The organism is Tsukamurella serpentis (genome assembly GCF_054780975.1).
The window spans coordinates 228,555-458,422 of record NZ_BAAGVH010000002.1 but is presented as its reverse complement, the minus strand read 5'-3'; the positions used below and the strand labels follow the sequence as shown (position 1 = coordinate 458,422).

Below are 229,868 nucleotides of genomic sequence, written 5' to 3'. Positions count from 1 at the left end.
GGGACAAGCGCGCCGCGGGCAGATTCCGCCGGGAACTGTCGTCCCGGGTACTGGCCGGTGCCGAGGGGGTGCACGCCACCGGCGAGCCACTGGTGCGAACCGTGCACTCGCTGGCCTTCGCGGTGCTGCGCTTGCAGGCCGCGCACACCGGCAGCCCGCCGCCCCGGCTGATCACCGGTTCCGAGCAGGATGCCGTGGTACGCGAACTGCTGCGCGGCAACCTCGACGACGACGGCGCCCACTGGCCGCCGCGACTGCGTCCCGCGCTGGGCACCAGTGGGTTCGCCGGCGCGCTGCGCGACCTGTTCGCGCAGGCGGCGCAGCGCAACGCCGGACCGGACGAGATCGAGGCACTGGGCCGCCGGTTCGAACGCGAGGAATGGCTGGCGGCGGCCACTGCGCTGCGCGAGTACCAGCAGACCACGTTGCTGCGCGGTTCGGTGGGCCTGGCCGGACCGCACGCGGTCGCCCCGGCGGTGGACGCCGCAGAGCTCATCGACGCCGCCGTCACCGCTCTCGCGACGGACGATTCGCTCCTCGCGCAGCAGCGTGAGCGGATCCGCTTCCTCCTGGTCGACGACGCCCAGAACCTCGATCCGCTGGCATCGGCGCTGATCAGGCTGCTCGGCACCGGCACCGAACTGACGGTCGTCGCCGGTGATCCGGATCAGGCGGTCAACTCCTTCCGCGGCGCCAGCACCCGATTCCTGCAGGACCTCGACGTGCCTCCCCGGCGCGATGTGGTGCTCGAACGCAGCTTCCGGTTCGGGCAGGAGGTGGCTGCCACGGTGAATCGGATCTCCGCGCGACTGCCGAACCGGTTCCAGGCGGTCGCCCCGGAACGGCCCCGTGCCGGCTCGGCGGAGGTCCGGCTGTTCTCCACCCCCGCCAAGGAGGCCGATGCCGTCGCCGCGATGCTGCGCCGCGAACACGTCCTCGGCGGTGTGCCCTGGGAGGAGATGGCGATCGTGGTGCGCTCGGTGTCCGCATCGGTGGCGCCGCTGCGCCGGGCCCTGGCCTACGCCGGCGTGCCGGTCACCGTTCCCGCGCAGGACGCACCTCTGGCCCGCCAGCGCACGGTGCACGCCCTGCTCACCGTGCTGCGGGCCGCCGTGGCACCGGAGACGCTCGATCCGGTGGAGGCGATCGCCCTGCTCACCGGGCCGGTGGGTGGGGGAGATCCGCTCACCCTGCGCCGGGTGCGCCGGGCCGTCCGTCGCGCCGACCAGGCGGAGGAACGCGGCTCCGCGGAGATCCTCACCGCCGTGCTCACCGGCGCCGCAGACTTCGGGCCCTACCTCGAGGTGCTCACCGAACTGGAAGCCGAACCGGTGCAGCGGGTCCTGGCCGCGATCCGGGCCGCCCGCGCCGGCGCCGTCACCGGCACCGTCGAGGAGACTCTGTGGGCCGCGTGGGCGGCCACCGGGCTCGCTGCGAAGTGGAGCGCCCTGGCCCTGCGCGGCGGCACCCTCGGTGAACAGGCGGACCGCGACCTCGACGCGGTGATGGGGCTCTTCGACTCCGCCGCCGACTTCACCGACACGCTGCCCACTGCGTCCGTCACCGCGTTCATCGAATACCTCGAACAACTCCAGATCCCACGCTCGGGCATCCGCCGCGACCAGCCCACCACTCCCGGTGTCACCCTGCTGTCCGCACACAGCACCCTGGGCCGTGAATGGGAGGTGGTCGCGGTGGCCGGTGTGCAGGAGGGCCGCTGGCCCAACCTGCGCCGCCGCGGCGGACTGCTCGGCACGGACGAACTGCTCGACGCCCTCGACGGCATGGACCCGGCTGCGCTGCCCACCGTCTCCCGGTCTCTGCCGCTGCTCGCCGAGGAGCGCAGGCTGCTGCTGGTGGCCTGCTCCCGTGCCCGTCGCACGCTGCTCATCACCGCGGTCGACACCGCCGACGGCGACGGTGACCTCACCCCGTCACGCTTCCTGCAGGGTGTGGCACCGTCCGGCGACGCCGACCCCGAGACGTACACCCCCGCAGTGGAGAGCGCCCCGTCCGGCTCCCTGGACCTGCGCTCATTGGTCGCAACACTGCGCGCGGCGGTCTGCGATCCACAGTGCGAACAGTCCGAACGCGAGCACGCCGCACGGCAATTGGCCCGGCTCGCCGCCGACCGCGTTCCCGGCGCGCACCCGGACAGCTGGTACGGCCTGGCCGGCGCCAGTACCGACGATCCGCTGTGGCAGCCCGAGGACGGTCCGGTGGCGCTGTCACCGTCGAACGTCGAGGCGCTCTCGGCCTGCGCTCTGCGCTGGATGCTGGAGCGGTTCGGCGGACGCGACGGTGATTCCGCGAAACAGGCCACCGGCAACCTGGTGCACACCCTGGTCCAGGCGGTCGCCGGCCGCATCCCCAAGGACGAGGTCACCCGTTCCCTGGAGAAGGTGTGGGACCGGGTCGATCTGGAGGCCGACTGGTTCGCCCGGCGGGAACTGGCGCGTACCGAGGAGATGCTCGAGTCCTTCCGGACCTGGCTCGCCGGCAGCCGGGGCGAACTCACTGAGGCCGGCGTGGAGATCGGGGTGGACGCGGTGATCGAGGGTGATGCGACTGCCGGCGGGAACCAGCCCGACGTGCGCATACGGGGCCGCATCGACCGGCTCGAACGGGACGCACTGGGCCGTCCCGTGGTGGTGGACGTCAAGACCGGCAGAACGGTACCCACCCAGGCGGAGGGGCAGGCCCAGGCGCAGCTGCGCACGTACCAGGTCGCGCTCGCGCACGGCGGAGTCGGCGGTGTCGCCGAACAGCCCGGTGGAGGCAAGCTGGTGTACGTGGCCAAGGCGCACAACAAGACCGGTGCCACCGTCCGGGAGCAGGCGGCACTGGAACCGCAGGACGTCGAGGAATGGCTGGGCGTGATCCGCACCGCCGCCGCCCGCACCCGAGGGCCGCAGTTCCCCGCCACCCTCAACGCCTCCTGCGAGCACTGCTCGGTGGCTCCGTGCTGTCCCGTCGTCGATAAGGGCAGGAGCGTCGTCGATGACTGACCGGTTCCCGTATCCGCCGCTGATCTCAGCGGTCGACCTCGCCCACGAGCTCGGCCAGGCTTTCGCTCCGACCGACGAGCAGCGCGCGGTGATCGAGGCACCGCTGGGCCCGTGCCTGGTGGTCGCCGGCGCCGGCGCCGGGAAGACCGAGACCATGGCGGGCCGGGTGGTGTGGCTGATCGCCAACCGGTACGTCACACCGGACCAGGTGCTCGGACTGACCTTCACCCGCAAGGCCGCGCAGCAGCTGATGATCCGCGTCCGCAAGCGGCTCGCGCGCCTCGCCGGTGCACCGGTGGTGGACCGGATCGACCCGTCCGGAGACCTGCGGATGCTGCTGCGCACCGTGGAACCGGAGATCAGCACGTACCACGCCTACGCGGGACGGCTGCTCGGCGACTACGGCATGCTGCTGCCGGTGGAGCCGTCGGTACGACTGGTGTCCGAGACCGAACGCTGGCAGATCGCCTACGACGTGATCACCGGCTGGGGTGACACCCTGGAGACCGACAAGAATCCGGCCACCCTCACCGAACAGGTGCTGGGGTTGTCCGGCGCCCTGGCCGATCATCTGGTCTCGCCGGATCAGCTCGAAACCTGCGACGACGAGCTCGAGCGGTTGATCGAGCTGCTGCCGGCCGGGCCGAGGCAGAAGGCGGCGCCGAACGCGAAACTGGTGACCGCAGCACAGATCCAGGAGCAGCGCCGCAACCTGATCCCCCTGGTGCGGGCCGTCGCCGCCGAGATGCGCGCCCGCGAGGTCCTCGACTTCGGCAGCCAGATGGGGCTGGCCGCCCAGCTGGCGCTGGCGAACCCGGACGTCGCGGGACTGGAGCGGGGACGGTTCGCCGCGGTCCTGCTCGACGAGTACCAGGACACCGGCCACGCTCAGCGGATGCTGCTGACCTCCCTGTTCGGTGGCCCGTCCGGTGCGGCGGCGGTGACCGCGGTGGGAGATCCGATCCAGTCGATCTACGGCTGGCGCGGCGCGTCCGCGGCGAACCTGCCCCGGTTCGCCACCGACTTCCCCGGCGGCGACGGCTGTCCGGCGCCCCGCCGGGAACTGCTCACCAGCTGGCGCAATCCGACCGGCGCACTGAGTCTCGCGAACGCGGTCTCCGAGGAGCTCCGCAGCAGGGGAGTGCCCGTCTCCGAGCTCAAGGCCAGACCGGACGCGCCGGCGGGTGATCTGCGGATCGCGCTGCACCACACCGTGATCGACGAGCGGGCCTGGACGGCCGATGCGATCGCCGAACAGTGGCGCGCGCGGATCGACGCAGGGCAGGAGCCTCCGACCGTCGCGGTACTGGTGCGGCGCAACGCCGATTCCGCGGGTCTTGCCGCCGCCCTCGGCGAACGCGGAGTTCCAGTGGAAGTGGTGGGGCTGGGTGGTTTGCTGCACACGCCCGAGGTGCAGGACGTGGTGGCGCTGCTGAGACTGGCGGTGGAACCGCTCGCCGGGACCGCGGCGATGCGGCTGCTCACCGGACCGCGGTGGCAACTCGGCGCCGCCGATCTGCGCGCCCTGTGGGACCGGGCCCGCCGGATCGCGCACAGCACCGGCCGCGCCGCCACCGGGACCGTCGCCACCACCGACGAACTCGACGCCGCCCTGGACGCCACCCTCCCGGCGGAGACGCTCGATGCCGCCGGACTGGGGGACGCCATCGCCGACCCCGGCCCGCCCACCGATTATTCGACGGCCGGCCTGGCGAAGATCCGGTCGCTGGACCGCCAGGTGCGGCACGTCCGGCAGCGTCTGGGACACCCCCTGCCGGAGATCGTCGCCGAAGCCGAACGGGTGCTGGGAGTGAGCATCGAGACCCGCATCCGTGCCTCCCGCCAACTCGGCGGGCGCGCCACCGGCCGGGAACACCTGGACGCCTTCGCCGATGTCGTGGTCTCCTACGCCGAACGACCGAGCGCGACGCTGCCGGGCCTGCTCGCTTTCCTGGCCGCCGCCGAGAAGGTCGAGGGCGGGCTCACCCCGGGCGATGTGGAAGTCGCCGCCGACCGGGTCCAGGTGCTCACCGTGCATTCGGCGAAGGGCTTGGAATGGGACGTCGTGGCCGTCCCGCACCTGTCCGAGGGCATCTTCCCGTCGAACCGGGCGCTACCCACCTGGCTGACGTCACCGGCGGAACTGCAACCCGCACTGCGCGGTGACCGAGCCGAACCGGGCGAGAGCGACGGCGTCCCAGGACTGGACCTGTCGGGGTGCAACAACCGCAAGGACCTCGAAGACAGCCTGGAGGCGCACAAGAAGGCGCTCAAGGACATGAACGTCAGCGAGGACGAGCGCCTGTTCTACGTGGCCGTCACCCGCACCCAATCGGTACTGCTGCTGTCCGGTCACTACTGGAGCGAGGACGTCAAGAAGCCGAAGGCGCCGTCGAAGTTCCTGACCGCGGCACGCGACCACGCACCCGAGGCGGTGCGGATCTGGTCCGACGAACCCACCGAGGACTCCACCAACCCGCTGGAAGCCGAACCGGTGCAATTGCCATGGCCCCGAGACTTCCTGGCCGCGCACCGCGCCGATGCCGACGCCGGTGCCGCGCTCGTGCTCGCCGCGCTGCCCGGCGCCGCCGAACCCGCCCCGGACGAGCCCGACCCGCACGGCTGGGCCGCCGAGGTGAGCGCCCTGCTCGCCGAACGAGCCCGGCTCGCCGATCTGGAACTGCAGGTCGCTGTGCCCCGTGAGGTGTCGGTGAGCCAACTGGTGGAACTGCGGCGCAGTCCCGCCGCATTCGCCGGACGACTGCGCCGTCCCATGCCCTACAAGCCCAACCCGTACGCCCGTCGCGGCACCGCCTTCCACGCCTGGCTCGAACGGCGCTACGGCGCGAGCCGCCTGCTCGACTTCGACGAACTGCCCGGAGCCGCCGACGGTGACTCGGGCGCCGACGAGAACCTGGCGCTGCTGCAACGCCGCTTCGAGGACAGTCAGTGGGCCGCACGCTCCCCGGTCGACATCGAGGTGCCGTTCGAGATCGCCGCGGCGGGCACCGTCGTCCGCGGGCGGATGGACGCGGTCTTCCGGGACCCGGGCGGCGGATTCACCGTCGTCGACTGGAAGACCGGCAACCGTCCCACCGACCCCGGTGACGAGCGTGCCGCAGCGGTGCAGCTCGCCGCCTACCGGCTGGCGTGGGCCCGGCTTCGGGACGTCTCCGTCGGACAGGTCCGAGCGGCGTTCTTCTACGTCCGGTCGGGGGAGACGGTGGCGCCGACCGACCTACTCGACCACGCCGGACTGGCCGCCCTGATCGCGTCCGCGGGCGATCCGGACCGCGGTGAGGATCATCGGTAGCTGCATCGGCAGTCGTGCGTACGCACCGAGCCGCATCGGAAGCGGCTTATCGGACCACTGCTGCGCCATGTACACGTTCGCCGGAAACACCGCGGTGAACAGTGCCGCCGCCGCGATGCCGCCGAGCCGGCGCGTCCGCGGCAACGCGAGCAGACCCGCGCAGGTCAGCTCAGCCACTCCGGACAATGCCGTCGCGCGCCGCGGAGTCAGGCCCAGCGGTAGGTTCGGCGGAACGATCGCGTCGAAGGGTTGCGGCGCGGCGAAATGAGCCACACCCATTCCGGCGAGGGACACCGCCATCGCCCGCGCGGCCTTGTCGGTACCGGTCGCCCGGCGGTCTGTGGACACCATCTGAAGATTGTGGCAGATTGCAGGACGGTTCCGGCGACGTGCTCAACCGGACACACAGTGATCGGCATCGTCAGCGCCGGGTGAAGGATCGTCCAGGAAACCTATGTCCGCGAGCAGCAAGTTCCGCCGCCGGAGCAAGTCCGAACTGACGGACCTCCCCGACCATGCATTGGTCAGTGTTCTCCGCATCCCCGCCGGTGACACCAATCCCTGGCGCGCCATCGGCGTGCGGGTGCTACTGGCACTGGGGGCACTGTTCCTCGCGGTGATGATCGTGTACGTCGAGCGCGACGGCTACAAGGACAGCGCCAAGGACTACATCACCTTCCTGGACTGCGTGTACTACGCGACGGTGTCACTGTCCACCACCGGTTACGGCGACATCACCCCGGTCACGCAATCGGCACGGTTGATCAACGTCCTGCTCATCACGCCACTGCGCGTGCTCTTCCTCATCGTCCTGGTCGGTACCACGCTCCAGGTGTTGACGGAGCGTTCCCGCCAGGCGTTCAAGATCCAACGTTGGAGGTCAGCGGTGCACAGCCACACCATCGTCGTCGGGTACGGCACCAAGGGCCGGACCGCGGTCAGCGCGATGATCAACGACGGCATCGAGCCCGGGAAGATCGTCGTCGTCGACACCGATCAGACCGCTCTCGAAGTCGCCGAGATCGACGGCCTGGTGACGGTGCGCGGCGACGCCACCAAGGCGGACGTGCTGCGCCTGGCCGGTGCGCCCCGCGCATCGTCGATCATCATCGGCGCCAGCCGTGACGACGCCGCGGTGATGGTCACCCTCACCGCCCGGGAACTCGCGCCGCGCGCGAAGATCGTCGCCTCCATCCGGGAGTCGGAGAACACGCACCTGCTGCGCCAGTCCGGTGCGGATTCAGTGGTGGTCTCCTCCGAGACCGCGGGACGTCTGCTCGGCATGGCCACCACCACCCCGTCGGTGGTGGAGATGATCGAGGACCTGCTCTCCCCGGGAGACGGCTTCAACATCGCCGAGCGCGAGGTGACCCGCGTCGAGGTGGGCCGCTCGCCGAGGCACCTGCCGAACATCGTGCTCGGTGTGGTCCGCAAGGGGCACCTGTACCGGGTCGATTCGCCCGCCGTGGCGGTCGTGGAGGCCGGGGACCGGCTGCTGTTCGTCCGCAACGCCGACGTCAAGGCCTGAGGCCGGTTCAGCCGCCGGTAGCCACCGGTAGCGAGGTCCCGGCGTACTGCGACCACGAGCCCGGGTACAACCGGCCGTTGCGCAGGCCCGCGTGTTCGGCGGTGATCAGATCGTGGCAGGCCGATACCCCGGAACCGCAATAGGCGATGAACTCGGCATCGCCGCTCACGCCGGCAGCGGCGAACCTCGCGCGTAGCCGGTCGACGGGGAGCAGGACTCCGCCGGGGGCGTTCTCGCGGCACGGAACACTGACCGCCCCCGGGATGTGCCCGGCGCGAGGGTCGATGGTCTCGTTCTCACCACGGAACCGGTCCGCCGGGCGGGCGTCGATCACCGGGATCCGGCCCGACCGCGCGGCGTCCGCGGTCTCCTCGATCGACGCCAGACGGTGCACCGGCCACGGACGCGGCGTGAACACCGCCTGCTCCGCGGGCACCGGATCGGTGGTCAGCGGCGCCAGATCCTGTGGGGCGCCGTCGAGCAGGGCGGCGGATTCACCGAGCGACCGCAGCATCCACACCAGCCGCGCGGCCATCACCCCTCCCACGTCGTCGTAGGCCACCACGACGGCACCGTCGCCGATACCCGCGCGGGCGAGTCCCGCGGCGAACACCTCAGGGTCGGGAAGGGGGTGCCGGCCGGACTCGGCGGACGGGGGACCGGCGAGGAAACCGTCCAGGTCCACGTACACCGCACCCGGCAGGTGCCCGGCGACGTACTCGTCCCGAGTCGACCGTCCGTCCAGGTAGCAGCGGGTGTCGGCGAGGATCAGCCGGTCGCGGTGTTCGCGTACCCAGGCGGCGTCCACGATGGGATCGATCATGCGACTGAGCATACGATGGCCGGGTGGCGAAGCTCAGCCTGACGATGCCCCCTCTGCTCTCGCGCTACCACGTCGACCGTGCCGATGAACTCCGCGCCGACGCAGCCGCACTGGACGCCGCCTGGCCGACGGCGAAGGTGTTGCAGGTGGACCCGCGCGGCCGGTTCGACCTCGACGGAACCGCCCTGGTGTTCTCCCGCGGGCACCAGATCGCCCCGGACCGACCCGACGAGGCGGTCCTGCTCGGCCGGGTCGACGGGGCGCTCGTCTTCGCTCTCCGGGTTCCGCGGTTCGACGGTGCCGACCTGCGGATGCGCGGTCGCCTGCTGTCCGCGGTGGACGCGGCTCTGGTCGCCGAGGCCCTCGGCATGCTCAACTGGCACAGCGGGTCCGGTTTCTCGCCGGTCGACGGTGCCCCGACCGGTCCGGACAGGGCCGGCTGGGTGCGGGTCAGCGCCGACGGGCGCGAGGAGTTCCCCCGAACCGACACCGCGATGATCGCGCTGGTGCACGACGGTGCGGACCGGGTGCTGCTGGGCCGCCAGCACCAGTGGCCACCGCGGCTGTTCTCCCTGTTCGCCGGATTCGTCGAGCCGGGGGAATCGCTGGAGCAGTGCGTCGCCCGGGAGTTGTACGAGGAGGTCGGCATAGCGTGCGACGACGTCACCTACGTCGCCAGCCAGCCCTGGCCGTTCCCGCGGTCCCTGATGGTCGGGTTCACGGCCCGTGCCGATCGTGAGGCTCCGCTCGACTTCCGGGACGGTGAGATCGCCGAGGCGCACTGGTTCACCCGGAGCCAGGTCCTCGAGGCCCTCGCCGCGGGCGACTGGGGTACCGACGCCCCGGATGCTCCGCTACTGCTGCCGGGTTCGATCTCCATCGCGCGCGGCATCGTCGAGGCCTGGGCGCACGCGGACTGACCGCGCGACCGGTCAGACCCCGAGCTTGCGCTTGACCTCCGCGAGCGAGGGGTTGGTGGCGGTGGTGCCGTCGGGGTACTCGATGGTGGGTACCGTCTGGTTCCCGCCGTTGACACCCTCGACGAAGGCCGCGGCCTTGGGATCCTCCTCGATGTTGATCTCGGTCCACTCGATCCCGTTGGCCTTCAGACCCGTCTTGAGGCGGTTGCAGTAACCGCACCAGGTGGTGGTGTACATCGTCAGCGTGCTCATACTCCGACTCAACCACACCGCGGCCGCAGATCTTCCCGGGCCCGGACCTGTCGGAGGTGGCTGGAATACTCGGTGCTGTGATCGACGCACTCGACCCCGAGCAGCAGCAGGCGGTACTCGCACCGCGCGGGCCGGTGTGCGTGCTCGCCGGCGCGGGCACCGGCAAGACCCGCACCATCACCCACCGGATCGCGCACCAGGTGTCCACCGGGCACGTCGCCGCCGGGCAGGTCCTCGCCGTCACCTTCACCTCCCGAGCGGCGGGGGAGATGCGGGCCCGGCTGCGCGCTCTGGGCGTCGGTGGGGGAGACGGCGCGCCGGGTGTGCAGGCGGTCACCTTCCACGCCGCAGCGATGCGGCAACTGCGGTACTTCTGGCCCCGCGCCATCGGGGATACCCGCTGGGAGCTGCTGGACAACAAGTTTCCGGTGATCGGTCGCGCCGCGCGGGACTGTGATCTGCGCCCGGAGACCGATACGCTGCGTGATCTGCTCGCCGAGATCGACTGGGCGAAGGCATCACTGGTCACTCCGGAGACATACGCCACAGCGGTTGAGAAGGTGGGACGCACCGCGCCGATGGCGCCGGGCACCGTCGCCGATGTGTACGCCGCCTACGAGCGGCGCAAGAGTGACGCCGAGGGCAATCGCCTGCTGGACTTCGACGACCTGATCCTGGTCACCGCTGCCATCCTGCAGGATCACCACGTACTCGCCGAGGAGTTCCGGGACCGTTACCGCAGCTTCGTCGTCGACGAGTACCAGGACGTCACCCCGCTGCAGCAACAACTGCTCAACGCCTGGCTCGGCGAACGCGACGACGTGACCGTGGTCGGTGACGCGAACCAGACCATCTATTCGTTCACCGGTGCCACCCCGGACTACCTGCTCGACTTCACCCGCCGGTTCGAGGACGCGACCATCGTGCGGCTGCAGCGCGACTATCGCTCCACACCGCAGGTGGTGTCGCTGGCCAACCGGGTGATCGGCGCGGCCCAAGGGAGGGTCGCCGGGACCCGCCTGGAACTGATCGGGCAGCGCCCTGCCGGGCCGGCCCCGGTGTACGCCGAGTGCGACGACGAACCCGCCGAGGCCAAACGCGTCGCCACCCGCATCCGGGAGTTGCTGGTTCAGGGCGTGCCCGCCAGCGAGATCGCCGTCCTCTACCGGATCAACGCGCAATCGGCGGTGCACGAAGCCGCGCTCACCGAGGCCGGTATTCCGTACCAGGTGCGCGGCGGAAGTGCCTTCTTCGAGCGGCCCGAGATCGGGCAGGCGGTGCGCGCGCTGATGGAGCGGGCCGGCCGGTTCGGCGGTCTCGCCGGGGACGAACTGCTCGCGATGGTCAGGGGTGCTCTGGAACCGCTGGGACTCACACAATCCCAGCCCGACGGTGCCCGCGCCCTGGAGCGCTGGCAGGCGCTGAGCGCACTGGTCGACCTCACCATCACACTCTCCACCGAACGTCCCGGTCTCACCCTCGCGGAGCTGATCGGAGAACTGCGGGCGCGCGCGGAGGCCAAACATCCGCCCACCATGCAGGGCGTCACCTTGTCGTCACTGCACGCGGCGAAGGGCCTGGAGTGGGACGCGGTGTTCCTGGTCGGTCTCACCGAGGGATCGGTGCCGATCTCGCAGGCCATCGCCAAGGGCGATCCGGAGCCGATCGAGGAGGAGCGCCGACTGCTGTACGTGGGCGTGACCCGCGCCCGTGAGCACCTGCACCTGTCGTGGGCGCTGGCCCGCAACGAGGGTGGCCGCAGAACGCGCAAGCGCACCCGGTTCCTGGACGTGGTGGCGGATCAGGCCGATAGCGGCAGGCCGCGGACGCTGGACTCCGGGCCGACCAAGGGCAAACGCCGCACCTCGGACACCTGCCGGATGTGCGGCGGCGTGCTCGACACCCGCGAGGAGAAGCTGCGCTCGCGGTGCGAGAACTGCCCCGCGGACCTCAACGACGGCCTGGTCGAGGCGCTCAAGATCTGGCGCACCGGCCAGGCCCGCGATCAGCAGGTCCCGCCCTACACCATCTTCTCCAACGCCACGCTGTTCGCGATCGCCGAGCATCAACCGCGCAGCCGGGCACAGTTGGTGCGGATCAACGGGATCGGGTCCACCAAGATCGACAAATACGGCGACGACGTCCTCGCGCTCGTCGCCGAGCACTCCTGAGAGCGCATCACCGCAGGTCAAAAATCACTTGTGCGGATAGTTGCACCCACCTACTCTTGATGGCGACCGCACGGGATGACGCGCGAGAAGGCCGCATGGCCGCCTCGCCGCCGGAACGTGATTGACCAGCGCGCGAAAGGAGGCAAACGAAATGAACAACGCAATCATCAACGCAGGCAAGCAGTTCACCGCAGCAAAGGGTGGAGTGTTCGCAGCAGCAGCGGTTCGTATCGAGGCCTCCCACGCCCTGATCGGCAACCCGCCCACTCCCTGGCGACTGCGCCAGGATCGGGCCGGCTACGCCGTCGATCACGAACCGCTCACGCGCCCCGTGTGTTCCCTGCGACGAGGTTAGGTCCGCAGACCTTCCCTCTCACTTTCACCACGGGCCCCGCCGCCGCGCGGCACCCGTGGTTCCACGGTCACTGAACACTCGCACCGCTTGCGAGTGCAGTGCCGTTCACACGGTTCGCGCACCCACCGAGAACATCCCGTGCGCCTACCCGGCGCCGCTACCGAGGCCACCGCGAACAGCAGGTGGAATGGTGACCAGAAGTGCCGACCATCATCGACGATCGCCCTGTTGCGGGCACCGTCCGAAGTATCGAATCCGTCAGTATCAACATCGAGACCAGCCTGCCCTGCCGTGCGGGCGACCCGGATCTGTGGTTCGCCGAGGCCCCGTCGGACCTCGAACGTGCCAAGGCCCTGTGCGAGAGCTGCCCACTGCAGCGCGCCTGTCTGGCCGCCGCGCTGGAGCGCGCCGAGCCGTGGGGCGTGTGGGGCGGTCAGATCTTCGACCAGGGTGTCGTGATCGCCCGCAAGCGTCCCCGCGGCCGGCCGCGGAAGAACGCGGCGTGACCGCGCCCGGGCTCCACCGAGACGACGATGCGTTCCGATCCCTTCGATCGGAGCGCATCGTCGTTTCAGGTGTACGTGCGGGGTAGGGACGAGGAGCTCAGTCGCCGGACTCGACCAGCGGCACCCAGTGCTCGACGATGCGCCGGTACGGTGCCTCTGCCTCCATCTGCGAGCAGATCCCGACCATGCCGAGCAGAACCCGGAAGAGCATCACGTACTCCGGCGGCAACGAGAGCTTGCGGCCGGTCTGGAACTGCTCACCGCGCACATCGGTCGCGGTGTCGGCCACCTGCATCAGCCACTTGCGAGTGAAGTGGAAACTCTCCGACCGGAGCGGATCGACGTACGGTGCCAGGTAGCTGCGGATGTCGTCCGGGGTGATCTCCAAGCGCGGCGGAATGAAACCCTGACTGCGCAGGATCGGGAACAGCGCGTCGTAGTCCTCATCGCGGGCCAGCCGCAGGATCTTGCCCACCGCCGGCGGGATCCCACCCGGATACTCTGCCACCGCACCGAAGTCGAGCGCGATCAGCCGGCCGTCCTCGGCGATCATGAAGTTCCCCGGATGCGGGTCGCCGTGCAGCAGACCGGTCCGCGCCGGTGCGCTCACTTCGAACTCGGTGAGCTTCGCGGCGGCGTCGTCACGCTCGGCCTGGGTACCCGAGGCGATCACCTCCCGCAGCGGCTTCCCGGTCACCCACTCGCTGATGATCACCGTCGGCGCACTGGCGAAGACCCTCGGCACCCGCACGTTCGGGTCACCGTCGAAGGCCTTGGCGAACTTGCGCTGATTGGTGGCCTCGTACCGGTAGTCGAGTTCGGCTTCGGTGCGGTCGGTGAGCTCCTGCACCAGTGACTTGATGTCGGCGCCGGGGGTGAGCGGCTTGATCACCGAGCTCAGCCGCCCGAGCGCCTTGAGATCGGCGCGCAGCGCCTCATCGGCGCCCGGGTACTGCACCTTCACCGCCACCTCGCGGCCGTCGGCCCAGACCCCGTGGTGCACCTGCCCGATCGACGCCGACGCGGCGGCCTCGTCGTCGAACGAGGCGAAACGGTCCCGCCAACCGGTGCCCAACTGCCGGTCGAGCACCTTGTGGACGGTGGCCGCGGGCATCGGTGGTGCCTCGTTCTGCAGCTTCGCCAGCGCCTCGCGGTAGGGCTCGGCGAACTCCGGCGGGACCGCGGCCTCCATCACACTCATGGCCTGGCCGAGTTTCATGGCCCCGCCCTTGAGCTGGCCGAGCACCTCGAACAGCTGCTCGGCCGCCTTGGCCTGCAGCTCCGCGTTGACCTCATCCTTGTCCGCGCCGGCCAGCCGCTTTCCCCAGCCGACCGCGGTGCGTCCGGCCATCCCCAGCGGCAGCCCTGCGAGTTTGGCGGTGCGCCTCGCTCCGCCCCGGGTGATCTCGGACACCTGACTCCCTGAACTCAACCTGCCGTCCCGTCGGCGCCGGGATCGGTGACCCCGCAGCCGCAGCCGGGGTGCATGAACCATTGTCGGACTGCGATCGCGCTGCCCTCGACCTCCAACGTACAGCCGAGAACGTCCGGAGGCTCCGGCGACTCGCAGCGTCCGGACGCGATCGCATCGACCTGTTGCGCGGTGACCGCCGCCGTGACCCGCAGCACCTGTGCCGAGGCGCGTCCGCTCCGGCCGAACAACTGGCAGGCCAGAGTCGGCCAGCCAGGATCGGCGTCGGTCCGGGTGCGGTCCAGGCAGCGCAGGCAGGGACCCGCCCCGGGAAGCACCAGGGGGCCGATCACACCGGCGCCGTCCCGGAGCAGCACCGGCAGATGCGGCAGCCGCTCGCGCATCAGCCGCTGAACCAGTACCGGATCGGGGGAGAGGGCATCGGTGAGGACCGCCAGGTCCACCCGCCGGCCCTGCGGTGACCAACTTCGGGAGGTACCTGCGCTCACTGTGACCGCGTCCAGGGCGGAGAGTTCACCGAGTACGGCGTCGGCCACCGGCCCGCGACCGTGCAGGTACACGTGCAGCGGCTGGCGCGGTGGCTCCGATTGCAACAGCCCGTGCTCACCGAGAACGTCCATCAACCGGCGCACGTCGTCGTCGGTCATGCCCAGGTCAGCGGCGCGGTTTCCCAGCTCACGCGGGCTGCGATAGCGCTGCATCCAGCGCAGGAGCCCGGCCGTCACGTCCGGGGTGAGCCACGGCGGTGGCGCCAGGACGGGCGCTCCCGTCGCCGAGGCACCCAATTGCACGAGGGTGGGCGGCCGGACGACCACCGTCAGATACGGATCGAGGCGCTGGCGCATGACCACACCGTGGCATGCCGCTCACACCGGGAGGCCTGTGAAAGGCCGGTTATCCACAGGGTGAAACCGGCCCTGAACTGGTCAGTCGTCGTCGGATCCGGATTCACGGCGCATCTGCCGTTCGATCGCCGCGATCGGATCGTCGAGATCCGAGGAGTCAGCGGTGTCGTCGAGGAAGCGGTCGATGAACGCTGCGGGATTGTCGATGTCGGAGGCGTCGGGAATGAGGTCCGGATGGGCCCAGACACCGTCACGCTGCTCCATCGACGTGGCCGTACCGAGACGCTCCCACAGGTCGGCGGCCTCACGCACCTTGCGAGGACGAAGCTCCAGGCCGACCAGCGTGGCGAAGGTCTGTTCGGCCGGGCCGCCGGACGCGCGCCGCCGGCGCATCGTCTCCCGCAGCGCCGCCGCACTGGGCAGGCGGTCCGCGATGGCGGCGTGCACCACCGTCTCCACCCAGCCCTCGATCAGCGCGAGCAGTGCCTCCAGGCGCTCCAGCGCGGCGGTCTGTTCCGGAGTGGCCTTGGGCTGCAGTGCCGCACCCTGCGCTGCCATCAGTTCCTCCAGCTTGGCCGGATCCTGCAGCGCCGTCGGGTCCAGGTTGCGGGAGATCTCCTCGATCCCGGACATGTCGATCGTGATGCCGCGGGCGTACTGCTCGACGGTGTCGAGTACCCGCGCCCGCAGCCACGGCACGTGCGCGAACAGGCGCTGGTGCGCGGCCTCACGGGCTGCGAGGAAGACCAGGATCTCCTGATCGCTCTGCTCGAGGTCTTTACCGAAGGCGTCGATCGCGGCGGGCAGCAGCGCGGCGGTGTCGTCCGGGCCGAGAGGTAGACCGATGTCGGTACTGGTGAGCACCTCCTTCGAGAGCGAGCCCAGAGCCTGGCCGAGCTGCGTACCGAAGGACATCGAGCCGAGCTGGGCGAACATGCCCATCATCGGCGCGGCCATCTCGCGCGCCTCCTCGGGCATGTTCTCCAGCCACGAGCCGGAGATCTTCTCCGCGACCGGATTCACCAGCCGCTTCCAGGTGGGCAGGGTCTTCTCCTGCCAGTCCACCGGGGTCCACGCGACGGTGCGCTGCGGTCCGGCCGGAAGTGCGGTTGCACCGTCGAGCCACAGTTGCGCGAGGTGCGTCGAATCCTCGATCGCCGAACGCTGGCCCTCGGAGACGGGCTCGTGCTTCCCGAGCGTCTGCCGCGCGATCTGCCCGGCGACGGTGTAGTTCACCGGATCCCCGGACGCGGCGGCGCCGGGGGCGTTCATACCCGCGCCCATACCGGAGATCATCTGGCCGAGCTGGCTGAGCATGTCGCCGAGCTGCGACATGTCGAACGGCTGGTTCTGGCCGAACGGCTTGTCACGTCCGTCGCCGTCGTCGTTCGGCGAGGAGAATCCGAAGGGCACGTCGTTCATGGCTCCACGGTACTGCCCCCGCGTGCCGGTCGCCGCCACGTCCGTCACGCTCTGCGCGAACACCGGCGGTTACTCTGTGCCGGTGACCGAACGCAGGCTCTCGACGGTGCTCGCCGCCCTGGTTCCCCTCGTGGTGCTGGCCCTGTTGGGAATGATCGTGACGGTGCCCTATGTGGCCGTCGGACCGGGCGATACCGCCGATACGCTCACCACCTACGCCGAGAAGGACGACAAGGGCGTCCCGCGGGAGCGCAAGGTGATCAGCATCGAGGGCCTACCGGTGCACCGGCCCGCCGGGCAACTGCGGTTCACCACGGTCGCGGTGACCGACGGCCTCAACCTCTACGGGGCGCTCGGCCGGTGGCTGGGCGGATCGCAGCTGGCGCCGCGCGACGTCTACTACAACCCGGGCAAATCCCGGGAGGAGATCGATCAGGGCAACCGCGAGCAGTTCACCGGCGCGGAGTCCTCGGCCACCATCGCGGCGCTGCGCTACCTGAAGGTCCCCACCGCGTCGGGCATCGTCGGACTGGTCGCGGGCGGACCGTCCGACGGCAGGCTCCGTGAGGGCGATGTGATCGAGGCGGTCGACGGTGCGCCGGTCGTCGCGGCCGACCAGGTGGCCAAGACCCTGGAGGGTAAGAAGAAGGGGGACACCGTCACCGTGACGGTCCGCCGCGCCGACGGCCGGGTTCCGGTCCCGGTGGTGCTGGGCGAGTCGCAGGGGAAGCCGCGCCTGGGTATCGCCGTCGGGCAGGTTCCCGCGGACCCGAAGGTCAAGATCGGATTCGGGGTGGAGAAGGTCGGCGGCCCGTCGGCCGGCCTGATGATGACCCTGGGCATCATCGACCTGGTCGAACCGGGGGACCTCACCGGCGACCGGGTGGTCGCCGGCACCGGTTCGATCGATTCCGAGGGGCGGGTCGGGCCGATCGGCGGTATCACCCACAAGCTCGACGGTGCCAAGCGCGATAAGGCCAGCGTCTTCCTGGTGCCCGCGGAGAACTGCCGGGAGGCGAAGTCGTCGCCACCCGAGGGCCTGCAACTGGTGAAGGTCCAGACGCTCGACGGTGCGCTCGCCGCGCTCGCCGACCTCCGCGAGGGGCGCCCCGCACCCTCCTGCTGACCTCGTGCGGCGGCTCAGTCCTCGTCGAAGGTGGCGATCAGGCCCTGTACCAGGCCCGGCGCCAGTTGATCGGCACGCAGGAGGTCGGACTCGGCGAACGGATCGTCCTCGTCGTCCGGCCGTACCGACAGCAGCGTGATCCGCTGCCCGTCGCGCAGCACCGCGGCGACCATCCGCGCCTGCTTGCGTCCCGGGTGGCTCTCCGCGGCCGCCCGTCCGGCCCGGTCCGCGGCGTCGACGTCGGCCAGGTGCGGTTCGAGGGCACCGTCGAGGTCGGCCTCGGCGTCCGGCGGCAGCACGATGATCTCCTGCACCAGCGCGCAGCCCACCACCTCCTGCGGCCAGGTGGTGGTGGCGAGCACCCCGTCGAGCTCGGCGCTGCCGCCCTGCGGATCGCCGGGCAGCGGCTCCTGCTCGATCACCGTCAGGGAGGCGCCGTCGTCGAGGATGTCGGCCCACTCGGGCTGGCTGGTGGCCAGCAGCGAGGTGGGTACCAGCCCGAACAACTGCGGGGGCTGCCCCCAGCCCTGGGGCTCCACGAACTCGATCGCCTCGCGCGCGGCGCGGCCCAGGGCCGCCTCGTCGAACGTCTGATCCGCCTCGTCGTAGCTCACCCGCCCATGATCGCATTCGGAGGGCGCTGACCTCCACCGCGGAGGAAAACGGTAAATCCGTACAGTAGGAGGTGTGACGACTCCTCGTGCTGCGGGCATTCCCTCCCTGTCGCGTCGTGCCAAGATCCTGATCGGATCTGCAGTGGTGCTGCTGGCGCTGTTACTCATCGGCCCGCGGGTGGTGGACGTGTACGCCGCCTTCCTCTGGTACGGCTCGCTCGGGCACACGAATGTGCTGCGCACCGTGCTGCTTTCGCGAGTCGGGCTGTTCCTGATCTCGGGACTGATCATGGGGCTGATCGCGTTCGCGGGAATGTGGCTGGCGTACCGGGTGCGCCCGGCCTTCCTGCCCTCGCCGACCGACGATCCAGTGGTCCGTTACCGCGCGGTGGTCACCAGCAAGCTCAAGACCTTCGCGCTCGTGCCCGCGGTGATGATCGGCCTGATCTCCGGCGTCTTCGGCCAGGCCTCCTGGCAGCAGGTGCTGCTGTTCTTCAACCGCCAGCCGTTCGGCACCACCGACGCCGAGTTCGGTAAGGACATCGGCTTCTACGCCTTCACGCTGCCGTTCATCGAGCTGCTCCTGGGCTTCGCCTTCGCCGGCCTGATCCTGATGTTCCTGGCGAACCTGGTGGCGCACTACGTGTTCGGTGGGATCCGACTGGCCGGCCGGGAGGGTTCGCTCTCGCGCGGCGCCCGGATCCAGCTGGCCGCGATCGCCGGCGTCTTCCTGGTGACCAAGGCGATCGCCTACTGGTTCGACAGGTACGCGCTGGTGTACTCGAACCGTTCTCCGATGTTCACCGGTGCCAACTACACAGACATTCACGCGATGCTCCCGGCGAAGGCCATCCTCACCGGCATCGCGATCATCTGCGCTGCGGCCTTCTTCTTCGGGATCGTGCTGCGTGATCTGCGGGTGCCCGCGATCGCGACGGTGCTCATGCTGTTCTCGTCGCTGGTGGTCGGCGTCGGCTGGCCCGCCGCGGTGCAGACCTTCTCCGTCGGTCCCAATACCGAGCGGGAACTGCAGTACATAGCGAGGAACCTCGCAGCCACGAAGGAGGCGTACGGGCTCACCGACGCCAAGTACGAGAAGGCCGACGACAAGGTCACCGACGAGGCCCTGCAGACCATCACGGCCAAGGACGCCTCATCGCTGCAGAACGTCCGGCTGCTGGACCCGAACGTGGTGTCCAAGGCCTTCTCGATGCTCAACCAGCTCCGTGAGTACTACCTGCTGCCCGAGCAACTCTCGGTGGACCGGTACAACGTGGACGGCAAGTCCACCAATGTGCTGCTCGCCCCGGTGGAGCTGAACCCGGACAAGACCCCCAAGGACTGGGCGGCGCGGCACCTGCAGTACACGCACGGCAACGGCCTGATCACCGCGCCGGCGGGCCGGGTCGATCAGGTGGTCAGCGAGGGAAGCCGGGACGCGGTGAACACCGCGGGCGGCCAGCCGGTGTTCACCCGCGACGGTGTGGCCGGTGAGCAGACGGTCAAGCAGCCGCGGATCTACTTCGGCGAGATCATCGGCTCCGATCCGAGTTTCTACTCGATCGTGGGCAGCAAGGGCGCGCCCCGTGAGTACGACGCCGAGGGTGTGACCTCGAAGTACGAGGGCAAGGGTGGCGTGGACATCGGTTCCTGGTTGCCGCGCCTGGCGTACGCGATCAAGTTCACCGAGCGCAACATCCTGTTGAACCCGAACATCGGCTCCGAGTCGAAGATCATCTACCAGCGCGATCCCCGGGACCGCGTCAAGCAGGTGGCGCCGTTCCTGACGGTCGATACCAAGACCTATCCGGTGGTCGATTCCAAGTCCGGCCGGATCGTGTGGGTGGTCGACGGCTACACCACGCTGCCGCGGTACCCGTACGCGCAGCAGACCTCGCTCTCGGACGCCACCGGATCGCGGCAGCAGGCGCTGCCCGGCCAGCCGGCGCAGCGGCGTCAGCCGGACGAGAAGGTGGGATACATCCGGAACTCGGTCAAGGCCACCGTCGACGCCTACGACGGCACGGTGAAGCTGTACCAGGTGGACGACGAGGATCCGGTGCTCAACGCCTGGAAGAAGGTGTTCTCCGGGGTGATCGAGCCGAAGGATCAGGTGCCGCCGGAGATCGCGCAGCACTTCCGCTACCCGCAGGACCTGTTCGAGGTGCAGCGGTTCCTGCTGCAGAAGTACCACGTCAGCGAGCCGAACACGTTCCGCAACGAGAGCGATGTGTGGCAGGTGGCCGGTGCTCCCAAGGACACCCCGGACAAGGACGGTCTGCAGGTGCCGTACTACTCGGTGGCGGCGATGCCCAACGGGGGCCCCACGCAGTTCCAGCTCTCGACGGTGCTGCAACCGCGGAACCAGCCGTACGTGGCCGCGCAGGTCTCCGTCGCCTCCGCCGGTGAGGACGCCGGAAGGGTGATCGTGCGGACCATGCCGCGCCGTACCGCCGGTCCGAGCCAGGCGGCCGACCTGATCAAGGCCTCCGAGCCGTACCGTGCGGACAACGCCAACATTCAGGCGCTGAACCCGCAGTTCGGCAATCTCCAGGCGATCGGGCTGGCGAACGGCGGCATGGTCTACGTGTGGCCGATGTACGCGCGCAGCAGTGAGCGGGACACCCCGCCGAAGCTGATCAAGGTGCTCACACTGAACCCGGTGACCTCCGGTGCCGGCTACAAGCCGACGGTGGCCGACTCGCTCGCCCAGGCGGGTTTCCGGGACGCGAGCGCGGCGCTGGCCGCAGCCGCACCCGGTATGACCGGTCCGAACCAGCCGGCGACGGTGCCCGGCGGCGCGCCGTCCGGCCCGACCGCGCCTCCGGTCACCGGTTCGGCGGCGGGGGAGACCCCGGAGCTCAAGGCTGCGGTGAAGGCCGTCTCCGATGCCTGGGGTTCGGTGCTCTCCGCGCAGCGCAACGGTGATCAGGCCGCAGTCGGCCAGGCCATGAAGCAGTTGGGCGAGGCTGTGGGCAAGCTGCAGGAGGCCGAGGCGAAGGCGCAGGGCGGCAATTGATTCCGGCTCCCGGGCGGGGGTGGTCGATGTCGCCGCCGCCCGGGAGACCAGCGTCACGTTCAACTGATTTGCACATCGTGAGCGGATTCCAGTAACGTGGTGTTCACCCAACGCGGGGTGGAGCAGCTCGGTAGCTCGCTGGGCTCATAACCCAGAGGTCGCAGGTTCAAATCCTGTCCCCGCTACTAGATCGAAAGGCCCCGGAGAAATCCGGGGCCTTTCGCTTTCACGGGTACGTTCGATGTGGTGACATCAGAACTGCAGCGCATGCTCGCCGGTGAGCGGTACCGCGACAGCGATCCGGAGCTCGTCGCCATGCGCAAGGCCTGTGGCAGGCTGCTCGACCGTTTCAACGCCACCGGTACCGACGACGACACGCAGCGCGGCGCGATCCTCGGTGAACTGCTCGCCGGCATCGGCGCGGGATCGTGGATCATGCCGCGCTTCCGATGCGACTACGGTTCGAACATCACCATCGGTTCCAACAGCTTCCTCAACTACGACGCGATTCTGCTGGACTGTGAGCCGATCACCATCGGTGACGACGTCTCGATCGGGCCGCGCACGCAACTGCTGACCGCCCTGCATCCGGTCGCCGACCACCGTGCTCGGCGGGAACGGTGGGAGAGCGCCGAGCCGATCACCATCGGCGACAACGTGTGGTTCGGCGGAGGTGTGATCGTGTGCCCCGGAGTCACCGTCGGCCGGAACACTGTCATCGGTGCGGGCAGTGTGGTCACGCGCGACATCCCGGACCACGTGGTCGCCGTGGGCAACCCGTGCCGGGTGGTGCGAGAACTCCCCGTCGAACACGTGTCGCCGGTCACCTTCGGATCAGCGTGAGCCGGACGGTTCCGCGGGGCAGGGCCCGTTCGGCACAGTGGCACGGCATGACCGCACAGTCCGTGCAGACGCCGTAGCCACAGGAGAAAAGCCATGCCGACACTCGTGATCGTCGCCCTCGTCGGGCTCATCGGGCAACTCGTGGACGGCAGCCTGGGCATGGCCTTCGGGGTCACCGCCAGCACACTCCTGGTGGCGCTGACGTCCTCCTCGCCGGCCGTGATCAGTGCGACGGTGCACCTCGCCGAGATCGGCACCAGTGCCGCGTCGGGCGCCTCGCACTGGCGGTTCGGCAACGTCGACTGGAAGGTGGTCCGGCGGATCGGAATCCCCGGAGCCATCGGCGCCTTCGTCGGCGCGACGGTGCTCTCCAACCTCTCCACCGAGGTGGCCAAGCCACTGATGTCGACGCTCCTGCTGATCCTGGGCCTGTACGTGCTGCTGCGGTTCACCTTCCGCGGCATCGACACCAGGAATCTGGGCAAGCCGCTCCGGTCGCGCTTCCTGGCGCCGCTGGGCCTGTTCGGCGGCTTCATCGATGCCACCGGAGGCGGCGGCTGGGGTCCGGTCGGGACGCCCGCACTGCTGGCCTCGGGCCGGATGGAGCCGCGCAAGGTGGTCGGCACCATCGACACCAGCGAGTTCCTCATCGCCCTGTCCGCGTCGCTCGGCTTCCTGGCGAACCTCGGCGGCGAGGGCATCGACTTCGGCTACGCCGGAGCGCTTCTCCTCGGTGGTGTGATCGCCGCGCCGATCGCGGCCTGGCTGGTGCGGCGGGTGCCGCCGCGCCTGCTCGGCGCGTCGGTGGGCGGTCTGATCGTGCTCACCAACGCCAGGACTCTGGTCGGTAAGAGCGGCATGGCGCTGGACCCGGGAGCGCAGCGCGTGGTGTACTTGTTGATCGTGGCCGGATGGATCGCGGCGGTCAGCTACGCCTTCCTCCAGTACCGGCGCGATGCGGCGATCGAATCCGCGGAGTCCGTGACCGTCACGGCGCAGCGGAACGCCGATGGCCCCGGCGGCCCGAAGGAGCCGGCCGCCGCCACGTCGTGATCGTCGACGGTCCCGCGCCGCGGTCGAGGGCCCGCACGAGCACCACACAGCCGATCGCGGAGAGCACCGCGCCGAGGGTGAAGACGGCCGGATAGCGGAACAGATCGCCGCCCACCCCGCCGGCGACTCCGGCGACGCCCTGCGCAGCCACCACCGCGCATGCCAGCAGGGTGTAATCGGTGCCTGCGTGCTCGCGGTCGCTCGCGTCCATCATCAGCGTGAACAGCGCCACCGTCGCGGCTCCACCGAAGACGTGTTCGGCCAGATTCGCCGTGACCACCATCGCGTATCCGCCGATACCGAGTGCGGCCAGTACGAACAGGACGATCGCCGCGCTCTGGGTGATCCCGCCCAGTAGCAGCGCCGTGCGCCGCCCGTAGTGGAAGGCGCACCAACCACCCAGCGCCGAACCCAGCAGTGCACCGGTGGAACTCAGCACACCGCCGACCACCGCGATCTGCTGCAGGCTCAGGCCCGCATCGCGCAGGAACGGCCCGGAGATCGCCGAGACCATCGCATTGCCGAACTTGTAGGCCACCAGGAGGCCGATCAACATGAGCACTCCCGGGCGGCGCAGGCGCATCCACCACGCCGTCACGATGCCGGCGGCGGGCTCGGTCGGGGCGGTGCGCGGTGCGGACGGCGGCTCCGGCCGGACCAGCAGGACGACGGGCACGGCGCACAGCGCGATCACCGTGCCGAGGGTGATCAGCACGATCCGCCAGCCGCCCTCGGCGAAGACCCACAGCAGGCCGCCACCGCCGGCGATCATGCCGATCCGGTAGGCGCCGGTCTGGATGCCGTTGCCCACGCCGCGCATGCGGTCGTCGAGCAGGCGCACCGCGAGCCCGTCGGTGGCGATGTCCTGCGTGGCGGAGAGCAGGTTGATCGCTGCGATCCCCAGCAGCAGCCAGCGCAGGGAACCGGCCAGGTCGGTGGCGGCGAGCGCGAAGGCGACGGCGGCGGAGCCGAGCTGGGTGGCGACGAGCCAATGCCGCCGGGTGCCGATCCGGTCGACGGCGGGTGCCCACAGGAACTTCAATCCCCACGGCAGGTACAGGAAGGAGGTGAGGCTGATCGCGGTCAGCGACAGGCCGGCGTCGCGCAGCAGCACGGGAATCGTCTGGGTGAAGAAGCCGAAGGGCAGTCCCTGCGCGAAGTAGAGGCACGTCAGGAGGAGAGCCACGCGCCATCGCACTCAGCGATTGTCGCAGAGTCGTCGGAACGCGCAAACGCCTGTGGCGGCCGAATCGACGAGGATTCGACCGCCACAGGCGTTCGTCAGTGAAGCAGTGCGGTTAGCCGCGGCCACCGCAGCTCGGCCATGCGCCGATGCCCTGCGTCTTGAGAACGTTCTCCGCGACGCGGATCTGCTCGGCACGCGAGGCCTGGTGCGGCATACCGGAGCCGCCGTTGGCGCGCCAGGTCGACGGGCTGAACTGCAGGCCGCCGTAGTAGCCGTTGCCGGTGTTGATGGACCAGTTGCCACCCGACTCGCACGCGGCGATGGCATCCCAGTTCACGCTGCTGGCGTTCGCGGCGCCGGTGCCGAAGGCAACGGGAGCGGCGACGATCGCGCCGGAGATGGCCATCATGCCCAGGGTCTTGCGGAGGTTCTTCAAGGGGTTCCTTTCGCCGTGCGCGTGCCAGGACACAGCCCGGTACGGGCGAGATGTCGAGGAAGATGTGGACCGTGCCTTCTCTGTCGGGCACAGCAGCGGGCTGACGAGATCGGTCAACCAACGGATCGACGTGGTGCGTCGGTCTCCGCGGTCCGGCGCCGGGACGTGACTGTCGCTATCGGCGGCGGGCCCACTACACACGCGGGGGTTCGTGGATTCAGTTTTGTCCCGTCTAGCGGGTCGACTGAAACACTAGGTGCCTATCGAGCAGGTGTCATCCCCGCTTCGGGACGGTCGCGTTTTGGTAACGGTTTGATCACGGCCTGCTGTGAACCTGAAATCGCAGGTCACAGACCTGTTGCTTGCAAAAGTTCGCACCCGCTATGACCAGGGAAAAGTGACTGCAATCACACCCTGAATGTGTCGGCGGTCACCGCGAATCGCCCATGCGGCGGGCGCCGCTCGCCGTCGTTCTGGCGTGCAGTGGGGGTGTCGCACGGGAACGACGCCTCCCCGGCGGGAAGCCGTTCCTGCGGTGGAGGATCAGACGGCAGACGGGAGATGCGGCTCGTCTGGGCCTGAGGGGCGCTGACCGCGGGTGTGGGGGGTTCCGGGCGGGGGCGCGCTGCAAGTGCCGCAGAACGCGAACGGGGCGCCGCCACGGCGATCGTGGCGGCGCCCCGTCTGCAGGGGGTGTGGAACTACTTGAGCTGCGAGCTCGTGAGGTCCAGGTGCCGGCGAGCGATGATCAGCTGCTGGATCTGCTGGGTGCCCTCGAAGATGTCCAGGATCTTCGAGTCGCGAGCCCACTTCTCCAGCAGAGTGCGCTCCGAGTAACCCAGCGCACCGGCCAGCTCGACGGCCTTGAGGGTCACGTCCGAGCCGACGCGGCCGGCCTTGGCCTTGGCCATGGAGGCGTTCATCGAGTTCGGAATCTTGTTGTCGGCCATCCAGCCCGCCTTCAGCGTCAGCTGGTACGCGGCCTCCCAATCCGACTCCAGACGGATGAACTCGGCGGCGGCGTGCGGCAGGGTGTTGATCGGCGCGTCGTAGTCGATCTCGATGCCGGCGTCCTCGAGCACCTTGCGCAGCTCCTCGAGCGAGGCGCGCGAGCAACCGATCGCCATGGCGGCCACCAGCGGACGGGTGTTGTCGAAGGTCTGCATGACCCCCGCGAAACCCTTCTCCACGTTCACTTCCGGGCTGCCGAGGATGTTCTCGAACGGAATGCGGCAGTCCTCGAAGCGGATCTCGGCGGTATCCGAGGCGCGGATGCCCAGCTTGTGCTCGAGGCGGGCGACGGTGACGCCCGGGTGCTCACGCGGAACCACGAACGACTTGATCGCCGCACGACCGAGGCTCTTGTCGACGGTGGCCCACACCACGATGTGGTCGGCGCGGCCGCCGGAGGTCACGAAGATCTTGGTGCCGTTGATGACCCACTCGTCGCCATCGCGCTTGGCGGTGGCGCTGACGGCGGCCGAGTCCGAGCCGAACGAGGGCTCGGTGATGGCCATCGACGCCCACACCTTGCCGAAACGCTCGAGCTGCTCATCGGTGGCGACCGCCGCGATCGCGGCGTTGCCGAGTCCCTGGTACGGGAAGGCGAGCATCAGACCCGTGTCGCCCCAGCACATCTCGATCGCGTTGACGATCGACTCCATGGTGCCGCCGTTGCGGCTACCGGCGGTGACGTCGACCGGCTTGGGCTTCTCCTCGGCGTCGCCCTCGCCCTTCTTGCGGTCGCCGCTGGCGGCCGACGGCGCCTGGCCGGCGTCGGCGAGGCCGTCGTACAGCGCGGCGATGGTGTCGAGCTCCTTGGGGTACTCGTGCTCCGCGAGGTCGTACTTGCGGGAGATCGGACGGAAGATCTCCGCCGCGCCCTGGTGCGACATCTCGGCCGAGGCCTTGAGCTTCTTGGGAAGTTCCAGATTAATTGCCATGATGGTTCTCTCAGTCTCTGATGTCGGTCTCTACAGGACGGCGACGCCCTCGGCGATGCCCACGGCCCGCAGATCGCGGTACCAGCGCTCCACCGGGTGCTCCTTGGTGAAACCGTGGCCGCCGAGCAGCTGCACGCCGTCGAGGCCGATACGCATTCCCTTGTCGGTGGCGAACTTCCGGGCCAGAGCGGCCTCGCGGCCGAAGGACAGGCCCTGCTCGGCGCGCGCGGCGCCGCGCCACACCAGCAGCTCGAGACCGTCGATCTCGGTCGCCATGTCGGCCACCGAGAAGGCCACGGCCTGACGGTAGGCGATCGGCTCGCCGAAGGCCTCGCGCTCCTTGACGTAGGGAGTCACGTAGTCGAGCACCGAACGGCAGGTGCCCAGCGCCAGCGCCGACCAACCCAGACGGGACAGGCGCACGATGTCGGTGTAGTTCTGCACAGCGGTGTCCAGATCGGCCTCACCCAGCAGGGCGGCGGCCGGCACCTTCACATCGGTGAGCACGAGGCGGCCCAGCGACGCGGCGCGCAGGCCCATGCTCGGGTCACCCTCGACCGAGACACCTTCGGTGCCGGACTCGACGATGAACAGCGCGGGCTTGCCGTCGAGCTCGGCGCCGACGATGAACAGCTCGGCGGTGGCGGCCTGGGGCACCATCGACTTCACACCGCTGAGGGTGAAACCGCCGGAGGTGCGGGTGGCCTTGGTGGACAGGGCGAACGGGTTCGCCAGGGCGCCGGGCTCGCTGATGACCACCGAGGACTGCGGCACGGACTCGCCGGCGAACTCCTTGAGGTAGGTCTTCTGCTGGCCGTCGGAGCCGTACTGCGCGAGCGTCACCGCGACGCCGCTGGGCGCGAGGATCGGCAGGGCGAGGCCCATATCGCCGTAGGACAGGGCCTCGGCGACCAGCGCGTTGGTGACCACGCCGCGGTCGGTGCCGGCACCGTCGAGCTCCTCCGGGACGTTGATCATGGTGATGCCGAGCTCGGTGGCGCGCTCGAGCAGCGAGCCGGGGGCCTCGGTGGCGGCGTCGGCCTCTGCGGCGGCGGGCCGGATGATCTCGGCGGCGAAGTCCTTGACGGTCTCCGCGATCATCTTCTGCTCGTCGTCGGGGTTGAGGTCGTAGTTCGCCTTGGTGCTCGCGGTGAGCCGCTGCGGCTTACCGGTGCTGGAGACCGTCTTGAACGTGCGGTTCGCGGCACCGAGAGCCTTGAACCCGGTCTTGGTGCCCTCGTAGGCCACTCGGTTCACGAGGTTGTGCAGGCCTCGGTTCTGCACGAACGGGGACTGGACCACGGCCATGATCGCGCGGATCAGTTGGCCCGTGGGGTTTCGTCGGATCGGGTTCTTACCGATTGCGCTGGTGTCCCGGGGATCGGTTGACGTGCTCATCTCCACCATCTCGTCTTCGTGGCGGCGGCCTCGCCGGGTGCTGAATCCCGGAGCTTCCGCCGCCAACTTACTCATCAGTCAGGTGGGACCTTACTCCGCGGTAAGATCGGTTGCCAAGAGGTGGACCCAAACCGGTGTCCCGGGTCACGGATTGAGCCGGCGCAGCACCTCCGGGTGCAGCGCGGGATTCGCCGCGATCGCCGAGCCGGCGTGCGGTCCCGCGGTACCGTCGAATCCGGTGAACAGTCCGCCCGCCTCCCGCACCACGATCTCCACCGCGGCCAGGTCCCACAGCGAGACCTCCGGTTCGACGGCGATGTCCACCGCACCCTCGGCCACCAGGCAGTAACTCCAGAAGTCGCCGTAACCGCGCAGCCGCCACGCGTCCTGCGCCAGGGCCAGGAACCGGTCCCTCCCGGCGCGGTCCGGGAAGTACGACAGGTCCGAGAAGGAGATGCTGGCATCGTCGATCTCCCGGACCCCGGAGACCGAGATCGGACGGGGCTCGCCACCGTCGAAGCTGGTGAACGCGCCCGCGCCGGCAGCGGCGAACCACCGCCGGCGCAGCGCCGGGGCCGAGACCACTCCGACCACCGGCACACCGTCGTCGAGTAGGGCGATCAGTGTGGACCACACCGGCACCGAGCGGACGTAGTTCTTGGTGCCGTCGATCGGATCGAGAACCCACTGCCGGCCGGTGAACACCGCCTCGCCGCCGAACTCCTCACCGAGCACGGCATCGCCGGGACGCTCGGCGAGCAGCCGCTCGCGGATCAGGGTCTCGGTGGCCAGGTCCGCGTCGGAGACCGGAGTCAGATCGGGTTTGGCGTCCACCACCAGATCGAGGGCGCCGAAACGCGACATGGTCAGCTCGTCGGCGGCATCCGCGAGTGCCAGGGCCAGAGCCAGATCGGGATTCGGGACCGACGGCGCAGCGCTCGACGCGGAAGGGCTCGACGTGGAAGAACTCGACATGGAAGAAAAGGTAACGGAGGTCGACTGCGGGCGTGTGCCGGTCCTCGTCGGTAGCCTGTGCCCATGGAATGGATCTGGGTGCTCCTGCTCGCCGCGATGCTGGCCGCACTGGTGGTCATGTGGCAGCGGAACAAGCGCGGCGCACCCACCTCCGCGCCCGCCGGCCCCGGCATGGAGGACGGCGAACTGACCCTCACCGGCGTCAGCCCCCGCCCCGTCGAGGCCGATCAGGACGGCAAGGCCTTCGTCACCGTCTCCGGGAGCGTCGTCGGCCCCACCACACCGCCCACCCATGTCTACCGGCGCCTGATCGTCGACTTCGCCGAGCGCTGGCCCGAGGTCGGTGACCGGTTGCCCGTGTACTACAAGGTGGGCAAGGTCGACAGCTCCTGGCAGATCGGGAGCCTTACTCCGCCGCCGGACTCCTACGGCTCACCGGAGCAGTATCCTGGGTGACTGTGCATCCTGACGTAGCAGCAGACATCGAGAGCCTCGAGACCACCCTCCAGACGGTGGAGAAGGTGATCGACCTCGACGAATTGCGCCGCCGCGTCGACGAGCTCGAGCACAAGGCCTCCGATCCCGAGCTGTGGAACGACCAGGCCAACGCGCAGCAGGTCACCAGCGAGCTCTCGCACGCGCAGGCGGAACTGCGCCGCGTCACCGACCTGCGCCAGCGCCTCGACGACCTGCCCGTGCTGTACGAGCTGGCCGAGGCCGAAGAAGGTGACGATCTCGCCGCCGCTCTGGAGGACGCCGACGGTGACCGCGCCCAGCTGCGTACCGAGATCGAGGCCATGGAAGTCAAGACCATGCTCTCCGGTGAGTACGACCAGCGCGACGCGCTGGTCAACATCCGGGCCGGCGCCGGCGGTGTGGACGCCGCTGACTGGGCCGAGATGCTCATGCGCATGTACATCCGCTGGGCGGAGAAGCACGGCTACGGCGTGGAGGTCTACGACACCAGCTACGCCGAGGAGGCGGGCCTGAAATCGGCCACCTTCGCGGTCAAGACCGATTACGCGTACGGCACCCTGTCGGTCGAGATGGGCACGCACCGGTTGGTGCGGATCAGCCCGTTCGACAACCAGGGCCGCCGCCAGACCTCCTTCGCCGAGGTCGAGGTGCTGCCCGTGGTGGAGACCACCGACCACATCGACGTCGACGAGAACGAGGTCCGCGTGGACGTCTACCGCTCGTCCGGTCCGGGCGGGCAGTCGGTGAACACCACCGACTCCGCGGTGCGCCTGACCCACATCCCGACCGGGATCGTGGTCACCTGCCAGAACGAGAAGAGCCAGCTGCAGAACAAGGTCGCGGCGATGAAGGTGCTCCAGGCCAAACTGCTCGAACGCAAGCGGCAGGAGGAGCGGGCCCAGATGGACGCCCTCAAGACCACCGAGGGAGCGTCCTGGGGCAACCAGATGCGCTCGTACGTGCTGCACCCGTACCAGATGGTCAAGGACCTGCGTACGAACTTCGAGGTGAACAGCCCCTCGGCCGTGCTCGACGGTGATCTGGACGGTTTCATCGAGGCCGGCATCCGCTGGCGGATGCGTGGCGATGACGAGTAGCGCGCAACTCGCCGGCGCCCTCCTCCCCGATCTCGCGGGGTGGCGGTTGCTGATGTTCCAGCGGATCCTGCCGGTCGCCCTGTGGGTGATCGCGGCGGTCCTGGCGAACCGGTTCGTCAACTGGGCGTCCGCGCGGGTCACCATGCAGATCGACAACCAGTTCAAGAAGGGCGACGCGCTGGTCCGGTCGGAATCGGCCAAGCACCAGCACGCTGTGATCCAGGTGATCAGCTGGGTTGCGATCGCCGCGATCTACCTGTTCGCCACCTATCAGGTGGTGACCGCACTCGGGGTGCCGGTGACCGCGCTGGTGGCCCCCGCCACCGTCATCGGTGCCGCGCTGGGCTTCGGTGCTCAGCGGGTGGTGCAGGACCTGCTGGCCGGGTTCTTCCTGATCACCGAGCGGCAGTACGGCTTCGGCGATGTGGTCAACCTCGCGCTCACCGGTGGCACCGAGGCCGAGGGCACCGTCTCCGATGTCACCCTGCGGGTGACCAAGCTGCGCAACACCGACGGTGAGGTGATCACCGTCCCCAACGGGCAGATCGTCAAGGCCACCAATCTGTCGAAGGACTGGGCTCGCGCGGTGGTCGACATCCCGCTGCCCAAGAACGTGGACATGGGCAAGGTGAACGCCCTGCTGCACAGTGTGGGCGAGCGCGCCTACCACGATCCGAAGATGTCGACGCTGTTGCTCGACGCACCGTCGCTGATGGGAGTGGAGTCGATCGACCTCGACCAGGTGAACCTGCGGATGGTCGCCCGGACGCTGCCCGGTAAGCAGTTCGAAGTGGGCCGCAACCTGCGCGAGCGGATCGTACGCAGCCTGGCGACGGCGGGTATCGCGGTCGATCCGGTCACCGACGCGCCCGACCAACAGGAGGTGAGCGCGCCGTGAGCGATCCCACCGATCCGGCCGAGCGGTCCACACCGTTCTGGAAGCGGTTGCCGAGGACCATTCCGCACACCCGTATCCGGACCAGCACCGCGACTCTGGTGTTGCTGTTCGTGGTGCTGCTGTGGTGGTACCTGGGCCTGCGCGCGCAGTTCGTCCCTGAGGAGCAGCGCCGCACCGGTATCGCACCCGCCAGCACCTCGGCGCAGCCGGTCCCGAACTCGACCACCACGCCTGCGGCGACCACCAGCGCGCCCCCCACCTCAGCCGCACGGACCTCTGTGGCCACCGCCGGGTCGTCCGGCGCCTCCGGGACCGGCGCGGCCTCGACGCCGGGGGCGCCGTCGGTCGCCGGGCGCGCCGGAACCCCCCGGACCGGTGAGAGCGACGGTGCGAGCACCACGTCGGCGCCCGCGGGTGGCATCGGCCTACCTGGTGGTGTCCGGATTCCGGGGCTGCCCGGGGCGGGTGCCACGGACGGTCCGGCCACCGGCGGCGGCGCACCGGCGAGTACGGCTCCGCCGGGCTAGCCGTCGGCGTCAGTACACTGGGCGACCGTGATCACGCTCGAGAACGTCACGATGAAGTACAAGGCATCGGCCCGGCCGGCGCTCAGCGATCTATCGGTCGAGATCGGCAAGGGGGAGTTCGCCTTTCTGATCGGGCCTTCGGGTTCCGGCAAGTCGACGTTCTTCCGGCTGCTGCTCAAGGAGGACAAGCCGACCACCGGCGATGTCTACGTTGGCGACTTCCACGTCAACAAGCTCTCCGCGCGCCGGGTCCCGCAGTTGCGGCAGTCGCTGGGCTGCGTCTTCCAGGACTTCCGGCTGTTGCAGCAGAAGACCGTCGCCGAGAACGTGGCCTTCGCGCTGGAGGTGATCGGTAAGCCCCGCTCGGTGATCGACCGCACGGTGCCGCAGGTGCTCGAGTACGTGGGTCTGGGCGGTAAGGCCGAGCGCATGCCGAGCGAGCTGTCCGGCGGCGAGAAGCAGCGCGTGGCGATCGCCCGCGCCATCGCGAACCGGCCGTTGCTGCTGCTCGCCGACGAGCCCACCGGCAACCTGGATCCGGACACCTCCGCCGAGATCGTGGACGTTCTGGACCGGATCAACCGGGCCGGAACCACGGTGGTGATGGCCACGCACGACCGCCACATCGTCGACTCCATGCGCCGCCGGGTGATCGAGTTCCGGCTCGGCCAAATGGTCCGTGACGACGAGACCGGCGTGTACGGCCTCGGCCGGTAGAGCCCGACCGACCCACGACAAGACTTGAAGGACTGATTCCACGTGCGTGCCAGCTTCATCACCAGCGAGGTCTTCACCGGCCTGCGCCGGAACGTGAGCATGACGATCGCCATGATCCTCACCACCGCGATCTCGCTGGGCCTGTTCGGCGGCGGCCTGCTGGTGGTGCGGATGGCCGACAAGAGCCAGGACATCTTCCTGCAGCGGGTCGAGATCCAGGTGTTCATCGACGACAAGGTCGCCACCGACGACCCGGACTGCCAGAAGCAGGTGTGCCAGGCGCTCGAGGCCAAGATCAAGGGGCAGCCCGGCGTCGACTCGCTGGATTACATCTCCAAGGACGAGGCCTACCAGATCGGTAAGACCAAGACCTTCGCGAATCAGCCCGATCTGGCCGATCTGGTGCGCCCCGGTGTGCTGCCCGCCTCGTTCAAGGTGCGCATCAACGACGACCAGCGCTTCGGCGGGGTGATCGACGCGATCAAGGATCAACCGGGTGTGGCCAGCGTGCTCGACCAGCGTGAGGTGGTCAAACGCATGTTCTCGGTGCTCGACGGTGCCCGGAACGCCGCCTTCTTCATCGCGCTGATCCAGGCCGTGGCGGCGGTGCTGTTGATCGCGAACATGGTGCAGGTGGCCGCGTACACGCGGCGCACGGAGGTCTCCATCATGCGACTGGTGGGAGCCACCCGCTGGTACACCCAGCTGCCCTTCCTGCTGGAGGCGGTGCTCTCGGCGGTGATCGGCGCGACGCTGGCGGTGGTCGGCCTGTTCGTGGGCAACAAGCTGGTCTTCGATTGGGCGCTCAACGAGTTCTACGCCAAGAACCTGCTGGCCCGGGTCACCGTCACCGACGTGATGTTGGTCTCGCCGTGGCTCTACCTGGTGGGCGGCGGATTCGCCGCGGCGACGGCGTACTTCACCCTGCGCTTCTACGTGCGGGAGTAGTCGCGCCCGCGCCCGACGGAAACCGTTTCCGCGCCGATGGTGCAGGCCCGTAGGATGGACTGGTTGTCCGCTGCTGGGCGGAGTCGATTCGAAGGGGTGAACAAGGGTGGCGAAGGAGAAGGGGCGCTCGGTCATCGCGAGCAACCGCAAGGCGCGCCACAACTACGCCATCCTCGATACTTTCGAGGCCGGCGTGGTGCTCGTCGGTACCGAGGTGAAGGCCTTGCGCGAGGGTAAGGCCTCGCTGGTGGACGCCTATGCCACCATCGACGACGGCGAGGTCTGGCTGCGGGGCCTGCACATTCCCGAGTACGGGAACGGAACCTGGACCAACCACACGCCGCGGCGCACCCGCAAACTGCTGATGCACCGCCGCGAGATCGACTCGCTGACGGGCAAGATCCGTGAGGGCAATCAGACCCTGGTGCCGCTGTCGATGTACTTCAACGACGGGCGGGTGAAGGTCGAACTCGCGCTGGCCAAGGGCAAGCAGGACTACGACAAGCGCCAGGACATCGCTCGGCGTACCGCCGAACGCGAGCTGGTCCGGGAACTGGGCCGGCGGGTCAAGGGCATGCGCGGCTGAGAGCTTTTCGGTGCCGCTCGGCGTGGCGTGTTGAGCGGCGGCTGTCGGAGGCGTTCACTTGATACCAGAGTTGCTTCTGTGACTCGTGGTACTCAAGTGAGGAGTGTTTCCATGAGTGTCGAGAACAAGGCCAAGGTCCGCTCACTGGCGCACCGCATCGGCGCGGTGCTGCTCACCGTGCTGATCAACATGAACGCCTCCGCGTCCGGCTTGCGGCTGCGCACCGTCTGACCTGCGCGCGAGACGAGCGGAAACCGCTGGACAGGACAGGGTGCCGGTGAGGTATCCTGAATCTTCCACTTCGCAAGAGGTGGGCTTCCGCATCACGCGGACGAACAAGGGGCCGATCGGTTTCGACTTCGTTTGTTGACGCGGGGGAAGCGTGCCGGTGCAGGCTGGAGACCACCGTGAGCGTCGCAGCAACCCTATAAGCGCCGATTCCAATCAGCGCGACTTCGCTCTCGCTGCCTAAGCAGTAGAGCGAGTCTGTCAGCCCGGGTTCGCCCTCGGTCCGGTTCCTGGCATCAGCTAGAGGGATTCACCTCACGGTGCGGTCGCGGCACCGTGGGGGACATCAAACAGCGACTGGGATCGTCATCCCGGCTCGTCCGTGAGACCGGGAGATCCGAGTAGAGACACAGCGGACTGCGCACGGAGAAGCCCCGTAGAAATGACGGAGGACCCGGGTTCAATTCCCGGCGGCTCCACGTTCGGCCCCCGATCTGCTCAGCAGATCGGGGGCCGCGTCATTTCTCCCGTCCGGATGCTCGGTGTGGCCGCACGAATGTCGGCCTCAGCGGCACGGATCCTGGAAAAGTCCAGGTCGGAAAGATCCCGCGCCGCTCAGGCCGACATTCGTGCACGCATGTCGCTGTGGCCGAGGGCGGACAGGAAACTAGAACAGGTTCGGCGAAACGGGCATACTGAATCCTGGTGTGGGTTAGCGTTCGTCGACATGAGAATCCCTACCCGCATTGCGCGAGGTTTCGTAGCTGCTGCGGTGGCGGCGACGCTGGTCGCCGCCCCAGTTCAGGGGGCGCCACTGCCCGAGAACTTCAACTTCTTCAGCGGTATCCCGTCCGAACTCACCAACCCCAACGGTTCGCTGCCCGGCACCAACGACTATTCGTGCAAACCCTCCGCGAGTCACCCGAACCCGGTGATCCTGGTGCACGGGACCGGGGGCGGCGGGCAGACGAATTGGGGCGCCTACGCGCCACTGCTCAAGAACAACGGGTACTGCGTGTTCAGCTTCACCTACGGAGCCCTGCCCGGGGCGCCGTGGCCGGTGAATCAGATCGGCGGCACCAGGCCGCTCGCGGTGAGCGCCGGCCACCTCAAGTCCTTCGTCGACCGAGTGCTCGGCGCCACGGGTGCGCGCAAGGTCGATCTGGTCGGACACTCGCAGGGCACGATCATGCCCTCCTATTACATGAAGGTCCTCGGGGGCGCCGGCAAGGTGGGCAGGCACGTCTCGCTTGCGCCGCTGTGGCGCGGCACCGGCGCCGACCCAGGTGCGGCGGTGTCGATGTTCGTGCGCGGACTGAAACTGCCCGACCCCTTCGTGCCGGTGTTCGAGTCGATCGGCGACATGCTGCCGGGGTCGCGCTACCTCGAAACCGTCTGGTCCGGTGGCACCCCGTACGTGCCCGGTGTCGAGTACACCAACATCTCCACCCGCTACGACGAGGCGGTACTGCCGTACACCAGCGGTCAGGTCGAGGGGCCGCCCGGAACCACAGTGAACAACATCGTGGTGCAGGACACCTGCGCCCAGGACTTCTCCGACCACATGGCGATCGCCGGATCGCGGCGAGCGGCCTACTTCGTACTCAACGCGCTGGACCCGCAGCGCCCCCGGCCCGTTCCCTGCTACCCGGTGCCACCGTTCACCGGAGCGTGAGTGCAGGCTGTTCCCCGCGCGCCGCGCTGCCTGCGGCGTTAGGTTGTCAGCGGAGCCGCGGGACCTGCGGCGATCCTGGACTGACGAGGTGGAACTGACCGATGGCTCATCCCCGTGCCGGGCGACCGGCGCTGCCCGAAGACCTGATCGACGCCGAAGCCGTTCGCGCTGCGTACTATTCGGTCGTCCCCGATCCGGCGAACCAGGACCAGCGGGTGGTGTTCGGTACCTCCGGCCACCGGGGCAGCTCGGTCAACGGCAGTTTCAACGAGTCCCACATCGCGGCGACCACTCAGGCCATCGTCGAATACCGCGCCGCTGAGGGGATCCGCGGACCGCTGTACCTCGGCAAGGACACGCACCTGCTCTCCGGACCGGCGTGGGAGACCGCGGTCGAGGTGCTCGCGGGCAACGGTGTCACCACCCTGGTCGAGCGCGACGACCGTTTCACCCCGACCCCGGCGATCAGCCACGCGATCCTCACGCACGATCGGCGGCACCCCGGCGGTACGCGGGCCGATGGCATCGTCGTCACTCCGTCTCACAACCCTCCCGCGGACGGCGGCTTCAAGTACAACCCGCCTTCCGGCGGTCCGGCCGGCACCGAGGCGACCTCGGCGATCGCGGCCCGCGCCAACGAGCTCATGGCCGGTGGGCTGCGAGAGGTGCGGCGGGTCCCGCTGGCACAGGCACTGGCCTCCGGCTCGATCGAGCGATTCGATTTCCTCGGCTCGTACGTCGGTGACCTGCCCTCGGTGCTGCATCTGGACCGTATTCGGGATGCGGGTGTGCGGATCGGCGCCGACCCGCTCGGCGGCGCGGCGGTCGAATACTGGGGCGCCATCGGAGAGCGCTACGGCCTGGACCTGACGGTGGTGAACCCCGCCGTCGACCCCACGTTCGCGTTCATGACGCTCGACACCGACGGCAAGATCCGGATGGACTGCAGTTCCCCGAACGCGATGGCCTCGCTGATCGCCGGCAAGGACCGGTTCGACATCGCCACCGGCAACGACGCCGACGCCGATCGGCACGGCATCGTCACCCCCGACGGTGGCCTGATGAACCCGAACCACTACCTCGCCGTCGCCATCGACTACCTGTTCGCCTCCCGCCACGGCTGGCGCGACGACGCAGCGGTAGGGAAGACGCTGGTGAGCTCGTCGATGATCGACCGGGTGGTGGCCGACCAGCAGCGGAAGCTGCTCGAGGTGCCGGTCGGATTCAAGTGGTTCGTGCCCGGCCTGCTCGACGGTGGCGTGGGATTCGGCGGCGAGGAATCGGCCGGGGCGTCGTTCCTGCGGCACGACGGCGGCGTGTGGACCACCGACAAGGACGGGATCATCATGGCGCTACTCGCGTCGGAGATCCTCGCGGTCACCGGGCGGACGCCGAGCGAGCACTTCGCAGCGCTGGGGCAGAGGTACGGGGTGCCCGCCTATGCGCGCACCGATGCGCCGGCGACCCGCGAGCAGAAGAAGATCCTGGGCGCTCTCTCACCGGAGCAGGTCACGGCGGACGAGTTGGCGGGCGAGCCGATCACGGCGAAACTGACTCGCGCGCCGGGGAACGGTGAGCCGATCGGTGGGCTGAAGGTGACCACCGAGAGCGCGTGGTTCGCCGCCCGCCCATCGGGCACCGAGGACGTGTACAAGATCTACGCGGAATCGTTCCGGGGGGCGGACCACCTGGCGCAGGTGCAGGCGCAGGCGAAGGCCCTCGTCGACGATGTGCTCGGGGGTTAGGCCTCTGACCTGGGAACTCGTCCGGTGCCGGTATTGTGAACCGCGTGAGCAAGGGTAAGAACGCCAAGTACGTTCCCGTGAAGCAGTCCAACACCATGACCTACGTCCTCGGCGGCGTGGCACTCCTGGTGGTCATCGTGCTCGTGATCGGCGGTGTACTGCTGATGAGCAAGAAGGAGGGAACGCCCGCCGACCAGGTCGCCACGAAGCTCAACGATGCGACCCCGGTCTTCGTGCTGGGCAAGTCCGACGCGAAGACGACGCTCGACTTCTTCGAGGATCCGATGTGCCCCGCGTGCGGAAGCATGGAGCAGCGGTACGGCGAGCAGATCACCAAGGCGATCGAGGACGGCAAGCTCAAGGTGCGCTACCACCTGCTGTCGTTCCTCAACCGCACCAGCGCGTCGGGCGACTACTCCGACCGCGCCGGCGCCGCACTCCTGGCGATCGCCAAGTCGTCCATGCCGGAGGAGCAGAAGCAGAAGGCGTGGCTCGGTGGCCACACCGCACTGTTCGCCAAGCAGCCGACCGAGGGTGGCCAGGCCGACCCCAGCAATGCGGATCTGGCGCGCACCATGGCAGAGGGCAGCAAGTCCAAGGGGGTCGACCTGCCCGCGGACGTCACCGCCGCCATCACCGAGGGCAAGTACACCGCCGAGTCCGCGACGAACGCCGCCGCCGGTAGCGAGTTGATGAAGGCCATCGGCAGCACCGGAACCCCGACCGTGGCCCACCAGGGGAAGCTGATCCCGGTCCAGGGTGACTGGCTGACGCCGCTCCTCAGCTGATTCGGCTCTGACCAGCCGATTTGGTGCGCGCCAGCTGCCTCCTGTAATGTTCTCCGGGCGGGAAACCGCAGGTGAACAAGTTGATACGGGGCTATGGCGCAGCTGGTAGCGCACCACACTGGCAGTGTGGGGGTCAGGGGTTCGAGTCCCCTTAGCTCCACGATCGAGTAGCCCCCGGCCGTCGGCCGGGGGCTTCTTCGTGCGCGCACCACACCGAGCGCAGATCGTGCGAGAGTCTGATCATGGCATCCGCTCAGACGCTCAGTGAATCCGATCGCAGACTGGTCGCCCGCTGGGCGGCGGACTGTGCGGACCGGGTTCTGCCGCTGTTCACCGCCGACGCTCCCGACGATGACCGCGCCCGCGACGGGATCGAACGGACCCGGGCCTTCGGCCGGGGTGAGCTGGATACGGCAGGGGAGATCCGTCGGCGTTTCGAGGCCGGGCGGGCCGCACAGTCGGCCACAGCGCCGGCGGCGATCGCAGCGGCGCGCGCCGCCGGGCAGGCCTCGGGGGTGGCGCACATGGGTGCTCACGCACTGGGCGCGGCCGCCTACGCCGCGAAGGCGGCATCGCTCGCCGCCACCGATCACGAGGCCGCCCGGCGCAGCGAAGTCCGGTGGCAACTCGGCCACATGAGTGCGGAGGTTCGCGCGGCGCTGGCATCTCTGCCGCCGCTCGGAACGGATTCCGCCGGACCCTTGGGGAAGGGGCTGCTCACCTCGGGCGCGCTCGGGGTGACGATCCGTGAGATCCAGGCCGAGCTCACCGGCTCGGAGTCCGCCGACTGACCGCCGACTCCACCGGCCGTGCGGGTCATCTGCGGGAGAGCACTGCGTTGGCGACGCCCGCACTCAGCACCACCAGAGCCGCGACCAGCGGCGCGCACTGCGCCACGCCTGTGCCGAATCGCTCGGCCAGCTCACCGTTGACCGCTGATGCCAGCGACTGGCCCAGGATCACGGCGCTGCCCAGGATCGTCATCACCGTCGCCGAGCGGCCCACCGGGCTGCGGTCGGCGCCCAGGCTGAACTCGGTCACCAGGGTCGGGCCCACACCGATTCCGGCGATCGCCAGGCCGGCGATCAGCAGCGGCAACGACGGTGCCATCGCGATCAGGACCGCGCCGAACACCAGCACCGTGGAGAAGCTGAGCCAGCGTGCCGCGATACTGAATCGCTGCGGCAGCAGCGCAGATCCGAGTGCCAGTGCCGCCGAGCCGACGCCCATCACGCCGTAGTACAGTCCGGCCGCTTCCGCGTCTCCGGCGCTGCGCATGAAGGCCGTCAGCCCGGTCAGTGTGGTCCCGAAGAACAGGCCCATCCCGAACACGCCGACCACCACCGTCAGCAACAGCGGCGAGAACAGCTCCCGCGCCGGGGCCTGGGCCACGGCACCGTCGGCACGATGACGCTCGGTGCGTCCGCTCGGGTGCAGAGCGAACGCGGCCACGAAGATCGCGGTCAGCACCGCGGCGCCGATCATCGGCGCGGCCGGCGACAACGTGGTGGCGAGCAGGCCCACGATCACCGGGCCGAACACGAAGATCATCTCGTCGGCGGCCGATTCGTAGGCCATCACCGACAGTAGGGTGCGCACTCGCCGCCCCTCGGGCAGCTTCGTGGTGACCATCTGGACCAACCTGCTGCGGGACATCGGACCGACCTGCGGTGCGCTCGCACCCACCGCCGCGGCCGCGGCCAGCACCACCGCGCCGGGGAGGGAGCTGTAGACCACCCAGGTCAGCAGCAGCAGTGCCAGCGAGTTCGCGATCGCCGCGACCAGAACGGCTCTGCGCTGGCCGAACCGGTCGGCGGCGGCGCCGAGCAGAGGACCCACTGCGGCCGAGCCGATCCCCACCATCGCCGAGCACAGGCCACCGAAGGCGAGGGAATCCCGGCCGGCCACCACCAGGGTGAGTACACCCACCACCATCATCGCGAAAGGCAGTCGTGCGACGAAGGCGACGGGGAAGTAGGTGGGGCCGGCGACCGAGAGTATCGACGGTGCGGAGCCGGTCTCACGGGTGGACGGTGCTTCGGTCATGGTGGCGGTCACCGGTGGGACCCCTTCTGCGGCGTTGCGCCGCGTCGCTCGACGTGCCGCCTTGGGTGCCCGCAGGCCGTGCCAGGTAGTTACACGGTGGTTCCGCCGCGACCTGCGCCGCGGCGCAAACATCCTATCAATTTCCGGTGGATCCTTCACCCCTCCGAGACCGACGGGGTCCGGACCAGTTCCAGGGGTACCTCACTGGTCAACACGAAGCCGAGCGACTCGTACAGCGAGCGAGCCGGATTGTCGTCCGAGGTGTGCAGGAAGGGCAGCTCGCCCCGTTCACGAATACTGTGTGCCACGGCCCGGATCAGCCGCGACGCCAGACCTCGTCCGCGTGCCTGCGGCGCGGTGCACACCGCACTGATCTCGGTCCATCCCGCGGGGTGCAGGCGCTCACCGGCCATCGCGATCAGCGCACCGTCGGAATCCCGCACGCCCAGGTAGGTGCCCAGGTCGATGGTCCGGGGCAGGAACGGACCCGGTTTGGTGAGCCGTACCAGCGCTGTCATCTCCGGTACGTCCGCCTCGGTCAGGCGGAGCGCCTGCGGCTCGGGCGCGGTCTCCACCGCGGAACCGTCGTACTGGACCAATCCGATGGTCGCCGTCAGCGTCCATCCGTCCGGCAGTTCCGTGCCCCGGTCCCGCAACGGCACGACCTCGCCCGGGGCGGCCAGTCGCGCCAGGTCGGTGTAGTCCTCGGTGGTCAGGTCACGCGGATGGCCGACGAACGACGAGACATCGGGCCGGTACCGCAGCACTCGCCCCGAACTCTCCCGGAACCGGGCGTGCGGGCCGGCGAGGGACGAATTGATCGGGTCGTCGAGGGCGTCGAGCGTGCTCACTCGCCGATCATCCCAGACGGTGCGACCTGCGAGCGGCGATCCGCGGGCAGGACCGTACCGGCGGGTGACGTCTCGGCAAACCCGAGGTCGCGCTCCGGCGAACACCCGGCGGCCCGGCGGGCGTGCTCGTGAATCCCTGCGTAACCCTTGTGGAATTACGGCCCGGCGATCTGTCGTTTCGCGGCCGCGATCACTAACTTTCGGCACATGAAGATCACTGTGCTGGGGACGGGGTACCTCGGGGCCACGCACGCGGCGTGCATGGCCGAACTGGGGCACGAGGTGCTCGGTGTCGACGTGAATCTGAGCAAGATCGCCGCACTGTCGGAGGGCAAGGTCCCCTTCCACGAGCCGGGCCTGCCCGCCGTGCTGAAGCGGAACATCGAGGCCGGGCGCCTGCGCTTCACCGATTCGTACGAGGAGGCGGGCGCCTTCGGTGACGTCCACTTCATCGCCGTCGGTACCCCGCAGCGCAAGGGCGAGTTCGCCGCCGACCTCACCTACGTGAACGCGGTGGTCGACTCACTCGTGCCGCACCTGCAGCGCGACGCCGTCATCCTCGGTAAGTCGACGGTGCCGGTGGGCACCACCGACACGCTGCGCGCCCGCGCCGCCGAACTCGTCCCGGCCGGTATCGAGGTCGAGTTCGCCTGGAATCCCGAGTTCCTGCGCGAGGGGCACGCCGTCAAGGACACCCTCGAGCCCGATCGCCTGGTGCTGGGCGTGGAGCCGGGTGGTCGTGCCGAACAGGTCGCACGGGAGCTGTACCGGCCGATCCTCGACCGCGACACCCCGATGTTCGTCACCGATACCGCCACCGCGGAGCTGGTGAAGATCTCCGCGAACGCGTTCCTCGCCACCAAGGTCTCGTTCATCAACGCCGTCGCCGAGGTCTGCGAGGCCGCCGGAGCTGACGTGGTCGCGCTCGCCGACGCGATCGGAGTGGACGACCGGATCGGCCGGCGGTTCCTGGGCGCGGGGATCGGCTTCGGTGGGGGCTGCCTGCCCAAGGACATCCGCGCCTTCATGGCCCGCTCCGGCGAGCTGGGCGCCGGTCATATGCACGGGCTGCTGCGCGAGGTGGACGCGATCAACATGAGCCGGCGCACCCGCATGGTTGACCTGGCCCGCGAGGCCTGCGGCGGCTCGCTGCTGGGGGCGAAGGTCGCGGTGCTCGGTGCGGCGTTCAAACCCGATTCCGACGACGTGCGTGACTCGCCCGCGCTGAACATCGCCGGTCAGATCCAATTGCAGGGCGCCGCCGTCTCGGTGTACGACCCCGAGGCCATGGACAATTCGCGCCGGGTCTTCCCGACCCTCGACTACGCGACCTCAGCGCTGGAGGCGTGCGAGAGCGCCGACGTGGTGCTGGTGCTCACCGAGTGGAAGCAGTTCCGCGAGTTGGACCCGGCGCTGGTTCGCTCGGTGGTCCGCAAGCCCGTGCTGCTGGACGGCCGCAATTGCATGCCCGCCTCCAAGTGGGTCGCTGCCGGCTGGGAGTGCCGCACCTGATCCCCTGATAAGTCGAGTGAACATGTGTACACTCGAATCGCATGAGCAGTGTTCGCGATCGTCGCCGCGCTGAGCTGCGGGCCATCACCCGGTTGGGACTCGATGAGCTCGCCGGAACAGCCGAGGGTGTCCACGGTGTGCACCGGGCGATCTCCGACCGGGTGTTCCGGTACGTGCGCTTCGGTGCCGGGGCCGGTGTGACTCCGGTCAAGATGATCCACGACGGCATCACCGACGGTGTCTACGCCACCATCAGCACCGTCACCCGTACCGCGGGGCGGGCGGCATCGGCCGGGGCCGATCTACCGCTGCGCCGGCCCCCGTCGGAGACGGCCTCCGGCGCTCTGCTGATCGGTGCCCTGCAGGGGCTGATCGGCGACGCTCTGGAGGCCACCGGATCGCCACTGGCGGCGGACCCGGTGACGGTACGGGTGGACGGCGCAGTGGTGCACCTCGACGACGGCGCCGTCCCCGCCGACCGGCTCGATCCGCACGAGGTCTTCGGCGGCTCCGGAGGCAGGATCGTGGTGCTGCTACACGGGCTGTCCGAGACCGAGTACGCCTGGGGCACGGGCGGGAAGGATGCTCACGATTACGGGGTTCGGCTCGCGATCGACCTCGGCATGACCCCGGTCCATCTGCGCTACAACACCGGCCGCCACATCAGTGAGAACGGTCGGGACGTCGCCCGCGTGCTCGATCGGCTGATCGGGCGCTGGCCGGCTCCGGTGACCGAGATCGTCGTGATCGGCCATTCGATGGGCGGTCTGGTGGCTCGCAGCGCCGTCCACCTCGCCGCGATGCAGGCGATGGCGTGGCCGGCCGCGGTCAGCTGCACCGTCAGCCTGGGGACACCCCACCTGGGAGCGCCGCTGGAACAGCTCGCGCACTACGGCCGGGCGGCCCTGGCGATCCTGCCCGAAACCCGTCCTCTCGGGCGGATGCTGGGCCGTCGCAGCTCCGGGATCAGGGATCTTCGCGGCGGTTCATTGGTCGACGAGGACTGGCGCGACCGCGACGCCGATGCACTCGGCGCCGCGGTGGCCGCGGAGGTGCCGCTGCTCCCGACCGCTGATCACTACTTCGTGACCGCCACCCTCACTCGGGATGCTCGGCACCCGCTCGGCCGGATCCTCGGCGACGGACTGGTGCTCCCCGCCAGCGCCGCCGGGCGCGGCAGGGCCCGGCGTGTCGGTTTCACCGACGATCGCGGAATGCACCTGGGCCGGGCGAATCACTTCACGCTGCTGCGCTCGGATGCGGTGTACCAGCGGGTCCGGCAGTGGATCGATCAGCCGCGCGCCCGCGCAGCCGTCACGGGGGCGTAGTCCGAGGCATCACCCTTGAGCGCCACGCCCTCGCGTCCGTCCACGCCGACCGGCAGGTCGCCGGCGAGCGTGACGCGGTGCAGCAGCCGAGTGTGGTCGCCGTAGTCGTTGATGCCGAAGTGCTGGGTGGAACGGTTGTCCCAGATCGCCACGTCACCCGGCCGCCAGGCCCACCGGACGGTGTTGTCGGGGTTCTCGATCCGTCGCTGCAGCAGGGCGAGGATCGGCGCCGAGTCGTGGCTGCTCAGTCCCGCGAAGGACTTCACGAAGTGGCCGAGGAGCAGCGACCGCCGGCCGGTCTCCGGGTGCACGCGCACCACCGGATGCTCGGCCTCGAAGATGTTCCGGATGAACTCCTTGTGGTACTCGGCGCGCTGGTAGGTCGCGTTGTGGCCGGCGTAGTCGTAGTCGTTGGTGTGGATCGCGCGGAGGCTGTCCGCGAGCGCCTTGAGCGGTGCCGGCAGGCGATCGTAGGCGCGGGTGGTGGAGGCCCAGGTGGTGTCGCCGCCGTGCGGCGGCAGTTCGACCGGCCGCAGGATCGACGCCTTGGGGACGCGGTCGACGAACGAGACGTCGGTGTGCCAGCTGTTCGCCGCTCCCTCGATCGGCAGCAGGTCGGTGGTGGAGCGGACCGTCGGGTGGGGAGTGGTCGGAACACCGAGGCGGGCGGCGAGGGCGTGCTGTCCGGCGTCGTCGAGGTGGTGCTGATCGCGGAAGAAGATCACCTCGTACTCGGCGAGCAGGTCGAGGACGGTCTCCGCGCTCGCGTCGTCGAGGTCACCGTCGAGCCGGACACCGTGCACGATCGCGCCGATGTGCTGGCCCAGCCTGGTCACGGTGATCTGCTGCGCGGTGGTGTCGATCGTTGCGGTCATGTCGCCTCCCAAGGGCATCGGATGCAGGTGCTCGGTGCTTCCAGCACACTGCAATCACTCCGGCGGTGCCAGTATTGCGTTCAGCGAGGGGGTAATTCGCTCAGTCCGCTTCTTCTTCGGCCTCCTGATGCAGGCGGCGGATGTCGTTCGGGGCGACCCCTGATTCTCCGGGCGTGTAGGTCACCGCGTGCAGTGCGCCCGAGTACGGGAAGACGCCGCGACGCCGGTGCAGGTCCCACGAGACGGGACCGCGGGCGTCGACGCCGACGGAGATCCCGGTCCAGGGCGCCATGCCGATGAGCTGTACCCGGTCCGCCAGCGTGGCTGCGGGAGAGTCGTCGATGTGAACGTCCAGGTCCCAGCGCAGGTTCGGGCGCACCGTCGCGGTGACGGAGACCGTGTGCCGACCGGGGGCGACGGGACCGGTCCGCGCGTGCGAGTACCTGCCGTAGCTGTTGTAGCCGAGGACGACGGCGGCGTCCTCGACGTACACGTGATAGCCGCCCAGCAGGTCACCGTGGGCGACCAGGACGCCCTCGGCCTGGTCGGCGAACTCGACGTCGATGTCGATGCGGAAGTCCCGGTACTGGATCAGCTTCGCCGACCGATACCGCTCCAGGACCGGAGTGCCCGGAAGTAGCCGCACCGGATCCGCCAGCCGCTGCTCGGCCGGATCACGGGCGGAACCGTCGATCACGATGGGGAAGACCGTGTTCCGCCAGGCCTCGTACTCCCACTCGGTGGCGAGTTCGGCGACGAGATCGGGGTGCTGCGCCGCCAGGTCAGTGGTCTCCGCCGGGTCGGTCCGGTTGTCGAAGAGCTGCCAGCGCGGCGCGAGCGGGTCGGTGCCGCGGTCGTGCAGGCTGAGCAGCTTCCAGCCGTCCCGGTAGTAGCCACGGTGCCCCCGGAACTCCGAGTACTGGCGTTCGCGCGCCGATGGCGAGTCGGCGTCCGTCCAGGCCGCGCGCTGGGAGACTCCGTCGCGCTCCTGTGCGGGCAGTCCGTGCCGGCGGTGCGGCGTCGACACGCCCGCCAGATCAAGCAGTGTGGGCGCCACATCGGTGACGAACGAGAACTGCTCGCGAACGCCGCGCGCCTGCGGAAGGCCGGTCGGCCAGGACAGCAGGAGGGGCACTCGGACACCGCCTGCGAAGGTCTGCCCCTTGTAGAACCGGAAGGGGGTGTTGGACACCTGTCCCCAGCCACGCGGGTAGTGCACGCCCAGTCGTTCGGTACCGATCAACTCCTCCGGGTGGTCGACGTCTCCTTCCCACCCCGCGGGGCCGACGCCGTCGGCGAACTTCACGAACTCGGCGAAGTAGCTGCGCGTGCCCTCCGGACCGCCCTCGGCGGTGCCGCCGTTATCGGAGGTGAAGACCACGATCGTGTTGTCCAGATCACCCAGCAGCTCGACGGTGTCCAGCAGGCGGCCCAGGCTGTCGTCGACGGTGCGCACCATCGCCGCGTACACCTGCATGTACCGCGCGAACCGTTGCTGCCGTTGCGGATCGAGATCGTCCCACGGCGGTACGTCGTATCCGGGCTCGCTGTTGCGGCGGGCCGGGCGCACGTGCGGGCCGAACAACCCGAGTGCCTGTTGCCGGGCGAATCGCTCTGCGCGTACAGCATCCCAGCCGCGCGCGTAGTCGAGGTCTCCGCGGGGCAGATCCTGATCCTTGACCTGCAGCGGGCCGTGCATGGCGATGTGGGCGAAGTACAGGAAGAAGGGCTTGTCGGCGTCGTGCGCGCGCAGGTCCTTGATCCACGAGACGGCGGTCTCGGTGAGTGCGTCGGTGACGTAGAACCCTGCGGGGTACTCGGTCACCGGTTCGGCTGTGTTGTCGCGTATCAACTGGTTGGGGTGGAAGAACGAGTTCAGCCCTTCCAAGGAGCCGTAGTAGTGATCGAAGCCGCGCTGCAGGGGCCACGATGAGCGGTCGGCTCCGGGGCCGAGCCGGGAGTCCTTGGCGAGATGCCACTTGCCGACCGCGTACGTGGCGTAGCCGGACTCCCGAAGGATCTCCGGAAGGGTGAGCACATCCTCGGCCAGGCTCAGCCGCAGATTCGGATAGCCGGGGTCGTGATTGGCGACGGAGCCGTAGCCCGCTCGGTGCGGATTGAGGCCGGTGAGCAGGGCGGCGCGTGCCGGGGAGCAGACCGGAGTGGTGTGGTGGTTGGTGGAGAGCACGCCCCGGGCGGCGAGCGCATCCAGGTGCGGTGTGGGGATCTCCGAACCGTACGGTCCGATGTCGGAGAACCCCATGTCGTCGACCACCACCACGATGATGTTCGGTGCGCCGGATCCGGCCGGCGGCGCGTGCCCCCAGTCCGGCTCCGACTCCGCTTCCGTGCGGCCGATCCGGCCGGCGAAGTGCTCGTATCCGCGCGCGTGTCCGGGGATGGTCATGCCGTCAGGTGCTGCGGTTCCGGCGTCGCCCGACGATCGCTCTGCACGCCCAGCGCGTCGAGCAGACGGCCACGAAGTTCCGCGAATCCGTGTTCTCCGGGGCGACGCCCGCTATCGCCGACGCTCACGTCCACCGACAGGATGCCGTGGTCGAGAACCAGGATCCGGTCCGCCAGCGCGATGGCCTCGTCGACGTCGTGGGTGATCAGCAGGACACCCGGGCGGTGTCGGGCGACCAGCCGGCGGAGCAGATCGTGCATCTTGATCTTGGTCAGGGCGTCGAGTGCGCCGAAGGGCTCGTCGGCCAGGAGCACCGCAGGCTCGCGGACCAGGCTGCGAGCCAGCGCGACGCGCTGCTGCTGTCCGCCGGAGAGCTCGCGCGGCCAGGCCTGCTCGCGCCCGCCCAGCTCGACCTCGCGCAGGAGTTCCCGGCCCACGTCCTCGGCGTCGGCTCCGCCCAGTCCCAGGATCACGTTGTCGAGAACGCGAGCCCAGGGCAGCAGCCGGGAGTCCTGGAAGACGACGGCCCGGCGCGGGTCGACCTCGAGCCGCCCGGATCCGGGGACACCGGCGTCGAGGTCGGCGATGGCACGGAGCAGAGTCGACTTGCCGGAACCGGAACGGCCGAGGAGCGCTACGAACTCGCCGCGGTGGATGGTGAGGTCGACGCCGCGCAACACCGCGCGGCCGTCGAAGCCGCGGACCAGGTTCCGGGCCTCGATCACCGGCTCGAGATCGTGGGCGTCCGAGGTGGTGGAGGTGCTCAGTGAGCCAGGGTGCTCTGCCATGACAGGGCCTTTCGTGCGGAGAAGCGGACGAGGAGGTCGGTGCTGAAGCCGAGGAGTGCGTACACCGCGAGACCGACGACGATGACGTCGGTGAGCCCGTACAGCCGCGCCTTGTACATCAGGTAGCCGATGCCGTCGGAGGCTCCGACCTGCTCGACGACGACGAGAGCGAGCCACGCCACCGTCGCCCCGAGCCGCAGGCCGGTGAAGAAGCCGGGCAGGGCACCGGGGATCGCGATGTACCGCACGAACTTCGCGCGGCTCAGGCCCACGGTCTCCGCGAGCTCGACGTACCTGCGGTCGATGCCGCGCAGGCCGGCGTGGGTGTTGAGGTAGACCGGCGTCGCGACCGCGAGGGTGATGAGCACGAGCTTCATCTCCTCGCCGATGCCGAACCACACGATGAACAGCGGCAGCAGCGCGAGCGCCGGAATCGCGCGGTAGACGGTCACGGTCCCGTCGATGAGCGCCTCACCGGGACGGGTGAGCCCGGACAGCAGGGCGAGCACGACGGCGAGAGTCACACCGAGGACGCCACCGAAGACCGCACGCTGCGCGGACGCCCAGATGTTGGACCACAGGGAGCCGTCGAGCGCGAGACTCCACGCGGTGTTCGCCACGGTCCATGGAGCGGACAGGACGGTGTCCGGGATGATCCCGGCCGCCGACCCCACCGTCCAGAGCGCAACGATCAGTGCGGGGCCGGCCAGGATCCATGCGCCGATCGGCCGCGAGTCGACCAGTACTCGGCGCGCAGCGGGTCGGGGCCGCAGTTCATGGTCCGGATCCAGCGTGCCGGGCCGCTGCTCGGGGATGGAATCGTGGGCGAGGCCGCTGCCGAGGCGGCCGGTCGGGGGAGAGGTCATGGGATGCCCTTACGTCGAGGAGTGGGGGTTGAAACGGAAGTCGACGGAACCCTCGGCCGAGATGCGGCCGCCGGGGATCTCGTCGAAGGAGGCGAGTGTGTCGATCGTGTCCTGCTGGCGCGCCACCAGGGCGCTGTCGAGAGGGATCGAATGCCACGTGCCCTGCCCGTCATAGGCGGTACGGCCCACGGCAGCGGGGATCTTCAACGCGCCGGCGTAGTACGTGGTGATCCAGCGGTTCTTGTCGGCGTCGGCCCATCGTCGCGCTCGGTCGACTGCCTCGGAAAGGCGCTTGAGGGCGGCGGCGCGGACCGGATCGGCCACTGCGGCGCGTGGGGCGTACAGGAACATCAGACCCGATTGGGCGGCCTGCGAGACGGCGTCCGGTAGCGCCTGCGCATCCGGGTGCGCGAGCCGGTACTTGGTGCTGATCGGCTCCATGAGCGGTGCGATGTCGATCTGCCCGGCTCCCAGCGCCTCGCCCACCTCGGTGAGCTGCAACGGGACCAACTGAACGTCGTGTTTGGACAGGCCCGCTGCGCGGAGCAGGCGCAGCACCATCGCCTGGTGCGCGGTGCCCTCGGCGTAGCCGATCTTGCGCCCCCGCAGGTCGGCGACGGTGCGAAGCGGCACACCGGGTCGCGCGACGGTCGAGACCCCACCGCGGTCGAGTTGCCAGGCCTTGATGATGGGGCTGGCGAAGCGGGCGATCTGCGCGTGAATCGGTGGGACGTCGGCGACGATCGCGACGTGGGTCGCGCCGGCACGGAACGATTCGAGGATCGCGGGGCCGCCGGCGAACTCGGCGAACCTCACCGAGAACCCGAGTCGCGTCACTTCACCCGATGCGGTGAGCATCGTCTTGAGGAGGGACTGCTGATCGGCCACGGTGATCACGGTGTCCGCCCCGACCCGGTCGGATATCGGCGCGGCCGGGTCGTCGGTGAGGCCGGGCGATCGCGGGGCGCACCCGGCGACGAAGACGATCGCGACGACCGCCGCAGCGAGGTGGGGGAGACGAAAAGGCATGCGCCATAGTCAACGGGTCGCGGAGACCGGTGGTAACCGTTGGACGCACGCTGAGCCCAACGGGAGCTGTGGACGTGCCGATACAATGATCGCCGTCATGGGCAAGATCGTGCTGTTCTACGTTTTCGCCCCGCTGGCCGATCCGGAGGCGATCCGGCTCTGGCAGCGGGAGCTCTGTGAGGCCAACGGCCTCCGCGGCCGGATCATCGTCTCTCGGCACGGGATCAACGTCACGGTCGGGGGAGAGATCCGCGCGGTGAAGCGGTACCTGCGCATCACCAAGGAGTACGGGCCCTTCCGTGCCGCGGACGTCAAATGGTCGGACGGTTCCGCCGAGGACTTCCCCAAGCTGTCGGTGAAGGTGCGCGAGGAGATCGTCACCTTCGGATCGCCCGGTGAGATCGAGGTCGACGCCGACGGGGTCCGCGGCGGCGGTACCCACCTGACACCCGATCAGGTGCACGAGCTGGTCGAGGCCGAACCCGATGCGGTGTTCTTCGATGGGCGCAATGCCATCGAAGCGGAGATCGGACGGTTCGCCGGTGCGGTGGTGCCGCCGGTGAAGACCACCCGCGACTTCGTCGATCTGCTCGATTCCGGTGCCTACGACCACCTCAAGAGCCGCCCGGTGGTGACCTACTGCACCGGTGGCGTGCGGTGCGAGGTGCTCACCGTGCTGATGCGTAACCGCGGCTTCGAACGGGTCTACCAACTCGACGGGGGCATCGCCCGCTACGGCGAGCGGTTCGGCGACGGAGGCCTGTGGGAGGGCTCGATGTACGTCTTCGACCGTCGAATGCACATCGACTTCTCCGACCGGGCCCAACGGATCGGCCGATGCGCCGAGTGCGGTGCGCCCACGTCCCGTGTGGTGAACCTGGCGCCGCCGCAGGATCGCGAACTGACGGTGCTCTGCGAGACGTGTGCACCGTGACGCGCCGCCCGATTCCGGTCGTCGTGGTGGCCGGCTACTTGGGAGCCGGTAAGTCGACGCTGCTCAACCACCTGCTCGCCGGAGCCGGTGGTGCCCGGATCGCAGTGGTGGTCAACGACTTCGGTGCAGTGAACATCGATGCGCTACTGGTCTCCGGCTCAGGGGCGCCGGTGCAGACGGTGTCGCTGAGCAACGGGTGCGTGTGTTGCACCGTGGGCGATGACGAGCTCGAGGACGTGCTCGGGACGCTGGCCGCCCGAGACCTGGACCTGATCGTGGTGGAGGCATCGGGCCTGGCCGAGCCCGCCGCGATGGTGCGACGCGTCGTGCTCGCACCCGATCCGCGGATCGACTACGGGGGACTGGTCTACGTGGCCGATGCCGCGCATCTGGCCGCCACCATGGAGCGGCATCCCTCGCTCCGCCACCACTTGGGTCTGGCGGACCTGGTGGTGCTCAACAAGATCGACCTGGCCGACGATCCGGACCGAGCGCGAGTGCTGGTGCGCGAGCACGCACCGTCGGCCCCGGTGGTCGGAACGGTCGACGCTGTGGTGCCCACCGAGCTGCTGATCGATGCCGATGTGCTCGCCCGGCGCGCGGCCGAGCGGGCCGGGACACCCCGGCAGCTCACCCTGGACGAGGCCCTGCGCGAGGACGAGCACGATCATCACGGTGCGGGAGACCACGAGCACCTGCACGACGGCTACCTGGCGGTGGACGTCGTCACCGGCCGGTTGGACGGGCGTCGAGCAGCGGATCTGCTGACCGACCCGCCGGCCGGGGTGTTCCGCGTCAAGGGATTCGTGACCTGCGCAGACGGGGTCCGCGTGCAGGTCCACAGCGTGGGAAGGCATGTGCGCACCGCCCCGGCACCCCGGCGCCGCGACGACGGTGCCCCGACTCTGCTGGTGTTCCTCGGTATCGAGCTCGACGAGGCGCAGGTCCGCCGACGCGTCGAATCGTGCCTGGCCGGCTCCGAGGCGGCGTCCGACACCGCGGCGACCCTGTCTCTGTTGCGGTTCTCCATTGCGGCGCAAGCGGATTCAACGATCCTCGAAGACTGAACAGAGGTCCACCGAAGATAACGGATCGGTAACGATCACCCTCGGGGTTTCCCTCAAGTCTCAATCAATGGTTCACTGTTACTCGTGTGACTGATGTGACGAAAGTTGCGCAAGAGACTTGGAAGGAGAGCGGCACCACTTCCCCGGTGCCCAGCTGCCCATGAAGAAGACCCGTGTTCTCGCAGGTTCGCTTGCGGTCGCGACCGTCGCGCTGTTCGCAGCGCCCGGCCTGGCCGCCGCCGACCCCTCGGCTCCCTCTGCCCCGGCAGCGCCGACGCTGCCCCTCAATGGAAAGACGGTGTTCCTCGACGCCGGTTCGGCTGTCGCCTCGGCGGCCGAGCAGGCCCGCAAGGTGGCCGACGGCCGCGGCGGTCAGGTTCCGTGCGTGAATCCGACGGCGATCGCCGCCAACGGAACTCCTGATCACAAGGTCAACTCGGCCGTGGCCAAGATGGTCGAGGCAGCGCTCAAGAGCCAGGGCGCCAAGGTGATCATGTCCGGTGCGAACGATGCCGGCTTCGGCGGCTGCGTCGACAAGCGGGCCGAAGCCGCCAACAAGTCCGGTGCCGATCTCGCCCTGAGTATCAACACCGCCGTGCAGGAGGCCGCGCAGCGTGGATTCCTGCTCGAGACCGCTGCACCCGGCGCTACCGATCCCAAGGTCTCGGCGCAGCAGGCGGTGAGCGCTCCGGCTGCGGCCGTGGTGCGTGACGCGGCCCGTGCCGGCGGCTTCGTCCCGGCCCAGTACCTCGGCGGCCAGGACGGAATCGCGCAGACCGCCAACGCCTTGACGTCGATGGTCAACATCCCGATGGTGTACGCCAACCTCGGCAACTTCGCCAACGGCGACGATGCCGCACTGCTCACCTCGCGGACCGGTCAGACCCAGTACGCTTCCGCGCTGGCCAACGGTGTGATCGCGCAGCTCACCGGCAAGCCGGTTCCGGCCGGGGTCATCGCTGAACCGGTCGCAGCGCAGCCCGTGGCGCCGCAGGTGGACCCCGCCGTTCCGGTGTCCCCGGCGGCACCGGCCGCCCCGGCCGCAGGTGCGGCCACAGTTCCCACGGCTCCCGTCGCGACCGCCCCTGCGGCCACGGCTCCGACCGCCCCGGTTGCTGGAGCGGCGGCTCCCGCAGCGCCCGCCGCTCCGGTGGCCCCGGCCCAGACCCCGCTGGTGCCCGCCGTGCCCGGCGCAGCGGCGCCGGTCTCGCCGAGCACCGGTACCGGCACCTCGCCGATCGTCTCCGGCGTGCCGATGCTGCAGGGCGGCGTTCCCGCCGCTACCGGAGCGCCGCAGGTCGCGGTCCCCGGCGCGGTGGCACCCGCGGCAGCCGCGGCGCCCGCTCAGGCGGCACCGTCGGTGAACATCCCCGGACTCGGACAGCTCCAGCTGCCCCAGCTGCCGCAGGTCGTGATCCCCGGTCAGAACCAGGCGCTCGGACTGAACTCGCTGTTCGAGATGGGGCCGAAGGCCACCGAGTTCCTGACCAGCTCGCAGGGACAGCAACTGGTGACCACGCTGCTGTCCAGCCCGCAGGCGTTCAACTCGCTGCAGGCCGCTCAGGGGCCGGCCGCCGCTCAGGAGATCCTCAAGGCGATCCTCAGCGCCGGCGCGCTCCTGCCGAAGTAACCCGCTCACCGACTTCCGCCGGGGACGTCACGCCCCGGCGGGAAGCGGTAGCGCGGCCCGATCTGGCAAGCTGGCGATATGGCACTGCGCGATATCGTCCGGCTCGTCCACATGGCGACGCCGATCAAGGACCTGAAGGGGAAGAAGGTCCTCGTCACCGGCGCCGCGAGCGGGATCGGACGCGCTACCGCGAATCTTCTGGCCGCACACGACGCCGAATTGGTGTTGACCGACATCAACGCCGACCAGCTCGCCGACGTCGTCCGGCATGTGGAAGCCCTGGGTGCGAGAGTCATCGCATCCAGGGCTTTCGACATCTCCGACTTCGACGAGGTGGCCGCCTTCGCCGACCACGTGCACGATCTCACCGGCCCGCTGGACGTGGTGATGAACGTCGCCGGCATCGCGATCTGGGGCACCGTCGAGAACCTCACCCACGAGCAGTGGCGCAAGACAGTCGACGTGAACCTGATGGGGCCGATCCACGTGATCGAGACCTTCGTCCCGCCGATGATCGCCGGCGGGCGCGGGGGCCAACTGGTGAACGTCTCGTCCACCGCCGGCCTGCTCGCGTTGCCTTGGCACGCCGCCTACTCGGCCGCGAAGTTCGGGCTGGTGGGGGTGTCCGAGGTGCTGCGCTACGACCTGCGCCGGCACGGTATCGGCGTCTCGGTAGTGGTGCCTGGCGCCGTGGAGACGGGGCTGGTCAAGACCGTACAGATCAACGGTCTGGATCGTTCGAATCCCAAGGTGGACAAGGGGATCGATTCCTTCCCGAAGGTCTCCGCCGATGCCGCGGCGGCATCGATCGTCGATGGTGTTCTCCGCAACCGGTTCATCGTCTACACCTCGCTCGACACTCGGGTGGGTTACTTCTGGAAGCGGAAGTTCGCGCTGCCCTACGAGATCGCCATGCGGGTGGCGAACGACCGGTTCGCGTACCTGGCCAGGCTCTCAGAGCGAGGTCAGTAGGCGCACGTGCGCGGCCCAGACGGTCTCCAGTGTCTGGGCCGAGACGCCGGTCGACAGTTGGTGCAGAACCCACCCCGGGCTGAGGGTGGCCATGAGCGTCGCGGCCCACACCTCGGTGTGCTCGGCGCAACCGGCCTCGTCGAGCATCGACCGCACGGTGAGTTCGGAGACGCGCCACGGCGGCTCGTCGTACGGTGACCGGGCCGCCTGCTCCGCACCGCGCAACAGATCACCGTGACGCACGATCATCTGCAGTCGCGCCGCCCCGTACCGGATCAGCCGCTCGACCGGATCGCCGCCGGGGCCCAGCGGCGGCGGGCCGAACATGAATCGCTGCTGCAGGCGGGTCTCGTCGGCGTCGAGCAGTGCCTGCAACAGGCCCGCGCGGGAACCGAACCGCCGGAAGACGGTGCCCTTGCCGACGCCCGCGGCGCGTGCCACCGCATCCATGCTCACCGCATCGACACCGCGCTCGGCGATCAGTCGCTGTGTGGCCTCGAGCAGCAGTTCCCGGTTGCGGGCGGCGTCACGGCGGGGCTCCGGCTGAGGCTGCGCGAGCGGGAGCGAAGGACCGGTCATCGGCCAGAGCCTACCCGGTGCGGTTGCGATCACCGTGATTGTCGGGAAGATATTCGGACCTCAGTCCGTTAATCCTGTCGTGAGTACGGCCCACCCGGGGCTGGCGGAAAGGACCTGTTTCGATGTCTGAGATCACCGTGCTGGCCGTCGTCGGATCGCTGCGCAACAGTTCGCTCAATCGTGAGCTCGCCGAGGTGGCGGTCGCGAACGCACCCGCGGGGGTGCGGGTGGACATCGCCGAGGGGATCGGCGAGGTTCCCTTCTACAACGAGGACATCGACGGTGATGCGGCGCCGGCCAGTGCCGAGGCGCTGCGCGGGAAGATCCGTGACGCCGACGCCGTGCTGCTGCTGACTCCACCGAACAACGGGACCGTGAGCGCCGTGCTCAAGAACGTCATCGACTGGGGCTCGCGCCCCTACGGCGCCAGTGCGCTCTCCGGCAAGCGGGTAGCGCTGGCGGGGGTGGGCCACCGGCTGGACACCACCTTGGCCGATGCCGAGCGCGCGGTCTCGATCGCCGGCGGGCAGGTGCCCGAGGGGCTGGTCGAGGAGTTCTCGATCTCGGGGCTCGACGGCGGTTCGGTGCGCGGTCATGATGCCGTCGCGCGGCGCGCCGGTGAGCTGATCGAGCGTCTGGTCGCGCCGCTGCGCTGAGCCTCATCGGCGTGTCGCGCGCGTGCCGGCGTGTCCTGCGGATTCACGATGAATAACGCGCTGAACCGTGTCTTGCGACCTGGTAATTCCACGAATGTTGTTCGCAAGTGGTTGTGTCGCTTCGCGGGGAGCGACACTAGGTGTAGTGTTCTACCCACTGCGCGAACGGACGCCCCGAGAGGGTCGCCGGGAGGCTTGAGGGTGGTCTGAAGTGCCCGTCGAGCTGTTCGAGTTCACGCAGGTAAACGTGGCGAAAACTTGTCAGTCGCCAAGTCCATACTGGGTCTCCGAGGAGAGCGGGAACCCGGTCGAACAGTCGAACCGTCGAACAAGGGGAGCGGTCCATGAGCCAGGTTGAGATCACCGTCTACACCAAGCCCGCCTGCGTGCAGTGCAACGCCACCTACAAGGCGCTCGACAAGGCCGGCCTCGAGTACCGCGTGGTGGACATCACCGAGGATTCCGACGCTCGCGATTACGTGCTCGCTCTCGGTTACCTGCAGGCGCCCGTGGTGGTCGCCGGTGATGCGCACTGGTCGGGCTTCCGCCCGGACCGCGTCAAGGCTCTCGTCGGCGTCGCCGCCACGGCCTAGCCATGGCCACCCCGCTCGTCGTCTACTTCTCATCGGTGTCGGAGAACACGCACCGATTCGTCAAGAAGCTGGGCCTGCGGTCGGTGCGCATCCCGGTCACCAGGGCCGAGGATCCGATCTCCGTCGACGAGCCCTACGTCCTGATCACGCCCACGTACGGCGGGGGGAAGCAGGCCACCGCCGTCTCCGGCGGCGGATACGTTCCCAAACAGGTGATCAGATTCCTCAACGATCAACACAACCGCTCCCTGATCCGTGCCGTGATCGCGGGCGGTAACACGAATTTCGGCGAAGAGTACTGCCACGCCGGCAACGTGATCGCCGGCAAGTGCCGGATCCCGTACCTGTACCGCTTCGAGCTGATGGGAACCGCGGAGGACGTCGAATGCGTCCGCACCGGACTCATCGACTTCTTCTCCCGCAACGACATGAAGGAAACCGCGCGCTCATGACCGCAACTCAGGAAGACCTCGTACCGTCGGCGAGCCAGTCGGGCGTCCACGCCGGCCCCGGTCACAGCGAGCTGGACTTCCACGCGCTCAATGCGATGCTGAACCTGTACGACCGGGACGGTCGCATCCAGTTCGACAAGGACAGGGAAGCCGCGCGGCAGTACTTCCTGCAGCACGTGAACCAGAACACGGTCTTCTTCCACAACCTCGACGAGAAGCTCGACTACCTCCTCGAGGAGAACTACTACGAGCCCGAGGTGCTGGAGAAGTACAGCCGCGAGTTCGTCAAGGGACTGTTCGACGCCGCGTACGCCAAGAAGTTCCGGTTCCCCACCTTCCTCGGCGCGTTCAAGTACTACACCAGCTACACCCTCAAGACCTTCGACGGTAAGCGCTACCTGGAGCGTTTCGAGGATCGCGTGTGCATGGTGGCGCTCACCCTGGCCGACGGTGACGAGAAGCTCGCGGTCTCCCTGGTGGACGAGATCATCGCGGGTCGGTTCCAGCCCGCCACCCCCACCTTCCTCAACTCGGGCAAGAAGCAGCGCGGTGAGCCGGTCTCGTGCTTCCTGCTGCGCATCGAGGACAACATGGAGTCGATCGGCCGGTCGATCAACTCGGCACTGCAACTGTCCAAGCGCGGTGGCGGAGTGGCCCTGCTGCTGACCAACATCCGCGAACACGGCGCGCCCATCAAGAAGATCGAGAACCAGAGCTCGGGTGTCATCCCGATCATGAAGCTGCTCGAGGACTCGTTCAGCTACGCCAATCAACTCGGTGCCCGGCAGGGGGCGGGTGCGGTGTACCTGCACGCGCACCACCCGGACATCTACCGCTTCCTGGACACCAAGCGGGAGAACGCGGACGAGAAGATCCGCATCAAGACCCTCTCGCTGGGCGTGGTCATCCCGGACATCACGTTCGAGTTGGCCAAGCGCAACGACGACATGTACCTGTTCTCGCCGTACGACGTCGAGCGCGTCTACGGGGTGTCCTTCGCCGATGTGAACGTCTCGGAGAAGTACTACGAGATGGTCGACGATTCGCGGATCCGCAAGACCAAGATCAATGCGCGAGAGTTCTTCCAGACCCTCGCGGAGCTGCAGTTCGAGTCCGGTTACCCGTACATCATGTACGAGGACACGGTGAATCGCGCGAACCCGATCCCGGGCAAGATCACACACTCGAACCTGTGCAGCGAGATCCTGCAGGTCTCCACCCCGTCGACGTACAACGACGACCTCTCCTACGCCGAGGTGGGTAAGGACATCTCCTGCAACCTGGGCTCGTTGAACATCGCGAAGACCATGGACAGCCCGGATTTCGGTGGCACGATCGAGACCGCCATCCGCGGCCTGACCGCTGTCTCGGACCAGACGTCGATCACCTCGGTGCCGTCGATCGAGCACGGCAACAATCTCTCGCACGCCATCGGCCTGGGGCAGATGAACCTGCACGGGTACCTCGCGCGTGAGCGGGTGTTCTACGGATCGGAAGAAGGTGTGGACTTCACCAACATCTACTTCTACACCGTGCTCTTCCACGCGATCCGTGCCTCGAACCGGATCGCTCGTGAGCGCGGCCAGAGTTTCGGCGGCTTCGCCGAGAGCAAGTACGCATCGGGCGAGTTCTTCGACAAGTACACCGAGCAGGAGTGGAAGCCTGCCACGGCGAAGGTGGCGAAGTTGTTCATCGACGCCGAGATCCACATCCCCACGCAGGAGGACTGGCGCGAGCTCAAGTCCGCGGTGCAGCAGCACGGCCTGTACAACCAGAACCTGCAGGCGGTGCCGCCCACCGGCTCGATCAGCTACATCAACCACTCCACGAGTTCGATCCACCCCGTCGCGGCCAAGGTCGAGATCCGCAAGGAGGGCAAGATCGGCCGGGTGTACTACCCGGCGCCATACATGGACAACGACAACCTGGAGTACTACCAGGATGCGTACGAGATCGGCTACGAGAAGATCATCGACACCTACGCCGCGGCGACTCAGCATGTGGATCAGGGCCTGTCGCTGACTCTGTTCTTCAAGGACACCGCCACCACTCGTGAGGTGAACCGCGCTCAGATCTACGCCTGGCGCAAGGGGATCAAGACGCTCTACTACATCCGCCTGCGGCAGATGGCGCTCGAAGGAACCGAGGTCGAGGGCTGCGTCAGCTGCATGCTCTAAGAGCCGTTCACCGAAGCGCCGATCGGAGGGTTCCTCCGGTCGGCGTGTTCGTTGATCGGTCGCCCTCGTGGCTTCCAGTTAGCAGCACCCGCCAGAATTAGGTTAGTGTGTCCTAATGTGAATGCGAATCGGGATGAACTGGGTGTTATCGGTCGCGGTGGTGTGAGCCGGCGCGGGTTCCTCGGGGGAGCGGCGGGACTCGGCGCTGCCGCCCTCCTGACTGCCTGCGGACGGCAGGAGCAGGCGTCTGATTCCGCGGCGAACGGACGACCCAAGCGGATCGTGGCGCTGTCGACCGGGCATCTCGACCACTGCCTCGCGCTCGGGATCATGCCCGTCGGCATGGCGGTCGCGGCGTCGGAGGCTACGGACACCAAGGGGGTGCCGGCGTTCATCAAGGACGCCTTCGGCGCCCGGTTCGACCTCGACAAGATCGCCATCGTCGGCCAACGCCAGACTCCCGACATCGAGAAGATCGCCGGCCTCAAGCCCGACATGATCCTGTCGAATCAGCGCGGTTCCAAGAGCCTCAACGAGCAACTGACCCGTATCGCGCCGACGGTGCTGACCAAGGGCGGGTCCGACGCCTTCAAATCCGACATGAACGTGGTCGCAGACGCTCTGGGCCGCTCCCGCGAGGGCCAGGGGCTGCTCGCGGACTACGAGCAGCGGGCCCGAGCCTGGGCTGCGGCACGCGGAAACTCCGAGACGATCTCTCTGGTTCGCGGTAAGGGGGATCAGTACCTGTACTTCGGCACCCTGGCGCTGGCGAGCATCGTCGGCACCGATGCCGGACTGAAGCGCCCGCCGTCGCAGCAGTTCAGTGATAAAGCCAGCCGTACGCTCTCGCTGGAACAGGCGGGCCTGCTCGACGCCGATTGGTTGTTCTACTCGTTCCCCGGGACTTCCGGCGACTTCACCCAGTCGCCGTTGTGGAAGAAACTGCCGGCGGTGGCTGCGGGTCGTGCTATCGAGGTCGACGTCGATTCGTGGTTCGTCAACGCCTCCACCGTCGCCGCCGAGCGAGTTCTCGCCGACATGCAGAAATTCATGGGCCGCACGTAGTCCCCGCGCGGGGCGATGCCGACTTCCAGCCGCAACGGCGCGCAAACGCGTATTAACGTGCCGGAAATCGGACGGGGTAGTCAGCCGTTTACGGTCTGTTCACCGTCTTAGGACATCGCCGAGGCTTCGGTCTCCTGTCTGGAAGTGACCGCCGATATGACGACTGCACCACCGCCGAAGGAGGCGACGCCGACCAGTTCGGCGGTATCGCCGGTCAGCGCCCAGATCGAGCGTGCCTATGAGCGGATCGGTGTCACCCGCGCGCACATCGGCATCCTGGCGATGGTGCTGTTCGGGGTGTTCTTCGACGCGATCGAGCAGAACACGGTCGGGATCGCCGGGCCGATTCTCAAGGCGGACTGGGGGATCGGCGGGACTCAGATCGGGCTGCTCAACACGGCGACTTTCACCGCGGTCGCACTCGGACGGGTCCTCGCCGGTGCACTGATGGACCGAGTCGGTCGCCGCCGCCTGCTCGGACTGAACCTGCTGGTCTTCGCGATCGGTTCGTTGCTCTGCGCGATCGCACCCAATTACGAGTCCCTGGTGGTCGCACGGTTCTTGGTGGGGCTCGGACTCGGTGGCGAGATCGCCTCAGCGGTCGTGCTCCTGTCCGAGTTCTTCTCGGCTCGCAACCGTGGGACCGCGATCGGGCTGATCAACGTAGCGGCTGCAGGGTTGGGCAACATGCTCGCTCCACTGTTCGGCGTGATCGTCTTCGCCGTTTTCAGCGGTGAGGAACGCTGGCGCTGGTTGTTCGGAGTGCTCGTCATCCCGGCGTTGATCGTGGTCGTGTACCGCCGGGCGCTGCCGGAGTCGCCGCGATACCTCGCCTCGCGCGGGCGAATCGATGAGGCGAACACTGTGATCAACCGTCTCGCGCAGGGCAAGCTCACGGGACCGCTCGCCGAGCGCGTCACGTACCTGGAGGCGGCACCGTCGTCCACGGAACCCGCCCGGCGAACGCCGTGGACCGCCATCATCAGCAGGCGGTACCGGCGGAGCACTCTTGCGCTGTGTGTCGCGGTGTGCATGTCCTACGGAGCTCAGATCTCGATGCTCACGCTCATTCCGGTGATCCTCACCGACCGCGGGATGAACATCAACAAGGCGCTCTGGTTCACGCTCGTCATGCAATCGGGCTCCTTGGTGGGTGCTCTGACGGCGTCGTACATCGCTCGCCGAATGCCGCGGAAACTCACGCTCACGGCGGGCGCTGCTTTGGGCACCGTGGCAGGTCTCGGATTCGGCTTCTTCGCCACGAACATCGGATTGGTGTTGTTCTTCGGAGCGCTGTTCAACTTCGCGGTGATCATTCTCAACACCACCATCTGGTTGTTCGCTCCGGAACAGTATCCGACCAGCATTCGCGGTCTGGCGACATCGGTGATCCTCGCCGTCGGCTCGCTGTCCGGAGGACTGTTCCCGCTGATCGCCGGTGCGGTTTTGGATGCATCCGGAGTCGGTGCGATGTTCGCGATGCTCGCGGCCCTGTTCGTCTGTTGCGGCGTGGCAGTGCGATTCCCCGGGGAGACTTTCGGCCGTCCGATGCCGGAAGACGAACCGTCGTGATCGACAGTCGCAGCCGGGTGCTGATCGTGAACCCGAACAGCAACACCGACACCACAGCGATGTTGGTGCGAGTCGCCGCTTCGGCAGCGCCGGACTTCTGCTTCCGCGGCGTGACCGCAGCATTCGGTCCGCGGATGATCGTCGACCCTCCGGCTCTGCACGAGTCGGCCCGAGCAACAGTGGACGCGGTGGCGGGCGCGGTGAGGGAGTCGTGCCCCGACGCGGTGATCGTGGGCGCCTTCGGTGACCCGGGGCTCGGTGAGCTCGCGCAGATGCTGTCGATTCCAGTGGTCGGGATCGGGCGATCTGCCGTGACGGCAGCTGTGCGAGGCGGGCGGTTCGCGGTCGCCACAACCACGCCCGCCCTCCGGGGGGCGATCGATGACCTCGTCGCCGATGCGGCGCCGGGGGCCGACTATGCCGGAACCTTCATCTGCGACGGTGACCCGGTCGCGCTGGCCGCTGAACCCGACCGCATGTACCAGGCGCTGAGCGGCACCGTCGACGAGGCCGTCGCCGCGGGCGCGCGAGCAGTGGTCATCGGCGGTGGGCCGTTGAGCGATTCCGCAGCTCGACTCGCTGAGCGTACCGATGCCGAGATCGTCGAGCCCGTGCCCGCAGCCGTTCGTGCGCTCACCGGAATGCTCGGCGGCGCGCCCTTTCCGTGAACCGGGCGACCTGTGACCCGCCGGTACCTCAACGCTCACGACAAGCGGAAACGGATACTGGCGATCACGTCGTCGAGGGCCTCGCCGATCAGGTGAATCCGGTCGGCCGGGCCGGACGCGGCCAGCGCGCGATGCCTGTCGGCCTCGGACAAGGGGAGTACGCGCGCCAGGTAGTAGCTGCGTTCGACCGGGTCCTCCGGCAGGTCGAGCGGCACGATCCGCGGCGGACGTGCCCCCTCGGCGGTGGCCAGACGCGCAGCGAGGGAGACGATCTCGTCCCGCTGGGTGAGCAGTGGAACCAGATCAGCAGCAGGCTGCTGCACATCGGGCCACACCTCGACCTCGGCCATCGGGTACGGAGCGTCGGGTAACCACCGGGTGACCCGGATGCGTTCACCGCCCCGGCAGACCAGGGTGAACTGACCGCCCATCCGTCGCACGTACCGATCGATCACCGCCGTCGTGCCCACATCCGTCCGCACCTCGCCGCCGCCGACCTCGCTGCCGCGCTCGATCAGCACCACACCGAACCGGCCGTCGGTCGCCAGCGCGTGCTCGATCATCCGGCGGTACCGGGGCTCGAAGATCCGCAGCGGCAGTTCCTCGCCCGGCAGGAGCACCCTCCCCAGCGGGAACATCGGCAGTTCGGTCACCAGATCAGCATGCCCTGTGTGTCGCCGGCTCGCCGCCGGGATCGCCGGGATCGCCGACTCGCGTCCCGCCGCGGACCTAGGGTCGAGCCATGACTCCTGCGCTCTGGCTCGAATCGATTGCCGACGACGGTGCCCGGATCGCCGCGATCGACCCGTCGCACCTCGACGACGAGGTGCCCAGTTGCCCCGGATGGACGGTGCGGCACGGAATCATCCACACCGGCGGGGCTCACCGGTGGGCGACGATGTTCCTGCAGGCGGGTCCGGATTCCAAGGAACGTTTCGTTCCCGACGTTTCGGACGTGCCCGACGGCGACGCCGTTCTCCGCTGGTACGCGGGCACCGTCGCCGACCTCCTCGCGGAACTGCGCCGGCACGACCCGGACCAACCCGCCCGTGCCTTCATCGGACGCACTGTCGCCGCGTTCTGGATGCGGCGGATGGCGCAGGAGGTCTCCATTCATCGATGGGACCTGCAGAACGCCCTGCCGGACGGCGCCGAACCGCTCACGGCGCGGACCGCGGCCGACGGCATCACCGAACTCACCCAGATGCAGATCCCGCGGCTGATCGAACGCAACGGCCTGCCGGACTCGCTGGTGGGCAGGGTCATCACGATCACCGCGACCGACACCGGCGACCGCTGGACCGTGCGACTGCGTGGCGACGGAATCGAGGTGCTCTCCGAGCCGGCACCGGCGGACGTGGTGCTCAGCGGCACGGCATCGGACCTGGATCTGGTGCTGTGGCGCCGGACCGAGCCCGGCACCGTCGACCTCCAGGGCGAGCGTGAGGTGCTCGACGGGCTGCTGCGGGTGGTCGTGATCTGAGGTCCGAGGCGCACGTCGGGCGACACGCCGAACAGGCCCGATGCACTAAATCTTGCGCCTCACGGACTTGTCGCCCCCAAGGGGTAGTGTCATGTGCGTTGGAATTCTGGTCTTCGAAAACCGAGGTGTCATGTCTGAAACCGCCGCTCACAGCCCCGCCGACGGCGCCCCGCTCAAGCTGATCAGCCGGGTTTCGGCGATCAACTGGAACCGGGTGCAGGACGAGAAGGACGCCGAGGTCTGGGACCGGTTGACGGGCAATTTCTGGCTGCCGGAGAAGGTGCCGGTCAGTAACGACATCCCGTCCTGGGGCACCCTCACCGACCATGAGAAGCAGCTCACGATGCGGGTCTTCACCGGCCTGACACTGCTGGACACCATCCAGGGCACCGTCGGCGCGGTCTCGCTGATTCCGGACGCGCTCACCCCGCACGAGGAGGCGGTCTACACCAACATCGCGTTCATGGAGTCGGTGCACGCCAAGAGCTACAGCTCGATCTTCTCCACGCTGTGCAGCACCCGCGAGATCGACGACGCCTTCCGCTGGTCGGAGGAGAACGAGCGCCTGCAGCGCAAGGCGGAGATCGTCATGGAGTACTACCGCGGCGACGATCCCCTCAAGCGCAAGGTGGCCTCCACGCTGCTGGAGTCGTTCCTGTTCTACAGCGGCTTCTACCTGCCCATGTACTGGTCCTCGCGGGCGAAGCTCACCAACACCGCCGACATGATCCGCCTGATCATCCGCGACGAGGCCGTGCACGGGTACTACATCGGTTACAAGTACCAGCGGGGCCTGGAGACGCTGTCTGAGGCGCGACGCCAGGAGCTCAAGGACTACACCTTCGAGCTGCTCTTCGAGCTGTACGACAACGAGACCGACTACACCGAGTCGCTCTACGACGAGGTGGGGCTCACCGAGGACGTCAAGAAGTTCCTGCGGTACAACGCCAACAAGGCCCTGATGAACCTCGGCTACGAGGCGATGTTCCCCAAGGACGAGACCGATGTGAACCCGGCGATCCTGTCCGCGCTGTCGCCCAACGCCGACGAGAACCACGACTTCTTCTCCGGCTCCGGATCGTCGTACGTGATCGGCAAGGCCGTCAACACCGAAGACGAGGACTGGGACTTCTGACCGGTCGGTTCGAGGCCCGGCAGCGGGACTCGGCGACGTCGCGGCGGCTGCCGGGAACTGCTACGAACGCGCGGTAACGAACACTGCTCGTACCTGGATGATCAGGTATGAGGAAGTTCGTGGGACTCGTTGCAACGGTCGCTATCGCATTCGTAGTGGCCGGGGCGCCCGCGTCGGGGCAGGTCTACGACGATCCTGCGGACTACCCGGACCCTCACGGATCCTTTAGCGGTCTCGTGTTCGCTTCGCCCAGTGGGAATCTGTCGTGCTTCATGAACCCGGCGGGAGCGGTGTGCCATGCGACGTACGCCGAGCGACCCGCCGGATCCATCGGAGACTGCCCGGCGCCCCTGGAGTGGTCCTGGTCGATCTCCGTCGACCCACGACCCTCGCAGGTCTACTGTGCGGCCGCCCGCAGACCCGACGACGGGGGTGCCAGGAACCTGCCCTACGGGCATCGTCTTCGGGTACAGCCTCCATATGCCACTGAGACCGTCGAGTGCGCATCGATGACCACCGGAATGCGATGCGTCGTCGGGAAGCACGGATTCGTCGCCTCGCGCGAGGGTGGCTCGCTGTTCTGAATCCCCCTTGTTCGGAGGCGGGTTTCAGTCAGTGAGCGGCAACTGATCGCGGTCGGCCCACTCGACCAGAGTGTCCAGCGAGAACGCACGGTCGTCGATTTCCGCGGTGAGGTCACCGAGCTCGGTGAACCGGGCCGGTAGCGTTCGGATCGTGAAATCGTCTGGGTGCACCCGGGGGATCTCCTCCCAGGTGACCGGCGCCGAGGCGGTCGCGATCGGCGTGCCGCGCAGCGAATAGGCGCCGGCGATGGTGTGGTCACGAGCATTCTGGTTGTAGTCCAGGAACACCGCCGCCGGGTCACGATCCTTGCGCCACCACACCGTGGTCGCCTCGCCCGCCGCGCGGCGTTCCACCTCCCGGGCGAAGGCCAGAGCGCACCGTCGCACTTCCGCGAACGTCCACCGCGGCTCGATCCGTACGTACACGTGCAGCCCGGAACCGCCCGAGGTCTTCGGGAAACCGCGGATACCCAGTTCGTCGAGCACCTGGCGCACCACCTCGGCCACCCGCTGCACCCGAGACCAGGAGCAGTCGGGCATCGGATCGAGATCGATCCGCCACTCGTCGGGACGCTCCAGATCTGCGGCCCGGCAGTTCCAGGGATGGAACTCGACGGTCGACATCTGCGCCGCCCAGATCACCGCACCCAACTCGGTGACCACCAGTTCGTCCGCGGTGCGGTCGAATCGCGGGAAGTGGATCCGCACCGTCTGCAGCCAGTCCGGCGCGCCCGCCGGGATCCGCTTCTGATGCACCTTGGGACCGTCCACACCCTTCGGGAACCGGTGCAGCATCGTCGGACGACCGGACAGCGCCCGCACGATCCCCGGACCCACCGCCTCGTAGTAGCGGACCACATCGAGCTTGGTGGCGCCGATCGCCGGGAAGTACACGCGGTCCGGACTGGTGACGCGCACCGTCCGGTCGCCGACCTGCAAGTCGATCGGTGCGCCGTGCTCGGAGGAGGCCACGGACACGACGTTACGCGCCCAGCAGCCGCCTCAGACCGCGCTTGCCGCTGCCCGCCGCGCGGCCGGTGACCACACCGGCGGCCACGTCCTCGGCGAGTCGGGCGACCGTCTCCTGCGAATCGGTCCGATTGGTGCCGATGAATCCGTTCGGACCGCGCTTGATCCACCCGGTCACGTACACGCCGGGCAGCGGCGCACCGTCGTCGCCCAGCACCCGGCCGGCCGCGTTCGGCAGGACGCACGCGCGGTCGTCGAACGGCAGTCCGGGCACCGGAACGCCCCGGTAGCCGACGGAGGTGAGCACCATCGCAGCGGGCAGGCCCACCGGCTGCCCGGTGAGCGAGTGCCGTGCGCGCAGGATCAGTCCGTCGCCGGACGTCTCGATCGACTCGGGCGTGGTGAGGAATCGCAACCGGATCCGGCGCCGCGCATCCGAACGGGTGTCCAGGGATTCCAGCAGCGCCAGCTTGTGCCCGGCCAATTCGGATTCGCCGCCGGCGACCAGCGTCTCGGCCACATCGGGATCGGGATGGAGGACGACGGTGCGCTGCTGCGTCAGCCCCAGGGCCTCGGGCAGCGTGAACGCGGCGTGCTCGGGGCCGCGGCGGGCCACGATCACCACCTCCTCGACCTGCGAGGACCGCAACGCCTGCAGCGCTGCGGGCGAGATCGTGGTGTCCGTGAGCTCGTCCGGGTCGGCGGTGAGGATGCGCGCGGCGTCGAGGGCGACGTTGCCGTTACCGATGATCACGATGCGCTCGTGGCCGAGGTCGATCGGGTCGCCGCGGTGCTCGGGGTGGCCGTTGTACCAGGCGACGAAGTCGGTGGCACTGCGCACTCCGGGCAGGTCCTCACCGTCGATGCCGAGCTTCTTATCGGTGCTCGCCCCGACCGCCACGACGATCGCGTCGTGCCGCTGCCGCAACTCCTCGATACCGATATCGCGGCCGACCTCGGTATCGAGATGGAGACGGAAGGCCGGATCCGCGGCGACCTTGTCGAACAGGCCAGACACCTTGCGGGTGCGGGTGTGATCCGGTGCGACCCCGAACCGGGCCAGGCCGTACGGGGTGGAGAGCTTCTCGTAGACGTCGACGGTGACCTGCTCGTACCGCAGCAGTTCGTCGGCTGCGTACATCGCGGCCGGACCGCTGCCGATCACCCCGACGCTGATCACCTCGTCCTTGGCGATCGGCAGCAACTTCGGCGGAACGGTGTGCGCCATCGGTGGGCGGCTGCGCTGCTGCGGATTCGGGCTGTCCAGCACGGCGTTCGCCGGGTCGGCCGCGGCGAGGGAGCGGTTCAGCTCGATGTAGACCTTGTGCTCGTCGGGCAGGCGATGCGCCGGCCCGATCGCGTCGACCGGGCAGGCGGTCACGCACGCCCCGCAGTCGACACAGGTCGTGGGATCGACGTACAGCATCTCCGCGGTGGCGAAGCCCGGCTCGTCGGGAGTGGGATGGATGCAGTTGACCGGGCACGCGAAGGTGCACGAGGCGTCGCTGCAACAGGACTGGGTGATGACGTGGGGCATGGATGTCCCTTCGGGTCGTGGTCGACCGCACGTGGAGGACCGTCCGGCCCGAGCCGGCCCGTTCGGGCCGCCGAGCCGGACGGCGGGATGGCTGCGCGGTTACTGCGCCGCGTAGGACGGCTCGCTCCGGAAGCGGGAGACCCGCCCGGAGATGCCGAGTGCGCGCCACAGCAGCCGCGAGACGGGGTTCATCAACCCGGAGCGCTCCGCCAGCAGCCGGACATCGCCGAAGACCTCGCTGCGCATCGCCTTGGACTCCGGTGAACTCCAGAAGATGTCCTTCTTCACCGACCGCGGGATGTCGAACCTGCTCCAGAACCGGCGCGGGGGCACCATGATCGCGCCCAACAGCACCCGCATCACCAGCGGCAGCGCCAGTGACAACAGGAACCGGGGGACCGGGCCGCGGGTGGGGATCTTGTGTTCGAGCAGTTGGTGCGCGAACGAGATGTGCCGCGCCTCCTCGGCCACGTGGATCTGCATCACCGCGGTCATCGCCGGGTGCTGGGTCTCCGCCGAGCGCAGGAACTGTTTCTGCAGATGGTCGATCGGCTCCTCACCGCCGAGCACCCCCATGTAGAAGATGTTCGGGAAGGCGGTGGCGGCCAGTGGGACGAACGGAGAGATCCGTCGGAACCAGCGCGGACCACCGGGAACGTCCATCCCGGTGCGGTTGACGAACTCCTGGAACATCAGCGTGTGCTGGCACTCCTCCTTCGCCTCATGCGTGGCGTAGCGGAACTCGGGGGAGTTGTTCGGCTGGAACGCGGTGTACTGCATGATCCCGCGGATCAGGATCGACTCGAACTGCAGGCCGACCTTCGCGACATTGGCCTGACGCCACATGCCGATCTCGATCTGCTTGGCGAGGGGCTGCTTCTGGTACCACGGGTGCCGGCCGATCGGATCGAACCGGGAGTTGCACACCCAGCGCGGATCGTCCGGGACGACAGCCAGTTCGGGGGAGTCCCAATCGATGTCGATGTAGGGATCGAAGTTGCGCCGGACGGAGGCTTCGGAGAGGTCGTCGAGCGTCTGCTCGTATTCGGCCTGGCCGGGGAAGGAACGCCCGCGCATACGCGCCATGTGCGTCATACGCGGCATGTTCAACAGGGCCATGGTGAATCCTTTCGTGTCGCACACGTTCCGGCTCGACCCTGGCTTTCCCACCGCGGAGTGTGGGAAATCCCACTATCGTTTCTGCAGGTAGAAGCCGTGTGTGAGATTCAAGTGGCCTAATCCTATCACCGGAAACAAGCATGACTGAAGGGTTTGTTCCGAGGAATTCGTGAACAGGTGTGCACCGAGCTCCGGGCCAGCGTCTTTCCGCGCCCGATGTGAGGGGCGTCACTGTTTCCGGGTGGTTCGGGCCGGGTCGGCGATCAGGACGAGGCGCGGATGGTGTTGCTCACGTCGTGCAGCACGATCCCGGCGGCCACCGGGCCGCCGGTGGCGAACCAGGCCGAGTCCTCGACCAGCAACTGGCGCTTGGCGGTGACCGCTCGCAGGTCCTTCCAGGACGAGGAGGTCATCACGGACGAGCCCAGCTCACGCCCCTTGTCGCCCTGGTAGCCGATGTAGATCAGGTCGGCCTCCGCGGCGGAGTAGTCACCGTCGGACATGGACACCGGTTCCGGCGTGCGTTGCGGCTTCGGGCGCACCACCTTCAGCTCCGCCAGCACCTGCGCCGCCAGTGGCGCCGTGCCCTCGGCGAGGGATCTGCCGTCATCGGTGAACCGCACCAGCGAGACCACGTTGTGGATCGCGTCGATCTTCGCCGATCTCTCCGTGACGTCCCGCTGGTACCGGTCGATCACCGCGCGCGCCTCCGCCGGCATCCGCACCGCATCGGCGAGGGCCAGGAAGGCGCGCCGCCAGTCGGCCGACGGTACCGGGACGATCACGGGCCGATCGGCGGTCCGGTTCGCCGCCTCCGACCGCTCGGTGCCGATGGTGAGGTCTGCACGGACGTCCCGGGACGGCTGAGGTGAGCGACCGAAGATCGCGCCCAGGTACGACGGTGCCGTGCCGGCGACCGCCTTCACCCGGTTCTGCAGGCCGAGGGCGCACAGGCCGTCGAGCAGGTTCGGATCGGTCACCACGATCGCCGCCGGGGCCGGCCCGCCGCCCACCGGCGCGGCGCAGGCGGCCTCGGGCTTGCGATCGAGGCCGATGATGTTCGCCGAGGCGATCCGGGTCGTCGTGGTGGAGATCGAGGCGAAGGGTTGCTGGATCGGTTCCTGTCCGCCGCCGCACCCGGTGAGGAGGGCTCCGACAACGGCTGTGACCACGATCGCCGCACCCGATCCACTCCTGGAGACCCTGCTCACGTCCACCCGTCCTCACCTGTCGTTCCGGCCGGTGGTCACGCTAGCAGTACGTGGCCGCGCAGCGGCCTCCGCGAGGCCTGTACGACGCGATGTAGGACTCCGGGGACAAGTGTCGTAGGACCGCGGGGACAACTGTCAGTGCGAGGGGCTACTCTTACGTCACGGGCGTTGTGTCCGCCGTGGGCGAACGCGACACCGAAGACCTGAATGAAGACCCGAAAGAGGAGACGTCACGGTTCCGACAGCCGCGGAATCGTGACGTCACAGGGCAGGAGGAAGTGTGACCGCGCAAGCGCATCGTCCGGCAGTCGAGGTGACCGCCGCGCGTCCGTACCCGCAGCGGACCGGGCCCAAGGGGTCGTTCATCTACAAGATGGTGACGACGACCGATCACAAGACGCTGGGCATCATGTACATCGTCACGTGCTTCGCGTTCTTCCTCGTCGGTGGCCTCATGGCACTGCTGATGCGCGCCGAGCTCGCCGAGCCCGGCCTGCAGTTCCTCTCCACCGAGCAGTTCAACCAGCTGTTCACCATGCACGGCACGGTCATGCTGCTGCTGTACGCGACGCCGATCGTGATCGGCTTCGCCAACTTCGCGCTGCCGCTGCAGATCGGCGCCCCCGACGTCGCCTTCCCGCGACTGAACGCCTTCGGCTACTGGCTGTTCGTGTTCGGCGCGCTGATGGTGCTCGCCGGCTTCATCACCCCCGGTGGTGCGGCGGACTTCGGCTGGACCGCCTACACCCCGCTGACCGACGCCCTGCACTCGCCCGGCCCCGGTGCCGACCTGTGGATCATGGGTCTCGGCGTGGGTGGTCTCGGCACCATCCTCGGCGCCGTCAACATGGTCACCACCGTGGTCTGCATGCGTGCCCCCGGCATGACGATGTTCCGCATGCCGATCTTCACCTGGAACATCCTGGTGACCTCGCTGCTGATCCTGCTCGCCTTCCCGCTGCTGACCGCCGCCCTGATGGGCCTGGAGGTCGACCGCCAGTTCGGTGCGCACATCTACGATCCGGCCAACGGTGGCGTCATCCTCTGGCAGCACCTGTTCTGGTTCTTCGGCCACCCCGAGGTCTACATCATCGCGCTGCCCTTCTTCGGCATCGTGTCGGAGATCTTCCCGGTGTTCAGCCGGAAGCCGATCTTCGGTTACAGCGGCCTGGTGCTCGCCACCCTCGCGATCGCGGCGCTCTCGGTCGCGGTGTGGGCGCACCACATGTACGCCACCGGCGCGGTGCTGCTGCCCTTCTTCAGCTTCATGACCTTCCTGATCGCGGTGCCCACCGGTGTGAAGTTCTTCAACTGGATCCTCACGATGTGGAAGGGGCACATAACCTTCGAATCGCCGATGCTGTTCTCGATCGGCTTCATCGTGACCTTCCTGTTCGGCGGTCTGACCGGCGTGCTGCTGGCCTCCCCGCCGCTGGACTTCGCGGTCTCCGACACCTACTTCGTGGTCGCCCACTTCCACTACGTGCTGTTCGGCACCATCGTGTTCGCGACCTACGCGGGCATCTACTTCTGGTTCCCGAAGATGACCGGCCGGATGCTGGACGAGCGCCTGGGTCGCTGGCACTTCTGGCTGACCTTCGTCGGCTTCCATATGACCTTCCTGGTGCAGCACTGGCTGGGCGCCGAGGGCATGCCGCGTCGCTACGCCGACTACCTGGCCACCGACGGTTTCACCACGCTGAACCGGATCTCCACGGTCGGAGCGTTCATCCTGGGCGCGTCCACGCTGCCCTTCGTGTGGAACGTCTTCAAGAGCTACCGCTTCGGCGAGGTCGTCACCGTCGACGATCCGTGGGGCTTCTGCAACAGCCTGGAGTGGGCCACCAGCTGCCCGCCGCCGCGGCACAACTTCACCGAGCTGCCGCGCATCCGCTCCGAGCGCCCCGCGTTCGAGCTGCACTACCCGCACATGGTCGAACGGATCCGGGCCGAGGCCCACTCCGGACCGGGCAAGGGCCACTAGGTTCCAGCACTCGAACGGCGTCTCCCACCGGGAGGCGCCGTTCGGCGTTCGCGGGCCGCGCATTACGCTGCTCACGTGCCCGAATCGAGCAACGGCCCCACCATCCTCATCACCGTCACCGGCGGTGACAAGCCCGGCGTCAGTTCCGTCCTGTTCGGGGTCCTGGCCCGCAAACAGGTCAGCATCCTCGACGTGGAGCAGACCGTGATCCGCGGTCGCCTCACCCTCGGCGTGCTCGCCGCCGTCGACGGTGACCCCGAAGACGTCCAGGAACTCGTCGAACAGGCCATGGCCACCGTCGGCATGGACGTGGCCGTGGAGATCACCGCCGAGCAACCGCCCCGCCCGCCGGCCGCCACCCACGCCGTGGTCCTGCTCGGCGCCCCGGTCACCGCGCGAGCGCTGTCCGCCGTCGCCTCGGCCCTCGCGGACCGGAACGTGAACATCGAGTCCATCGCCGGCATCGCCGACTACCCGGTGACCGCACTCGAACTCCTGGTCACCGTGCCCGGTGGCGCCGAGGCCGAGGCCGCCTTCCGTGCGGCGCTGGTGTCGGTGGCCACCGAACAGGGGGTGGACATCGCCGCGTCCCGCGCCGGTATCGCCCGCCGCGCCAAGCGGCTGATCTGCTTCGACGTCGACTCCACCCTGGTCCAGGGTGAGGTGATCGAGATGCTCGCCGCGCGAGCCGGTAAGGAGGCCGAGGTCGCAGCGGTCACCGAAGCCGCGATGCGAGGTGAACTCGACTTCGAGCAGTCCCTGCACGCGCGGGTGCAGAACCTGGCGGGGCTCCCCGCCGCGGTGATCGACGAGGTGGCGCAAGAACTGCAGTTGACCCCCGGTGCCCGCACCACCATCCGCACCCTCAAGCGGCTGGGCTTCCGCTGCGGGGTGGTCTCCGGCGGTTTCACCGCGGTGATCGAGCCGCTCGCCCGGGAATTGGAACTGGACTTCGTGCGCGCCAACACGCTGGACGTGGTCGACGGCGTGCTCACCGGCCGGGTGGTCGGGGACGTCGTGGATCGCCCCGGTAAGGCGCGCGCGCTGCGCGAGTTCGCGGACTCCTTCGGCATCCCGATCGAGCAGACGGTGGCCGTCGGCGACGGTGCCAACGACATCGACATGCTCTCCGCCGCCGGGCTCGGCGTGGCCTTCAACGCCAAGCCGGCGCTGCGCGAGGTCGCCGATACCGCGCTCTCGCACCCCTACCTCGATGCGGTGCTGTTCGTGCTCGGCGTGACCCGCGACGAGATCGAGGCCGCCGACGCGGTCGACGGTCATCTGCGGCGGGTACCGCTCGGCAGCTGAAGCGTCAGACCTGCTGGAAGGCGAGCACCGTCGGCCCGGATACCCGCACCTGCGCGCGCGACCGGTAGCGGGCGCCACCGGAATCCGCTCCGCCGCTCGGCTCACCCGAGGGCTGTGAGGTGTCGACGATCAACTGCCAGTCGTGGGTGCACGACGGTGGTCCGCCCAGCGTCAGCTCCGCCTCACCGCCCGCATGCCAGACGATCAGCGCGTCCTTGTCCGGCACCGACGGATCGTGACCGGGCACGCGCACATCCGAGCCGTCCACCCAGGCCTGCAATGTGCGTACCTGCGGTGACTGCCACTGCTCGGTGGGCATCTCGGTGCCGTCGGCGGTGAACCACACCAGATCGGGCTCACCGTCCGGGGTGGCGCGGCCCTCGAAGAACTCGTGCTGCCGCAGCACCGGGGCGGCGCGCCGGACCGCCGCGACCCGGGCCACGAAGGCGGTCAGGTCGTCGTCCGCGGCCTCCCAGTCCACCGCGTAGGCGTCGGCCGCCGGGGTTCCCTCCGGGACGCAGTAGGCGTTGTTGTTGCCACCCTGCGTGTGCCCGAGCTCGTCGCCGCCGAGCAGCATCGGGGTGCCGGTGGACAGCAGCAGCGTGGCCAGCAGGGCCCGCACGTGCTGCGCTCGCAGGTCCAGGACCGCGCGGTCGTCGGTCGGGCCCTCCACACCGTGATTGACCGAGTGGTTGTTGTTCGTGCCGTCGCGGCCGTCCTCGCCATTGGCCTCGTTGTGCTTGTCCCGGTAGCTGACCAGGTCGCGGGCGGTGAAACCGTCGTGGGCGGCGATGAAGTTGATCGACGAGAACGGCGTGCGCCCGGTCGCGCCGAACAGGTCCTGGCTCCCCGAGACCCGTGAGGCGAGATCGCCGACGGTGCCGGTGCCGGCGAAGAACGAACGCACGGTGTCGCGGTAGCGGTCGTTCCACTCCGCCCAGCCGGTCGGGAAGCCGCCGAGCCGGTAGCCCTCCGCGGTGGCGTCCCAGGGCTCCGCGATCAGCTTGCGGGTCGCCAGCAGCGGATCGGCTCCGATCGCCGAGAGCAGCGGCGCCCGGTGGTCGAACTCGATCACCGGTCCCTGCGGACCGGTGGCGGTGCGGCCGCGTCCGAGCACACTGGCCAGATCGAACCGGAAACCGTCCACCCCGAACGCCCCGGCGAAGTACCGCAGACTGTCGAGCACCATGCGCAGCGCCGCCGGAGACGCACAGTCCACGGTGTTCCCGCAGCCGGTGTAGTCCAGATCAGCACCATCGTCGAGCAGGTAGTAGCCGGGGGCGTCCAGGCCGCGCCAGGACAGCGACGGCCCGGTCACCGACTCCTCGGCGGTGTGGTTGTAGACCACGTCCATCAGTACCTCGAGTCCGGCGGCGTGCAGCGCGGAGACCATCGCGGCGAACTCCTCGACCTCGGCGCCCGCACGGGACGCGTACCGCGGGTCCGGTGCGAAGTACGCGCCGGTGGAATAACCCCAGTGGTTGCGCATCCCGCGCGCCCGCACCCCGGGCTCGGTCAGGCAGGCCTGCACCGGCAGCAGCTCGACGGTGCTCACGCCGATCCGGCGCAGGTGCTCGATCACCGCGGGCTGCGCCAGTCCCAGGTAGGTGCCGCGCAGGTGCTCGGGGACCTGCGGATGCCGGGCCGTGTACGAACCCACGTGCACCTCGCAGATCACGGTCCGCTCCCACGGGACCCGCGGGCCGGGCTCCGGGGCCGGCGGCGGGCCGGCGACCACGCTGAGGGGGATCTGGGCCAGCGAATCGGTGTCCGACGGTTCCCCGTCGTCCCGATACGGCAGCAACGCCGCCGCGTCGCCCGGATCTCCGTCGATCCGGCGGGCGTACGGATCGATCAGTGCCTTGTGCTGGTTGAACCGGAGACCGGCCTCCGGTTCCCAGGGGCCTGCCGCGCGCAGGCAGTACCGCGTGCCCTCCCCGATGTCCGGCACGAAGCCGTGGTGGATCCCGGCGGTCTGCGCCGGCAGGCGCACGCGGTGTTCGCGGCGGGCGCCGTCGTCGCCGGTCTGTACCAGGCAGACCCAGACGTCAGTGGCGTCCGGGGCGTGCACGGCGAAGTTCACCCCGCCTGCCTGCGGGTCTGCGCCGAGCGGGGTGGCGACTCCCGCGGACGGCAAGGCGTGGTCGGTGGACACGAGAACCATCCTGCCAACCTCAGCGGAAAGCGTGCGGCAGGATGGTGATGTGTCCTATTCCGTAGCCGCGTCCACCGCCTCCGAATACCCCGAATCCGCCGAACCCGACCAGGATCTCCTGATCGACTTCCGGCGGGTCAGCCTCAAGCGTGATGGGCGGACCCTGGTGGGCCCGATCGATTGGCGGGTGGAGCTCGACGAGCGGTGGGTGGTGATCGGCCCGAACGGTGCCGGCAAGACCTCGCTGATGCGGCTGGCCGCGGCGCAGGTCTTCCCGTCGACCGGAACCGCGCACATCCTCGGTGAGGTGCTCGGCAAGACGGTCGTGCAGGACCTGACCTCCCGGATCGGCGTGTGCTCGGCGGCGCTCGCCGGCCGGGTACCGGACGACGAGCTGGTCACCGACCTGGTGGTGTCCGCCGGATACGCGGTGCTGGGCCGGTGGCGCGAGCGTTACGACGAGGTGGACATCAGCCGCGCCGTCGACGTGCTCGAGTCGATGGGCGCCGAGCACCTGGCGAACCGCCGCTTCGGCACCCTCTCCGAGGGTGAGCGCAAGCGGGTGCTGATCGCCCGGGCCCTGATGACCGATCCGGAACTGATGCTGCTCGACGAGCCCGCCGCGGGCCTGGACCTGGGCGGTCGGGAGGAACTGGTGGCCCGTCTGGACATCCTCGCCCAGGATCCGGACGCGCCCGCCACGGTCCTGGTGACCCACCACGTCGAGGAGATCCCGCCGGGATTCACCCACGCGCTGATGCTCAAGGAGGGCGGCGTGGTCGCGCAGGGCCTGATCGGCGACGTGCTCACCGCCGAGGTGCTCTCGGAGACCTTCAGCCAGCGGATCGTGCTCGACTCGGTGGACGGACGGTACTTCGCCCGCCGAGCCGCACGCCCGGGCCGGCGGCGGCTGCAACAGTGAGCGGCGCGGGCGCCGGCCACCCCCGCGAACGCGCGGACGTCCCGGTGCGGCCGGCGGCCACCGTCGTGCTGCTGCGGACCGCGGCGTCGGGGCTGGAGGTCTTCCTGCAGACCCGCTCGAGCGGGATGGAGTTCGCGCCGGACGTCACGGTGTTCCCGGGCGGCGGCATCGAGCCGGCGGACGGGGGAGACCTGACGGTGACCGCCGTCCGGGAGACCCACGAGGAGTGCGGGGTGCGACTGGACCCGGCGCACCTGGTGCCGCTCTCCCGCTGGATCACGCCACCGGGGCGGACCCGCCGCTACGACACCATGTTCTACCTCGCCGGCCTGCCCGGCGGACAGACCGCGGACCTGAGGACCACCGAGGCGGTCAGTGCCGGATGGCGCACCCCGCAGGGGGCGATCGACGCCTGGCTGGCCGGCGAGTACAAGCTGATGGCGCCCACGTTCTCGCAACTGTTCCAGCTGTTGCCCTTCGACACCGCGGCGGCGGCGCTGCACTGGGCGGCACGATCGGCGGATCTGGCGCCGGTGGCGATGGTCGAGGGCGACCGGCCCGAGGACCGGCGCTTCCCGGGGCGCGCGGAGTACGCGGCGGGCACCGCCGGCGGTGCCGGCGGGGTCCGTTGACGGGCGTACCGGCGGGTAGCAACCGCAGTCCCGGCCGGCGCGACCGGGCTGCACGGTAACGTCGCGGGCATGACTGAATTCGTGACCCTGGAGACCTCGGACGAGCACCCCGGCATCGGCACCATCCGCTTGAACCGGCCGCCGATGAACGCGATCAACTCGCAGGTCCAGGACGAGCTGCTGGCGCTGGCCGCCGAGGCCAACAGCCGGGACGACATCAAGGCCGTCATCGTCTATGGCGGTCCGAAGGTCTTCGCAGCCGGCGCCGACATCAAGGAGATGCAGGCGATGGGCTACACCGACATGAGTGAGGCGATCGCCCTGCTGCAGGGCGGCCTGTCCGCGATCGCCTCCATCACCAAGCCCACCGTCGCCGCGATCACCGGCTACGCCCTCGGCGGTGGCCTGGAGGTCGCGCTCGGCGCCGACCGGCGCATCGTCGGCGACAACGCCAAGGTGGGAGTCCCGGAGATCCTGCTCGGGGTGATCCCCGGCGGCGGCGGTACCCAGCGCCTGGCCCGCCTGATCGGACCGTCGAAGGCCAAGGACATGGTCTTCACCGGCCGCTTCGTCGGTGCCGAGGAGGCCCTGCAGATCGGCCTGGTCGACGAGGTGGTGGCACCCGACGAGGTCTACAACGCCGCCCTGGCCTGGGCGAAGCAGTTCACCGGGGCCGCCTCGCAGGCCCTGCGCGCCGCCAAGCAGGCCATCGACCAGGGGCTGGATGCCGACCTCAATACCGGCCTGGCGATCGAGCGGCACCTGTTCGCCGGACTGTTCGCCACCGAGGACCGGACCATCGGAATGACCTCGTTCGTCGAGAACGGCCCGGGTAAGGCTCAGTTCACCGGCAGGTGACTCGGGCCGGTGACGCCGGGCTTGGGTGGGCACCTGACCGGACGGTAACCTGACGGAACCACACTTGTCGAAAGGCCTCCATGACCGACCAGCAGCCGGCCCCCAACCCGCACGCCACGGCGGACGAGGTTGCGGCCGCGTTCTCCGATACGAAGCTCGCCCAGGTGCTCTACCACGACTGGGAGGCCGAGACGTACGACGAGAAGTGGCACATCAGTTTCGACGACCGGTGCATCGACTACGCCCGTGACCGGTTCGAGGCCGCCACCGGCGGAGACAACGAGAAGCCCTACGGCCGTGCCCTCGAACTCGGCTGCGGAACCGGCTTCTTCCTGCTGAACCTGATGTCGGCGGGGGTCGCGGAGAAGGGATCGGTCACCGATCTCTCGCCCGGCATGGTCAAGGTGGCGCTGCGCAACGGTGAGTCGCTCGGGCACGTGGTGGACGGCCGGGTCGCCGACGCCGAGACCATCCCGTACGACGACAACACCTTCGATCTGGTCGTCGGCCATGCAGTGCTGCACCACATCCCCGATGTGGAGCAGTCGCTGCGCGAGGTGCTGCGCGTACTCAAGCCGGGCGGCCGTTTCGTGTTCGCCGGTGAGCCCACCACGATCGGCGACTTCTACGCCCGCTGGCTGGGCCGGATCACCTGGGCGATCACCACCAACGTCACCCGGCTCCCCTTCCTGGCGGACTGGCGCCGTCCGCAGGCCGAACTTGACGAGTCCTCCCGCGCCGCGGCTCTGGAGGCCGTCGTGGACATCCATACCTTCGATCCGGACGAGATGGAGGCCATGGCCGCTCGTGCCGGCGCGGTGGACGTGTGCGCCAGCACCGACGAGTTCACCGCCGCCTTCCTGGGCTGGCCGGTGCGCACCTTCGAAGCCGCCGTCCCGCCGGGGAAGCTCGGATTCGGTTGGGCCGGTTTCGCGTTCGGTGGGTGGAAGAAGCTCTCGGCGTTCGACGAGAACGTGCTCAGCCGCGTCGTGCCGCGCAAGTTCTTCTACAACCTGGCGATCACGGGTACAAAGCCCGAGTAGTGGACGCCGCCGGGCTGTCGTACCTTCGGTCGGCCGAAGGTGCCCAGGCGATCGCTGCGGCGGACCGCCTGGATCTGTCCGAGGCGTCCCTGCTCTCGGATGTGTCGACGGTGCGGGGCATCGCCGGTGCCTACGCGCCCGCGGTGATCGAACAGGTCCGCGCGCGTCGTCGCGCCGTCGGCAAGCTCGGCCCCGTCGAGAACTGGCTGCTCTCCGACGAGGCGGTGCAGCAGGCCACCCCGGCCGCAGTCGCCGAGCACCGGGCACGGCGACTGGCGTGGTTGTCGGTGCACGACGTGACCTGCTCGATCGGCGCCGAACTCCAGGCGCTGGTACAGGTCTGCCCGCGGGTGGTGGGCAGTGACATCGATCCGATCCGGGCCCGCATGGCCGCGCACAACGTGCCCCGCGCGCTGGTCTTCGTCGCCGATGCGCTCACCCCGACCACCACCGCGGATGTGGTGATAGCCGATCCGGCGCGGCGCGGCGGCGGGCGGCGGATAGCCGACCCGGAACGGATGTCACCGGCCCTGTCGGAACTGCGCGCCGCCTACTTCGGCCGCTCCCTGGCCGTCAAGACCGCACCCGGCATCGATTATCAGGGCCTGCGCCGCGAGGGATTCGACGGTGAAGTCGAAGTGGTCTCGCTCGACGGCGGCGTGCGGGAGGCGTGCCTGTGGTCCGGTCCGGTCGCCGTCCCCGGACTGACCAGGGCGACGGTGCTGCGCGGTACCGGTGGGTTCGAGGTGGTCTCCACCGCGCCGGGGGACGTGGACCCCGGCCCGGCGGGCGCCTTCATCGTCGAACCCGACGGTGCCGTGATCCGCGCCGGACTGGTTCGGCAGTACGCCGCCCGGCACGGGCTGTGGCAGTTGGACGAGCACATCGCCTACCTCACCGGCGACAAGGTCCCGCACGGAGAACGCGGTTTCGAGATCCTCGAACGACTGCCGTTCACCGAGAAGACGCTGCGGGCGGAACTGCGGGCGCGGGACGTGGGATCGCTGGAGATCCTCACCCGCGGTGCCGGCGTGGACCCCGATGTGCTGCGGAAGAAGCTGAAACTGCGAGGCTCGCAGCCGATGACGGTGGTGATCACCCGCATCGGCCGCGAGCTCACGGCCTTCCTGACCCGGCCTACCCGCTGACCGCGGGTGTGCGGCGGGTCTTGATCACCTGGATCACGACGTCGACCACCAGGAACAGGGCGAGGGAGATCGCCAGGTAGGGCAGCATCCACCCCACCGGGATCGCGATCAGCAGCGCAGCGATCCGCACCCGCCAGCCGACGTGCTTCCACGAGCCCAGGGCGGTGCCCACACCGCCGCGGGTGGGGCGGCGCTTCCACCACATCCGGTAGCCCATGATCACCATGCCGATGATGGCCAGCGCCGCGGCCAGCAGGGCGAGCTGCAGCGGCAGGCCGAACATGGTTCCCATGTGCAGGTAGATGCCCCACGAGGAGAGCTTGCTGAAGGTCGGTAGATCCGCGAAGTCCTGCCGGTCCAGGACGGTGCCGGTGGCACCGTCGACGGAGATCTGATCGGAGGTGGTGCGGCCGGTGACCCACCGCTCCGAGGCCTTCCAGCCCTGCCCCGCCTTGGCCGGCGGGTACAGCCGCAGCGGACCGGTCAGGCCCTCTGCGCGAGCGGTTTCCAGCACCCGGCTCACCTGCGTCGCGGGGTCCGCCAGCGCCGCACTGGCGTCAGCGCCGCCGGGCACCGCGGTACTGATCGGCGTGGCCTTCCAGTTCATCTCGGACTGGATCCACTTGACGTTCTTGCCGGCGGTTTCCGACCAGGTGATGCCGGTGACCGAGAGTCCGACCAGGGCGAGCGCGGCGAGGGTGCCGACGACGGCGTGGATGTTCATGGCGCGCAGGCGAGTGCCGCGCCGTGCGGGCAGTCCCGCGAGCATCCGCGGCAGCGCGGAGCGGTTCTTGGGCTTCTTGCGGTTACGGGTGGTGCGCCACCACAGGAACAGTCCACCCACGGTGAGCAGCCACAGCCAGGAGGCCGCGAGCTCGGAGTAGATCGCCCCGTACTTGCCGAGGTTCAAGTCCTTGTGCAGGCCCGAAACCCATTTCCGGAAGGGCAACTCGCCCGGTCCCGAGTAGCTGGCCAGGTCGCCGACGATCGCACCGTTACCCGGATCGACGAAGACCGCGCGCTCGGCCTTCCCGCCGATCGCAGGGTCCTTGAACAGCACTCGGGTGGGCTGGGTGGGGTCGTCCGAGGGCCATACCTGCGTGATCTTCAGGTCGGTGTGGGCGCGCTGCGCCACGTTCACCTGTTCCTGCAGCGGAATGTGCTGAGCGGACGCGGGCACCGTCAACGCCGACCGGTAGACCACCGACTCGATCGCCGGGGTCATGGCGTACAGGCCGCCGGTGACGGCTGCGATCAGGATGAACGGTGCGATGAACATGCCTGCGTAGAAGTGCACCCGGGCGACGAGCGCCTGCACCTGGGTGAGCACCGGCGGGAGTCTTCGCGGGGGCGGGGCGGGTGCCTTCGCAGGCTCGTGCTGCGGAGTATCGGTGAGGGTCATGCGGTCCGTTCCTTGCAAATGGGCTGTCAGCTGATTAGTCGGGGCGCCGGCACCGGGAGTTCCCGCCGAAATGTCCGGACCGACCGGATCGCCGATCGGGGCGCGGAGGTGCCGTGCGACCATGAGCGGTATGGATCCGTCGCTCCGCTGTGATGTCGAGATGTTCCACGTCATGGACGTGCTGGCCGCCGCAGCGCGCCGCCGCCGGACCCACGGTGACGTGATCTCGCTGGCCGCGGGCCAGCCCAGCGCAGGCGCTCCCCGGCCCGTATTGGCAGCTGCCCGAGCGGCTTTGGACGCCGGGCCGCTGGGGTACACGGAGGCGATGGGGATCGCCGAGCTACGGGAGACGATCGCCGAGCACTACCGCAGTGGTTACGGTCTCGACGTGCCGGCCGAGGCCGTCGCGGTGACCACCGGATCGTCCGGTGCGTTCACCCTGATCTTCCTCGCCGCCTTCGACGCCGGGGACACCGTCGTCATGGCGCGGCCCGGGTATCCCGCGTACCGCAACACGCTGGCGGCGCTGGGCTGCCGGGTGGTCGAACTCGACTGCGGGCCGCAGACCCGCTATCAGCCGACGGTGCAGATGCTCGAACAACTCGATGCGCCGCCGAAGGGGCTGATCGTGGCCAGCCCCGCGAACCCCACCGGCACCATCCTGGCCCCGTCGGAGCTGGCGGACCTGGCTCGCTGGTGCGAGCAACACGGCACCCTGCTGATCTCCGACGAGATCTACCACGGTGTCAGTTACGGGCGGCCCACCGCGTGCGCCTGGGAGTACTCCCGTGAGCAGGTGGTGATGGGCTCGGTGTCGAAGTACTTCGCCATGACCGGTTGGCGGCTGGGCTGGATGCTGCTGCCGGAGTACCTGCGTCGCCCGGTGGAGCGGCTGACCGCGAACATGACCATCTGCCCGCCGGCCATCGCACAGTACGCGGCGGTGGCCGCCTTCTCCGAGCAGTCACGCGCCGAACTCGACGAGCACGTGGCCGGGTACGCCCGCAACCGGGAGATCGTGCTGGCCGGGCTGCGCGAGCTGGGCGTGACCGAGGTCGCGCCTCCCGACGGGGCGTTCTACGCCTACGCCGACATCGGTCACCTCACCGACGACTCGCCGGCCTGGTGCGCCCGGGTACTGGACCGGACCGGGGTGGCGATCACTCCGGGCCTGGATTTCGACCCGGTGAACGGGCGCCGCACCATCCGGATCAGCTTCGCCGGCGCCACCGACGAGATCGACGAGGCGCTGATCCGTCTGCGCCCGGTGTTCTCCGGTCCGCGCGGGTGAGATTCGCCGCTGGTGATCGGCCCCCAGCGGTCAGGCCCGGGCGGTCAGGACGACGGGGCCGTCCTCGGTGACGGCGACGGTGTGCTCGCTGTGCGCGGCGCGGGACCCGTCGGCCGACCGCAGTGTCCATCCGTCCGGATCCACCACGATCTGATCGGTGCCCGCGCAGAACCACGGCTCCAGGGCCAGCGTGGTGCCGGTACGCAGCAGCATGCCCTTGCGCGCCTTGCCCGTGTTCGGCACGTGCGGGTCCTCGTGCATGGTCCGGCCCAGTCCGTGCCCGCCGAACTGCGTGTTCACCGGGTAGCCGTACTCCTTCGCGGTCCGGCCGATCACCGAGGAGACGGTGCCGAGGCGGTTACCCGGGCGCATCTCGTCGATCGCCGCGTCCAGGGCCTTGCGGGTGCACTCGATCAGCCGGGTGTCCTCGTCGCGCGGGGTGCCGACACTGACGCTGCGGGCGGCGTCGGCGACCCACCCGTCGATCGAGACGGCGATGTCCACGGTGAGGAGGTCACCGTCGGCGAAGACGTGCTCGTGCGGCAGGCCGTGCAGGCAGGCGTCGTTGACCGACAGGCAGGTGACGTTGCGGAACGGGCCGCGGCCGAACGACGGTGCGTAATCCCAGTAGCAGGACACCGCGCCGCGCTCCTCGATCATCGTCCGCGCGCGGTGTTCGAGCTCCATCATGTTCATGCCCACCTCGGCCATACCGGTCAGCTCGTCGAGCAGCTCGGCGATGAAGGCACCGGTGGTGCGCATCTTCGCGATCTCGGCGGCGGTCTTGAGCTCCATCATGGAGTCAAAACTACCGCCGCCGGTCAGATCGCCACCATCCGTGTCGCAGCCGACGGGCTGCGGCGGCCGCGGATCGAGATCAGTTCCCGGGCGTGGGCGTCCATGGCGATGTCACCGGGCAGGCCGGGTTCCCACCGCCGGACCGCGGTGGCGTCACCGTCGGCATCCAGTGCCGCGAGCACGTGCAGCGAGTCGGCCGCCGGTTGCGGTACCCGCTCGTGCGGCCAGCAGGCGCTCACGTGCACCGAGATGTGCATGGTCTGCCGGCCGGTGTGCAGCAGGCGCGAGCGCACCTCGATCACCTGGCCGATCTGGACCGGACGGTAGAAGCGCACCCCGTCGACGTACACGGTCACCGCCTCACCGCCGCTCCATCCGGCCGCGCACAGGTACGCGGCATCGTCCATCCAGCTCATCACCCGGCCGCCGTGCGCCTTGCCGCCCCAGTTGATGTCGGTGGGTGAGGCCAGGAACCGGGTCACCCCGCACTGCGCCTCGGTGTGCTCGGCGTAGTCGACGGTGCTCATCGCCGCCTCGACGCGCTTGCGCACCTCGGTGCGGGACTCCGCCTCCCGGGCGGCGCGCACGTCCTCGGCGAGCACCGGTACCCACTGCCGCACCGGAGTCGGCCTGCCGCGGTCGTCGACGGCGACGAACACCAGCAGGCACGAGCTGGCGACGGTGAACGTCCCGATCCTCGGATCGGCCGAGGCCACCTCGCACTGGATGTGCATGCTGGAGCGGCCGGTGTGGACCAGTGTGGCCCGGACCTCGACCACGTCACCGGAGGCGATATCACGTCCGAAGCCGATGTTGCCGACGTACGCGGTCACCGAGTACCCGCCGGACCATGCGGCGGCGCAGGCGTACGCGGCCTTGTCGATCCACTCCAGGATGCGGCCCCCGCGGACACCGCCGCCCAGCGTGGCGACATCGGTCGGGGCGGCGAGGAAACGCAGCGTGATGCGGCGATCGGTGATGGGCATGAAGGCCTCCTTCGGCGAGTCGATGAACCATCTTCAGACGGTCGGCGAACGCACGGAGGGCCGGGGGGAGGTGGTGCGCAGGGTGAGACGCGCAGGAAACAGGCACGGTCACACGCCTGTAACCTGCGCGGATCGGTGCGGGTTACTCGGCCACGCTGTCGCCGGTGCGGCGGCCGGAGGTGAAGGCGTAGACGGTGCCGTCGTCGGTCACCGTGACCAGCTCACCGTCGGGGCCGATCGAGACGCCCGAGGCGGACGCCACCGAGTCCGGGAGGTCGAAGCTGCGCAGGGTGGTGCCGGTGTCTGTGCGGAACTCCAGGAGCTGGGTCTGTACCCGCGCCCACGACCGCACCACCGCGTAGCCGATGTCGCCGCGGATCTGCGTGACCGGTGAGACCAGGGCTACGTCGGTGCGCTTGAACGTCTCCCGGACGGTGTCTCCCTCGTCCTTGAGTGCGATGAACGGCTTGCGCTGCAGGCCCGGTGCGGCCGGGATGACGATGCCGCCGGGCGCCACCGACGGCGGTGTCGAACTCTGGTAGCCCAGGTCGTGGATCCACTCGGTGGCGCCGGTCTTCGCATCGAGTGCGGCCAGTTTGCCCGAGCGCAGGTTCACGTACAGCCGGGAGCGGTCCGCCGACAACGCGGGGGAGCCGATCACCCCGTCGGCGATGTCGGTCCGCTCCCAGGCGTAGCGCAGGTCGTGGCGGCTGCCACCGGTGCGGCCGTAGTCGACGGCCATGATCTTCGACGGTGAGCCGCCCGGGGCGACCACCACGAAGGCACGTTGCGCTTGGGTGTCCACCGCCGGTGGACCCGACACCGGGCACCGCGGACCATTCTTCGCGCAGTCCTCGAGACCGCCGCCGTTGTCGTCGGCGGAGACCTTCGGCACCAGGCCGATGGCGGCGCCCGCGGCGACGCCGTCGTGGGAATCCACCAGCACCATCTGGCCCAGGTGAGTCACTGCCAGGACGGTGTTCTCACCAGCCAGTTTGATCCACAGTGGAGCACCGGCGGTGGGGTAGCGCCAGCGGACCTGGTTGTCCGGGTTGAAGCTGTAGAGCCACCCCGGGATGCCGAGGTAGGTGTACTCGAACTGGTCCACCACGGGGGCCTGTAGGTCGGCGCCCGGGGCGTCGCGGCGGCAGTAGGTCTTGCGGCCCACCGTCAGTTCCAGGCTGAACGTCGAGCAGCCGGTCTCGGTGCGCGCGGTCACCGAGACGGTGCCGCGGTTGGAGATCGCCGGCGGTACCGTGTTCGGCCCGGCGAGCGCCCGATCCCATGCCGGGACCAGCGACGATGCGGCGTCCCTGTCGGCGTAGGAGTTGTTGCGCGAGTCGCCGTACATGCCCGGCCAGGCGGCGGAGTCGTCGGCGTACACCCAGGTGTCGTCGGGGGAGCAGGAGACCAGGAGCACGGCGGCAGCCATCGTCGCGCCCAGTGTCAGCGCGCGCCTACGCAACCGCATGTGTCTCCTCGATCGTCCGATTCCGGCACACAGAGTATCGCGGCGACCTTCCGGGATCACCGGGGTGCACCGCCGGATAGGGTTGCCTGCATGACGAGCATGTGGAACGCCCCGTACCGGTCGCGGTGGCGGCACGCGCGCCAGGCGGACGCGCAGGCGCGGTTCCTGACCCTCGCGTCGCTGCGCTGGGTGCTCAAGAACAAGGCGTACACCCCCTGGTACCTGGTGCGGTACCTGCGCCTGGCGAAGTTCCGGCTGGCGAACCCGCACATCGTGCTCAAGGGCATGGTGTTCCTGGGGAAGAACGTGGAGATCCACGCCACCCCGGGCCTGTCCCGGATGGAGATCGGCCGGTGGGTGCACATCGGGGATTCGAACAAGATCCGCTGCCACGAGGGCTCACTGCGGATCGGTGACAAGTCCGTCTTCGGGCGTGACAACGTGGTCAACTGCTACCTCGACATCGAGTTCGGCCCGGCCTCGCTGGTCGCCGACTGGTGCTACATCTGCGACTTCGACCACAAGATGGACGACATCAACATCCCCATCAAGGACCAGGGCATCGTCAAGGGCCCGGTGCGCATCGGCGGCGACACCTGGGTCGGGACGAAGGTCACCGTCACCCGGAACACGCTGATCGGGCACGGCACCGTACTGGGGGCGCACGCGGTGGTCCGCGGCGAGATCCCGCCGTACTCGATCGCCGTCGGATCCCCGGCCCGGGTGGTGAAGAACCGCAAGCAGATGTGGGACGAGTCGATCGCCGAGCGCGCCGAACTCGAGCGCGCCCTGGCCGATATCGAGCGGAAGAAGGCCGACGCCCGCGGTCTGCCGAAGTAGACGCGGCCGAACCGCCGCGGTGGCCACCGGGCGGTGGAGGTGCGGGTCCGGCGATCACACCGGGTTCGTCGGATCCCGCTCCGGTAGCGGCCGCTCGTCGATCACCCGGCGGCCGAGCGGATTGCGGGGCCGGCGTTTCGCAGCCAGGTACACCTGCGCGGTCTCGCGCGCCACGGCGTCCCAGGTGAGCTCCTCGACCTCGGTGCGCGCCGCCTCCGCCCGACGGTGCGCGGCCGCCGGATCGTCGAGCACGGTGCGGATCGCCGCCGTCAAAGCCGGTACGTCGGCGGGCCGGACCGAGAGCCCCGTCTCGTCGGTGCGGATGAAGTCGGCCAGGCCGCCCGCGGTGGTGGCGATCACCGGGATCCCGGTGGCGGCGCCCTCCAGGGCGACGATGCCGAAGGGCTCGTACCTGCTGGGGATCACCAGCGCATCGGCCGAGTGCATCTGCGCCACCAGCTCGTCGTGATCCAGGGCTCCGGTGAACTCGACGGCGCGCAGCACCCGGTGCTCGCGGGCGACTCCCGCCAGCCAGTCGGCCTGAGTGCCGTGACCGGCGACGGTGAGCGTCGTCCCCGGGTGCGTGCGGCGCACCCGGGCCAGGGCGGCGATGAGGTCCTGCACGCCCTTCTCGTATTCGAGCCGTCCCACGTAGAGCAGCCTGGGTGCACTGCGGCGCGGGGCCCGCTCGGCCCGGCCGCGGTAGGGCCACAGTGAGGAGTCGATGCCGTTGGCGATGGTGTGCAGCTGCGCCAGACCCGGCCCGAACAGGCGGTTCACCTCGTCGGACATCGACCGCGAGCAGGTGATCACCGCATCGGCCTCGTTCGCCAGCCACCACTCGGTCGAGTGCACCTGCCGGTTCACCGGACCGGAGACCCAGCCGCTGTGCCGGCCGGCCTCGGTCGCGTGGACGGTGGCCACCAGCGGCGCGTCGAAGGTCTCCGCCAGCCCCACGGCGGCGTGCGCGGCCAGCCAGTCGTGGGCGTGCACCACGTCCGGCACCCACGGGCGCCCGACCGCCCCGGCGCCGTGCAGTGCATCCTCGCCGGCAGTGGGATTGAACCCGGCCAGCCGCAGCCCGGCGCGCAGCATCGAGTGTCCCATCGAGAGCACCCAGGGCAGCATGTCGGTGCCGAAGTCCAGGGCCAGAGGGTCCTCCGCGGCCATGATCACCCGGACCCCCTCGACGACGGTGTCGCTGGTGGGGTGGCTGCGCGGATCGGTGCCGGTGGGCTGGCGGGAGAGCACCACCACCTCGTGGCCCTGATCGCGCAGTTGGAGCGCCAAGTGGTGCACGTGCCGGCCCAGGCCGCCGACGACCACCGGCGGGTACTCCCAGGAGACGAGAAGGACGCGCATGTCAGAAGTCTCCCACTGGATCGAGGTGGGGCGCCGGGAGACGCCGCGCATCGAGCCCGGGGAACGGACCGTCGGCGCGGCGCCAGGCGCTCGCGAGTGCGGTGGCGCGTGCCTCGTCGCCGCGTTCGGCGGCCTCGGCGATCTCGCGCAGGGCGTGGGCGTGCTTGTAGGCGCGATCACGCGCGTACCCGGCGGCGGTGTCCTTGGACACCATGAACGGCCAGTCCGATTGCAGGCACATCAGGGCCTCCTGCAGCACCTGATCGCTCACCGGATCACGGGTGGTGCGGCCGCGGTCACCGAAACGCTTGTCCAGCACCCGCAGTACCGTCGCCGAGATCTCCTCGTTGAGCGCGACGAACTCCGCCACCTGCGGTCCTTCCCAGACCCGCCAGTCCTTGCCCGAGCCCCACGAGCTGGCCGGGATCTCCCGGGCCCGGCCCACGTAGCCGGCCTCGGCGGCCGATCGCAGGGTGCCCACCCGGACCCCGGCCTCGGGGAGGGCGCGCAGCACCCGTTCGAGCCAGATCGGTCCCTCGTACCACCAGTGTCCGAACAATTCGGTGTCGAACGCGGCCACCACCAGTGCGTCCCGGCCGATCCGGTCGCTCTCGGAGCGGATCCGCCGCACCACGGTGTCCACGAAATCCGCGACGTGCTTGTCGATCGCCGCGTCGGCCTGCGCCGGATCGTAGGGGGCCTTGTCGGCCTCGGCGACGGATTTGCCGGTGACCCGGCTCGGCTTGAGGCCGGTGCTGTGGTCGTGCGCGTAGAAGTCCCGGTAGGCGGCGTGCCCGGGATAGCCGGACTTCGGTGACCACACCCGGTAGCTGACCGGCAGGTCCCGGCCGAAGGCCAGCACCGTCGAATCGCCGACCGGCCGCGCCAGTGCGGTGTCCCCGCCGAGGGTCGGGCCGTCGACCATGAAATGGGTGACGCCGGCGGCCTGGTAGCCGGTCTCCATACCGGGCTTGTAGGCGCACTCGGGTGCCCAGATGCCGGTCCGGGCGGGGGAACCGAACCGGGCCGAGCCGTAGGCCAGTCCTTCGCGCAGCGACAGTTCCCGCAGGCGGGGATGCAGCAGCGGCTGGAACGGATGCGCCAGCGGACCGCCCAGCAGTTCGACGGTGCCGGCGTCGGCGAGGCGGCGCAGGACCGGGGTGCCGCCGTGGCGCCATCGGGTCTCGAACGACTCCAGTGCGTGAGCGGCGTTGCGGTGCTCACGGGCACCGAGCTCGGCGGATCCGGGCCGGCCCGACAACGCGGCCTCGTGGGCGCGCAACTGCCAGTTGCCGAGGTAGTGGTGCATCGCCTCCAGGCAGTAGGGATCGTCGAGCTGGGCGGCCAGCACCGGGGTCACCCCGAGGGTGAGCTGATCGGTGCGTCCCTCCGCGGCGAGCCGGTCGAGCATCTCGGTCATCGGCAGGTACGACGCCGCCCACGACTGGTAGAGCCATTCCTCGCCCACCGGCCAGGCGCCGTGGTGCGCGAGCCAGGGCAGGTGCGAGTGCAGGACGAAGGCGATCATCCCGGGTTCGCGCGCTGCGCTCACTCGCGCGGCTTCCGCGCGTAGAAGAACAGATCCAGGCTGTCCGGGGCGTCGGCGCGCAGGTCGAAGTCCTGCGCCGCGACCGCCGCGACGTCGGCGGACAGTTCCGCCGGCCACGCCTCACCGGCCAGGGAACGGTCGATCTGTGCGTCGATGAAGCTGCCGCCGTAGCGCCGGTCCAGCTCCGCCAGGCGGGGGCCGTGGAAGACGCCGAGCTTCTCGGTGACCTCCAGACCGGCCTGTTCCAGTAATTCGGTGAGTTCGCCGGAGTTCAACTCGCGGGTGTGGAACGGGTTCAGCGGCGTATCGCGGCCGGGGGAGAAGGTGATCCGGTTCGGGGTGGAGATCGCGAGTTCACCGCCGGGGCGCAGTACCCGGGCCACCTCGCGCAGGAAGCGCGGCTGATCCCACAGGTGCTCGATCACCTGGAAGTTCACCACCGCGTCCATCGAGGAGTCCCCGAGCGGGAGCTCGTCGAGGTTGCCGTGCAGCATGGTCACGGCGGGGTAGGCGGCTTTGACGTGTGCGACGGCCGATTCGTCGTAGTCCAGGGCAGTCACGCGGGCGCCGGCCGCGGCCAGCATCGCGGCACCGTAGCCCTCGCCGCTGCCGGCTTCGAGGACGGCGCGCCCGGGGTAGCGGTCTTCGATCGCCAGGTAGGCGATCTCGTGCCGGCGGAACCAGTAGTTCTCCTCGGGAATCCCGGGAACGGTTCGCTCGCCGGTCAGGGGCAGCGGGTCACACATTCTGCCGAGCCTAGTCCTCCCGATGGCGTGGGCCAGCCCACATAGACAGTTACCCTACGGTAACTTACTCTGGCGTTAAACAATGTCGTGAGGCGGTGCTAAATTCGTGGCAGAGCCTGCGACGGGGAGGTGTCTTCCCGCTCGCAACGGCAGTGTGAGAATGTGCCCTACGAGTATCCGATGACGCAGGAGGTCGACGAAGACCAATGACGAACGTAGTCGTACTGATCAAGCAGGCTCCCGATCCCGGGTCCGAGCGCAAGCTGTCCGATGACTTCACGGTCGATAGGTCGATCGACCCGTGGCTCGAGGAGATCAACGAGCGTGCGGTCGAGCAGGCGCTCCAGATCAAGGAGGCCAACGGTGGCGAGGTCACGGTCCTGACCGTCGGCCCGGCGAGCGCGACGGACGCGATCCGCAAGGCGCTGTCGATGGGCGCCGACAAGGCCGTCCACGTCCAGGACGATGCGATGCACGGCTCGGACGCCATTCAGACCGCGTGGGTCATCGCCCGTGCGCTGGGCACCGTCGAGGGTGTCGAGCTGGTCATCGCCGGTAACGAGGCCACCGACGGTCGAGTCGGCGCCGTCCCGGCGATCCTGGCCGAGTACCTGGGACTGCCCCAGCTCACGCACATGCGCAAGCTGACCATCGACGGCGACTCGATCTCCGGCGAGCGCGAGACCGACGAGGGCATCTTCGCGCTCGAGGCCTCCCTCCCGGCCATCGTGTCGGTGAACGAGAAGATCAACGAGCCGCGCTTCCCGTCCTTCAAGGGCATCATGGCCGCCAAGAAGAAGGAGATCTCCGTGCTCTCCCTGGCGGAGATCGGCGTGGAGCTCGACGAGGTCGGCGGCGCGAACGCCGGCACCTCGGTCTCGAGCGTGACTCCGAAGCCGGCCAAGGAAGCGGGCGAGAAGGTCGTGGACGAGGGCGACGGCGGCACCAAGGTGGCCCAGTTCCTCGTCGGTCAGAAGATCATCTAAGACCACCCTCGACCCACACTTAGAAGGAGAGAAGCCGTTATGGCAGACGTACTCGTCCTCGTCGAGCAGGTCGACGGGAAGCTGAAGAAGGTCACCGCAGAGCTGCTGACCGCGGCCAAGGCGCTCGGTGAGCCGGCCGCCGTCGTGGTCGCCGCGCCCGGCACCACCGACGCGATCGCCGAGGATCTCAAGGCCGCCGGTGCCGCGAAGATCTACCGCGCGGAGTCGGCCGAGGTCGACAACTACCTGGTGACCCCGAAGGTCGGCGTGCTCGCCGAGCTGGTCGAGAGCCAGGGTGCCGCCGCGGTCCTGACCGCCGCCACGTTCGAGGGCAAGGAGGTGGCCGGCCGGCTCGCCGCTCGCCTGGGCTCCGGCCTGGTCGCGGATGCGATCGCTGTCGGTCCCGGTGGCGCCGCCACCCACTCGATCTTCGGTGGCGCGTTCACCGTCGAGGTCACCGCCGGTGGCGACACCCCGGTCGCCTCGCTGCGTCCGGGCGCCGTCGAGGCCGACGGTGTCGCCGGCGCCGGTGAGATCACCGATGTCGCGGTTCCGGCCGAGGCCGAGAACGCGGTCAAGGTCACCTCGCGGCAGCCGATCGAGGGTGGTAGCCGTCCGGAGCTCACCGAGGCGTCGATCGTCGTCTCTGGTGGCCGCGGCGTGGGCTCGGCCGAGAAGTTCTCGGTGGTCGAGGAGCTCGCCGATTCGCTCGGTGCCGCCGTCGGTGCCTCGCGTGCCGCCGTCGACTCGGGCTTCTACCCGGGCCAGTTCCAGGTGGGGCAGACCGGTAAGACGGTCTCGCCGCAGCTGTACATCGCCCTGGGCATCTCGGGCGCCATCCAGCACCGTGCCGGTATGCAGACCTCGAAGACTATCGTGGCCGTCAACAAGGACGAGGAGGCCCCGATCTTCGAGATCGCCGATTACGGCATCGTGGGCGACCTGTTCGACGTCGCGCCGCAGCTCACCGAGGCCGTGAAGGCTCGCAAGGGCTGAGGAATTCATTGCCCCGGTCGGCGGGCTCACATGATCGTCGCAACACCACCGTCAGGTGGGAAGTTGCGGCGATCATGTCGTATCAGGAGGAGCTGCGAGAGGATCGGGCGAGGGCGTGCGGTCGGTGCGCAAAGCGTGGCCAGCTTCTTCAAGGGTGGTTCAGTCGGGTAGGGCGGGCAAGTCACGCATAGGGTAAGCCTCTCGTGTCCAAGAGGCACTGGACCGAGCTTGCACAATGCAGTGGCGACGAGACCCTGATAGAGTTCCGATCGTCACCTATCAGGTGGCGACGGTACACACGTCGAAACTACGACGCCACAGAAAGGGTGCTGCATTGGGTGGGTACCTGGACAGCTCGCTAGAGGATCTCAGAAATGCCGTCGAGCCGATCGCGTCGTACGTCACTCCGCCGATTGCGGTTGCCATCCCATTCTTTGTCGTCTTCATATTCGTTGAATATGTCGCACTACGTGTCATAGCGCGCGCCGAGTCAGGTGCACCGAAACGTCGAGGATACCAGGCATCCGACGCCGCAACGAGTATCTCCATGGGAGTCGGATACCTGATTGTGGCGGGCGTGTTCCACACGGTGTCACTGGTTGGCTACAGCGCTATATATCAAACAGTGCCGTGGAAGTTGTCGTCGTCCGACTGGAAAACGTGGATCCTGCTTTTCATTGCGATAGATCTGTTGTGGTACGCAGTACACCGCTTCTCGCACCGCATTCGCATAGCTTGGGCGGCGCATCAGGCTCACCATTCGAGCGAGAATTTCAACTTGACGACAGCATTGCGCCAAAAATGGAACCTATGGTTTGAGACTCTCGCGTGGACACCACTTCCGTTCATGGGAATTCCGCCCTGGATGATTTACATCGGATTCTCGATAAACCTCGTCTGCCAGTTCTGGGTGCACACGGAGTCCATTGACAGAGTCTGGAGGCCGATCGAGTACGTCTTCAACACTCCCTCGCATCATAGGGTTCACCACGGGAGTGACCCGGAATATCTCGACAAGAACTATGGCGGTATCCTCATCATTTGGGACCGTATTTTTGGCACCTACGCCGAGGAAAAACAGCGTCCAACATACGGTCTGACCAAGCCGGTAAACACACACAACCTGATACGTCTTCAATTTCACGAGTACGCCTCGATCGCGCGAGATGTCAAACATGCTCGCGGGTGGCGGGAAAAGATCGGTTACACTTTCGGGCCACCCGGATGGCAGCCACCTTCAAGAACAACACCCGCGCGTGAACAAAGCCACAATAAAATACTACATCCGTGAGCCGGAATTTAGTTAATGGTTAGCTGAGCAAATATGACTGGTCAACGGTGGGGTGTCTGGCAGGACAGGTACCTCACCGATCTTTGGTCTCTGGATCAGGGCACCCGAACCGCCTATGCAATACGAGCAGGAGTCTAATGGTCGGCGCAATCCGTGCCCGTTGGATATGCGATCAGCATCAGCATGGTCGGCTCCGCAGCATGACGTAATCTAGTCGCGTACCGGATCAGATAACGGAACGAGCACACAAATAGACGCGATTCCACCGACTGAGATTTGAGACACCAGCCCCAGGGCTAGAGGCCACATGGTAAAAGAAGGGGAATATGCCTGAGGGGGATACCGTATTCAAAATTGCGAACCTCGTTCGAGACAAAATGGTGGGAAGGAAGCTAATATCAAGCGATATCAGAGTTCCTCGGTACGCAACCGTTGATATGACTGGACGAACTTTCAGCAGTGTCAGAACCAAGGGGAAACACCTGTACTTCGAGGTGGGCAACTATGTGATACATAGCCACTTAAGAATGGAAGGGATTTGGATAGTTCTCAAAGTGGGGGATCGGTGGCCGAGGCCAGAGTATTCTGCTCGGGCAGTTTTCACCGCTGAGGGAGACTGTCAACTAATAGGGTTCGAACTGGGGACGCTGGAAATCCTATCCAGAACTGAGGCGATTCGCTCGGAGGAGCGAATCGGACCCGACCCGCTAGGAGTGGAATGGGATCCGCAAAAGGCTGCGGAAAACCTCGGCCGAGTCGGTATTCTGCCGATCGGAGAGGTGCTATTAGACCAGAGCAAACTGTCCGGTCTTGGGAATGTTTATCGTAACGAGATTTGCTTCCTCAGGGGGGTCCACCCTGGCACCCCGGTAGAGGATTGCGGTGACCTGCTGCAGTGGGTTGATCTGGCCTCACGCTTGCTGAAAAGTAATATCGATCGTGCGACGAGGGTCGTGACTGGTATTGATAGCAATTCATCGAGGTACTACGTGTATCGGCGAAGAGGTCTGCCCTGCTTGCGCTGTGGTTGCTCTATTCGAGCAGGACTGCTGGGACGAAGGAACGTCGCGCGAAGAATCTGGTGGTGCCCCAGCTGTCAACCGGTCCACCCCTGACTCGATACCGCTAAATCGAAATATCGAGTACCGAGGTAAATGAGGATTCCGACGATGAATTGACGAAGCATTCACGAATTGTAACGGGAAGCGCTTGTGTGCAATTCTACTAGACTACACTACAGACTCCAATGAAACAAGGATTGCCTCTGCGAAGCCGCTCGGTGCCGCTAGGTAGTGGTTGAATTCTGGTCCAATTATCAGCGATTCCCCCGCGCAAAGTGAGCATTTTGCCCCGGATGTTATTTCGATATTTCCCCCGGTTACGAGAACGACTTGCCCGGCGCTGGTGGGCCGTTCTGGTATGTGTAATACTTGCTTGTTGCAAAGCTTGATGTAGGAGATCTTAAGTGCCACGCGAGATGTGGCAATAAGGACCTTGTCTTCGATCGTCGTTGAGTGCCGTGTTTTCTCATGGATCGGATCGAATTGGGACGGAATCAGCGTGTGCGAGGAAACATCAAGTGCAGTGGCGATGGCTAAAGCTGTGTCCAGGGTGGGGGTGCGCCTACCTCTCTCGAGTTCGGATATCGTTGCCACGCCGACCCCCGCCTCCTTTGCGAGGCGAGTGGCTGATAACCCCTTCGCTTCTCGGGTAGAGCGTATCCGCAGTCCAACCATACTTCGGAACCGTAAAACGTTACTGGATGGGACCGGCATAGAAAACTCCCTTTGCGCAATATTTCAGGCTTATGGTCGGACCTAGCGTGGCTCTGATTCGTGTTCTATTGATCCACTACAGCCGATAGAAGTTCCCAGTTTCTTGCTGTTTCAGCTGCGGCCTTGTCGGCTTCGGACGCTATGCATAGTTCAATGATGTTTTGGTGTTGGGTGATCGAAGTCCTTCCGGCGAGCGATCCGAACTTCAGCCTCTCGAGTCGCCTCAGAACAGGTGTTACCTGCTCTAGTACCCCTGCAATTACTTGGTTTTGGCTAGCAGATACCGCAACGTCATGAAATTCGCTGTCGTATCTCAATGCGCCGTCAGGATCCCCGGAGTCGAATGCCTCCCTCAAATTCCGGTTCGCGGCTCGCATAGCTTCTATATCATCGTCACTCATGAGAGGGACAGCAGTCCTTATCGCGAGCGCATGCAAGGTTGCCGCGACACTTTGCGCATCCAGGACCGCCTTCTGTTCGATTGTCGAGACGACAGTGAATCGGCCAGGCTTGGTCCGGACTAAGCCGGCAGTCTCGAGTCGGGCGATCGCGTCGCGGATCGGCGTTCTACTCACTCCTAGCCACTTCTCAAGTTCTGTGTCTCGGAGCCGCTCGCCAGGCGAAAGTGTGCCATCCACGATCGCGTCGCGAAGCGAGGTGTACACACTATCGCGGAGCAATGACCTTGCGTGTCTGCCGCTCTCTACGGGTACAGGCATGGTGACACTCTAATCCCGTTACCAGCCGCGTTCTGCCAGGCGGTGCGGCTGCGGGATGTCGTCGACGTTGATGCCCACCATCGCCTCTCCGAGGCCCCTGGAGACCTCGGCCAGCTTGCCCGGATCGTCGTAGAAGGTGGTCGCGGCCACGATCGCCTTGGCCCGCTGCTCGGGGTTGCCCGATTTGAAGATGCCGGAGCCGACGAACACGCCCTCGGCACCGAGCTGCATCATCATCGCCGCGTCGGCGGGGGTGGCGATACCGCCCGCGGTGAACAGCGTGACAGGCAGCTTGCCCGCCTTGGCAACCTCCACGACCAGGTCGTACGGCGCCTGCAGTTCCTTGGCAGCCACGTACAGCTCGTCCTCGGGCAGTGAGGTGAGGCGGCGGATCTCACCCAGGATCTTCCGCATGTGGGTGGTGGCGTTGGAGACGTCACCGGTGCCGGCCTCACCCTTGCTGCGGATCATCGCCGCACCCTCGGTGATCCGGCGCAGCGCCTCTCCGAGGTTGGTGGCGCCGCATACGAAGGGCACGGTGAAGGCGAACTTGTCGATGTGGTTGCTGTAGTCGGCCGGGGTGAGCACCTCGGACTCGTCGATGTAGTCCACACCGAGGGCCTGCAGGATCTGCGCCTCCACGAAGTGACCGATCCGGGCCTTGGCCATCACCGGGATGCTGACGGCATTGATGATGCCGTCGATCATGTCCGGATCGGACATGCGGCTGACACCGCCCTGGGCACGGATGTCGGCGGGCACCCGCTCCAGCGCCATGACGGCGACGGCGCCGGCGTCCTCGGCGATCTTGGCCTGCTCGGGGGTGACCACGTCCATGATCACGCCGCCCTTCAACATCTCGGCCATGCCGCGCTTGACGCGGGCGGTGCCGGAGTGCCACTGCGCTACTTCGGGGGAGGTGGTCATCGTTGCGTTCTCTCGTTCCTCGAGGCCGTCAGAGATCGACGGGAACCGTGGGGGTTGACGTTACCGGCTGAGTGTAGTGCAATATATCGCACGTTGCACGCCGGTTCATCGAGCGACGTCCAGATGGCTCAAGACCCAACCCGAAGCCCCTCAACGACAGGATTGCCAGTGACCACACTCGACAGCTTCCCCCGCTACCCGCTGACCTTCGGCCCGAGTCCGGTACACCCGATGGAGAGGTTGACCAGCCACCTCGGCGGGGCCTCAATCTGGGCCAAACGAGAGGACGTCAACGCTGGGTTAGCCTTCGGCGGCAACAAGACCCGCAAGATGGAGTACCTGATCCCGGAGGCGCTCGAACAGGGTGCCGATACCCTGGTGTCGATCGGGGGCGTGCAGTCGAACCACACTCGTCAGGTCGCTGCGGTTGCTGCCAAGCTCGGCATGAAAGCAGTCCTCGTGCAGGAGAAATGGGTAGACTGGCCGGATTCGGTCAACGATAAGGTGGGAAACATTCTGTTGTCCCGTATCATGGGAGCCGACGTGCGCCTCGATCCGTCCGGATTCGGTATCGAGTTCAAGGATAGCTGGCAGAATGCGCTCGAGGACGTCAAGCGCGACGGTGGCACTCCGTATGCGATTCCCGCGGGTGCGTCCGACCACCCGCTTGGTGGTCTCGGATTCGCAAATTGGGCATACGAGGTTCAGAAGCAAGAGGAAGAACTCGGAATCTTCTTTGATACGATCGTTGTTTGCAGTGTTACCGGATCAACCCATGCTGGTATGATTGCCGGATTTGCCGGCCAGTCGCGTCCCCGACGGGTGATTGGTATCGACGCTTCTGCGAAGATTGCCGAGACCCGTAACCAGGTAGAGCGGATCGCTCGTAATACGGCGGCGCTGATTGGACTGGGTCGCGAATTGCGAGATGACGAGATCACTGTGTTGGAAGGCTGGGCTGGAGATCTGTATGGTATTCCGGTTGAATCCACGATCGACGCGATCAAGCTCACTGGCCGACTTGAGGGAGTCATCATCGATCCGGTGTATGAAGGCAAGTCCATGGCCGGCCTTATCGATCTCGTGAGCTCCGGCGAAATCCCGAAGGAGTCGAACGTTCTGTACGCACACCTGGGCGGACAGCCCGCGGTGAACGCTTACAGTGGCATCTTCTAGACCTGACCCGGTCCAGTACCTGTTCGACTAGTCAGTTCAAGGGCGCGCGGGGCCGTGCTTCAGCGTTCGGCTCGGCCCCGCCGAATCACGTCTGAATCGTCCGGTAGCGGATATTCGATGACTATTGCCTTTGCGGGCAGTTCACACAACGACCAAGGAGTTTCTGATGCACGGCATCGACGACGGACCGAGCCCGGCCACCGCTTGCTTGACTGAGATCGAGCAGCGGGTTCTTTGGCTCTCAACCTCGATGATTCACCACGCGAATCGGGTCAGGCCAAACACCTCCGGTCTGAAGGTGGGAGGACACCAGGCTTCCTGTGCGTCGATCGCGACGATCATGACCTCCCTCTGGTTTGGCCAACTGAAGGCCGGAGATCGAGTATCCGTAAAACCTCACGCTTCGCCCATTCTCCACGGCATCAACTACCTTTTGGGGTCGCTCGACGAGCGGTATCTAACAACCTTGCGAGAGTTCGGCGGTCTGCAATCGTACCCGAGTCGGATCAAGGATCCAGATCCAGTGGACTACTCGACCGGGTCGGTGGGTATCGGCGCCACGGCTCCGATTTGGGGAGCGATTGCTCGCCGATTTGTCAACACACAGTTCGGTGCCACAGGCACCGGTCGGCAGTACTCCCTAGTGGGTGACGCGGAGCTCGACGAGGGAGCAGTCTGGGAGGCGGTCGTTGACACGTCGGTGGCGGAATTGGGTGAGATCGTCTGGATCATCGATCTCAACCGGCAATCTCTCGACCGGGTGGTGCCGAATATCGCGGCAGCCAGGCTTGAGTCCATGTTCTCGGCAGCCGGATGGCAGGTGCTGACGGTCAAGTTCGGTACCCTGCTCGAGTCCCTGTTCACTCGGCCAGGAGGGGAGGCGCTGCGTGCCCGCATATTGGATATGCCCAATCCCGAGTATCAGCGTCTTCTCCGGTGCAGCGCCGCAGACGTCCGCACCAGACTGCCTGGGGACGGCGAGACAGCGGCGGAGATCAGTACGCTAATCAGCGGTCTCGACGACGACACACTCCTCGACGCGATCAGAAATCTCGGCGGCCACGACATCGAGGCCCTTCAGTCTGCGTACGCCCAGATCGATGATAGCCGGCCGACGGCGATCATCGCCTACACGATTAAGGGACGGGGATTACCGACCCAGGGCCATCCGCAGAACCACTCGTCTCTGCTTACTGTCGAGCAGTACGAGCAGCTAGCATCGGAAATTGGTGCGGACCCGGCAGACCCTTGGACACGATTCGACCCAGACAGTGCTGCGGGGCGTGTGTGCGCCGAAACCGCAGAACGCCTTCGCCGGGAGCCGGTTCCGGAGTCCTCTCCACCCGCAGTGCCGAGCGATTTCGGACGCAGTCCCTCTGGCACCGCTACCACTCAGGCGGCGCTTGGGAGGGTGCTTCTGGACCTGAGCCGCCAGGCCCCGGAGGCGGCGCGGCGAGTGGTCACTGTCAGCCCAGACGTCAGTTCGACCACCAATCTGGCAGGGTGGCTTAACAAGGTCGGAGTGTGGTCACCGAACGAGCGGCGCAACTGGTTCGATGATGATTCTGAGACCATTATGCACTGGCGTGAGAAGCCCTCAGGTCAGCACATGGAACTCGGAATCGCGGAGACGAACCTGGTTGGACTGATGGGCGAACTCGGCGCAACCTGGAGCCGATGGGGACAGCCGATATTCCCGATCGGTGTGATGTACGATCCATTTGTAGAACGGGCGCTGGAGCCTTGGTCGTACGGGATCTATGCGGGCGGGCAGTCGATTCTCGTAGGCACTCCGTCTGGTGTGACCTTGGCCGCCGAAGGCGGTGCACATCAGTCGATCAAGACCCCTTCGATTGGGATCGAACAGCCGGGCTGCGTCAGTTACGAGCCCGCATTCGCCATTGACGTCGAGTGGACGTTGCTGGCTTGTATCGGTCGGTTGGGGAAGCCTGACGGATCGTCGGCGTACCTCAGACTATCCACGCGGCCCGTCGACCAGGCGCTCGCCGAGATTCCGACAGATTCGGCCGCTCGTGATCGGCGTCGCCGTCAGGTCGTCGCCGGTGCCTACATGCTCCGCCGGGCAACCGACCCTGCAGTGAGCCTGGTCGGAGTCGGTGCCATGATCACGGAGACGCTCGCAGCCGCGAATCGACTCGGTGAACTTGGCATCGAAGCTGATGTCATCTGCGTGAGTAGCCCGGGACTGCTGTTCGAGGCGTTGCAGGCTCGTCGAGGCCACGGTGATGGGCCTTCGTGGATTCTTGACCAGATATTCCCGGCAGATCGGGCAGCTCCGATGGTGTCGGTCATTGACGGCCACCCCCACACTCTGGCATTCCTCTCGAGTATCAACCAGGTGCGTTCGGCCACGCTCGGGGTAAGCCGGTTCGGGCAGGTGGGTGCACTCGATGACTTGTATCGCTTCCACGGGATCGACTCCGACAGCATCGTTCGCGCGGCACTCGATCTTGTCGACTAACCAAAGGGAACCGTGATGACGACGGAAGAATCGAATTCCGCGACTGAAGTGCAGCTTCCGGCACTCGGCGAAAGCGTGACCGAAGCCACCCTTACCAGGTGGCTGAAGTCGCCGGGTGATCGGGTTGAGCGTGAGGAGCCTCTCTTCGAAGCAGCCACCGACAAGGTTGATACCGAGGTGCCTTCGCCGGTTGCCGGCGTGGTGCTCTCACTCCTGGTAGCCGAGGACACTCTGGTCGAGGTCGGGGCACCCGTTGCACTAATCGACGAAGGCGACCCGGCTGTGGCTTCTGCTGCTAAGGCTTCGCCGGATAGCGCCTCGACTGGCTCTGAAACTGCATCACCGCCCACCGAAGCTAACGCGGATATCGCCAGAGCGGATCCCGCTGCTGAAGAATCTAGTATAGCCGATTCCGGAGCTACGCATGATCGTGTGGAGAAGCTATCCCGGATTCGGCGCACCATCGCAACCAGGATGATGCAGTCGCTGCAGTCCTCCGCGCAGCTCACTACGGTCATCGAGGTGGACATGACCGAGATCGCGCGGCTCAGGTCGAAAGTTAAGCAGAGGTTCGTCGACGAGTACCAGACGAAGCTGTCTTTTCTCCCATTCATTGCTGTCGCGGCTGTAGCTTCCGCAGCCGAGCACCCGATCATCAACTCCTCCGTCGATGCCGAGTGCACCGAGATCACATATCACGAATCGGTCAATCTCGGTATGGCCGTGGACAGTCCAAAGGGGCTGATGGTTCCGGTCATCAAGGATGCGCAGGCGATGAGCATCCCGAAAATTGCTCAAGCGATCGCGGAAATCGCTGACGCGGTTCGTGGGGGTACCGTTAGCGCAGACCAGTTGTCTGGGGGAACATTTACCATCACTAACACCGGAAGCCGGGGTGCACTCTTCGACACTCCCATCCTCAACCAGCCTCAGTCCGCGATTCTGGGGGTTGGAACGATCGTGGAAAGGCTGGTACCGAATCGAGACTCCGAAGGGAATATTCGCATCGATGTGCGCTCGATGGCCTACCTGTCGATCACATATGATCACCGCGTAGTCGACGGAGCTGACGCGGCCAGATATCTAACTTCGGTGAAAACGATCCTGGAGCGCGGGTGTGAGGTTTCTGATGTTTTCGAGGGTGCGCCCTGAGTGATCCAGTCTTCGCTGGAGATCTCTTCGGGAGGCCATCTAAATTCTTTGTTCGCTCGTCAAAAGCGCGCGAGTAGGGGCGGTTCTGTATTGGGTGTTCCCGAGGGCCGTTTGGGTGAGTTCGAGCATCCAAAGGAAGACGGGCTGCCGTCAGGAAGAACTCCTGGCGGCAGCTCGCCGTCACGCGAATTGTCAGTGTGTCGTGCTTTAGAAATAGAAGCTGGTAACCAGGTTCGGTTGGATGTGTTCCCTACGTGTTTCATGGGGTGAGCGCCTCAGCTGTTCATTGACCAGACCGTGTAGTTTAAAGCGGTTGCGAATAAAATCCAGGCCAGGTACGGAATCATAATCATCGCTGCGGCGCGATGTACGCGGACGAAGAGAATTATCGTGGTTGCGACGAGGACATCGAGGAGGACGATGTCCGCGAGTGCCCAACCGCGCAATTGAGCCCCGAAGAACAGTGGTGACCAGATGCAATTGACCACGAGTTGAAGCCCGTATATGGCAATCGCTAGAACTCGGCCCCCCCGCTTGGTCTGCCATACTAGCCATGCAGACACGGCCATCATTGTGTAGAGGGCTGCCCACATCGGCCCGAAGATCCAACTCGGCGGAGCCCAATCTGGCTGATCTAGTAGAGCGTATTCCGAAGCTGCGTTAGCGGACGAGCTTCCTCCGATAATGGCAACTATTGCAACAGTCGCCAGTGAGACGAGTAGGGTGACTATCTGCTTGCTGCTTCGAACTGGTGACCGCTGCCCATTTGCTCTCACGGTGTACTCCTCAACTAGGGTTCCTGAATTCTAGTGGTTGCTGTACCGCCTGATCGTGGGTTGCCCGGGCGAGGGGCGGCCGGAGCTTGGGGCGCCCGGCGAGACTTCCACGCAGCGCATCCGGCGCGCTCGGCGCAGCCCGAGCTATGGACACCGCGGCTGTGACACCGGTACGTCGTCCGCTATTCACCCTCGTTCGCGGAGGATTCACCGACCCGCTCGGTACGGGTTCACCGGCAGGTCGCCTGACCGGCTCACTGTGAGGCCATGGCAACACTGGTCACGGGCCGTCGGCCGGCCGCACAGACGCTGATCGACGGTGCTGAGTACCAGGTCGTGCTCACCACCCGGCCCGAGGACGTCGACACCGTCACCCGCCTTCGCTACGAGGTCTTCGGCTCCGAACCGGGTTTCGAGGCATCGATGGCGAACGTCACCGACGGCCGGGACGTGGACCGGTTCGACGAGTTCTGCGATCACCTGGTGATCCGGCACGTCCCCACCGAGACGATCGTCGGCTGCTACCGGATCCTCCCGCCGCCGGGAGCGATCGCGGCGGGCGGGCTGTACCTGGCCACCGAGTTCGAACTCGACGCCCTGGACCCGCTGCGACCGGAGATGATGGAGATGGGCCGGGCCTGCGTGCGGGCCGATCACCGCACCGGCGGAGTGCTCTGCCTGATGTGGGCGGGTCTGCTGGCCTACAGCGATCTGCGCGACATCCGCTACGCCGTCGGCGCCGTCAGCGTCCCGATGCAGTACGAGGGACACCAGCGAGGTGCCACGGTGCGCGCGGTCCGCGAGCTGGTCGACGCCAAGCACCGCGCCGACTGGGTGGTCTCGCCCCGCAACCCGGTTCCCGAGATCACCGCCGAGCCGGCCTCGCGCCGGACCTTCCCCCCGTTGATCACCGGCTACCTGCGGATCAACTCGAAGGTGCTCGGCGCACCGAGCTTCGATCCGGACTTCGACGTCGCCGACTTTCCGATGATCATCGACCGCACCACCTTCAACGTGCGCTACCTCGAACGCCTGCAGCAGGCCGCGGGAGGCCGGTAACCGATGATTCCGGTGGGGACCCTGCCCCGGCACGGCTGGCAGCAGCAGTCGCCCTGCGACGGCGGTTGCTCGGCCGACGAGCCCTTGCTGGCCGCGCCGTGGTTGCGCGTGCTCCGCTGGGCCGCACTGACCGTCGTGCTGCTCACCGGACTGATCCTGCTCACCCTCGCCTATCCCTTCGGTGGCCGCCCGCGGCGCGTGGTGATCCGCGCCGGGGCCCGCGCCATGCTGTTCTCGCTCGGCATGCGGGTCGAGCCGGTCGGCAACGTTCCGCTGCGGTCACTGGTGGTCGCCAACCATCAGTCACTGCTGGACATCGTCGCGATCGCGTCCATCGCGCCCGCGGCCTTCGTGGCCAAGGCCGATATCTTCGACGTCCGCCCGGTGGCGATGGTGATGCGCGCCTTCGGTGCCATCCCGCTGCGCCGCGAGCGCCTGCACGATCTGCCCGGCACCGTCGGCCACGTGGCCGGACTGTTGCGGGCCGGCAGCACCGTGGCGCTGTTCCCGGAGGGCACCACGTACTGCGGCTTCCACCGCGGCGGTTTCCGGCCCGCCTTCTTCCAAGCCGCGATCGACGCCCGCGTCGACGTGGTTCCGGTGTCGCTGCGGTATTCGATGCGGCTTCCGCGTCCGGTCCGCGGTGCCCGGCAGAGCGCAGTCGCCGCCTACGTCGGTCCCGATACCGAGCTGGACACCCTCTCGAGGGTGATCGGTGCCCGTGGGGTCGCGGTCCGCGTGCACGCCACCGAGGTGATCTCCGCAGGTCAGTGCGCGCGCGCAGGCCGCCGGGCGCTGGCCGCCCGGGCGGAGGCGGCGGTCTTCGCCGACGCTGCACTCGCGCAGCCATCGCTGCCCGTGTCGCTCGCGGCCTGACGAAATCGTCGGCAGCACGGCTGCGGCGTAAACTCGGGACGCGATGACACCCGACCGCGAGAACCCCGTCTACCTCGACCACGCAGCGGACACCCCGATGGTGCCCGAGGCGCTGGCCGCGATGGCCCAGGCCTCGGCCCGGCCCGGCAATGCCTCGTCGCTGCACGGATCGGGCCGGCGTGCCCGGCGCATGCTGGAGGAGTCGCGGGAATCGATCGCCCGCAGCCTGGGGGCGCGGCCGTCCGAGGTGGTCCTCACCAGCGGCGGCACCGAGTCGGTGAACCTCGCGATCAAGGGCATCTTCTGGGCCCGCCGTGCGGCCGATCCCGAGGCGACCACCGTGATCGTCTCCGCGATCGAACACCATGCGGTGCTCGACGCCGCGCAGTGGCTCGGTGAGCACGAGGGTGCCCGGGTGGTGCTGCTGCCGGTGGACCGCGCCGGCCGCGTCGACCCCGCCGACCTGCGATCCGCGCTGGCCGATGCGGGAGACACCGTCGCCCTGGTGAGCGTGATGTGGGCCAACAACGAAGTGGGCACGGTGCAGCCGATCGCCGAACTGGCGAACGAGTGCCTGCTCGCCGGGGTACCACTGCACTCCGACGCCACCCAGGCCGCTGGTCACCTGCCGGTCGATTTCGACGGCAGTGGCGTCGCCGCGCTGACGGTCGCCGCGCACAAGTTCGGCGGTCCACAGGGCGTCGGAGCGTTGCTGATCGGGCGTTCCGTCGCATGCACACCGCTGGCCCACGGCGGCGGGCACGAGCGTGACCTGCGTTCGGGAACGCCGAACATCGCCGGCGCCGCGGGTATGGCAGCGGGGCTGGCCGCCGCGGTCGCCCGGATGGAGGAGGAGTCCGCGCGCCGGACGGCCCTGCGGGACCGGTTCATCGCCGCACTCACCGAGTTCGACGGTGCCGTGGTCAACGGTGGTGCGGCGCACGGCGCACCGGCGCTGCCGGGCATCGTGCACGTCTCGTTCACCGGTTGTGAGGGCGATTCCCTGCTCATGCTGCTCGACGCGCAGGGCATCGAGGCCGCGACCGGCTCCGCCTGCAATGCCGGGGTGGCGCGGGCCAGTCACGTCCTCGAGGCCATGGGTGCCGCACCCGACGCCGCCCGCGGCTCGCTGCGCTTCTCCTTCGGCCTGGACACCGTCGACGCCGATATCGACTCCGTGATCGCAGTGCTCGGCCAGGTGGTCGAGCGCGCCCGCGCCGCGGGGATGGCCTCGACCGGGGCGCGCTGATGCGGGTCCTGGCCGCGATGAGCGGCGGTGTCGACTCGGCGGTCGCGGCGGCCCGCGCGGTGGAGGCCGGGCACGATGTGGTCGGTGTGCATCTGGCGCTGTCCGAGGCGCCGGGAACGTTGCGCACCGGTTCGCGTGGCTGCTGCTCGAAGGAGGACGCCGGCGATGCCCGCCGCGCCGCCGACGTGCTCGGCATCCCGTTCTACGTCTGGGACTTCGCCGATCGCTTCCGGGAGGACGTGATCGACGACTTCGTCGCCGCCTACGCGGCCGGTGAGACCCCGAATCCGTGCCTGCGCTGCAATGAGAAGATCAAGTTCTCCGCGCTCGCCGAACGTGCCTACGCCCTCGGCTTCGATGCGGTCGCCACCGGTCACTACGCCCGGCTCGAAGACGGTGAGCTGCGGCGCGCCGTCGACGCCGACAAGGACCAGTCCTACGTGCTCGCGGTGCTCACCGCCGAGCAGCTCGGGCGGGCCATCTTCCCGGTGGGGGACACCCCGAAGCCGCAGATCCGCGAGGAGGCGGCGCGTCGTGGTCTGGCGGTCGCGGACAAGCCGGACAGTCACGACATCTGCTTCATCCCCTCCGGCGACACCCAGGCCTTCCTGGGGGCACGGATCGGCCTGCGCCCCGGCGCGGTGGTCGACGCCGCGACCGGGGAACGTCTCGGTGAACACGCCGGGGTGCACGAGTTCACCATCGGGCAGCGCAAGGGGCTGGGCCTGCCCGGTCCCGCGGGTGACGGTGCCCCGCGCTACGTGACCTCCATCGACGCCGAATCCGGTGAGGTCCGGGTGGGCAGCGGCGAGCAGCTCGACGTCAGCCGGATCATCGCCGACGGTGCCGTCTGGACGTCGGGGAGCGCACCGGCCGAGCCGGTCGAGGCGATGGTCCAGGTGCGGGCGCACGGCGGTCTGGCCCCGGTCACCGCGCGCGCCGACGGCGAGCGGCTGATCATCGATCTGCACAGTCCGCTGCGCGGCGTCGCCCCCGGCCAGGCCGCGGTGCTCTACGCCCCGGACCCGCAGCGCGGCGATCTGGTCCTCGGTTCCGGCACCATCCGTTCCACCGCGCAGGCGAGCGCGGACGCCACCGCATGACCGATGCCCTGGCGCCGATCCGCGGTGCGGCCACCGGTATCGGCTCGCACCCCGGAACGGACCCGCGCGAGGCGGCGGCCGTCGTCGTCGGTGAACTGGCCGTTCCCTACCTGCCGGAGCTACCCGGACGGGGTCTCGGCGCCGACATGATCGGCAGGTCTGCGGGCATCCTCACCGGGATCGGGGTGGACGTCTCGAGTACCGGCTACCGGATCGGTGTCCGGCCCGGTCGGGTGGCCCGGCGGATCGACGACCTCCTGCAGCGCGATCTGGACGCCTTCGAGGAGGCCTACGAGTTGGCTGGGCGCCGCGGAGGCGGCACGATCAAGGTGCAGGTGGCCGGGCCGCTGACGCTGGCCGCCACGGTGGAGCTGTCCAGCGGGCATCGCGCCGCTCGGGACCGCGGTGCGATGCGCGACATCGCGGAGGCCCTGGCCGACGGTGTCCGCGCGCACGTCGCCGACCTGGGCCGGCGGACCGGCGCGCAGGTGATCGTTCAGGTCGACGAGCCGTCGATGGCCGCGGTGGTTCGCGGCACGGTCCCGGCGCTGACCAGGCTCGACCCGATCTGCGCGGTACCCGCACCGGACGCTGCGGAGCTGCTGGCGCGGGTGACGTCCGGGCCGGTACCGGTGGTGGTGCATCTGTGCGGACCGATCGAATGGGACGTGGTGCGCCGGGTGCCGCTCACCGGCGCCCTGATCGACGTCACGCGGCTCACCGAGGCCGATTACGAGGGCTTCGGCGTCCTCGCCGAATCGGTCGAGGCGGTGGGGCTGGGCGTGGTGCCGGCGACGCCGGACTCGCCGGCCGGGCGGTTCGGTGCGGAACAGGTGCTGCGGCCCGCGCTGCGCCTCTACGACGAGATCGGCCTGCCGCGTACCGCGTTGTCCCGGGCGACGATCACCCCGACGTGCGGTCTGGCCGGTGCCGCAGCGGAGCAGGTGCGGCCGGTCCTGGAACTGGCCCGGCGCACGGCGGACATTCTCGAAGAAGCTCCTGACCTGCGCTAATCGTCGGCGTTGAGGCGTTCGATCGCCCGGGCCGGCGCGATCTGCCGGAAACTGGCGTCGATCAGTTCAGTCACCTCGGTCCAGTCCACGGTGCCCGTGCTCAGGTCCAGGCCGAGCCAGCCGGACGGTCCCAGGTAGGCGGGGGAGAAGAAGCGCTCGTCCTGTTCCAGCGCGAGGCGCTCGGCAGGGTCCGCGAGGAACAGCACGCTGGTGTCGTATCGGCGGTGCGGCGTGGTCGCAGTGCGGCGGGTGCCGCCGCCGTACACGGCGAACATCTTGCCGCAGCGGAACGTGGGGCGCCCGTGGGCGGTCTTCTCAGTGGTCTCGGGGAGCGCGAGCGCGATCCGCCGCACCTGCGCCAACACCGGATCGTCCTCGGAGAACATGATGGGATGAGGCATGCCGCCGAGCGTATCGCTCGGCGGCATGCCTCATCGGTGGATCAGACGCCGTTCAGGCCGCGTCCGCGTCCGTCGAGTCGGTCGAGCTGGAGCCGGAATCGCCCGAGGTGGACGATGCCGAGCTCGTTCCGGTGCTGGAGCCCGAGCCGGAACCGGTGCTGGAGCCCGAGCCGGAACCCGCCGTCGACGACGCGGTGCTCGAACCACCGGACGCGGTCCCGGAGCTCGACGCGGACGTCGAGGGCTTGTCCGAGGAGCTCACCGGCTTGTCCGTCGCGGTGCTCGTGGATCCGGCTCCGGAGGTGCTCGACGAACCGCCGGCGTTGCCGGAACCGGTCGACGGCGAGCCGGTGGCGCTGGAGCTCGACGAGTCGGTGGTCGGGGTCTCGTCCGCGAGCGAGCGAGCGACTCGACGGCTGGACGACGCCGTGGATTCGGTCGTTGCGGGAGCCGACGCGGTGACCGGGGCCACCTCGGGGGCGGCCTCGGCGGCCGGGGCGGCGGACTCCTTGGCGCCGGCTGCCAGCTTGGGCAGCTGCTCACCGATGAACTTCAGGTCCTCGCCGACGGTGACGCTCTTGGCCCAGCTGGTCAGTCCACCGATCGGATCACGCGGGGTGATCGGCAGGGTGCCGAAGCCGAACGGGTTGTCCAGCTCGATCAGGCTGACGGTCGGCAGAACACCGGTGGAGACACCCTCGATCTTGGTGATCAACGGCACCGCGAAGTAGTTCGGGCGGCTCACGCCGTTGACGTCGACGGCCGAGAAGAACACGACCCGGTAGCCCAGCCAGTCCAGCGAGACCGGTGCGCGCAGGCCGTAATCGCTGGTCAACGCGTACGAGGTGCTGGAGGCGCCTTCGGCGTCGGTGGAGACCGACTTGCTCAGCCGCAGGAAGTCGTTGGCGAACTTCAGGCGCTTGTCCTCCGAGGTCACGGTGGCCAGCAGGCCGTCCATGAAGGGCTTGGACTCCGAAGCGCCGAGGAACTGCTTGGCCAGCGCGTTCTTGCCGAAGACGAGCGACGAGGGATCGGTCAGGCCCCAGGAGGTGGTGCGCACACTGCCGGGGGCGGCCGGGCGCAGATCCTTGTAGTAGTCGAAGACACCCAGGTAGTTGCCGCACTCGCCGAGGCCCGAGGCCGATGCCGAGGAGCTCACGCCGTAGCAGCTGACCTCCTTGAGCGCCGGGATCTTGAGCTTCTCGATCTGGTCGATCATGGCGGCCTTGTCTCCGGCCGACTTGAGGGCTCCGGAATCACGCAGGCGCTGGAAGTCGAGCTTCTTCCCGAACCACAGCAGCTCGATCTTGTCGGTGTCGGCGTCGAGCGCGTTCGCGATGCCCAGGTAGGAGGTCGCGGTGGAGGTACGGCCGCCGCTGGCCGCCGCGGTGGCGACGGAGTACTTGTGCTTGGTGGTGGCGGTCGCATTACCGCCGGTCATGGCCATCGCGATTCCGATGCCCGGACCGTCGATCGCGGCGGACCCCTTCGGGGCGACCTTGCCCGGCAGCGCCACCGGCTTGGTGGGGTCGTAGGTGTAGCCGGTGAGGAACTGGGCGACGTTGAGCGCCTCGGTGCGCGTGGGGAGGTTCTTGTCCCGCTCCTTGACGGAGCCGAACCAGCAGCTCGAGACCGAACCGACGCCGGTGCAGTACTTCTCCATCTCGACCGGGAGCGATGCGTCCCGCACGACGGCGGCGTAGGTCTTGTACTTGTCGAAGTTGTTCGGGTCCACCCGGCCGTAACCGGCGAGGTTCGCCAGGGTGGCGGTCGCGCTCTTGGGGTTGACCGCGGCGCCGCCGACGATCTCGATGAGATTGCGCTCGCCCATCTTGAACTTCGTGACCAGCAGGTTGATGTCGGGCCCGAGATCGATGACCGTCTTCTCGGCGGCCGTACCGACCTCCAGGTTCTCCGGGATCACCACGGCGATGCCGGTGCCGCCCGCCTTCTGCGAGCCGGTGCAGTCCGCGCTGGAGCCCTCACCCGATGCCGACGAGCCGCTCCCACTGAAGGCCCCGGAGCCACAGAGTGTCACGTACTCCTTGACCAGCGGGTTCTCCAGCAGCTTCTTCGCGGTCTCGATGTCGATCTTGCTGAGATCGGTCGGCAGTTCGGGAAGGCCGGGCGTCGCCGGGTCGGCGGCGTTGGCGATTCCCAGGCCGGCGCTACTGATCATCGCGGCCGCGGCGGCGGCCGCGACGGTGCGCGAACTCCATCGGCGATCGGACCGGGCTGCGTGGCGGCGGGCCGCCCGGTTGGGAACTGGTCTGTGGGCATGCTCGTTGGGCATGACTCTCCTAGGGCTCGTTTGCTCGACCTTTGGTGGGGACGGCGCTCGGATGTCCGAAAATACGCAGATGATGTATAGCGCAGAACGGTGTTATGCGGGCGTAATTCTACAGGGTGATATGCCTGGTTGTCATATCGATCACACCTCTGGCGACTGTGCGAACCTGTTTCAGTTCCGAATGTGAACAACCGGAGTTGTCGCAGGGAAACGGACATCTATCGAATTATGTGATCGCGTAGAACCGGTGATCGGTGATGGGCGGACCAGCGGCGCGGGCAACGGCACTCCGGAAGTGTCGGTCTGCTCCGATAATCTTGTCGCATGCCGAAAGAGCTCACCGAGGATGACCGTCGCGCCTGGCAGGAGTTGGCCGAGGAAGTGCGCGGCCACCAGTTCCGCTACTACGTGCAGGACTCCCCGGTGGTCTCCGATGGTGAGTTCGATGCACTGCTGGGCCGCCTCGCCGCAATGGAGCAGGCCTTTCCTGAGCTGGCAGTACCGGATTCGCCCACCAAGCTGGTCGGCGGCGGCTTCTCGACCGAGTTCACCGCGGTCGATCACCTGGAACGGATGATGTCGCTGGACAACGTCTTCGACGAGGGTGAATTGCGCGAGTGGATCGCGCGGGTGCAGAAGGAGGTGGGCTCCGTGGGCTCCGTGGGCTCCGAGGTCACCCTGCTCACTGAACTCAAGATCGACGGCGTCGCTCTGAACCTGGTGTACCGCAACGGCTCTCTGGAGCGCGGGGCAACCCGTGGTGATGGCCGCACCGGGGAGGACGTCACGCTCAATGCACGCACTCTGCGGGATGTTCCGCACCGACTGACGCCGTCGGACGAGTTCCCGATCCCCGATCTGCTCGAAGTGCGCGGTGAGGTCTTCTTCCGGCTCAACGACTTCGAGGAGCTCAACGCCGGTCTGGTGGCTGAGGGGAAGGCTCCGTTCGCGAATCCGCGCAACTCCGCCGCCGGTTCGCTGCGTCAGAAGAACCCGCGGATCACCTCACAGCGCAGGCTGGGCATGATCTGCCACGGACTGGGCCGGGTCGAGGGGGCGTGGGCACCGTCGTCGTTGCACGAGGCGTACCGGGCGCTCGCGGCGTGGGGACTGCCGGTCTCCGAGCACACCGCGCAGGCGGTCGGCCCCGATGCCGTGGTTGATCGGGTCTTCTATTGGGGCGAGCACCGGCACGACCCCGACCACGAGATCGACGGCCTGGTGGTCAAGGTCGATCAGATCGCGCTACAACGCCGCCTGGGTAGCACCTCGCGCGCACCACGCTGGGCGATCGCCTACAAGTACCCGCCGGAGGAGGTCACCACCGAACTGTTGGACATCCGGGTCAACGTGGGCCGGACGGGGAGGGTCACCCCGTTCGCATACATGGCGCCGGTCACCGTCGCCGGTTCCACCGTCGAGTTCGCCACCCTGCACAACGCCTCCGAGGTGCAGCGCAAGGGAGTGCTGATCGGTGACACCGTGACCATCCGCAAGGCCGGTGACGTCATCCCTGAGGTGCTCGGCCCCGTGGTCGATCTCCGTGACGGTACCGAGCGCCCGTTCGTGATGCCGGTGGACTGCCCCGCCTGCGGTGCCGGGCTCGCACCGTCGAAGGAGGGCGACGCCGATATCCGCTGCCCGAACACCGAGACCTGCCCGGCGCAGCTGCGTGAGCGCCTGTTCTACCTGGCCGGCCGCACCTGCTTCGACATCGAGGGCCTGGGCTACGAGGCCGCCGCCGCACTGACCGCCTCGCCGGTACTGCACAACGAGGGTGACGTCTTCTCGCTCACACCGGACGATCTGGCGCAGGTCCCCCTGTTCACCAACGACGGCGGAGGGCTCTCCGCGAACGCCCAGCGCCTGCTGGCCAATCTCGATGTGGCCAAGAACAAGCCGCTGTGGCGAGTGCTGGTGGGGTTGTCCATCCGTCACGTCGGCCCGTCCGCGGCTCGGGCTCTGGCCCAGGAGTTCGGCAGCCTCGACGCGATCGCCGCCGCCGGGGTGGAGGAACTGGCCGGGGTCGACGGCGTCGGCCGCACCATCGCCGAAGCGGTGACGGACTGGTTCACCGTCGATTGGCACCGAGACATAGTGGAGAAGTGGCGTGCGGCCGGGGTGCGGCTCGAGGACGAGCGCGATCAGTCCGTGCCGCGCACTCTGGAGGGCCTGTCGATCGTGGTCACCGGATCGCTCCAGGACTTCTCCCGGGACGAGGCGAAGGAGGCCATCCTGGTCCGCGGCGGAAAGGCCGCCGGCAGCGTGTCGAAGAAGACCGCCTTCGTGGTGATCGGCGATGCGCCCGGTTCCAAGGCCGACAAGGCCGAGCAGTTGGGAGTCCCCGTCCTCGACGAGGACGGTTTCAAGGTTCTGCTCGCAGACGGGCCGGCCGCCTTCGGAGCCGGGGCGGACGCCGAATAGCCCGCCGGGACTAGCGGACCAGGACCGTCGCCACGATCCCGGCGAGGTAGCCCAGCCGGGCCACCTCGGACGGGCGGAAGTCCGGGCCGCCGGGCCGGCCCACCAGCACCACCTTGCCGATGGCGCCCAGCGGGGCCGCGGCCAGCTTGGTGTCGAGCTGCTGCCAGGCCTGCGGAACCCACTGTGCCTGCGCGTCCAGGGCGACCGGGCCGCTGAGCGGCAGGAAGTCGGTGCTCTGCGGTGCGGTCTCGGGCAGGCCGTAGGAGCCGTGCAGTGGCCACTGCGTCTGTGGCGAGTTGGCCAGTACCGCGCACCAGCCCACCCGTAGTACGCGCGGCACCTGATCGACCAGCATCTGCAGCTGGTCGTGACCGGCCGCCGCGACGTGGTCGATCAGCTCCAGCTCACGATGGGTGTCCAGGACGTCCGCATACGGGCGGATCGAGTCGACGGTGATCCCGTCCAGCGATTCGGCCGCGGTGATGAGCGTGTCCGGGAGTGACTGCGGGCCCAGGTCCACCACGATGTCGTCGACCGCGAAGCCGTCACCGCGCTCCACGACGTCCAGCGAAAGGATGTCGGCGCCCACCGATCCGAGGGCGACCGCCAGCGAGCCGAGGCTGCCGGGCCGGTCGGTGAGACGAACGCGCAAGAGGTACGACACCCACCGATTGTGGCATCCGCCCTCAGCGGCCGCAGATTCGTGCCCGCTGTAGCGGAGCGATCCGATCGCGTCGTCAAGATCACACTTGCTCCGGTTGGTGGTGTACGCCGGAGCGTCCGACACTGATGGGTATGTCCACCGACACCCATTCGGCGGCGGCGTCACAGGCTCACAAGGCCGCGTTGACCTCGGTCGCCAGACGTATCGCCCCCGGTCGCGAGCACGACTTCGTGGCCTGGACCGACGCGGGCATCGCTCTTGCCCGCACCTATCCGGGGTTCCTCGGGGGCGGGTGGGTTCGTTCGGTGAACCAACCCGACGAGTACTTCGTCATCTACCGCTTCGCCTCCGATCAGCTGCTCGCGCAGTGGCAGCGTTCGCGGGTGCGCAAGCACTGGCTGGAACGGGGAGCCGGCGTCGCCGTCGAGACCGCCACCCGCCGGGTCTCGGGTATCGAGGGGTGGTTCGCGCCGCAGGCCGGCGCCGACGGTGGCCCGGTCGCCGCCCCGGTGGCCGCGGTGCCCCCGCGCTGGAAGCAGGCCGTGGCGATCTGGCTCGGTTTCTTCCCGTTGTCCCTGCTGATCAACTTCCTGGTGCTGCCGCACCTGACGTTCTTGTCGGCGCACAACTGGGGCCTGGTCGGTCGCACCCTGATCGCGACCCTGATCAACACGCCGCTCATGGTCTTCCTGGTGCTGCCGTGGGTCACCGCGAGGCTCGAACCCTGGCTGCGCCGCTGACCGGTCCGTCGGTACGTCCGCGACGGAGCCGTCGTGCCGGTGATACTGGACTCCGGTTCGACGACGACCACCGGGAGCGCCCATGACCGAGTACGTGTACTACACCGCCTGCACCCTCGACGGTTTCCTCGCCGATCAGAACGACAGCCTCGACTGGCTGCTCAGCCAGCCCATCGACGAGGACGGGCCGATGAACATGGACGAGTTCATGGGCGCGGTGGGGGCGATCGTCATGGGGCGGACCACCTATCAGTGGGTGGTCGATCATCTGGCCGGATCCGGTGACGAATGGCCGTACCAGGCGTGCCCGACGTTCGTCTTCACCCACCGCGAGGTACATCCGGTGCACGAATCGGTCACCGTCGTCTCGGGTGGCCCGGCGTCGCTGCGCGCGGAGTTGGAGGCCGCGGCGGGGGACGAGCGGGTCTGGGTGGTGGGCGGGGGTGATCTCGCGGCGCAGTTCGCCGAGGCGGGCATGCTGGACGAGATGCTGATCAGCTACGCCCCGGCCACCGTCGGCAGTGGGCGGCCGCTGTTCCCGCGCGCCTTCGACTTCGAACTGGTCGAGTGGGCGCGGAACCGGGCCTTCCTGTGTGGTCGCTACCGCGTGATTGGAACGCGCTCCGCTGCGTCGTAGTGGGCCCGGGCCCGGTGCACGGCCGGCATGTTGTACTCCGCCCACTGCTTGACGTGCGTGACCACGTCGTACAGGGACGCTCCCAGCTCAGTGATCGCGTAGGTCACCGTGACCGGGACCGTGGCCTCGACCGACCGGGAGATCAGCCCGTCGCGTTCGAGGGTGCGCAGCGTCTGGGTCAGCATCTTCTGGCTGACCCCGGCCACTTCCCGGACCGCCATCTCATGAAAGATCGAGGCTAGAGGAGCCGAGCCTACGACCGGTGACGGCGAGGTTCCCGCCCGCAGTATAATCGCGGGATGATTCGAACGCTGTCAAACCCGGTCAGATTGGCGGCGCTCTTGTCCTTCGTCGCAGGGGTCGCCGGGACGGTACTTCTGTGGTCGAACCCTAATTGGGTCGATTGCCTTCTGCGTGAAGGACGGGCGGGGGATGCCCGTGTCAATCTGGCTGCAGCACTTGTGAGTTTCATGGTTGGCGCCCCGGTTGCTTTAGTCCTCCTGAACTCGGTTGCTCGGAACACGGCCGCAAGGGCTGAGCGGCGAGAGGCGATCCGGCAGCTTGAACCATCTTTGAGGGCTGCACGTCGTGCGGTAGCCGGCCGACCGCCGGTTGTATGGCTGCGATTGTTGCCGGGCTTCTTGCAGGAACGGTGTCTCGCGCGCTACCTGAACGAGATGAAGTCGGCTGCTGACAATTGGATGACCGCGATGAAGAATGTGGACACCGACTCTATTCGGGGCAAGCACAGTAAGACCGCGATCAGCTGGCTTGATCCGAGCGACCCGGGCTGTGCTGGTAGCCAATTGTATCTCGACATGGATAAAGTCATCGTGTGCAATGAGATGATGGGTTCGGATCGGCCCGTCGCCGAGCGGGTGGCCGCGATCTCGGACGTACATGGTTCGATTCGCGATGACATTGCGGACTGCAAAACAGCTATCAGTTCAGTCATCTTCAACTCGCCATTGAACGAGAGGAAGTCGAAGTCGATCACGGACCGCCGGTCGGAGAATGCAGCGGCTCGCAGAGGCGTACGAAGCTTCTGACTAACCTCGATCTTTCATGAGGGCATCGCCCTGGCCTGATCGGTTTCGGATTGGTGTTTTCGAGCTTGCTTTTGGGCCCGTGGGCGTGGTGGTGTGGCCCGGTGTCGCCTGGGGTGGCGTCGGGTTCCACTGTCCCGTGGGGTGTTTCGTGATCGTGCGGTCAGGAACGTCAGTGCGCTCGTGTCGGTGCTCGCGTTCGGTTCAGCTGGCTCAGCCATGCGATCACCAGCGGGATTCGAGGGCTTCTGCGGCGAGGTGTAGCCGAGTTCGGCGGGCGTTCCGAGCGAGGCTGTTGGTGATTGAGAAGAGTCGGTGGCGCAGCTTCTTCGGTTCCAATCGGCGGGCGTCGTGCCTGGTCAACACCAGCGTTTGCGTCCAGGAGATCAGGGTCGCGGCCAGCTCGGCGATTGCGGCTCAGATCCGGTCCTGGTCGATGACGCAGCGGAAGGTTCCGCAGGCCGGTGTCCCTGAGCGCCCGGATGCGGTCCTCGCACCCGGCCCGGCGGTGGTGCCGCAGCTCGAGACGTTCGATCTTGCCGCGACTGTTGGTGACGAACGCGGTCAACCGACGTGGTAACGCTTTTTTACCAGTTCAGAGCGACTTTCATGCCCGACGCGGCCCCGCTGATGAAGAGCCGAGGCTCACCCATCAGGCAGATCGTCGCGTGACGCCGTGTGCGCACCCGTCGGCACGCCGCATAGGATTGCGGCATGTCTGCCATCTCCCGGGACGAGGTTGCGCACCTCGCGCGACTGTCGCGCCTCGCCGTGACCGAAGAAGAGCTCGATCTGTTCGCCACGCAGCTCGATTCGATCCTCGAACACGTCAAGGTGGTGACCGAGGTCGGTTCCGGAGTGGACACGGCGGACGTCTGCGCACTGACGCTGCCGGTGGGCAATGTGAACGTCAACCGCGAGGACACCCCCGCCGGAAGCCTCACCCCGGAGCAGGCGCTCTCGGGCGCCCCCTCGCGCGAGGGCGACCGCTTCGCCGTGCCGCGCATCCTTGGGGAGGAATGACCATGTCCAACAGCACCGCACTACGCGCATCGAACGAGATCACCGGGGCCACCGCCGCGGACCTGGCCGCGCGGATCGCCGCGGGCGAGATCAGCTCCGTCGAGGTCACCCAGGCGCATCTGGACCGGATCGCCGAGGTCGACGGTGACCTCGGTGCCTTCCTGCACGTCGGCGCGGAGCAGGCTCTCGCCGCGGCTCGCGCCGTGGACGACGCCCGTGCCCGCGGCGAGCAGCCGGTGTCCGCGCTGGCCGGCGTGCCGATCGCGCTCAAGGACGTGTTCACCACCACCGACGCCCCGACCACCTGCGGGTCGAAGATCCTCGAGGGGTGGACCGCGCCGTACGACGCGACCGTGACCGCGAAACTGCGCGCGGCCGGATTGCCCATTCTGGGCAAGACCAACATGGACGAGTTCGCCATGGGCAGCTCGACCGAGAACTCGGCGTACGGCGTGACCCGCAATCCGTGGGCCGCCGACCGCACTCCGGGCGGCTCGGGTGGCGGCAGCGCCGCGGCTCTCGCCTCCTACGAGGCGCCGCTGGCGATCGGTACGGACACCGGCGGTTCGATCCGCCAGCCCGCGTCGCTGACGGCCACCGTCGGTGTGCGGCCCACCTACGGCGCGGTGAGCCGATACGGGCTGGTGGCCTGTGCCTCGTCACTGGATCAGGGTGGACCGTGTGCTCGTACCGTCCTGGACACGGCGCTGTTGCACGAGGTGATCGCCGGATTCGACCCGCACGATTCCACCTCGCTCGACGCTCCTGTCCCGGACGTCGTGGCCGCGGCCCGCGCGGGCGCCACAGGTGATCTCACCGGAGTCAAGGTGGGGCTGGTCAAGGAGTTCGGCGCTGACGGCACCGAGCCCGGTGTACAGGCCAGTTTCGAGGCGGCGGTGCAGCAGCTGCGTGAACTGGGTGCGGAGACGGTCGAGGTCTCGCTGCCCACGCTGGCGTACTCCCTGGCCGCGTACTACCTGATCCTCCCGTCGGAGGTCTCGTCCAACCTCGCCCGGTTCGATGCGATGCGTTACGGGCTGCGCACCGGCGATGACGGCGCCCACTCCGCGGAGGAGGTCATGGCGCTCACCCGTGAGGCCGGCTTCGGCCCGGAGGTCAAGCGGCGCATCATGATCGGTACCTACGCGCTCAGCTCGGGCTACTACGACGCCTACTACGGCAGCGCGCAGAAGGTCCGCACGCTGCTGGCAGAGGATTTCGCCCGGGCCTACCAGCAGGTGGACGTGATCGTCTCGCCGACCACCCCCACCACGGCGTTCAAGCTGGGGGAGAAGGTGGACGACCCGCTGGCGATGTACTTGTTCGACCTGTTCACGCTGCCGACGAACCTCGCCGGTCACTGCGGGATGTCGGTGCCCTCGGGACGCTCCAGCGACGACGGTCTGCCCGTCGGCCTGCAGATCCTGGCGCCGGCGCAGGCGGACGACCGGCTCTACCGGGTCGGCGCCGCCTACGAGGCAGTCCGCGGTCCCGTCGCCTGACGGCCGGCCCGGCTACGGGGCCGGGTGCAGATGGGTGGTGATGCCCAGCATGTTCCAGGTGTTGATGGTGCCGACGGCGACCAGTAGGTCGGTGCGGCGCTCCTCGCCGAGCAGTCGGCCGGCCTCGTCCCACAGGGCGTCGTCGATCGCGTCGATGCCGCCGGTGAGACGTTCGGCGAAGGCCAGCGCGACGCGCTGCTCCGGGTCGAAGAACGGGCTCTCCTCCCACGCCGAGACACCGAAGATCGTGCGGGTCGGCGTGCCCAGCCGTTCGAGGTCGCGGGCGTGCATGTCGACGCAGAACGCGCAGCCGTTGATCTGCGATGCGCGCAGCTTGACGATGTCGTACAGGACCTTGCCGAGCGATGCGGCCAGTCGGGTGTCCAGCGCGATCAGTGCCTTGTAGGTCTCGGGCGACGACGTGGCACCGGGGGTGCGGCTCATGACGGTTCCTCTCATATGTGGATGGTAAATATCCAGGTTCGGGCTCCGGGGTCCGGTTGCGATCGGGGTGGTGCGTTCAGGCGGCGCCGAAGTGGCGCCGCGCCGCGTCGGCGACCCGCTGCGGCGTGGCGTCGGCCAGGTCGGCGATCGAGGTCGAGGCCAACTCGCGCCGCCACGCGAGTTCGGCGCCGCGCATCGCGTGGGCGATGCCGCACGGCCGGGTGAACTCGCTGCGCGGGCGTCCCTCGTTCATTCCGCGCTGCCGGATCTCGGTGCAGGCGAACGCCGCCGTGCCGCCCTCGATGGCGGTCACCACGTCCATCAGCGTGATCTCCGACGCGGGCCGGGCGAGTCGGATCCCGCCCCGGCGGCCGGGGAGGGATTCGGTGATCCCGGTGCGCGCCAGGGCCTGCAGCTGCTTGCCCAGGTACGCCGCGGGGAGGTCGTAGGACTGAGCGAGGCGGGAGGCCGGTACGGGGGTGAGCCCGCCCTGGTCGAGCCAGTGCAGCAGAACGCACGCGTGCGCCGCCCACTCGACACCCTCGTTCATCCGCATGACCCACTCCTTAACCTGGACACAACATATCTGGTTAAGCTGAGGTCGGCAAGTACACCGGCTCGATCAGGTCCGCGACCAGGTCCGATCCCTGGCGTTCGCCGTACCGGTGGCCCAACCCCGGCGGCGGGGCGGTCGCCCCGAGCAGGTCGACGGTGGCCTGCACGAATCCGAGCACCGGGACCCACGGCGGTCGCGGGGTGGCGGTGCCCGTGCCGGACGGCGCCCGGTCCGCGGGTGCGTACAGCAACCGCGGTGACCAGATGCCCACCGGATCGGAGGCGTTGAGCTGCACCGGACCGCCGAGTCCCACCCCGGCCGGGGTGCCCACCTGGAGGGTCCCCGTCACCGGCTGGCCGAGCTCGGCCGCCCGGGTGCCCGCCGCGAGCACACCGACGGCGCCCAGGCTCTGGCCGTACAGGCGGACGGGAGTCGACGGTGACCGCCGGTGCAACTCCTCGATTACTGCGGCGGCGGTGCGCGCCGGGGCGTCCCGGTGCAGCAGGTACGACCGCCAGCTCGGGATCTCGGTGTACTGCACCGCGACGATCGCGCTGTCACCGAGCATCGTCCGCTCCACACCGCGCACGAAATGCGGGTCGACCCACCCGGACCCGGTGGGCACCGCGATCACTACGGCCGCCCGGCGCAGGCCACCGGCCGCGATCAGGCGATCGACGGCCACCGTCGCGCGCCGGGAGGGGGAGTCACCGTCGGACAAGGCGGCGTAGACCCGGATTCCGGGCGTCGCCGAGTCGATGCCGGCGAATCGCTGCGCCTGCGAACCCGGGTCCGGGGCCTGCGCGGTCGCCGGCCACGCCACGCCCGCTGCGACGCACACCCCGAGTGCGGCGATCACGGTGCGCCGACGCCGCGCCCACAGGGCCGCCACCACGAGCGGCGCCGCCGCGACGACGACGGTGAGGACCGCGAAACCGATCGGCCCCAGGGGATCGACGCCGGCCGCCGTCCGCAGCCGGTTCTGCCACAACAGCCACACCATGAGTGCGCCCGCGATCAGGTACGCGGCCGGACGAAGACCGCCCCCGCCGCGGCCGCGGGCACAGGCCGCTCCCGCCAGTGCGCCGAGAGCACCCAGCAGCAGGCACACCATGATCTGCACACCGACCGTGCGTGGCAACTGATTCGGGAACGCGGCGCACGCCACGCCCAGGGCGTACCCGGTGGGTGTCCCGGCGGGCAGGCGCGGCGGGGTCACAGCCGCCCACCGCCGGTCAACCAGCTCAGCGCCAACTGTGCGGCGGACTCGTCCCGCGGCGGGCCGTCGTGCTCACGCCAGGTGTTCGCGCGGACCGCGAGAGTCGTCAGACCCGCGACCTCGGTGCACCGCCGGCGCTGCTCGGCCGGACGTGCCGCGCACACCGCCGAAAGCCGCTCGGAGAGCGTGCGTCGAGCCGGGTGCGGGCCCAACCACCGAGTGGGCGACCCGTCGAGTGCGCGTACCGCAGCAGGTCGTAGCCCAGATCGTGCGCCTGGCACGGCGCTGCGAAGTCGGCCGGGAGCGGGACCAGCGACGAGCACTCCCCGCGGGGATCGATCGCGTAGCCCGCGCCGGCGGCACTGCGGTACTCGGCGGCGCGGTACCCGAATCCGGCCGGCAGTGAGCCGGTCTGTTCGGCGGGACTCACCCGTGGATCGGTGATCGCGCGCACGGCGGCCGCGGTCGCGGCGTCTTCGGCGGCGCCGCTCATGCTGGACGGATCGGCTGCGGCAGGCAACGGCAGACCGAAGGACAGTGGTACGGCGAGGACTGCGGCGACGGTGATGGTTCGTCTCATGCCGCTGACGCTAGGAACGTCCCGCACCGGGACGGATCGGCTGCGCGGGTGGTCCGATATCACTCGCTCGGGTGAGGACCGCGAGTGCCGCGTGCACCTAGCGTTGCGGGCATGAGAGTTCCCCATGGCGGTATTGCGCGTCTCGGTCGTTCCGCGGTACGCGCGGGCCGTTACCTCGACCGGCAGAGCGCGTTGCACATCGCTGAGCCCGACGGCAGCCTGCACGACACCCCGCTGGGCGCCTTCCTCTCCCGCAAGGTGAACTGGCTGTTCCTGATCTTCGCCCTCATCATGTGGTCCATCGCCTGGCCCACGCTCAACGAGCAGTTCACCGTGCCGCCGGTTCTGTTGCCGGTGATCAGCGGCCTGTCGGTGCTGCCGCTTGCGCTGGCGTGGGCGCATCCGCGGACCGCGTGGGCGATCATCGCCGCCACCGCGACGGTCTTCCCGATGCTGTTCTGGTTCACCCCGAAGCAGCAGTGGTACTGGAACTGGCAGGTCTCGCTGATCCTGGCGATGCTGGTGGCAACTGTGATGGTGTATCTGCGGGCCAAACCGGTGGACGCGGTCGCGGTGTGGGCCGGCTCGTCGTTGCTGTTCTGGATCAACGCACAGCCCGGGACCGGCGGCGGATGGGTGGTGGGCCTGACGGTCATGTTGGCGGTGTGCCTGCTGCTGCGGCTGGCGCTGCAATCACGCTCGCGGCTGGAGCAGCAGACCGAGGTCAGTGAACTCGAACGCAGCCGGCGCGCGGTGCTGGAGGAACGCACCCGCATCGCCCGCGATCTGCACGACATCGTGGCCCACCGGATGTCGCTGGTGGTGGTGCAGGCGCAGACCGCCCAGTACCGGGTACCCGATGTGTCCGACCGGGCACGCGGAGAGTTCGATGCGATCGCGGTGTCCGCCCGCGAGGCCCTCAACGAGGTCCGGTCGCTGCTCGGGGTGCTGCGGCTCGACGACGCCTCCGCCGAGCTCGCGCCGGCACCGGGCCTGGCCGGGATCGACGAGCTGATCGACGGTGCCCGCGCGGCCGGCGTGCCGATCGAGTACCTGCCGCTGCCCGATCCGGCGGCGGTCGCCGAATCCACCGCGTTGGTGGCGTACCGGATCGTGCAGGAATCGATCGCCAATGCGACTCGGCACGCGCAGGGTGCCGCGGTGACCGTCATCCTCACCCGAGACGCGGACTGCCTGAATCTGAGCATCGAGAACGGTCCGCGGACCTCCGACGCCGATCTCGGAGGACCGGGCCTGGGGCAGGGCATCGCCGGGATGACCGAGCGTGCCCGCACCGTCGGCGGGTCGTTGTCGGCGACTCCGGCGCCCGGTGGCGGCTTCGCGGTCCGCGCGAGCCTGCCGCTCCGCCCGGCCGGCGCGGCCTGACCGATTAGGGTTGTGAAGGTGCCCATCACCGTTTTCATCGCCGACGATCAGGCCATGGTCCGGCAGGGTTTCGGCGCGCTGCTCGGAGCGCAACCGGACATCTCGGTGGTGGGCGACGCCCCGGACGGCCGGATCGCACTGGCCGAGATCGCGCGGCTGCAACCCGATGTGGTGCTGATGGACGTGCGGATGCCCGAGATGAACGGTCTGGAGGCCACCGCCGAGATCGCCCGCCGGCACCCGGGCGTGCGGGTGCTGATGCTCACCACCTTCGACATCGACGACTACGTCTACGAGGCGCTGCGGGTGGGCGCCTCCGGCTTCATGCTCAAGGACGCGCCGGCGGAGGAACTGGTCCGCGCGGTGCGGGTGGTGCACGAAGGGCAGTCGCTGCTGGCGCCCTCGGTCACTCGGCGGATGATCGCCGAGGTCACCGCCGCGCGGGCGCACCGTCGCCCCGCGCCACCGGAACTGAGCACCTTGACCCCGCGCGAACGCGAGGTGCTCGAAGCGGTCGCCGCCGGAAGGTCCAATGCGGAGATCGCCGCCGCTCTGTTCGTCTCCGACCAGACGGTGAAGACGCACGTCAGCAAGGTGCTGCAGAAGCTGAACCTGCGCGATCGCGCGCAGGCGGTGGTCTACGCCTACGAGACCGGGGTGGTCACGCCCGGGTGAACGGCTCCGCGTCGTCCTGACAGCTCGCGGCGGACACGGCAAGATCGGAGCATGAGCCTGCGAATCGGAGTCCTCACCGGCGGCGGAGACTGCCCGGGGCTGAACGCGGTCATCCGCGCCGTGGTCCGTACCAGCGGGTCGAGGTACGCATCGTCGGTGGTCGGTTTCCAGGACGGATGGCGCGGCCTGCTCGAGGATCGCCGGATCCAGCTCTCCGACGATGATCGCAACGACCGGCTGCTCACCAAGGGGGGCACCGTCCTCGGGACCGCCCGTACCCACCCCGACGTGCTGCGCAGCGGCCTGGACCGGATCAAGCGGACTCTCGACGACAACGGCATCGACGTCCTCATCCCGATCGGCGGCGAGGGCACGTTGACGGCAGCGTCCTGGCTGGCCGACGAGGGCGTGCCGGTGGTCGGTGTCCCCAAGACCATCGATAACGACATCGACTGCACCGACGTCACATTCGGTTTCGACACCGCCCTCACCATCGCCACCGATGCGATCGACCGCCTGCACTCCACCGCCGAATCGCATCAGCGGGTGATGATCGTGGAGGTGATGGGGCGGCACGCCGGGTGGATCGCACTGGACTCGGGCACCGCGTCGGGGGCGCACATGATCCTCATTCCGGAGGCGCCGTTCGACGTCGAGGAGGTGTGCCGGCTGATCAAGCGCCGGTTCCAGCGTGGACACTCCAGTTTCATCGTGGTCGTCGCGGAGGGGGCGAAACCAGCGGAGGGGTCGATGGAGCTTCGGCTCGGCGGCACCGACGAGTTCGGCCACGAGCGGTTCACCGGCGTCGGGCACCAACTGGGTCTGGAGATCGAGCGGCGGATCAACAAGGAGGTCCGCACCACGGTCCTCGGGCACGTGCAGCGCGGCGGTACCCCGACCCCGTCGGACCGGGTTCTGGCCACTCGATTCGGAGTGGCGGCGGCCGACGCCGCCCACGCGGGTGAGGTGGGGAAGATGGTCTCGTTGCGCGGCACCGGAATCGGCCTGGTGCCGCTGGCCGAGGCGGTCGCACAGCTCAAACGCGTTCCGCGGGAGCGCTACGACGACGCCGCGGCCTTCTTCGGTTGACCGCACGCCGGGCACTGGCCGCCGTCTAGCCGTCGTTAAGCGGCCGGCGGCAGGTTATCGGCATGAACCCGAACCCTCCCTCGAACCCGCAGCACCCCGCGCAGCAGTTCCCGGCCCCGCATCCCGCTGCCCCGTACTCCGGCGCGCCCGGTTCCGACGCTCCCCAGCACCCCGGCGGCGTCCCGGGCGCGCCGGGGAAGCCGCGGCCCGGGTGGCTGATCCCGGCCCTGATCGGCGCCGCCGCAGTGGCCATGGTGATCGTGCTGATCGTGGGTGTGGTCCTGGTCAGGAGTCTCGGCGGGGGCTCGGGCGGCTCGCCCGGCGGCGCGGTGAAGGCGTACTTCGAGGCACTGCAGGCCGGGGATGCGAAGAAGGCGCTCAGCTTCGGCAGGCAGGCCCCGGCCGGTACCGACCTCCTCACCGACGAGGTGCTGCGCAAACAGCGCGACCTCGCCCCGATCAAGGACCTCAAGATCGTCAGCGAGTCCGGCGACTCCACCAGCACGGTGCACCTGACCGTCACAATCGGGGACGTCGCCTACGACGAGAAACTGAACCTGACCAAGGTCGACGGCGACTGGAAGCTCGACACCGCCGCGGTCCAACTCAAGCCGAGCGCCACGTACGAGTCCGACCGCAGGCTGCTCACCGTGCTCGGTAAGCCGTTGCCGGCGTCGGGTGTCGTCTACGTCTTCCCGGGTGCACTGGACCTGGGCTCGGCCGATAAGAACCTGGCGCCGCAGAAGACCCGGACCCCTTCCGGCTTCGCGGGACAGGCACCGGTCAAGGGGCTGACCCGGTTCGGCGCAGTCGGTGGCTTCAGCATCGGCTTCGGGCTCAGTGAGAGCGCCAAGACCGAAGCGCGCCAGCAGATCGGCGCGCAGTACGCGGCCTGCGCGGCATCCCGGGATCGTGCGCCCTCCCGCTGCCCCCAGGCGGACTTCTCCGGGGAGAACGGCAGCTACACCTGGACCGCCCCCGGTGTCGACCAGATCGATCTCAACGGTCGTGTCCGGGACGGCAAGCTGCTGTACCGGGACGACCGGCCGTGGGCGTTCACCGCGACCGCGCGGGACGGACGCCCGATCACCGGCACGGATTCGGTGTTCGTCTTCGGGAACGTCACCGTGACCGCCGATTCGGTGTCCGTCTCGTTGCGCTGATCGAGACGGATTAGGCTGGAGGGCATGAGTGTGGACCTCTCCGACATCGATCTTCCCGAGTACGCGGACGTCGTCGCCCGCTACGAGCCCGTGATGGGTATGGAGGTCCACGTGGAGCTCGGTACGGCGACCAAGATGTTCTGCGGTTGCCGTACCGAGTTCGGTGCCGAGCCGAACACGCAGGTCTGCCCGACCTGCCTCGGGATGCCCGGCGCACTGCCGAAGGTCAACGACGAGGCCGTTCGCTCGGCCATCCGGATCGGGCTGGCTCTGAACTGCTCGATCCGGCCCTCGTCGGTGTTCGCGCGCAAGAATTACTTCTACCCGGACCAGCCGAAGAACTACCAGATCAGTCAGTACGACGAGCCGATCGCCTATGACGGCTACATCGACGTCCCGCTGGAGGACGGCAGCACCTGGCGGGTGGACATCGAACGTGCGCACATGGAGGAGGACACCGGCAAGTCCACGCACGTGGGTTCGGCCACCGGCCGCATCCACGGCGCCTCGCACTCGCTGCTCGACTTCAACCGGGCCGGTGTGCCGCTGGTGGAGATCGTCAGCCGCCCGATCGAGGGCGCCGGGGAGCGTGCCCCCGAGATCGCCCGTGCGTACGTGACCGCGCTGCGTGATCTGCTGGCCTCGCTGGACGTCTCGGACGTGCGCATGGACCAGGGCTCGATGCGCTGCGATGCGAACGTCTCACTCAAGCCGGTCGGCCGCGCGGAGTTCGGTACCCGCACCGAGACCAAGAACGTCAACTCGCTGCGCTCGGTCGAGGTCGCTGTGCGCTACGAGATGCGGCGCCAGGCCGCCGTGCTCGACGGTGGCGGTGAGGTGATCCAGGAGACCCGCCACTTCCAGGAGGGCGACGGCACCACCACCGCGGGCCGCCGCAAGGAGACCGCCGAGGACTACCGCTACTTCCCGGACCCCGACCTCGCCCCGGTCGCGCCGCCCGCCGAACTGGTCGAACAACTGCGCGCCACCATCGGCGAACTGCCGTGGCTGCGCCGGGCCCGGATCCAGTCCGAGTGGAACCTCTCCGACGAAGTGATGCGCGATCTGGTGAATCTCGGCGCGATCGAGAAGATCATCGCCACCGTCGACGCCGGCGCCACGCCGGACGCGGCACGATCCTGGTGGGGCAGCTTCCTGCCGCAGCAGGCCAACACCCGCAGCGTGGACCTCGAAGCGCTGTCCATCACCCCGGCGCAGGTGGCCCGGGTGATCGCCCTGGTCGATGAGGGCAAGCTCACCAGCAAGCTCGCCCAGCAGGTCATCGTCGGCGTGCTCGACGGCGAGGGTGAGCCGGACGAGGTGGTCGCCGCGCGCGGACTCGAGGTGGTCCGCGACGACGGTGCGCTGCAGACGGCGGTCGACGGGGCCCTGGCCGCGAACCCTGACATCGTGGAGAAGATCAAGAGCGGAAAGGTCCAGGCCGCGGGCAAGATCGTCGGCGACGTCATGAAGGCCACCCGGGGCCAGGCCGACGCCGCGCGGGTGCGCGAGTTGGTGCTCGCCGCCTGCGAATAGCCCCGGAGCCGCCGGTAGCCCGGAGCCGCCGGGCGCCGGACTCAGCGGGCGGCAGGCGCGGTCAGTCGTCCCCGGCCTTGGAATCTCCGCTCGGCAACGGCACCAGGACCACCCGGTCGTCGGTGGGTGCGGTGGGTGTCGGCTTGTTCGTGGTGAGGCCCTGAGGCATGCCCTTCGGTCCGGTCGCCAGCCGCCCGAAGACGCCGTACCGGGTGCGGTCGAGGACCTGGACCGGCTCACGGTCCGCGGTGGTGGAGCCGTCCGGCAACTGCACCAGTTCCACCTTGCCGGTGCGCTGTGAACTGACCACCACCCCGGCGTCGGTGACCGCGCAGCCGGCCAGGCCGGGCCGGTCCGGCCAGGTCCAGGCGTCGGTGGTGGGGGAGCCGGGAGTGAGCACCCGCAGCCGATCCTGGGCCGGGCCCTGATCGGCGATGAAGATCGGTCCCTTGTTCGCCCGGCACAGTGACGCCCGGGTGCCGCCGTCGGTGGCCAGTACCTTCGGCCGCGCCGGGGTGACGGTGCCGGGGGAGGGGAGCAGCAGAACCTTGCCGGCCAGCGAACCCGGATCCCGCGCGGCGGCGGGGTCGCCGGTGTTCCCGGTGGCCACGACCAGGTCCGGTCCGGCGAACACCAGTGAGCCGGCATTACCCGACGCCCCCTTCGGGATCCCTCCGAGGATGACCTTCGGCTCGTCTCCCGGAGTCACCCGCACCACCCGGTTCTCGGTGGGGGTGCTGATGTAGGCGTAGAACAACCGGTCCTGCTCGTACGACGGAGACAGGGCGATCGAGGTGAGGCCACCGTCGCCCGCGGTGTCCACCGGGATCCGCAGGACCTCGCGGTTCGGCTGGTCGGTGGTGGTGTACGTGATCACCCCACCGCGTTCGGCGACGTAGGCGTGGTCGATCTCGGCGGTGGTGATCAGTGAGGTCGGCTCGTTCAGGCAGGTGGCCAGCACCAGCGGATCCTGATCGATGCAGGGCCCGGGCGGTTTGGGACCGCTGCTGGGCAATTGCGGCGGGGGCGGGGGCTTCTTCGGCGCCTGGCCGGTGGGCGGGCCGGTGAACGGAGCGGCCTCGCTGTCGCTGAAGTCGGCGCACCCGGCGAGCAGTGACACCGCCATCGTCGCCGCCAGCACGGCAGCGGCCGTGGTGGTGAGCGCACGGCGGGTCCCCTCACTCATGCCGCCACCCTACCGATTCGGTGTGGCCGCGGTTCGCTCCCGCCACCGGGCCCGGCAGCGCTCTACTCTGGGGTACGTGAAGGACAAGGACGGAACCCAGAACGAGAGCACGGAGGGCGCGGCGGAGTCGCCCTATGACTTCTCGTCCACAGGCGAACTGCCACGTTTCGGCGAACGGCACCCCACGGGCGGGTTCGTACTCGACCCGCACGACGACTCCGACACCGGCATCGGTCCCGTGCTGCCGCGGTACCGGGACGAGCCCAGTGCGTCCGCCGCCGTCCCGTCGGAGGACCCGGCAGCGGCACCGGCGGACCCCCCCGACTCCCCGACGCAGGACCGGTCCGGCTCCACCGCGCCGGCCGCCGAGCCCTTCAACCCGGCACCCGAGGCCGAGACCACCGCGATCTCCAAGCCGGGCGCCGCTGCGCTCGGCGCCGGAGCAGTGGGGGCCGGGGCGGTCGGCGCCGCCGCGCTGTCCAGTGACGAGCGGGACGAGTTCGGTAAGCGTCACAATCGGCGGCGGGGCCGCGAGCGCGCCGTTCAGGCCCGTGCCGAGGCCGAGGGGCTGCCGGTGGAGTCCGCCGCGACCGAGCAGATCGCGCCGCCTTCGGGCCGCCGCTTCGGTAAGCCGGTCACCGTCACGTCGGCGGAACTGGAGGAGGCGCGCAAGGCCGGTCGGCGCGGCACCACCGACCTGGGCCTGCTGATCCTGCGGGTGATCGTCGGTGTGATCCTGGCGGCGCACGGTGCACAGAAGCTGTTCGGCATCTGGGGCGGACCGGGAATCGACGGATTCGCCTCGGCGCTGCAGAACAGTGCCGATCCGTCCCTCGGTTTCGAGCGCTTCACCAAGATCATCGCCATCGGAACCGGTGTCATCGAGCTCGGCGGCGGCGTGATGCTGGTCCTGGGCCTGCTCACTCCGATCGCCGCAGCCGGGATCGTCGGCGTGATGCTCTCGGCCACGCTGTTCAAGCTCACCACCGTGGGCAGCGGATTCGTGTTCTTCTCCAAGGACAAGGGCGTCGAGTTCGAGTTGCTGCTGCTGTTCGCCGCGGTCGCGATCATCCTCACCGGCCCGGGCAAGCTGTCGCTGGACTTCAACCGCGGCTGGTCGCGTCGGCCGCACATCGGTTCGGTGGTGTGGTTGCTGATCGCGATCGGTGCTTCGGTCGCGGTGTGGGTGCTGCTCAACGGAGCGAACCCGTTGGTCAAGCGCTGACCCGAGAACGACCCGAGCCCCGGTTCCGTCTTTGCGGAACCGGGGCTCGTTCGTCAGCCGGGTGGCCCGATCAGGGCACGTGCCGGACGGCACCGCGGTCGGCGGAGGTGGCCAGCGCTGCGTACGCGCGCAGCGCGGTGGTGACGGTGCGTTCGCGGTCCTTGGGCTGCCACGGACGCTCGGAGGCGTCCATCTTGGCTCGGCGGCGGGCGAGTTCGTCGTCGTCGACGAGAACCTCCAGCGCGCGGGTGTGCACGTCGATGCGGATCCGGTCACCGTTCTCGACCAGCCCGATGACACCGCCCGCAGCGGCTTCGGGGGAGACGTGGCCGATCGACAGGCCGGAGGTGCCGCCGGAGAAGCGTCCGTCGGTGACCAGTGCGCACACCTTGCCCAGCCCCGCGCCCTTGAGGAACGCGGTGGGGTGCAGCATCTCCTGCATGCCGGGTCCGCCCTTGGGGCCCTCGTAGCGCACCACGATCACGTCACCGGGGCTGATCTGCTTGCCGAGGATCTTCGAGACCGCCTCCTCCTGGGACTCGACCACCACCGCCGGACCCTCGAAGGTGAACAGTTCCTCGTCGATGCCCGCGGTCTTGAGGATCGCACCGTCGAGGGCGATGTTCCCGCGCAGCACGCACAGCCCGCCCTCCACCGTGTAGGCGTGGTCGATGTCCCGGATGCATCCGTTCGCGGCGTCGGTGTCGAGGCTGTCCCAGCGGTTCTTCGTGGAGAAGGGCTCGGTGGTGCGCACGCCGCCGGGTGCGGCGTGGAAGAGTTCGACGGCCTCGTCGGTGGCTTTACCGGATCGGATGTCCCAGTCGTCGAGCCAGGCGTCGAAGGACTGCTCGTGCACGGTGTGCACATCGCTCTCCAGGAGCCCGGCGCGCCGCAGTTCGCCCAGGATGGCGGGGATTCCGCCGGCCCGGTGCACGTCCTCCATGTGGTAGTCGCTGTTCGGCGAGACCTTCGACAGGCACGGCACCTTCCGGCTGATCGCGTCGATGGTCTCGAGGTCGAAATCGACCTCACCCTCCTGCGCGGCGGCCAGGGTGTGCAGCACGGTGTTGGTCGATCCGCCCATGGCGACGTCGAGCGCCATGGCGTTGCGGAACGCGGCCGGGGTCGCGACGTTGCGGGGCAGCACCGATTCGTCACCGTCGCGGTAGTAGCGTGTGGCCGCTTCTACGACGACGGTGCCGGCCCGCTCGAACAGTGCCCGCCGGGCGGCGTGCGTGGCCAGGGTGGAGCCGTTGCCCGGGAGGGCCAGTCCGAGCGCCTCGGTGAGGCAGTTCATGGAGTTGGCGGTGAACATGCCCGAGCAGGAGCCGCAGGTGGGGCAGGCGGACCGTTCGACCTCGCCGAGACCCTCCTCGCCGACGGCGTCGTTGGCCGAGGCGGAGATGGCGGTGATGAGGTCGGTGGGTGCGGTGGCGACACCGTCGACGATGACCGCCTTACCGGCCTCCATCGGCCCGCCGGAGACGAAGACGGTGGGGATGTTCAGGCGCATCGCGGCGTTGAGCATGCCGGGGGTGATCTTGTCGCAGTTGGAGATGCACACCAGGGCGTCGGCGGTGTGGGCGTTGGCCATGTATTCGACGGAGTCGGCGATGATCTCGCGGCTGGGCAGGCTGTACAGCATGCCGCCGTGGCCCATGGCGATACCGTCGTCGACGGCGATGGTGTGGAACTCGCGGGCCACGCCGCCGGCGGCGCGGACCGACTCCGCGACGATCTCGCCCATGTTCTTGAGGTGCACGTGCCCGGGGACGAACTGGGTGTACGAGTTGGCGATCGCCACGATCGGCTTGCCGAAGTCGCTGTCGGTGAGGCCGGTGGCGCGCCAGAGCGAGCGGGCGCCTGCGGCGTTGCGGCCGACGGTGGTGGTGCGTGAGCGGAGCGGGGGCATGAGCGTCTCGCCTCGGATCTGGTGGGTGCGGGCTGATTATTCGGAGCAATCGCTCCCGTACAACAACAAGTGCCTGTTCGGCGCGGTTATTCCGGATTATTCCGCGGTGATGTCCGGGATGCGGCCGCCGGAGGCGACTGCGACGCGGGGGAGCTGGCTGACGGTGACGGCGGGTAGTCGCACCTCGGAGCCGTCGGTGCGGACTGCGTACACCGCACCGTTCTTCCCGAGTCTAATCCCGGCGGTCTCGTCCCATTCGAGCGAGGTGGTGCGCGCGATGCGCACGGACCGGATGCCCTCGGGCCCGATCACGGTGCGGACCCGCAGGATCCAGAGTGCTCCGAGGATCGGGACGATCAGCACGAGCCAGCCGAGGATCATCAGGCCGATGTCGGCGGTGCCGCCGTCGACGGCCCGGCCCATGGTCCACGGACCGGCGATCGGGGCCAGGCAGATCGCGAACAGGCCCACACCCAGCAGCGCGATGCCGGGGTGCTTGAAGACCACGCGGTCGCCGGCGTTGTAGGGGACGGCGGTGTCACTGGTGTGATCGGTGGTGACGGTGCGGGTCGCGCCAGTGGCTGCGGCGGGCTGATCGGGGCGTTCGCTCATAACATGCATTGTGGCACGCGGCAGGCAAATCCCATCATGTGAGACGCCAGCGCCCACTGGTTTGACGTGGCTGTGCGCCACCGCCTACTTTCACTGGTGTGAAACACAGCTACCAGCTTCTCGTAATCGGTCGGCGCGTCGCCGCCTGAACCGGTTACAGCCGTTTCACACAAGCATCGACGCGCTACCCTCGCTCAGCTACCGCTGACGGGGGTTTTTTGTTGCCCGAATAGTCTTCGGGTGGCGGCCCGCACGCCGATATGTCCGTAGAGAAGAGCACCGCAGAGCACGAGAAGGTCCAGCCGTGAGCGCACCTACCGCTCGGCCCCACCCAGGGCAGAAGCCCGGGGCCCGCAAGCCCGGCGCCGGGATCCCCGGCGCGCATTCAGCCGCCTCGAAGCAGCACGTCGCAGACGTCGCGCAGAGCACCCTCGCCGGTGCTCGCACCGTTGCCCCCGAGCGCGTCACCGGCGCCCAGTCGGTGGTCCGCTCGCTCGAGGAGATCGGTGTGGACACGGTCTTCGGCATTCCCGGTGGTTGCATCCTCCCGGTCTACGATCCGCTTCTCGACTCGCAGAAGGTGCGCCACGTGCTGGTGCGTCACGAGCAGGGCGCCGGCCACGCGGCCACCGGTTACGCACAGGCCACCGGCAAGGTCGGCGTGTGCATGGCCACCTCCGGCCCGGGGGCGACCAACCTGGTCACTCCGCTCGCGGATGCGCAGATGGACTCGGTCCCGATCGTGGCGATCACCGGGCAGGTGGGGCGCCCGCTGATCGGCACCGACGCCTTCCAGGAGGCCGACATCTCGGGTATCACGATGCCCGTGACCAAGCACAACTTCCTGGTGTCCGAGGCCGCCGACATCCCGCGCGTGATCGCCGAGGCCTTCTACCTCGCGGAGAGCGGCCGCCCCGGTGCCGTGCTGGTCGACATCCCGAAGGACGTGCTGCAGGAGGACACCGTCTTCTCCTGGCCTCCGCAGATCGATCTGCCCGGCTACCGGCCCGTCACCAAGCCGCACGGCAAGCAGATCCGCGAGGCCGCCCGGCTGATCGCGGCCGCGAAGTCGCCGGTGCTCTACGTGGGCGGCGGTGTGCTCAAGGCGGAGGCCTCGGCGGAGCTGCTGAAGCTGGCCGAGCTGACCGGCGCCCCGGTGGTCACCACGCTGATGGCCCGCGGTGTCTTCCCGGACAGCCACCCCCAGCACATGGGTATGCCGGGTATGCACGGCACCGTCGGAGCGGTGGCGGCGCTGCAGCGTTCGGACCTGTTGATCACGCTCGGCGCGCGGTTCGACGACCGGGTCACCGGCCGGCTCGATTCCTTCGCCCCCGATGCGAAGGTGATCCACGCCGACATCGATCCCGCCGAGATCGGTAAGAACCGGTTCGCGGACGTGCCGATCGTCGGTGACTGCAAGGAGGTCATCACCGAGCTGATCGGCGCGATCTCCGAGGACCGGGCCACGATCGCCGCCCCGGACCTCACACTCTGGTGGGCCTACCTCGACGGCATCCGCAAGACCTATCCGCTGGCCTACAACACCCCGTCCGACGGGGCCCTGAGCCCGGAGTACGTGATCGAGCGGCTCGGCGCCGCGGCCGGCCCGGACGCGGTGTACTGCGCCGGTGTGGGGCAGCACCAGATGTGGGCGGCGCAGTTCGTCAAGTACGAGAAGCCGCGCACCTGGCTGAACTCGGGCGGTCTGGGAACCATGGGGTACGCGGTTCCCGCGGCTCTGGGCGCCAAGATGGGCGCACCCGAGAAGGAGGTCTGGGCGATCGACGGTGACGGCTGCTTCCAGATGACCAATCAGGAGCTGGCCACTGCCGCGATCGAGGGCGCACCGATCAAGGTCGCGGTGATCAACAACGGCAACCTGGGCATGGTCCGGCAGTGGCAGACGCTGTTCTACGAGCAGCGGTACTCCAGCACCGACCTGTCGACGCACTCGATGCGCATACCCGACTTCGTCAAGCTGGGCGAGGCGCTGGGGTGCGTGTCCTTCCGCTGTGAGCGCGCCGAGGACGTCGACGCGGTGATCGCGCAGGCCCGTGAGATCAACGACCGCCCGGTGGTCATCGACTTCATCGTCGGCGCGGACGCCCAGGTGTGGCCGATGGTGGCGGCGGGTACCAGCAACGACGAGATCATGGCCGCGCGTGACATCCGCCCACTGTTCGACGAGGACGACACGGCCGACGAGCCCGCGGTGATCCACGCCGCGATGGAGCGTCCGGACGCCGCGACGCTGCCGAAGGAGGAGCAGAAGTGAGCACCACTCATACGCTCAGCGTGCTGGTCGAGGACCGTCCGGGTGTGCTCGCCCGGGTGGCATCGCTGTTCTCCCGTCGCGGCTTCAACATCGAATCCCTCGCGGTGGGCGGCACCGAGCTCAAGGGCGTGAGCCGGATGACCATCGTGGTCACCGTCGACGAGCTCCCACTGGAGCAGGTCACCAAACAGCTCAACAAGCTGGTCTCGGTGCTCAAGATCGTCGAGCAGGACTCCACCACCTCGGTGGCGCGGGAGCTCATGCTGATCAAGGTGCGCGCCGACGCCACCTCGCGCGGGCAGGTCACCGACACCGTCGACCTGTTCCGTGCCAAGATCGTCGACGTCTCGCCCGACTCGGTGACCATCGAGGCCACCGGCACGCCGGACAAGCTCGACGCTCTACTGGCGGTGCTGGATCCGTTCGGGATCCGGGAGATCGCCCAGTCCGGCGTCATCGCTCTGGGCCGCGGCCCGAAGTCGATCACCGCGACTCGCTAGATTAACTACTGCAGAATCCAGAAGGGACACCGAACCACAGTGGCAGTCGAAATGTTCTACGACCAGGATGCCGACCTCTCGATCATCCAGGGCAAGAAGGTCGCCGTCATCGGCTACGGCTCGCAGGGGCACGCGCACTCGTTGAGCCTGCGCGATTCCGGCGTCGACGTGCGGATCGGCCTCAAGGAGGGCTCGAAGTCGCGCGCCAAGGCGCAGGAGCAGGGCCTGACGGTCGGCACTCCGGCCGAGGTCGCCGAGTGGGCCGACGTGATCATGGTGCTGGCGCCGGACACCGCGCAGGCCAAGATCTTCACCGAGGACATCGAGCCGAATCTCAAGGACGGCGATGCGCTGTTCTTCGGCCACGGCCTGAACATCCACTTCGACCTGATCAAGGCGCCGGAGAACGTCACCGTCGCGATGGTCGCCCCGAAGGGTCCCGGTCACCTGGTGCGCCGTCAGTTCGTCGACGGCAAGGGTGTTCCGGCCTTGATCGCGGTCGATCAGGATCCGAAGGGCGAGGGCCAGGCGCTGGCGCTGAGCTACGCCGCCGCCATCGGTGGTGCGCGGGCCGGCGTCATCAAGACCACCTTCAAGGAGGAGACCGAGACCGACCTCTTCGGTGAGCAGGCCGTGCTGTGCGGCGGCACCGAGGAGCTGGTCAAGACCGGTTTCGAGGTCATGGTCGAGGCGGGCTACGCACCGGAGATGGCCTACTTCGAGGTGCTTCACGAGCTCAAGCTGATCGTCGACCTGATGTACGAGGGCGGCATCGCCCGGATGAACTACTCGGTCTCGGACACCGCGGAGTTCGGCGGATACCTCTCGGGGCCGCGTGTCATCGACGCCGACACCAAGGAGCGGATGAAGGCGATCCTGGCCGACATCCAGTCGGGTGAGTTCACCCGTCGCCTGGTCGCGAACGTCGAGAACGGCAACACCGAGCTCGAGGGGCTGCGCAAGCAGAACGCCGAGCATCCGATCGAGGTCACCGGCAAGAAGCTGCGCGACCTGATGAGCTGGGTCGATCGTCCGATCACCGAGACCGCCTAGTCCTCGCAGATCACCGCACGCGCCCCGTCGGACCGAGAAGGTCCGGCGGGGCGCTTGCTGTTCCGTGGTTCGGGATCTACCATCTGAACATGTTCAGTGAACGTGTTCAGTCCCGAGGTGCGGCGAAGGCCGACACCCGGGCGCGCGTGCTCGCCGCCGCCGACCGGTCGTTCCGTGAGCACGGTTTCGCGGGTACCACCGTGCGCGGCATCGCCGCTGCCGCCGGGGTCAGCGTCGGCACCGTGATGAGCGTGGGCGACAAGGACGCCCTGTTGATCGGGATCGTCGACGAGTGGATCGCTGCGGTGCACGCCGGCCGGGCGCAGGGGGCTCCGCCCGCCGCGCTCACACGCGCCGAGGCCGCGGTCCGGTTGCAGGAGACGGTGCGGCCCTTCGTCAGCTACTTCGGCGCCGACGGTGACCTCTCCCGCGAGTACGCCGCCGTCCTCGCCCGGGGGCGTCACCGCTCTCGCACCTTCGGTGACCTCGCCGACGACCTCCGTGCCGAGTTCGAGGCGATTCTGCGCGCGGCCGGAGTCCATGATCCCGGCGGTGCCGCCCGCACCCTCTACCTGGTCTACATCGGGATGCTGTTCGCCACCGCCGGCGCCGCGATCAGCAGAGACGAGGCGGCGCGGCAATTCACCGACTCGATCCAACGAATCCTCGGAGAACAGGAGCAATCATGATCGACGTTTTCATCGACGTCCCCCGTCTACCGTGGCTCACGGCCGCACTGGCCGCCGCGCTGTTCGGTGATGCGCTACTGTCGCTGCGCCCGCCGAAGTTCATCCAGGACTGTCTCGACGGGGTGCTGTTGCCGCGGGACTGGTGGTGGACCCTGATCGTGATCAAGTTGGTCGCCGTCGCCGGACTCCTGGGCGGGCTGGCTGTCCCCGGGGTGGCGTTCGCGGCGAACGTCGGCGTGCTGGCGTACTTCGTCTGCGCCGCGGTCGCCCACCTCAGGGCCCGGTTCCTCGGATCGACGTTCTGGCTGAACTGTCTGGGGATGCTCGCCTTCACCGCGGTGGTACTGATCGTGTCCTACCTCTGACGGTGCTCCCTCACCGGCCCAGGGCCGACCCGGCGCGAGTTCGCCGGTGCGCAGGTCATTAAGCTGAGGTCGCAACCGGCACCGTGAATGAGGAGCGCAAGTGACCCGTCCCGTGGTATTGATCGCCGACAAGCTGGCCCCGTCGACAGTGGAGGCGCTCGGTGACGGCGTCGAGGTGAAGTGGGTCGACGGCCCCGACCGCCCCGCGCTGCTCGCCGCGGTCCCGGAGGCGGATGCCCTGCTCGTCCGCTCGGCCACCACCGTCGACGCCGAGGTGCTCGCAGCCGCCACGAAGCTCAAGATCGTCGCCCGCGCCGGTGTCGGCCTCGACAACGTGGACGTTCCCGCCGCCACTGAGCGCGGTGTGCTGGTGGTCAACGCACCCACGTCGAACATCCACACCGCCGCCGAGCACGCCGTCGCCCTGATGCTGGCCACCGCGCGCCAGATCCCGGCCGCCGATTCCACGCTGCGTGAGCACACCTGGAAGCGCAGCTCCTTCAACGGGGTCGAGATCCTGGGTAAGACCGTGGGTGTGGTCGGCATGGGCCGGATCGGCCAGCTGGTGGCTCAGCGTCTGGCCGCGTTCGAGACCAAGATCATCGCCTACGACCCCTACGTCAGCCCCGCGCTCGCAGCCCAGCTGGGTATCGAGCTGGTCACCCTGGACGAGTTGGTCGAGCGCGCGGACCTGATCACCGTCCACCTGCCCAAGACCCCGGAGACCAAGGGCCTCATCGGTCGTGAGCTGCTGGCCAAGACCAAGAAGGGCGTCATCATCGTCAACGCCGCCCGCGGCGGCCTGGTCGACGAGCAGGCGCTCGCCGATGCGATCACCTCCGGTCACGTCTTCGGCGCCGGCCTCGACGTCTTCGAGACCGAGCCGTGCACCGACAGCCCGCTGTTCGACCTTCCGCAGGTCGTGGTGACGCCGCACCTGGGCGCCTCCACCTCCGAGGCGCAGGACCGTGCCGGTACCGACGTCGCCAAGAGCGTGCGCCTGGCGCTCGCCGGGGAGTTCGTGCCGGACGCGGTGAACGTCAAGGGTGGCGCCGTGGACGAGGAGGTCGCGCCGTGGCTCGAGCTGACCCGCAAGCTCGGTGTGCTGCTCGGTGGCCTGCCCGGCCAGCTGCCGGAGAAGATCGGCGTCACCGTGCGTGGTGAGCTGGCCAGCGAGAACGTCGACATCCTGCAACTCTCGGCGCTGCGCGGGCTGTTCTCGGCGATCATCGAAGACGCGGTCACCTTCGTCAACGCCCCGGCCCTGGCGGAGGAGCGCGGAGTCACCGTCGAACTGGAGAAGGTCTCGGAGAGCCCCAACCACCGCAGCCTGGTGGATGTGCGCGCCGTGTACGGTGACGGCACCGTCCAGAACGTCTCGGGCACCCTCTCGGGCCTGAGCCGGGTGGAGAAGGTCACCAACATCAACGGCCGCAACTTCGACCTGCGCGCCGAGGGCCTGAACCTGCTCATCGCCTACGGTGACAAGCCCGGCTCGCTGGGCAAGATCGGCACGCTGCTCGGTGACGCCGGTATCGACATCCAGGCCGCAGCGCTGAGCCAGGACGCCGAGGGTACCGGTGCAACGGTGCTGCTGCGCGTGAGCCAGCCCGTCGCCGGCGAGGTGCAGCAGGCGATCGGCGACGCCGTCGAGGCGACCACCGTCGCAGCGGTGGATCTGTCGTGAAACTGGCAGTCATCGGTGGCGACGGCATCGGGCCCGAGGTCACCGCGGAGGCGTTGAAGGTACTGCGCGCGGTGGCCGGCGAGATCGAGACCACCGATTACGACCTCGGAGCGCGCCGCTACGAGCGAAACGGCGAGCTGCTCACCGACGAGGACCTCGCCTCGCTGCGCGAGCACGATGCGATCCTGCTCGGTGCCATCGGCGATCCGCGCAAGGTCCCGCCGGGTGTCCTCGAACGCGGTCTGCTGCTGAAGATGCGGTTCGCGCTCGATCACCACGTGAATCTGCGTCCGTCGAAGCTGTTCCCGGGGGTGGAGTCGCCGCTGAAGAACCCGGGCGAGATCGACTTCGTCGTGGTGCGGGAGGGCACCGAGGGTGCCTACACCGGCAACGGCGGGGCGATCCGGGTGGGCACTCCCCAAGAGGTCGCCAACGAGACCTCGGTCAACACCCGTTTCGGTGCCGAGCGTGTGGTGCGCTTCGCCTTCGAACTGGCCCGTACCCGCCGGAAGAAGCTGACGCTGGTGCACAAGACCAACGTCCTGGTGCACGGAGGCGGGCTCTGGCAGCGCACGGTCGACGATGTCGCTCGCGAGTTCCCCGATGTGGCAGTCGATTACAGCCACATCGATGCGGCGACCATCTACCTGGTGACCGACCCCTCCCGGTTCGACGTGATCGTGACCGACAACCTGTTCGGTGACATCCTCACCGACGAGGCCGGTGCGATCTCCGGCGGTATCGGCCTGGCCTCGTCCGGCAACATCGACGCGACCGGTACCAATCCGTCGATGTTCGAGCCGGTGCACGGCAGCGCTCCCGACATCGTCGGCCAGGGCGTGGCGGATCCCACCGCGGCGATCCTGTCCACGGCGATGTTGTTGCGCCACCTCGGGAACGAGGACGGCGCCCGGCGGATCGAGGACGCGGTGACCGCCGACCTCGCCTCGCGCGGTGACGCCCCGATCCGCACCACCGAGGTGGGGGATCGGATCGCTGCCGCACTGAGCTCGTAGCAGCGGCCGGCCCGAAGGAATCGCAGTAGCCCGGAACGCTCGCCCGCCGAGCGACCCGGGCTACTGCTGTTCCGCGGTCACGACGGAGCCGCCTGACGGTTCGACTCATCGGAGGGGACGAGCGGGTATGCGATCAGCGGAGCCAGCGCGGTGACCAGGAAGACGGTGCCGAAGCTCGTCGCGGTGATCGCGGCAGCCATGACCGGAGTCAGCGCAACGGTCGCCGCGAACTGCGCGGTGTTCTGGATCCCCAGGGCCCGGCCGCTGTAGAACGGTCCCGCTCGCTCCGCGATAGCGGTGAACGCGAGCCCGTTGTCGGCGACCACCACGGTGGACGCGATGACGAAGAAGACGATCGCGGCGGCGGGGAGCCCGACGATGGCGAACAGCCCGAGCCCTGCCATGGATACCGCTGCAGCGATCGAGATTCCGCCGATCGGGGAGGTGCGCGATCCGGCTCGATCCGACCAGTTGCCCGCGGCGATCCGGCCGAGGGCACCCAGTAGCTGGCTACCGGAGACGAGGAACCCGGCGCTGGTGGGCGCCCACTGCAATCCGACGATGAGCCAGGTGATGCCGAAGGTCCACACCGCGTTCTGCGGGACCTGCAGTAGTACCGAGACGACGTGGACGCGGACGAGGAACGAATCCTGCCGGTACGGGTTGTCCGAGGCGGAGGCGACGGGATTCGTCCGCGGTCGCGGCGGATCGACGATGAACAGCAGTACCAGGACCACGGATACGACCGCTACCGCGAGGGGGACCGTCATCGCGGCGGCCAGCGAGGTACGCGCGGCGATCGTGGGCATCGAGATCGACAGGAGGGCGATACCCAGCGGTTGGGACATCTGCCGGATCCCCATGGCGGTGCCGCGGCTGGTAGCGGGGAACCACCCGACCACGATGCGCCCGCTCGCACCGTTACCGCTCGCGGCCATGGCGGAGGCGAAGAACAGTCCGATCGCGGCGACCGACAGCGGCGCGCCGGAGGCGAAGGCGGCGACGGTGCCGGAGAGGCTGACCGCGGCTCCGGTCAGGCTGATCAGCAGGATTCGGCGCTCACCGTAACGATCGATCAGCGCGCCCCACAGGATCGTGGTGAGCAGTAGGCCGGCGGGCGCGCTGGCGGCGAACAGTCCCGCGCGCTGTACCGAGAAGCCGTCGTGGACGAGCCGGGGGATGAGGAACGCGGCACTGTTCACGGTCGCGGTAGTAGTGATGGCGGCAGTCATGGACACCACCAGGATCCACCAGCGGCGGGCGGCTGACATCTCCATCGAATCCCAATCAGTGGAACAAGGCGCTTACAATATGAGATAAAGTCTAGCTGATCGAAGTAATCCGGTCGAGCGGTAGGCTCGGCTCATGCGCCTTGCACGAATCGCCAGCAGTGACGGGGTCGCCTTCGCGGCCATCGAGGGTGAACCGGACCCCGGTGCTCCGGGCAGCGGCCTCGCCGACGGTGCGCGCGCCCGTGAGATCGCCGAGCACCCGTTCGGGACACCGGAGTTCACCGGTCGCAGTTGGGCGCTCGACGACGTGCGGTTGCTCGCCCCGATCCTGGCCGGCAAGGTGGTGTGCATCGGGAAGAACTACGCCGCCCACGCCGCGGAGATGGGCGGTGAGGCGCCGAAGGATCCGGTGATCTTCATCAAGCCGAACACGTCCATCGTCGGGCCGCTCGCACCGATCAAGCTGCCCCGCAGTTCGCAGCAGGTGGACTACGAGGGTGAACTGGCCGTGGTCATCGGGCAGCCCTGTAGGGACGTCCCGGCGGCGCGTGCGAAGGACGTCATCCTCGGCTACACCGTCGCCAACGACGTGACCGCGCGCGATCAACAGCGCCACGACGGACAGTGGACGCGCGCCAAGAGCTACGACAGCTTCTGTCCGCTCGGCCCCTGGATCGAGACCGACTTCGATCCCTCGGACGCGCGGATCTACACCGAGCTCGACGGCGAGATCAAGCAGGACAGCCGAACTTCGCTGATGATCCACTCCATCGGTGAGATCGTCGAGTGGATCTCCTCGGTGATGACGCTGCTCCCCGGCGACGTCATCCTCACCGGCACCCCCGAGGGAGTCGGACCGATCGCCGCCGGCCAGCACGTGGCCGTCACGGTCGAAGGCATCGGCACCCTCACCAATCTCGCAGAGGATCGCTGAGCCCGCCGCGCACCGGCTCCGCCGAGGTGTCTCGCCGAAGGTTTCCTCGAAATTGAGAGAATGTCAGGACATGATTCCTGATGTTCTGGCATTCTGAGGTCGTTCGGTCGGCGAGAAGAACGCGGAGGTGGGGCGCGATGCCCGACGAGGCGCAGCAGGCACCGGTCCCGGTGCGAGTCGCGGTGATCGGCATGGGCTGGATGGGCAGGGTGCACGTTCAGGCGTACGCCCGTGTTCCGCACCACTACCCGGACGGTACCGCGGTGCCGATGCTGGCCGCGGTGGCCGACGACGTACCGGGCCGCGCGGAGTCCTTCGCGGCGCGCTTCGGGGCGGAGGCCGCGCACACCGACTGGCGCGCCGTCCTCGACGACCCCTCGATCGACGCCGTCTCCGTCACGGTGCCGAACTTCCTCCATCGTGAGATCGGTGTCGCCGTCCTCGATTCGGGGAAGCACCTCTGGATCGAGAAGCCCGTCGGGCTGACCGAGGCCGATGCCGCCGCGGTCGCCCGGGCCGCGACGCGCAACGACCGTCGCACCGCCGTGGGATTCAACTACCGCAACGCCCCCGCGGTGCAGTCCGCCCGGGCGATGATCGCCGACGGCCGGCTCGGCACCGTCACACACGCGCGGTTCCGGTTGTTCAGTGATTACGCAGCCCATCCCGACGGCGCGCTCACCTGGAGGTATCAGCGCGACCGGGGCGGGAACGGCGTACTCGGAGATCTCGGCTCGCACGGCGTCGACCTGCTCACGTACCTGCTCGGCGATATCGATGCGCTGGTCGCGGATACGGCGACGTTCATCCCCGAGCGCGCCGTGCCCACGGGCGCCACGTCCGGGCACCAACTCGCCACCTCCGGAGTGCGCGGCGCCGTCGAGAACGAGGACTACCTCTCGGCGCAGTTGCGTCTGGTCGGTGGAGCACGCTGTGTGCTGGAGGCGAGCCGGGTCGCGGTGGGGGAGCAGAACTCCTACGGTTTCGAGATCCACGGCACCGCCGGGATGCTCCGGTGGGACTACCGCCGCATGGGGGAACTCGAGACCGCGCTCGGTGCCGGATTCCAGGACCAGCCCGTCTCGACGGTGCACGTCGGGCCCGGCGCCGGTGACTACGCCGCCTTCCAGCCCGGCTCGGCGAACCCGATGGGTTACGACGATCTCAAGGTGATCGAGGCGCATCGCTTCCTGCGGTCCGTCGTGACCGGGGTGCCGGAGGGCGCCACCGTCGAGGATGCCGTGCGCAGCGCTCGGGTGCTCGACGCGATGACGCGCTCGGCCGACGAGGGGCGCTGGGTGTCGCCGGTGTAGCACCCGGTGATCGTCGCTGCGAACCGGCGCCCGGGCTCCGACGCCGCTTCGGGTACGCACGGAGCGGCATTGTGCTTATGTCTGAACAAACTCTAGGCAAACGCTGTGATCTGTACTACATTCAGCTCAGTGAGTGGGTCTTCCCACTCGGTTGAGGTCGAAGGGATACCGCAATGACGAAGACGACGACGCGGCCGCGAAGGCTCCGCACCCTGCTCGCCGCGACCGCAGCCTGCACCGCTGCGCTGATCACGGTGGCGGGTTGCTCCAGCACCGGTGGCGCACCGCGCGACACCGGAGACGGCGGCGCCGGCGTCGGCTCGGCGGGCACCAAGCGGCTGACCATCGCCATGGTCACCCATCAGCAGCCCGGCGACACCTTCTGGGATCTCATCCGTAAGGGTGCGGAGATGGCCGCGAAGAAGGACAACGTGAATCTGCGCTACTCCAACGACCCCCAGGCGCCCAACCAGGCGAACCTGGTGCAGGCGGCGATCGACAGCAAGGTCGACGGGATCGCGCTCACGCTCGCCACTCCGAACGCCTTCCAGACCGTGGTGCAGAACGCGCAGAGGGCGGGGATCCCGATCTCGGCCTTCAACGCCGGCTACAACGACTACGCGCGGATGGGTATTCAGCAGTACTTCGGTCAGGACGAGACCACCGCGGGCGTCGCGGTCGGCGAGCGGCTGGCCAAGGAGGGCGCGAAGAAGGCGATCTGCATCATCCACCAGCAGGGGCAGGTCCAGCTCGAATCACGGTGCGCGGGTGTGCGAACCGGTCTCGCGGGTGGAGCCTTCGAGAACCTCAACGTCAACGGTGAGGACATGACCGATGTGCAGTCGAAGGTCAACGCCAAACTGCAGCAGGACCCGAGCATCGACACCGTCGTGGCACTGGGTGCACCGTTCGCGCTGACCGCGTCGAAGGCGGTGGACGGGGCAGCGGGTAGGCCCAGGGTGGTCACCTTCGACACCAATGCGGCGCTCGTCGGCGCGATACAGAACGGCAAGGTGGCCTGGGCCGTCGATCAGCAGCCCTACCTGCAGGGCTATCTGGCGATCGACTCGCTCTGGTTGCAGATCACCAACGGCAACACCATCGGAGGAGGTCAGGCCGTGTTCTCCGGACCGGCGTTCATCGACAAGACCAACGTCGACAAGGTCGCCGAGCTCGCCAAGGGCGGTACCCGCTGATGACCACGGACGAGGCACTCGACCTCAGCACTCACGCCCCCGTCACCGATGAGCGGGTCAAGAAGCAGAAGCCCCTACAGCGGCTGATCCTGCGTCCCGAGGTGGGCGCTCTGATCGGTGCCGTCGCGATCGTCGTCTTCTTCCTCATCGTCGCTCCACCGTTCCGCAGTCCGGAGTCGTTCGCGACCGTGCTCTACGCCAGTTCGACCATCGGCATCATGGCCTGTGGCGTCGCGGTGCTCATGATCGGAGGCGAGTTCGACCTGTCGACCGGTGTCGCGGTGACCTTCTCATCGCTCGCGGCGTCGATGCTCGCCTACAACCTGCACCTGAACACCTGGGTGGGATCGCTGCTCGCCCTGGGGCTCTCGCTCGCAGTCGGCGCGTTCAACGGGTACATGGTGATGCGCACCAAGATCCCCAGCTTCCTCATCACGCTGGCCACCTTCCTCATGATCGCCGGCATCAACCTGGCCGTGACCAAGATGGTCACCGGTCAGGTCGCCACCCCGACGATCGCCGATATGGAGGGCTTCTCCTCGGCGCAGTCCGTGTTCTCGTCGACGATCCACGTCTTCGGTGTCGGGCTGAAGGTCACCGTGCTCTGGTGGATCCTGTTCACGGTGGTCGCCACGTACGTTCTCATGCGCACCCGGGTCGGCAACTGGATCTTCGCGGTGGGCGGCAACCAGGATTCCGCACGAGCGGTGGGTGTTCCGGTCACGAAGGTGAAGATCGGCCTGTTCATGTTCGTGGCCTTCTGCGCCTGGTTCGTCGGTCAGCACCTGCTGTACGCCTACGACACCGTGCAGTCCGGGCAGGGAGTGGGCAACGAGTTCCTGTACATCATCGGCGCGGTGATCGGCGGCTGCCTGCTGACCGGTGGCTACGGCACGGCGGTCGGTGCGATGATCGGCGCGTTCATCTTCGGCATGGTCAATCAGTGCATCGTCTACGCCGGTTGGAATCCCGACTGGTTCAAGTTCTTCCTCGGCATCATGTTGCTGTTCGCCGTGATCGCCAACAACGCATTCCGCAACTTCGCCGCGAAGAGGTGACCCGATGACCACGGACGACAATCAGGCAGGAATCCCCGAGAACCTCGAGGCCGGCGCGGACAAGGTCGCGTTGATCGAGTTCAAGGACGTCGGCAAACAGTACGGCAACATCATCGCGCTCAAGGGGATCAACCTCAGGGTGTTCCCCGGCGAGGTCACCTGCGTCCTCGGCGACAACGGCGCGGGGAAGTCGACTCTGATCAAGACCATGGCGGGGCTGCACAAGCCCAGTGAGGGCGAGGTCCTCGTCGACGGGGAGGCGACCACGCTCGACTCGCCGAAGGATGCGCTCTCGAAGGGGGTTGCCACCGTCTACCAGGATCTCGCAGTGGTCGGGTTGATGCCGGTGTGGCGCAACTTCTTCCTCGGTCAGGAACTCCGCTCGGGTCTGCTCAAGAGCCTGGACGTGCAGACGATGCGCGCCACGACGAAGGATGAGCTGTTCAAGATGGGCATCGACCTGCCCGACGTGGACGCTCCGATCAGTTCGCTGTCCGGAGGCCAGCGGCAGTGCGTGGCCATCGCCCGCGCGATCTACTTCGGCGCACGGGTGCTGATCCTCGACGAGCCGACGGCCGCGTTGGGCGTCAAGCAGTCCGGGATGGTGTTGCGCTACATCACCGCTGCCCGGGATCAGGGCTTCGGCGTGGTGTTCATCACCCACAACCCGCACCACGCGTACATGGTGGGCGATCACTTCGTGCTACTCAATCGGGGACGGCAGAAGCTCGACTGCGCCTACGACGAGATCTCCCTGGAGGAGTTGACTTCTCAGATGGCGGGCGGTGACGAACTCGAGACGCTCAGTCACGAGCTACGCAGGTGACCGGATCCCGCCGGCGGTTCACCGCTACCGGCTGAACACCGAGACGTCGAAGAAGTAGCGCGAGGCCCGGTACACGTGCCGGCCCAGCTCGATCGCGGTCCCGGATTCGTTGAAGGCCACGCGTTGCATGGTGAGCACGGCTCCGCCGGCGGGATCGTCGAGCAGGCGCGACTCCTCGTCGTCGGAGATCCGGGCTCCGATGCGCTGCTGCGCCTGGGCGATCGTGATGCCGCGTCCGCGCAGGCATTGGTACAGGCCCTTGCTCTGCAACTCGTCGGGGGCCGGTGCGAGTTCGGCGGGAAGGAAATTGGTGAGGATCGCCAGTGGCACGTCGTCCGCGCTGCGCAGGCGCCGGATCGATACCACCTGGGCGTCGTGTTCGATACCGAGTTCGTCGGCGATCTCCTCGTCGGGCCGGCCCAGCCGGTAGTCGAGCAATTCGGTCGACGGGGTCTGGCCGGCGGCGATCAGGTCCTCGTAGAGGCTGGTCAGTTCGACGGCGCGGTGCACCTCGTTGCGCACCACCTGGGTGCCGACGCCGCGCTTACGCACCAGCAGGCCCTTGTCGACCAGGGCCTGGATGGCCTGCCGCGCGGTGGGGCGGGACAACGTGAGGCGCTTGGCCAGGTCTATCTCGTTCTCGATGCGGTCGCCGGGCACCAGCTCGCCGTTGAGGATGGAGCGCTCGAGGGCCTGTGCCAGCTGGTAGTACAGCGGTACGGGGCTGGTGCGGTCCAGTTCGACCGAGACCGGGGCAGGGGACATGCGATGCAGTGTAGTGCACCGATCCCGGGAATGCGGCCGCTGAGACGGGTTTGTTCGTACAATCGTGCCTTAGTGGTCTATCTGGATCATGTCCGCACATATCGACGCGCTCTCCGTTCGTCGAGCGAGGGGCCGAGCGCCAGGATTGTCGTCGGATCGAAAGAAAGTTCCAGGTTGAGGGCTCTTGTAGGTTGTCGGCCTAAGCTGTTAGATTGACCGGACAAAGATGCCGAAGTGATCCACGTCTCGACCGAATGCAGGACTCAGGAGGGCCGCACCACATGACTGACGCCGGTACCCGCGGTGCACCGTTCGACCTGATCACCATCGGGCGAGTGGGGATCGACATCTATCCCTTGCAGGACGGTGTGGGACTCGACCGCGTCGAGACCTTCGGCAAGTACCTCGGTGGGAGCGCGACCAACGTCGCCGTGGCCGCGGCGCGCCACGGCCGGCGCGCCGCCGTCATCACCGCGACCGGAGCGGATCCGTTCGGGCGCTTCGTTCATCAGGAGCTGATCCGTCTCGGCGTCGACGACGGGTACGTCGGCGAGGTGCCGGGCCTGAACACGCCCGTCACATTCTGCGAGATCTTCCCGCCCGACGACTTCCCGCTCTACTTCTACCGCGATCCGATCGCGCCCGATCTGATGCTGGGCGCCGACGAGCTCGATCTCCCCGCGATCCGGTCGGCGCGGATCTTCTGGGCCACGGTGACGGGCCTCTCCCGCGAGCCCAGCCGCTCCGCGCACCACGCGGCATGGGCGGCTCGGGGCCGCGCTCCGCTCACTGTGCTCGACCTCGACTACCGGCCGATGTTCTGGGAATCGGCGCAGATCGCCGCACAGCAGGTCGGCGCGGCGCTCGAGCACGTCACCGTCGCGATCGGAAACCGTGAGGAGTGCGAGGTCGCGGTCGGCGAGACCGAGCCCGACCGGGCCGCCGATGCTCTGCTCGAGCGCGGCGTCGAGCTGGCCGTGGTGAAACAGGGACCCAAGGGCGTGCTGGCGAAGACCCGCGACCAGCGGGTGGAGGTCGCGCCGCATGCCGTCGACGTCATCAACGGCCTCGGTGCCGGCGACGGCTTCGGTGGCGCCGTGTGCCACGGACTGCTCGCCGAGTGGCCGCTCGACCGCGTACTCCGCTTCGCCAACGTCGCCGGGGCCGTCGTCGCCTCACGCCGCGAATGCTCGACCGCCATGCCCACCACAGCCGAGGTGGAGTCCGTCATCGAGGAACGAGGCGTCGATCGTGTCTGATCCCATCCCGACCGCAGCCGGTCCGCTCGGCGCCACCGACTTCGCGCGCCTGCGATCCGCCCGCCACGAGAATCCCGATGCCATCGCCGACGTGCTCGCCGCGCGGGTCCGGCGTCCCCTGGTCCGGGGCGATCGCCGTCTGCTCGTCGTCGCCGCGGATCATCCCGCTCGGGGCGCGCTCGGTGTGGGCTCGGACGCGATGGCCATGGCCGACCGCTACGAGTTGTTGCAGCGGATGGCGATCGCGCTGTCCCGCCCCGGAGTCGACGGCGTACTCGGAACGCCCGACGTCATCGAGGATCTCGCCCTGTTGGGCCTGCTCGACGACAAGATCGTGGTCGGCTCCATGAACCGCGGTGGCCTGCGGGGCGCGGCGTTCGAGATGGACGATCGGTACACCGCGTACGACGTGCCCTCGATGCGGCGCGACGGCCTCGACTTCGGCAAGCTGCTGGTGCGGATCGACCTCCAGGATGCGAGCACCGTCGTCACGTTGGAGGCCACGGCCCGCGCGGTCGACGCCGCAGCGGCCGCGAAACTACCGATCATGTTGGAACCGTTCATGAGCCGGCGGACCGACGGCAGGGTCGGGAACGACCTGTCCGCGGAGGCGGTGATCAATTCGGTCGCCATCGCCTCCGGACTCGGCAACACCTCCGCCTACAGCTGGCTCAAGCTCCCCGTGGTCGACGACATGGAGCGCGTGATGGCGGCGACCACGCTGCCCACACTGCTCCTCGGCGGAGACCCGGGAGGTGATCCCGCGGCGGTGTACGCCTCGTGGGCGAAGGCTCTCGCGCTGCCCGGCGTGCACGGTCTCGTCGTCGGCCGCACCCTGCTCTACCCCCGCGACGGCGATGTGACCTCCGCCGTGGACACCGCCGCCGGCCTCGTGCACGGCGCCTGAAGCCCGACACCGACGAGAGGACGCGATGGCGACGACGCCCAACGAGTGGTTCCACCCCCGCGGTGCCCTGCGGCGCGACGGGTGGGAATCGGTGGTCGACGACTCCCTCCCCGGCTGGGCGCATACCGGGATCCGTATCGCGGATCTGGGCGATGCGCCAGTCACACTGCCCGCGAACGGCATCGAACGCATCGTGGTGCCGCTCTCCGGTGGGGTCGTCGTCGAGCTGGACGCAGTCGCCGCGGCGGACCTCGGCGGGGGCCACGTCGTCACGCTCTCCGGTCGCGCCAGTGTCTTCGACGGTCCCACCGATGTGCTGTACGTCGGGGCGGGCGGCGGATTCACCGTCCGGGGCCCGGCGCGGGTCGCGATCGCTGAGGCGCCGGCCTCGCGGCGCCGACCCACCCGGCACGTCTCCGCCGCGGAGGTGCCGGTCGAGGTGCGCGGCGCCGGCCGGGACACGAGGCAGGTGCACAACTTCGGCACGCCGGGCGTACTCGATGCACACGCGCTCATCGTGTGCGAGGTCATCACCCCGGGCGGGAACTGGAGCAGTCACCCCGCCCACAAACACGACGAGCACGTCGCCGGCCACGAGTCCCGGCTCGAGGAGATCTACTACTTCGAGGCGGCGCCCGCGCGGGGCCTTCCCATCGGGATCGTGCCCGAGAGCGCCGACGCCTTCGGTGGTTTCGTCACCTACTCGTCGGCGGCGGGGGACATCGATACCAACGCCCTGGTCCGCACCGGCGACATCGCCCTGGTGCCGTACGGCTACCACGGTCCCGCGATGGCCGCCCCCGAGTACGACCTCTACTACCTCAACGTCATGGCCGGCCCCGACCCGGAGCGAGCCTGGCTGATCAGCGACGATCCGCGGCAGGCGTGGCTGCGGGAGACCTGGCCCGTACAGGGCCCCGATCCGCGGTTGCCCTACACGGCCGCACCGACCGAAGGAGACCGGCGATGAGCACCCGGCGGATGACCGTGGGGCAGGCCCTCATCGAATTCCTCGCGCACCAGTGGACCGTGGACGAGGTCGACGGCGCCGGGGCCGACGAGGGGCGCACGGTGACGGTCCGTGAGCGCACCGTTCCCGCGACCTTCGGCATCTTCGGTCACGGCAACGTCGCCGGTGTCGGACAGGCACTGCTGCAGTACGCGGCCACCGACCCGGGCCTGATGCCCTATCACCAGGCCCGCAACGAGCAGGCCATGGTGCACCAGGCGGTCGGCTACGCACGGATGCACCGACGGCGCGGCACCTACGCGTGCACCGCCTCGGTTGGGCCGGGTGCGGCCAACATGCTCACCGGTGCCGCACTCGCGACCGCGAACCGGCTGCCCGCGCTGCTACTCGTCTCGGACACCTTCGCCACCCGCGTGGCCGATCCGGTGTTGCAGCAGCTCGAGCACCCGCACGAGATCGGGCTGCAGGTCTCCGACGCCTTCCGGCCCCTGTCGAGGTTCTTCGACCGGGTGCAGCGGCCCGAACAGTTGTTCTCCACCGCGCTGGCCGCCATGCGGGTGCTCACCGACCCCGTGGAGACCGGCGCCGTCACCATCGCACTGCCCGAGGACGTCCAGGCCGAGGCCGTGGACGTGCCGGCGGAGTTCCTCGCAGACCGGCACTGGCACGTTCGCCGGCCCGTGCCCGAGCGCGGCCCGCTGGCCCGCGCAGCCGCCGCGATCCGTGGCGCGCAGCGCCCGCTCATCGTCGCGGGCGGTGGGGTCCTCTACTCGGGTGCGGAGCACGAACTGCGCCGGTTCGCCGAAGACACGTCGATCCCGGTCGCCACCACGCAGGCTGGAGGGGGTGCGCTGGCCTGGGACCACCCGCTCAACCTCGGCGGCGTGGGGGCCACGGGTACCGCTGCGGCGAACGCGATCGCGGCGCAGGCCGACGTGGTCATCGGCGTCGGCACCCGCTACAGCGACTTCACCACCGCCAGCCGCACGGCGTTCCGGAGTGAGGACGTGCGGTTCGTGAACCTCAACGTGGCCTCCTTCGACGCCTACAAGCACGGTTCCCGGCTGCCGCTCGTCGCCGACGCCCGCGAGGGTCTCGCGGCGCTCCGCACCGAACTCGCCGATCACCGCGTTCCGGCGGCCTCGATCGCGGTGGCGGCCACCGCCAAGGCCGAGTGGGACGCGGTCGTCGACACCGCTCTCGTGCCCACCGGCGCAGACCTGCCCGGCCAACCCGAGGTGATCGGCGCGGTGCACGCGGCGATGGATCCCGAGGACGTGATCGTTCAGGCCGCGGGATCGCTACCGGGAGACCTGCAGAAACTGTGGAGGGTCCGGGACCCGCTCGGCTACCACGTGGAATACGCCTTCTCCTGCATGGGATACGAGATCGCGGGCGGCCTGGGCGCCAAGCGCGGCCTGCTCGCCCTCGGCGATGATCGCGACGTCGTGGTCATGGTCGGCGACGGCTCGTACTTGATGCTCAACAGCGAGCTGGTGACCGCCGTCGCCGAGGGGATCAAACTGATCGTCGTCATCGTCGACAACCAGGGATACGCCTCGATCGGGCACCTCTCGGAGAGCGTGGGCTCACAGCGTTACGGCACCCGCTACCGCACCGCGGACGAGTCCGCCGGCGTGCCGGCTCCCGGCCTCGACCACGGCGGCCCTCTGCCCGTCGATCTGGCGGTGAACGCGCGCAGTTACGGCGCGCGCGTCATCGACATCGCGCCCGGGCCGGACTCCGTCGCCGAGCTCACCGGGGCGGTCCGCGCCGCGAAGGCCGGTACGGGGCCGACCGTGATCCGCATCCACACCGATCCTCTCGTCTACGCCCCCGAGGGCGACTCGTGGTGGGACGTCCCGGTCGCCGAGGTCTCCACGATCGACAGCACCGTCGCCGCCCGCACCGAATACCTCGACCGCCGGAAGGCTCAGCGCCCCCTGCTCGGCTGATTAGCTCCCGCAACCACTTCCACGATCCGACGTAAGGACCACCGCCATGACCGACACCTTGCGCCCGACCGCATCCGTCAGCGCCCACACCGAGGGCCTGCGCATCGGGACCGCCCCCGACTCGTGGGGCGTCTGGTTCCCGGACCATCCTCGGCAGACGCCGTGGGAGCGCTTCCTCGACGAGGTGGCGCAGTCCGGCTATCACTACATCGAGCTGGGCCCCTACGGTTATCTCCCCACCGATCCCGAGCATCTGCGCGACGAACTCGACAAGCGCGACCTGGAACTGTCCGGAGGCACCATCTTCACCGGCTTCCACAAGGGTGCGGATCAGTGGGACCGCGCCTGGCAGCAGGTGCGCGATGTCGCGTCGCTCGTGGGCGCCCTGGGCGCCGAGCACATCGTCGTGATCCCCGATCTCTGGCGCTCCGACCTCACCGGTGAGGCTCTCGAATCCCGCACGCTGGACGGCGATCAGTGGAAGGCGCTCGCCGCGGGCCACGACCGGCTGGGGAAGGCCCTGATCGAGGAGTTCGGGATCAAGCAGCAGTTCCACTCGCACGCCGACAGCCACGTCGGTACGACCGGTGAGGTGGAACGACTGCTCGCCGAGACCGACCCGCGGCACGTGAACCTGTGCCTGGACACCGGTCATTTCGCCTACTACGGCGGTGACAACGTGGCGCTGATGCAGCGTCACCCCGAACGTATCGGCTATCTGCACCTCAAGCAGATCGACCCGGTGCTGATCTGGGAGGTGCTCAAGAACGACACGCCGTTCGCCGACGCCGCCTCGGCGATCATGGTGGAGCCGCCGAACGGCGTCCCGGACTTCGGCCCGGTCATCGCGGAGGCCCTGCGGATCAACCCCGATCTGTTCGCGATCGTCGAGCAGGACATGCCGGGCTGCGACATCGACCTTCCCGCCGGCATCGCGACCCGCACCCGGCAGCACATCTTCGGCTGCCACCCGCTCACCCGCACCCGCTGACCGACCGATCCGCAAGGAGCCCGATACATGACCCACGATCTGCGCGTCGCCGTGGTGGGCGCCGGAATGATGGGCGCCGACCACGTGCGGCGCATCGCGACCACCATCGCCGGTGCGACCGTCTCCGCGGTCGTCGAACCCGATTCGGCGCGCCGAGCCGCGGCGCTCGACCTCGGCACCGGCGCCGTCGGTTTCGCCGATCTCGACGCGGCGCTCGAATCGGGTGTCGTGGACGCGGTGCTGGTGGCCACCCCCGGGCAGTTCCACGAGGAGGCGCTGCTGAAGGTGCTCGCGGTGGGTCTGCCGGTGCTGTGCGAGAAGCCGCTCACCCAGGATCCGCGGTCCTCTTGGCGCGTGGTGGAGGCCGAGATGGCGGGCGGAAGGCAGTTGATCCAGGTCGGTTTCATGCGGCGGTTCGACCGCGAGTATCAGGATCTGCGGAAACTGGTGATGGGCGGGTCCGCCGGAGAACTCATGATGCTGCACGCCCGGCACCGCAATCCATCGGTGTCCGATGGCTACGGGCAGACCATGCTCATCACCGATTCCGTGGTGCACGAGTTCGATGTGGTGCCCTGGCTGGCCGGAGCCGTCGTACGGTCCGTCGAGGTCAAGTACCCGCGCCGCAATGCGCGCACCCCGGAGCGCCTGCGCGAACCGATCCTGGTGCTGATCGAGCTCGACAACGGGGTGCTGGTCGACGTCGAGATGAACGTCTCCGCCGGCTTCGGCTACCAGGTCCAGACGGAGGCCGTGTTCGAGCAGGGCGTCGCTCGGATCGGCGAACCGGGGGGCCTGCAGGCGTGGCAGCACGGCCGGTTCTCGATCGCCGAACACGCGGACTACACCACCCGGTTCAGCGAGGCGTACGACCGCCAGGTGCAGGCCTGGGTCGATGCGGCGAAGGCGGGGACGATAGCCGGCCCGTCGGCCTTCGACGGCTACAAGGTGGCGGTGTGCTGTGCCGCCGGAGTGAAGGCGCTGGAGACGACGGGACCGGTACCGGTGGAACTCCCCGACGTGCCCACCTTCTACGCCGGGCGCGGCGACTACCCTGGACGTCGTGACTGACTCTTCCGCCGCACCGTTGAACGACGCCACGACCGTGCCGGTGCGCGTGCGCTTCTGCCCGTCGCCCACCGGCACGCCGCACGTCGGCATGGTGCGCACCGCGTTGTTCAACTTCGCCCATGCTCGACACACCGGCGGCACCTTCGTCTTCCGCATCGAGGACACCGACGCCGCCCGCGACAGCGAGGAGAGCTACAGCGCGATCCTCGAATCGCTGCGGTGGCTCGGCCTGGATTGGGACGAGGGGCCCGAGGTCGGCGGCCCGTACGGCCCGTACCGCCAGTCCGAGCGCAAGGAACTCCACCTGGACGTGGTGCGGCGCCTGGTCGAGGGCGGTTTCGCGTACGAGGCCTTCTCCACTCCCGAGGAGGTCGAGGCGCGCCACATCGCGGCCGGCCGGAACCCGAAGCTGGGCTACGACAACTTCGACCGCGACCTCACCGAGGAGCAGCGGGCGGCGTACCTGGCCGAGGGACGTGCCCCGGTGGTGCGCCTGCGGATGCCCGATCACGGCTTCACCTGGAACGACATGGTGCGCGGTGAGACCACGTTCGCCGCTGGCAGCGTGCCCGACTTCGCCCTCACCCGGGCGGCGGCGCCGGGCAGTGCCTACGGCGACCCGCTCTACACCCTGGTCAACCCCGTCGACGATGCGATGATGAAGATCACGCACGTGCTGCGCGGTGAGGACCTGCTCAGCTCCACTCCGCGGCAGCTCGCACTCTACGAGGCGCTCGAGCAGATCGGTGTCGCCGAGCGCACGCCCGAGTTCGGGCACCTGCCCTTCGTGATGGGGGAGGGCAACAAGAAGCTCTCCAAGCGCGACCCCGAATCGAACCTCTTCCACCACCGTGATCGAGGCTTCCTCCCCGAGGGACTGCTCAACTACCTGGCGCTGCTCGGCTGGGGCATCTCACCGGACAACGACGTCTTCGGCCTGGATGAGATGATCGCGGCGTTCGACGTGCACCGGGTCAATTCCAACCCGGCCCGTTTCGACCAGAAGAAGGCCGACGCGATCAACGCCGAGCACATCCGCCTGCTCGCCCCGGAGGACTTCCGGGCGCGACTGCACGCCTTCCTCATCGAGCGCGGCTTCGTCGACGCCGCCCGACTGGGGAAGCCGGACCAGGCCGCCTTCGCGGAGGCGGCGGATCTGGTGCAGACCCGCATCGTGGTGCTCTCCGATGCCTGGGACCTGCTGAAGTTCCTCTACGTCGACGAGGCCGAGTTCGTGGTGGACGAGGCCGCTGCCGCCAAGAACATCAAGGCCGACGCGGGGCCGGTCCTCGACGCCGCGGTCGAGGCACTGTCCGGCGCCACCGAGTGGACCGCCGCGGCGATCGAGACAGCGCTCAAGGCCGCACTGATCGATGACCTCGAACTCAAGCCGCGCAAGGCCTACGCGCCGATCCGGGTGGCGGTCAGCGGCTCGCACATCAGCCCGCCGCTGTTCGAGTCGCTGGAACTGCTCGGCCGCGAGCGCACCCTGGGGCGGCTGACAGCGGCCCGCGCCGTGGTCCCGGTCGACGGTGGTGCAACCAGTAGGGGATGACCAGGCGATTTGGTGTTCCCAGTGCTGCTGGGTAAGCTGGATCGCGGCTCAAAACGAGGTCGGAGACGGTCTCGGGACGAGTCATTGGCCTATGGTGTAATTGGCAACACAGCTGATTCTGGTTCAGCCATTCTAGGTTCGAGTCCTGGTAGGCCAGCGTGACAACGCTCTCCGCACGTCGGAGGGCGTAGTCCTAGCCCCCGTCGTCTAGCGGCCTAGGACGCCGCCCTCTCACGGCGGTAGCGTGGGTTCGAATCCCATCGGGGGTACTTTCGGTGCAGATGTGCTATCTTCATCGGATCGCAGGGTCGCTTCGTCGGCTCGGCGAGAATGTTCTAGCCCCCGTCGTCTAGCGGCCTAGGACGCCGCCCTCTCACGGCGGTAGCGTGGGTTCGAATCCCATCGGGGGTACCAAGCAGCAAGGCCCGGATCGTCCGATTCGGGCCTTTCTCGTATTCGCATCCTGCTCGGTCGCGCGCGGTTGGCGTTACAGTGTGCCCGTAGTGCGATGACCACCGAATGCGGCTGCTGCCGGGAATCGGGGCATGGACATGGATGATCAATTCCCGCACGCTCCGGCGCGGCCGGAGCGCACCGTCTACGACGCGGTCTGCGAGGCGGACGATCTGGTGATGACGGTGCTCGTCCCGGCGCTCGCGGAACTCGAGCTCACCGTGGAACACTTCCGGGCGCTGCGCCTGCTCGCGGAGGGCGAGGGGGCGACCGTCGGCGAGATCGCCGCCCGCACCGGAACCACTCCATCTTCGACCACCAGGCTGGTCGACCGGCTGGTCGAGCGTGAACTCGCGTACCGGCGGCCGGCGCCGTCGGACCGGCGCAGCACACTACTGACCATGTCGGACACCGGCGCTCAGGTGTGGGAGACACTGATCGCCCGGTTGGCCTGACCGGTGTCCCGGCCGGTTCCGTGGTCGGCTGGTCCGGCGCGACCGAGTCAGAGCCGGCGGCCGAGTGCTTCGGACGCCTGCATCAGGTCCGCGGCCCACCGCGCACCGGGTCGCCGTCCCATCCGGTCGATCGGCCCGGATACCGAGATCGCCGCGATCACCTCACCGCGCGGATTGCGTACCGGCGCCGATACGCTCGCCACCCCCGCCTCGCGTTCACCCGCGCTCTGCGCCCAGCCGCGCTTGCGGACCTCGGCCAGTGCGCGCTCGCCGAACGGCGAATCGCCGTGCGGATCCGACCAGGCCGCCAGCACCTTCGCTCCCGAGCCGGCGGTCATCGACAGCCGGGTGCCCACCGGGACGGTGTCGCGCAGGCCGGACGGTGGTTCGGCGGCGGCCACGCACACCCGGTGATCCCCCTCGCGGCGGTACAATTGGACCGACTCCCCGGTGATCTCCCGCAGTCGAGGGAGCACCAGCGCTGCGGTGTCCGCGAGTGCGTCGGCCGTGCTCGCGGCCAGTTCGCGCAGCGCCGAGCCGGGGCGCCACAGTCCATCGCCGTCACGGCTGAGCAGCCCGTGCACCTCCAGTCCCACCGCGAGCCGGTGCGCGGTCGCGCGGGGCAGGCCGGTGCGGCTGCACAGGTCGGCGAGGCTGGCCGGTTCGGACGCCACGGCGCGCAGTACCGCGATCGACTTGTCCAGTACGCCGATGCCGCTCACGGGGGTGGGGGTGAGGCTTTCGGTGGCGTGCGCAGGTGCGCTATCCTGTCCCATAGTTCGATACTAGGCTCTCGTATGGTGGGATTTCAACGCTCAGCCCGCATCCACCCGCGGAAGCCTCGCGCAGGAGAGGTCCGAAGGACAGATGGAACAGATGCAGCCACGCACGATGGCCGAGAAGGTCTGGGAGCAGCACGTCGTCGTCAAGGGGGAGGGCGAGGGCGCCTCGCGCGAACCCGATCTCATCTACATCGACCTCCACCTCGTGCACGAGGTCACCAGTCCGCAGGCCTTCGACGGACTGCGGATCAACGGCAGGCCGGTGCGCCGCCCCGATCTCACGATCGCCACCGAGGATCACAACGTCCCCACCGACACCCTCGCCTGGCCGATCGCCGACGAGGTCTCGCGCACTCAGGTGGAGACCCTGCGCCGCAACTGCGCCGAGTTCGGCGTACGCCTGCACTCGATGGGGGACGGCGAACAGGGCATCGTCCACGTGATGGGACCGCAGCTGGGGCTGACTCAGCCCGGAATGACGGTGGTCTGCGGCGACAGCCACACCTCCACCCACGGAGCCTTCGGCGCGATCGCCATGGGCATCGGCACCTCCGAGGTCGAGCACGTTCTGGCCACGCAGACGCTGCCGCTCAAGCCCTTCAAGACGATGGCCATCAACGTCTCCGGGGAGCTTGCGCCCGGCGTGACCGCCAAGGACCTGATCCTGGCGATCATCGCCGAGATCGGCACCGGCGGCGGCCAGGGCTACGTCCTGGAGTACCGCGGCAGCGCCATCGAGAAGCTGTCGATGGAAGCCCGGATGACCATCTGCAACATGTCCATCGAAGCCGGAGCGCGTGCGGGCATGATCGCTCCGGACGCGATCACCTACGACTACCTGCGGGGCCGAGAGCACGCTCCCCAGGGCGCCGAATGGGATGCCGCCGTGCAGGCCTGGGACGCGCTGCGCACCGACGAGGGTGCCACCTTCGACGCCGAGGTCGACATCGACGGCAGCGCGCTGACCCCGTTCGTCACCTGGGGTACTAACCCGGGGCAGGGTGCCCCGCTCGGATCCGCCGTTCCGGACCCGGGATCCTTCGGCTCCGACGGTGAGAAGGAGACCGCGGCGAAGGCCCTGCAGTACATGGGCCTGGAAGCGGGAACCCCGCTGCGCGAGATCGCCGTGGACACCGTCTTCGTCGGCTCCTGCACGAACGGCCGGATCGAGGATCTGCGCGCGGTCGCCGATGTGCTGCGTGGCCGCACCATCGCCGATGGTGTCCGGATGCTGGTGGTGCCCGGCTCGATGCGAGTCCGCGCGCAGGCCGAGGCGGAGGGGCTCGGGCAGGTCTTCGTCGACGCCGGGGCCGAGTGGCGCCAGGCCGGGTGCTCGATGTGCCTGGGTATGAATCCCGATCAGCTCGCCCCCGGTGAGCGGTCCGCGTCCACCTCGAACCGCAACTTCGAGGGCCGACAGGGCAAGGGCGGTCGCACCCATTTGGTCTCGCCGGCGGTCGCCGCGGCGACGGCTGTGCGCGGCACCCTGTCCGCCCCGTCCGACCTGGCCCCCGTCGCCGACGCCTGATCCCGAAGGAGAACCGAGATGGAAGCCATCGTCACCCACACCGGCATCGGCGTACCGCTGCGCCGGACCAACGTCGACACCGATCAGATCATCCCCGCCGTGTACCTCAAGCGGGTCACCCGCACCGGATTCGAGGACGGACTGTTCTCGGGATGGCGCGCCGACCCGGAGTTCATCCTCAACACCGCACCGTACGACCGCGGCTCGGTCCTGGTGGCCGGTCCGGACTTCGGAACCGGCAGCTCACGCGAGCACGCGGTCTGGGCGCTGATGGACTACGGCTTCCGCGTGGTCATCTCGTCCCGGTTCGCCGACATCTTCCGCGGGAATTCGGGCAAAGCGGGTCTGGTCGCCGCGCTGGTCGAGCAGGAGAACGTCGAACTGCTGTGGAAGGCCCTGGAGAACGAGCCCGGGTTGGAGATCACCGTCGACCTGGAGAGCCGGACGGTGACCGCAGGGGATCTGGTCGTTCCCTTCACTATCGACGATCCGGTCCGGCACCGCCTGATGGCGGGTCTGGACGACATCGGAATGACTCTGCAGCAGGGTGATGCGATCACGGAGTTCGAAAACCGTAGGCCCGCATACAAACCCGTGACAATCTGAGTTCTCACCGCCGCAATGGCGGCGCCGGATCGAACCGGTGCCGCCACTTCGGATTCCGCGACATCTTCGATCAAACCTGGCGTGGCTCTTGGATCGAATGCAACTCTGCGTTTACGGTGTCCCTAGTTGGCTCAGCGGTGAGCCACCGAACTGCAGAGGATATGTGCTCATGAACAAGGCAGAACTGATCGAGGAGCTCACCGAGAAGCTGGGCACCGATCGCCGGACCGCCGGCGCCGCCGTCGAGGCGATCGTCGACACGATCGTGCGCGCCGTGCACGCGGGGGAGTCCGTCACCATCACCGGCTTCGGCGTCTTCGAGCAGCGCAAGCGCGCGGCCCGCGTCGCCCGCAACCCGCGCACCGGTGAGACGGTGAAGGTCAAGCCCACCTCCGTTCCCGCGTTCCGCCCCGGCGCACAGTTCAAGGCCGTGATCTCCGGTTCGGCGAAGCTCCCCGCTTCGGGCCCTGCGGTGCGCCGTAGCTCCGCTACCGCGGCGCCGGCGAAGAAGGCTGCCGCCAAGAAGGCGCCGGCGAAGACCGCCACGAAGGCTGCTGCGAAGAAGGCACCGGCGAAGACCGCGACCAAGGCTGCTGCGAAGAAGGCGCCGGCGAAGACCGCCACGAAGGCTGCTGCGAAGAAGGCGCCGGCCAAGACCGCGACCAAGGCTGCTGCGAAGAAGGCACCGGCCAAGACCGCGACCAAGGCTGCTGCGAAGAAGGCACCGGCCAAGACCGCCACGAAGGCTGCTGCGAAGAAGGCGCCGGCGAAGACCGCCACGAAGGCTGCTGCGAAGAAGGCACCGGCCAAGACCGCCACGAAGGCTGCTGCGAAGAAGGCACCGGCCAAGACCGCCACGAAGGCTGCTGCGAAGAAGGCACCGGCCAAGACCGCGACCAAGGCTGCTGCCAAGAAGGCGCCCGCGAAGAAGGCCGCGAAGAAGTAGAACCGACCGCCGCTGCCCCTGGAACGCTCAGCGTTTCAGGGGCAGCGGGCTGTCGATGTGGTCCATGGTCAGGAGCCGGCCACCGCTGGTGGTGAGCACCCAGGCGCTGGCCTTGCGGTTACGGGCCTCGGGCAGCGTGACGTCGTCCGCTTTCGCCCACCACGCCGTCAGATCCGGGATCACCCCGCCCTGGCTGCACACCACCGGGACCGTTCCCGATTCCTCACCGCGCACCGCGATCTCACGGATCCGCCGGTGTGCCGCCTCGGGGTCGCGGGCGTACGCCGCCTCGGACATCGTCGGCTCCTCAGTGATCGGCAGCCCGGACTCCGCCGAGAAGGGCTCCAGAGTCTGTGTGCACCGCACCGGCGGGGCCGACAGCAGTTCGCCCGGTGCGAAGGTGCCGAGCAGATCCACCAGCGCCTCCGCCTGTGCCCGGCCGTTGCTGTCCAGCGGACGCGCCTGATCGTCGCCCTGGTAGCCCTGTTTCCGGCCGGCCTTGGCGTGACGCACGATCACCATCGTCGAGGCCGAACGCGGCTGGGAGCCGAACCATCCGAGCACCTGCTCGTCCATCGGGTAGGTCAGCAGTGCGGAGGCCTCACGGACCGGGAGCCAGCGGAGTTCGTCGGTCTCCTCGTTGGGCACGAACCTTCCGCCGAGCGCCAGCGCCGACCAGTACGAGACCGCCTTGGTGACGCTCGCACCGCCGGGTCCGTGCTTGCGGCGCCGCGGCACCGGGTAACTGATGTCGCCGATCTCCCGGACGAACCGGGCGCGGAAACCGGTCTCCTCGACCACCTCCCGAAGACCGCCGACGACCGGATGCTCATCCGGCTCCACGTGTCCCTTGGGCAGTGACCAGTCGTCGTAGCGGGGTCGGTGCACCACAGCCACTTCCGGGCCGTCGGCGCTCTCCCGCCAGAGCACTCCGCCGGCCGCGCGGACGACGGGCTCGGCCGCGCTCACCGCTGGCTCGCGCGATGCGAGCGCATGAGCTCGCGCTGGTGATCGCGGACGTTCTCGCCCGGGGCGGGGGAGGCGTTCCAATTGCCGTCGGCGTCGAGAACCCAGCAGCGTGTGGCCGGATCCAGTGCGGACTCGAACATCTCACTGAGCTGGCGGCTCAGACGCGGATCCTTGACCTGCGCCATGACCTCCACGCGCCGGTCGAGGTTGCGGTGCATCATGTCGGCGCTGCCGATCCAGTACTCGTCGGCGCCCCGGAAATGCAGGATCCGCGAGTGCTCCAGGAACTGCCCCAGAATCGATCGCACCGTGATGTTCTCGCTGATCCCGGGCATACCCGGCCGCAGCGCGCAGATACCGCGGACAACCACCTCCACCGGGACACCGGCCTGGCCGGCCCGGTACAGCGCATCGATGATCTGCTCGTCCACGACCGCGTTCGCCTTGAGCTGCACGCCCGCGGGTTTCCCCGCCCGGTGCAGAGCGATCTCGTTCTCGATCCGCTCGACGATGCCCGAACGGATGCCGTGCGGCGCCACCATCAGGTTGCGGTACTCCTCCTTGCGGGAGTAGCCCGTGAGCCGGTTGAACAGATCGGTCAGATCGGCTCCCAGATCCGGATCCGCGGTGAACAGGCCCACGTCCTCGTACAGCCGCGCCGTCTTCGGGTTGTAGTTGCCGGTGCCGATGTGGCAGTACCGGCGGATCGTCGAACCCTCGCGCCGCACCACCAGGCAGGTCTTGCAGTGGGTCTTGAGTCCGACCAGTCCGTACACCACGTGTACACCGGCCTGCTCCAGCTTGCGGGCCCACTTGATGTTGGCCTGCTCATCGAATCGGGCCTTGATCTCGACCAGCGCGACCACCTGCTTACCGGCCTCGGCGGCGTCGATCAGAGCGTCCACGATGGGCGAGTCGCCGGACGTGCGGTACAGGGTCTGCTTGATCGCGAGCACCTGCGGGTCGTTCGCCGCCTGCTCGATGAATCGCTGCACGCTGGTCGAGAACGAGTCGTACGGATGGTGCACCAGGACATCACCCTCACGCAGCGTGGAGAACACGCTCTTGGGGGTCTCCCGCTCACCGAACGCCGGGTGCGTCACCGGGACGAAGGGCTTCTCCTTCAGGTCCGGTCGGTCCGCTCCGTACAGCTCGAACATGCAGTTCAGGTCCAGCAGCCCGGGAACGGTGATCACATCGGCCGGGTCGACGTCCATCTCACGCAGCAGGAGCTCCAGCATGTGCTCGGACATGTCCTCGGCGACCTCGAGCCGCACCGGGGAGCCGAATCGGCGCCGGGCGAGTTCACGTTCGAGCGCCTGCAGCAGATCCTCGTCGCGGTCCTCCTCCACCTCGAAATCGGCGTTCCGGGTGATCCGGAACACGTGGTGCTCGGCCACCTTCATCCCGGGGAACAACACGTCCAGGTGCGCGGAGATCAGGTCCTCCATCGGCAGCACCGCGTGGTCCATCCGCTCGGACCGGACCGTGACGAAGCGGTCGACGTTGTCCGGCACCTTCACGCGCGCGAAATGCTCACCGCCGGTCTCGGCGTCGTGCACCGCCACCGCCAGGTTCAGCGACAGGCCGCTGATGTACGGGAACGGATGCGCCGGATCGACCGCCAGCGGGGTCAGGACCGGGAACACCTGGGTGTGGAAGAACTCGGTCAGCCGGGAGCGCTCATCGGCGGTGAGATCGTTCCAGCGCAGTACCGACACGCCCTGTTCCGCCAACTCCGGGCGTACCGCGTCGCTGAACACCAGTGCGTGCTTGCGGGAGAGCTCCTGGGTGCGCTTGGCGATCACCCGCAGCTGTTCGCGCGGGGTCAGTCCGTCCGCGGAACGGACCGACAGCCCCATCTGATCCCGGCGTTTGAGGCCGGCTACCCGCACCATGAAGAACTCATCCAGATTGGAGGCGAAGATCGCGAGGAACTTCGCGCGTTCGAGCAGCGGCAGGGACGCGTCCTCGGCCATCGCCAACACTCGGGCGTTGAAGTCCAGCCAACTCAGTTCACGGTTGAGGTAGCGGTTGTCCGGCAGATCACTCGGTGCCTCCGACGGCGCGGCGGGAGGCGCTGAGGGAATCGCGGTCTGCTGCTCGGTCGGTGTCGAAGGCGGTGTCGTCACCGCTTCATTCTGGCGCATCCGGCGTAGGAGTTCGACGGGTAGCCGGAATCGGTTGCGGTGAGCACCGCGCGGGTGTGCGCACCCAGCGGGGGAGCGGCGGCCAGATCGGCCGGGGTGTCCACATCGGTGCGCAGCCCCGGCCACGGCCCGGGATGAGCCAGTGCGCCACCGGCGCGGTGCGCCGCCGCCGATCCCGGGCCGAACTGCGGATCCAGTGCGGTACCGGCCGGTGTGAACAGCGCGGCGGTCCCCACGTCGGCCCGGTCCGGGACGTAGCCGCGGCGCAGCACCGTCGCATCGAGGAAGGCGTCCAACTCGTCCGCTGTGAGCGCGGGTAGATCGGCCTGCAGGGCGAGGACTCCGCTGTGGTCCGGAACCGTCTGCGCGGCGATCCGGGCACCGTCTTCGAGCGCCGCGTTCAGCCCGCGTGGTGCCACCTCGGGAACCGCCTGCGCCCCGTGCGCCGCCGCCGCGGCCAGCACTTGAGGATCCGACGAGACCACGAACACCGCGGCCACGCTCCGTGCCGCGAGCGCAGCGGTGAGAGTGTCCCGGAACATCGCCAACACCAGCGCGGGGATCAGCTTCTCGCGCAGCCGCGCACTGCCGGCGGCGAACCGGGACTTCGCCGCTTCGAGCGGCTTCACTGCGGTCACCACCACGACGGAGGACGCGTACGCGCCGCGCGGTGCGGTCATGTGACCAATCTAGGCGGGTGGAACCCCGCGTGCCGCCCCTGGGCGGGCGATAGGCTCAACCCTCGGGCCCGGACAGTGGCCGGGTGCGAGCGGAACGCGAGGAGTGGGACCGGAAATGGTCGACGTTGCAGTGATGGGCGCGGGATCGTTCGGTACCGCCATGGCCAAGGTCTTCGCCGATGCGGCCCGGCCCGAGCCGCACCGGGTCCGGCTGTGGTGCCGCCGCCCGGAACTGGCCGACCGGATCAACGCCACCCGGATCAACGAGCAGTACCTGCCCGGGGCGGTCCTGCCGGAGAACTTGAGCGCCACCGGCGATCCGGAGGAGGCGATGCACGGGGCCGGATTGGTCGTGCTCGCGGTTCCCTCACAGACGCTGCGCGCCAACCTGCGGGACTGGGGCACGCTCATCCCGCCGGAGATCACGGTGGTGAACCTGGCGAAGGGCATCGAGATCGGGACACTGGCGCGGATGAGCGAGGTCGTCGTCGATGCCGCGGGGATCGACCGGGACCGCCTGGCGGTGCTCACCGGTCCGAACTTCGCCCAGGAGATCGCCAAGCGCCAGCCCACCCTCGCGGTGATCGCCTCCGACAACACCGCTCGCGCCGAACACACCCAGTACCTGCTGCGCACCGACTACTTCCGTCCGTACACCAGCGGCGACGTCGTGGGATGTGAGATCGGCGGCGCCACCAAGAACGTGATCGCCCTGGTCTGCGGTATCGCCTCGGGAATCAACCTCGGGGAGAACTCCCGGGCGGCGATCATCACCCGCGGACTGGCGGAGACCCTGCGGCTGGGGACGGCACTCGGCGCGCAGCCGCTGACCCTCGCGGGCCTGGCCGGAGTGGGTGACCTGGTGGCCACCTGCAGTTCTCCGCAGTCCCGCAACTTCAGCTTCGGGGCGCGGCTGGGACGCGGGATGAGTGTCGAACAGGCACAGGAGGCTGCGCACGGTCAGGTCGCCGAGGGGGCGAAGTCGTGCATCTCGATCGCCGACCTGGCCCGCCGCGTGGGCGTGGAAATGCCGCTCACCGAGGCGGTTCGCGCCGTCTGCTACGACGGCGTCCCGGTCCCGCGGGCGATGGACGATCTGCTCAATCGGGATGTCGGCGGAGAATGGCGTCCGCGCGACGCGTGAGCAACCCTGTGGCTCCGGCAGGGGCGGCCACGTAAGGTGGGCGACCGTGACGGAGCGAATCAGGGTGGCAGTGGTGTTCGGCGGGCGCAGCAGTGAGCATGCGGTCTCCTGCGTATCGGCCGGAGCCATCCTCGAGAACCTCGATCCGCAGCGGTACGAGGTGGTCCCGGTGGGGATCACCAAGAACGGTGCCTGGGTCAGCTCCGACGGTGACTCCAAGGCACTGAAGTTCGCCGAGCGGGCCCTGCCGAGCGTCCCCGAGGGCCCCACCGACCTGACCATCCTCCCCGGCGCGTCCGGCGCCGAACTGGTCGCGGTGGACGCCGAGGCGGCGGGCCGAGTCCTCGGTGGCGTCGACGTGGTCTTCCCCGTGCTGCACGGCCCGTACGGTGAGGACGGCACCCTGCAGGGGCTGTTGGAGATGGTCGGCGTGCCCTACGTCGGAGCGGGGGTCCTCGCCTCCGCCGCCGGTATGGACAAGGAGTTCGCGAAGAAGCTGCTCATGGCGGAGGGGCTGCCGGTCGGTGATTTCCACGTCCTGCGTCAGCGTGACACCGAGGTCCCGGTCGAGGTACTGCACCGTCTGGGGCTACCGCTGTTCGTCAAGCCGGCCCGCGGCGGTTCCTCGATCGGCATCACCCGCGTCACCGACCTCGTGGACCTGCCCGGGGCGATCGCCGCGGCGCGGCAGTGGGATCCGAAGGTGATCGTCGAAGCCGCCGTGATCGGCCGAGAGGTGGAGATCGGGGTGCTCGAACGGCCGGACGGCACCGTCGCAGCATCGGCGATCGCCGAGATCGAGATGGCGGCCGACGCCGAGCACTCGTTCTACGACTTCGAGACCAAGTACCTCGATGATCGGGCGCAGTACACCGTCCCGGCCGACCTACCGGCCGAACAGGCCGCCGCGATCGGTGAGCTGGCGGTGCGCGCCTTCCACGCCTTCGACTGCCAGGGCCTGGCCCGCGTGGACTTCTTCCAGACCGCCGAGGGGCCGGTGATCAACGAGGTCAACACCATGCCCGGGTTCACCTCCACCTCGATGTACCCGCGGATGTGGGCCGAATCCGGCGTCGCCTACGCGGACCTGCTGACGCTGCTCATCGAGACCGCGATCGCCCGCGGCACCGGCCTGCGCTGATCCGGGCCCGCGCACCCCGAACCGTCAGCGGCCCAGATCCAGCGATGCCGGCTGCAGGTGCGCCTTGATCGCATCGGACGTCACCTGCAGGGCCGTCGCCCCACCGCCGTCGGGCACCCACACCACCACGTACGGCCGGTGGTCGACCGCCGCCCAGTAGCTACCGCCGTCCGGCGCCGGGGCTCCGGGCGGAGTGGCCTCGAGCCACTGGACCCCGTTGACCACCTGCAGTTTCGCCGTCGGGGTGAGTTCCGCGGGACGCTCGGTGCCGCAGCGCACCTCCACCGCGCCCGACTTCTCCCGGGTCCACCGGGCGAAACCCGCCGGGTCGGTGGTGCCGTCGCGGCGGAACGCGCCGAGATCCGCGGGCAGGGTGCGCAGCAGTGTCCCGCACGCCGGGTCGTTCGACGACGGTGCTGCGATCGAGCGCAGGTGTCCCGCCTCCGCGGTGGCACGTGCATCGTCCTGCCGCTGCTGCGCCAGGACCACGAAGGCGATGAAGCAGGCCACGACCGCCACCGGCAGTGCCACCGCGGTGGCCAGGAATGCGGGGCTACGGCGCGGGTTGCGCTGCGGGGACGGGTTCTCGTCTGCGTCGGTCACGTCCGATACGGTAGCCGCGATGACTTCCTGTGAGCCGGTCCGGTCTCCGCGGGCGCCGCAGCGCACCGCGGCGGATCTGGGTGAGGACGGCGTGATCGCGCTCGCGACCAGCGCGATGTCTGCCGACCCCCGGATCCCGGTGGGCCCTGGAGACGACGCCGCGGTCGTCACCGCCCCGGACGGGCGGATCGTGGTCTCCTCCGACGCGCTGGTCGAGGGCCGGCACTTCCGGTTCGACCTGAGCACCCCCGAACACGTCGGTCGCCGTGCGATCGCGCAGAACGCGGCCGACATCGCCGCCATGGGCGCGGTCTGCACCGCCTTCACCGTGACCCTCGGGTGCCCCGCCGATACCGGAGCGGACGTCATCGCCGGCCTCGCCGCGGGAACCGCCGGCGGAGCGCGGGACGCCGGTGGCGCGATCGCAGGCGGCGATGTGGTCCGCACCGACCAGGTGCTGCTCGCGGTCACGGTGATCGGTGATCTGCAGGGCCGCGCCCCGGTCCTGATGTCCGGGGCGCGCCCCGGCGACGAGGTGGCCGTCTGCGGCACGCTGGGGTATTCGGCGGCCGGCCTGGCAGTGCTGTTGGCCGGGATCGACGGCTTCGCCGACCTGGTCGAGATCCACCGTTGTCCGGTGCCGCCGCTGGCCGCCGGACCGCAGGCGGCCCGGGCCGGCGCCACCGCCCTCACCGACGTCTCCGACGGACTGCTCCGCGACGCCCGGGCCGTGGCTGCGGCGTCGGGTGTCACGATCGCGTTGGACGGTGCCGCCCTCGTGCCCGACCAGCGCCTGCTGGACTGCGCCGAGGCCCTGGGCGCCGATCCCCACCGGTGGGTGCTCACCGGCGGTGAGGACCACTCCCTGTTCGCGGCGTTCCCGCCCGGCGCGGTACCGGACCGCTGGCGCATAGTGGGACAGGTGCAGGCGGCGGGGGACGGGACGGCGGGAACGGTCACCGTCGACGGCGCTGCCGGGCCCGAGCGCGGCGGGTGGAACAGCTTCGAGGGAACCGCGGAGCAACCATGACCACGAGAGCGCTGGCGGATTCGGTGGAACCGGGATGGGCCCGGGCGCTGGCCCCCGTCGCCGACCGGATCGCCGCCATGGGCGACTTCCTGCGTGCCGAGAACGCCGCGGGCGAGGGCTACCTTCCCGCCGGGGCGAACGTGCTGCGCGCCTTCCGGCAGCCCTTCGACGAGGTGCGGGTGCTGATCGTCGGCCAGGACCCGTACCCCACCCCGGGGCACGCCGTTGGCCTGTCCTTCTCGGTCGATCCGGCGGTGCGTCCCATCCCGCGGAGCCTGCAGAACATCTTCAAGGAGTACTGCGACGACCTCGACCTTCCGACGCCGGCGAACGGCGATCTCTCGCCGTGGTCCCGTCGCGGAGTGCTGTTGCTCAACCGCGTGCTCACGGTGCGGCCCACCTCTCCGGCCTCGCATCGCGGGAAGGGCTGGGAGAAGGTCACCGAATGCGCGATCGACGCCCTGGTGGCGCGGGACGCGCCCCTGGTGGCGGTCCTGTGGGGCCGTGATGCCGCATCCTTGAGCCCGCGCCTGGGTGATACCCCGCGGATCGAATCGGCGCACCCCTCGCCGCTGTCGGCGTCCCGGGGGTTCTTCGGCTCCCGCCCGTTCTCCCGGACCAACGACGCCCTGGCCGGCATCGGCGCCGAACCGGTCGATTGGCGGCTGCCGCACCTGGCTCAGGTTCCCTGATCCGGACCCGCTCGGGATGCACGAGGACCCGCGACCGGTCGGTCGCGGGTCCTCGTGGAAAGTTTCTCTCGCGTACTAGCCGCGAACGACCTTGCCGGCCTTGATGCACGAGGTGCACACGTTCAGACGCCGGGTCTGGCCGGGCGCGACCTGGGCGCGCACGGTCTGGATGTTCGGGTTCCACCGGCGGTTGGTACGCCGATGCGAGTGCGAGACCGACTTACCGAAGCCGGGGCCCTTGTCGCAGACGTCGCAGACGGCAGCCATAGTCGTGTACTCCTCGTATCGTTGAAAACTGTGGTTCAGCCCCGGCCGTCGGGTACGCGTGAGGGCGCACTCGGCACGCGAGGCAACCCTGCAAGCATAGCCGAGCGTGCTCGCGGAGCCAAACCGCTCCGGGGACCGTACTGCGGGCACCGGCCCACTAGGCTGACGGACGTGACGGGACCGAATCCGGAGGACGGGCGCGTGGTGCTCACCTGGCTCCGTCGTGCGGTGCTCGGCCTCGAACGCGCCGTCGACGAGATCAACTCCCTGAACGTGTTCCCGGTCGCGGATGCCGACACCGGCACGAACATGCTGGTCACCCTCCGGGCAGCGGCCCGGAGCGCGGAGGCCGCCGACCGCCGCGAAGGCCCGCAGGCGCTCGCGCGGGCGACCGTCGCCGGGGCCGTGTCCGGAGCCAGGGGCAACTCCGGTGTGATCGTCTCGCAGATCATGCGGGGGCTCGCCACGCAGCTGACCGAGGACGCCGCGCTCACGCCCACCGGCTTCGCCGAGGGACTGCGCACGGCGACCTCGCTGGTCACCACAGCCGTCGCCGACCCGGTCGAGGGAACCATCCTGTCCGTTCTGCGCGGCGCGTCCGACGGCGCCGGTGCCGCCGCGACCGAGGGGCGCGACCTGCCCGGCTGCGCCGTCGCCGCGGCGGACGCCGCCTTCGACGCCCTGCTGCGCACCCGGGACCAGCTCGCCGACAACGCAGCCGCCGGGGTGGTCGACGCGGGTGGTCGCGGACTGCTGGTGGTGCTCGACGCCCTGGTCGAGGTGACCTGTGGCACCGCACCGGAACGCCCCCGGTTCCATCGGAAGGCCGCACCGCACGTGCACGTGCACGCCGCCGGCGAGCACGCCCGCGCGGACCCGCAGGACGCCGGCGACCCACCGCGCGGACCGCATGCCGACTACGAGGTGATGTACCTCCTGCCCGACGCGACCGAGGCGGTGGCCGACCGGCTGCGTGAGGAGTTGAGCACCTTCGGCGATTCGGTGGTCGTGGTCTCCGCCGCCGACCCCACCCCGGTGGCGGTGTGGTCGGTGCACACCCACACCGCCGAACCCGGCCGTGCCATTCAGGCGGGACTGGCGCACGGGAACCTGCGCAGCATCGCGGTGAACGTGCTGCAGGAGGCCGGGCAGGCGGAGACACCGCTGCAGGCGCTGCTCGACGCGCCGCGGGCAATCGTCGCCCTGGTCTCCGGCGACGGTGCCGCGGACCTGTTCGCCGGCGCCGGCGCCGAGGTGATCCGCTGCGATCAGGGCATCACCCACGCCGAACTGCTGGCCGCACTGCACCGGTTCGAGGGCCGCGAGGTACTGCTCATGCCCAACGGTGCGCTGGCCACCCCGGAACTGCTCGCCGTCGCCGCGCGCTCGCGAGAATCCGGGGTGTTGGTGACCCCGTTGCCCACCTCGTCGATGGTGCAGGCGATCGCGGCGCTGGCCGTGCACGAGCCGGGCGGGGACGCCGCGGACGACACCTACTCCATGGCCGAGGCGGCCGCCGGAGCCCGCTGCGGATCCGTCGTCGCGGTCACCGAGGACGCGCTGACGATTCTCGGTCCGTGCGGTCCGGGCGACTACCTGGGGATGGTGGGCGGCGAGGTGGTGGTCCTGGAGGAGGACCAGTACTCGGCCGGTGAGGCGCTGACCGAACTGCTGCTCGCCACCGGTGGAGACATGGTGACGGTCCTGCTCGGTGAGGTCGCCGACGGCGACTTCCCGCAGAGGGTGCTCGCGGCCCTTCGGCCGGACCGCCCGGAGGTCGAGGTGGTCGGCTACTCCGGCGGCCAGCCCGGGAGCGTGATGGAGATCGGCGTCGAATGAGCTCCACCCGTGACCTGCACCTGGGGACCCCGCTCCGTGCGGCGATCGACCCCGAGATCGCCGAGTCGGCGGCCGCCGAACTGGGGCTGGAGACGGTCGGGGATCTACTACGGCACTTCCCGTTCCGGTACGAGGGCGGCGCCGTCGAGGACGACGGGACCCGGAGGTCCGAGCCCCGAGTCGGGGACGACGTGGTGGTGATCGGCACCGTCACCGCGATCACGCCGCCACAGGCGCACCACCGGGGCAAGAAGATGTTCCGGGTGCAGGTGGTCAACAAGGTCCGTGCCTACGAGCTGACCTTCTTCAACTACCTACCCAAGCCCATCCAGCCCGACCGTCGGCTGCTGCTGATCGGGCGACTCGGGGAGTGGAGCGGCAAACTACAACTCACCCACCCGGATTGGCTGGTGCTCCCCGACGACTCGGTCACCTCGGCGCAGGCTCTGGCGGACAACGAATCCGGCTCCACCAAGGCCGGCTCGAAGCGGCTCAAACACGCCGATCTGAGCCTGCTGCTCCAGCCCACCGTCCCGATCTACCACGGCACCAAGAACATGCCGACCTGGCTGACCCTGTCGCTGGTCGACAGTGTGCTCAAGCGGCTCGCTCCGGTCCCGGAGTCGTTGCCGGTGGAGTTCCTCGCGGTCAACGCCCTGATGAGTCTGGACGAGGCGGTCCGTGCCGCTCATAAGCCGGACGGCCGCGCGCAGGTCGAACAGGCCAAGCGACGGCTCGCCTTCGACGAGGCCGTCGCCATCGAGATCGCCCTGGCCCGGCGGGCGCACGAGGTGGGCACCGTCGCCGCGCCGCCGCTCGCCGCCCCGGACGGACCGCTGCAGACGGGGTTGCGTGAGCGGCTCCCGTTCCGGTTGACCGCCGGCCAGGAGGACGTGCTGGCGGAGATCGTCGACGACCTGCGGCAGTCCCATCCGATGACGCGACTACTGCAGGGTGAGGTGGGCTCCGGTAAGACGCTGGTCGCGTTGCTCGCGATGCTCACCGCGGTCGATGCCGGCTATCAGGCCGTGCTGTTGGCACCCACCGAGGTTCTCGCCACGCAACACCTGCTCTCGATCACCGCCATGCTCGGTGACCTGGCGGAGGCCGGGCAACTCGGTGCCGCCGACGCCGCGACCACCGTGACCCTGTTGACCGGGTCCATGACCACCAAGCAGCGACGGGCCGCGCTGCTGCGGATCGTCACCGGTGAGGCCGGCATCGTGATCGGAACCCACGCCCTGCTCGAGGACACCGTGGAGTTCTTCCGGCTCGGACTGGTTGTCGTCGACGAACAGCACCGGTTCGGAGTGGAGCAGCGCAACCGGTTGCGACGCAAGGGCGTCGGTGGTTCGGCGAGCGGCGCCAAGACCGGTTCCGAGGGCGCCGGCGAAGCGGACGAGCTCGTGCCGCACCTTCTGGTGATGACTGCGACACCGATCCCGCGGACCGTTGCTCTGGCCCAGTTCGGGGACATGACGACCTCGGTGCTCCGGGAACTGCCGCGGGGGCGTCAGTCGATTCAGACCTCGGTGGTCCCGCAGGGCCGGGAGTCCTGGGTGGCGCGTGCCTGGCAACGGGTCGACGAGGAGGTGCGCGCCGGTCGCCAGGTGTACGTGGTGTGCCCGCGGATCGGTGACGACGCGACCGGTGAGCAGGCGAAAGCGTCGTTCACCGACGAGGACTACGACTTCGACAGGCCGGTGTCGTCGGCATCGCCGAAGGCCGGTGGGCAGGGTGCGGATCCGGGACCCCCGGAGGACGAGTCCGTGCCGCCGAAGACCATCTCGGCCCTTCAGATGTACGACGAACTGGTCGCCGGTCCGCTCGGGCAGCACCGGATCGCGGTACTGCACGGTCGCCTGCCGGCCGAGGAGAAGGCCGAGGTCATGGCGGCTTTCGCGGCCGGGCAGATCGATATCCTGGTGGCCACCACGGTGATCGAGGTCGGAGTGGACGTGGCGAACGCCACCACGATGGTGGTGCGGGACGCCGACCGGTTCGGCATCAGCCAGTTGCACCAGCTGCGCGGCCGGGTGGGGCGAGGTGGACTGCCCGGACTGTGCCTACTCATCACCGCCAGTGAATCGGCACGCACACAGGAGCGGTTGCAGGCGGTCGCCGGCACCGTCGACGGATTCGCCCTGGCCCAGATCGACCTCGAACACCGCGGTTTCGGTGACATCCTCGGCGTGGATCAGTCCGGACTCGCCCGGCGCCTGAGCTTCCTCGACCTCGCTTCCGACGGTGACGTCCTGCACGCGGCCCGGGATCTCGCCTTCGAGATCGTCGCCGCGGACCCCGATCTGGAACGGCACCGGCCGCTGCGGATGATGAACGAAGTCATCCTCGGGGGGGAGCGCGAGGAGTTCCTGGGGAAGGCCTAGCGACTACGGGCCGCAGAGCGCGGCGAGCTGGCCGCCCCAGAACTGCACCACCTGCTCGCGGCGGGCGGCGTCGTCGGACAGCAGATCCGCCAGGCCCAGCCCTCTCGCGAGATCGAGCGTGGCCTGCACGGCTCGGCGGGCGTGCGCGTCCTCACGGTCCACGCCGAGCAGCCGCATCGCGAGTGCGAAGACCTCGCGGGAGTGCCGGTTCTCGAACGGCAACATCCGCTCCCGCAGTGCGTCGTCGCTGGCCGCGGCGGTCCACACGTGCAGGGCGGCCTTGAACAGGTCGTCGGTGTAGTACTCCACGATCAGGCGGGCAACGGCATAGGGCCGGTCCGGACCCTCCGGCACCGCCGCACCGGCCGAGGTCATCTGTGCCAGACGCTGTTCGCCCATGTACTCGAGTGCGGCGGAGATCAGATCCTCGCGAGTGGGGAAGTGGTGCTGTGCCGCTCCGCGGGAGACCCCCGCCTGCTGTGCCACACTGCCGACCGTGGTCGCGCCCCAGCCCCGCGTGGCGAGAGAGGCGATGGTGGTCTCCAACAGCCGCTGGCGGGTCTCCCGGCTGCGGGACTGCTGGGGCGTCCGGGTGCGCGGACGGGAGGTACTCATCCCGGTCAGACTAGTCGGCTGCGGCTGGGCGGGCCCAGTTCGGCGGCCTCTTCTGCAGGAACGCGGTGATGCCCTCGGCCGATTCCGGGGATCCGAACAGCCGCGCCGACTGCTCGGCCAGGGCAGCGGCGCGTTCGTCGAACGTGGCCAGGACGTCGTGCCAGAGGATCTGCTTGGTCTCTCGCAGGCCCTGAGGACTGCACAGCTGAAGTTCGGCGAGCTGCTCCGCGGTGGCCGCGGCGGGGTCGTCCGGAGCGGAGGTGATCAGGCCGTACTCCGCAGCCTGTGCCGCGTCGAACCGCCGACCGCTCAGCAGGAGAGTGGAGGCCACCCGGGAACTCAGGTGGGGCAGCAGCACCAGCGAGACCATCGCCGGTGCCACCCCGATCCGGGTCTCCGTCACCGCGAACGACGAGGACGGACCGGCGAACACGAAATCACAGGATCCGATCAGGCCGAACCCGCCGGCGCGGACGTGCCCGTCGATCTGCGCGATCACCGGCTTCGGGCATTCGATCAGCGCGCGCATCACCGCGATCATCGCCAGCGTGCGCGCCCCGGGGTCGGCGGTGCTCGCCGAGACCTCCTTGAGATCGGCGCCGGCGCAGAAGGTGCCGCCGGTGTGTCCGAGGACCACCGCGCGGGCCTCGTCGTCGGCCGCGGCGCGTTCCAGGCCCTCCAGCAGCTCGGCGAGCAGCCGCTCGGAAAGGGCGTTGCGATTGTGTGGGCTGTCGATGGTCAGGTGGGCGCCGCCACCGCTGGTCCGATACCGCACCAGCGGCTCGGGTGATGTGCTGTCCGCCATCGCGTCTCCTAGTAGCTCTTGGGCAGGCCGAGCGAATGCTCGGAGATGAAGTTGAGCACCATCTCCCGGCTGACCGGCGCGATGCGGAACAGCCGCGACGCCACCAGCATCTGCGCCAATCCGTACTCGGTGGTCAGACCGTTTCCGCCGAGCGAGTGGATCGCGCGGTCCACGGCCTTCGCGCCGGCCTCGGCGCCGGCGTACTTCGCCATGTTCGCGGCCTCCGCCGCCGCGAACTCCTCGCCCGCGTCGTAGAGAGTGGCGGCCTTCTGGAGCATCAATTTGGCCAGCTCGGTCTCCACCTTCAACTCGGCGAGCGGATGCGCGATCGCCTGGTGCGCACCGATCGGCGTCTTGAACACGGTGCGCCCCTTGGCGTAGTCCACCGCGCGGTCGATCGCGTACCGCGCCGAACCGATGGCACCCGCCGAGGCCATGATCCGCTCAGGGTTGAGTCCCGCGAAGAGCTGGGCGATCGCGGCGTCCGGCTCTCCGACCAGGGCATCGGCGGGCAGGCGTACATCGTCGAAGAACAGGGCCCACTGCGATTCGGGAAGTCCCACCTCCATCGGGATCCTCGTCTTCTGCAGGCCCGGGGAATCACTGGGCATGAGGAACAGCGCCGGGCGCAGCTTCCCGGACGCGGCGTCCTCGGTCCGGGAGACCACCAGGATCACATCGGCCAGCTCGACGCCGGATATGAAGGTCTTCTGCCCGGAGATGATCCAGTCCTGCCCGTCCCTGCGGGCGGTGGTGGTGATCCGGTGGCTGTTGCTGCCGGCATCGGGTTCGGTGATCGCGAAGGCGGCGATCGTCTTGCCCGAGGCGATGCCGGGCAGCCAGCGTTGCTTCTGCTCCTCGGTGCCGAACTTCGAGATGATCGTGCCGTTGATGGCGGGGGAGACCACCAGCATCAGCAGCGAAGAACCGGCCGCGGCGAGTTCCTCTCCGACGATGCCGAGTTCGTACATGCCCGCACCACCGCCGCCGTACTGCTCGGCGATGTTCACCCCGATCAGGCCGAGTTCACCTGCGGCGTTCCACAGTTCGGTGGGACCCTCACCTGCGGCGATCTTCTCGCGCACGTACTCGGGCCCGTAGCGGCGACCGAGTTCGGCGACGGTGCTGCGGAGCGCCCGGCGCTCGTCGGATTCGATGACGTCCATCGAGATGGTCATGCGCTCTGCTCCTGTTCCTCCAGCACGGCGACCACCGCACCGGCATCGACGTTCTGGCCGGCCTCCACCTCGACCGCAGTGATGATCCCGTCTGCGGGGGCGTGCACGGCGTGTTCCATCTTCATTGCCTCCATCCACAGCACCGGCTGTCCCGCGGTGACGAGATCGCCCACGCGGGCCCCGATCCGGGTGATCACACCGGGCATGGGGGCGAGGAGGGAGCCCGCCGCCGCGGCGGCATCCGCGGAGGGCAGCGGATCGACGAGCGTCAGAGTCGCAGCGCCGCGTGGCGTCTGGACCTCCACCACGGTGCGATCACCCGGGTAGGTGGTGACGGAGACGGTTCGCCGGACCCCGTCGCGTTCGACGGTGACCCTCGCACGGTCACCGTCGTCGGCGACGGATGCGACCGGCCCGCACTCTGCTCTGAACTCGCGCTCGTCGGAGGTACGGAACTCCGGCACCAGGGTGCGCGCGCCCACGTTGCGCCAGCCCGGGGCGACGTGCGGGAGGGGGCTCGCGGCCGCTGCTCGACGGTCCAGGACCGCCCCGGCGGCCGACGCGGCCTCGGCGAGTTCGGCCTCGTCGAGCAGGGGTACGGCGAGGCGCTGCAACCGATCGCCGGTGAGGAAGTCGGTGGCGAAGTCACCGGCCTTGAAATCGGCGTCGGCGAGGATCCGTACCAGCAGGTCGCGATTGGTGGTGATGCCGTGGATCACCGCCCCGCGCAACGCGGACTCGGTGATCGCGAGGGCCTGCGCGCGGGTGGGGGCGAAGCCGATCACCTTGGCGAGCATCGGATCGTAAAAGACCTCCACGACGCTATCGCGAGGGGCGAGCGCGCTGTCGAGCCGGATACCCGGTCGGCCCGGTCCGTGGAACTCGCTGACCACACCGGGTACCTCGAAACGGTGCACGGTTCCGGCGGCGGGACGCCAGTCGTTCGCGGGATCCTCGGCGTACAGGCGTGCCTCCACGGCCCAGCCGCGCGTCGCAGGGGGTTCCTTCGCAGGCAGCGGAAGGCCCGCCGCGACGTCGAACTGCAGGCCGACGAGGTCCAGGCCGGTGGTGGCCTCGGTGACCGGATGCTCCACCTGCAGTCGGGTGTTGACTTCGAGGAAGTAGAACTCGCCGGTGTCGGTGGCGAGGAACTCGACGGTGCCGGCGCCGGTGTAACCGATGGCCCGTGCCGCGTTCGCAGCGGCCTTCTGCAGCGCGGCCCGCATCGCCGGGTGACGCTCGACGAGCGGCGACGGGGCCTCCTCGAGCACCTTCTGGTGGCGGCGCTGGATCGAGCATTCACGCTCGCCCACGGCCCAGACCGTGCCCTGGGAATCGGCCATCACCTGAACCTCGATGTGCCTGCCGCGTTCCAGGTAGCGCTCGCAGAAGACGGTTCCGTCACCGAACGCCGACATCGCCTCGCGCTGCGCGGCTTCGAGGTTCTCCTGCAGTTCGGAGCGGGAGCGCACCACCCTCATGCCGCGGCCGCCACCGCCGGCCGACGCTTTCACCAACACCGGGAAATCGCTGTCGGACACCTGATCCGGGGTGAGGTTGGTCAGCATCGGGACCCCGGCCTCGGCGAGCCGCGCCTTCGCCGCAACCTTGGAGCCCATGGCGGTGATCGCCTCCGGGGACGGGCCGATCCACACCAGGCCGGCGGCGCGTACCGCTGCCGCGAACTCCGCGTTCTCGGACAGGAAACCGTAGCCGGGGTGGATCGCCTGAGCTCCGGTTGTCCGGGCGGCGGCGATGATCCGCTCGCCCTGGAGGTATGTGTCAGCAGGGGTGTCGCCGGGCAGGCGCACCGCATCGTCGGCCTCGACGACGTGCGGGGCGCCCGCGTCGGGGTCGGAGAACACCGCCACTGCGCGCAGCCCGCGGGCGTGGGCTGCGGCGATCACGCGGCGGGCGATCTCGCCGCGGTTGGCCACCAGAACGGAATCGAAAGTCGTGTCTGTCATTTCTCACTCACATCCGGAAGACGCCGAAGGCGTCGGTGCCGTGGACCGGGCCGTTGTGGATGGCCGAGAGCGCCATCCCGAGCGCAGTACGGGTGTCCCGAGGGTCGATGATGCCGTCGTCGTAGAGCATTCCGGACATGAACGCCGGCAGCGACTCCTTATCGATCTGGGTCTCGATGGCGGTGCGCATGCCGTCCACGAACGCCGGATCCATCTCCTGACCGCGGGATGCGGCGGAGGCGGCCGCCACTTCGGTGACCACGTCGGCGAGCTGCTTGGCGCCCATGACCGCGGATCGGGCACTGGGCCAGGAGAACAGGAACCGCGGGTCGAAGGCCCGGCCCGCCATGCCGTAATGACCGGCCCCGTAGGAGGCGCCCGCGATCAGGGAGAGGTGCGGCACCTCCGAATTGGAGACGGCGTTGATCATCATCGATCCGTGTTTGATCATGCCGCCGCGTTCGTATTCGGCGCCCACCATGTACCCGGTGGTGTTGTGGATGAACAGCAGTGGTGTGTCGTACCGGTTCGCCAGCTGGATGAACTGTGTGGCCTTCTGCGCCTCCTCGGAGAACAGGACGCCACGGGCATTGGCGAGGATGCCGATCGGGTAGCCGTGCAGGTTCGCCCACCCGGTGGTCAGCGATCCGCCGTAGAGCGGCTTGAACTCGTCGTAGTCGGAGTCGTCGACGATGTGCGCGATGATCTCGCGCGGATCGAAGGGGATCTTCAGATCGTCCGGGACGATGCCGAGTAGTCCCTCCGGATCGTATCGGGGCGGCGCAGCCACGCCCGCAGGCGTAGCCCCCTGCTTGTGGTGGTTGATCCGCCGCACGATGGAGCGGGCGATGCGGGCGGCGTCGAGCTCATCGGCGGCCAGGTAGTCGCCGAGTCCCGAGGTCCGCGAGTGCATCTCCGCGCCGCCGAGGGTCTCGTCGTCGGAGATCTCCCCGGTCGCGGCCTTCACCAGCGGCGGTCCGGCGAGGAAGACCTTGGACCGTTCGGAGATCATCACCACGTGATCGCTCATGCCGGGGATGTAGGCGCCACCCGCGGTGGAGTTGCCGTACACCACTGCGATGGTGGGGATCCCGGCCTTCGACAGTCGGGTGAGGTTGCGGAACATGGCCCCACCCGGTACGAAGACCTCCTTCTGGGTCGGCAGATCGGCCCCGCCGGATTCCACCAGGGAGATCACCGGGAGCCGATTCTGCAGCGCTATGTCGTTCAGGCGCAAGGACTTGCGCAGCGTCCACGGGTTGCTGGTGCCCCCTTTCACGGTGGGGTCGTTGGCGACGACCATGACCTCGACACCCTCGACCACACCGATGCCGCCGACCAGCGAGGCGCCCACCTGGAAGTCGGTGCCCCAGGCGGCGAGCGGCATGAGTTCCAGGAACGGGGAGGCCGGATCGAGAATGCTGTCGATCCGTTCGCGCGCGGTGAGCTTGCCGCGGGCCCGATGCCGCTGAACGTACTTCTCGCCGCCCCCGGCGAGGGCCTTGTCGAACTCGGTGTTCAACTCGGCGATCTTCTCGAGCATCGCGTCCCGATATCGCGGTGCATCGGGGGAGGGGGTGCTGCGTAGCACCGTCATCGCGGGTTCCTTCCGGTCACGTGTAGCCGAGGCGCTTGGCCGCCAGGGTGGTCAGGATCTCTGTGGTGCCGCCGCCGATGCCGAGGATCCGGACGTCCCGATAGTGCCGTGAGACCTCCGATTCGGCCATGTAGCCGTGGCCGCCGAACAATTGCAGGGAATCGTCGACCACCCGCTGCGCGGTCTCGACGGCGGTGTTCTTGGCGAAGCAGGCCTGCGGCACCAGGTCTGCACCGGCGACGGCGCCGCGCATCGGATCGCCCGGAGCGCCGGCGAGGGCCTCGGCGTACCGGTCGGCGATGTGCCGGGTGTACACCCGTGCCACGTCGATCCGGCGCCGCATGTCGGTGACGGTGTTCTGCACCGCCTGCCGGGTGATCAGCGGTGCGCCGAAGGTCTCGCGGTCACGGACCCAGGGGAGGGTGAGGTCCAGGCAGCGCTGCGCGTGGGAATAGGCCTGCACGGCCAGAGCGAGCCGTTCGGTGACGAAGGCCGCTCCGATCAGCAGGAATCCGCCGTTCTCCGGGCCGATCAGATTCTCCGCGGGCACCCGCACGTCGGTGAAGGACAGTTCGGCGGTGTCGGAGGCGTGCCAGCCCAGCTTCTTCAGCGGTGCACTCACTTCGAATCCGCTCAGCCCCTTGGGGATCACCAGCAGGCTGATTCCAGCGGCCCCGTCGCAACCGGTGCGCACAGCGGTGACCACCCAATCGGCACGCACCCCGGACGTGATGAAAGTCTTGGCGCCGTTGACGACGTAGTGGTCGCCGTCCCTGCGGGCGGTGGTGCGCAGGTGGCCGACGTCCGACCCGCCGCCGGGTTCGGTGATGGCGAGCGCGCTGATCGCCTCTCCGCGGAGCACGGGCGCGACCCACCTCGCCTTCTGCTCGTCGGTGCCGGAGAGCACGATGTGCGGTACCGAGATCCCGCAGGTGAGTAGGGAGGCGAAGGCGCCGCCCGAGCAGCCCGCTTCGTGCATGGCCTCGCACACGATGAGCGCGTCGCGGGGGTCACCGTCGCCGCCTCCGACGGAAGCGGGGAAGGAGACCCCGAGCAATCCCAGATCAGCGGCCTTGACGTGCAGATCCCGCGGGAGCAGGCCCTGCGTCTCCCAGGTGTGCAGGTTCGGCAGTATCTCCCGCTCAGTGAAAGCGGTGACGGCCTTGCGCAGCGCGAGTCTTTCGGGGCTGTCCCAATGCCCGGTCATTCGGTGCCCTCCGGGGAGGTGACGCCGGGTGCCGGCAGGAGGGTGACCGGTAGGTCCACGAAGCGGCTGCGGAGCCATTCCGCGAGGCCCTTCGCCTGCGGATCGAATCGGTATCCGTGCGCGACGCCCTTGCCGAGGATGTCGTCGATGACGAAGTTCACCGCGCGCAGATTCGGCAGTTCGTAGCGCCGCACCGGTAGCGAGGCGACCTCCGGGAGCAGCTCGCGCAGTAGCCGCACCGTGAGCCGGGTGCGCAACCACTGATAGGCGTCGTCGGACTCGGCCCATACGCCGACGTTGGCGCTGCCGCCCTTGTCGCCGCTGCGGGCGCCGAAGACGGTTCCCAGAGGTGCGCGGACGGTTTCCTGCGCAGTGGCCCGATCGGTGACGGGTTCGGTGTCCGGACCCGGTTGTGAGGGATCCGCCGGCAGTACCTGCGTGATCTCGGGCGGGGGGATCTCCGCAACGGTGCCATCGGGACGGTGGGCGCGGTGCGGCACCGCACTGTTGGGCAGGTACGCCGCGTGATAGACCCCGTACGGTCCGCCGTTCGACGGCGGTGCGGTCGGTGAGGCACCGGGATAGGTGGCGAGCGCGAGTTCAACAGCGGCGGAGGTGAACGCGCGTCCCACTTTGACCGGATCTCGGTCCCATGCGACCGCGGTCAGCGTGGCCGAGGCCGCGGCCTCGGTCGGCGCGTCCCGGTGATCGGTCCGGGCCAGGCGGAACTGGAGTTCCGACGGTGCCGGATCGAGGTTCGCCCGCAACTGCCCCTGTAGCAGCTCAGCCTTGCGTTCGATCTGCAGACCGGTGAGCAGGAAGCTGATCTCGTTGCGGAACCCGCCCAGGGCGGTGGTGGCGACCTTTGTGGTGTGCGGGGGTGCCTCGCCCCGCACCCCGCGCACCGCGACCCGGTCCGCACCGGCCTGGGCCAGCGCGACCGAGTCGAGGCGCAGGGTGACATCGGGATTGGCGTACCGCTGACCGGTGACCTCGTACAGTAATTGGGCGGTGACGGTCCCGACCTCCACCACGCCGCCGGTGCCCGGCTGTTTGGTGATGACGAAGCCGCCGTCGGCGTCGATCTCGGCGATCGGGAAACCGGGGTGCATCATGGCGGTGATCGGGTGGCGGTCGAAGAAGGCGTAATTGCCGCCGGTGGCCTGGGCGCCGCACTCGATGATGTGCCCGGCGGCGACGGCTCCGGCGAGCGCATCGAAATCGGTGCGACCCCAATTGAATTCAGCGATCGCCGGGCCGAGTATCACGGAGGCGTCGGTGACCCGTCCGGTGATCACGATGTCGGCGCCGCTGCGCAGGCACTCGGCGATGCCGAACGCGCCCAGATAGGCGTTGGCGGTCACCGCATCCGCTACCCCGAGTTCGGCGGCGCGTGGAAGCAGATCGTCACCGTCGACCCACCCGACGGTCAACTCGCGCGCCGGTCCGGACGCCTGCTCGATCACCTGCTGCACGGCGGTCGCGAGTCCGCCGGGATTGAGTCCGCCCGCATTGACGACCACCTTGGTGTCCTGTGCGGCGAGGGAGTCGAGGTGCGGTTGCAGGTGCCGCAGGAAGGTTCTGGCGTAGCCGAGATCCGGGTCCTTGAGCCGGTCCCGGCCGAGGATGAGCATGGTGAGTTCGGCCAGGTAGTCACCGGTGATGTAGTCGACCCGCGGTCCGTCCAGGATCTCACCGATCGCGGCGGCGCGGTCCCCGTAGAAGCCGGAGACGTTGGCGATGCGGACGGTACGCGTCATGATTGCACTCCTCGTCGGTCCCGGCCGGGCCCCGGGGCTCCGGCGAAGCACTGCGCGATGGTCAGCCAGTGCGCGGCATCGGTGCCGGTGGCGGCCAAGTCGGTGTCGTCGCGGTGCACCCGCTGTACCGCGAGTCGGCAGAGGTGCTCCAGGGAGCCGGTCACCCGTTGTGGGGCATCGCCGGGGCCGAAGCGGTGTACCGAACCGTCGGGGGCGGTGAGGACGAGGTCGAAGGGGTCAGCCGGGGGTTGCTGGTCGTGCACGGAATAGGCGAAATCACGGGTCTTGTACGCCAGTTTGGCCACGTGGGGCAGGGCGCCGGGGACGTCGAAGTCGGCGCCGGTGGCGTCGGCGATGTCGAGCCCGTGCGCCCACGTCTCCATCAGGCGAGCCGTCGCCATGGTCGCCGGGCGCATCGGCGGTCCGAACCAGGGGAGCTGCGTGGCCGGATCGGCCCGGCGGAGCGCGGCGACGAGCGCATCGCGCCCGCGGTTCCAGCGCGCACGCAGGTCGGGATCCGAGGCCAGCTCACCGGCTCCGGCGTCGACGAATCCCAGAGGATCGGCCATCGCCCGGTGCAGCACCTCGGCGAAACCGGCAGGATCGGTCGCAGCGGTCAGTGAGACCTCATCGGTCCAGGTCAGGTGTCCGATCTGGTGAGCGATGGTCCAGCCCGGCGCCGGGGTGGGCGTCGACCAGTCGGCGGTGTCCGCGATCGCCATTACCGCAGACGAGGTGGTCTCGAGCGCATCGAAGACGGGGGCTGCCGTGGTCACGGACACACTCTGGCATCGCCCGGCCAAAAAAACAAGCAGTGGCGCTTTTTTCTAAGGGTCTGACCGGGCTCAGGCGAGGGCGAGGAACAGCTTCTCCAGCTTCTGCCTATCCACGTTCTCCGGTCCCTCGGTGGCGATGCAGTGCTGAAGTCCCGTGGCCACGAGCGCGTACCCGCTGCGTCCGAGCGCCTTGTTGACCGCAGCGAGCTGGGTGAGCACGTCCTCGCAGTCCTGCCCCTCCTCGAGCATCCGGATCACCGTGGCGAGGTGTCCGTGCGCTCGCTTGAGCCGGGTCGCGATCGGCTTGGCGTCGGTCTCGGGGATCTTCATCGCGCCCGGCTCCCGTCCAGCCCGTCGAGCATCGAAGTGAGTAGTTCGCGTGCCTCGGTGGCGATCTCGGACAGTGCCGCGGTGCCGGTGAACTCGGGCATCACCGCCGGGTCCATGATCTCGACCTTCGACCCCTCGCCTTCGGCACTGATCACCACGTTGCACGGCAGCAGTGTCGCCACTCGCGGATCGGCCTGCAGGGCGCGGTGGGCCAGTTGCGGCCGGCACGCCCCCAGGATCACCCGCGGGGGCACGTCCACGCCCAGTTTGGCCTTCAGGGTCGCGGCGATGTCGATCTCGGTGAGGACGCCGAAACCCACCTCGCTCAGGGCTTCGCGCACCGCGATGACGGCGTGCGGGTAGGGGGAGGTGAGCGTCCTGCTCAGGGTGAAGGCGTGCATGGCCGGGCTCCTCGTCGATCGGTGTTCCCTCAGTCTTCCATATCCCCCAGGGGGGATGCTACCTTTGTGGTGAATATCCCCTAGGGGGGTTACCGAGAAGGAGTTGGAAAGATGACCACCACAACCGTCCACGGGAGTGACGAACAGGCCGAATCCGGCGCCGCGACCCTGCGTCGCCTGCAACCGCAGCATCGCGACCTGCGCAGGGCGATCCCGGACGTCTACGCAGGTTTCGGTGCGCTCAGCGCCGCCGCCTTCGCCGACGGCGCACTGGACCGCAGGACCAAGGAACTCATCGCCTTCGCCATCGGAGTGGTCGAAGGGTGCGACGGCTGCATCGCCTCGCACGGGCAGGCCGCAGCGCGTGCGGGCGCCACCGCCGAGGAGGCCGCGGAGGCGATCGGCGTCACCTTCCTCATGCACGGCGGCCCCGCCACCATCCACGGAGCGCGGGCCTTCGAGGTCTTCCGCGGCTTCGCCGACGCAGAACAGCGGTGATCGGCATGTGTCACGCGACCCGATGCCGAACCTGCGGTAAGACCACCTGGGCCGGGTGCGGAAGCCACGTCGACGCGGTTCGGCGAACCGTCGCCTCCGCCGACTGGTGCGCCGGCCACAACGGTGCCTCTCGCCCCGAACGACGCTGGTTCAGCGTGCGCCGCAGCTGATCGAGACGCCGGCCGGGATCTCGACGCGCCTCACCGGCAGGTGGTCAACGCGCGTTGCACGACTGCCACGGACGCACGATCGACCGTGAGACCGTACTCGCGGGCGATGAACGAGAACTGCCGGGCGTACTGGCAATGGAATCGCTCATTGGAGGGCATCCACCGACCGGGCGGGCTATCGCGCTTGTTCTCGTTCGCCGGACCGTCCACCGCGATCAGGTTCCGCGGGTCGTTGGCGAACACGACGCGCTTGGCGTCGTCCCACGACCAGGCGCCCATGTCCCAGGCGTAGGCGAGGGCGATCACGTGGTCTATCTGCACCTTCGCCGAGGTCTTCGCGCCCCGCTCGAACCGCATCACGGTGCCGCTGTACGGGTCCACCAGAGTGCCGGTGGCCACTGCGTTCGGGCATGCGGAGGTCCGTACGTAGGACTTGTCGGTCAGGTCCCGCTCCAGCACGTCGTTGCGGGTATCGCAGCCGTTGCGGCCGAGCGGCGCGGACTGATCGTCGGTCCACGGCGGACCGAAGGCCGCCCGCCGGTACGGCTGCGGAGCCCGCTGCCGGGCCGGGACGACGGCCACTCCCTCCAGCGACCCATCCGGCGTTCCTCTCCGCGCGGCATCGCCGGACGAGTGGGCCGGGGGCGCCGCCCGACCGCGGTCGCGGTGCGCGCCGACCGCGACGAACACCGCCGTCGCGACGACCAGTACGAGGATCAGCCACGTGCGCGCCGGAAGCGGGCGGGTGGTTCTCCGGCGGGACATTGCCGCAACGTAGCACCACGCACCGACGATTCGCGGCGCCCCGTATTCTCGACCCATGAGTACGCCCACCGCGCAGGACGACGAGCTGCGTACCGCGACCGAGACGGTCGAGGTGGCGGCCCGCGCCGCCCGCGCCGCATCGAAACAGCTGATCACGCTCACCACTGAGCGCAAGAACACGGCGCTGCACGCCGCTGCCGATGCTCTGCTCGCCGCCAAGGTCCGGATCCTCACCGCGAACGCCGAGGACGTCGATCGCGCCCGCGCCGCCGGTACCGAGGAATCGCTCATCGACCGGCTCGCCCTCGACGACTCGCGGATCGACGCGATCGCATCGGGTCTGCGGCAGGTCGCCGGACTGCCCGACCCGGTCGGTGAGGTATTGCGCGGATCGACACTGCCCAACGGTCTCGAACTGCGCCAGGTCGCCGTACCTCTCGGCGTGGTGGGGATCGTCTACGAGGCCCGGCCCAATGTCACCGTCGACGCCTTCGGACTCACCCTCAAATCCGGCAACGCGGTGCTGCTGCGCGGCTCCGGGTCGGCGGCGTCGTCGAACGCCGCTCTGGTGGCCGTGCTCCGGGAATCGCTCGCCGCGAGCGGTATCACCGAGGACGCGGTCAACCTGCTGCCGGCCGACAACCGCGCCAGCGTCACCGCGCTGATCCGCGCCCGGGGGCTGGTCGACGTGGTCATCCCGCGCGGCGGCGCAGGACTGATCGCCGCCGTCGTCCGCGACGCCACCGTCCCGACCATCGAGACCGGCGTGGGCAACTGCCACATCTACGTTCACGCCGCTGCCGACCGGCAGATGGCGCAGCGGATCGTGCTCAACGCCAAGACCCGCAGGCCCAGCGTGTGCAACACCGTCGAAACCGTACTGGTCGACTCCGCGCTGCGGGAGAGTTTCCTGCCCGAGTTGCTGAGCGCCTTCCAGACCGCCGGGGTGATCGTGCACGGAGACGAGGCGGCGATGGTGCCCGCCACCGAGGCCGACTGGACGGACGAGTACCTCAGCCTGGACGTCGCGGTGAAGGTGGTCGACGGGCTCGACGCAGCGATCGAGCACATCGACCGCTACGGAACCGGCCACACCGAGGCGATCGTCACCGGAGACCTCGCGGCCGCCCGCGCCTTCACCACCCGGGTGGACGCGGCAGCGGTGATGGTGAACGCCTCCACCGCGTTCACCGACGGCGAGCAGTTCGGTTTCGGTGCGGAGATCGGTATCTCCACGCAGAAGCTCCACGCCCGCGGCCCGATGGGACTGCCGGAGCTCACCTCCACCAAGTGGATCGCGTGGGGTGACGGACATGTGCGACCCCGGTAGGCCGCAGAGTCGGCGGAGGTAGGTTGTCGCTATGGCAATCAACGAGTCACTCGAATTCGACATCGACGCCCCGGTGGACCTCGTGCTCGAGACGCTGGCCGATGTGGACGCGCTCCCGGACTGGTCCTCGGCGCACAGCAACGTCAAGGTGGTCGAACGTGATGCGAACGGTCGGCCCAGCGTGGTGACCGCCTCGGTGGGCCTGCTGATGTTCAGCGACGACCTCACCTTCGACTACGTCTTCACCGACACCAGCTGCAAGTGGGACACCCGCAACGAGGGAACCGCAGTGCGCAGCCAGGGCGGCATCTACGAGCTGGCGCCCAAGGGTGACGACCAGACCCGGGTCACGGTGAGCATGTACCTCGATCCCAAGGTCAAGGCTCCCGGGTTCGTGGTCAAGAAGGGCATCAAGCTGGCCATGGACATCGTCAAGAACGGGCTGACCAAAGAGGTCCTCAAGCGGAAGGCCGCGTCCTGAGCGGCGCGGTGGCCCCAGCGCCGACGGCCCTGTTCACCGACGTCGACGACGTCGCCTCCGCGCTGCGGGAAACGGGGTACATCCCCTCGACGGCCACCGCGACTGCAGTCTTCCTCGCCGACCGGCTCGGAAAACCGCTGCTGGTCGAAGGTCCGGCCGGTGTCGGCAAGACGGAACTGGCCCGGGCCTGCGCCCAGGCCCGCGCGGCCAGGTTCGTGCGGCTGCAGTGCTACGAGGGCATCGACGAGGCCCGCGCACTGTACGAGTGGAATCACGCCAAGCAGATCCTTCGGATCCAGTCCTCCGGTGCGGCCGCAGGCGGTGACTGGGACGAGACCAAGGAGGACGTCTTCTCCGAGGAGTTCCTGCTGCCGAGGCCGCTGCTGCAGGCGGTGCGGGAGAGCGGGCCGTCGGTCCTGCTGATCGACGAGGCGGACAAGGCCGACCTGGAGTTCGAGGGGCTGCTGCTGGAGGTGCTCTCCGACTACGCGGTGACGGTGCCCGAACTGGGCACGATCACCGCGCAGCGCAAGCCGCTGGTCTTCCTGACCTCCAACGCCACCCGGGAGTTGTCCGAGGCGCTCAAACGCCGCTGCCTGTACCTGCACATCGACTTCCCCGATGCCGACCTCGAACTGTCGATCATCCGTAGCCGGGTCCCCGACCTCCCGGCGGCGGTGGCGCAGCAACTGCTGCGTGTGATCTCCACCCTGCGCGGACTGGACCTGAAGAAGAAGCCCTCCGTCTCGGAGACCCTCGACTGGTGCCGCACCCTGCTCGCGCTCGGTGTCACCGGGAGCGCCGGCGGATCGATCGACAAGCGCGCACTCCGATCGACTCTGGGAGTCGTGCTCAAGCACCAGGTGGACATCGAGACCGCCGCGGCAGCGCTGGGCCTGTAGATGTCCGTGCGTGAGTCGGCCTCCGGAACCCCGCTCGACGCGCACCTGCACGCCTTCGTGAGGATGCTGCGCGAGCGGGGCCTGGCCATCGGACCGGGGGAGGCGATCACGGCGGCCGAGGTGTTGACGGTGCTGGACCTCGCCGACCGGGCCCAACTGCGGGAAGGACTCGCGGCGGTGCTGCTGCGCGAGCAGATGCATCGCAAGGCCTTCGACGTGCTGTTCGACCTGTACTTCCCGGTCCGCGGAGGTTTCGGTGCCGACAGCACCACCGCGGCGTCACCGGGCCGGGCGGCCCGCCCGAACCGGCTCGCCGAAACCGGCCGCGCCGAGCCGATGCGGATGCCCGCCGCCGATGAGCCACCCGACCCGGACGCCGCCCGTGAGGCCCTCCGGCAGGAGGCGATCGCGGCGCTGGTCGCCGGAGGTGACCACGACGGCATCGCCAGCCAGATCGTGGAACAGCTCGGGGAGTACCAGTCGGCGACCGGCACCGCCTTCTCGTCCTACCAGGCGCTCAAGGCCCTCAACCCGCAGACCCTGATCGCGGCCATCGCGAACGGGCTGCTCGCCGCGGCCGGAGAGGACGGAGCGGCACCGGGCAGCTTCGAGTACGAATCCGCGCGCCGGGTGGCCCGCAACCGGGTCGCCGAACTCACCGAACGGGTCACCGAACTGACCTCGGTCGCGATGGCCGCCCGACGCGGACCCGAGGCGGTCGCCCAGTACGCGGCACCGCAGCTGCCGGAGAACGTGGCGTTCTTCGCCGCCACCCGCAGTGAACTGCACCGGATGGAACAGACGGTCCGGCCGCTGGCGCGGCAATTGTCCACCCGGCTGCTGGTGCGCCGACGCCGTGCTCGCCGCGGTGCGATCGACCTGCGGCGCACGCTGCGCAGGTCGATGTCCACCGGTGGCGTCCCGATCGACCTGGCGCACCGTCGGCCCCGCCCGACGAAACCCGAACTGGTGCTGCTGTGCGACCTGTCCGGCTCGGTGGCGGGGTTCTCCAACTTCACGCTGCTGCTCACCCACGCACTGCGCGCCGAGTTCTCCAAGATCAGGGTGTTCGGCTTCGTCGACTCGGTCGACGAGATCACCGAGTACATCGACACCGGTCGCACACTGACCGTCGACACGGTGGTGGACATGTTCGACCGGGTGATCCGCGAGACGAAGGTGGCACGGTTCGGCGGTTCGGACTACGGCAGTGTGCTGCGCACCTTCGTCCGTGACTTCCCGGACGCGGTGACCCACCGCGGAACCCTGCTGATCCTCGGCGATGCCCGCACCAACCACACCGATCCCGCGCTCGCCGAACTCGACGAACTGGTGACCCGGGCCAGGCACGCCTTCTGGCTCAACCCCGAGCGCAAGGCGTCCTGGGGAACCGGGGATTCGGTGGCCGACCGCTATCGCACCCTGATCGACATGTACGAGTGCCGTACCGCAGGACAACTCGCGCAGGTGATCGGGCGATTGCTGCCCGTGTGACCGGGCGGAGCCGGGAAGGGCGGGCCGGTGGGCCGGGAATAGGATGTCGTGTCATGCGTGAGTCCAGCACCGCAGGACGTCGTCGGAGGGTCGGCGTGATGGGCGGGACCTTCGACCCGATCCACCACGGCCACCTGGTGGCCGCCAGTGAGGTGGCGAACAGGTTCGGCCTCGACGAGGTGGTCTTCGTCCCCACCGGACGGCCCTGGCAGAAGAGCGACGTCACGCCCGCCGAGGATCGGTACCTGATGACGGTCATCGCGACCGCCTCGAACCCCCAGTTCTCGGTCAGCCGGGTCGACATCGACCGGGGCGGTGACACCTACACCGTGGACACCCTGCGTGACCTGCGCGAGCAGAATCCCGAATCCGACCTGTTCTTCATCACCGGCGCCGATGCGCTCGCATCGATCCTGAGCTGGCAGGACTGGGAGGAACTGTTCGGTCTGGCGACCTTCGTCGGAGTGTCCCGGCCCGGCTACCAATTGGCCGCCGATCACCTCTCCGACGTGCCGCGGGATAGATTGTTCCTCGTGGAGGTGCCCGCCCTCGCCATCTCGTCGACCGAGTGTCGTGCCCGCGCCGACGCCGGCCGCCCCGTGTGGTACCTGGTTCCGGACGGGGTGGTGCAGTACATCGCCAAACGCGGGCTCTACCAGAGCGGAACGGCGCCGCAGAAGACAGTGAACCCAGGAGGAGAATGACCGCATCCGATCACGCTCGCACCATCGCCGCGATCGCGGCCCGTGCAGCGGACGACAAGCTCGCGACCGACGTGGTGGTGCTCGACGTCTCCGACCAGCTGGTACTCACCGAGGCCTTCGTGATCGCCTCGGCGGGCAACGAGCGCCAGGTCAACGCCATCGTCGAGGAGGTCGAGGACGCGCTGCGCGAGGCGGGCGTCAAGCCCGTCCGCCGTGAGGGCGCCCGCGAGGGCCGCTGGGCACTACTGGACTTCCTCGACATCGTGGTGCACGTCTTCCACGAGGACGAGCGCGAGTACTACGCGCTGGAGAAGCTGTGGAAGGATTGCCCGAAGATCGAGGTCGAAGGCCTGGGGCAGCACGGTGACAACGGCACCGTCGACGGGCAGCGCGAGGACGCTTGATGCACGTGGAGGACGGGCTCGACTCCTCGGTCGAGCGCCTGACCCCGACGGTGCGCAGGCTCATCCTGCTGCGGCACGGCCAGACCGCCTCGAACGCGGAGGGCCGGATGCAGGGCCAACTCGACACCGACCTCACCGATCTGGGCCGGCGCCAGGCCCACGCCGCTGCGGGCGCGCTCGCCGACCGGGATCCGATCCTGATCGTCAGCTCCGATCTGCGCCGGGCCCGCGACACCGCGCAGGCACTCGCGACGCAGACCGGCGGCACCGTCGAATTCGACGACCGGCTGCGCGAGACGATGCTCGGGGACTGGCAGGGCCTGACGCACTACGAGGTGGACTCGTACATGCCCGGTGCGCGGCTGCGCTGGCGCGACGCCCCGCAGTGGGCTCCGCCCGGCGGGGAGGCCCGGGTCGACGTCGCCGCGCGTTCGCACCCGGTGGTCGACGAATTGATCGACCGGCTCCCCGACTGGGGCTCGGCCGAGCGTCCGGTGGTCCTGGTGGCGCACGGCGGTCTCATCGCGGCGCTCACCGCGAGCCTGCTGGACCTGCCCGTCACCTCCTGGCCGATCCTCGGCGGACTCGGCAATTGCAGTTGGGTCCAGTTGTCCGGACACGGTGACCAGCCGCGGTGGCGGCTGGACGTGTGGAACGCCTCCGCAGACGTGGCCTCCGACGTGCTATGACCGGAACGCTGCTGGTTCTCAGTGATTCGCTGGGGTTCTACGGGCCCGAGGGCGCGCTGCCGACATCGGACCCGCGGATCTGGCCGAACCTGGTGGCGAGCGAGTTGGGGTTGCGCTGCGAGCTGTTCGCCCGGGTCGGCTGGACCACCCGGGACGGCTGGTGGTGCGTGACCCAGGACCCGCGGGTGTGGTCCGCGGTGCCCACCGTGGAGGCCGCCGTCCTCGCGCTCGGCGGAATGGACTCACTGCCCTCACCGGTGCCGACCGCTCTGCGTGAGCAGATCCGCTACCTGCGGCCACCCGCCCTGCGGGCGAAGGTGCGTGACGGATACGCCACCGTCCAGCGGATGTTCGCGCCCGTCGGGTGGCCCATGGCACTGCCGCCCGGGGTCACCGTCGACTACCTGCGACGGACCCACGAATCCCTGCGTGCGCTGCGCCCGGCCGCCCCGATGGCGGTACTCGGGCCCGCCGTGCACCGCTCCCGCGCCTACTCCTTCGCCCAGCCCGGCTGGGACCGCACCGACACCGCCATGCGGCGCTGGGCCGAGGACGCCTCGGTGCCGCTGGTGCCGGTGCGGGACCTGTGCGAGTGGTCCTTCGACACCGGGATCAATAACATCGACGGGATCCACTGGGCGTTCGAGATGCACGAGCAGGTGGCGCGGCGAGTACTGGGCGCCCTGCGGGGAGGGGAGCAGCGGTGAGTGTCGTCGTGGTGACCGATGCATCGGCGGCCATCGCCCCGGAGCGGGTCCGGGAGTCGGGCATCGGTGTGCTCCCGCTTCACGTGCTCTCCGCCGACGGCGAATTCGTCGATCACGGAACCGGCTATCAGGCCGAACGTTTCGTCAAGGAGGGCGTGAGCACTTCCGGTCCGTCGGCCGGGGAGGTCCGCGAGGTCTTCGAGGCGGCGCTCGCACAGGCCGGCGGTGACGGCGTCGTGGTGATCACCATGAGCTCGCATCTGAGCTCCACGCACTCGACCTGCGTGGCGCAGGCCGCGGCGCTGGCCGCCGATATCACCGTGATCGACTCCCGCAGCATCGATATGGCGATGGGATTCGGCGTTCTCGAAGCGGCGCGCCTGGCCCGGACCGGCGCGAGTGCCCGTGAGGTCGCGCTGACGGCGCGCCGGGTGCTCGACGGTGCCGAGGGCTACTTCTGCGTCGCCACCCTCGACCATCTGCGGGCCGGCGGGCGGGTCAGCGCGCTGGCGAAACTGCTCGGCGGAGCGCTGCAGATCGTTCCGGTGCTGCGGATCAAGGACGGCAGGATCGTGTCCGAGCGCAAGACCCGCACCGTCGCCCGTGCCCGCGATCAACTGGCGGCACTGGCTGCAGAGCACTTCGGTGATCGGCCGGTGCGGGTCGCGGTGCACCACGTCGAGGCGCTCGAAGCGGCCCAGCAGGTAGCCGAGTCGGTCCGGCAGGAGTTCGGCCGGGTGGAGGAACTCGTGGTGGGGCCGTTCGGCGGAACCATCGCCGCGCACCTGGGTCCGGGTGCGGTCGGGGTGGCCGTGGCCCCCGCGCTGGCGGACCCGTCGGCTGCGCAGGAACCGCCTAACACACCGGTGTGACGGAAACCCGCCCCGCGGGGCGGTTCTCCACAGGTTCACGGTTTTCCACAAGGGGCCTGGTTCTCGCCCGTGACAGGGCCGTTCGGACGGTGGCCGCGGCCTACGGTTCGTCGCATGAACGGCGAACGACAGGCGGCGGACGACGGCTCCGGCGAGGATCAGATCTTCGCCCGTCCGGCGTGGTTGGCGGACTTCCGCACGGGTGATGATGGCCGACCCGGAGGCCGGGACGGGGGCCGGGGCGGGGCGGAACGGGACCAGCGCGGGCACACCGACGGCGACGGTGACGCGGCCGACTGGACCGGGGAATCGCTGGAGCCGCCGCCGCGGGGAGTGCGGGCCGACGAGGACTTCTGGGACCCGGAGCCGACCGGCTGGCGCGCCACCGTCGACAAGGTCCGGACCACGCCGCGGGCAGCGATCGCGCTGATCGCGGTCGGGGTGGTCGCGGCGGTGGTCGCGGCCGTCGCGGTCTTCGGTGGTGCGCGCGGCGCGGACTCCGGCCCCTACCCGGTGGTGAACTTCACCGGTGCCGCGGAATCGGCCGGGCGGGGGAGCAGTGCAGCGAGCTACTCCGCGTCGTCGCCGGTGGCTGCGCCATCCGTTCCGGCGGCACCTCCCGACCTGGTGGTGGCGGTGGTCGGGCTGGTCCGCTCGCCGGGCCTGCACCGGCTGCGGCCCGGAGCGCGCATCGCGGACGCCCTCGCGGCTGCGCGAGGCGCTCTCGGCGGGGCCGATACGGCGAGCCTGAACCTGGCCCAGCCGGTGCGCGACGGCGACCAGATCGTGGTCGGGGTGGTGGATCCGAAGACCGGTGTGAAGCTCCGCAGCTCCGTGCTCCCAGGCACCGCCGGCGGGCCGCGCCCGTCCGGCGGTCCCGCCGCCATCGGGAATCCCGGTGCGGCGACCGGATCCGGCGTGACGTCCGGGGCGAGCGGTGGCACCCCGGCGGCGCTGGTGAACATCAACACCGCCGACGCCGCCGAACTCGACAAACTCCCCGGCGTCGGTGCTGCCACCGCTACGGCGATCATCACCCACCGGGACAAGAACGGGCCCTTCCGGTCGGTGGACGATTTGGCCAAGGTGGGCGGGATCGGCGCCGCGAAACTGGCGAAGATCAAGCCGCTGGCCACGGTGTGACGTGCGCGAACGGCTCGATCTTCGGCTTCTGCCGGCGGCCGTGACCTGTTGGTCCGCCGCTGCGATCGCGCTCAGCACGGTCGAGACGGCGTGGTGGACGGCCGGCCTGCTGGCCGGCACCGCGATCCTCGCGGAAGTGGTGCGGCGGCGATCACCGCGTCCGGCGGTACGGGCGGTGAGCCTGGCCCTGATCGCCGCCGCGGGTCTGGGGGCGGGTGTGGCCGCCTCCGTCGCCGTGCGCGTACACGATCGCGACAGCGCATCCATCGCTGACTTCGGCGGCGGCCCGGTGGAGGTGGTGCTGGAGATCGACGAGTGGCCGCGGCAGCGCTCCGGTGACCCGGGTGGTCACCTCGACACCTCTCAGGTGTTGGTGCCGGGCACCGCCGAAGCGGTCCGAACCGCCGACGGTGCGTTCTCGGCCCGCGGCGCAGTGCTACTGCTGGGCGCGGCGTTCGACCTCGGGGAGTCGGTTCCCGGTGAGCGCGTGGCGATCCGGGCGACGGTGTTGCGGAGTACTCGCCCCGGACTGGTCTCGGCGGTCTTGATCGGCTCGGGCCGGCCGACGGTGATCCACCGCGCGCCTGCACATTTCCGGATCGCCGCCGCGGTCCGCCGCGAACTCTCGGCAACTGCGGCAGATGCACTACCGGTCGATGCCGCGGGCCTGCTACCGGCACTGGTGCTCGGCGACGAATCATCGACGTTGCCGACGGTACGCGGCGACTTCCAGGATTCCGGGCTCACACATCTGACGGCCGTGTCCGGCGCCAACTTCTCCATCATCGCTCTGTGCGTCCTGGGGCTGTGCGCCGTCGCCGGGCTACCGCTCACCGTGCGTGCAGTTGTCACCACGACCGCGATCATCGCCTTCGTCGGGTTGGTGGGGCCGACCGGATCGGTGGTTCGGGCTGCGGTGATGGGGCTGGTGGCCGTCGCGGCGCTGGCGCTGCGACGGGGCCGGCAACCGCTGGTCGCGTTGCTGGCGGCGATCGTGGTGCTCATGCTGGTGCGGCCGGCGCTGGCGCGGGACATCGGCTTCGCGCTGTCGGTGGTCGCGACCGCCGGTTTGGTGCTGTGGTCGCCGCTGTTGCGCGAACGACTGGTGGCCGCGCGGGTGCCGGACACGATCGCCGGACTGACTGCGGTGACGGTCGTCGCCCAGGTGGTGACCCTGCCGTTGTTGATCGCGTTCTCGGGTCGGGTGCCGATCGGTGGGATCGCTGCGAACCTGCTGGCCGGGCCGGTGGTTCCGGTGATCACGGTGGTGGGCTCCGTGGCCGCGGTCGCGGCTGCGATCGCGGGGCCGGCGGCGGAGGTGGCGGTGCGCGCCACGGGACCGGAATTGTGGTGGTTGATCGGTGTCGCGCGGTGGTGTGCGCGGATCGGGGTGGTGGAGGTTCCCGGTGGCGGCGCCGCGGGTATCGCACTGATCGCGGCGTGCATCGTCGTCGGGGGACTCTGGCAGCATAGGAGGCGTGGTGGAGAGCGCGCGCGTGCACGTGGTGGTGGGGACCGAGGGCCTCCTGGTGGAGCGCGCCGTCGCGGCGATCGTGGATTCGGCGCGCGCGGCCGCGCCCGACGGTGGCATGGGATTGCCCGGCGGTGCCGGTGATGCGGTCCCGGTGACCCGGATCCGGGCCGGTGATGTGGACCAGTCCGAGCTGGTGGAGTTGCTCAGTCCCTCGCTGTTCGCCGAGGAACGCATCGTCGTCCTCGAATCCGCGGCGGAGGCCGGTAAGGCGCCGGTCGACCTGATCGTGGAGGCCGCGAAGAACCCGCCTGAGGGGGTGACGATGGTGGTCGAGCACAGCGGTGGTGGGCGTGCCAAGGCGATGGTGGCGGCGCTGAAGAAGGCGGGCGCCCAGATGGTGGAGGTGCCCTCGATCACCTCGGCCCGCGATCGTTCGGATTTCGCGAAGTCGGAGTTCCGCACGCACAAGGTGCGGGTCACCGACGAGCTGGTGGATCTGCTGGTCGATTCGGTCGGCAAAGACCTGCGGGAGTTGGCCGCGGCGATCACTCAACTGGTCTCGGACACCGGCGGTCGGGTGGATCTGAACGCCGTCCACCGCTATTACGCGGGCCGCGCCGAGGTCACAGGTTTCGAGATCGCCGATAAGGCCGTCGCGGGGCAGGTGGCCGCCGCATTGGAGGCGCTGCGCTGGGCGCAGCACCGCGGAACGCCGCACGTCCTGATCGCCGACGCCCTGGCCGACGCGGTGCATTCGGTGGCGCGCATCCGCGGTCTGGGCCGTGCCCCCGATCAGTACCGCGACGCGGGGGAGCTGGGGATGGCCCCGTGGAAGGTGAAGAAGATGACTCAGGTCGCCCGCCGCTGGAACCCTGAGGGAGTCGCCGGTGCGCTGGCCGCGGTCGCGGCGGCCAACGCCGATGTCAAGGGACAGGCTGCCGATCCGGACTACGCACTGGAGGTGGCGGTCCGCGCGGTCGCCACCCTGGCCGGCTGAGCGCGGGGTCCGGATACGCGAAAACCGCGCCGTACCGCCGTCGGCCCGCGTGGTGCCGATCGATGGTGCGGCGCGGAAGTACGCGCGTCTAGCGGAAGGTCAGAGCTTGTTCAGCGCGAGCGAGAGCGCCGACTTCTTGTTGGCGGCCTGGTTGGCGTGGATGACGCCCTTGCTGGCGGCCTTGTCGAGCTGGCGGCTGGTGCTCACCAGGAGCTCGCCGGCCTTGGCCTTGTCCCCGGCGTCGATGGCCTCGCGGAAATGGCGGATGGAGGTACGCAGCGACGACTTCGCCGACTGGTTGCGCAGACGATTGCGCTCGTTGGTCTTGATCCGCTTCATCTGGGACTTGATGTTGGCCACGCGTTCAAACTCTCTTGTCTCGATAAGGGGCAGCCGGTACTGACTGCCGACGTACCAGGCTACCAGCGCCATCGACTGAGCCCAAATCGCAGAGCCCGTAACCCGAACGGTACTTGGCGCGCAGCTTGCCGCGTCGTGAACGAGAGCGCTGCCGAATTCGCCCGAGTGCGGCACGATGTGCACGTGACCCGACAGAAACAGGCCAAGTCCGCGACCCGTAAGCGCGACACCGCGCAGCGGTTGTCCGCCGAGGCCCCGCTGTTCGCGGGATACGACGAGGCACCGTCGTTCGGACGGGCGTTCGACGAGATGTTCGCCGACGACGGCACCGTCCGCACCCCCTACAAGCGGATCTTCGGCGCCCTCTCGTCGGCCGATGAGTCCGACCTCGCCGCGCGGGTGGACGCGCTCGGGGCGGCGTTCATCGACCAGGGCATCACGTTCTCGCTGGAGGGGCGTGAGCGCCCGTTCCCGCTGGACCTGATGCCCCGGGTGATCGCGGCCGCCGAATGGAACCGCTTGGAGAAGGGCATCAAACAGCGGGTACAGGCGCTGGAGATGTTCCTCGACGACATCTACTCCGAGCAGGAGATCCTGCGTGACGGCGTGGTGCCGAAGCGGCTGGTCACCTCGTGCGCCCACTTCCACCGGCAGGCCGCCGGTATCCGGCCGCCCAACGGAGTGCGGATCCACGTCGCCGGTATCGACCTGATCCGTGACGCCGAGGGAACGTTCCGGGTGTTGGAGGACAACCTGCGGTCACCGTCGGGCGTGAGTTACGTCATGGAGAACCGCCGGACCATGGCCCAGGTCTTCCCGGACCTGTTCCAGCGGCACCGCGTGCGCGCCGTCGCCGATTACAGTTCGCACCTGCTGCGTGCCCTGCGTCGTAGTGCGGCGTCGAACGAGGCCGATCCGACGGTGGTGGTGCTCACCCCCGGGATGGCGAACTCGGCCTACTTCGAGCATTCGCTGCTGGCTCGCCAGATGGGCGTCGAACTCGTCGAGGGCCGCGACCTGTTCTGCCGCGACAACGTGGTCTACATGCGCACCACCAGCGGCGAGCGGCAGGTCGACGTGATCTACCGGCGCATCGACGACGAGTACCTCGACCCCATGCAGTTCCTGCCGAACTCGGTGCTCGGCGTCGCCGGCGTGCTCAACGCCGCGCGCGCCGGCAACGTCGTGATCAGCTCGGCGGTGGGTAACGGCGTCGCCGACGACAAACTGACCTACACCTACGTCCCCGACATCATCGATTACTACCTGGGTGAGAAGCCGCTGCTGCTGAACGTCGACACCCTGCGCTGCTGGCTCGACGACGAGCGCGAGGAGGTGCTCGACCGGATCGAGGAACTGGTGATCAAGCCGGTCGAGGGCTCGGGCGGTTACGGCATCGTCTTCGGTCCCGATGCCAGCGAGAAGGAACTCGCCACCATGCGCCGCAAGGTCGCTGCTGATCCGCGGGGGTGGATCGCGCAGCCGGTGATGCAGTTGTCGACGGTGCCCACCAAGATCGGTGAGCGCGCCCGCCCGCGGCACGTCGACCTGCGCCCGTTCGCGGTCAACGACGGCGACGACGTCTGGGTGCTGCCGGGCGGCCTGACTCGCGTCGCGCTGCCCGAGGGGTCGCTGGTGGTCAACTCCTCGCAGGGCGGTGGCTCCAAGGACACCTGGGTGCTCGCGGGCCGATCCTCCGGTGCGGAGGCCGAGCTGGACGGCGTCGAGGTGGTGCCCTCCCGCGAGCTGGCCGAGCAGCAGTCGGTGGAGTCGGGACCCGAGCTCAGTTCGCAGGATCAGCAGCAACAGCAGGCACGTGAGAGGAACGGAGGCGCCGATGCTCGCCCGTAACGCCGAGGCGTTGTACTGGATCGGCCGGTACGCCGAACGCGCCGACGACACCGCCCGCATGCTCGACGTGACGGTGCACCAGTTCCTCGAGGACGCGACCGTCGACGAGGACCGCGTCGCACGACAGTTGGTGCGGGTGCTCGGTATCCCCGAGCCGCCCGCCGAGCAATCGTTGGACCTGCGTTCGGTCACCGAGGTGGTGGCCTACAACCGGGACCCGGGCAGCGGATCGATCGCGGCCACCGTCGCCGCAGCCCGGGAGAACGCCCGCGGTGCACGGGAGGTCACCAGCTCCGAGATGTGGGAGTGTCTCAACGCCACCTACAACGGCCTCGCCGAGCGTGAGCGTGCCGCGCGGCGGCTCGGCCCGCACGAGTTCTTGAACTACATCAAGAACCGCGCCGCGATGTTCGCGGGCCTGACCGACTCGACGCTCTCCCGCGACGAGGGCTACCGGTTCCTGCTCCTGGGGCGATCCATCGAGCGGATGGACATGGCCGTGCGGCTGCTGCTCTCCCGCGCCGGTGACCGCGTGAACTCACCGACCTGGGTGACCGTGCTGCGCGCCACCGGCGCCCACGACACCTACCTGCGCACCTACCGCGGGGTGCTGGACGCGACCAGGGTGGTCGAGTTCATTCTGGTCGACAGGCTCTTCCCGCGGTCGGTGATACATGCCCTGACCACGGCCGAGGACTGCCTCAGTGCGATCCAGGGGGGGCGTGAGGGGCGCCTCGGTACCCATACCGAGGCGCAGCGGCTGCTCGGCCGTGCCCGCGGTGAGCTCGAATTCCTCGCTCCCGGCGAGCTTCTCGACGATCTGCAACGCCGGCTGATCGCGTTGCAGGAACTCGGCCAGGCGGCCGGTGAGGCGATCACCGCCCGCTACTTCCACGTGACGCCGTACGTGGCGTGGACCGATGCCCGCGCCCGCGGCGACATCGACACCATCCTGGAGGGGGAGCTGTGAGCTGGCGTCTTCGAGTCGTGCACTCCACCGGTTTCGGTTACAACGCGCCGGTCACCTCGTCGTACAACGAAGCCCGGCTGACTCCGCGCAGCGACCAGCGGCAGAACGTGATCCTCAACCGGGTGGAGACGGTGCCCGCCACCCGTGCCTACCGGTACACCGACTACTGGGGTACCGCCGTCACGGCGTTCGACCTGCACGCACCGCACACCGCGCTGGAGGTCACCGGGGCGTCGGTGGTCGAGACCGAGGAAGCCGAACCGGCCGGGGAGGGCGCCAGCTGGGACGAACTGGGTACCGATCGGGTGCGGGACCGGTTCGACGAACTGCTCAGCTTCACCGATTACGTTCCGCGGCACCGCAAGCTCGCCGCACAGGCCAAGAAACTGGCCAAGGGCCTCACACCCGACGAGGCGGTGCTCGCGGTGTGCCGGTGGGTGCACGACGAGCTCGATTACGTGCCCGGGACCACCGGGGTGCACTCGTCGGCGATCGACGCCTGGGACGAGCGCCAGGGCGTGTGTCAGGACTACGCGCACCTGACTCTGTTGATGCTGCGCAGCCTGGGGATCCCCGGGCGGTACGTCTCCGGGTACCTGCATCCGCAGCGGGAGGCCGAGATCGGGTCGACGGTGGCGGGGGAGTCACACGCGTGGATCGAGGCCTGGACCGGCCACTGGCACGGCTACGACCCGACCAACGACGTGCCGATCGGGGAGCGGCACGTCTCGGTGGGCGTGGGCCGCGACTACGCCGACGTGCCGCCGCTGCGCGGTGTCATCGCCGGTGGCGGCGCCTCCGACCTCGACGTGGTCGTCGAGATCACTCGACTGGCGTGACGGTGACGGTCGCCGAGTAGACGACGCCCCGGGTCAGCTCCAGCCGTACTCGTCGCGCAGGCGTTGCGCGACGGACTCGAACCGTCGCCGGTCCAGCACCGCACCCTCACGGCGGATACCGTCCTCCGGGACGTCGAGCACCCGGTCGAGCCGCACCCACGACGGACGCTGATCGGAATCCCAGGAGCCGGAGCCGATGCCCACCCACTGCGGATCACCCTGGTGCCGCTCCTGGCTGGAGAGCATCAGCCCGAGCAGTACCGACTCCGACCGCCCGACCACCAGTACCGGCCGGTCCTTGCCCTGACCGGCGCTCGGCCCCGTCGTCTCCTCGAACTCGACCCAGGTCCACACCACCTCACCCGGGTCGGCCCGTCCGTCCAGCTGCGGCGCGTACACCACGGACCGGGCCATCAGTTCGGTCCGAGTGAAGGTGCGCGTCACCGGCCGCCCCGGTGTGAACTCCTTGGGCTCGGCCGGTGCCTGCAGGCCCATGGCGTCCTTGACCGTCTGCGTCACGGCCTGGGTGATCGCCTCCCGCCCGGCACGGACGGGAGGACTGTTCACCACCTGTGCGGCCAGCCGCGGCCCGTGCTGCCGGGCCAGCTTCGCGGCTACCGCCGCGAACCGGGTGAAGTCGTTCGCCATGCATCCAGGATAGGGCGCCCGTCGATCACTGCGCCGAGATCAGCTCCGCGCAGCGCTCGCCGACCAGCATCACGGTGATGTTCGGGTTCACCGTGGTGTGCTCCGGGAAGACGGATGCGTCCGCGACCCGCAGGCCGGTCACCCCCTTGACCCGCAGTTCGGGGTCCAGCGGAGACATCGGATCGTCCACCGCGCCCATCCGCACCGTCCCCACCGGGTGGTAGACGGTGTTGTGCGTGCGCCGGATGTAGTCGGCCAGCTCCTCGTCGGTCTGCGCACCCGGACCCGGGTAGAGCTCCCGCGCGATCCATCCGCTCAGCGGCCCCGCCGCGGCGATCTCCCGGGCCTTGCGGATACCGGCGATCATCACCCGCATGTCGTGACCGTCGGCATCGGTGAAGTACCGCGGATCCACCTTCGGCTTGTCCCGGAAGTCCCGCGACCGCAGCCGGACGGTGCCGCGCGAACGCGCATGGGTCACGTTCGGGGTCAGACAGAAGGTGTTCTCCGAGGTGGGATAGCCCTGGCGCAGCGTGTGCATGTCGAACGGGACGCTGCCGTAGTGCATCATCAGGTCCGGCCGGTCCAGGCCGTCCTCGGTGGGCGAGAAGATCCCGATCTCCCACCACTGGGTGGACTCGGTGACCATCGGCTGCGAGGTCTCGAAACCGATCACACCCTCCGGGTGATCCTGCAGGTGTTCGCCCACACCGGGTGCGTCGACGAGCACCTCGATACCGTTCTCACGCAGGTGATCGGCTGGGCCGATACCGGAGAGCATCAGCAGTTTCGGCGAGTCGATCGCGCCGGCACTGACGATCACCTCCCGGTCCGCCGTGATCCGGGTGGTGCGGCCGAAGGCGTTGTCGGTGATGTCCACGCCGATCGCCCGCGGCGTCCCGCCGGAGGTGTCGAAGACGACCTGCTTCGCCCACGCCCCGGTACGGATCGTGAGATTCTCCCGGTCCAGGATCGGGTGCAGATAACTCACCGACGACGATGCGCGGGTGCCGTCGGCCCGGCGGTTGATCTGGAAGAAGTTCGCGCCGCGCAGCACCGTCGAACCGGAGTTGAACTCCGCGCGCGGGATGCCGACCTCCTCGCACGCGTCCAGCAGAGCCACTCCGCACGGGTCCTCGGGCGGAACCGTCATGATGTGCACTGGTCCGGACCGGCCGTGATGCTCGCCGGGCGCGTCGTTGGTCTCGATCTTCGAGTACAACCGGTACACCGAATCCGAACCCCACCCGGCGGCACCGTGATCGCGCTCCCAGGAGTCGAGATCCTCACGGGGCGCCCAGAACGCGATGCAGCTGTTGTGCGAGCTGCAACCGCCGAGCACCTTGGCGCGGGCGTGCCGCATGAACGAGTTGCCGTTCTCCTGCGGCTCGATCGGGTAGTCCCAGTCGTAGCCCGATTCCAGGAGTTCCATCCACCGGCTCAGCCGCAGGACGGCGTCGTCACCGACGTCGGACGGGCCGGCCTCGAGCAGGCACACCGTCACCGCCGGGTCCTCGGAGAGACGGGCGGCGACGGCCGCTCCCGCGGACCCGGCTCCGACGACGACGTAGTCGTAGCGTTCGAGGTTCTGATCGGCGGCACTCACTGGGCATCCTTTCGATCGGCGAACCATCCGGTCACGGACGGCCGCAGGTTCTCGTACACGTGCTTGGCCTCGAGGTACTCACCGAGACCGGTCGGTCCCAGTTCCCGGCCGATGCCGGAGGCGCCGAAGCCGCCCCACTCGGCCTGCGGCAGGTAGGGGCCGAAGTCGTTGATCCAGACGGTGCCGTGGCGCAGCCGGCGCGCCACCCGGCGGGCACGGCCACCGTCGGCCGACCACACCGCCCCGGCCAGGCCGTACTCGGTGTCGTTGGCGATCGCCACGGCCTCGTCCTCGGTGGTGAAGGTCTCGACGGTGACCGTCGGACCGAAGGCCTCGTCGTGCACGCAGGCCATCGACGGATCGCAGCCGTCGAGCACCGTCGGGAGGTAGAAGTAGCCGTCGTCCAGCGACCCCGAGCCCTGATCCCCGGTGGCGAAGGCGCCTCCGGTGCGGACCACCGCACCGTCGGCGCGGGCCTGCTCGACGTAGGCGTGCACCTTGTCGCGGTGCTCGGCCGAGATCAGCGGGCCGGTCTCGGTCCCCTCGGCGAAGGGCAGGCCCTGCCGGATGTCCTCGGCACGGCGTACCAGTTCGTCGACGAAGACATCGTGCGCCGACTCCTCGACCACCAGCCGGGCGCCGGCCGAACACACCTGGCCCGAGTGCAGGAACGCGGCGTTGAGAGCATTGTCGACCGCAGCGGCGAGTCCCTCCTCGGTTGCGCAGGCATCGGCGAAGATCACGTTCGGGTTCTTCCCGCCCAGCTCCAACGCCACCTTCTTGACGGTGCCCGCGGCGTTGGCGGCGATCAGCCGCCCGGTGACCAGGCCGCCGGTGAACGAGACCAGATCCACGTCGGGATGGGTCGACAGCGGCGCACCCGCCCGAGCACCCGCGCCCAGGACCAGGTTGGCGACACCGTCCGGCAGGCCGACCTGCTGTAGCACCTGCATCAGCAGGATCGCGGTGTGCGGGGTCAGTTCGGCGGGCTTGAGCACGAAGGTGTCGCCGGCGGCGATCGCGGGAGCGACCTTCCACGCCGCCTGCAGCAGCGGGTAGTTCCAGGGGGTGATCATCGCGCATACGCCCACCGGCTCGTACACGATCTGCGAGCTCACATCGGGCGAGCCGGCGTCGACGACACGGCCGGAGTCCTGCCCGGCGAGTTTGCCGAAATAGCGGAAACAGGCCGCGATGTCGGCCATGTCGATCTCGGATTCCGAGAGGCGTTTACCGGTGTCGAGAGTCTCGGCGCGGGCGAAATCGTCCTGGCGGCGCTCGATCTCCTCGGCGACCGCGATCAGCAGATCACCCCGCTCGGCGGTGGAGGTGTGCGGCCACGGACCGGTGTCGAAGGCCCGCCGGGCCGCGGTGATCGCGGCCTCGGTGTCGGCGGGAGTCGCCTCGTCGACGACGCCGACCTCGGTGCCGTCCGCGGGGCAGGTGATGGTCCGGGTGCCGCCGTCGGACGAGTGGCGCCAGACGCCGTCGATGAACAGGGTCGGTGCGGTCATGCGGGTGTCCCTTCGGGGTCGGGGGAGCTCTCGGGGGTCGGATCGGATTGCGGCTCGGTGTAGCCGTGATCGGAGGCCGCGCGGCGCAGGTGCAGATAGCCGAGGTGCCGCTCGTACTGGTCGAGGATGTCGCCGATGATCTGCTCTCGGGTGTAGCCGGTGAGGGTGTACCCCTGAGAGCCCTCCGCCAGGTACACCTCGCAGCGGAAGTACCGATCGCCGGAGCGCTGTCCCAACACCGCGTAACTGGGGGCGGGTGCGGAGACCGGCCACACGCAGTACTCGAACTCCGGTTCTCCGGCGAGGTCGACCTTGAGCGTGGGCGAGGGCAGTGACTCGCTGCGACCGGACTCGTCGATGGTGGCGCTGATCCCCTCGGAGGCGAACACCCCCGCCACATCCCGCATCGCCGGTGTCACTGAATTGGCGAGGAATCGTTCGGTGGCCGCGCGGCTGGGGTAGTGGATCGTCGACAGCAGGCGCCGGCGCCAACTGCCCGGTTCGCCACTGCCGCGTCCGGCTGCGAGCGACTTCGGCAGCGCGGCCCGGTAGCTGTCGATCTTGTAGGACTCGGTGTGCAGGGCCCGCAGTAGCGACGCCCCGACCAGAGCGAGGACGAACGAGAACGGCAGGCCCATGATGATCGTCGCCTTCTGCAGGGTCACGATCGAGCCCTCGCTGCCCGCGAACAGCATCGCCAGGGTGAGCAGGCCGATCGCGAAGGACCAGAAGATTCGGGTGCTGCGCGCACAGTCCGCCATCGGATCGGCCAGCCGGGAGGTGAAGTTGCCCATCACCAGGGAACCCGAATCGGCGCTGGTGACGTAGAACAGCAGACCGGTGATGGTGGCGATCGCCAGCAGCAGCGGGGCTCCCGGGTACTTCTCCAGCAGCGAGTAGAAGCCCACCTCCGGTGTCGACGCGGTGGCTTCCGCGAACCGCTTGTCGCCGCGTGCCACCTCGAGGGCACTGTTACCGAACACCGAGATCCACACCAGGATGAATCCGAACGGGACGGTGAGTACGCCGAAGACGAACTGACGCAAAGTGCGGCCGCGGGAGATGCGGGCGAGGAAGAGCCCGACGAACGGGGCCCAGGCCACCCACCAGGCCCAGAAGAACAGTGTCCAGGCGTCGAGCCAGGCGCCCGGGTCGGAGCCGGTCGCCCCCGGATCGCCCTGCTCCCAGGCGAAGGTGTTCATGGTGCGGTCGAGGAAGGTGGAGGCGTAGTCGCCGGTGTTCTGCACCAGCGCATTGAGCAGGAAGTCCGCGCGACCGGCGACCAGGATGTACAGCAGCAGCAGGATCGCCAGGATCACGTTGAGCTCACTGAGCCGGCGGATGCCCTTGTCCACGCCCGTGGTCGCCGAGATCGTCGCCACGACCACCGACAGCACGATCAATCCGATCTGCGCGGCCTTGCCCTGTGGGATCCCGAACAACTCGTGCAGGCCGTAGTTCAGCTGCACGATCCCGATCCCGAGGGAGGTCGCGATGCCGAAGATCGTGCCGAGGACGGCGGCCACGTCGACCACGTCACCGAAGCGTCCGTGCACCCGCTTGCCCAGGATCGGGTACAGCGCAGCGCGAATGGTGAGTGGCAGGTTGTGCCGGAATGCGAAGTAGGCCAACGCCGCACCCATGAGCGCGTACATCGCCCAGCCGGTGATCCCGTAGTGGAAGACGGTCCAGGTGACGGCCTCGCGTGCGGCGAGGTCGTTCTCCCCGGCACCCACCGGTGGTTGCAGGTAGTGGCTCACCGGCTCGGCCACCGAGAAGAACATCAGGTCGATGCCTATGCCCGCCGCGAAGAGCATCGCGGTCCAGGTGAAAAGGCTGTACTCCGGGCGTGATTCCTCGGGGCCGAGCCGGTAACGCCCGTAGCGGCTCAGGCCGATGAACACCACGACGCCGACGATCGAGGTGGCGAGGAGGAAGTACCACCAGCCGAACCAGGTGGTGATGAAGTCGACCACCGCGCTGATCGTGCGCTCCGCGGTCCCGGGGGAGACGAGTGCCCACACCGCGAACGCCAGGACCGAACCGGCGGCGGCGAAGAAGACGCGCCGGTTCAACGAGTTGGCCGGCGAGTCCGTGGGGTCCACGGTGCTCGACGCTTGTGAGGATTCGGGATCACTCATGTCCATCGACGTTACCGTGACCGGCGTTCCACAGGTTCGGGTCGGTGGGCGTGGATTCCGCTACCGCACTCGTGCTACGCGGCTACCCGGCGCCGTGGTTCGCGCGGCATGAGAAACTGGACGGTGACGTGTGCCGGGACCCCGGCCAGCCGCCCGAGGAGTGAGTGAAATTCCCAGCTTCGCCGACACCACCTTCACGGATCCCACCCGGATCCGTAACTTCTGCATCATCGCCCACATCGACCACGGGAAATCCACCCTGGCCGATCGGATGCTGCAGCTCACCGGTGTGGTCGAGGAGCGTGCCATGCGGGCGCAGTACCTCGACCGGATGGACATCGAGCGTGAACGCGGCATCACCATCAAGGCGCAGAACGTCCGTCTCCCGTGGCGGGTGGACCGCGCCGACGGCACCGCCGAGGACTACGTCCTGCACCTGATCGACACCCCCGGGCACGTCGACTTCACCTACGAGGTCTCCCGCGCGCTCGAGGCCTGTGAAGGCGCGGTGCTGCTGGTCGACGCCGCTCAGGGCATCGAGGCGCAGACCCTGGCGAACCTGTACCTGGCGATGGACAAGGACCTGGAGATCATCCCGGTCCTGAACAAGATCGATCTACCCGCCGCCGATCCGGACCGCTACGCCGAGGAGATCGCGCACATCATCGGCTGCGAGCCGGACGACGTGCTGCGCGTCTCCGGCAAGACCGGAGCCGGCGTCGACGCCCTGCTGGACCGGGTGATCGAGCGGGTTCCGGCGCCCGTCGGCGACCCCGACGCACCCGCCCGCGCGATGATCTTCGACTCCGTCTACGACACCTACCGCGGCGTCGTCACCTACATCCGCGTGGTCGACGGCAAGATCGTGCCCCGCGAGAAGATCAAGATGATGTCCACCGGCGCCACCCACGAACTGCTGGAGGTGGGCATCGTCTCGCCGGAGCCGAAGGCGTCCAAGGGCCTGGGCGTCGGCGAGGTCGGATACCTCATCACCGGCGTCAAGGACGTGCGGCAGTCGAAGGTCGGCGACACCGTGACCACCGCCCGCAACGGCGCCGAACAGGCACTCACCGGGTACCAGGAGCCGCGACCGATGGTGTACTCCGGGCTGTACCCGGTGGACGGCTCCGATTACCCCGACCTGCGTGAGGCTCTGGACAAACTCCAGCTCAACGACGCCGCGCTGACCTACGAACCGGAGACCTCCGTGGCGCTCGGCTTCGGATTCCGGTGCGGCTTCCTGGGGCTGCTGCACATGGAGATCACCCGTGAGCGGCTGCAGCGCGAGTTCGGCCTGGACCTGATCTCCACCTCGCCGAACGTGGTGTACCGCGTGGTCGGTGAGGACGGCAGGGAACAGATCGTGACCAACCCGTCGGACTGGCCCGACGGCAAGCTCCGCGAGACCTACGAGCCGATCACCAAGACCACGATCATCGCGCCCAGTGAGTTCGTCGGCACGATCATGGAACTGTGCCAGTCCCGGCGCGGCGAACTCGGCGGCATGGACTACCTCTCCGAGACCCGCGTCGAGCTGCGCTACACGCTCCCGATGGCGGAGATCATCTTCGACTTCTTCGACTCGCTCAAGTCCCGCACCCGCGGGTACGCCTCGCTCGATTACGAGGAGGCCGGTGAACAGCAGTCGGACCTGGTGAAGGTCGATATCCTGCTGCAGGGTGAGGCGGTGGACGCGTTCAGCGCCATCGTGCACCGCGACGCCGCGCAGGCCTACGGCAACAAGATGACGGTCAAACTCAAGGAACTGATCCCGCGCCAGCAGTTCGAGGTGCCGGTGCAGGCGGCGATCGGCTCGAAGATCATCGCCCGGGAGAACATCCGAGCCATCCGCAAGGACGTGCTGGCCAAGTGCTACGGCGGCGACATCAGCCGTAAGCGCAAGCTGCTGGAGAAGCAGAAGGAGGGCAAGAAGCGGATGAAGACGATCGGCCGGGTCGACGTACCGCAGGAGGCCTTCGTCGCCGCGCTCTCCTCCGACGCCTCCGCGGACAAGCCGAAGGGGAAGTAGACACCATGGCAGGTCACGATCACGGACCGTCCGCACCGCTGAGCCGGGACCTGTCGAAGTTCGCACTGGTGGCGATCGCGGCCGGTGTGATCACGATCGCGCTCAAGACGGTCGCCTGGCTGCTCACCGGATCGGTCGGCCTGCTCTCCGATGCGGCCGAATCGTCGGTGAACCTGGTGGCCGCAGTGGCCGCCTTCATCGCCCTGCGGGTGGTGGCGCGCCCGGCCGACCGGCAGCACAACTTCGGGCACACCAAGGCGGAGTACTTCTCCGCGGTGCTCGAAGGGGTGATGATCGTGATCGCCGCCGCGGTGATCATCACCTCCGCGGTGGACCGGCTGATCAACCCGCAGGAACTGGAGCAGGTGGGTATCGGTCTGGCGATCTCGGTGGCGGCCACCGCGATCAACGGCGCGGTGGGCGTCTACCTGCTGCGAGTGGGCAGGCGGCACCGTTCACTGGCCCTCCAGGCCGACGGCCAGCACCTGCTCACCGACGTCTGGACCACCGTCGGCGTGATCGCCGGGGTGCTGCTGGTGGCCCTCACCGGTTGGCTCGCCCTCGATCCGCTGATCGCGATCGCTGTCGCGATCAACATCCTGGTGGTCGGTGTCCGCCTGATCTGGCGTTCGGCCGCCGGCCTGATGGACGCTGCTCTGCCCGCCGAGGACCGCGCACGGATCGAGGAGGTGCTCGCCCGGTACCGGACCGAGGGCGTGGACTTCCACGACGTCCGCAGCCGCGAATCCGGGCACGAGCGTTTCCTGCAACTGCACATGCTGGTCCCCGGGGAGTGGACGGTGCAACGTTCGCACGACCTCTCCGAGCAGATGGAGGCCGAACTCGGTGAGCTCTTCGCCGACCTGCGCACCACCGTCCACATCGAACCGATCGAGGACCCGCGCGCCTACGAGAGTTGGCGCCTGGATTAGTGCTCGCCCGCACTGAACCGGTGCGGTCAGGCGAGGGTCGCCTCCAGGCCGAGGAACCGCCCGTACTCCCGGACCGGGCCGGCCAGGCGACGCCTGTCCGCGGCGGTGATCGCGGTGAACGGTTCGACGGTCACCGTCACCGTCTTCTTCGTGGCCCGGCGACTCCACACGCCCACGATCTCACCGCCGATCACCAACAGTGGCTTGAAGACGCCGTTGCGCCCCGGCACGATCCGGCTCAGCTGGGATTCGTCGAGCTGCGCCGCCCGGGAACCGTAGCCGATGATGTACTCGTCGAATCCGGGCAACAGCATCGGTCGTGACAGCGCGGTGTCGACCTCGGCATCGGAGATGCCGGCGGTGCCCCGCGCGACCAGGTACTTCGCTGCGGCCAGCGTCACAGGCTCGACGGCCCGGCCGGCCGCCTCGATGCCCTCGTCCACCGATCCCATGGTCAGATGTGCCCACTTCCCGATGTCCTGGCGGGTCACCGGTCCACGGGCCGCCACGAACCGGGCCACCATCTCACCCAGCGGATGTTCCGGTGCGGCGCGGTCCTCGATCCAGTCGTCGGCGAGAGTGAAGACATCGGTGCGCGTACTCGGATCGGCGAAGACGATGACCATCGCCTCTGTGAGATCGCGCAGGACGTGTCCGGCCTGAGTGGTGTCCAGTGCGACACCGGCATCCGCGCACGCGGTGATCAGCTCGGCCCGCGGCGCGGTGCGACCGCCGGCGAGCAGGTCGCGGATCGCGACCTCGGCGGCGGCGAGCATCGCCGCGGTCAGTCCGATCTGCGGTCGCCGTTTCGCGGCCTCGGACCGTGACCGTGCGGTGAGCGCCGCACTGAGCCAGTGCAGGTCCTCCGGGGCGGTGATCTGCAGGGTGCCGCGCATCGGGCGGTTGCGGACGATCCGGCGGTGCGCGAGGTCCGCCAGCACCGCGCCGTCACCGGGTCGGTCGGCGGCGCGCAGGGACAACGCCAAACGCGCCGCAGGGCCGTCCTGCGCCTGGATCGCGAGCATCCCGCGAGCGGCGTCCTCGGCGGTGCGCCAGGTGCGTGCACCGGGGACCAGGCCCTGGGCGCGCAGCCGCAGCGCACGGATACGCCGGGTCTCCGGGTCTGCGGGCGTGCGCGAGCTCATGGCGGAATCGTGCCACGGGCGTAGCCTCGTCGTTGTGTGGAACACCTGGCTCACTCGCACCCTGAACATCGATCTGCCGATCCTCGGCGCACCCATGGGTGGGCGGGCCGGCGGTGCACTCGCCGGGCAGGTCACCGCAGCCGGTGGACTGGGCATGATCGGCGCGGCCCGGTACGCCACCGCGGAGTGGATCGATGAGCAGCTCACCGTGATCCGGGCAGCCGCCGGAGACGATGCGCCCCTTGCCTTCGGGCTGCAGACCTGGTCGTTGGCGGAGAGCCCGGAACTGCTGGACACGGTGCTCGCCGCCCGGCCCACGCTGGTCTCGTTGTCGTTCGGTGACCCGGCGCCGTTCGTGCCGCGCGTCAAGGAGTCCGGAGCGGTGGTGATCTCGCAGATCAATTCCATCGACGATCTGCGTGAAGTGGAGGCTGCGGGCGTGGACGCGGTGGTCGCGCAGGGTGGCGAGGCGGGCGGGCACACCGGCCGCATCGCGACCCTGCCCCTGCTGCAGGAGGTGCTGCGCGCCACCGACCTCCCGGTGCTCGCGGCCGGTGGTATCGGCACCGGAGCCGGCCTCGCGGGGGTCCTCGCGGCGGGCGCCCAGGGCGCGCTGATCGGCACCGCTCTGCTCGCCTCACCGGAGACCGTCGGCCCCGACTACGCGATTCCCGCACTGCTCAAGGCCACCAGCGCCGACACCGTCTACACCGATGTCTTCGACAAGGCACGCCACCAGCCCTGGCCCACCCGGTGGTTCGGACGCGCGCTGACCAACGACTTCACCGCCCGCTGGCACGACGGTGACGGCGCCCGGGCGTCGTCCGGCTCCGAGGAGGCCGTCAGCTCGGCCTACGACGGGGAACTCCCCGAGATCGGGGTGGTGTACGCGGGCCAGGCGGCGGGCCTGGTCGACGCCGAGCGTCCCGCCCGGGAAGTGGTGGCGTCGATCGCCGCGGACGCCCGGACCCGGCTGCGCGCGGTGGCGGGCATCGTCGACTGACCCCGGGCGGTAGGTTCGAGCGGTGACCGTCGACGCCGCTCTCGCACCCAGCACCCTGCCGTTCGCCCTGCCGGACTTCGCCGCGTTCGCCGATGCGGACTTCGAGGCCGCGTTCGCCGAGGGCTTCGCCCGGCACCGCCGGGAGGTCGAGGCGATCGCACGGAACACCGAACCGGTGACCTTCGCGAACACCGTCGAAGCGCTCGAACGAGCCGGGCAGGATCTGGGGCGGGTGGCCGCCGTCTTCTTCTCCCTGACCTCCACCGACCGCACCGACGAACTGGAGCGGGCGCAGGCCGTGATCTCGCCGCAGTGGTCGGCGCACTTCGACGCGATCCTCATGGACCCCGAGCTGTTCCAGCGCATCGACCGACTGCACACCGGCTGCGAGGAACTCGATCTGACGGCCGAACAGCACCGCCTGGTGCAGCGGTACCACTCACGGTTCACCCGGGCCGGCGCGGCACTCGGGGACGCCCCGCAGCAGCGCCTGCGGTCCATCAACACCGAACTGGCCGAACTGACCACGGAGTTCTCCCGCCGGACCCTGGCCGAGACGAACGCCTGCGCCGCGTGGTTCGCCACCGCCGCGGAACTCGACGGGCTGGACGCGGATACCGTGGCCGCTGCGCGGTCCGCCGCAGAGGCCGCGGGGCGCGAGGGATACATACTGGCACTGGGTTACCCGCTCAACCAGCCGAACCTCGCGCGATTGACGGACCGCCGCTCGCGGCGCACGTTGTTCGAGGCATCGTCGCAGCGGAACACCCGAGGTGGGGAGAACGACACCCGAGAGGTGATCGCCCGCATCGCGGGCCTGCGCGCCGAGCGCGCCGAGCTGTTGGGGTATCCGCACCACGCCGCGTACCAGATCGCCGACCAGACCGCGGGCACCGCGGAGGCGGCTCGGGCGATGCTCACCGACCTCGCCGGTCCCGCCGCCCGGAACGCGGCCGCCGAGCGAATGGAGTTGCAGGAGTTGGCCGGGCACCCGATCGAGGCATGGGACTGGCCCTTCTACGCCCGGCTCGCCGAGGACCGCGACAGTGCGGGAGACAGCGCGGGAGACACGGCCGACGGCGGTGCCCGGCTCAGCGACTACCTCCAGCTCGACGAGGTGGTGGACAAGGGAGTCTTCGAAGCCGCCCGGCAGATGTACGGACTCGAGTTCACCGAACGCACAGATCTGGTCCTGCATCATCCGGACGCGCGCGCCTGGCAGGTCACCGGACCCGACGGCGAGACCGTGGGCCTGTTCATCGGGGACTACTTCGCCCGGCCGAGCAAGCGCGGTGGCGCCTGGATGACCGGCTTCGTGGACCAGTCGCGGCTGTTGGACGCACGCCCGGTGGTCCTCAACGTGTGCAACTTCGTCAAGCCGCCCGCCGGCCGGCCCGCGCTGCTCAGCCGCGATGAGGTGACCACCGTGTTCCACGAGTTCGGGCACGCGCTGCACGGACTGCTCTCCGACGTGACCTACCCGTACTTCTCCGGCACCAGCGTGCCGCGGGACTTCGTGGAGTTCCCCTCGCAGTTCAACGAGATGTTCGCGGCCTGGCCGGAGATCCTCGACGGTTACGCCCGGCACCACGTCACAGGTGCGCCGTTGCCGCCGCACCTGCGTGAGAGCGTCCTCGAACCCGGCACGCGCGGTGAGGGATTCAGCACAGTCGAATACCTCGCGGCGGCGGTGATCGACTTGGCCTGGCACATGATCGAACCCGGCACGGTGGTCGATGATGCGCACGCCTTCGAGGCGAACGCCCTGGCGGAAGCCGGCCTCGACGTGCCCGGCGTGCCGCCGCGCTACCGCGGCCCCTTCTTCAACCACATCTTCGCGGGTGGATACAGCGCCGGGTACTACAGCTACATCTGGTCCGAGGTGCTCGACGCCGACACCACCGCCTGGTTCACCGCCAACGGCGGCCCCACCCGCGCCAACGGTGACAGGTTGCGCGCCGCGGTGCTCTCCCGCGGCGGCAGTGTGGACGCCGCACAGGCCTTCCGGGACTTCCGCGGCGCCGACCCGGACATCGCCCCGCTGCTACGGCGCCGCGGCCTGGACGGGTAGAGCCCGGGCCGGGGCCTCCGCGATCGGGGTGCGCGGGCTAAGGCGTGTGATGGGCCGGAAGGAAGGTCGACGCATCGTGTCCGGTGGCGCCTTCCGCGCGGATCACGTGCACCACCGCGTTGATCAGTGCCAGATGGGTGAACGCCTGCGGGAAGTTCCCCAGGTGCGCACCGGATTTCGGGTCGATCTCCTCGGCGTACAGTTTCAGCGGCGACGAGTACGCCAGCAGTCGCTCGCACAACGCCCGTGCCCGCTCCACCTCGCCGATCTCCACCAGTGCTGAGACCAGCCAGAACGAGCAGATGGTGAACGTACCCTCCTCGCCGGAGAGACCGTCGTCGGTCTCCTCGACCCGATAGCGCAGGACCAGACCGTCCGCGGTGAGCTCATCGGCGATCGCCAGCACCGTGGCGCGGACCCGCGGATCGTCCGGTGGGAGGAACCGCAACAGTGGCACCAGCAACAGGGAGGCGTCCAGCGCCGGAGCGCCGTAGCGCTGGGTGAACACGCCGCGCTCGTCCACGCCGTGTTCGAGGATGTCGGCCTTGATCACATCGGCCTGTTCGGCCCACTGCTCGGCGTAGTCGTCCTCACCGTGCATGGCCGCCAGCTTCGCGCCGCGGTCGAGAGCCACCCAGCACATCACCTTGGAACTGGTGAAGTGCTGCGGTTCACCGCGCACCTCCCAGATCCCACGGTCGGGTTCGCGCCAGTGCTTGAGCGCCTCCTCGACCTGCTCCTTGAGCACCGGCCACAGCGTCTCGGGGATCCGTTCACTGGACTTGGTGTTCAGGTACACCGAATCCAACATCGTTCCCCAGATGTCGTGCTGGCGCTGATCGTAGGCACCGTTGCCGATCCGCACCGGCCGGGCACCGTCGTATCCCGAGAGGTGATCGAGCTCCTCCTCGACCAGAGTGCGCTCCCCGCCGACCCCGTACATCACCTGCAACGGATGCCGCTGACCGTTGTCGGCGCCGGAGACGTCGGCGATGAAGGAGAAGAAGTCCTCGGCCTCCCGGTCGAGACCGAGCGTGTACAGCCCCCACAGCGCGAACGTCGAATCCCGCACCCACGCGTAGCGGTAGTCCCAGTTGCGTACCCCGCCCGGCGTCTCCGGCAGCGACGTGGTGCACGCGGCGAGCAGCGCGCCGGTAGGGGAATAGGTGAGCCCCTTGAGGGTCAGCGCGGAACGCTGCAGGTAGGAGCGCCACGGATGGTCCGGGAACTGGCCCACGTTGATCCACTGCCGCCACGATTCGGCGGTGGCCCACATCTTCTGCGCGGCCTCCGCGAAGGTCTGCGGTACCGGATGCTTGCTCCAGGACAGCGCGACGAAGACCTCGTCACCCTCCTTGAGCCGGGTGTGCGCGCGGGCCTCGCGGCCTTCCAGCCCCAGCCGCATGTTCGTGGTGAGTTTCAGTTCGGGATGGGCGTCGGCGTCGGTGCGGGCCCGGGCGATCGCCTCGCCGTAGCCGTCGGCGGAATAGGCCCACTCGGCGCCGGCCCGGTTGTAGTCGAAGGCCGGCTCGCAGTTCAGTTGCAGTTCGACGGTGCCGGAGACGCACCGCGCGGTGCGCAGCAGGATGTGCTCGGCGTCCCAATCGGTGGGGGTGCGACGGTGCGTGCGCGAGCGCGTGGTGGTGTCGTGCCACGGCCCCATCACCAGGGCGTCGCGCACGATCAGCCAGCCGGTGGAGGTCTGCCACGTGGTCTCCAGCATGAGACTGCCGGGCAGGTACCGGCGGTCCACCGGGACCCGCACCCCGTACGGTGCGAGCCGGAACGAGCCCGATCCGCGGTCCAGGATCGCGCCGAAAACACTCGGCGAATCCGGACGGGGGATGCACATCCATTCGACGCTGCCGTCCCGCGCGATCAGGCAGGTGTTCTCGCAGTCGGAGAGGAATGCGTAGTCGTGGATCGGCGGGAACGCGTTATCGCCGGCCGCCGGGGCGACCAGTCCGGTGCTTTCGGGCTTCGAGGACATGCACACAATGATGCGACACGGTCCCCGGTTCGCGCAGTGCGGTCGCTACCCTGGACGGGTGGACGGGCTGGCGCACTGGTGGGACTCGGTGGAGTTGTGGCTCACCGGGCTGCCCTTCGTTCCCCAGGTCGGTCTGGTGATGGTTGTACTCTCGCTGATCGCAATACTGGTGGTGCGGGTGCTCAGTGCACTCATCGACTCCGTGGCCGATGCTTTCGATGCTCGCTTCGGACGCTCCGGGGGAGCGGAATCCGCAGGTAGCCGGCCTGGAGAAGGGAATGAAGACGGTGTCTGATGCACGGGGTGGATGGCGGGCCCTGGTGCCCCGCTCGAAGGTCACCCTCGCGTTGATCCTGTTGCTGGTGCTGATCGTCGTCGCGTGGGCGTTCATGCGCTAGCCGGGCGAGCCGTACGATTGCCGCCGGACGAGTCCCCGACGGAGAGCGGCGAGAAGTGATCGGACACACGCCCCGCGGCCGGGCTGCGAGCGTCCTCGCGGTGCTCCTGACGATGGTGCTGGCCGGATGCGGCGGTGGCGCCACCGATGTGCCCAACGGTGTCGACATCTCCTCGGGCCGCTATCAGGTGAACGTCGTCGCCTTCGCCGCGTCCAAACCCGTCTTCGACGTCGCGATCCCACTGTTCCGCAAGACCAATCCGGACATCGGGTTCTCGCAGTCCTACGGACCGTCGGGCGATCAATCCCGCAAGGTCGCCCGGCACGTTCCCGCAGACGTGGTCAACATGTCCGTCGCACCGGACATCACCCGGATCGTCAAGGCCGGCCTGATCGACAAGAAGTGGGAGCAGGCGTACCCGCACGGCGCGGTGCCGTTCACCTCCCCGGTGGTGATCGTGGTGCGTCCCGGCAATCCCAAGGGAATCCGGGACTGGGCGGATCTGCTGCGGCCCGGCGTCGATGTGGTCACCCCGAATCCGGCCAGTTCCGGCTCGGCCAAATGGAACCTGCTGGCCCCCTACACGGCGCTGTCCAACGGTGGACGGGAACCGCAGAAGGGGCTGGATTTCGTCAAGAAGCTGATCCGCGAGCACACCACACTCAGCCCTGGGTCCGGGCGGGACGCCACCGCCGCCTTCGAATCCGGCCAGGGTGACGTACTGCTCAGCTACGAGAGTGAGGCGGTGCTGCTGCAACGGCAGAGCCGCCGGCACGGTAAACCGCTGCCCGAGTACTTCATCCCACCCGAGTCCTTCCGGATCGATCTGCCGGTGGCCGCGACCGCGAACGCCCAGGCCCCCGCGGCGGCGCAACGGTTCGTGCAGTTCCTGTTCTCGCCGGAGGCCCAGCGAGCCATCCCGGAATCCGGGTTCCGCGCCGCGGACCCGGTGATCGCAGCGGAGACCGCCGGGCGGTTCCCGGTGCAACCGCAGCGGTTGTGGACCATCGATGAACTCGGCGCGCAACTCGGCAAGGGCACTGCGGCGAAGAACGGCGGTAAGGACCTCGCCGGCTGGCCCGCGGTGGATGCGGCGCTGTTCGGCGAGAAGGGCGCGATCGCCATCGCCTACAAGACCGGAGGTAAGTGATGCGGCGGCTGATCGATCCGCTGCGCATCGGCGTGGCCTGGTTGTGGATCTCGGTGATCGTGCTGTTGCCGATCGCGGCGATCACCTCCCGCGCCTTCGACAACGGCTGGTCCGGATTCTGGAATGCGCTGACCGCGAAGAACGCGGTCTCCACCCTGTTCATCACCGTCTGGGTGGCGCTGCTGGTGACCGCGGTGAATGTGGTGATGGGCACCGTCATCGCCTGGGTGCTGGTGCGCGACGACTTCCCCGGGAAGGGCGTGGTGAACGCCCTGATCGACCTGCCCTTCGCGTTGCCGACCATCGTCGCCTCGATCGTGCTGCTCTCGCTGTACGGACCGGACAGCCCGATCGGGCTCACGCTCAACGCCACCCAACCGGCGATCGTGATCGCCCTCGCGTTCGTGACGCTTCCCTTCGTGGTGCGACAGGTGCAGCCGGTGCTGATCGAACTGGACCGCGAGGTCGAGGAGGCCGCCGCCTCACTGGGGGCGTCGAACCGGGTGATCGTGCGAAGGATCGTGCTTCCGGCATTGCTCCCGGCGATCCTGTCGGGCGCAGGTCTGGCGTTCACCCGCGCGATCGGCGAGTTCGGCTCCGTGGTGCTGGTGGGCGGCAACATCCCCGGTGAGACCCAGGTCGCCTCGCAGTACATCCAGCAGCAACTGGAAGTGGACAATCAGGTCGCGGCGTCGGCGGTCTCGGTGGCGCTGCTCGCGGTCGCCTTCGTACTACTGGCGCTGATGCGGCTGGTCGGTTCCCGCGCCGCCAAGCGGGAGGCCCAGGCATGAGACTCTCCCGCACGACGGTGCTGGGCCTGCGGCTGGCGGCCCTGCTGTACCTGCTGGTGCTCCTGGTGCTGCCGATCACCGTGATCGGATACCGCTCGTTCGAGCACGGCCTCGGCCAGTTCTGGGACTGGATCACCACTCCGGCCGCGATCTCCGCGCTGCAACTGTCACTGCTGATCGTGGCGATCGTGGTTCCGCTGAACGTGATCTTCGGTGTGGTCGTGGCGCTGGCGCTGGCCCGCGGGCGGTTCCGCGGCAAGGGCGCACTGCAGGCCGCGGTGGACCTGCCCTTCGCCGTGTCCCCGGTGGTCGTCGGTGTCGCCCTGATCATGCTGTGGGGTGTCGGCGGCTGGTTCGGCGGTGTCGAAAGCCTCGGCTTCCGGATCATCTTCGGATTGCCCGGCATGGTGCTGGCCACCATCTTCGTGACCCTCCCGTTCGTGGTCCGCGAGGTGGAGCCGGTGCTGCACGAGATCGGCCAGGACCAGGAACAGGCGGCTGCAACGCTCGGTGCGAACGGGTGGCAGATCTTCTCCCGCATCACCCTGCCCGCGATCCGCTGGGGCCTGACCTACGGCGTGGTGCTCACCGTCGCCCGGGCGCTGGGGGAGTACGGCGCGGTGCTGATGGTCTCGTCGAACTTCCCGGGCATCTCACAGACGCTGACGCTGCTGGTGCACTCACGCAACCACGACGACTACAACACCTACGGCGCGTACGCCGCCGCGACCCTGCTGATGCTGCTGGCGCTGCTCGCGCTGGTGGCGATGACCCTGCTCGATTCGACCCGGCGGAGGAACCGCGATGACGATTAGCGTGGTGGGAGCCAACAAGCACTACGGCGATTTCGCCGCCCTCGACGATGTCACCCTCGACATCCCGGACGGTTCGCTGACAGCGCTGCTCGGGCCCTCCGGATCGGGGAAGTCGACGCTGTTGCGGTCCATCGCGGGCCTGGACCGCCTCGACTCCGGCCGGGTCGAGATCAACGGTATCGACGTCACCGACGCCTCGCCGCAGGCCCGCGACATCGGTTTCGTCTTCCAGCACTACGCCGCCTTCAAGCACATGAACGTGCGGGAGAACGTGGCCTTCGGACTCAAGATCCGCAAGCGTCCGGCGGCCGAGGTGAAGGCGAAAGTCGACGAGCTGCTCGAGGTGGTGGGCCTGAGCGGTTTCCAGAACCGCTTCCCCGCACAGCTCTCCGGCGGTCAGCGGCAGCGTATGGCGCTCGCGCGTGCGCTCGCTGTGGATCCGCGGGTACTGCTGCTCGACGAGCCCTTCGGTGCGCTCGATGCCAAGGTGCGCGACGAACTGCGTGCCTGGCTGCGGCGGCTGCACGACGAGGTGCACGTGACGACCGTGATCGTCACTCACGATCAGCAGGAGGCACTCGACATCGCCGACCGGATCGCCGTGCTGAACAAGGGGCGGATCGAGCAGGTCGGCACCCCCGAGGACGTCTACGACCGGCCTGCGAGCCCGTTCGTGATGTCGTTCCTCGGTTCGGTGGCCAAGCTCAACGGTGTGATGGTGCGACCGCACGACATCCGCGTGGGCCGCACGCCCGAGCTGGCGCGGGCCGGCGGACGGACCGCCGAGGAGGCGGGTGTGCTGCGCGCCGAGGTCGAGCGGGTGGTGTACCTGGGCTTCGAGGTGCGGGTGGAGCTGCGTAACGCCGCCACCGGTGAACGATTCCAGGCGCAGATCACCCGCGGTGACGCCGCTGCACTCGAACTCTCCGAGGGGGACGTGGTGTACGTGCGGGCCACGCACGTCCCGGAGATCGCGTAGCCCACCTGACCGCTCTGCCCGCCGGGACCGTCCGGCCCGGAGAACCGGCGGGCCGGACGGATGGAGCGCGTCAGACCAGGTGGTCGAGGGCGTCGCCGACCAGCCCCGCGGCGAGCGTGTTACCGCTCTGCGGGTCGATCAGCAGGAAGCTGCCCATCTCCCGGTTGACGTCGTAGTCGTCGGCCACGATCGGCTCCGCGGTCTGCACCGCGATCCGGCCGATCTGGTTCAGTTCCAGCGACTCACCGGCCGCCACCGTGAGGTTCTGCTCGTCGAACACCGCGTCCACACCGCCGATGATGGCCTGGGTGGTCTTGGTGCCGTGCTTGAGCAGCAGCCGTGCACCGATCCGCAGCGGCTTCTCAGCCAGCCAGCACACCGTCGCCTCGAACTGCTGCCGGGGCTCGGGCGCATCGGCGGCCGAAACGATCACGTCTCCGCGGGAGACGTCCACGTCGTCGGCCAGGATCACCGTCACCGACCGGCCGGTGTGTGCGGAGGCCAGCTCGCCGTCGGCGGTGTCGATCCGCGCGACGCGACTGCGCGTACCGGCGGGCAGCACCAGCACCTCGTCGCCGACGTCGACGGTGCCCGCGGCCACCTGGCCGGCGTAGCCGCGGTAGTCGGGGAACTCGGCGGTGCGCGGCCGGATCACGTACTGCACCGGGAAGCGGAAACCGATCGGCGTGGTGTCCGGGTCGGTCGGGATCGATTCCAGGTGTTCGATCAGGGACGGACCGTCGTAGTACGGGGTGTTCGTCGACCGGGAGGCCACGTTGTCGCCGTGCAGAGCGGACACCGGGATCGCGTGCACAGCGTCTGCGGACCAGCCGAGCGAGCGCGTGAGTTCGAGGAACTCGCCCGAGATGCGCTCGAACACGGCGGCGGGATCGTCGACCAGGTCGATCTTGTTCACCGCGAGCACCAGCCGCGGAACACCCAACAGGGAGAGCACCGCCGCGTGCCGGCGGGTCTGCTCGATGACACCCTTACGGGCATCGGTCAGCAGGATCACCACTTGCGCGGTGGACGCACCGGAGACGGTGTTGCGGGTGTACTGCACGTGCCCGGGCGTATCGGCCAGGATGAACGAGCGGTTGGGCGTGGCGAAGTAGCGGTAGGCCACGTCGATCGTGATGCCCTGCTCGCGCTCCGCGCGTAGTCCGTCGACCAGCAGCGACAGGTCCGGGGTGTCGAGGCCCTTGTCGACCGAGGCGCGGGTCACCGCGTCGATCTGGTCGGCCAGCACCGACTTGGTGTCGTACAGCAGTCGGCCCACCAGGGTGGACTTGCCGTCGTCGACGGAGCCGGCGGTGGCGAGACGGAGCAGTGCAGGAGCGGCGTTCACGGGTGCGCTCATCAGAAGTAGCCCTCCTTCTTGCGGTCCTCCATGGCGGCCTCGGAGACGCGATCGTCGCCACGGGTCGCGCCGCGCTCGGTGAGCCGCGATGCGGCGACCTCCGCCATGATCTGCTCGTTGGTGGACGCGGTCGACTCGATCGCGCCGGTGGTGGAGCCGTCGCCCACGGTGCGGTACCGCACCGACAGGGTCTTGACCTGCTCGCCGTCGCGGGGCCCGCCCCACACTCCTGCAGTCATCAGCATCCCGTCGCGGTCGTAGACCTCCCGCTCGTGCGCGTAGTAGATCGACGCGAGCTCGATGTCCTCGCGGGCGATGTACCGCCAGATGTCGAGCTCGGTGAAGTTGCTGATCGGGAACACCCGCACGTGCTCACCCGGCGCGTGCCGGCCGTTGTACAGATTCCACAACTCGGGGCGCTGCTTCTTCGGGTCCCACTGACCGAAGGCGTTGCGGAGCGAGAAGATGCGTTCCTTGGCGCGGGCCCGCTCCTCGTCGCGGCGGCCACCGCCGAAGACGGCGTCGAACCGGTTCTCGGTGATCGCATCCAGCAACGGCACCGTCTGCAACGGGTTACGGATGCCGTCGGCACGCTCGGCGAGCCGGCCGTCCGCGAGGTAGTCCTCCACCTTCGCCACGTGCAGCCGCAGGTTGTACTTCTCGACCACCTTGTCGCGGAAGTCCAGCACCTCCGGCAGGTTGTGGCCGGTGTCCACGTGCAGCAGCGCGAACGGCAGCGGCGCCGGCCAGAAGGCCTTGACCGCGAGGTGCAGCAGCACCGTCGAGTCCTTGCCACCGGAGAACAGGATCACCGGGCGTTCGAACTCTCCCGCGACCTCGCGGAAGATGTGGATCGCCTCGGACTCGAGTGCGTCGAGGGTGTTGAATTCGGCGGGGTCGGGGACGGCGATGATGGGCTCCGTGGGCTCTGTGGTCGTCATCAGGCGTGCAATCCGCATTCTGTCTTGGTCGAACCGGCCCAGCGGCCGCTTCGAGGATCGGAACCGGGGGCGGGCTTGTCGGTGCAGGGCTGGCAGCCGATCGACGGATAGCCCTCGTCGACCAGGGGGTTCACCAGGATCGAGTTCTCCTCGATGAACCGCTGCATCCGCTCGTCGGACCAGTCGACGATCGGATTCACCTTGAGCAGGCCGAAACCCTCGTCGAAGGAGATGAACGGCGCGTTCGCGCGAGTGGGGGATTCCACCCGGCGGATCCCGGTGACCCAGGCGCGGTATCCCTTCAGGGACTCGCGCAGCGGCACCACCTTGCGCAGGTTGCAGCATTGCGCCGGGTCGCTGGCGAACAGGTCCTTACCGAGCGCCGCGTCCTGCTCTCCGACGCTGCGCTCGGGAGTGACGTTCAGCAGTTCCACCCCGTACACCGATTCCACGGCGTCCCGCATACCGATGGTCTCCGGGAAGTGGTAGCCGGTGTCCAGGAACAGCACTTTGGGCCGGTCCTGGATCTGCTTCGCCAGGTGCACCAGCACCCCGTCCTGCATGTTCGAGGCGACGATGAAGTCGTCCCCGAAGGTGTCCAGGGTCCACTGCAGCAGGGTCAGCGCGTCCGCGCCCTCGAGTTGCTCCGCCGCGCGGGCGGCGAGCGCACGCAACTCGTCGGCGTCGCGTCCGGAAGGCTCGCTCGCCGGCGCCGTCGGGGTCCGCTCCGTTGCTCCGCTGCTGCTCATCGCAGGTCCTCCTCTGCGGCGCGGAGTGTCCACTGCGCGAAGCGTTCACCGTCCTCACGCTGCGTCACGAAGTTCCGCGCCACTCGCTCGATGTAGTCCCCGAGCTCGGTCGAGAGCACCTTGTGCTGGCGCAGCTTCCGGCCGAAACCACTGTCGAGCCCGAGGCTTCCACCAAGGTGAACCTGGAAACCCTCGACTTGATTCCCGTCCGGATCATCCACCAGCTGGCCCTTGAAGCCGATGTCGGCGATCTGTGAGCGTCCGCACGAGTTCGGGCAGCCGTTGATGTTGACCGTGACCGGCACGTCCAGCTGCGCGTTGATGTCGGCGAGGCGCTGCTCCAGATCGGGCACCAGCACCTGCGAGCGCTTGCGGGTCTCGACGAACGAGAGCTTGCAGAACTCGATGCCACTGCACGCGATCAGATTGCGCCGCCAGATCGACGGACGCCCGTGCAGGCCCAGGGGCGCCAGCTCGTCGATCAGCGAATCGACCTGCTCATCGGGTACGTCCAGGACGATCAGCTTCTGGTACGGGGTGAACGACGCGCGGTCGGAACCGACGCGGGTCATCGCCTCGGAGACCTTCGTCAGGACGGTTCCCGAGACCCGTCCGGCGATCGGACTGAATCCGACGGCGTTGAGTCCGTTGCGCAGCTTCTGCACACCGACGTGGTCGATCGGCCGTTCCGGCTGCTCGGGCGCGGGACCGTCGATCAGCTCGCGGTGCAGGTACTCGGTTTCGAGCACCTCGCGGAACTTCTCCACACCCCAGTCCTTGACCAGGAACTTCAACCGAGCCTTCGACCGTAGCCGGCGGTAGCCGTAGTCCCGGAAGATCGAGACCACGCCCTCCCAGACGTCCGGAACCTCATCGAGCGGGATCCAGGCACCGAGCCGCTGCGCGAGCATCGGATTCGTCGAGAGCCCACCGCCGACCCACAGGTCCAGGCCCGGGCCGTGCTCGGGGTGCACCACCCCGACGAAGGCGACGTCGTTGATCTCGTGGACCACGTCCTGCTGGCCGGAGATCGCGGTCTTGAACTTGCGCGGCAGGTTCGAGTACCTCGGGTCACCGATGTAGCGGCGCACGATCTCGTCGATCGCCGGGCTTGGGTCGAGCACCTCGCCGAAGGACTCCCCGGCCAGGGGGGAGCCGAGCACCACGCGGGGGCAGTCACCGCACGCCTCGGTGGTCTTGAGGCCGACCGCCTCCAGCCGCTTCCAGATCTCCGGGACGTTCTCGATCTCGATCCAGTGGTACTGAACGTTCTCCCGGTCGGAGAGGTCGGCGGTGTCGCGCCCGAACTCCGTGGACAACTCACCGAGCACTCGCATCTGAGCCGCGTTGAGCTTCCCGCCGTCGCAGCGCACCCGCATCATGAAGTACGGCGCCTCGAGCAGGTCGATGTTCTCGTCACCGGTGTAGCTGCCGTCGTAGCCCTGCTCCCGCTGGGTGTACAGGCCCCACCAGCGCATCCGGCCCCGCAGATCGGCCTTGTCGATCGAATCGAAGCCCTGCTTGGAGTAGATGTTCTCGATCCGGGCGCGCACGTTGAGCGGATCGTCGTCCCGCTTGGTCTGCTCATTGGGATTGAGCGGCGTCCGGTAACCCAGCTTCCACTGGCCCTCCGAGCGCCGCTTGACCGGGCGTTTACGCGCGGGGCGGGTCGAATCGGATCCGGCCGCGGGGACGGGAGCGTCGGTGATCGACGTCATGGAGACTCCTGGGATTCATGTGATGGTTCGCCGGGGCTGTCGGCGGAGGTGAATCGACGCGAGGAGGCGTCGGGAATCAGGCCCGACAGCTGCTGCTGCAGACCCGCAGGTAATCGATGTGCCGACGCGACGCCAGCAACTCACCCTGTCCATCCATCGAGATCATTGTGCCACCGGCTGGACGTGAACGTGAATCGGGCCTCGGGCGCCGCAGTGCCAGACTGGGACGGTGACCGCCCCACACCGGACCGACAGCCCGCCCGTCCTGCCCTCCCTGGAGGGTGCGGACCAGTCGTTCGGGCTGTACCTGCACGTCCCGTTCTGTGCGACACGCTGCGGATACTGCGACTTCAACACCTACACCGCCGGAGAACTCGGCGGATCCTCGTCACCGCGGGCCTGGGCCGAGGCGATCGACGGGGAACTCGCGCTCGCCCGGCGCACCGTCGGCGACGTCGAGGTCTCGACCGTGTTCGTGGGCGGCGGCACACCGTCGCTGCTCGGCGGTGACGGTCTCGCCGACCTCCTGGCGACCGCGCAGCGGCACTTCCGGTTCGCCGACGGTGCCGAGATCACCACCGAATCCAATCCCGAGTCCACCTCGCCGGAGTTCTTCGCCCGGCTGCGGGAGGCGGGGTACACCCGCGTCTCGCTGGGAATGCAGTCCGCCGCCGAACACGTACTGCGCCTGCTGGACCGCACGCACACCCCGGGGCGGGCGGTCGCCGCGGCGAAGGAAGCCCGAGTCGCGGGGTTCGAGCACGTCAACCTGGACCTGATCTACGGCACTCCCGGTGAGTCCGACGACGATCTGCGCGCCTCCCTGGACGCTGTACTGGATGCCGGTGTGGACCACGTCTCGGCGTACGCGCTGATCGTCGAGGACGGCACCGCGCTGGCCCGCAGGATCCGCCGCGGTGAACTGCCCGATACCGACGGCGACGTTCTCGCGCACCGGTACGAGATGGTCGACGCCGCTCTGCAGGACGCCGGTTTCCACTGGTACGAGGTGTCGAACTGGGCCCGCACCGAGGCCGGACGGTGCCGGCACAACGAGCTCTACTGGCAGGGTGCGAACTGGTGGGGTGCCGGTCCGGGGGCGCACGGGCACCTCGCCGGTACCCGGGTGTGGAACCTCAAGCATCCGGCCCGGTACGCGGACGCGATCGCCCGCGGCGATCAGCCCTTCGGCGGCCACGAGGTACTCACCGCCGAGGACCGGCACATCGAGGACCTCATGCTCCGCGTGCGGATGCGCTCGGGCATCCCCGCCGATCTGCTGCGGGCCGACGAACTCCACCGCGCGGAGCAGGAGGTCGTGGTCGGGAATCTGCGCCGCGCGGGACCGGCCTACGTCCTCACCGACGCGGGCCGGTTGCTCGCCGACGGTGTGGTGCGCCGCATCCTCGAGTAGGTCAGTCGGCCAGTCGCCACACCACGGTCACCGTCACCGACAGAGTCTGATCGCCCGCCTGAATCGGGACCGGTGCTGCGCCCGATGCCGGGAGCGAGGAGCGTTCCTGTGCGCCGGCGGGCCGCACCGGCGCGCCCTCGGTGACGGTGCGTACCTCCGCGAGCTTGCCGCCGGCGAGCTCGGCGTACTGCTCGGCGCGGGCCTTGGCCTCGGCGAAGGCCTTGTCCCGGGCGGTGGCCTTGAGGGTGGAGTCGTTCTCGACGTCGAAGCCGACCGAATTGATGCGGGTGGCGTCACCGCCCGCGGTGGCGAGGTCGCCGAGCAGTTTGGAGGCGGTGTCGAGCTTGCGAACCTTGAGCGTGAGGGCCTGCGTGGCCTCGTAGGAGCTGATCGCGCGGTCCGGTCCGTAGCGGGGCGAGACGCGGACGTTCGCCGTGGTGATGTCCTTGGCGTCGACGCCGTTCGCGGCCGCGGCGCCGGTCACCTGCTGCGCGCGCGAGGAGGCCTCGTTGAGCGCGCTGCTCACGTCGGGAGCCTGATGCGCGACCGCGAGCTCTACCGTGAGAACGTCCGGCTTGCCGGACGCCTGCCCGGTACCGGCCGCGGTGATCTCGCGCGGTGCGTCGCCGCCGGAGGAGCCGCAGGCCACCGTCGCCGCGCCGATCGAGATCGTCATGAGCAGCGCGGCCCCGGTGCGGCGCAGCGTGCGGGCCGAGTTCGATGTGGCGTCCACCATGCACTCAGCGTGACAGTGCCGCACACCCGAAGGCAATGGTTGAGGCGGTACCGGCAACCCGGACACCGGATTCGTACCCCGGGGTTCGAGTCGGTGTGGTGGGGCGGTCAGTGGCCGCGCGCGTGGCGTCCCTGCCGGCTCTCCGACGGAGGGCGCGGCGGCGTTCCCGGCGGGAGTTCGTGCACCCGGCAGTGCAGGACTTCGCGGCCGCGCAGTGCCGAGCGCACCGCCCGATGCAGCCCGTCCTCGAGGTAGAGATCGCCGTTCCAGGCCACGGCGTGCGGGAACAGGTCACCGTAGAAGGTCGAGTCCTCCGACAGCAGCCGGTCCAGGGCCAGTACGGTGGTCGTGGTCACCAGATCGCTCAGGCGCACCTGTTGCGGTGGAATGGTGGACCATTCGCGCGGAGTGAGACCGTGATCGGGGTACGGCTTTCCGTCCATCACGCCCTTGAAGATCACTCCTCGACTGTAGCCCGCGTAGGCTGGACAGAAGGTACGCAGGCGGAAGGAGCGCGCGAATGTCGAGCACGGAGGATCGGCGGTTCGAAGTGCTCCGGGCGATCGTGGCCGATTACGTGGCCAGCCAGGAGCCGGTCGGGTCGAAGGCGCTCGTGGACCGGCACCAATTGGGCGTCTCCAGTGCCACCGTTCGCAATGACATGGCCGTGCTCGAAGCCGAGGGGTACATCACCCAGCAGCACACGAGTTCCGGACGGATCCCCACCGAGAAGGGCTACCGGCAGTTCGTGGACCGGATCGCTCAGATCAAGCCGCTGTCCGCGGCTGAGCGCCGGGCGATCCTGCAGTTCCTGGAGACCGGCGTCGATCTCGACGACGTGCTGCAACGTTCGGTCCGGCTGTTGGCCCAGCTGACCAGGCAGGTGGCGGTGATCCAGTACCCGGTGCTCAGCTCCGCCCGCGTTCGGCACCTCGAAGTGGTCTCGCTGACCGCGACCCGCCTGCTGCTGGTGGTCATCCTGGACACGGGCCGGGTGGAGCAGCGGCTCGTCGAACTCGGCGCGCCGGTCTCCGACGAGGATCTCTCCCGCCTGCGCGAGCTGTTCGGTGCCGCAGTGCACGGCAAGCTCATCCCGGACGCCTCGGTCGAGGTGGCGGATCTGGCCCCGAGTGCACCGCGGGACATGCGCGATGCGGTGATCCGGGTCTCGACCGTGCTGGTGGAGACCCTCGTCGAGCGCGGTGACGACCGCCTGGTTCTGGGCGGCACCGCGAACCTGACCCGCAACGCCGCCGATTTCGACTCCGTCTCGGGGTCGCTGCGCAGCGTGCTGGAGACCCTCGAGGAGCAGGTCGTGGTGCTCAAGCTGCTCACCGAGCGGCAGCAGCCCGGTACCGTCTCGGTGGCGATCGGTTCGGAGACGCAGGACGAGAACCTGCGCGGGGCCTCGGTGGTGTCCACCGGCTACGGCACCCCCGGCGCGGTCTTCGGCGGACTGGGCGTACTCGGCCCGACCCGGATGGACTACCCGGGTACGTTCGCCGCGGTCGCCGCGGTCGCCGGCTACGTCGGTGAGGTCCTCAGCGCCCGCTGACCGGCTCGCCCACCTGCGGTGACCAGGGCGAATGGTCGCATGCGCAGGTGTGGTGGAATCATGGGTTGAGCGCGACCGGATCAGGTCCGCCGATTGTCGTCCAGGAATTAAGGGATCAACCGCTGTGGCACGTGACTACTACCGCATCCTCGGAGTCGATTCGAAGGCCTCCGACCAGGAGATCAAGCGCGCGTACCGCAAACTCGCCCGGGAACTGCATCCGGATGTGAACCCGGACGAGGCGGCGCAGGAGAAGTTCCG

General features: G+C 68.7%; 207 protein-coding genes, 5 tRNA genes, 1 other RNA gene and 1 pseudogene (2 of these 214 cut by a window edge). 133 read left to right on the top strand and 81 right to left on the bottom strand.

The features are described 5' to 3' along the window. Both ACYVHG_RS04570 and ACYVHG_RS04565 read left to right on the top strand, forming a co-directional pair. Positions 1-3,008, top strand: partial view of an ATP-dependent helicase gene (locus ACYVHG_RS04570; RefSeq protein ID WP_461166235.1) — the 3' portion only. The gene continues 307 nt to the left of window position 1, outside the view; only the last 3,008 of its 3,315 coding nucleotides appear in the window; the start codon falls outside the window, past its left edge; it ends in the stop codon at positions 3,006-3,008. Next, positions 3,001-6,321: an ATP-dependent helicase gene (locus tag ACYVHG_RS04565; RefSeq protein ID WP_461166234.1), complete on the top strand. Its 3,321-nt coding sequence runs from the start codon at positions 3,001-3,003 to the stop codon at positions 6,319-6,321. Before ACYVHG_RS04570 ends, ACYVHG_RS04565 begins: the two co-directional genes overlap by 8 nt. Here the strand turns inward: ACYVHG_RS04565 and ACYVHG_RS04560 are convergent. Beyond that, positions 6,247-6,672 carry a DoxX family protein gene (locus tag ACYVHG_RS04560; protein ID WP_461166233.1) on the bottom strand — a complete coding sequence of 142 codons (426 nt, stop codon included), beginning with the start codon at positions 6,670-6,672 and terminating at the stop codon, positions 6,247-6,249. The genes ACYVHG_RS04565 and ACYVHG_RS04560 overlap by 75 nt on opposite strands. Positions 6,673-6,775: 103 nt before the next feature. Here ACYVHG_RS04560 and ACYVHG_RS04555 point away from each other — a divergent pair, with 103 nt between their 5' ends. Further along, positions 6,776-7,849 (top strand): potassium channel family protein, encoded by a 1,074-nt coding sequence (locus ACYVHG_RS04555; RefSeq protein WP_461166232.1) that lies wholly within the window; start codon positions 6,776-6,778, stop codon positions 7,847-7,849. Between the two features lie 7 nt (positions 7,850-7,856). On the opposite strand, the gene ACYVHG_RS04550 is transcribed toward ACYVHG_RS04555, so the two are convergent. Then, the gene (locus tag ACYVHG_RS04550) at positions 7,857-8,672 is read right to left on the bottom strand and encodes a sulfurtransferase (protein ID WP_461166231.1); all 816 of its coding nucleotides are present in this window, start codon (positions 8,670-8,672) and stop codon (positions 7,857-7,859) included. Positions 8,673-8,695: 23 nt separating this feature from the next. On the opposite strand from ACYVHG_RS04550, the gene nudC reads away from it, so the two are divergent. Next, positions 8,696-9,592 carry an NAD(+) diphosphatase gene (nudC, locus tag ACYVHG_RS04545; protein ID WP_461166230.1) on the top strand — a complete coding sequence of 299 codons (897 nt, stop codon included), beginning with the start codon at positions 8,696-8,698 and terminating at the stop codon, positions 9,590-9,592. Positions 9,593-9,604: 12 nt separating this feature from the next. On the opposite strand, the gene ACYVHG_RS04540 is transcribed toward nudC, so the two are convergent. Beyond that, positions 9,605-9,844 carry a mycoredoxin gene (locus ACYVHG_RS04540; RefSeq protein ID WP_461166229.1) on the bottom strand — a complete coding sequence of 80 codons (240 nt, stop codon included), beginning with the start codon at positions 9,842-9,844 and terminating at the stop codon, positions 9,605-9,607. A 77-nt stretch (positions 9,845-9,921) separates the two neighbouring features. Here ACYVHG_RS04540 and ACYVHG_RS04535 point away from each other — a divergent pair, with 77 nt between their 5' ends. The 3 genes from ACYVHG_RS04535 (at position 9,922) to ACYVHG_RS04525 (ending at position 12,876) form a co-directional block, all read left to right on the top strand. Continuing rightward, positions 9,922-12,015, top strand: a complete 2,094-nt coding sequence (locus ACYVHG_RS04535; RefSeq protein ID WP_461166228.1) for an ATP-dependent DNA helicase UvrD2 — start codon at positions 9,922-9,924, stop codon at positions 12,013-12,015. A 151-nt stretch (positions 12,016-12,166) separates the two neighbouring features. Next, positions 12,167-12,370: a hypothetical protein gene (locus tag ACYVHG_RS04530; RefSeq protein WP_461166227.1), complete on the top strand. Its 204-nt coding sequence runs from the start codon at positions 12,167-12,169 to the stop codon at positions 12,368-12,370. Between the two features lie 248 nt (positions 12,371-12,618). Beyond that, on the top strand, positions 12,619-12,876 hold the full coding sequence (locus ACYVHG_RS04525; protein WP_461166921.1) for a WhiB family transcriptional regulator: 258 nt from the start codon (positions 12,619-12,621) through the stop codon (positions 12,874-12,876). Between the two features lie 97 nt (positions 12,877-12,973). Here the strand turns inward: ACYVHG_RS04525 and ACYVHG_RS04520 are convergent, their stop codons facing one another. The 3 genes from ACYVHG_RS04520 to ACYVHG_RS04510 all read right to left on the bottom strand — a co-directional run bounded on the left by ACYVHG_RS04520 (position 12,974) and on the right by ACYVHG_RS04510 (position 16,575). Continuing rightward, positions 12,974-14,290 (bottom strand): ABC1 kinase family protein, encoded by a 1,317-nt coding sequence (locus ACYVHG_RS04520; RefSeq protein WP_461166226.1) that lies wholly within the window; start codon positions 14,288-14,290, stop codon positions 12,974-12,976. 14 nt (positions 14,291-14,304) lie between these two features. Continuing rightward, positions 14,305-15,153 carry a hypothetical protein gene (locus ACYVHG_RS04515; RefSeq protein ID WP_461166225.1) on the bottom strand — a complete coding sequence of 283 codons (849 nt, stop codon included), beginning with the start codon at positions 15,151-15,153 and terminating at the stop codon, positions 14,305-14,307. An 81-nt stretch (positions 15,154-15,234) separates the two neighbouring features. Continuing rightward, a complete protein-coding gene (locus ACYVHG_RS04510) occupies positions 15,235-16,575 on the bottom strand; it encodes a zinc-dependent metalloprotease (RefSeq protein WP_461166224.1) in 1,341 nt (446 codons plus the stop codon). A gap of 82 nt (positions 16,576-16,657) precedes the next feature. Here ACYVHG_RS04510 and ACYVHG_RS04505 point away from each other — a divergent pair, with 82 nt between their 5' ends. Continuing rightward, positions 16,658-17,701 carry a YlbL family protein gene (locus tag ACYVHG_RS04505; protein WP_461166223.1) on the top strand — a complete coding sequence of 348 codons (1,044 nt, stop codon included), beginning with the start codon at positions 16,658-16,660 and terminating at the stop codon, positions 17,699-17,701. A 14-nt stretch (positions 17,702-17,715) separates the two neighbouring features. Here ACYVHG_RS04505 and ACYVHG_RS04500 read toward each other — a convergent pair whose 3' ends face one another. Beyond that, positions 17,716-18,315 carry a PPA1309 family protein gene (locus ACYVHG_RS04500; RefSeq protein ID WP_461166222.1) on the bottom strand — a complete coding sequence of 200 codons (600 nt, stop codon included), beginning with the start codon at positions 18,313-18,315 and terminating at the stop codon, positions 17,716-17,718. Between the two features lie 73 nt (positions 18,316-18,388). On the opposite strand from ACYVHG_RS04500, the gene ACYVHG_RS04495 reads away from it, so the two are divergent. The 4 genes from ACYVHG_RS04495 (at position 18,389) to ACYVHG_RS04480 (ending at position 23,230) form a co-directional block, all read left to right on the top strand. Next, a complete protein-coding gene (locus ACYVHG_RS04495; protein ID WP_461166221.1) occupies positions 18,389-21,334 on the top strand; it encodes a UPF0182 family membrane protein in 2,946 nt (981 codons plus the stop codon). 111 nt (positions 21,335-21,445) lie between these two features. After that, positions 21,446-21,519: transfer RNA gene (locus ACYVHG_RS04490), tRNA-Met, on the top strand. Between the two features lie 82 nt (positions 21,520-21,601). Further along, positions 21,602-22,177 (top strand): sugar O-acetyltransferase, encoded by a 576-nt coding sequence (locus ACYVHG_RS04485; protein WP_461166920.1) that lies wholly within the window; start codon positions 21,602-21,604, stop codon positions 22,175-22,177. 93 nt (positions 22,178-22,270) lie between these two features. After that, a complete protein-coding gene (locus ACYVHG_RS04480; protein ID WP_461166220.1) occupies positions 22,271-23,230 on the top strand; it encodes a sulfite exporter TauE/SafE family protein in 960 nt (319 codons plus the stop codon). Here the strand turns inward: ACYVHG_RS04480 and ACYVHG_RS04475 are convergent. From ACYVHG_RS04475 to hisN, 5 genes are all read right to left on the bottom strand, one after another. Continuing rightward, positions 23,166-24,416, bottom strand: a complete 1,251-nt coding sequence (locus ACYVHG_RS04475; protein ID WP_461166219.1) for an MFS transporter — start codon at positions 24,414-24,416, stop codon at positions 23,166-23,168. The two genes, ACYVHG_RS04480 and ACYVHG_RS04475, sit on opposite strands and share 65 nt — an antisense overlap. Before the next feature lie 112 nt (positions 24,417-24,528). Beyond that, entirely contained in the window at positions 24,529-24,852 is a 324-nt protein-coding gene (locus tag ACYVHG_RS04470) for a transglycosylase family protein (protein ID WP_461166218.1), read from the bottom strand. 701 nt (positions 24,853-25,553) lie between these two features. Next, entirely contained in the window at positions 25,554-26,795 is a 1,242-nt protein-coding gene (locus tag ACYVHG_RS04465; protein ID WP_461166217.1) for an acyl-CoA dehydrogenase family protein, read from the bottom strand. Between the two features lie 30 nt (positions 26,796-26,825). Then, the gene (locus ACYVHG_RS04460; RefSeq protein ID WP_461166919.1) at positions 26,826-28,202 is read right to left on the bottom strand and encodes an acyl-CoA dehydrogenase family protein; all 1,377 of its coding nucleotides are present in this window, start codon (positions 28,200-28,202) and stop codon (positions 26,826-26,828) included. A 135-nt stretch (positions 28,203-28,337) separates the two neighbouring features. Further along, positions 28,338-29,168 (bottom strand): histidinol-phosphatase, encoded by an 831-nt coding sequence (gene hisN / locus ACYVHG_RS04455; protein WP_461166216.1) that lies wholly within the window; start codon positions 29,166-29,168, stop codon positions 28,338-28,340. A gap of 63 nt (positions 29,169-29,231) precedes the next feature. On the opposite strand from hisN, the gene ACYVHG_RS04450 reads away from it, so the two are divergent. The 13 genes from ACYVHG_RS04450 to ACYVHG_RS04390 all read left to right on the top strand — a co-directional run bounded on the left by ACYVHG_RS04450 (position 29,232) and on the right by ACYVHG_RS04390 (position 39,645). Then, the gene (locus ACYVHG_RS04450; protein WP_461166215.1) at positions 29,232-29,624 is read left to right on the top strand and encodes a hypothetical protein; all 393 of its coding nucleotides are present in this window, start codon (positions 29,232-29,234) and stop codon (positions 29,622-29,624) included. 2 nt (positions 29,625-29,626) lie between these two features. After that, positions 29,627-30,742 carry a peptide chain release factor 2 gene (gene prfB, locus ACYVHG_RS04445; RefSeq protein ID WP_461166214.1) on the top strand — a complete coding sequence of 372 codons (1,116 nt, stop codon included), beginning with the start codon at positions 29,627-29,629 and terminating at the stop codon, positions 30,740-30,742. After that, positions 30,732-31,640 (top strand): mechanosensitive ion channel family protein, encoded by a 909-nt coding sequence (locus ACYVHG_RS04440; protein WP_461166213.1) that lies wholly within the window; start codon positions 30,732-30,734, stop codon positions 31,638-31,640. The genes prfB and ACYVHG_RS04440 overlap by 11 nt, the downstream gene beginning before the upstream one ends. Then, positions 31,637-32,167, top strand: coding sequence for a hypothetical protein (locus tag ACYVHG_RS04435; protein WP_461166212.1), 531 nt, complete (start codon positions 31,637-31,639; stop codon positions 32,165-32,167). Before ACYVHG_RS04440 ends, ACYVHG_RS04435 begins: the two co-directional genes overlap by 4 nt. Positions 32,168-32,194: 27 nt before the next feature. After that, entirely contained in the window at positions 32,195-32,884 is a 690-nt protein-coding gene (gene ftsE / locus ACYVHG_RS04430) for a cell division ATP-binding protein FtsE (protein ID WP_461166211.1), read from the top strand. 42 nt (positions 32,885-32,926) lie between these two features. Next, on the top strand, positions 32,927-33,832 hold the full coding sequence (gene ftsX, locus ACYVHG_RS04425; RefSeq protein ID WP_461166210.1) for a permease-like cell division protein FtsX: 906 nt from the start codon (positions 32,927-32,929) through the stop codon (positions 33,830-33,832). 106 nt (positions 33,833-33,938) lie between these two features. Next, the gene (smpB, locus tag ACYVHG_RS04420; RefSeq protein WP_248489142.1) at positions 33,939-34,418 is read left to right on the top strand and encodes an SsrA-binding protein SmpB; all 480 of its coding nucleotides are present in this window, start codon (positions 33,939-33,941) and stop codon (positions 34,416-34,418) included. Between the two features lie 339 nt (positions 34,419-34,757). Next, positions 34,758-35,128: a transfer-messenger RNA gene (gene ssrA, locus ACYVHG_RS04415) on the top strand. 245 nt (positions 35,129-35,373) lie between these two features. Then, positions 35,374-36,321, top strand: a complete 948-nt coding sequence (locus ACYVHG_RS04410) for an esterase/lipase family protein (RefSeq protein WP_461166209.1) — start codon at positions 35,374-35,376, stop codon at positions 36,319-36,321. Positions 36,322-36,422: 101 nt separating this feature from the next. Continuing rightward, positions 36,423-38,066: a phosphoglucomutase (alpha-D-glucose-1,6-bisphosphate-dependent) gene (gene pgm, locus ACYVHG_RS04405; RefSeq protein WP_461166208.1), complete on the top strand. Its 1,644-nt coding sequence runs from the start codon at positions 36,423-36,425 to the stop codon at positions 38,064-38,066. A 44-nt stretch (positions 38,067-38,110) separates the two neighbouring features. Then, positions 38,111-38,854 carry a DsbA family protein gene (locus ACYVHG_RS04400; protein ID WP_461166207.1) on the top strand — a complete coding sequence of 248 codons (744 nt, stop codon included), beginning with the start codon at positions 38,111-38,113 and terminating at the stop codon, positions 38,852-38,854. Positions 38,855-38,941: 87 nt separating this feature from the next. Next, a tRNA-Ala gene (locus tag ACYVHG_RS04395) sits at positions 38,942-39,014 on the top strand. A gap of 82 nt (positions 39,015-39,096) precedes the next feature. Then, positions 39,097-39,645 carry a putative immunity protein gene (locus tag ACYVHG_RS04390; protein ID WP_461166206.1) on the top strand — a complete coding sequence of 183 codons (549 nt, stop codon included), beginning with the start codon at positions 39,097-39,099 and terminating at the stop codon, positions 39,643-39,645. A 25-nt stretch (positions 39,646-39,670) separates the two neighbouring features. On the opposite strand, the gene ACYVHG_RS04385 is transcribed toward ACYVHG_RS04390, so the two are convergent. Then, the gene (locus ACYVHG_RS04385; protein WP_461166205.1) at positions 39,671-40,912 is read right to left on the bottom strand and encodes an MFS transporter; all 1,242 of its coding nucleotides are present in this window, start codon (positions 40,910-40,912) and stop codon (positions 39,671-39,673) included. Between the two features lie 143 nt (positions 40,913-41,055). Continuing rightward, positions 41,056-41,751, bottom strand: coding sequence for a GNAT family N-acetyltransferase (locus tag ACYVHG_RS04380; protein WP_461166204.1), 696 nt, complete (start codon positions 41,749-41,751; stop codon positions 41,056-41,058). 207 nt (positions 41,752-41,958) lie between these two features. Here ACYVHG_RS04380 and ACYVHG_RS04375 point away from each other — a divergent pair, with 207 nt between their 5' ends. Together ACYVHG_RS04375 and ACYVHG_RS04370 are read left to right on the top strand one after the other, a co-directional pair. Further along, positions 41,959-43,263 carry a UDP-glucose dehydrogenase family protein gene (locus tag ACYVHG_RS04375; RefSeq protein WP_461166203.1) on the top strand — a complete coding sequence of 435 codons (1,305 nt, stop codon included), beginning with the start codon at positions 41,959-41,961 and terminating at the stop codon, positions 43,261-43,263. 41 nt (positions 43,264-43,304) lie between these two features. Then, entirely contained in the window at positions 43,305-44,591 is a 1,287-nt protein-coding gene (locus ACYVHG_RS04370) for an esterase/lipase family protein (protein WP_461166202.1), read from the top strand. Here ACYVHG_RS04370 and ACYVHG_RS04365 read toward each other — a convergent pair. The 5 genes from ACYVHG_RS04365 to ACYVHG_RS04345 form a co-directional block, all read right to left on the bottom strand. After that, positions 44,555-45,466 (bottom strand): TauD/TfdA dioxygenase family protein, encoded by a 912-nt coding sequence (locus ACYVHG_RS04365; protein WP_461166201.1) that lies wholly within the window; start codon positions 45,464-45,466, stop codon positions 44,555-44,557. The genes ACYVHG_RS04370 and ACYVHG_RS04365 overlap by 37 nt on opposite strands. Before the next feature lie 100 nt (positions 45,467-45,566). Next, the gene (locus ACYVHG_RS04360; protein WP_461166200.1) at positions 45,567-47,873 is read right to left on the bottom strand and encodes an arylsulfatase; all 2,307 of its coding nucleotides are present in this window, start codon (positions 47,871-47,873) and stop codon (positions 45,567-45,569) included. Next, the gene (locus tag ACYVHG_RS04355) at positions 47,870-48,661 is read right to left on the bottom strand and encodes an ABC transporter ATP-binding protein (RefSeq protein WP_461166199.1); all 792 of its coding nucleotides are present in this window, start codon (positions 48,659-48,661) and stop codon (positions 47,870-47,872) included. Before ACYVHG_RS04355 ends, ACYVHG_RS04360 begins: the two co-directional genes overlap by 4 nt. Further along, positions 48,637-49,527, bottom strand: coding sequence for an ABC transporter permease (locus ACYVHG_RS04350; RefSeq protein ID WP_461166198.1), 891 nt, complete (start codon positions 49,525-49,527; stop codon positions 48,637-48,639). The genes ACYVHG_RS04355 and ACYVHG_RS04350 overlap by 25 nt, the downstream gene beginning before the upstream one ends. A 9-nt stretch (positions 49,528-49,536) precedes the next feature. Beyond that, positions 49,537-50,556, bottom strand: a complete 1,020-nt coding sequence (locus ACYVHG_RS04345; RefSeq protein WP_461166197.1) for an ABC transporter substrate-binding protein — start codon at positions 50,554-50,556, stop codon at positions 49,537-49,539. 97 nt (positions 50,557-50,653) lie between these two features. On the opposite strand from ACYVHG_RS04345, the gene trhO reads away from it, so the two are divergent. The 4 genes from trhO (at position 50,654) to ACYVHG_RS04325 (ending at position 55,159) form a co-directional block, all read left to right on the top strand. After that, complete coding sequence (trhO, locus tag ACYVHG_RS04340) at positions 50,654-51,490, top strand: oxygen-dependent tRNA uridine(34) hydroxylase TrhO (protein ID WP_461166196.1); 837 nt, start codon at positions 50,654-50,656, stop codon at positions 51,488-51,490. Further along, the gene (locus ACYVHG_RS04335; protein WP_461166195.1) at positions 51,487-52,557 is read left to right on the top strand and encodes a CobW family GTP-binding protein; all 1,071 of its coding nucleotides are present in this window, start codon (positions 51,487-51,489) and stop codon (positions 52,555-52,557) included. The genes trhO and ACYVHG_RS04335 overlap by 4 nt, the downstream gene beginning before the upstream one ends. A 160-nt stretch (positions 52,558-52,717) precedes the next feature. Beyond that, on the top strand, positions 52,718-54,187 hold the full coding sequence (locus ACYVHG_RS04330) for an N-acetylmuramoyl-L-alanine amidase family protein (RefSeq protein WP_461166194.1): 1,470 nt from the start codon (positions 52,718-52,720) through the stop codon (positions 54,185-54,187). Positions 54,188-54,265: 78 nt separating this feature from the next. Further along, positions 54,266-55,159 (top strand): SDR family oxidoreductase, encoded by an 894-nt coding sequence (locus ACYVHG_RS04325; RefSeq protein WP_461166193.1) that lies wholly within the window; start codon positions 54,266-54,268, stop codon positions 55,157-55,159. Here ACYVHG_RS04325 and ACYVHG_RS04320 read toward each other — a convergent pair. After that, positions 55,142-55,738: a TetR/AcrR family transcriptional regulator gene (locus ACYVHG_RS04320; protein WP_461166192.1), complete on the bottom strand. Its 597-nt coding sequence runs from the start codon at positions 55,736-55,738 to the stop codon at positions 55,142-55,144. The genes ACYVHG_RS04325 and ACYVHG_RS04320 overlap by 18 nt on opposite strands. A gap of 122 nt (positions 55,739-55,860) precedes the next feature. On the opposite strand from ACYVHG_RS04320, the gene ACYVHG_RS04315 reads away from it, so the two are divergent. The 7 genes from ACYVHG_RS04315 to ACYVHG_RS04285 all read left to right on the top strand — a co-directional run bounded on the left by ACYVHG_RS04315 (position 55,861) and on the right by ACYVHG_RS04285 (position 62,921). Next, positions 55,861-56,394 (top strand): NADPH-dependent FMN reductase, encoded by a 534-nt coding sequence (locus ACYVHG_RS04315; RefSeq protein ID WP_461166191.1) that lies wholly within the window; start codon positions 55,861-55,863, stop codon positions 56,392-56,394. 344 nt (positions 56,395-56,738) lie between these two features. After that, positions 56,739-56,987: a glutaredoxin-like protein NrdH gene (gene nrdH / locus ACYVHG_RS04310; RefSeq protein ID WP_461166190.1), complete on the top strand. Its 249-nt coding sequence runs from the start codon at positions 56,739-56,741 to the stop codon at positions 56,985-56,987. A gap of 2 nt (positions 56,988-56,989) precedes the next feature. Beyond that, positions 56,990-57,439, top strand: coding sequence for a class Ib ribonucleoside-diphosphate reductase assembly flavoprotein NrdI (nrdI, locus tag ACYVHG_RS04305; RefSeq protein WP_461166189.1), 450 nt, complete (start codon positions 56,990-56,992; stop codon positions 57,437-57,439). Next, positions 57,436-59,616: a class 1b ribonucleoside-diphosphate reductase subunit alpha gene (gene nrdE, locus ACYVHG_RS04300; RefSeq protein WP_461166188.1), complete on the top strand. Its 2,181-nt coding sequence runs from the start codon at positions 57,436-57,438 to the stop codon at positions 59,614-59,616. Before nrdI ends, nrdE begins: the two co-directional genes overlap by 4 nt. Positions 59,617-59,778: 162 nt before the next feature. Beyond that, positions 59,779-60,681, top strand: coding sequence for an ABC transporter substrate-binding protein (locus ACYVHG_RS04295; RefSeq protein ID WP_461166187.1), 903 nt, complete (start codon positions 59,779-59,781; stop codon positions 60,679-60,681). 156 nt (positions 60,682-60,837) lie between these two features. Continuing rightward, positions 60,838-62,253: an MFS transporter gene (locus tag ACYVHG_RS04290; protein ID WP_461166186.1), complete on the top strand. Its 1,416-nt coding sequence runs from the start codon at positions 60,838-60,840 to the stop codon at positions 62,251-62,253. Next, a complete protein-coding gene (locus ACYVHG_RS04285; protein WP_461166185.1) occupies positions 62,250-62,921 on the top strand; it encodes an aspartate/glutamate racemase family protein in 672 nt (223 codons plus the stop codon). The genes ACYVHG_RS04290 and ACYVHG_RS04285 overlap by 4 nt, the downstream gene beginning before the upstream one ends. Before the next feature lie 35 nt (positions 62,922-62,956). Here the strand turns inward: ACYVHG_RS04285 and ACYVHG_RS04280 are convergent, their stop codons facing one another. After that, positions 62,957-63,574, bottom strand: coding sequence for an LON peptidase substrate-binding domain-containing protein (locus ACYVHG_RS04280; protein ID WP_461166184.1), 618 nt, complete (start codon positions 63,572-63,574; stop codon positions 62,957-62,959). 89 nt (positions 63,575-63,663) lie between these two features. Here ACYVHG_RS04280 and ACYVHG_RS04275 point away from each other — a divergent pair, with 89 nt between their 5' ends. Both ACYVHG_RS04275 and nrdF read left to right on the top strand, forming a co-directional pair. Next, positions 63,664-64,404 carry a maleylpyruvate isomerase N-terminal domain-containing protein gene (locus tag ACYVHG_RS04275; protein WP_461166183.1) on the top strand — a complete coding sequence of 247 codons (741 nt, stop codon included), beginning with the start codon at positions 63,664-63,666 and terminating at the stop codon, positions 64,402-64,404. Positions 64,405-64,534: 130 nt separating this feature from the next. After that, positions 64,535-65,539: a class 1b ribonucleoside-diphosphate reductase subunit beta gene (nrdF, locus tag ACYVHG_RS04270; RefSeq protein WP_461166182.1), complete on the top strand. Its 1,005-nt coding sequence runs from the start codon at positions 64,535-64,537 to the stop codon at positions 65,537-65,539. A 608-nt stretch (positions 65,540-66,147) separates the two neighbouring features. Here nrdF and ligD read toward each other — a convergent pair. The 4 genes from ligD to ACYVHG_RS04250 all read right to left on the bottom strand — a co-directional run bounded on the left by ligD (position 66,148) and on the right by ACYVHG_RS04250 (position 70,959). Further along, the gene (gene ligD / locus ACYVHG_RS04265) at positions 66,148-67,095 is read right to left on the bottom strand and encodes a non-homologous end-joining DNA ligase (RefSeq protein ID WP_461166181.1); all 948 of its coding nucleotides are present in this window, start codon (positions 67,093-67,095) and stop codon (positions 66,148-66,150) included. Positions 67,096-67,105: 10 nt separating this feature from the next. Continuing rightward, positions 67,106-68,629 (bottom strand): FAD-dependent oxidoreductase, encoded by a 1,524-nt coding sequence (locus ACYVHG_RS04260; RefSeq protein WP_461166180.1) that lies wholly within the window; start codon positions 68,627-68,629, stop codon positions 67,106-67,108. A gap of 99 nt (positions 68,630-68,728) precedes the next feature. Then, positions 68,729-69,733: an AurF N-oxygenase family protein gene (locus tag ACYVHG_RS04255; protein ID WP_461166918.1), complete on the bottom strand. Its 1,005-nt coding sequence runs from the start codon at positions 69,731-69,733 to the stop codon at positions 68,729-68,731. Positions 69,734-70,011: 278 nt separating this feature from the next. Then, a complete protein-coding gene (locus tag ACYVHG_RS04250) occupies positions 70,012-70,959 on the bottom strand; it encodes a TroA family protein (protein ID WP_461166179.1) in 948 nt (315 codons plus the stop codon). Positions 70,960-71,332: 373 nt separating this feature from the next. Here ACYVHG_RS04250 and ctaD point away from each other — a divergent pair, with 373 nt between their 5' ends. Together ctaD and serB are read left to right on the top strand one after the other, a co-directional pair. After that, positions 71,333-72,943 (top strand): aa3-type cytochrome oxidase subunit I, encoded by a 1,611-nt coding sequence (ctaD, locus tag ACYVHG_RS04245; RefSeq protein WP_461166917.1) that lies wholly within the window; start codon positions 71,333-71,335, stop codon positions 72,941-72,943. 75 nt (positions 72,944-73,018) lie between these two features. Continuing rightward, a complete protein-coding gene (gene serB, locus ACYVHG_RS04240; protein WP_461166178.1) occupies positions 73,019-74,251 on the top strand; it encodes a phosphoserine phosphatase SerB in 1,233 nt (410 codons plus the stop codon). A gap of 4 nt (positions 74,252-74,255) precedes the next feature. Here the strand turns inward: serB and glgX are convergent, their stop codons facing one another. Further along, positions 74,256-76,415, bottom strand: a complete 2,160-nt coding sequence (glgX, locus tag ACYVHG_RS04235) for a glycogen debranching protein GlgX (RefSeq protein WP_461166177.1) — start codon at positions 76,413-76,415, stop codon at positions 74,256-74,258. A gap of 40 nt (positions 76,416-76,455) precedes the next feature. Between glgX and ACYVHG_RS04230 the strand changes: the two genes are divergently transcribed. The 5 genes from ACYVHG_RS04230 (at position 76,456) to ACYVHG_RS04210 (ending at position 81,009) form a co-directional block, all read left to right on the top strand. Next, positions 76,456-77,328: an ABC transporter ATP-binding protein gene (locus tag ACYVHG_RS04230; protein ID WP_461166176.1), complete on the top strand. Its 873-nt coding sequence runs from the start codon at positions 76,456-76,458 to the stop codon at positions 77,326-77,328. Further along, positions 77,325-77,960 carry an NUDIX hydrolase gene (locus tag ACYVHG_RS04225; RefSeq protein WP_461166175.1) on the top strand — a complete coding sequence of 212 codons (636 nt, stop codon included), beginning with the start codon at positions 77,325-77,327 and terminating at the stop codon, positions 77,958-77,960. Before ACYVHG_RS04230 ends, ACYVHG_RS04225 begins: the two co-directional genes overlap by 4 nt. Positions 77,961-78,029: 69 nt before the next feature. Continuing rightward, positions 78,030-78,818 (top strand): enoyl-CoA hydratase/isomerase family protein, encoded by a 789-nt coding sequence (locus ACYVHG_RS04220; protein WP_461166174.1) that lies wholly within the window; start codon positions 78,030-78,032, stop codon positions 78,816-78,818. A gap of 80 nt (positions 78,819-78,898) precedes the next feature. Beyond that, positions 78,899-79,861, top strand: a complete 963-nt coding sequence (locus tag ACYVHG_RS04215) for a class I SAM-dependent methyltransferase (RefSeq protein WP_461166173.1) — start codon at positions 78,899-78,901, stop codon at positions 79,859-79,861. Further along, the gene (locus tag ACYVHG_RS04210; RefSeq protein WP_461166172.1) at positions 79,861-81,009 is read left to right on the top strand and encodes a class I SAM-dependent methyltransferase; all 1,149 of its coding nucleotides are present in this window, start codon (positions 79,861-79,863) and stop codon (positions 81,007-81,009) included. Before ACYVHG_RS04215 ends, ACYVHG_RS04210 begins: the two co-directional genes overlap by 1 nt. On the opposite strand, the gene ACYVHG_RS04205 is transcribed toward ACYVHG_RS04210, so the two are convergent. Further along, positions 80,999-82,411 carry a PepSY-associated TM helix domain-containing protein gene (locus tag ACYVHG_RS04205; RefSeq protein ID WP_461166171.1) on the bottom strand — a complete coding sequence of 471 codons (1,413 nt, stop codon included), beginning with the start codon at positions 82,409-82,411 and terminating at the stop codon, positions 80,999-81,001. The genes ACYVHG_RS04210 and ACYVHG_RS04205 overlap by 11 nt on opposite strands. 121 nt (positions 82,412-82,532) lie before the next feature. On the opposite strand from ACYVHG_RS04205, the gene ACYVHG_RS04200 reads away from it, so the two are divergent. After that, positions 82,533-83,702: an aminotransferase class I/II-fold pyridoxal phosphate-dependent enzyme gene (locus tag ACYVHG_RS04200; protein WP_461166170.1), complete on the top strand. Its 1,170-nt coding sequence runs from the start codon at positions 82,533-82,535 to the stop codon at positions 83,700-83,702. 30 nt (positions 83,703-83,732) lie between these two features. On the opposite strand, the gene map is transcribed toward ACYVHG_RS04200, so the two are convergent. The 3 genes from map to ACYVHG_RS04185 all read right to left on the bottom strand — a co-directional run bounded on the left by map (position 83,733) and on the right by ACYVHG_RS04185 (position 86,957). After that, a complete protein-coding gene (gene map / locus ACYVHG_RS04195) occupies positions 83,733-84,500 on the bottom strand; it encodes a type I methionyl aminopeptidase (protein WP_461166169.1) in 768 nt (255 codons plus the stop codon). 23 nt (positions 84,501-84,523) lie between these two features. Further along, positions 84,524-85,486, bottom strand: a complete 963-nt coding sequence (locus ACYVHG_RS04190) for an acyl-CoA thioesterase (protein ID WP_461166168.1) — start codon at positions 85,484-85,486, stop codon at positions 84,524-84,526. A gap of 142 nt (positions 85,487-85,628) precedes the next feature. Continuing rightward, positions 85,629-86,957, bottom strand: coding sequence for an outer membrane protein assembly factor BamB family protein (locus tag ACYVHG_RS04185; protein ID WP_461166167.1), 1,329 nt, complete (start codon positions 86,955-86,957; stop codon positions 85,629-85,631). 90 nt (positions 86,958-87,047) lie between these two features. Between ACYVHG_RS04185 and ACYVHG_RS04180 the strand changes: the two genes are divergently transcribed. After that, positions 87,048-87,797: an acyltransferase gene (locus ACYVHG_RS04180; RefSeq protein WP_461166166.1), complete on the top strand. Its 750-nt coding sequence runs from the start codon at positions 87,048-87,050 to the stop codon at positions 87,795-87,797. Positions 87,798-87,851: 54 nt separating this feature from the next. Here the strand turns inward: ACYVHG_RS04180 and ACYVHG_RS04175 are convergent, their stop codons facing one another. The 3 genes from ACYVHG_RS04175 to ACYVHG_RS04165 are packed head-to-tail and all read right to left on the bottom strand — an operon-like array spanning position 87,852 to position 91,454. After that, the gene (locus ACYVHG_RS04175) at positions 87,852-89,159 is read right to left on the bottom strand and encodes a glycosyltransferase family 4 protein (RefSeq protein ID WP_461166165.1); all 1,308 of its coding nucleotides are present in this window, start codon (positions 89,157-89,159) and stop codon (positions 87,852-87,854) included. A gap of 1 nt (position 89,160) precedes the next feature. Then, on the bottom strand, positions 89,161-90,687 hold the full coding sequence (locus ACYVHG_RS04170; RefSeq protein ID WP_461166916.1) for a 1,4-alpha-glucan branching protein domain-containing protein: 1,527 nt from the start codon (positions 90,685-90,687) through the stop codon (positions 89,161-89,163). A gap of 20 nt (positions 90,688-90,707) precedes the next feature. Further along, positions 90,708-91,454, bottom strand: coding sequence for a class I SAM-dependent methyltransferase (locus tag ACYVHG_RS04165; protein ID WP_461166164.1), 747 nt, complete (start codon positions 91,452-91,454; stop codon positions 90,708-90,710). Between the two features lie 206 nt (positions 91,455-91,660). Between ACYVHG_RS04165 and ACYVHG_RS04160 the strand changes: the two genes are divergently transcribed. The 4 genes from ACYVHG_RS04160 to ACYVHG_RS04145 all read left to right on the top strand — a co-directional run bounded on the left by ACYVHG_RS04160 (position 91,661) and on the right by ACYVHG_RS04145 (position 95,842). After that, positions 91,661-92,440, top strand: coding sequence for an electron transfer flavoprotein subunit beta/FixA family protein (locus ACYVHG_RS04160; protein WP_461166163.1), 780 nt, complete (start codon positions 91,661-91,663; stop codon positions 92,438-92,440). A 39-nt stretch (positions 92,441-92,479) separates the two neighbouring features. Beyond that, on the top strand, positions 92,480-93,436 hold the full coding sequence (locus tag ACYVHG_RS04155; RefSeq protein WP_461166162.1) for an electron transfer flavoprotein subunit alpha/FixB family protein: 957 nt from the start codon (positions 92,480-92,482) through the stop codon (positions 93,434-93,436). A gap of 388 nt (positions 93,437-93,824) precedes the next feature. Continuing rightward, positions 93,825-94,727, top strand: a complete 903-nt coding sequence (locus ACYVHG_RS04150; RefSeq protein WP_461166915.1) for a sterol desaturase family protein — start codon at positions 93,825-93,827, stop codon at positions 94,725-94,727. A 326-nt stretch (positions 94,728-95,053) separates the two neighbouring features. Continuing rightward, complete coding sequence (locus ACYVHG_RS04145) at positions 95,054-95,842, top strand: DNA-formamidopyrimidine glycosylase family protein (protein ID WP_461166161.1); 789 nt, start codon at positions 95,054-95,056, stop codon at positions 95,840-95,842. A gap of 114 nt (positions 95,843-95,956) precedes the next feature. On the opposite strand, the gene ACYVHG_RS04140 is transcribed toward ACYVHG_RS04145, so the two are convergent. From ACYVHG_RS04140 to pdxS, 3 genes are all read right to left on the bottom strand, one after another. Further along, the gene (locus tag ACYVHG_RS04140) at positions 95,957-96,463 is read right to left on the bottom strand and encodes a helix-turn-helix domain-containing protein (protein ID WP_461166160.1); all 507 of its coding nucleotides are present in this window, start codon (positions 96,461-96,463) and stop codon (positions 95,957-95,959) included. Between the two features lie 104 nt (positions 96,464-96,567). Next, positions 96,568-97,221 carry a GntR family transcriptional regulator gene (locus ACYVHG_RS04135; RefSeq protein ID WP_461166159.1) on the bottom strand — a complete coding sequence of 218 codons (654 nt, stop codon included), beginning with the start codon at positions 97,219-97,221 and terminating at the stop codon, positions 96,568-96,570. 18 nt (positions 97,222-97,239) lie between these two features. Then, positions 97,240-98,148 carry a pyridoxal 5'-phosphate synthase lyase subunit PdxS gene (gene pdxS / locus ACYVHG_RS04130; RefSeq protein ID WP_461166158.1) on the bottom strand — a complete coding sequence of 303 codons (909 nt, stop codon included), beginning with the start codon at positions 98,146-98,148 and terminating at the stop codon, positions 97,240-97,242. Positions 98,149-98,316: 168 nt separating this feature from the next. On the opposite strand from pdxS, the gene ACYVHG_RS04125 reads away from it, so the two are divergent. From ACYVHG_RS04125 to ACYVHG_RS04115, 3 genes are all read left to right on the top strand, one after another. After that, positions 98,317-99,324, top strand: a complete 1,008-nt coding sequence (locus ACYVHG_RS04125) for a 1-aminocyclopropane-1-carboxylate deaminase (RefSeq protein WP_461166157.1) — start codon at positions 98,317-98,319, stop codon at positions 99,322-99,324. A 166-nt stretch (positions 99,325-99,490) separates the two neighbouring features. Continuing rightward, positions 99,491-101,806, top strand: coding sequence for a transketolase-like TK C-terminal-containing protein (locus ACYVHG_RS04120; protein WP_461166156.1), 2,316 nt, complete (start codon positions 99,491-99,493; stop codon positions 101,804-101,806). Positions 101,807-101,821: 15 nt separating this feature from the next. Continuing rightward, on the top strand, positions 101,822-102,958 hold the full coding sequence (locus tag ACYVHG_RS04115; protein ID WP_461166155.1) for a 2-oxo acid dehydrogenase subunit E2: 1,137 nt from the start codon (positions 101,822-101,824) through the stop codon (positions 102,956-102,958). Between the two features lie 275 nt (positions 102,959-103,233). Here ACYVHG_RS04115 and ACYVHG_RS04110 read toward each other — a convergent pair whose 3' ends face one another. Next, on the bottom strand, positions 103,234-103,734 hold the full coding sequence (locus tag ACYVHG_RS04110) for a TspO/MBR family protein (protein ID WP_461166154.1): 501 nt from the start codon (positions 103,732-103,734) through the stop codon (positions 103,234-103,236). Between the two features lie 267 nt (positions 103,735-104,001). On the opposite strand from ACYVHG_RS04110, the gene ACYVHG_RS04105 reads away from it, so the two are divergent. From ACYVHG_RS04105 to ACYVHG_RS04085, 5 genes are read left to right on the top strand one after another with little or no spacing between them, the layout of a single operon-like run. Then, positions 104,002-104,793, top strand: a complete 792-nt coding sequence (locus ACYVHG_RS04105) for a GNAT family N-acetyltransferase (protein ID WP_461166153.1) — start codon at positions 104,002-104,004, stop codon at positions 104,791-104,793. Positions 104,794-104,805: 12 nt separating this feature from the next. After that, positions 104,806-105,669, top strand: coding sequence for a lysophospholipid acyltransferase family protein (locus ACYVHG_RS04100; protein WP_461166152.1), 864 nt, complete (start codon positions 104,806-104,808; stop codon positions 105,667-105,669). A 43-nt stretch (positions 105,670-105,712) separates the two neighbouring features. Continuing rightward, positions 105,713-106,918: a cysteine desulfurase family protein gene (locus tag ACYVHG_RS04095; protein WP_461166151.1), complete on the top strand. Its 1,206-nt coding sequence runs from the start codon at positions 105,713-105,715 to the stop codon at positions 106,916-106,918. Further along, entirely contained in the window at positions 106,918-108,021 is a 1,104-nt protein-coding gene (gene mnmA / locus ACYVHG_RS04090) for a tRNA 2-thiouridine(34) synthase MnmA (RefSeq protein WP_461166150.1), read from the top strand. The genes ACYVHG_RS04095 and mnmA overlap by 1 nt, the downstream gene beginning before the upstream one ends. Further along, complete coding sequence (locus tag ACYVHG_RS04085; protein ID WP_461166149.1) at positions 108,018-109,034, top strand: uroporphyrinogen decarboxylase/cobalamine-independent methonine synthase family protein; 1,017 nt, start codon at positions 108,018-108,020, stop codon at positions 109,032-109,034. The genes mnmA and ACYVHG_RS04085 overlap by 4 nt, the downstream gene beginning before the upstream one ends. Here the strand turns inward: ACYVHG_RS04085 and ACYVHG_RS04080 are convergent. Continuing rightward, positions 109,031-109,435 (bottom strand): MmcQ/YjbR family DNA-binding protein, encoded by a 405-nt coding sequence (locus ACYVHG_RS04080; protein ID WP_461166148.1) that lies wholly within the window; start codon positions 109,433-109,435, stop codon positions 109,031-109,033. The two genes, ACYVHG_RS04085 and ACYVHG_RS04080, sit on opposite strands and share 4 nt — an antisense overlap. Positions 109,436-109,487: 52 nt before the next feature. Continuing rightward, the gene (locus tag ACYVHG_RS04075) at positions 109,488-111,728 is read right to left on the bottom strand and encodes a hypothetical protein (protein WP_461166147.1); all 2,241 of its coding nucleotides are present in this window, start codon (positions 111,726-111,728) and stop codon (positions 109,488-109,490) included. 321 nt (positions 111,729-112,049) lie between these two features. Here ACYVHG_RS04075 and ligA point away from each other — a divergent pair, with 321 nt between their 5' ends. Further along, positions 112,050-114,149, top strand: coding sequence for an NAD-dependent DNA ligase LigA (ligA, locus tag ACYVHG_RS04070; RefSeq protein ID WP_461166146.1), 2,100 nt, complete (start codon positions 112,050-112,052; stop codon positions 114,147-114,149). A gap of 10 nt (positions 114,150-114,159) precedes the next feature. Here ligA and ACYVHG_RS04065 read toward each other — a convergent pair whose 3' ends face one another. Next, positions 114,160-114,813 (bottom strand): ACT domain-containing protein, encoded by a 654-nt coding sequence (locus tag ACYVHG_RS04065; protein WP_461166145.1) that lies wholly within the window; start codon positions 114,811-114,813, stop codon positions 114,160-114,162. Between the two features lie 131 nt (positions 114,814-114,944). Here ACYVHG_RS04065 and ACYVHG_RS04060 point away from each other — a divergent pair, with 131 nt between their 5' ends. Further along, on the top strand, positions 114,945-115,553 hold the full coding sequence (locus tag ACYVHG_RS04060) for an antibiotic biosynthesis monooxygenase (protein WP_461166144.1): 609 nt from the start codon (positions 114,945-114,947) through the stop codon (positions 115,551-115,553). Positions 115,554-115,635: 82 nt separating this feature from the next. Beyond that, a complete protein-coding gene (locus ACYVHG_RS04055) occupies positions 115,636-116,190 on the top strand; it encodes a dihydrofolate reductase family protein (protein WP_461166143.1) in 555 nt (184 codons plus the stop codon). On the opposite strand, the gene ACYVHG_RS04050 is transcribed toward ACYVHG_RS04055, so the two are convergent. Continuing rightward, complete coding sequence (locus tag ACYVHG_RS04050; protein WP_461166142.1) at positions 116,154-116,411, bottom strand: winged helix-turn-helix transcriptional regulator; 258 nt, start codon at positions 116,409-116,411, stop codon at positions 116,154-116,156. The genes ACYVHG_RS04055 and ACYVHG_RS04050 overlap by 37 nt on opposite strands. Before the next feature lie 78 nt (positions 116,412-116,489). On the opposite strand from ACYVHG_RS04050, the gene ACYVHG_RS04045 reads away from it, so the two are divergent. After that, the gene (locus ACYVHG_RS04045; RefSeq protein WP_461166141.1) at positions 116,490-117,239 is read left to right on the top strand and encodes a hypothetical protein; all 750 of its coding nucleotides are present in this window, start codon (positions 116,490-116,492) and stop codon (positions 117,237-117,239) included. A 222-nt stretch (positions 117,240-117,461) separates the two neighbouring features. On the opposite strand, the pseudogene ACYVHG_RS04040 reads toward ACYVHG_RS04045, so the two are convergent. Beyond that, a pseudogene (locus ACYVHG_RS04040) lies at positions 117,462-117,807 on the bottom strand (transposase); the annotation flags it as partial. A 143-nt stretch (positions 117,808-117,950) separates the two neighbouring features. On the opposite strand from ACYVHG_RS04040, the gene gatC reads away from it, so the two are divergent. Both gatC and gatA read left to right on the top strand, forming a co-directional pair. Continuing rightward, positions 117,951-118,259 (top strand): Asp-tRNA(Asn)/Glu-tRNA(Gln) amidotransferase subunit GatC, encoded by a 309-nt coding sequence (gene gatC / locus ACYVHG_RS04035; RefSeq protein ID WP_461166140.1) that lies wholly within the window; start codon positions 117,951-117,953, stop codon positions 118,257-118,259. 2 nt (positions 118,260-118,261) lie between these two features. Continuing rightward, on the top strand, positions 118,262-119,761 hold the full coding sequence (gene gatA / locus ACYVHG_RS04030; protein ID WP_461166139.1) for an Asp-tRNA(Asn)/Glu-tRNA(Gln) amidotransferase subunit GatA: 1,500 nt from the start codon (positions 118,262-118,264) through the stop codon (positions 119,759-119,761). 12 nt (positions 119,762-119,773) lie between these two features. Here the strand turns inward: gatA and ACYVHG_RS04025 are convergent, their stop codons facing one another. From ACYVHG_RS04025 to ACYVHG_RS04010, 4 genes are all read right to left on the bottom strand, one after another. Beyond that, complete coding sequence (locus ACYVHG_RS04025) at positions 119,774-120,220, bottom strand: carboxymuconolactone decarboxylase family protein (RefSeq protein ID WP_461166138.1); 447 nt, start codon at positions 120,218-120,220, stop codon at positions 119,774-119,776. 61 nt (positions 120,221-120,281) lie between these two features. Then, positions 120,282-120,761 (bottom strand): RrF2 family transcriptional regulator, encoded by a 480-nt coding sequence (locus tag ACYVHG_RS04020; RefSeq protein WP_461166137.1) that lies wholly within the window; start codon positions 120,759-120,761, stop codon positions 120,282-120,284. A gap of 34 nt (positions 120,762-120,795) precedes the next feature. Beyond that, the gene (locus ACYVHG_RS04015; RefSeq protein WP_461166136.1) at positions 120,796-121,980 is read right to left on the bottom strand and encodes an alpha/beta-hydrolase family protein; all 1,185 of its coding nucleotides are present in this window, start codon (positions 121,978-121,980) and stop codon (positions 120,796-120,798) included. Positions 121,981-122,086: 106 nt separating this feature from the next. Beyond that, complete coding sequence (locus tag ACYVHG_RS04010) at positions 122,087-122,560, bottom strand: hypothetical protein (RefSeq protein ID WP_461166135.1); 474 nt, start codon at positions 122,558-122,560, stop codon at positions 122,087-122,089. A 111-nt stretch (positions 122,561-122,671) separates the two neighbouring features. Between ACYVHG_RS04010 and ACYVHG_RS04005 the strand changes: the two genes are divergently transcribed. The 5 genes from ACYVHG_RS04005 to gatB all read left to right on the top strand — a co-directional run bounded on the left by ACYVHG_RS04005 (position 122,672) and on the right by gatB (position 128,409). Further along, the gene (locus ACYVHG_RS04005; protein ID WP_461166134.1) at positions 122,672-123,946 is read left to right on the top strand and encodes a sensor histidine kinase; all 1,275 of its coding nucleotides are present in this window, start codon (positions 122,672-122,674) and stop codon (positions 123,944-123,946) included. An 18-nt stretch (positions 123,947-123,964) separates the two neighbouring features. Beyond that, a complete protein-coding gene (locus tag ACYVHG_RS04000; RefSeq protein ID WP_461166133.1) occupies positions 123,965-124,621 on the top strand; it encodes a response regulator in 657 nt (218 codons plus the stop codon). 57 nt (positions 124,622-124,678) lie between these two features. Further along, positions 124,679-125,710, top strand: a complete 1,032-nt coding sequence (locus ACYVHG_RS03995) for an ATP-dependent 6-phosphofructokinase (protein WP_461166914.1) — start codon at positions 124,679-124,681, stop codon at positions 125,708-125,710. 62 nt (positions 125,711-125,772) lie between these two features. Beyond that, on the top strand, positions 125,773-126,873 hold the full coding sequence (locus tag ACYVHG_RS03990) for a hypothetical protein (protein WP_461166132.1): 1,101 nt from the start codon (positions 125,773-125,775) through the stop codon (positions 126,871-126,873). 24 nt (positions 126,874-126,897) lie between these two features. Further along, positions 126,898-128,409, top strand: coding sequence for an Asp-tRNA(Asn)/Glu-tRNA(Gln) amidotransferase subunit GatB (gene gatB / locus ACYVHG_RS03985; protein ID WP_461166131.1), 1,512 nt, complete (start codon positions 126,898-126,900; stop codon positions 128,407-128,409). Between the two features lie 61 nt (positions 128,410-128,470). Here the strand turns inward: gatB and ACYVHG_RS03980 are convergent, their stop codons facing one another. After that, positions 128,471-129,595: a PQQ-dependent sugar dehydrogenase gene (locus ACYVHG_RS03980; protein WP_461166130.1), complete on the bottom strand. Its 1,125-nt coding sequence runs from the start codon at positions 129,593-129,595 to the stop codon at positions 128,471-128,473. A gap of 76 nt (positions 129,596-129,671) precedes the next feature. On the opposite strand from ACYVHG_RS03980, the gene ACYVHG_RS03975 reads away from it, so the two are divergent. Continuing rightward, a complete protein-coding gene (locus tag ACYVHG_RS03975) occupies positions 129,672-130,820 on the top strand; it encodes a DoxX family protein (protein ID WP_461166129.1) in 1,149 nt (382 codons plus the stop codon). 70 nt (positions 130,821-130,890) lie between these two features. Here the strand turns inward: ACYVHG_RS03975 and ilvD are convergent, their stop codons facing one another. Both ilvD and ACYVHG_RS03965 read right to left on the bottom strand, forming a co-directional pair. Next, a complete protein-coding gene (gene ilvD / locus ACYVHG_RS03970) occupies positions 130,891-132,732 on the bottom strand; it encodes a dihydroxy-acid dehydratase (protein ID WP_461166128.1) in 1,842 nt (613 codons plus the stop codon). A gap of 96 nt (positions 132,733-132,828) precedes the next feature. Continuing rightward, positions 132,829-133,344 (bottom strand): PH domain-containing protein, encoded by a 516-nt coding sequence (locus ACYVHG_RS03965; RefSeq protein ID WP_461166127.1) that lies wholly within the window; start codon positions 133,342-133,344, stop codon positions 132,829-132,831. A 304-nt stretch (positions 133,345-133,648) separates the two neighbouring features. Between ACYVHG_RS03965 and ACYVHG_RS03960 the strand changes: the two genes are divergently transcribed. The 7 genes from ACYVHG_RS03960 (at position 133,649) to ACYVHG_RS03930 (ending at position 140,932) form a co-directional block, all read left to right on the top strand. After that, positions 133,649-135,622: an acetolactate synthase large subunit gene (locus ACYVHG_RS03960; RefSeq protein ID WP_461166126.1), complete on the top strand. Its 1,974-nt coding sequence runs from the start codon at positions 133,649-133,651 to the stop codon at positions 135,620-135,622. Beyond that, complete coding sequence (gene ilvN, locus ACYVHG_RS03955) at positions 135,619-136,122, top strand: acetolactate synthase small subunit (protein WP_461166125.1); 504 nt, start codon at positions 135,619-135,621, stop codon at positions 136,120-136,122. The genes ACYVHG_RS03960 and ilvN overlap by 4 nt, the downstream gene beginning before the upstream one ends. 15 nt (positions 136,123-136,137) lie before the next feature. After that, entirely contained in the window at positions 136,138-137,175 is a 1,038-nt protein-coding gene (gene ilvC, locus ACYVHG_RS03950) for a ketol-acid reductoisomerase (RefSeq protein ID WP_461166913.1), read from the top strand. Between the two features lie 89 nt (positions 137,176-137,264). Then, positions 137,265-137,864 (top strand): TetR/AcrR family transcriptional regulator, encoded by a 600-nt coding sequence (locus ACYVHG_RS03945; RefSeq protein WP_461166124.1) that lies wholly within the window; start codon positions 137,265-137,267, stop codon positions 137,862-137,864. Further along, positions 137,861-138,229, top strand: coding sequence for a DoxX family protein (locus tag ACYVHG_RS03940; protein ID WP_461166123.1), 369 nt, complete (start codon positions 137,861-137,863; stop codon positions 138,227-138,229). The genes ACYVHG_RS03945 and ACYVHG_RS03940 overlap by 4 nt, the downstream gene beginning before the upstream one ends. A 100-nt stretch (positions 138,230-138,329) precedes the next feature. Continuing rightward, the gene (serA, locus tag ACYVHG_RS03935) at positions 138,330-139,916 is read left to right on the top strand and encodes a phosphoglycerate dehydrogenase (RefSeq protein ID WP_461166122.1); all 1,587 of its coding nucleotides are present in this window, start codon (positions 138,330-138,332) and stop codon (positions 139,914-139,916) included. Continuing rightward, a complete protein-coding gene (locus ACYVHG_RS03930; RefSeq protein ID WP_461166121.1) occupies positions 139,913-140,932 on the top strand; it encodes a 3-isopropylmalate dehydrogenase in 1,020 nt (339 codons plus the stop codon). Before serA ends, ACYVHG_RS03930 begins: the two co-directional genes overlap by 4 nt. Positions 140,933-141,009: 77 nt before the next feature. Here ACYVHG_RS03930 and ACYVHG_RS03925 read toward each other — a convergent pair whose 3' ends face one another. Continuing rightward, positions 141,010-142,209, bottom strand: a complete 1,200-nt coding sequence (locus ACYVHG_RS03925) for an MFS transporter (RefSeq protein ID WP_461166120.1) — start codon at positions 142,207-142,209, stop codon at positions 141,010-141,012. 88 nt (positions 142,210-142,297) lie between these two features. Between ACYVHG_RS03925 and ACYVHG_RS03920 the strand changes: the two genes are divergently transcribed. The 5 genes from ACYVHG_RS03920 (at position 142,298) to ACYVHG_RS03900 (ending at position 147,491) form a co-directional block, all read left to right on the top strand. After that, positions 142,298-143,098 (top strand): fumarylacetoacetate hydrolase family protein, encoded by an 801-nt coding sequence (locus ACYVHG_RS03920; RefSeq protein ID WP_461166119.1) that lies wholly within the window; start codon positions 142,298-142,300, stop codon positions 143,096-143,098. Positions 143,099-143,235: 137 nt separating this feature from the next. Beyond that, positions 143,236-144,411: a Gfo/Idh/MocA family protein gene (locus tag ACYVHG_RS03915; RefSeq protein ID WP_461166118.1), complete on the top strand. Its 1,176-nt coding sequence runs from the start codon at positions 143,236-143,238 to the stop codon at positions 144,409-144,411. Positions 144,412-144,584: 173 nt separating this feature from the next. Further along, positions 144,585-145,607: a substrate-binding domain-containing protein gene (locus ACYVHG_RS03910; RefSeq protein WP_461166117.1), complete on the top strand. Its 1,023-nt coding sequence runs from the start codon at positions 144,585-144,587 to the stop codon at positions 145,605-145,607. Further along, positions 145,607-146,665: an ABC transporter permease gene (locus ACYVHG_RS03905; protein ID WP_461166116.1), complete on the top strand. Its 1,059-nt coding sequence runs from the start codon at positions 145,607-145,609 to the stop codon at positions 146,663-146,665. Before ACYVHG_RS03910 ends, ACYVHG_RS03905 begins: the two co-directional genes overlap by 1 nt. Before the next feature lie 4 nt (positions 146,666-146,669). Beyond that, on the top strand, positions 146,670-147,491 hold the full coding sequence (locus ACYVHG_RS03900; RefSeq protein ID WP_461166115.1) for an ATP-binding cassette domain-containing protein: 822 nt from the start codon (positions 146,670-146,672) through the stop codon (positions 147,489-147,491). Positions 147,492-147,515: 24 nt separating this feature from the next. Here the strand turns inward: ACYVHG_RS03900 and ACYVHG_RS03895 are convergent, their stop codons facing one another. After that, complete coding sequence (locus ACYVHG_RS03895; protein WP_461166114.1) at positions 147,516-148,256, bottom strand: GntR family transcriptional regulator; 741 nt, start codon at positions 148,254-148,256, stop codon at positions 147,516-147,518. A gap of 281 nt (positions 148,257-148,537) precedes the next feature. Here ACYVHG_RS03895 and iolC point away from each other — a divergent pair, with 281 nt between their 5' ends. From iolC to ACYVHG_RS03840, 11 genes are all read left to right on the top strand, one after another. After that, complete coding sequence (iolC, locus tag ACYVHG_RS03890; protein WP_461166113.1) at positions 148,538-149,515, top strand: 5-dehydro-2-deoxygluconokinase; 978 nt, start codon at positions 148,538-148,540, stop codon at positions 149,513-149,515. Further along, the gene (locus tag ACYVHG_RS03885) at positions 149,508-150,422 is read left to right on the top strand and encodes a Cgl0159 family (beta/alpha)8-fold protein (protein ID WP_461166112.1); all 915 of its coding nucleotides are present in this window, start codon (positions 149,508-149,510) and stop codon (positions 150,420-150,422) included. Before iolC ends, ACYVHG_RS03885 begins: the two co-directional genes overlap by 8 nt. Positions 150,423-150,447: 25 nt before the next feature. Beyond that, the gene (gene iolB, locus ACYVHG_RS03880) at positions 150,448-151,392 is read left to right on the top strand and encodes a 5-deoxy-glucuronate isomerase (protein WP_461166111.1); all 945 of its coding nucleotides are present in this window, start codon (positions 150,448-150,450) and stop codon (positions 151,390-151,392) included. Further along, entirely contained in the window at positions 151,389-153,347 is a 1,959-nt protein-coding gene (gene iolD, locus ACYVHG_RS03875; protein ID WP_461166110.1) for a 3D-(3,5/4)-trihydroxycyclohexane-1,2-dione acylhydrolase (decyclizing), read from the top strand. The genes iolB and iolD overlap by 4 nt, the downstream gene beginning before the upstream one ends. A 46-nt stretch (positions 153,348-153,393) precedes the next feature. Then, positions 153,394-154,338: a sugar phosphate isomerase/epimerase family protein gene (locus ACYVHG_RS03870; RefSeq protein ID WP_461166109.1), complete on the top strand. Its 945-nt coding sequence runs from the start codon at positions 153,394-153,396 to the stop codon at positions 154,336-154,338. Between the two features lie 27 nt (positions 154,339-154,365). Next, on the top strand, positions 154,366-155,409 hold the full coding sequence (locus ACYVHG_RS03865) for a Gfo/Idh/MocA family protein (RefSeq protein ID WP_461166108.1): 1,044 nt from the start codon (positions 154,366-154,368) through the stop codon (positions 155,407-155,409). Next, entirely contained in the window at positions 155,402-156,964 is a 1,563-nt protein-coding gene (gltX, locus tag ACYVHG_RS03860; protein WP_461166107.1) for a glutamate--tRNA ligase, read from the top strand. Before ACYVHG_RS03865 ends, gltX begins: the two co-directional genes overlap by 8 nt. An 85-nt stretch (positions 156,965-157,049) precedes the next feature. Continuing rightward, a tRNA-Gln gene (locus tag ACYVHG_RS03855) sits at positions 157,050-157,121 on the top strand. A 39-nt stretch (positions 157,122-157,160) separates the two neighbouring features. Then, a tRNA-Glu gene (locus tag ACYVHG_RS03850) sits at positions 157,161-157,233 on the top strand. Positions 157,234-157,302: 69 nt separating this feature from the next. Further along, positions 157,303-157,378: transfer RNA gene (locus ACYVHG_RS03845), tRNA-Glu, on the top strand. Between the two features lie 137 nt (positions 157,379-157,515). Then, entirely contained in the window at positions 157,516-157,872 is a 357-nt protein-coding gene (locus ACYVHG_RS03840) for a MarR family transcriptional regulator (protein WP_461166106.1), read from the top strand. Positions 157,873-157,919: 47 nt separating this feature from the next. Here ACYVHG_RS03840 and ACYVHG_RS03835 read toward each other — a convergent pair whose 3' ends face one another. Continuing rightward, positions 157,920-158,648, bottom strand: a complete 729-nt coding sequence (locus ACYVHG_RS03835; protein WP_461166105.1) for an IclR family transcriptional regulator — start codon at positions 158,646-158,648, stop codon at positions 157,920-157,922. Between the two features lie 100 nt (positions 158,649-158,748). Between ACYVHG_RS03835 and leuC the strand changes: the two genes are divergently transcribed. From leuC to ACYVHG_RS03820, 3 genes are all read left to right on the top strand, one after another. After that, positions 158,749-160,182: a 3-isopropylmalate dehydratase large subunit gene (gene leuC, locus ACYVHG_RS03830; RefSeq protein ID WP_461166912.1), complete on the top strand. Its 1,434-nt coding sequence runs from the start codon at positions 158,749-158,751 to the stop codon at positions 160,180-160,182. An 18-nt stretch (positions 160,183-160,200) separates the two neighbouring features. Then, positions 160,201-160,788 (top strand): 3-isopropylmalate dehydratase small subunit, encoded by a 588-nt coding sequence (leuD, locus tag ACYVHG_RS03825; RefSeq protein ID WP_461166104.1) that lies wholly within the window; start codon positions 160,201-160,203, stop codon positions 160,786-160,788. Between the two features lie 169 nt (positions 160,789-160,957). Continuing rightward, positions 160,958-161,734, top strand: a complete 777-nt coding sequence (locus tag ACYVHG_RS03820; protein ID WP_461166103.1) for an HU family DNA-binding protein — start codon at positions 160,958-160,960, stop codon at positions 161,732-161,734. Positions 161,735-161,761: 27 nt separating this feature from the next. Here ACYVHG_RS03820 and ACYVHG_RS03815 read toward each other — a convergent pair whose 3' ends face one another. The 3 genes from ACYVHG_RS03815 to cofC are packed head-to-tail and all read right to left on the bottom strand — an operon-like array spanning position 161,762 to position 165,533. Then, positions 161,762-162,703, bottom strand: a complete 942-nt coding sequence (locus ACYVHG_RS03815) for an NUDIX hydrolase (RefSeq protein WP_461166102.1) — start codon at positions 162,701-162,703, stop codon at positions 161,762-161,764. After that, positions 162,700-164,853 carry an RNA degradosome polyphosphate kinase gene (locus ACYVHG_RS03810; protein WP_461166101.1) on the bottom strand — a complete coding sequence of 718 codons (2,154 nt, stop codon included), beginning with the start codon at positions 164,851-164,853 and terminating at the stop codon, positions 162,700-162,702. Before ACYVHG_RS03810 ends, ACYVHG_RS03815 begins: the two co-directional genes overlap by 4 nt. Then, positions 164,832-165,533, bottom strand: a complete 702-nt coding sequence (cofC, locus tag ACYVHG_RS03805) for a 2-phospho-L-lactate guanylyltransferase (protein ID WP_461166100.1) — start codon at positions 165,531-165,533, stop codon at positions 164,832-164,834. The genes ACYVHG_RS03810 and cofC overlap by 22 nt, the downstream gene beginning before the upstream one ends. Positions 165,534-165,648: 115 nt before the next feature. Here cofC and ACYVHG_RS03800 point away from each other — a divergent pair, with 115 nt between their 5' ends. Continuing rightward, on the top strand, positions 165,649-166,677 hold the full coding sequence (locus ACYVHG_RS03800) for an NAD(P)H-dependent glycerol-3-phosphate dehydrogenase (RefSeq protein WP_461166099.1): 1,029 nt from the start codon (positions 165,649-165,651) through the stop codon (positions 166,675-166,677). Between the two features lie 46 nt (positions 166,678-166,723). Then, positions 166,724-167,818 (top strand): D-alanine--D-alanine ligase family protein, encoded by a 1,095-nt coding sequence (locus ACYVHG_RS03795; RefSeq protein WP_461166098.1) that lies wholly within the window; start codon positions 166,724-166,726, stop codon positions 167,816-167,818. A gap of 24 nt (positions 167,819-167,842) precedes the next feature. Here the strand turns inward: ACYVHG_RS03795 and ACYVHG_RS03790 are convergent, their stop codons facing one another. Beyond that, entirely contained in the window at positions 167,843-168,421 is a 579-nt protein-coding gene (locus ACYVHG_RS03790) for a DUF3515 domain-containing protein (RefSeq protein ID WP_461166097.1), read from the bottom strand. A gap of 19 nt (positions 168,422-168,440) precedes the next feature. Between ACYVHG_RS03790 and ACYVHG_RS03785 the strand changes: the two genes are divergently transcribed. Next, a complete protein-coding gene (locus tag ACYVHG_RS03785) occupies positions 168,441-169,451 on the top strand; it encodes a thiamine-phosphate kinase (protein ID WP_461166096.1) in 1,011 nt (336 codons plus the stop codon). Next, positions 169,448-170,143: a uracil-DNA glycosylase gene (locus tag ACYVHG_RS03780; protein ID WP_461166095.1), complete on the top strand. Its 696-nt coding sequence runs from the start codon at positions 169,448-169,450 to the stop codon at positions 170,141-170,143. Before ACYVHG_RS03785 ends, ACYVHG_RS03780 begins: the two co-directional genes overlap by 4 nt. Positions 170,144-170,218: 75 nt before the next feature. Here the strand turns inward: ACYVHG_RS03780 and rpmB are convergent, their stop codons facing one another. Beyond that, the gene (gene rpmB, locus ACYVHG_RS03775) at positions 170,219-170,410 is read right to left on the bottom strand and encodes a 50S ribosomal protein L28 (protein ID WP_068521417.1); all 192 of its coding nucleotides are present in this window, start codon (positions 170,408-170,410) and stop codon (positions 170,219-170,221) included. Between the two features lie 171 nt (positions 170,411-170,581). Between rpmB and ACYVHG_RS03770 the strand changes: the two genes are divergently transcribed. Both ACYVHG_RS03770 and ACYVHG_RS03765 read left to right on the top strand, forming a co-directional pair. Next, entirely contained in the window at positions 170,582-172,249 is a 1,668-nt protein-coding gene (locus ACYVHG_RS03770) for a DAK2 domain-containing protein (protein WP_461166094.1), read from the top strand. Then, a complete protein-coding gene (locus ACYVHG_RS03765) occupies positions 172,246-174,636 on the top strand; it encodes an ATP-dependent DNA helicase RecG (protein ID WP_461166093.1) in 2,391 nt (796 codons plus the stop codon). The genes ACYVHG_RS03770 and ACYVHG_RS03765 overlap by 4 nt, the downstream gene beginning before the upstream one ends. A 3-nt stretch (positions 174,637-174,639) precedes the next feature. On the opposite strand, the gene ACYVHG_RS03760 is transcribed toward ACYVHG_RS03765, so the two are convergent. The 10 genes from ACYVHG_RS03760 to ACYVHG_RS03715 form a co-directional block, all read right to left on the bottom strand. Continuing rightward, complete coding sequence (locus ACYVHG_RS03760) at positions 174,640-175,251, bottom strand: TetR/AcrR family transcriptional regulator (RefSeq protein ID WP_461166092.1); 612 nt, start codon at positions 175,249-175,251, stop codon at positions 174,640-174,642. Between the two features lie 10 nt (positions 175,252-175,261). Further along, positions 175,262-176,056, bottom strand: coding sequence for an enoyl-CoA hydratase family protein (locus ACYVHG_RS03755; RefSeq protein WP_461166091.1), 795 nt, complete (start codon positions 176,054-176,056; stop codon positions 175,262-175,264). 8 nt (positions 176,057-176,064) lie between these two features. Further along, a complete protein-coding gene (locus ACYVHG_RS03750) occupies positions 176,065-177,234 on the bottom strand; it encodes an acyl-CoA dehydrogenase family protein (protein WP_461166090.1) in 1,170 nt (389 codons plus the stop codon). Next, a complete protein-coding gene (locus tag ACYVHG_RS03745) occupies positions 177,231-179,201 on the bottom strand; it encodes an acetyl/propionyl/methylcrotonyl-CoA carboxylase subunit alpha (RefSeq protein ID WP_461166089.1) in 1,971 nt (656 codons plus the stop codon). Before ACYVHG_RS03745 ends, ACYVHG_RS03750 begins: the two co-directional genes overlap by 4 nt. Positions 179,202-179,208: 7 nt before the next feature. Further along, on the bottom strand, positions 179,209-180,798 hold the full coding sequence (locus tag ACYVHG_RS03740; protein WP_461166088.1) for an acyl-CoA carboxylase subunit beta: 1,590 nt from the start codon (positions 180,796-180,798) through the stop codon (positions 179,209-179,211). A gap of 16 nt (positions 180,799-180,814) precedes the next feature. Then, positions 180,815-182,005 (bottom strand): acyl-CoA dehydrogenase family protein, encoded by a 1,191-nt coding sequence (locus tag ACYVHG_RS03735; RefSeq protein ID WP_461166087.1) that lies wholly within the window; start codon positions 182,003-182,005, stop codon positions 180,815-180,817. Beyond that, on the bottom strand, positions 182,002-183,765 hold the full coding sequence (locus ACYVHG_RS03730) for an acyclic terpene utilization AtuA family protein (RefSeq protein ID WP_461166086.1): 1,764 nt from the start codon (positions 183,763-183,765) through the stop codon (positions 182,002-182,004). The genes ACYVHG_RS03735 and ACYVHG_RS03730 overlap by 4 nt, the downstream gene beginning before the upstream one ends. Further along, positions 183,762-184,541 (bottom strand): TIGR03084 family metal-binding protein, encoded by a 780-nt coding sequence (locus ACYVHG_RS03725; protein WP_461166085.1) that lies wholly within the window; start codon positions 184,539-184,541, stop codon positions 183,762-183,764. The genes ACYVHG_RS03730 and ACYVHG_RS03725 overlap by 4 nt, the downstream gene beginning before the upstream one ends. A 69-nt stretch (positions 184,542-184,610) precedes the next feature. Then, positions 184,611-184,871: a metal-sensitive transcriptional regulator gene (locus ACYVHG_RS03720; RefSeq protein WP_461166084.1), complete on the bottom strand. Its 261-nt coding sequence runs from the start codon at positions 184,869-184,871 to the stop codon at positions 184,611-184,613. Further along, positions 184,868-185,272: a DUF302 domain-containing protein gene (locus tag ACYVHG_RS03715; protein ID WP_461166083.1), complete on the bottom strand. Its 405-nt coding sequence runs from the start codon at positions 185,270-185,272 to the stop codon at positions 184,868-184,870. Before ACYVHG_RS03715 ends, ACYVHG_RS03720 begins: the two co-directional genes overlap by 4 nt. A 111-nt stretch (positions 185,273-185,383) precedes the next feature. On the opposite strand from ACYVHG_RS03715, the gene ACYVHG_RS03710 reads away from it, so the two are divergent. Further along, a complete protein-coding gene (locus ACYVHG_RS03710) occupies positions 185,384-185,770 on the top strand; it encodes a carboxymuconolactone decarboxylase family protein (RefSeq protein ID WP_461166082.1) in 387 nt (128 codons plus the stop codon). A 200-nt stretch (positions 185,771-185,970) separates the two neighbouring features. Here ACYVHG_RS03710 and ACYVHG_RS03705 read toward each other — a convergent pair whose 3' ends face one another. After that, positions 185,971-186,705: an HNH endonuclease family protein gene (locus ACYVHG_RS03705; RefSeq protein WP_461166081.1), complete on the bottom strand. Its 735-nt coding sequence runs from the start codon at positions 186,703-186,705 to the stop codon at positions 185,971-185,973. A gap of 55 nt (positions 186,706-186,760) precedes the next feature. Between ACYVHG_RS03705 and ACYVHG_RS03700 the strand changes: the two genes are divergently transcribed. The 12 genes from ACYVHG_RS03700 (at position 186,761) to holA (ending at position 197,902) form a co-directional block, all read left to right on the top strand. Beyond that, positions 186,761-188,035, top strand: coding sequence for a glutamate-5-semialdehyde dehydrogenase (locus tag ACYVHG_RS03700; RefSeq protein ID WP_461166080.1), 1,275 nt, complete (start codon positions 186,761-186,763; stop codon positions 188,033-188,035). Between the two features lie 31 nt (positions 188,036-188,066). Continuing rightward, a complete protein-coding gene (locus ACYVHG_RS03695) occupies positions 188,067-188,516 on the top strand; it encodes an SRPBCC family protein (protein WP_461166079.1) in 450 nt (149 codons plus the stop codon). A gap of 8 nt (positions 188,517-188,524) precedes the next feature. Continuing rightward, positions 188,525-189,418, top strand: a complete 894-nt coding sequence (locus tag ACYVHG_RS03690) for an AAA family ATPase (protein ID WP_461166078.1) — start codon at positions 188,525-188,527, stop codon at positions 189,416-189,418. Further along, positions 189,419-190,912 (top strand): VWA domain-containing protein, encoded by a 1,494-nt coding sequence (locus tag ACYVHG_RS03685; protein WP_461166077.1) that lies wholly within the window; start codon positions 189,419-189,421, stop codon positions 190,910-190,912. 53 nt (positions 190,913-190,965) lie between these two features. After that, positions 190,966-191,616, top strand: a complete 651-nt coding sequence (nadD, locus tag ACYVHG_RS03680; RefSeq protein WP_461166076.1) for a nicotinate-nucleotide adenylyltransferase — start codon at positions 190,966-190,968, stop codon at positions 191,614-191,616. Beyond that, entirely contained in the window at positions 191,613-192,020 is a 408-nt protein-coding gene (gene rsfS / locus ACYVHG_RS03675; RefSeq protein WP_461166075.1) for a ribosome silencing factor, read from the top strand. The genes nadD and rsfS overlap by 4 nt, the downstream gene beginning before the upstream one ends. Further along, positions 192,020-192,709: a histidine phosphatase family protein gene (locus ACYVHG_RS03670; protein ID WP_461166074.1), complete on the top strand. Its 690-nt coding sequence runs from the start codon at positions 192,020-192,022 to the stop codon at positions 192,707-192,709. The genes rsfS and ACYVHG_RS03670 overlap by 1 nt, the downstream gene beginning before the upstream one ends. Continuing rightward, entirely contained in the window at positions 192,706-193,416 is a 711-nt protein-coding gene (octT, locus tag ACYVHG_RS03665) for a diglucosylglycerate octanoyltransferase (RefSeq protein ID WP_461166073.1), read from the top strand. The genes ACYVHG_RS03670 and octT overlap by 4 nt, the downstream gene beginning before the upstream one ends. Continuing rightward, positions 193,413-194,288 (top strand): DegV family protein, encoded by an 876-nt coding sequence (locus tag ACYVHG_RS03660; RefSeq protein ID WP_461166072.1) that lies wholly within the window; start codon positions 193,413-193,415, stop codon positions 194,286-194,288. Before octT ends, ACYVHG_RS03660 begins: the two co-directional genes overlap by 4 nt. 114 nt (positions 194,289-194,402) lie before the next feature. Further along, on the top strand, positions 194,403-195,431 hold the full coding sequence (locus ACYVHG_RS03655; RefSeq protein ID WP_461166071.1) for a ComEA family DNA-binding protein: 1,029 nt from the start codon (positions 194,403-194,405) through the stop codon (positions 195,429-195,431). Positions 195,432-195,471: 40 nt separating this feature from the next. Beyond that, entirely contained in the window at positions 195,472-197,046 is a 1,575-nt protein-coding gene (locus ACYVHG_RS03650; RefSeq protein ID WP_461166070.1) for a ComEC/Rec2 family competence protein, read from the top strand. Further along, on the top strand, positions 196,928-197,902 hold the full coding sequence (holA, locus tag ACYVHG_RS03645; RefSeq protein WP_461166911.1) for a DNA polymerase III subunit delta: 975 nt from the start codon (positions 196,928-196,930) through the stop codon (positions 197,900-197,902). The genes ACYVHG_RS03650 and holA overlap by 119 nt, the downstream gene beginning before the upstream one ends. 99 nt (positions 197,903-198,001) lie before the next feature. Here holA and rpsT read toward each other — a convergent pair whose 3' ends face one another. Further along, complete coding sequence (rpsT, locus tag ACYVHG_RS03640) at positions 198,002-198,262, bottom strand: 30S ribosomal protein S20 (protein WP_461166069.1); 261 nt, start codon at positions 198,260-198,262, stop codon at positions 198,002-198,004. Between the two features lie 309 nt (positions 198,263-198,571). On the opposite strand from rpsT, the gene ACYVHG_RS03635 reads away from it, so the two are divergent. From ACYVHG_RS03635 to ACYVHG_RS03625, 3 genes are read left to right on the top strand one after another with little or no spacing between them, the layout of a single operon-like run. Further along, positions 198,572-200,113 carry a circularly permuted type 2 ATP-grasp protein gene (locus ACYVHG_RS03635; RefSeq protein ID WP_461166910.1) on the top strand — a complete coding sequence of 514 codons (1,542 nt, stop codon included), beginning with the start codon at positions 198,572-198,574 and terminating at the stop codon, positions 200,111-200,113. After that, a complete protein-coding gene (locus ACYVHG_RS03630; protein ID WP_461166068.1) occupies positions 200,100-201,083 on the top strand; it encodes an alpha-E domain-containing protein in 984 nt (327 codons plus the stop codon). The genes ACYVHG_RS03635 and ACYVHG_RS03630 overlap by 14 nt, the downstream gene beginning before the upstream one ends. Next, positions 201,080-201,922, top strand: a complete 843-nt coding sequence (locus ACYVHG_RS03625) for a transglutaminase family protein (RefSeq protein ID WP_461166067.1) — start codon at positions 201,080-201,082, stop codon at positions 201,920-201,922. Before ACYVHG_RS03630 ends, ACYVHG_RS03625 begins: the two co-directional genes overlap by 4 nt. Positions 201,923-201,955: 33 nt before the next feature. Here ACYVHG_RS03625 and ACYVHG_RS03620 read toward each other — a convergent pair whose 3' ends face one another. From ACYVHG_RS03620 to betT, 4 genes are read right to left on the bottom strand one after another with little or no spacing between them, the layout of a single operon-like run. Then, a complete protein-coding gene (locus ACYVHG_RS03620; protein WP_461166066.1) occupies positions 201,956-202,570 on the bottom strand; it encodes a type II toxin-antitoxin system PemK/MazF family toxin in 615 nt (204 codons plus the stop codon). A gap of 25 nt (positions 202,571-202,595) precedes the next feature. Further along, positions 202,596-204,176 carry a GMC family oxidoreductase gene (locus tag ACYVHG_RS03615; RefSeq protein WP_461166065.1) on the bottom strand — a complete coding sequence of 527 codons (1,581 nt, stop codon included), beginning with the start codon at positions 204,174-204,176 and terminating at the stop codon, positions 202,596-202,598. Next, entirely contained in the window at positions 204,173-205,690 is a 1,518-nt protein-coding gene (locus tag ACYVHG_RS03610) for an aldehyde dehydrogenase family protein (RefSeq protein WP_461166064.1), read from the bottom strand. Before ACYVHG_RS03610 ends, ACYVHG_RS03615 begins: the two co-directional genes overlap by 4 nt. Next, complete coding sequence (gene betT, locus ACYVHG_RS03605) at positions 205,687-207,831, bottom strand: choline BCCT transporter BetT (RefSeq protein WP_461166063.1); 2,145 nt, start codon at positions 207,829-207,831, stop codon at positions 205,687-205,689. The genes ACYVHG_RS03610 and betT overlap by 4 nt, the downstream gene beginning before the upstream one ends. A 130-nt stretch (positions 207,832-207,961) precedes the next feature. Here betT and lepA point away from each other — a divergent pair, with 130 nt between their 5' ends. Together lepA and ACYVHG_RS03595 are read left to right on the top strand one after the other, a co-directional pair. Continuing rightward, positions 207,962-209,860 carry a translation elongation factor 4 gene (gene lepA, locus ACYVHG_RS03600; RefSeq protein WP_461166062.1) on the top strand — a complete coding sequence of 633 codons (1,899 nt, stop codon included), beginning with the start codon at positions 207,962-207,964 and terminating at the stop codon, positions 209,858-209,860. Between the two features lie 5 nt (positions 209,861-209,865). Then, on the top strand, positions 209,866-210,792 hold the full coding sequence (locus ACYVHG_RS03595) for a cation diffusion facilitator family transporter (protein WP_461166061.1): 927 nt from the start codon (positions 209,866-209,868) through the stop codon (positions 210,790-210,792). A 26-nt stretch (positions 210,793-210,818) separates the two neighbouring features. On the opposite strand, the gene ACYVHG_RS03590 is transcribed toward ACYVHG_RS03595, so the two are convergent. Further along, entirely contained in the window at positions 210,819-211,937 is a 1,119-nt protein-coding gene (locus ACYVHG_RS03590) for a winged helix DNA-binding domain-containing protein (RefSeq protein ID WP_461166060.1), read from the bottom strand. Between ACYVHG_RS03590 and ACYVHG_RS03585 the strand changes: the two genes are divergently transcribed. Both ACYVHG_RS03585 and ACYVHG_RS03580 read left to right on the top strand, forming a co-directional pair. After that, positions 211,936-212,940: an NAD(P)H-dependent flavin oxidoreductase gene (locus tag ACYVHG_RS03585; protein WP_461166909.1), complete on the top strand. Its 1,005-nt coding sequence runs from the start codon at positions 211,936-211,938 to the stop codon at positions 212,938-212,940. The genes ACYVHG_RS03590 and ACYVHG_RS03585 overlap by 2 nt on opposite strands. A 22-nt stretch (positions 212,941-212,962) precedes the next feature. Beyond that, the gene (locus ACYVHG_RS03580; protein ID WP_461166059.1) at positions 212,963-215,011 is read left to right on the top strand and encodes a M3 family metallopeptidase; all 2,049 of its coding nucleotides are present in this window, start codon (positions 212,963-212,965) and stop codon (positions 215,009-215,011) included. Between the two features lie 37 nt (positions 215,012-215,048). On the opposite strand, the gene ACYVHG_RS03575 is transcribed toward ACYVHG_RS03580, so the two are convergent. Further along, positions 215,049-217,001, bottom strand: a complete 1,953-nt coding sequence (locus ACYVHG_RS03575; protein ID WP_461166058.1) for a glycoside hydrolase family 15 protein — start codon at positions 216,999-217,001, stop codon at positions 215,049-215,051. Positions 217,002-217,059: 58 nt separating this feature from the next. On the opposite strand from ACYVHG_RS03575, the gene ACYVHG_RS03570 reads away from it, so the two are divergent. The 5 genes from ACYVHG_RS03570 to ACYVHG_RS03550 all read left to right on the top strand — a co-directional run bounded on the left by ACYVHG_RS03570 (position 217,060) and on the right by ACYVHG_RS03550 (position 221,134). Beyond that, complete coding sequence (locus ACYVHG_RS03570) at positions 217,060-217,296, top strand: hypothetical protein (protein ID WP_461166057.1); 237 nt, start codon at positions 217,060-217,062, stop codon at positions 217,294-217,296. A gap of 158 nt (positions 217,297-217,454) precedes the next feature. Further along, the gene (locus tag ACYVHG_RS03565; RefSeq protein ID WP_461166056.1) at positions 217,455-218,549 is read left to right on the top strand and encodes a sulfate ABC transporter substrate-binding protein; all 1,095 of its coding nucleotides are present in this window, start codon (positions 217,455-217,457) and stop codon (positions 218,547-218,549) included. Beyond that, positions 218,549-219,340, top strand: coding sequence for a sulfate ABC transporter permease subunit CysT (gene cysT / locus ACYVHG_RS03560; protein ID WP_461166055.1), 792 nt, complete (start codon positions 218,549-218,551; stop codon positions 219,338-219,340). The genes ACYVHG_RS03565 and cysT overlap by 1 nt, the downstream gene beginning before the upstream one ends. Next, positions 219,337-220,155 (top strand): sulfate ABC transporter permease subunit CysW, encoded by an 819-nt coding sequence (gene cysW / locus ACYVHG_RS03555; protein ID WP_461166054.1) that lies wholly within the window; start codon positions 219,337-219,339, stop codon positions 220,153-220,155. The genes cysT and cysW overlap by 4 nt, the downstream gene beginning before the upstream one ends. Next, complete coding sequence (locus ACYVHG_RS03550; RefSeq protein ID WP_461166053.1) at positions 220,145-221,134, top strand: sulfate/molybdate ABC transporter ATP-binding protein; 990 nt, start codon at positions 220,145-220,147, stop codon at positions 221,132-221,134. The genes cysW and ACYVHG_RS03550 overlap by 11 nt, the downstream gene beginning before the upstream one ends. Before the next feature lie 70 nt (positions 221,135-221,204). On the opposite strand, the gene ACYVHG_RS03545 is transcribed toward ACYVHG_RS03550, so the two are convergent. From ACYVHG_RS03545 to ACYVHG_RS03530, 4 genes are read right to left on the bottom strand one after another with little or no spacing between them, the layout of a single operon-like run. Beyond that, positions 221,205-222,482 (bottom strand): sulfate adenylyltransferase subunit 1, encoded by a 1,278-nt coding sequence (locus ACYVHG_RS03545; RefSeq protein WP_461166908.1) that lies wholly within the window; start codon positions 222,480-222,482, stop codon positions 221,205-221,207. A gap of 11 nt (positions 222,483-222,493) precedes the next feature. Further along, positions 222,494-223,435 (bottom strand): sulfate adenylyltransferase subunit CysD, encoded by a 942-nt coding sequence (cysD, locus tag ACYVHG_RS03540; RefSeq protein ID WP_461166052.1) that lies wholly within the window; start codon positions 223,433-223,435, stop codon positions 222,494-222,496. Then, a complete protein-coding gene (locus ACYVHG_RS03535; RefSeq protein WP_461166051.1) occupies positions 223,435-224,184 on the bottom strand; it encodes a phosphoadenylyl-sulfate reductase in 750 nt (249 codons plus the stop codon). The genes cysD and ACYVHG_RS03535 overlap by 1 nt, the downstream gene beginning before the upstream one ends. Further along, positions 224,181-225,902, bottom strand: a complete 1,722-nt coding sequence (locus ACYVHG_RS03530) for a nitrite/sulfite reductase (RefSeq protein WP_461166050.1) — start codon at positions 225,900-225,902, stop codon at positions 224,181-224,183. Before ACYVHG_RS03530 ends, ACYVHG_RS03535 begins: the two co-directional genes overlap by 4 nt. A gap of 265 nt (positions 225,903-226,167) precedes the next feature. On the opposite strand from ACYVHG_RS03530, the gene hemW reads away from it, so the two are divergent. Further along, positions 226,168-227,316 carry a radical SAM family heme chaperone HemW gene (hemW, locus tag ACYVHG_RS03525; protein WP_461166907.1) on the top strand — a complete coding sequence of 383 codons (1,149 nt, stop codon included), beginning with the start codon at positions 226,168-226,170 and terminating at the stop codon, positions 227,314-227,316. A gap of 1 nt (position 227,317) precedes the next feature. On the opposite strand, the gene ACYVHG_RS03520 is transcribed toward hemW, so the two are convergent. Both ACYVHG_RS03520 and ACYVHG_RS03515 read right to left on the bottom strand, forming a co-directional pair. Then, positions 227,318-228,052, bottom strand: coding sequence for an SIMPL domain-containing protein (locus tag ACYVHG_RS03520; RefSeq protein WP_461166049.1), 735 nt, complete (start codon positions 228,050-228,052; stop codon positions 227,318-227,320). A 107-nt stretch (positions 228,053-228,159) separates the two neighbouring features. Then, complete coding sequence (locus ACYVHG_RS03515; RefSeq protein WP_461166048.1) at positions 228,160-228,513, bottom strand: type II toxin-antitoxin system VapB family antitoxin; 354 nt, start codon at positions 228,511-228,513, stop codon at positions 228,160-228,162. Between the two features lie 59 nt (positions 228,514-228,572). On the opposite strand from ACYVHG_RS03515, the gene hrcA reads away from it, so the two are divergent. After that, entirely contained in the window at positions 228,573-229,607 is a 1,035-nt protein-coding gene (gene hrcA / locus ACYVHG_RS03510; protein ID WP_461166047.1) for a heat-inducible transcriptional repressor HrcA, read from the top strand. A 124-nt stretch (positions 229,608-229,731) separates the two neighbouring features. After that, on the top strand, positions 229,732-229,868 hold the beginning of the coding sequence (dnaJ, locus tag ACYVHG_RS03505; protein WP_461166046.1) for a molecular chaperone DnaJ. The gene runs 1,015 nt beyond the window's last position; 137 of the gene's 1,152 nt are visible here — the first part of the coding sequence; the start codon lies at positions 229,732-229,734; the stop codon falls past the right edge of the window.

Coding starts and splice junctions, on each gene's coding strand:
- ACYVHG_RS04565 (WP_461166234.1), top strand. CDS start 3,001: ATGACTGACCGGTTCCCGTATCCGCCGCTGATCTCAGCGGTCGACCTC.
- ACYVHG_RS04560 (WP_461166233.1), bottom strand. CDS start 6,672: ATGGTGTCCACAGACCGCCGGGCGACCGGTACCGACAAGGCCGCGCGG.
- ACYVHG_RS04555 (WP_461166232.1), top strand. CDS start 6,776: ATGTCCGCGAGCAGCAAGTTCCGCCGCCGGAGCAAGTCCGAACTGACG.
- ACYVHG_RS04550 (WP_461166231.1), bottom strand. CDS start 8,672: ATGATCGATCCCATCGTGGACGCCGCCTGGGTACGCGAACACCGCGAC.
- ACYVHG_RS04540 (WP_461166229.1), bottom strand. CDS start 9,844: ATGAGCACGCTGACGATGTACACCACCACCTGGTGCGGTTACTGCAAC.
- ACYVHG_RS04530 (WP_461166227.1), top strand. CDS start 12,167: ATGAACAACGCAATCATCAACGCAGGCAAGCAGTTCACCGCAGCAAAG.
- ACYVHG_RS04515 (WP_461166225.1), bottom strand. CDS start 15,153: ATGCGCCAGCGCCTCGATCCGTATCTGACGGTGGTCGTCCGGCCGCCC.
- ACYVHG_RS04510 (WP_461166224.1), bottom strand. CDS start 16,575: ATGAACGACGTGCCCTTCGGATTCTCCTCGCCGAACGACGACGGCGAC.
- ACYVHG_RS04485 (WP_461166920.1), top strand. CDS start 21,602: ATGCTCGCCGGTGAGCGGTACCGCGACAGCGATCCGGAGCTCGTCGCC.
- ACYVHG_RS04480 (WP_461166220.1), top strand. CDS start 22,271: ATGCCGACACTCGTGATCGTCGCCCTCGTCGGGCTCATCGGGCAACTC.
- ACYVHG_RS04465 (WP_461166217.1), bottom strand. CDS start 26,795: ATGGCAATTAATCTGGAACTTCCCAAGAAGCTCAAGGCCTCGGCCGAG.
- ACYVHG_RS04460 (WP_461166919.1), bottom strand. CDS start 28,202: ATGGTGGAGATGAGCACGTCAACCGATCCCCGGGACACCAGCGCAATC.
- hisN (WP_461166216.1), bottom strand. CDS start 29,168: ATGTCGAGTTCTTCCACGTCGAGCCCTTCCGCGTCGAGCGCTGCGCCG.
- ACYVHG_RS04450 (WP_461166215.1), top strand. CDS start 29,232: ATGGAATGGATCTGGGTGCTCCTGCTCGCCGCGATGCTGGCCGCACTG.
- ACYVHG_RS04440 (WP_461166213.1), top strand. CDS start 30,732: ATGACGAGTAGCGCGCAACTCGCCGGCGCCCTCCTCCCCGATCTCGCG.
- ACYVHG_RS04410 (WP_461166209.1), top strand. CDS start 35,374: ATGAGAATCCCTACCCGCATTGCGCGAGGTTTCGTAGCTGCTGCGGTG.
- pgm (WP_461166208.1), top strand. CDS start 36,423: ATGGCTCATCCCCGTGCCGGGCGACCGGCGCTGCCCGAAGACCTGATC.
- ACYVHG_RS04390 (WP_461166206.1), top strand. CDS start 39,097: ATGGCATCCGCTCAGACGCTCAGTGAATCCGATCGCAGACTGGTCGCC.
- ACYVHG_RS04375 (WP_461166203.1), top strand. CDS start 41,959: ATGAAGATCACTGTGCTGGGGACGGGGTACCTCGGGGCCACGCACGCG.
- ACYVHG_RS04370 (WP_461166202.1), top strand. CDS start 43,305: ATGAGCAGTGTTCGCGATCGTCGCCGCGCTGAGCTGCGGGCCATCACC.
- ACYVHG_RS04365 (WP_461166201.1), bottom strand. CDS start 45,466: ATGACCGCAACGATCGACACCACCGCGCAGCAGATCACCGTGACCAGG.
- ACYVHG_RS04360 (WP_461166200.1), bottom strand. CDS start 47,873: ATGACCATCCCCGGACACGCGCGCGGATACGAGCACTTCGCCGGCCGG.
- ACYVHG_RS04355 (WP_461166199.1), bottom strand. CDS start 48,661: ATGGCAGAGCACCCTGGCTCACTGAGCACCTCCACCACCTCGGACGCC.
- ACYVHG_RS04350 (WP_461166198.1), bottom strand. CDS start 49,527: ATGACCTCTCCCCCGACCGGCCGCCTCGGCAGCGGCCTCGCCCACGAT.
- ACYVHG_RS04345 (WP_461166197.1), bottom strand. CDS start 50,556: ATGCCTTTTCGTCTCCCCCACCTCGCTGCGGCGGTCGTCGCGATCGTC.
- trhO (WP_461166196.1), top strand. CDS start 50,654: ATGGGCAAGATCGTGCTGTTCTACGTTTTCGCCCCGCTGGCCGATCCG.
- ACYVHG_RS04330 (WP_461166194.1), top strand. CDS start 52,718: ATGAAGAAGACCCGTGTTCTCGCAGGTTCGCTTGCGGTCGCGACCGTC.
- ACYVHG_RS04325 (WP_461166193.1), top strand. CDS start 54,266: ATGGCACTGCGCGATATCGTCCGGCTCGTCCACATGGCGACGCCGATC.
- ACYVHG_RS04320 (WP_461166192.1), bottom strand. CDS start 55,738: ATGACCGGTCCTTCGCTCCCGCTCGCGCAGCCTCAGCCGGAGCCCCGC.
- ACYVHG_RS04315 (WP_461166191.1), top strand. CDS start 55,861: ATGTCTGAGATCACCGTGCTGGCCGTCGTCGGATCGCTGCGCAACAGT.
- nrdH (WP_461166190.1), top strand. CDS start 56,739: ATGAGCCAGGTTGAGATCACCGTCTACACCAAGCCCGCCTGCGTGCAG.
- nrdI (WP_461166189.1), top strand. CDS start 56,990: ATGGCCACCCCGCTCGTCGTCTACTTCTCATCGGTGTCGGAGAACACG.
- nrdE (WP_461166188.1), top strand. CDS start 57,436: ATGACCGCAACTCAGGAAGACCTCGTACCGTCGGCGAGCCAGTCGGGC.
- ACYVHG_RS04290 (WP_461166186.1), top strand. CDS start 60,838: ATGACGACTGCACCACCGCCGAAGGAGGCGACGCCGACCAGTTCGGCG.
- ACYVHG_RS04275 (WP_461166183.1), top strand. CDS start 63,664: ATGACTCCTGCGCTCTGGCTCGAATCGATTGCCGACGACGGTGCCCGG.
- nrdF (WP_461166182.1), top strand. CDS start 64,535: ATGTCTGAAACCGCCGCTCACAGCCCCGCCGACGGCGCCCCGCTCAAG.
- ACYVHG_RS04260 (WP_461166180.1), bottom strand. CDS start 68,629: ATGCCCCACGTCATCACCCAGTCCTGTTGCAGCGACGCCTCGTGCACC.
- ACYVHG_RS04255 (WP_461166918.1), bottom strand. CDS start 69,733: ATGCCGCGTATGACGCACATGGCGCGTATGCGCGGGCGTTCCTTCCCC.
- ctaD (WP_461166917.1), top strand. CDS start 71,333: ATGGTGACGACGACCGATCACAAGACGCTGGGCATCATGTACATCGTC.
- glgX (WP_461166177.1), bottom strand. CDS start 76,415: ATGGTTCTCGTGTCCACCGACCACGCCTTGCCGTCCGCGGGAGTCGCC.
- ACYVHG_RS04220 (WP_461166174.1), top strand. CDS start 78,030: ATGACTGAATTCGTGACCCTGGAGACCTCGGACGAGCACCCCGGCATC.
- ACYVHG_RS04215 (WP_461166173.1), top strand. CDS start 78,899: ATGACCGACCAGCAGCCGGCCCCCAACCCGCACGCCACGGCGGACGAG.
- ACYVHG_RS04205 (WP_461166171.1), bottom strand. CDS start 82,411: ATGACCCTCACCGATACTCCGCAGCACGAGCCTGCGAAGGCACCCGCC.
- ACYVHG_RS04200 (WP_461166170.1), top strand. CDS start 82,533: ATGAGCGGTATGGATCCGTCGCTCCGCTGTGATGTCGAGATGTTCCAC.
- map (WP_461166169.1), bottom strand. CDS start 84,500: ATGATGGAGCTCAAGACCGCCGCCGAGATCGCGAAGATGCGCACCACC.
- ACYVHG_RS04190 (WP_461166168.1), bottom strand. CDS start 85,486: ATGCCCATCACCGATCGCCGCATCACGCTGCGTTTCCTCGCCGCCCCG.
- ACYVHG_RS04185 (WP_461166167.1), bottom strand. CDS start 86,957: ATGCGGTTGCGTAGGCGCGCGCTGACACTGGGCGCGACGATGGCTGCC.
- ACYVHG_RS04180 (WP_461166166.1), top strand. CDS start 87,048: ATGACGAGCATGTGGAACGCCCCGTACCGGTCGCGGTGGCGGCACGCG.
- ACYVHG_RS04175 (WP_461166165.1), bottom strand. CDS start 89,159: ATGCGCGTCCTTCTCGTCTCCTGGGAGTACCCGCCGGTGGTCGTCGGC.
- ACYVHG_RS04170 (WP_461166916.1), bottom strand. CDS start 90,687: ATGATCGCCTTCGTCCTGCACTCGCACCTGCCCTGGCTCGCGCACCAC.
- ACYVHG_RS04165 (WP_461166164.1), bottom strand. CDS start 91,454: ATGTGTGACCCGCTGCCCCTGACCGGCGAGCGAACCGTTCCCGGGATT.
- ACYVHG_RS04160 (WP_461166163.1), top strand. CDS start 91,661: ATGACGAACGTAGTCGTACTGATCAAGCAGGCTCCCGATCCCGGGTCC.
- ACYVHG_RS04155 (WP_461166162.1), top strand. CDS start 92,480: ATGGCAGACGTACTCGTCCTCGTCGAGCAGGTCGACGGGAAGCTGAAG.
- ACYVHG_RS04145 (WP_461166161.1), top strand. CDS start 95,054: ATGCCTGAGGGGGATACCGTATTCAAAATTGCGAACCTCGTTCGAGAC.
- ACYVHG_RS04140 (WP_461166160.1), bottom strand. CDS start 96,463: ATGGTTGGACTGCGGATACGCTCTACCCGAGAAGCGAAGGGGTTATCA.
- ACYVHG_RS04135 (WP_461166159.1), bottom strand. CDS start 97,221: ATGCCTGTACCCGTAGAGAGCGGCAGACACGCAAGGTCATTGCTCCGC.
- pdxS (WP_461166158.1), bottom strand. CDS start 98,148: ATGACCACCTCCCCCGAAGTAGCGCAGTGGCACTCCGGCACCGCCCGC.
- ACYVHG_RS04120 (WP_461166156.1), top strand. CDS start 99,491: ATGCACGGCATCGACGACGGACCGAGCCCGGCCACCGCTTGCTTGACT.
- ACYVHG_RS04115 (WP_461166155.1), top strand. CDS start 101,822: ATGACGACGGAAGAATCGAATTCCGCGACTGAAGTGCAGCTTCCGGCA.
- ACYVHG_RS04105 (WP_461166153.1), top strand. CDS start 104,002: ATGGCAACACTGGTCACGGGCCGTCGGCCGGCCGCACAGACGCTGATC.
- ACYVHG_RS04095 (WP_461166151.1), top strand. CDS start 105,713: ATGACACCCGACCGCGAGAACCCCGTCTACCTCGACCACGCAGCGGAC.
- mnmA (WP_461166150.1), top strand. CDS start 106,918: ATGCGGGTCCTGGCCGCGATGAGCGGCGGTGTCGACTCGGCGGTCGCG.
- ACYVHG_RS04085 (WP_461166149.1), top strand. CDS start 108,018: ATGACCGATGCCCTGGCGCCGATCCGCGGTGCGGCCACCGGTATCGGC.
- ACYVHG_RS04080 (WP_461166148.1), bottom strand. CDS start 109,435: ATGCCTCATCCCATCATGTTCTCCGAGGACGATCCGGTGTTGGCGCAG.
- ACYVHG_RS04075 (WP_461166147.1), bottom strand. CDS start 111,728: ATGCCCAACGAGCATGCCCACAGACCAGTTCCCAACCGGGCGGCCCGC.
- ligA (WP_461166146.1), top strand. CDS start 112,050: ATGCCGAAAGAGCTCACCGAGGATGACCGTCGCGCCTGGCAGGAGTTG.
- ACYVHG_RS04060 (WP_461166144.1), top strand. CDS start 114,945: ATGTCCACCGACACCCATTCGGCGGCGGCGTCACAGGCTCACAAGGCC.
- ACYVHG_RS04055 (WP_461166143.1), top strand. CDS start 115,636: ATGACCGAGTACGTGTACTACACCGCCTGCACCCTCGACGGTTTCCTC.
- ACYVHG_RS04050 (WP_461166142.1), bottom strand. CDS start 116,411: ATGGCGGTCCGGGAAGTGGCCGGGGTCAGCCAGAAGATGCTGACCCAG.
- ACYVHG_RS04045 (WP_461166141.1), top strand. CDS start 116,490: ATGATTCGAACGCTGTCAAACCCGGTCAGATTGGCGGCGCTCTTGTCC.
- gatC (WP_461166140.1), top strand. CDS start 117,951: ATGTCTGCCATCTCCCGGGACGAGGTTGCGCACCTCGCGCGACTGTCG.
- gatA (WP_461166139.1), top strand. CDS start 118,262: ATGTCCAACAGCACCGCACTACGCGCATCGAACGAGATCACCGGGGCC.
- ACYVHG_RS04025 (WP_461166138.1), bottom strand. CDS start 120,220: ATGAGAGGAACCGTCATGAGCCGCACCCCCGGTGCCACGTCGTCGCCC.
- ACYVHG_RS04020 (WP_461166137.1), bottom strand. CDS start 120,761: ATGCGGATGAACGAGGGTGTCGAGTGGGCGGCGCACGCGTGCGTTCTG.
- ACYVHG_RS04010 (WP_461166135.1), bottom strand. CDS start 122,560: ATGAGACGAACCATCACCGTCGCCGCAGTCCTCGCCGTACCACTGTCC.
- ACYVHG_RS04005 (WP_461166134.1), top strand. CDS start 122,672: ATGAGAGTTCCCCATGGCGGTATTGCGCGTCTCGGTCGTTCCGCGGTA.
- ACYVHG_RS03990 (WP_461166132.1), top strand. CDS start 125,773: ATGAACCCGAACCCTCCCTCGAACCCGCAGCACCCCGCGCAGCAGTTC.
- gatB (WP_461166131.1), top strand. CDS start 126,898: ATGAGTGTGGACCTCTCCGACATCGATCTTCCCGAGTACGCGGACGTC.
- ACYVHG_RS03980 (WP_461166130.1), bottom strand. CDS start 129,595: ATGAGTGAGGGGACCCGCCGTGCGCTCACCACCACGGCCGCTGCCGTG.
- ilvD (WP_461166128.1), bottom strand. CDS start 132,732: ATGCCCCCGCTCCGCTCACGCACCACCACCGTCGGCCGCAACGCCGCA.
- ACYVHG_RS03965 (WP_461166127.1), bottom strand. CDS start 133,344: ATGAGCGAACGCCCCGATCAGCCCGCCGCAGCCACTGGCGCGACCCGC.
- ACYVHG_RS03945 (WP_461166124.1), top strand. CDS start 137,265: ATGTTCAGTGAACGTGTTCAGTCCCGAGGTGCGGCGAAGGCCGACACC.
- ACYVHG_RS03940 (WP_461166123.1), top strand. CDS start 137,861: ATGATCGACGTTTTCATCGACGTCCCCCGTCTACCGTGGCTCACGGCC.
- ACYVHG_RS03925 (WP_461166120.1), bottom strand. CDS start 142,209: ATGGAGATGTCAGCCGCCCGCCGCTGGTGGATCCTGGTGGTGTCCATG.
- ACYVHG_RS03920 (WP_461166119.1), top strand. CDS start 142,298: ATGCGCCTTGCACGAATCGCCAGCAGTGACGGGGTCGCCTTCGCGGCC.
- ACYVHG_RS03915 (WP_461166118.1), top strand. CDS start 143,236: ATGCCCGACGAGGCGCAGCAGGCACCGGTCCCGGTGCGAGTCGCGGTG.
- ACYVHG_RS03910 (WP_461166117.1), top strand. CDS start 144,585: ATGACGAAGACGACGACGCGGCCGCGAAGGCTCCGCACCCTGCTCGCC.
- ACYVHG_RS03905 (WP_461166116.1), top strand. CDS start 145,607: ATGACCACGGACGAGGCACTCGACCTCAGCACTCACGCCCCCGTCACC.
- ACYVHG_RS03900 (WP_461166115.1), top strand. CDS start 146,670: ATGACCACGGACGACAATCAGGCAGGAATCCCCGAGAACCTCGAGGCC.
- ACYVHG_RS03895 (WP_461166114.1), bottom strand. CDS start 148,256: ATGTCCCCTGCCCCGGTCTCGGTCGAACTGGACCGCACCAGCCCCGTA.
- iolC (WP_461166113.1), top strand. CDS start 148,538: ATGACTGACGCCGGTACCCGCGGTGCACCGTTCGACCTGATCACCATC.
- iolB (WP_461166111.1), top strand. CDS start 150,448: ATGGCGACGACGCCCAACGAGTGGTTCCACCCCCGCGGTGCCCTGCGG.
- iolD (WP_461166110.1), top strand. CDS start 151,389: ATGAGCACCCGGCGGATGACCGTGGGGCAGGCCCTCATCGAATTCCTC.
- ACYVHG_RS03870 (WP_461166109.1), top strand. CDS start 153,394: ATGACCGACACCTTGCGCCCGACCGCATCCGTCAGCGCCCACACCGAG.
- ACYVHG_RS03865 (WP_461166108.1), top strand. CDS start 154,366: ATGACCCACGATCTGCGCGTCGCCGTGGTGGGCGCCGGAATGATGGGC.
- ACYVHG_RS03840 (WP_461166106.1), top strand. CDS start 157,516: ATGGATGATCAATTCCCGCACGCTCCGGCGCGGCCGGAGCGCACCGTC.
- ACYVHG_RS03835 (WP_461166105.1), bottom strand. CDS start 158,648: ATGGGACAGGATAGCGCACCTGCGCACGCCACCGAAAGCCTCACCCCC.
- leuC (WP_461166912.1), top strand. CDS start 158,749: ATGCAGCCACGCACGATGGCCGAGAAGGTCTGGGAGCAGCACGTCGTC.
- leuD (WP_461166104.1), top strand. CDS start 160,201: ATGGAAGCCATCGTCACCCACACCGGCATCGGCGTACCGCTGCGCCGG.
- ACYVHG_RS03820 (WP_461166103.1), top strand. CDS start 160,958: ATGAACAAGGCAGAACTGATCGAGGAGCTCACCGAGAAGCTGGGCACC.
- ACYVHG_RS03810 (WP_461166101.1), bottom strand. CDS start 164,853: ATGCGCCAGAATGAAGCGGTGACGACACCGCCTTCGACACCGACCGAG.
- cofC (WP_461166100.1), bottom strand. CDS start 165,533: ATGACCGCACCGCGCGGCGCGTACGCGTCCTCCGTCGTGGTGGTGACC.
- ACYVHG_RS03800 (WP_461166099.1), top strand. CDS start 165,649: ATGGTCGACGTTGCAGTGATGGGCGCGGGATCGTTCGGTACCGCCATG.
- ACYVHG_RS03785 (WP_461166096.1), top strand. CDS start 168,441: ATGACTTCCTGTGAGCCGGTCCGGTCTCCGCGGGCGCCGCAGCGCACC.
- ACYVHG_RS03780 (WP_461166095.1), top strand. CDS start 169,448: ATGACCACGAGAGCGCTGGCGGATTCGGTGGAACCGGGATGGGCCCGG.
- rpmB (WP_068521417.1), bottom strand. CDS start 170,410: ATGGCTGCCGTCTGCGACGTCTGCGACAAGGGCCCCGGCTTCGGTAAG.
- ACYVHG_RS03765 (WP_461166093.1), top strand. CDS start 172,246: ATGAGCTCCACCCGTGACCTGCACCTGGGGACCCCGCTCCGTGCGGCG.
- ACYVHG_RS03760 (WP_461166092.1), bottom strand. CDS start 175,251: ATGAGTACCTCCCGTCCGCGCACCCGGACGCCCCAGCAGTCCCGCAGC.
- ACYVHG_RS03755 (WP_461166091.1), bottom strand. CDS start 176,056: ATGGCGGACAGCACATCACCCGAGCCGCTGGTGCGGTATCGGACCAGC.
- ACYVHG_RS03750 (WP_461166090.1), bottom strand. CDS start 177,234: ATGACCATCTCGATGGACGTCATCGAATCCGACGAGCGCCGGGCGCTC.
- ACYVHG_RS03745 (WP_461166089.1), bottom strand. CDS start 179,201: ATGACAGACACGACTTTCGATTCCGTTCTGGTGGCCAACCGCGGCGAG.
- ACYVHG_RS03740 (WP_461166088.1), bottom strand. CDS start 180,798: ATGACGGTGCTACGCAGCACCCCCTCCCCCGATGCACCGCGATATCGG.
- ACYVHG_RS03735 (WP_461166087.1), bottom strand. CDS start 182,005: ATGACCGGGCATTGGGACAGCCCCGAAAGACTCGCGCTGCGCAAGGCC.
- ACYVHG_RS03730 (WP_461166086.1), bottom strand. CDS start 183,765: ATGACGCGTACCGTCCGCATCGCCAACGTCTCCGGCTTCTACGGGGAC.
- ACYVHG_RS03720 (WP_461166084.1), bottom strand. CDS start 184,871: ATGAAGATCCCCGAGACCGACGCCAAGCCGATCGCGACCCGGCTCAAG.
- ACYVHG_RS03715 (WP_461166083.1), bottom strand. CDS start 185,272: ATGCACGCCTTCACCCTGAGCAGGACGCTCACCTCCCCCTACCCGCAC.
- ACYVHG_RS03710 (WP_461166082.1), top strand. CDS start 185,384: ATGACCACCACAACCGTCCACGGGAGTGACGAACAGGCCGAATCCGGC.
- ACYVHG_RS03705 (WP_461166081.1), bottom strand. CDS start 186,705: ATGTCCCGCCGGAGAACCACCCGCCCGCTTCCGGCGCGCACGTGGCTG.
- ACYVHG_RS03700 (WP_461166080.1), top strand. CDS start 186,761: ATGAGTACGCCCACCGCGCAGGACGACGAGCTGCGTACCGCGACCGAG.
- ACYVHG_RS03695 (WP_461166079.1), top strand. CDS start 188,067: ATGGCAATCAACGAGTCACTCGAATTCGACATCGACGCCCCGGTGGAC.
- ACYVHG_RS03685 (WP_461166077.1), top strand. CDS start 189,419: ATGTCCGTGCGTGAGTCGGCCTCCGGAACCCCGCTCGACGCGCACCTG.
- nadD (WP_461166076.1), top strand. CDS start 190,966: ATGCGTGAGTCCAGCACCGCAGGACGTCGTCGGAGGGTCGGCGTGATG.
- rsfS (WP_461166075.1), top strand. CDS start 191,613: ATGACCGCATCCGATCACGCTCGCACCATCGCCGCGATCGCGGCCCGT.
- ACYVHG_RS03670 (WP_461166074.1), top strand. CDS start 192,020: ATGCACGTGGAGGACGGGCTCGACTCCTCGGTCGAGCGCCTGACCCCG.
- octT (WP_461166073.1), top strand. CDS start 192,706: ATGACCGGAACGCTGCTGGTTCTCAGTGATTCGCTGGGGTTCTACGGG.
- ACYVHG_RS03655 (WP_461166071.1), top strand. CDS start 194,403: ATGAACGGCGAACGACAGGCGGCGGACGACGGCTCCGGCGAGGATCAG.
- ACYVHG_RS03635 (WP_461166910.1), top strand. CDS start 198,572: ATGTTCGCCGACGACGGCACCGTCCGCACCCCCTACAAGCGGATCTTC.
- ACYVHG_RS03630 (WP_461166068.1), top strand. CDS start 200,100: ATGCTCGCCCGTAACGCCGAGGCGTTGTACTGGATCGGCCGGTACGCC.
- ACYVHG_RS03620 (WP_461166066.1), bottom strand. CDS start 202,570: ATGGCGAACGACTTCACCCGGTTCGCGGCGGTAGCCGCGAAGCTGGCC.
- ACYVHG_RS03610 (WP_461166064.1), bottom strand. CDS start 205,690: ATGACCGCACCGACCCTGTTCATCGACGGCGTCTGGCGCCACTCGTCC.
- betT (WP_461166063.1), bottom strand. CDS start 207,831: ATGAGTGATCCCGAATCCTCACAAGCGTCGAGCACCGTGGACCCCACG.
- ACYVHG_RS03595 (WP_461166061.1), top strand. CDS start 209,866: ATGGCAGGTCACGATCACGGACCGTCCGCACCGCTGAGCCGGGACCTG.
- ACYVHG_RS03585 (WP_461166909.1), top strand. CDS start 211,936: ATGGCGGAATCGTGCCACGGGCGTAGCCTCGTCGTTGTGTGGAACACC.
- ACYVHG_RS03590 (WP_461166060.1), bottom strand. CDS start 211,937: ATGAGCTCGCGCACGCCCGCAGACCCGGAGACCCGGCGTATCCGTGCG.
- ACYVHG_RS03575 (WP_461166058.1), bottom strand. CDS start 217,001: ATGTCCTCGAAGCCCGAAAGCACCGGACTGGTCGCCCCGGCGGCCGGC.
- cysT (WP_461166055.1), top strand. CDS start 218,549: ATGCGGCGGCTGATCGATCCGCTGCGCATCGGCGTGGCCTGGTTGTGG.
- cysW (WP_461166054.1), top strand. CDS start 219,337: ATGAGACTCTCCCGCACGACGGTGCTGGGCCTGCGGCTGGCGGCCCTG.
- ACYVHG_RS03550 (WP_461166053.1), top strand. CDS start 220,145: ATGACGATTAGCGTGGTGGGAGCCAACAAGCACTACGGCGATTTCGCC.
- cysD (WP_461166052.1), bottom strand. CDS start 223,435: ATGACGACCACAGAGCCCACGGAGCCCATCATCGCCGTCCCCGACCCC.
- ACYVHG_RS03535 (WP_461166051.1), bottom strand. CDS start 224,184: ATGAGCAGCAGCGGAGCAACGGAGCGGACCCCGACGGCGCCGGCGAGC.
- ACYVHG_RS03530 (WP_461166050.1), bottom strand. CDS start 225,902: ATGACGTCGATCACCGACGCTCCCGTCCCCGCGGCCGGATCCGATTCG.
- ACYVHG_RS03520 (WP_461166049.1), bottom strand. CDS start 228,052: ATGGTGGACGCCACATCGAACTCGGCCCGCACGCTGCGCCGCACCGGG.
- hrcA (WP_461166047.1), top strand. CDS start 228,573: ATGTCGAGCACGGAGGATCGGCGGTTCGAAGTGCTCCGGGCGATCGTG.